This is a genomic window from Methylotuvimicrobium sp. KM1 (assembly GCF_044788715.1).
GTDB lineage: Bacteria > Pseudomonadota > Gammaproteobacteria > Methylococcales > Methylomonadaceae > Methylotuvimicrobium.
Genome location: NZ_CP173170.1, coordinates 402,978 through 633,663 on the forward strand (window position 1 = coordinate 402,978; position 230,686 = coordinate 633,663).

Annotated in this window: 194 protein-coding genes, 2 tRNA genes, 3 rRNA genes and 3 pseudogenes (2 of these 202 only partly in view); 107 read left to right on the forward strand and 95 right to left on the reverse strand. The window is 47.9% G+C overall.

Features of this window, described 5'->3' with window-relative positions; all coding sequences use genetic code 11:
- Positions 1-516, forward strand: partial view of an NAD(P)/FAD-dependent oxidoreductase gene (locus ACINK7_RS01860; protein ID WP_404359504.1) — the 3' portion only. Its footprint begins 747 nt before the window's first position; the window shows 516 of its 1,263 coding nt (coding positions 748-1,263); its start codon lies beyond the left edge, outside the window; it ends in the stop codon at positions 514-516.
- Between the two features lie 148 nt (positions 517-664).
- On the opposite strand, the gene ACINK7_RS01865 is transcribed toward ACINK7_RS01860, so the two are convergent.
- The gene (locus tag ACINK7_RS01865; RefSeq protein WP_404359506.1) at positions 665-1,033 is read right to left on the reverse strand and encodes a glyoxalase superfamily protein; all 369 of its coding nucleotides are present in this window, start codon (positions 1,031-1,033) and stop codon (positions 665-667) included.
- A 194-nt stretch (positions 1,034-1,227) separates the two neighbouring features.
- Between ACINK7_RS01865 and tnpA the strand changes: the two are divergent.
- Both tnpA and tnpB read left to right on the forward strand, forming a co-directional pair.
- A pseudogene (tnpA, locus tag ACINK7_RS01870) lies at positions 1,228-1,356 on the forward strand (IS66 family insertion sequence element accessory protein TnpA); the annotation flags it as partial.
- Between the two features lie 12 nt (positions 1,357-1,368).
- Positions 1,369-1,686 carry an IS66 family insertion sequence element accessory protein TnpB gene (gene tnpB, locus ACINK7_RS01875; RefSeq protein ID WP_404361401.1) on the forward strand — a complete coding sequence of 106 codons (318 nt, stop codon included), beginning with the start codon at positions 1,369-1,371 and terminating at the stop codon, positions 1,684-1,686.
- Here the strand turns inward: tnpB and ACINK7_RS01880 are convergent.
- The 14 genes and pseudogenes from ACINK7_RS01880 to ACINK7_RS01945 all read right to left on the reverse strand — a co-directional run bounded on the left by ACINK7_RS01880 (position 1,683) and on the right by ACINK7_RS01945 (position 18,122).
- Positions 1,683-2,359, reverse strand: a pseudogene (locus tag ACINK7_RS01880) (5'-nucleotidase). The gene tnpB and the pseudogene ACINK7_RS01880 sit on opposite strands and share 4 nt — an antisense overlap.
- A 32-nt stretch (positions 2,360-2,391) precedes the next feature.
- On the reverse strand, positions 2,392-2,742 hold the full coding sequence (locus ACINK7_RS01885; protein ID WP_404359508.1) for a hypothetical protein: 351 nt from the start codon (positions 2,740-2,742) through the stop codon (positions 2,392-2,394).
- A 512-nt stretch (positions 2,743-3,254) separates the two neighbouring features.
- Positions 3,255-3,764, reverse strand: a complete 510-nt coding sequence (locus tag ACINK7_RS01890) for a GNAT family N-acetyltransferase (protein ID WP_404359510.1) — start codon at positions 3,762-3,764, stop codon at positions 3,255-3,257.
- The gene (locus ACINK7_RS01895) at positions 3,761-4,033 is read right to left on the reverse strand and encodes a DUF1778 domain-containing protein (protein WP_404359512.1); all 273 of its coding nucleotides are present in this window, start codon (positions 4,031-4,033) and stop codon (positions 3,761-3,763) included. Before ACINK7_RS01895 ends, ACINK7_RS01890 begins: the two co-directional genes overlap by 4 nt.
- Positions 4,034-4,308: 275 nt before the next feature.
- Positions 4,309-4,830 carry a hypothetical protein gene (locus ACINK7_RS01900; protein WP_404359514.1) on the reverse strand — a complete coding sequence of 174 codons (522 nt, stop codon included), beginning with the start codon at positions 4,828-4,830 and terminating at the stop codon, positions 4,309-4,311.
- A gap of 940 nt (positions 4,831-5,770) precedes the next feature.
- Positions 5,771-6,472 (reverse strand): urate hydroxylase PuuD, encoded by a 702-nt coding sequence (locus ACINK7_RS01905; RefSeq protein ID WP_404359516.1) that lies wholly within the window; start codon positions 6,470-6,472, stop codon positions 5,771-5,773.
- A 372-nt stretch (positions 6,473-6,844) separates the two neighbouring features.
- A complete protein-coding gene (locus tag ACINK7_RS01910; protein ID WP_404359518.1) occupies positions 6,845-7,708 on the reverse strand; it encodes an RnfABCDGE type electron transport complex subunit B in 864 nt (287 codons plus the stop codon).
- 22 nt (positions 7,709-7,730) lie between these two features.
- Positions 7,731-8,588, reverse strand: coding sequence for a ferredoxin-NADP reductase (locus tag ACINK7_RS01915; protein ID WP_404359519.1), 858 nt, complete (start codon positions 8,586-8,588; stop codon positions 7,731-7,733).
- Positions 8,589-8,815: 227 nt separating this feature from the next.
- On the reverse strand, positions 8,816-9,397 hold the full coding sequence (locus ACINK7_RS01920; RefSeq protein WP_404359521.1) for an electron transport complex protein RnfA: 582 nt from the start codon (positions 9,395-9,397) through the stop codon (positions 8,816-8,818).
- Positions 9,394-10,035 (reverse strand): electron transport complex subunit RsxE, encoded by a 642-nt coding sequence (gene rsxE / locus ACINK7_RS01925; protein WP_404359523.1) that lies wholly within the window; start codon positions 10,033-10,035, stop codon positions 9,394-9,396. The genes ACINK7_RS01920 and rsxE overlap by 4 nt, the downstream gene beginning before the upstream one ends.
- A gap of 169 nt (positions 10,036-10,204) precedes the next feature.
- Positions 10,205-10,918, reverse strand: coding sequence for an FMN-binding protein (locus ACINK7_RS01930; protein WP_404359525.1), 714 nt, complete (start codon positions 10,916-10,918; stop codon positions 10,205-10,207).
- An 11-nt stretch (positions 10,919-10,929) separates the two neighbouring features.
- Complete coding sequence (locus ACINK7_RS01935) at positions 10,930-11,928, reverse strand: RnfABCDGE type electron transport complex subunit D (RefSeq protein ID WP_404359527.1); 999 nt, start codon at positions 11,926-11,928, stop codon at positions 10,930-10,932.
- Positions 11,921-13,315 (reverse strand): electron transport complex subunit RsxC, encoded by a 1,395-nt coding sequence (gene rsxC / locus ACINK7_RS01940; protein WP_404359529.1) that lies wholly within the window; start codon positions 13,313-13,315, stop codon positions 11,921-11,923. The genes ACINK7_RS01935 and rsxC (ACINK7_RS01940) overlap by 8 nt, the downstream gene beginning before the upstream one ends.
- Positions 13,266-18,122, reverse strand: a complete 4,857-nt coding sequence (locus ACINK7_RS01945; protein WP_404359531.1) for a 2-oxoacid:acceptor oxidoreductase family protein — start codon at positions 18,120-18,122, stop codon at positions 13,266-13,268. Before ACINK7_RS01945 ends, rsxC (ACINK7_RS01940) begins: the two co-directional genes overlap by 50 nt.
- 1,421 nt (positions 18,123-19,543) lie before the next feature.
- Here ACINK7_RS01945 and ACINK7_RS01950 point away from each other — a divergent pair.
- Positions 19,544-20,080, forward strand: a complete 537-nt coding sequence (locus tag ACINK7_RS01950) for a GNAT family N-acetyltransferase (RefSeq protein WP_404359532.1) — start codon at positions 19,544-19,546, stop codon at positions 20,078-20,080.
- Positions 20,081-20,226: 146 nt separating this feature from the next.
- Positions 20,227-21,429, forward strand: coding sequence for a cation:proton antiporter (locus ACINK7_RS01955; protein WP_404359534.1), 1,203 nt, complete (start codon positions 20,227-20,229; stop codon positions 21,427-21,429).
- A 254-nt stretch (positions 21,430-21,683) separates the two neighbouring features.
- On the opposite strand, the pseudogene ACINK7_RS01960 reads toward ACINK7_RS01955, so the two are convergent.
- Together ACINK7_RS01960 and ACINK7_RS01965 are read right to left on the reverse strand one after the other, a co-directional pair.
- A pseudogene (locus ACINK7_RS01960) lies at positions 21,684-21,911 on the reverse strand (recombinase family protein); the annotation flags it as partial.
- A gap of 298 nt (positions 21,912-22,209) precedes the next feature.
- The gene (locus tag ACINK7_RS01965) at positions 22,210-22,332 is read right to left on the reverse strand and encodes a type II toxin-antitoxin system VapB family antitoxin (RefSeq protein ID WP_404359536.1); all 123 of its coding nucleotides are present in this window, start codon (positions 22,330-22,332) and stop codon (positions 22,210-22,212) included.
- 3 nt (positions 22,333-22,335) lie between these two features.
- Between ACINK7_RS01965 and ACINK7_RS01970 the strand changes: the two genes are divergently transcribed.
- From ACINK7_RS01970 to ACINK7_RS01985, 4 genes are all read left to right on the forward strand, one after another.
- Positions 22,336-22,662 (forward strand): hypothetical protein, encoded by a 327-nt coding sequence (locus ACINK7_RS01970; protein ID WP_404359538.1) that lies wholly within the window; start codon positions 22,336-22,338, stop codon positions 22,660-22,662.
- 109 nt (positions 22,663-22,771) lie between these two features.
- Positions 22,772-25,471, forward strand: coding sequence for an aconitate hydratase AcnA (gene acnA / locus ACINK7_RS01975; RefSeq protein WP_404359540.1), 2,700 nt, complete (start codon positions 22,772-22,774; stop codon positions 25,469-25,471).
- 195 nt (positions 25,472-25,666) lie between these two features.
- Complete coding sequence (locus ACINK7_RS01980) at positions 25,667-27,745, forward strand: heavy metal translocating P-type ATPase (RefSeq protein ID WP_404359542.1); 2,079 nt, start codon at positions 25,667-25,669, stop codon at positions 27,743-27,745.
- Positions 27,746-28,968: 1,223 nt separating this feature from the next.
- A complete protein-coding gene (locus ACINK7_RS01985; RefSeq protein ID WP_404359544.1) occupies positions 28,969-29,259 on the forward strand; it encodes a hypothetical protein in 291 nt (96 codons plus the stop codon).
- 260 nt (positions 29,260-29,519) lie between these two features.
- Here the strand turns inward: ACINK7_RS01985 and ACINK7_RS01990 are convergent, their stop codons facing one another.
- The 7 genes from ACINK7_RS01990 to ACINK7_RS02020 all read right to left on the reverse strand — a co-directional run bounded on the left by ACINK7_RS01990 (position 29,520) and on the right by ACINK7_RS02020 (position 36,008).
- A complete protein-coding gene (locus ACINK7_RS01990) occupies positions 29,520-29,981 on the reverse strand; it encodes a CreA family protein (RefSeq protein ID WP_404359546.1) in 462 nt (153 codons plus the stop codon).
- A 183-nt stretch (positions 29,982-30,164) separates the two neighbouring features.
- Positions 30,165-31,124: a GNAT family N-acetyltransferase gene (locus tag ACINK7_RS01995; RefSeq protein ID WP_404359548.1), complete on the reverse strand. Its 960-nt coding sequence runs from the start codon at positions 31,122-31,124 to the stop codon at positions 30,165-30,167.
- A gap of 68 nt (positions 31,125-31,192) precedes the next feature.
- Positions 31,193-31,516: a hypothetical protein gene (locus ACINK7_RS02000; protein WP_404359550.1), complete on the reverse strand. Its 324-nt coding sequence runs from the start codon at positions 31,514-31,516 to the stop codon at positions 31,193-31,195.
- Between the two features lie 141 nt (positions 31,517-31,657).
- Complete coding sequence (locus ACINK7_RS02005) at positions 31,658-32,041, reverse strand: hypothetical protein (protein ID WP_404359552.1); 384 nt, start codon at positions 32,039-32,041, stop codon at positions 31,658-31,660.
- 155 nt (positions 32,042-32,196) lie between these two features.
- On the reverse strand, positions 32,197-34,158 hold the full coding sequence (locus tag ACINK7_RS02010; RefSeq protein ID WP_404359555.1) for a DUF3488 and DUF4129 domain-containing transglutaminase family protein: 1,962 nt from the start codon (positions 34,156-34,158) through the stop codon (positions 32,197-32,199).
- A gap of 3 nt (positions 34,159-34,161) precedes the next feature.
- Positions 34,162-35,106 (reverse strand): DUF58 domain-containing protein, encoded by a 945-nt coding sequence (locus tag ACINK7_RS02015; RefSeq protein WP_404359557.1) that lies wholly within the window; start codon positions 35,104-35,106, stop codon positions 34,162-34,164.
- On the reverse strand, positions 35,103-36,008 hold the full coding sequence (locus ACINK7_RS02020; protein ID WP_404359559.1) for an AAA family ATPase: 906 nt from the start codon (positions 36,006-36,008) through the stop codon (positions 35,103-35,105). Before ACINK7_RS02020 ends, ACINK7_RS02015 begins: the two co-directional genes overlap by 4 nt.
- A 637-nt stretch (positions 36,009-36,645) precedes the next feature.
- On the opposite strand from ACINK7_RS02020, the gene ACINK7_RS02025 reads away from it, so the two are divergent.
- Entirely contained in the window at positions 36,646-36,987 is a 342-nt protein-coding gene (locus tag ACINK7_RS02025; protein WP_404359561.1) for a TraR/DksA family transcriptional regulator, read from the forward strand.
- Here the strand turns inward: ACINK7_RS02025 and ACINK7_RS02030 are convergent.
- On the reverse strand, positions 36,957-37,178 hold the full coding sequence (locus ACINK7_RS02030; protein WP_404359563.1) for a hypothetical protein: 222 nt from the start codon (positions 37,176-37,178) through the stop codon (positions 36,957-36,959). The genes ACINK7_RS02025 and ACINK7_RS02030 overlap by 31 nt on opposite strands.
- Before the next feature lie 76 nt (positions 37,179-37,254).
- Between ACINK7_RS02030 and mnmG the strand changes: the two genes are divergently transcribed.
- From mnmG to glmS, 15 genes are all read left to right on the forward strand, one after another.
- A complete protein-coding gene (gene mnmG / locus ACINK7_RS02035) occupies positions 37,255-39,123 on the forward strand; it encodes a tRNA uridine-5-carboxymethylaminomethyl(34) synthesis enzyme MnmG (RefSeq protein ID WP_404359565.1) in 1,869 nt (622 codons plus the stop codon).
- Complete coding sequence (gene rsmG / locus ACINK7_RS02040; protein ID WP_404359567.1) at positions 39,123-39,752, forward strand: 16S rRNA (guanine(527)-N(7))-methyltransferase RsmG; 630 nt, start codon at positions 39,123-39,125, stop codon at positions 39,750-39,752. Before mnmG ends, rsmG begins: the two co-directional genes overlap by 1 nt.
- Before the next feature lie 4 nt (positions 39,753-39,756).
- Complete coding sequence (locus ACINK7_RS02045) at positions 39,757-40,524, forward strand: ParA family protein (RefSeq protein WP_404359569.1); 768 nt, start codon at positions 39,757-39,759, stop codon at positions 40,522-40,524.
- A gap of 7 nt (positions 40,525-40,531) precedes the next feature.
- Positions 40,532-41,404 (forward strand): ParB/RepB/Spo0J family partition protein, encoded by an 873-nt coding sequence (locus ACINK7_RS02050; protein WP_404359571.1) that lies wholly within the window; start codon positions 40,532-40,534, stop codon positions 41,402-41,404.
- A gap of 163 nt (positions 41,405-41,567) precedes the next feature.
- The gene (locus ACINK7_RS02055; protein ID WP_404359573.1) at positions 41,568-41,927 is read left to right on the forward strand and encodes an ATP synthase subunit I; all 360 of its coding nucleotides are present in this window, start codon (positions 41,568-41,570) and stop codon (positions 41,925-41,927) included.
- Between the two features lie 24 nt (positions 41,928-41,951).
- The gene (gene atpB / locus ACINK7_RS02060; protein WP_014146838.1) at positions 41,952-42,728 is read left to right on the forward strand and encodes a F0F1 ATP synthase subunit A; all 777 of its coding nucleotides are present in this window, start codon (positions 41,952-41,954) and stop codon (positions 42,726-42,728) included.
- A 42-nt stretch (positions 42,729-42,770) separates the two neighbouring features.
- Entirely contained in the window at positions 42,771-43,061 is a 291-nt protein-coding gene (atpE, locus tag ACINK7_RS02065) for a F0F1 ATP synthase subunit C (RefSeq protein WP_014146839.1), read from the forward strand.
- Positions 43,062-43,103: 42 nt separating this feature from the next.
- Positions 43,104-43,577 carry a F0F1 ATP synthase subunit B gene (locus tag ACINK7_RS02070; protein ID WP_341327289.1) on the forward strand — a complete coding sequence of 158 codons (474 nt, stop codon included), beginning with the start codon at positions 43,104-43,106 and terminating at the stop codon, positions 43,575-43,577.
- Positions 43,578-43,582: 5 nt separating this feature from the next.
- A complete protein-coding gene (locus tag ACINK7_RS02075; RefSeq protein WP_404359575.1) occupies positions 43,583-44,116 on the forward strand; it encodes a F0F1 ATP synthase subunit delta in 534 nt (177 codons plus the stop codon).
- Positions 44,117-44,132: 16 nt separating this feature from the next.
- Positions 44,133-45,674: a F0F1 ATP synthase subunit alpha gene (gene atpA, locus ACINK7_RS02080; protein WP_404359577.1), complete on the forward strand. Its 1,542-nt coding sequence runs from the start codon at positions 44,133-44,135 to the stop codon at positions 45,672-45,674.
- 12 nt (positions 45,675-45,686) lie between these two features.
- A complete protein-coding gene (gene atpG, locus ACINK7_RS02085) occupies positions 45,687-46,553 on the forward strand; it encodes a F0F1 ATP synthase subunit gamma (protein WP_404359579.1) in 867 nt (288 codons plus the stop codon).
- 45 nt (positions 46,554-46,598) lie between these two features.
- Complete coding sequence (gene atpD / locus ACINK7_RS02090; RefSeq protein WP_404359581.1) at positions 46,599-47,981, forward strand: F0F1 ATP synthase subunit beta; 1,383 nt, start codon at positions 46,599-46,601, stop codon at positions 47,979-47,981.
- Between the two features lie 21 nt (positions 47,982-48,002).
- Positions 48,003-48,425, forward strand: coding sequence for a F0F1 ATP synthase subunit epsilon (locus ACINK7_RS02095; protein WP_341327294.1), 423 nt, complete (start codon positions 48,003-48,005; stop codon positions 48,423-48,425).
- 425 nt (positions 48,426-48,850) lie between these two features.
- The gene (gene glmU, locus ACINK7_RS02100) at positions 48,851-50,221 is read left to right on the forward strand and encodes a bifunctional UDP-N-acetylglucosamine diphosphorylase/glucosamine-1-phosphate N-acetyltransferase GlmU (protein ID WP_404359583.1); all 1,371 of its coding nucleotides are present in this window, start codon (positions 48,851-48,853) and stop codon (positions 50,219-50,221) included.
- Position 50,222: 1 nt separating this feature from the next.
- Complete coding sequence (gene glmS, locus ACINK7_RS02105; RefSeq protein ID WP_404359584.1) at positions 50,223-52,052, forward strand: glutamine--fructose-6-phosphate transaminase (isomerizing); 1,830 nt, start codon at positions 50,223-50,225, stop codon at positions 52,050-52,052.
- 696 nt (positions 52,053-52,748) lie between these two features.
- Here glmS and ACINK7_RS02110 read toward each other — a convergent pair.
- The 13 genes from ACINK7_RS02110 to ACINK7_RS02170 all read right to left on the reverse strand — a co-directional run bounded on the left by ACINK7_RS02110 (position 52,749) and on the right by ACINK7_RS02170 (position 63,318).
- On the reverse strand, positions 52,749-53,921 hold the full coding sequence (locus ACINK7_RS02110) for a YncE family protein (RefSeq protein ID WP_404361402.1): 1,173 nt from the start codon (positions 53,919-53,921) through the stop codon (positions 52,749-52,751).
- A 167-nt stretch (positions 53,922-54,088) separates the two neighbouring features.
- The gene (locus ACINK7_RS02115) at positions 54,089-54,493 is read right to left on the reverse strand and encodes a DUF1641 domain-containing protein (RefSeq protein WP_404359585.1); all 405 of its coding nucleotides are present in this window, start codon (positions 54,491-54,493) and stop codon (positions 54,089-54,091) included.
- 17 nt (positions 54,494-54,510) lie between these two features.
- On the reverse strand, positions 54,511-55,710 hold the full coding sequence (locus ACINK7_RS02120; protein ID WP_404359586.1) for an FAD/NAD(P)-binding oxidoreductase: 1,200 nt from the start codon (positions 55,708-55,710) through the stop codon (positions 54,511-54,513).
- A gap of 97 nt (positions 55,711-55,807) precedes the next feature.
- Positions 55,808-55,987 carry a (4Fe-4S)-binding protein gene (locus ACINK7_RS02125; protein ID WP_404359587.1) on the reverse strand — a complete coding sequence of 60 codons (180 nt, stop codon included), beginning with the start codon at positions 55,985-55,987 and terminating at the stop codon, positions 55,808-55,810.
- A gap of 5 nt (positions 55,988-55,992) precedes the next feature.
- A complete protein-coding gene (locus tag ACINK7_RS02130) occupies positions 55,993-56,277 on the reverse strand; it encodes a DUF4242 domain-containing protein (protein WP_341328749.1) in 285 nt (94 codons plus the stop codon).
- A 125-nt stretch (positions 56,278-56,402) separates the two neighbouring features.
- On the reverse strand, positions 56,403-56,798 hold the full coding sequence (locus ACINK7_RS02135) for a rhodanese-like domain-containing protein (RefSeq protein WP_404359588.1): 396 nt from the start codon (positions 56,796-56,798) through the stop codon (positions 56,403-56,405).
- A 99-nt stretch (positions 56,799-56,897) separates the two neighbouring features.
- Positions 56,898-57,494 carry a TetR family transcriptional regulator C-terminal domain-containing protein gene (locus ACINK7_RS02140; RefSeq protein ID WP_404359589.1) on the reverse strand — a complete coding sequence of 199 codons (597 nt, stop codon included), beginning with the start codon at positions 57,492-57,494 and terminating at the stop codon, positions 56,898-56,900.
- A gap of 186 nt (positions 57,495-57,680) precedes the next feature.
- A complete protein-coding gene (locus tag ACINK7_RS02145; RefSeq protein ID WP_404359590.1) occupies positions 57,681-59,177 on the reverse strand; it encodes an efflux transporter outer membrane subunit in 1,497 nt (498 codons plus the stop codon).
- Positions 59,164-59,658 carry a cytochrome c gene (locus ACINK7_RS02150; RefSeq protein ID WP_404359591.1) on the reverse strand — a complete coding sequence of 165 codons (495 nt, stop codon included), beginning with the start codon at positions 59,656-59,658 and terminating at the stop codon, positions 59,164-59,166. Before ACINK7_RS02150 ends, ACINK7_RS02145 begins: the two co-directional genes overlap by 14 nt.
- On the reverse strand, positions 59,651-60,361 hold the full coding sequence (locus ACINK7_RS02155; RefSeq protein WP_404359592.1) for an ABC transporter ATP-binding protein: 711 nt from the start codon (positions 60,359-60,361) through the stop codon (positions 59,651-59,653). Before ACINK7_RS02155 ends, ACINK7_RS02150 begins: the two co-directional genes overlap by 8 nt.
- Before the next feature lies 1 nt (position 60,362).
- The gene (locus ACINK7_RS02160) at positions 60,363-61,565 is read right to left on the reverse strand and encodes an ABC transporter permease (RefSeq protein WP_404359593.1); all 1,203 of its coding nucleotides are present in this window, start codon (positions 61,563-61,565) and stop codon (positions 60,363-60,365) included.
- Positions 61,562-62,713: an efflux RND transporter periplasmic adaptor subunit gene (locus ACINK7_RS02165; RefSeq protein WP_404359594.1), complete on the reverse strand. Its 1,152-nt coding sequence runs from the start codon at positions 62,711-62,713 to the stop codon at positions 61,562-61,564. The genes ACINK7_RS02160 and ACINK7_RS02165 overlap by 4 nt, the downstream gene beginning before the upstream one ends.
- Positions 62,710-63,318, reverse strand: coding sequence for a TetR/AcrR family transcriptional regulator (locus tag ACINK7_RS02170; RefSeq protein ID WP_404359595.1), 609 nt, complete (start codon positions 63,316-63,318; stop codon positions 62,710-62,712). The genes ACINK7_RS02165 and ACINK7_RS02170 overlap by 4 nt, the downstream gene beginning before the upstream one ends.
- A gap of 797 nt (positions 63,319-64,115) precedes the next feature.
- On the opposite strand from ACINK7_RS02170, the gene ACINK7_RS02175 reads away from it, so the two are divergent.
- The 5 genes from ACINK7_RS02175 (at position 64,116) to ACINK7_RS02195 (ending at position 68,035) form a co-directional block, all read left to right on the forward strand.
- Positions 64,116-64,649 carry a copper resistance protein NlpE gene (locus ACINK7_RS02175; RefSeq protein WP_404359596.1) on the forward strand — a complete coding sequence of 178 codons (534 nt, stop codon included), beginning with the start codon at positions 64,116-64,118 and terminating at the stop codon, positions 64,647-64,649.
- Between the two features lie 177 nt (positions 64,650-64,826).
- On the forward strand, positions 64,827-65,513 hold the full coding sequence (locus tag ACINK7_RS02180; protein WP_404359597.1) for a protein-L-isoaspartate(D-aspartate) O-methyltransferase: 687 nt from the start codon (positions 64,827-64,829) through the stop codon (positions 65,511-65,513).
- 3 nt (positions 65,514-65,516) lie between these two features.
- On the forward strand, positions 65,517-66,116 hold the full coding sequence (locus ACINK7_RS02185; protein ID WP_404359598.1) for an isochorismatase family protein: 600 nt from the start codon (positions 65,517-65,519) through the stop codon (positions 66,114-66,116).
- On the forward strand, positions 66,113-67,450 hold the full coding sequence (locus ACINK7_RS02190; RefSeq protein ID WP_404359599.1) for a nicotinate phosphoribosyltransferase: 1,338 nt from the start codon (positions 66,113-66,115) through the stop codon (positions 67,448-67,450). Before ACINK7_RS02185 ends, ACINK7_RS02190 begins: the two co-directional genes overlap by 4 nt.
- Before the next feature lie 15 nt (positions 67,451-67,465).
- Positions 67,466-68,035 carry a DUF2452 domain-containing protein gene (locus ACINK7_RS02195; RefSeq protein ID WP_404359600.1) on the forward strand — a complete coding sequence of 190 codons (570 nt, stop codon included), beginning with the start codon at positions 67,466-67,468 and terminating at the stop codon, positions 68,033-68,035.
- A 191-nt stretch (positions 68,036-68,226) separates the two neighbouring features.
- Here ACINK7_RS02195 and ACINK7_RS02200 read toward each other — a convergent pair whose 3' ends face one another.
- Complete coding sequence (locus tag ACINK7_RS02200; protein WP_404359602.1) at positions 68,227-68,940, reverse strand: hypothetical protein; 714 nt, start codon at positions 68,938-68,940, stop codon at positions 68,227-68,229.
- 698 nt (positions 68,941-69,638) lie between these two features.
- On the opposite strand from ACINK7_RS02200, the gene ACINK7_RS02205 reads away from it, so the two are divergent.
- Complete coding sequence (locus tag ACINK7_RS02205; RefSeq protein WP_404359603.1) at positions 69,639-73,883, forward strand: DEAD/DEAH box helicase; 4,245 nt, start codon at positions 69,639-69,641, stop codon at positions 73,881-73,883.
- A gap of 125 nt (positions 73,884-74,008) precedes the next feature.
- Positions 74,009-74,587, forward strand: a complete 579-nt coding sequence (gene smrA, locus ACINK7_RS02210) for a DNA endonuclease SmrA (protein ID WP_404359604.1) — start codon at positions 74,009-74,011, stop codon at positions 74,585-74,587.
- 165 nt (positions 74,588-74,752) lie between these two features.
- On the opposite strand, the gene ACINK7_RS02215 is transcribed toward smrA, so the two are convergent.
- Entirely contained in the window at positions 74,753-75,229 is a 477-nt protein-coding gene (locus tag ACINK7_RS02215; protein WP_404359605.1) for a hypothetical protein, read from the reverse strand.
- A gap of 415 nt (positions 75,230-75,644) precedes the next feature.
- Positions 75,645-77,009: a DEAD/DEAH box helicase gene (locus ACINK7_RS02220; protein WP_404359606.1), complete on the reverse strand. Its 1,365-nt coding sequence runs from the start codon at positions 77,007-77,009 to the stop codon at positions 75,645-75,647.
- A 321-nt stretch (positions 77,010-77,330) separates the two neighbouring features.
- On the opposite strand from ACINK7_RS02220, the gene gmk reads away from it, so the two are divergent.
- The gene (gmk, locus tag ACINK7_RS02225) at positions 77,331-77,957 is read left to right on the forward strand and encodes a guanylate kinase (protein WP_404359607.1); all 627 of its coding nucleotides are present in this window, start codon (positions 77,331-77,333) and stop codon (positions 77,955-77,957) included.
- A 40-nt stretch (positions 77,958-77,997) separates the two neighbouring features.
- Here the strand turns inward: gmk and ACINK7_RS02230 are convergent, their stop codons facing one another.
- Complete coding sequence (locus tag ACINK7_RS02230; protein ID WP_404359608.1) at positions 77,998-78,390, reverse strand: hypothetical protein; 393 nt, start codon at positions 78,388-78,390, stop codon at positions 77,998-78,000.
- A 331-nt stretch (positions 78,391-78,721) separates the two neighbouring features.
- On the opposite strand from ACINK7_RS02230, the gene ACINK7_RS02235 reads away from it, so the two are divergent.
- Entirely contained in the window at positions 78,722-79,792 is a 1,071-nt protein-coding gene (locus tag ACINK7_RS02235) for a phosphotransferase enzyme family protein (RefSeq protein ID WP_404359609.1), read from the forward strand.
- Positions 79,793-79,838: 46 nt separating this feature from the next.
- Complete coding sequence (locus tag ACINK7_RS02240) at positions 79,839-81,440, forward strand: NAD(P)/FAD-dependent oxidoreductase (protein ID WP_404359610.1); 1,602 nt, start codon at positions 79,839-79,841, stop codon at positions 81,438-81,440.
- Here ACINK7_RS02240 and ACINK7_RS02245 read toward each other — a convergent pair.
- Both ACINK7_RS02245 and ACINK7_RS02250 read right to left on the reverse strand, forming a co-directional pair.
- Positions 81,430-82,050 (reverse strand): sulfite oxidase heme-binding subunit YedZ, encoded by a 621-nt coding sequence (locus ACINK7_RS02245; RefSeq protein WP_404359611.1) that lies wholly within the window; start codon positions 82,048-82,050, stop codon positions 81,430-81,432. The genes ACINK7_RS02240 and ACINK7_RS02245 overlap by 11 nt on opposite strands.
- Before the next feature lie 142 nt (positions 82,051-82,192).
- Positions 82,193-83,368 (reverse strand): NAD(P)/FAD-dependent oxidoreductase, encoded by a 1,176-nt coding sequence (locus ACINK7_RS02250; protein WP_404359612.1) that lies wholly within the window; start codon positions 83,366-83,368, stop codon positions 82,193-82,195.
- 117 nt (positions 83,369-83,485) lie between these two features.
- On the opposite strand from ACINK7_RS02250, the gene ACINK7_RS02255 reads away from it, so the two are divergent.
- The 7 genes from ACINK7_RS02255 to ACINK7_RS02285 all read left to right on the forward strand — a co-directional run bounded on the left by ACINK7_RS02255 (position 83,486) and on the right by ACINK7_RS02285 (position 89,341).
- Positions 83,486-84,844, forward strand: coding sequence for a cryptochrome/photolyase family protein (locus ACINK7_RS02255; RefSeq protein ID WP_404359613.1), 1,359 nt, complete (start codon positions 83,486-83,488; stop codon positions 84,842-84,844).
- Positions 84,845-85,338: 494 nt separating this feature from the next.
- Positions 85,339-85,860, forward strand: a complete 522-nt coding sequence (locus ACINK7_RS02260) for a lipocalin family protein (protein WP_404359614.1) — start codon at positions 85,339-85,341, stop codon at positions 85,858-85,860.
- Between the two features lie 110 nt (positions 85,861-85,970).
- Complete coding sequence (locus ACINK7_RS02265; protein ID WP_404359615.1) at positions 85,971-86,321, forward strand: hypothetical protein; 351 nt, start codon at positions 85,971-85,973, stop codon at positions 86,319-86,321.
- 16 nt (positions 86,322-86,337) lie between these two features.
- Positions 86,338-86,754: a DUF1499 domain-containing protein gene (locus ACINK7_RS02270; protein WP_404359616.1), complete on the forward strand. Its 417-nt coding sequence runs from the start codon at positions 86,338-86,340 to the stop codon at positions 86,752-86,754.
- A 31-nt stretch (positions 86,755-86,785) separates the two neighbouring features.
- Positions 86,786-87,742, forward strand: a complete 957-nt coding sequence (locus tag ACINK7_RS02275) for a YbgA family protein (protein WP_404359617.1) — start codon at positions 86,786-86,788, stop codon at positions 87,740-87,742.
- Between the two features lie 245 nt (positions 87,743-87,987).
- A complete protein-coding gene (locus tag ACINK7_RS02280) occupies positions 87,988-88,923 on the forward strand; it encodes a DMT family transporter (protein ID WP_404359618.1) in 936 nt (311 codons plus the stop codon).
- Complete coding sequence (locus ACINK7_RS02285; RefSeq protein ID WP_404359620.1) at positions 88,892-89,341, forward strand: hypothetical protein; 450 nt, start codon at positions 88,892-88,894, stop codon at positions 89,339-89,341. Before ACINK7_RS02280 ends, ACINK7_RS02285 begins: the two co-directional genes overlap by 32 nt.
- A 71-nt stretch (positions 89,342-89,412) precedes the next feature.
- Here the strand turns inward: ACINK7_RS02285 and rfaH are convergent, their stop codons facing one another.
- From rfaH to ACINK7_RS02300, 3 genes are all read right to left on the reverse strand, one after another.
- The gene (gene rfaH, locus ACINK7_RS02290) at positions 89,413-89,910 is read right to left on the reverse strand and encodes a transcription/translation regulatory transformer protein RfaH (RefSeq protein WP_404359621.1); all 498 of its coding nucleotides are present in this window, start codon (positions 89,908-89,910) and stop codon (positions 89,413-89,415) included.
- 210 nt (positions 89,911-90,120) lie between these two features.
- The gene (locus ACINK7_RS02295; RefSeq protein WP_125217244.1) at positions 90,121-90,384 is read right to left on the reverse strand and encodes a helix-hairpin-helix domain-containing protein; all 264 of its coding nucleotides are present in this window, start codon (positions 90,382-90,384) and stop codon (positions 90,121-90,123) included.
- A 335-nt stretch (positions 90,385-90,719) separates the two neighbouring features.
- A complete protein-coding gene (locus ACINK7_RS02300; protein ID WP_404359622.1) occupies positions 90,720-92,042 on the reverse strand; it encodes a UDP-glucose dehydrogenase family protein in 1,323 nt (440 codons plus the stop codon).
- A 124-nt stretch (positions 92,043-92,166) separates the two neighbouring features.
- On the opposite strand from ACINK7_RS02300, the gene ACINK7_RS02305 reads away from it, so the two are divergent.
- The 4 genes from ACINK7_RS02305 to ACINK7_RS02320 all read left to right on the forward strand — a co-directional run bounded on the left by ACINK7_RS02305 (position 92,167) and on the right by ACINK7_RS02320 (position 99,517).
- The gene (locus tag ACINK7_RS02305; RefSeq protein WP_404359624.1) at positions 92,167-94,287 is read left to right on the forward strand and encodes a RelA/SpoT family protein; all 2,121 of its coding nucleotides are present in this window, start codon (positions 92,167-92,169) and stop codon (positions 94,285-94,287) included.
- A gap of 22 nt (positions 94,288-94,309) precedes the next feature.
- Positions 94,310-97,033 carry a DNA polymerase I gene (gene polA / locus ACINK7_RS02310; RefSeq protein WP_404359625.1) on the forward strand — a complete coding sequence of 908 codons (2,724 nt, stop codon included), beginning with the start codon at positions 94,310-94,312 and terminating at the stop codon, positions 97,031-97,033.
- A gap of 466 nt (positions 97,034-97,499) precedes the next feature.
- Positions 97,500-98,348: an HDOD domain-containing protein gene (locus ACINK7_RS02315; protein WP_404359626.1), complete on the forward strand. Its 849-nt coding sequence runs from the start codon at positions 97,500-97,502 to the stop codon at positions 98,346-98,348.
- 287 nt (positions 98,349-98,635) lie between these two features.
- The gene (locus tag ACINK7_RS02320) at positions 98,636-99,517 is read left to right on the forward strand and encodes an MBL fold metallo-hydrolase (protein WP_404359627.1); all 882 of its coding nucleotides are present in this window, start codon (positions 98,636-98,638) and stop codon (positions 99,515-99,517) included.
- A gap of 304 nt (positions 99,518-99,821) precedes the next feature.
- Here the strand turns inward: ACINK7_RS02320 and yihA are convergent, their stop codons facing one another.
- Positions 99,822-100,427: a ribosome biogenesis GTP-binding protein YihA/YsxC gene (gene yihA, locus ACINK7_RS02325; protein ID WP_404359629.1), complete on the reverse strand. Its 606-nt coding sequence runs from the start codon at positions 100,425-100,427 to the stop codon at positions 99,822-99,824.
- 416 nt (positions 100,428-100,843) lie between these two features.
- Here yihA and ACINK7_RS02330 point away from each other — a divergent pair, with 416 nt between their 5' ends.
- From ACINK7_RS02330 to thpR, 5 genes are all read left to right on the forward strand, one after another.
- On the forward strand, positions 100,844-101,518 hold the full coding sequence (locus ACINK7_RS02330) for a c-type cytochrome (protein WP_404359631.1): 675 nt from the start codon (positions 100,844-100,846) through the stop codon (positions 101,516-101,518).
- Between the two features lie 665 nt (positions 101,519-102,183).
- Positions 102,184-102,804 (forward strand): thiol:disulfide interchange protein DsbA/DsbL, encoded by a 621-nt coding sequence (locus tag ACINK7_RS02335; RefSeq protein WP_404359632.1) that lies wholly within the window; start codon positions 102,184-102,186, stop codon positions 102,802-102,804.
- 44 nt (positions 102,805-102,848) lie between these two features.
- A complete protein-coding gene (locus ACINK7_RS02340) occupies positions 102,849-104,384 on the forward strand; it encodes a GGDEF domain-containing protein (RefSeq protein ID WP_404359633.1) in 1,536 nt (511 codons plus the stop codon).
- A gap of 909 nt (positions 104,385-105,293) precedes the next feature.
- On the forward strand, positions 105,294-105,812 hold the full coding sequence (locus ACINK7_RS02345) for a hypothetical protein (RefSeq protein ID WP_404359634.1): 519 nt from the start codon (positions 105,294-105,296) through the stop codon (positions 105,810-105,812).
- A gap of 11 nt (positions 105,813-105,823) precedes the next feature.
- On the forward strand, positions 105,824-106,339 hold the full coding sequence (gene thpR / locus ACINK7_RS02350; RefSeq protein WP_404359636.1) for an RNA 2',3'-cyclic phosphodiesterase: 516 nt from the start codon (positions 105,824-105,826) through the stop codon (positions 106,337-106,339).
- A gap of 47 nt (positions 106,340-106,386) precedes the next feature.
- Here the strand turns inward: thpR and xseA are convergent, their stop codons facing one another.
- Both xseA and ACINK7_RS02360 read right to left on the reverse strand, forming a co-directional pair.
- Positions 106,387-107,736 (reverse strand): exodeoxyribonuclease VII large subunit, encoded by a 1,350-nt coding sequence (xseA, locus tag ACINK7_RS02355; protein WP_404359637.1) that lies wholly within the window; start codon positions 107,734-107,736, stop codon positions 106,387-106,389.
- 6 nt (positions 107,737-107,742) lie between these two features.
- The gene (locus ACINK7_RS02360; protein ID WP_404359639.1) at positions 107,743-108,456 is read right to left on the reverse strand and encodes a flagellar brake protein; all 714 of its coding nucleotides are present in this window, start codon (positions 108,454-108,456) and stop codon (positions 107,743-107,745) included.
- Between the two features lie 244 nt (positions 108,457-108,700).
- On the opposite strand from ACINK7_RS02360, the gene ACINK7_RS02365 reads away from it, so the two are divergent.
- The 3 genes from ACINK7_RS02365 to ACINK7_RS02375 are packed head-to-tail and all read left to right on the forward strand — an operon-like array spanning position 108,701 to position 109,640.
- Positions 108,701-109,021: a DMT family transporter gene (locus tag ACINK7_RS02365; RefSeq protein ID WP_404359641.1), complete on the forward strand. Its 321-nt coding sequence runs from the start codon at positions 108,701-108,703 to the stop codon at positions 109,019-109,021.
- Positions 109,022-109,026: 5 nt separating this feature from the next.
- Positions 109,027-109,317 carry a DsrH/TusB family sulfur relay protein gene (locus tag ACINK7_RS02370; RefSeq protein ID WP_404359643.1) on the forward strand — a complete coding sequence of 97 codons (291 nt, stop codon included), beginning with the start codon at positions 109,027-109,029 and terminating at the stop codon, positions 109,315-109,317.
- Complete coding sequence (locus ACINK7_RS02375) at positions 109,308-109,640, forward strand: TusE/DsrC/DsvC family sulfur relay protein (protein WP_404361403.1); 333 nt, start codon at positions 109,308-109,310, stop codon at positions 109,638-109,640. Before ACINK7_RS02370 ends, ACINK7_RS02375 begins: the two co-directional genes overlap by 10 nt.
- Positions 109,641-109,662: 22 nt before the next feature.
- Here ACINK7_RS02375 and ACINK7_RS02380 read toward each other — a convergent pair whose 3' ends face one another.
- Both ACINK7_RS02380 and ACINK7_RS02385 read right to left on the reverse strand, forming a co-directional pair.
- Positions 109,663-110,055, reverse strand: a complete 393-nt coding sequence (locus ACINK7_RS02380) for an RNA-binding S4 domain-containing protein (protein ID WP_404359645.1) — start codon at positions 110,053-110,055, stop codon at positions 109,663-109,665.
- A complete protein-coding gene (locus tag ACINK7_RS02385; protein WP_404359647.1) occupies positions 110,056-110,415 on the reverse strand; it encodes a rhodanese-like domain-containing protein in 360 nt (119 codons plus the stop codon).
- 153 nt (positions 110,416-110,568) lie between these two features.
- On the opposite strand from ACINK7_RS02385, the gene ACINK7_RS02390 reads away from it, so the two are divergent.
- Positions 110,569-110,952, forward strand: a complete 384-nt coding sequence (locus ACINK7_RS02390) for a DUF6394 family protein (RefSeq protein ID WP_341327355.1) — start codon at positions 110,569-110,571, stop codon at positions 110,950-110,952.
- Between the two features lie 26 nt (positions 110,953-110,978).
- Entirely contained in the window at positions 110,979-112,715 is a 1,737-nt protein-coding gene (locus ACINK7_RS02395; protein WP_404359649.1) for a potassium channel family protein, read from the forward strand.
- Positions 112,716-112,893: 178 nt separating this feature from the next.
- Here ACINK7_RS02395 and ispH read toward each other — a convergent pair whose 3' ends face one another.
- Both ispH and rraA read right to left on the reverse strand, forming a co-directional pair.
- On the reverse strand, positions 112,894-113,838 hold the full coding sequence (gene ispH / locus ACINK7_RS02400; protein WP_404359651.1) for a 4-hydroxy-3-methylbut-2-enyl diphosphate reductase: 945 nt from the start codon (positions 113,836-113,838) through the stop codon (positions 112,894-112,896).
- A 213-nt stretch (positions 113,839-114,051) separates the two neighbouring features.
- Complete coding sequence (rraA, locus tag ACINK7_RS02405) at positions 114,052-114,537, reverse strand: ribonuclease E activity regulator RraA (protein ID WP_404359653.1); 486 nt, start codon at positions 114,535-114,537, stop codon at positions 114,052-114,054.
- A 232-nt stretch (positions 114,538-114,769) separates the two neighbouring features.
- Here rraA and ACINK7_RS02410 point away from each other — a divergent pair, with 232 nt between their 5' ends.
- Entirely contained in the window at positions 114,770-116,794 is a 2,025-nt protein-coding gene (locus ACINK7_RS02410; RefSeq protein ID WP_404359654.1) for a hypothetical protein, read from the forward strand.
- A 33-nt stretch (positions 116,795-116,827) separates the two neighbouring features.
- Here the strand turns inward: ACINK7_RS02410 and yegQ are convergent, their stop codons facing one another.
- Complete coding sequence (gene yegQ, locus ACINK7_RS02415; RefSeq protein ID WP_404359656.1) at positions 116,828-118,168, reverse strand: tRNA 5-hydroxyuridine modification protein YegQ; 1,341 nt, start codon at positions 118,166-118,168, stop codon at positions 116,828-116,830.
- A gap of 385 nt (positions 118,169-118,553) precedes the next feature.
- Between yegQ and ACINK7_RS02420 the strand changes: the two genes are divergently transcribed.
- Positions 118,554-118,694 (forward strand): hypothetical protein, encoded by a 141-nt coding sequence (locus ACINK7_RS02420; RefSeq protein WP_404359658.1) that lies wholly within the window; start codon positions 118,554-118,556, stop codon positions 118,692-118,694.
- Between the two features lie 26 nt (positions 118,695-118,720).
- On the opposite strand, the gene dtd is transcribed toward ACINK7_RS02420, so the two are convergent.
- The gene (gene dtd / locus ACINK7_RS02425; protein WP_404359660.1) at positions 118,721-119,167 is read right to left on the reverse strand and encodes a D-aminoacyl-tRNA deacylase; all 447 of its coding nucleotides are present in this window, start codon (positions 119,165-119,167) and stop codon (positions 118,721-118,723) included.
- Between the two features lie 507 nt (positions 119,168-119,674).
- Between dtd and ACINK7_RS02430 the strand changes: the two genes are divergently transcribed.
- The gene (locus ACINK7_RS02430; RefSeq protein WP_404359663.1) at positions 119,675-120,484 is read left to right on the forward strand and encodes a thermonuclease family protein; all 810 of its coding nucleotides are present in this window, start codon (positions 119,675-119,677) and stop codon (positions 120,482-120,484) included.
- A gap of 176 nt (positions 120,485-120,660) precedes the next feature.
- Here ACINK7_RS02430 and ACINK7_RS02435 read toward each other — a convergent pair whose 3' ends face one another.
- The 11 genes from ACINK7_RS02435 to ACINK7_RS02485 all read right to left on the reverse strand — a co-directional run bounded on the left by ACINK7_RS02435 (position 120,661) and on the right by ACINK7_RS02485 (position 131,676).
- Complete coding sequence (locus ACINK7_RS02435; RefSeq protein ID WP_404359665.1) at positions 120,661-121,428, reverse strand: DUF2063 domain-containing protein; 768 nt, start codon at positions 121,426-121,428, stop codon at positions 120,661-120,663.
- Positions 121,409-122,260, reverse strand: coding sequence for a DUF692 domain-containing protein (locus ACINK7_RS02440; protein WP_404359667.1), 852 nt, complete (start codon positions 122,258-122,260; stop codon positions 121,409-121,411). The genes ACINK7_RS02435 and ACINK7_RS02440 overlap by 20 nt, the downstream gene beginning before the upstream one ends.
- Positions 122,261-122,375: 115 nt before the next feature.
- Positions 122,376-122,705 carry a hypothetical protein gene (locus ACINK7_RS02445; protein WP_404359669.1) on the reverse strand — a complete coding sequence of 110 codons (330 nt, stop codon included), beginning with the start codon at positions 122,703-122,705 and terminating at the stop codon, positions 122,376-122,378.
- A 727-nt stretch (positions 122,706-123,432) separates the two neighbouring features.
- Complete coding sequence (gene nth / locus ACINK7_RS02450; protein ID WP_404359670.1) at positions 123,433-124,065, reverse strand: endonuclease III; 633 nt, start codon at positions 124,063-124,065, stop codon at positions 123,433-123,435.
- Positions 124,062-124,751: an electron transport complex subunit E gene (locus tag ACINK7_RS02455; RefSeq protein WP_404359672.1), complete on the reverse strand. Its 690-nt coding sequence runs from the start codon at positions 124,749-124,751 to the stop codon at positions 124,062-124,064. The genes nth and ACINK7_RS02455 overlap by 4 nt, the downstream gene beginning before the upstream one ends.
- Positions 124,751-125,395, reverse strand: a complete 645-nt coding sequence (gene rsxG / locus ACINK7_RS02460; protein WP_404359674.1) for an electron transport complex subunit RsxG — start codon at positions 125,393-125,395, stop codon at positions 124,751-124,753. The genes ACINK7_RS02455 and rsxG overlap by 1 nt, the downstream gene beginning before the upstream one ends.
- Positions 125,392-126,423: an electron transport complex subunit RsxD gene (gene rsxD, locus ACINK7_RS02465; RefSeq protein WP_404359676.1), complete on the reverse strand. Its 1,032-nt coding sequence runs from the start codon at positions 126,421-126,423 to the stop codon at positions 125,392-125,394. Before rsxD ends, rsxG begins: the two co-directional genes overlap by 4 nt.
- The gene (gene rsxC / locus ACINK7_RS02470) at positions 126,424-127,908 is read right to left on the reverse strand and encodes an electron transport complex subunit RsxC (RefSeq protein ID WP_404359678.1); all 1,485 of its coding nucleotides are present in this window, start codon (positions 127,906-127,908) and stop codon (positions 126,424-126,426) included. It abuts the gene before it with no gap.
- Positions 127,901-128,434, reverse strand: coding sequence for an electron transport complex subunit RsxB (rsxB, locus tag ACINK7_RS02475; RefSeq protein WP_341327370.1), 534 nt, complete (start codon positions 128,432-128,434; stop codon positions 127,901-127,903). Before rsxB ends, rsxC (ACINK7_RS02470) begins: the two co-directional genes overlap by 8 nt.
- Positions 128,435-128,615: 181 nt before the next feature.
- Positions 128,616-129,197 (reverse strand): electron transport complex subunit RsxA, encoded by a 582-nt coding sequence (gene rsxA / locus ACINK7_RS02480; protein ID WP_404359680.1) that lies wholly within the window; start codon positions 129,195-129,197, stop codon positions 128,616-128,618.
- 265 nt (positions 129,198-129,462) lie between these two features.
- Entirely contained in the window at positions 129,463-131,676 is a 2,214-nt protein-coding gene (locus ACINK7_RS02485) for a bifunctional SulP family inorganic anion transporter/carbonic anhydrase (protein ID WP_404359682.1), read from the reverse strand.
- Between the two features lie 480 nt (positions 131,677-132,156).
- On the opposite strand from ACINK7_RS02485, the gene gmd reads away from it, so the two are divergent.
- From gmd to trmL, 5 genes are all read left to right on the forward strand, one after another.
- Positions 132,157-133,278 (forward strand): GDP-mannose 4,6-dehydratase, encoded by a 1,122-nt coding sequence (gmd, locus tag ACINK7_RS02490; protein WP_404359684.1) that lies wholly within the window; start codon positions 132,157-132,159, stop codon positions 133,276-133,278.
- A 2-nt stretch (positions 133,279-133,280) separates the two neighbouring features.
- Positions 133,281-134,255: a GDP-L-fucose synthase family protein gene (locus ACINK7_RS02495; RefSeq protein WP_404359686.1), complete on the forward strand. Its 975-nt coding sequence runs from the start codon at positions 133,281-133,283 to the stop codon at positions 134,253-134,255.
- A gap of 174 nt (positions 134,256-134,429) precedes the next feature.
- Positions 134,430-137,150, forward strand: a complete 2,721-nt coding sequence (gene secA / locus ACINK7_RS02500) for a preprotein translocase subunit SecA (RefSeq protein ID WP_404359688.1) — start codon at positions 134,430-134,432, stop codon at positions 137,148-137,150.
- A gap of 420 nt (positions 137,151-137,570) precedes the next feature.
- On the forward strand, positions 137,571-140,075 hold the full coding sequence (locus ACINK7_RS02505) for a glycogen/starch/alpha-glucan phosphorylase (RefSeq protein ID WP_404361404.1): 2,505 nt from the start codon (positions 137,571-137,573) through the stop codon (positions 140,073-140,075).
- A gap of 503 nt (positions 140,076-140,578) precedes the next feature.
- On the forward strand, positions 140,579-141,049 hold the full coding sequence (gene trmL / locus ACINK7_RS02510; RefSeq protein ID WP_404359690.1) for a tRNA (uridine(34)/cytosine(34)/5-carboxymethylaminomethyluridine(34)-2'-O)-methyltransferase TrmL: 471 nt from the start codon (positions 140,579-140,581) through the stop codon (positions 141,047-141,049).
- A 271-nt stretch (positions 141,050-141,320) separates the two neighbouring features.
- Here the strand turns inward: trmL and ACINK7_RS02515 are convergent, their stop codons facing one another.
- The 4 genes from ACINK7_RS02515 to ACINK7_RS02530 form a co-directional block, all read right to left on the reverse strand.
- Positions 141,321-142,319, reverse strand: coding sequence for an NAD(P)H-dependent glycerol-3-phosphate dehydrogenase (locus ACINK7_RS02515; RefSeq protein WP_404359692.1), 999 nt, complete (start codon positions 142,317-142,319; stop codon positions 141,321-141,323).
- Positions 142,320-142,325: 6 nt separating this feature from the next.
- A complete protein-coding gene (secB, locus tag ACINK7_RS02520) occupies positions 142,326-142,796 on the reverse strand; it encodes a protein-export chaperone SecB (RefSeq protein WP_404359694.1) in 471 nt (156 codons plus the stop codon).
- A 63-nt stretch (positions 142,797-142,859) separates the two neighbouring features.
- On the reverse strand, positions 142,860-143,300 hold the full coding sequence (locus tag ACINK7_RS02525; RefSeq protein WP_404359696.1) for a rhodanese-like domain-containing protein: 441 nt from the start codon (positions 143,298-143,300) through the stop codon (positions 142,860-142,862).
- Between the two features lie 51 nt (positions 143,301-143,351).
- A complete protein-coding gene (locus tag ACINK7_RS02530) occupies positions 143,352-143,666 on the reverse strand; it encodes a helix-turn-helix transcriptional regulator (protein WP_014146945.1) in 315 nt (104 codons plus the stop codon).
- Between the two features lie 772 nt (positions 143,667-144,438).
- Here ACINK7_RS02530 and ACINK7_RS02535 point away from each other — a divergent pair.
- The 7 genes from ACINK7_RS02535 to erpA all read left to right on the forward strand — a co-directional run bounded on the left by ACINK7_RS02535 (position 144,439) and on the right by erpA (position 155,009).
- Positions 144,439-145,617 (forward strand): murein hydrolase activator EnvC family protein, encoded by a 1,179-nt coding sequence (locus tag ACINK7_RS02535; RefSeq protein WP_404359698.1) that lies wholly within the window; start codon positions 144,439-144,441, stop codon positions 145,615-145,617.
- 61 nt (positions 145,618-145,678) lie between these two features.
- Positions 145,679-146,995 carry a S41 family peptidase gene (locus tag ACINK7_RS02540; RefSeq protein ID WP_404359700.1) on the forward strand — a complete coding sequence of 439 codons (1,317 nt, stop codon included), beginning with the start codon at positions 145,679-145,681 and terminating at the stop codon, positions 146,993-146,995.
- A 15-nt stretch (positions 146,996-147,010) separates the two neighbouring features.
- Positions 147,011-147,949 (forward strand): divergent polysaccharide deacetylase family protein, encoded by a 939-nt coding sequence (locus ACINK7_RS02545; RefSeq protein WP_404359702.1) that lies wholly within the window; start codon positions 147,011-147,013, stop codon positions 147,947-147,949.
- 844 nt (positions 147,950-148,793) lie between these two features.
- On the forward strand, positions 148,794-150,026 hold the full coding sequence (locus ACINK7_RS02550; RefSeq protein ID WP_404359704.1) for an LLM class flavin-dependent oxidoreductase: 1,233 nt from the start codon (positions 148,794-148,796) through the stop codon (positions 150,024-150,026).
- A 396-nt stretch (positions 150,027-150,422) separates the two neighbouring features.
- Positions 150,423-153,041: a TonB-dependent receptor domain-containing protein gene (locus ACINK7_RS02555; protein WP_404359706.1), complete on the forward strand. Its 2,619-nt coding sequence runs from the start codon at positions 150,423-150,425 to the stop codon at positions 153,039-153,041.
- A 534-nt stretch (positions 153,042-153,575) separates the two neighbouring features.
- A complete protein-coding gene (gene argC, locus ACINK7_RS02560; RefSeq protein ID WP_404359707.1) occupies positions 153,576-154,610 on the forward strand; it encodes an N-acetyl-gamma-glutamyl-phosphate reductase in 1,035 nt (344 codons plus the stop codon).
- A 66-nt stretch (positions 154,611-154,676) separates the two neighbouring features.
- Positions 154,677-155,009: an iron-sulfur cluster insertion protein ErpA gene (gene erpA / locus ACINK7_RS02565; protein WP_014147057.1), complete on the forward strand. Its 333-nt coding sequence runs from the start codon at positions 154,677-154,679 to the stop codon at positions 155,007-155,009.
- Here erpA and ACINK7_RS02570 read toward each other — a convergent pair.
- Complete coding sequence (locus tag ACINK7_RS02570) at positions 154,992-156,125, reverse strand: anhydro-N-acetylmuramic acid kinase (protein WP_404359709.1); 1,134 nt, start codon at positions 156,123-156,125, stop codon at positions 154,992-154,994. The genes erpA and ACINK7_RS02570 overlap by 18 nt on opposite strands.
- Before the next feature lie 17 nt (positions 156,126-156,142).
- A complete protein-coding gene (locus tag ACINK7_RS02575) occupies positions 156,143-157,450 on the reverse strand; it encodes an OapA family protein (protein ID WP_404359710.1) in 1,308 nt (435 codons plus the stop codon).
- Between the two features lie 147 nt (positions 157,451-157,597).
- On the opposite strand from ACINK7_RS02575, the gene tyrS reads away from it, so the two are divergent.
- The 12 genes from tyrS to wecC all read left to right on the forward strand — a co-directional run bounded on the left by tyrS (position 157,598) and on the right by wecC (position 173,640).
- Positions 157,598-158,791 (forward strand): tyrosine--tRNA ligase, encoded by a 1,194-nt coding sequence (gene tyrS, locus ACINK7_RS02580; RefSeq protein WP_404359712.1) that lies wholly within the window; start codon positions 157,598-157,600, stop codon positions 158,789-158,791.
- Positions 158,792-159,170: 379 nt separating this feature from the next.
- Positions 159,171-160,705: ribosomal RNA gene (locus ACINK7_RS02585) — 16S ribosomal RNA — on the forward strand.
- 67 nt (positions 160,706-160,772) lie between these two features.
- Positions 160,773-160,849: transfer RNA gene (locus ACINK7_RS02590), tRNA-Ile, on the forward strand.
- A gap of 71 nt (positions 160,850-160,920) precedes the next feature.
- A tRNA-Ala gene (locus ACINK7_RS02595) sits at positions 160,921-160,996 on the forward strand.
- Positions 160,997-161,359: 363 nt separating this feature from the next.
- Positions 161,360-164,761 (forward strand): 23S ribosomal RNA (locus tag ACINK7_RS02600).
- Between the two features lie 283 nt (positions 164,762-165,044).
- Positions 165,045-165,160: ribosomal RNA gene (gene rrf, locus ACINK7_RS02605) — 5S ribosomal RNA — on the forward strand.
- Together the 16S, 23S and 5S rRNA genes with 2 tRNA genes alongside form the textbook arrangement of a ribosomal RNA operon.
- A gap of 1,393 nt (positions 165,161-166,553) precedes the next feature.
- Entirely contained in the window at positions 166,554-167,126 is a 573-nt protein-coding gene (locus tag ACINK7_RS02610) for a polysaccharide biosynthesis/export family protein (RefSeq protein WP_404359714.1), read from the forward strand.
- Positions 167,127-167,140: 14 nt separating this feature from the next.
- Positions 167,141-168,538 (forward strand): hypothetical protein, encoded by a 1,398-nt coding sequence (locus ACINK7_RS02615; protein ID WP_404359716.1) that lies wholly within the window; start codon positions 167,141-167,143, stop codon positions 168,536-168,538.
- 105 nt (positions 168,539-168,643) lie between these two features.
- Positions 168,644-170,386 (forward strand): GumC family protein, encoded by a 1,743-nt coding sequence (locus tag ACINK7_RS02620; RefSeq protein WP_404359718.1) that lies wholly within the window; start codon positions 168,644-168,646, stop codon positions 170,384-170,386.
- Positions 170,387-170,582: 196 nt separating this feature from the next.
- Entirely contained in the window at positions 170,583-171,401 is an 819-nt protein-coding gene (locus ACINK7_RS02625) for an AAA family ATPase (RefSeq protein WP_404359720.1), read from the forward strand.
- A 5-nt stretch (positions 171,402-171,406) separates the two neighbouring features.
- Positions 171,407-172,342, forward strand: a complete 936-nt coding sequence (locus ACINK7_RS02630) for an ExeA family protein (protein ID WP_404359722.1) — start codon at positions 171,407-171,409, stop codon at positions 172,340-172,342.
- 89 nt (positions 172,343-172,431) lie between these two features.
- The gene (wecC, locus tag ACINK7_RS02635; protein WP_404359724.1) at positions 172,432-173,640 is read left to right on the forward strand and encodes a UDP-N-acetyl-D-mannosamine dehydrogenase; all 1,209 of its coding nucleotides are present in this window, start codon (positions 172,432-172,434) and stop codon (positions 173,638-173,640) included.
- 9 nt (positions 173,641-173,649) lie between these two features.
- Here wecC and greB read toward each other — a convergent pair whose 3' ends face one another.
- Positions 173,650-174,147, reverse strand: a complete 498-nt coding sequence (gene greB / locus ACINK7_RS02640) for a transcription elongation factor GreB (protein ID WP_404359725.1) — start codon at positions 174,145-174,147, stop codon at positions 173,650-173,652.
- Positions 174,148-174,247: 100 nt separating this feature from the next.
- Between greB and ACINK7_RS02645 the strand changes: the two genes are divergently transcribed.
- Both ACINK7_RS02645 and ACINK7_RS02650 read left to right on the forward strand, forming a co-directional pair.
- Positions 174,248-174,730, forward strand: a complete 483-nt coding sequence (locus tag ACINK7_RS02645) for a peptidylprolyl isomerase (RefSeq protein ID WP_404359727.1) — start codon at positions 174,248-174,250, stop codon at positions 174,728-174,730.
- An 81-nt stretch (positions 174,731-174,811) separates the two neighbouring features.
- The gene (locus tag ACINK7_RS02650; protein WP_404359728.1) at positions 174,812-175,915 is read left to right on the forward strand and encodes a TraB/GumN family protein; all 1,104 of its coding nucleotides are present in this window, start codon (positions 174,812-174,814) and stop codon (positions 175,913-175,915) included.
- Positions 175,916-176,053: 138 nt separating this feature from the next.
- Here ACINK7_RS02650 and hemF read toward each other — a convergent pair whose 3' ends face one another.
- The 4 genes from hemF to ACINK7_RS02670 form a co-directional block, all read right to left on the reverse strand.
- Positions 176,054-176,974: an oxygen-dependent coproporphyrinogen oxidase gene (gene hemF, locus ACINK7_RS02655; RefSeq protein ID WP_404359729.1), complete on the reverse strand. Its 921-nt coding sequence runs from the start codon at positions 176,972-176,974 to the stop codon at positions 176,054-176,056.
- 85 nt (positions 176,975-177,059) lie between these two features.
- Positions 177,060-178,217, reverse strand: a complete 1,158-nt coding sequence (locus tag ACINK7_RS02660; RefSeq protein WP_404359730.1) for a hypothetical protein — start codon at positions 178,215-178,217, stop codon at positions 177,060-177,062.
- A 2-nt stretch (positions 178,218-178,219) separates the two neighbouring features.
- Positions 178,220-178,834 (reverse strand): DUF1415 domain-containing protein, encoded by a 615-nt coding sequence (locus ACINK7_RS02665; RefSeq protein ID WP_404359731.1) that lies wholly within the window; start codon positions 178,832-178,834, stop codon positions 178,220-178,222.
- Positions 178,818-179,288, reverse strand: coding sequence for a CBS domain-containing protein (locus tag ACINK7_RS02670; RefSeq protein WP_404359732.1), 471 nt, complete (start codon positions 179,286-179,288; stop codon positions 178,818-178,820). The genes ACINK7_RS02665 and ACINK7_RS02670 overlap by 17 nt, the downstream gene beginning before the upstream one ends.
- Before the next feature lie 192 nt (positions 179,289-179,480).
- Between ACINK7_RS02670 and adk the strand changes: the two genes are divergently transcribed.
- The 3 genes from adk (at position 179,481) to leuD (ending at position 182,246) form a co-directional block, all read left to right on the forward strand.
- Entirely contained in the window at positions 179,481-180,119 is a 639-nt protein-coding gene (gene adk / locus ACINK7_RS02675) for an adenylate kinase (RefSeq protein ID WP_017842084.1), read from the forward strand.
- A gap of 73 nt (positions 180,120-180,192) precedes the next feature.
- Positions 180,193-181,617: a 3-isopropylmalate dehydratase large subunit gene (gene leuC, locus ACINK7_RS02680; protein ID WP_404359733.1), complete on the forward strand. Its 1,425-nt coding sequence runs from the start codon at positions 180,193-180,195 to the stop codon at positions 181,615-181,617.
- Positions 181,614-182,246 (forward strand): 3-isopropylmalate dehydratase small subunit, encoded by a 633-nt coding sequence (leuD, locus tag ACINK7_RS02685; protein ID WP_404359734.1) that lies wholly within the window; start codon positions 181,614-181,616, stop codon positions 182,244-182,246. Before leuC ends, leuD begins: the two co-directional genes overlap by 4 nt.
- A 253-nt stretch (positions 182,247-182,499) precedes the next feature.
- Here leuD and ACINK7_RS02690 read toward each other — a convergent pair whose 3' ends face one another.
- Complete coding sequence (locus tag ACINK7_RS02690; protein WP_404359735.1) at positions 182,500-182,733, reverse strand: hypothetical protein; 234 nt, start codon at positions 182,731-182,733, stop codon at positions 182,500-182,502.
- Between ACINK7_RS02690 and ACINK7_RS02695 the strand changes: the two genes are divergently transcribed.
- From ACINK7_RS02695 to ACINK7_RS02705, 3 genes are all read left to right on the forward strand, one after another.
- Positions 182,732-183,217 (forward strand): low affinity iron permease family protein, encoded by a 486-nt coding sequence (locus ACINK7_RS02695; RefSeq protein WP_404359736.1) that lies wholly within the window; start codon positions 182,732-182,734, stop codon positions 183,215-183,217. The genes ACINK7_RS02690 and ACINK7_RS02695 overlap by 2 nt on opposite strands.
- A gap of 663 nt (positions 183,218-183,880) precedes the next feature.
- The gene (locus ACINK7_RS02700; RefSeq protein WP_404359737.1) at positions 183,881-184,903 is read left to right on the forward strand and encodes an aspartate-semialdehyde dehydrogenase; all 1,023 of its coding nucleotides are present in this window, start codon (positions 183,881-183,883) and stop codon (positions 184,901-184,903) included.
- Positions 184,904-184,973: 70 nt separating this feature from the next.
- The gene (locus ACINK7_RS02705; RefSeq protein ID WP_404359738.1) at positions 184,974-187,526 is read left to right on the forward strand and encodes a FimV/HubP family polar landmark protein; all 2,553 of its coding nucleotides are present in this window, start codon (positions 184,974-184,976) and stop codon (positions 187,524-187,526) included.
- A gap of 42 nt (positions 187,527-187,568) precedes the next feature.
- Here ACINK7_RS02705 and ACINK7_RS02710 read toward each other — a convergent pair whose 3' ends face one another.
- The 3 genes from ACINK7_RS02710 to ACINK7_RS02720 form a co-directional block, all read right to left on the reverse strand.
- Positions 187,569-187,781 carry a hypothetical protein gene (locus ACINK7_RS02710; protein WP_404359739.1) on the reverse strand — a complete coding sequence of 71 codons (213 nt, stop codon included), beginning with the start codon at positions 187,779-187,781 and terminating at the stop codon, positions 187,569-187,571.
- A gap of 199 nt (positions 187,782-187,980) precedes the next feature.
- Positions 187,981-188,364 carry a VOC family protein gene (locus ACINK7_RS02715; RefSeq protein WP_404359740.1) on the reverse strand — a complete coding sequence of 128 codons (384 nt, stop codon included), beginning with the start codon at positions 188,362-188,364 and terminating at the stop codon, positions 187,981-187,983.
- Between the two features lie 387 nt (positions 188,365-188,751).
- Positions 188,752-189,819 carry a response regulator gene (locus ACINK7_RS02720; RefSeq protein ID WP_404359741.1) on the reverse strand — a complete coding sequence of 356 codons (1,068 nt, stop codon included), beginning with the start codon at positions 189,817-189,819 and terminating at the stop codon, positions 188,752-188,754.
- A gap of 684 nt (positions 189,820-190,503) precedes the next feature.
- Between ACINK7_RS02720 and ACINK7_RS02725 the strand changes: the two genes are divergently transcribed.
- Both ACINK7_RS02725 and ACINK7_RS02730 read left to right on the forward strand, forming a co-directional pair.
- Complete coding sequence (locus ACINK7_RS02725; protein ID WP_404359742.1) at positions 190,504-191,778, forward strand: NAD(P)/FAD-dependent oxidoreductase; 1,275 nt, start codon at positions 190,504-190,506, stop codon at positions 191,776-191,778.
- A gap of 33 nt (positions 191,779-191,811) precedes the next feature.
- Positions 191,812-192,012 (forward strand): DUF2892 domain-containing protein, encoded by a 201-nt coding sequence (locus ACINK7_RS02730; RefSeq protein ID WP_125218177.1) that lies wholly within the window; start codon positions 191,812-191,814, stop codon positions 192,010-192,012.
- A gap of 630 nt (positions 192,013-192,642) precedes the next feature.
- Here the strand turns inward: ACINK7_RS02730 and ACINK7_RS02735 are convergent.
- Genes ACINK7_RS02735 through nagZ form a run of 3 tightly spaced genes read right to left on the reverse strand, consistent with a single transcriptional unit; the run spans position 192,643 to position 194,957 of the window.
- Positions 192,643-193,383 carry an S-methyl-5'-thioinosine phosphorylase gene (locus ACINK7_RS02735; RefSeq protein ID WP_404359743.1) on the reverse strand — a complete coding sequence of 247 codons (741 nt, stop codon included), beginning with the start codon at positions 193,381-193,383 and terminating at the stop codon, positions 192,643-192,645.
- Between the two features lie 10 nt (positions 193,384-193,393).
- Positions 193,394-193,945 carry a hypoxanthine-guanine phosphoribosyltransferase gene (locus tag ACINK7_RS02740; RefSeq protein ID WP_404361405.1) on the reverse strand — a complete coding sequence of 184 codons (552 nt, stop codon included), beginning with the start codon at positions 193,943-193,945 and terminating at the stop codon, positions 193,394-193,396.
- Positions 193,938-194,957, reverse strand: a complete 1,020-nt coding sequence (gene nagZ / locus ACINK7_RS02745; protein WP_404359744.1) for a beta-N-acetylhexosaminidase — start codon at positions 194,955-194,957, stop codon at positions 193,938-193,940. Before nagZ ends, ACINK7_RS02740 begins: the two co-directional genes overlap by 8 nt.
- Positions 194,958-195,036: 79 nt before the next feature.
- Here nagZ and fliL point away from each other — a divergent pair, with 79 nt between their 5' ends.
- Positions 195,037-195,429, forward strand: coding sequence for a flagellar basal body-associated protein FliL (fliL, locus tag ACINK7_RS02750; protein WP_404359745.1), 393 nt, complete (start codon positions 195,037-195,039; stop codon positions 195,427-195,429).
- 1 nt (position 195,430) lies between these two features.
- On the opposite strand, the gene ACINK7_RS02755 is transcribed toward fliL, so the two are convergent.
- Positions 195,431-195,856 carry an HIT domain-containing protein gene (locus ACINK7_RS02755; RefSeq protein WP_404359746.1) on the reverse strand — a complete coding sequence of 142 codons (426 nt, stop codon included), beginning with the start codon at positions 195,854-195,856 and terminating at the stop codon, positions 195,431-195,433.
- An 82-nt stretch (positions 195,857-195,938) separates the two neighbouring features.
- On the opposite strand from ACINK7_RS02755, the gene ACINK7_RS02760 reads away from it, so the two are divergent.
- Positions 195,939-196,985, forward strand: coding sequence for a hypothetical protein (locus ACINK7_RS02760; protein WP_404359748.1), 1,047 nt, complete (start codon positions 195,939-195,941; stop codon positions 196,983-196,985).
- Positions 196,986-197,651: 666 nt separating this feature from the next.
- Here ACINK7_RS02760 and ACINK7_RS02765 read toward each other — a convergent pair.
- Genes ACINK7_RS02765 through ACINK7_RS02775 form a run of 3 tightly spaced genes read right to left on the reverse strand, consistent with a single transcriptional unit; the run spans position 197,652 to position 199,526 of the window.
- The gene (locus ACINK7_RS02765; protein WP_341326473.1) at positions 197,652-197,861 is read right to left on the reverse strand and encodes a dodecin; all 210 of its coding nucleotides are present in this window, start codon (positions 197,859-197,861) and stop codon (positions 197,652-197,654) included.
- A complete protein-coding gene (gene murU / locus ACINK7_RS02770; RefSeq protein WP_404359750.1) occupies positions 197,854-198,534 on the reverse strand; it encodes an N-acetylmuramate alpha-1-phosphate uridylyltransferase MurU in 681 nt (226 codons plus the stop codon). The genes ACINK7_RS02765 and murU overlap by 8 nt, the downstream gene beginning before the upstream one ends.
- Positions 198,531-199,526 carry an aminoglycoside phosphotransferase family protein gene (locus tag ACINK7_RS02775; RefSeq protein ID WP_404359752.1) on the reverse strand — a complete coding sequence of 332 codons (996 nt, stop codon included), beginning with the start codon at positions 199,524-199,526 and terminating at the stop codon, positions 198,531-198,533. The genes murU and ACINK7_RS02775 overlap by 4 nt, the downstream gene beginning before the upstream one ends.
- Before the next feature lie 113 nt (positions 199,527-199,639).
- Here ACINK7_RS02775 and ACINK7_RS02780 point away from each other — a divergent pair, with 113 nt between their 5' ends.
- The 3 genes from ACINK7_RS02780 to ACINK7_RS02790 all read left to right on the forward strand — a co-directional run bounded on the left by ACINK7_RS02780 (position 199,640) and on the right by ACINK7_RS02790 (position 204,637).
- Positions 199,640-202,354: an LPS-assembly protein LptD gene (locus tag ACINK7_RS02780; RefSeq protein ID WP_404359754.1), complete on the forward strand. Its 2,715-nt coding sequence runs from the start codon at positions 199,640-199,642 to the stop codon at positions 202,352-202,354.
- 358 nt (positions 202,355-202,712) lie between these two features.
- The gene (locus tag ACINK7_RS02785) at positions 202,713-204,002 is read left to right on the forward strand and encodes a peptidylprolyl isomerase (protein ID WP_404359756.1); all 1,290 of its coding nucleotides are present in this window, start codon (positions 202,713-202,715) and stop codon (positions 204,000-204,002) included.
- 143 nt (positions 204,003-204,145) lie between these two features.
- Positions 204,146-204,637: a DbpA RNA binding domain-containing protein gene (locus ACINK7_RS02790; protein WP_404359758.1), complete on the forward strand. Its 492-nt coding sequence runs from the start codon at positions 204,146-204,148 to the stop codon at positions 204,635-204,637.
- A gap of 522 nt (positions 204,638-205,159) precedes the next feature.
- Here the strand turns inward: ACINK7_RS02790 and glgA (ACINK7_RS02795) are convergent.
- Both glgA (ACINK7_RS02795) and glgB (ACINK7_RS02800) read right to left on the reverse strand, forming a co-directional pair.
- Entirely contained in the window at positions 205,160-206,590 is a 1,431-nt protein-coding gene (gene glgA / locus ACINK7_RS02795; RefSeq protein WP_404359760.1) for a glycogen synthase GlgA, read from the reverse strand.
- 463 nt (positions 206,591-207,053) lie between these two features.
- On the reverse strand, positions 207,054-209,258 hold the full coding sequence (glgB, locus tag ACINK7_RS02800; RefSeq protein WP_404359762.1) for a 1,4-alpha-glucan branching protein GlgB: 2,205 nt from the start codon (positions 209,256-209,258) through the stop codon (positions 207,054-207,056).
- Between the two features lie 91 nt (positions 209,259-209,349).
- Here glgB (ACINK7_RS02800) and glgC point away from each other — a divergent pair, with 91 nt between their 5' ends.
- The 8 genes from glgC (at position 209,350) to glgB (ACINK7_RS02840) (ending at position 223,060) form a co-directional block, all read left to right on the forward strand.
- A complete protein-coding gene (gene glgC, locus ACINK7_RS02805) occupies positions 209,350-210,624 on the forward strand; it encodes a glucose-1-phosphate adenylyltransferase (RefSeq protein ID WP_404359764.1) in 1,275 nt (424 codons plus the stop codon).
- The gene (locus ACINK7_RS02810; RefSeq protein ID WP_404359766.1) at positions 210,614-212,305 is read left to right on the forward strand and encodes a glycoside hydrolase; all 1,692 of its coding nucleotides are present in this window, start codon (positions 210,614-210,616) and stop codon (positions 212,303-212,305) included. Before glgC ends, ACINK7_RS02810 begins: the two co-directional genes overlap by 11 nt.
- Positions 212,306-212,320: 15 nt before the next feature.
- Complete coding sequence (gene malQ / locus ACINK7_RS02815; protein ID WP_404359768.1) at positions 212,321-213,796, forward strand: 4-alpha-glucanotransferase; 1,476 nt, start codon at positions 212,321-212,323, stop codon at positions 213,794-213,796.
- A 190-nt stretch (positions 213,797-213,986) separates the two neighbouring features.
- The gene (locus tag ACINK7_RS02820; protein WP_404359770.1) at positions 213,987-214,667 is read left to right on the forward strand and encodes a DUF4912 domain-containing protein; all 681 of its coding nucleotides are present in this window, start codon (positions 213,987-213,989) and stop codon (positions 214,665-214,667) included.
- A 213-nt stretch (positions 214,668-214,880) separates the two neighbouring features.
- Positions 214,881-216,494 (forward strand): glycoside hydrolase family 57 protein, encoded by a 1,614-nt coding sequence (locus ACINK7_RS02825; RefSeq protein WP_404359772.1) that lies wholly within the window; start codon positions 214,881-214,883, stop codon positions 216,492-216,494.
- Between the two features lie 203 nt (positions 216,495-216,697).
- Positions 216,698-219,232: a glycogen synthase GlgA gene (gene glgA / locus ACINK7_RS02830; protein WP_404359774.1), complete on the forward strand. Its 2,535-nt coding sequence runs from the start codon at positions 216,698-216,700 to the stop codon at positions 219,230-219,232.
- 18 nt (positions 219,233-219,250) lie between these two features.
- Entirely contained in the window at positions 219,251-220,513 is a 1,263-nt protein-coding gene (locus ACINK7_RS02835; protein WP_404361406.1) for an alpha-amylase, read from the forward strand.
- Positions 220,514-220,834: 321 nt separating this feature from the next.
- On the forward strand, positions 220,835-223,060 hold the full coding sequence (gene glgB / locus ACINK7_RS02840) for a 1,4-alpha-glucan branching protein GlgB (RefSeq protein ID WP_404359776.1): 2,226 nt from the start codon (positions 220,835-220,837) through the stop codon (positions 223,058-223,060).
- A 153-nt stretch (positions 223,061-223,213) separates the two neighbouring features.
- Here the strand turns inward: glgB (ACINK7_RS02840) and ACINK7_RS02845 are convergent, their stop codons facing one another.
- Positions 223,214-224,065, reverse strand: a complete 852-nt coding sequence (locus ACINK7_RS02845; protein WP_404359778.1) for a quinoprotein dehydrogenase-associated putative ABC transporter substrate-binding protein — start codon at positions 224,063-224,065, stop codon at positions 223,214-223,216.
- Positions 224,066-224,484: 419 nt separating this feature from the next.
- A complete protein-coding gene (locus ACINK7_RS02850) occupies positions 224,485-226,338 on the reverse strand; it encodes a methanol/ethanol family PQQ-dependent dehydrogenase (protein WP_404359780.1) in 1,854 nt (617 codons plus the stop codon).
- Positions 226,339-226,601: 263 nt separating this feature from the next.
- Between ACINK7_RS02850 and ACINK7_RS02855 the strand changes: the two genes are divergently transcribed.
- Complete coding sequence (locus ACINK7_RS02855) at positions 226,602-229,040, forward strand: cation:proton antiporter (protein WP_404359782.1); 2,439 nt, start codon at positions 226,602-226,604, stop codon at positions 229,038-229,040.
- A gap of 200 nt (positions 229,041-229,240) precedes the next feature.
- Here the strand turns inward: ACINK7_RS02855 and lpxH are convergent, their stop codons facing one another.
- Both lpxH and ACINK7_RS02865 read right to left on the reverse strand, forming a co-directional pair.
- Entirely contained in the window at positions 229,241-229,966 is a 726-nt protein-coding gene (gene lpxH / locus ACINK7_RS02860; protein ID WP_404359784.1) for a UDP-2,3-diacylglucosamine diphosphatase, read from the reverse strand.
- Positions 229,967-230,287: 321 nt separating this feature from the next.
- Positions 230,288-230,686 carry the 3' portion of a peptidylprolyl isomerase gene (locus ACINK7_RS02865; protein WP_404359786.1) on the reverse strand. It continues 114 nt past the right edge of the window, so only the last 399 of its 513 coding nucleotides appear in the window; its start codon lies off the right edge, out of view; its stop codon occupies positions 230,288-230,290.

Genomic DNA, 230,686 nt, shown 5'->3' on the forward strand with positions numbered 1-230,686 from the left:
ATTATCGCCGACTATGTCAATCAAGCCTATTTTAGACGCTGGCGCGGCAGTATTTTGCATATGCACCAACCGAGACGGCGCAATGTGAAAGACGTTGCCCGTTCATTCAGCCGAGCAGCAATGAATCCCGATGGTGCTAATGTCATTTACGACGCGCTGAGTTTTAATGTTAATCATCAGCAACTCGACAGCTATCTTGGCAAAATCATCAGCCGTTTTCCAAGAATCGGAAAACCCGTTTATGCCGGAGGCTATCATTCATTTTTCGATATTACGCCCGATCTAAAATTCATTCTGGGGGCTGACACTCGAGTAAGTAATCTCTATCACTGCTTGGGCGCCGGCCAAGCTTTGAAATATGCGCCGATTTTCGGCGAGATCATCGCTGAATTAGTCGTTGAAAAACGCATGCCGGCCGATTCGATAGACATTGAGGAATTTTCCATAGCACGATTCGTTGATAAAGACTTGTCTGAATATTGGCGTAGCGATTCTTTACAGCCGAGTGCTTTGTAGGCCGATAATGTAACGTCATTCGAACAGAAGTGTGGTGCTTCTGCGATAAAAAGTAACCTGACTACTCTTATATGCATAGCGATTCACATTGACTGCATAACGTTCGCTTCAGGTGCGCGGCAGAACCGCGTTACTCTGTTAGCGCTTGTTAAGTGCTGACTGAACTTGTAAATGTAAGCCGATTACCAAATGGGTCAACAATCGACATATCTTTGCTGCTCCACGGCATTTCTTGTACGCCAGGCCTAGCGTATTTATAGTTTTTACCAAGTAAAAGCTCATGATACTGCTCTAGGTTACTTACCTGAATTCGAAGAGCCGCACCAGGGCTGCAGTCTCCATGATGTTCAGATATATGAATAACGCACTTACCTTTTGAAATCTGCATATAAAGTGGTAGACCTTCCTCAAATCTATGCTCCCAATCTAAATTGAATTCTAAAAAATCCAGATAGAATTCTTTAGCTTTTATTTCATCAAAGCTTCTTAATATTGGCGTTGTATTTCCAAATTTCATTTGAACTCCAATTTGCCTAAAGGCACTTAACGCTTAGCATCACCGGATGCCAAAAGTGGTGTGGCTGTCGTTAGCAAAAGCCACGCCGCTTTTGGCAGTCCGCGTGTATGCTTTTGTTGTAAGCGTCCAGCGCCACCATCTAAAAATCACTCGCAGCCACTGTTATCCTCAGGATTTTTCCACAAGGAGAGCACATGGCATTATCGGAGAGACAGAAACATCACATCGAAGCCTGGCAAGCCAGCGAACTGACGAAATCAGCGTATTGTCGTCAGGTCGGTTTAAATTACAAAACCTTTACCCGCTGGTGCCGATTGGCTCGGGGAGTTGCTGCAATGTCTGGCTTGATTGAGAGTCCGGCGCAAATCTGGCTGGCGGTCGAGCCGGTCGACATGAGGCGGGGCATTGATGGCTTGTCGGCGATTGTCCAACAGCGCTTGGGTCATGCGCCATGCGCCGGGGCAGCGTTTATTTTTCGCAATCGCGCCGGCAATCGTTTGAAATTGTTGCTGTGGGACGGCAATGGCGTCTGGCTGTGTCAGCGGCGTCTGCATCGAGGCTCGTTTACCTGGCCCAAGGCCTCCGAAACCGTATTTGCCGTTAATCAGGCACAGTGGCAATGGCTGATTGCCGGTGTTGATTGGCAAGTCTAAAAGATCTGAAGAAAATACGTAAAAAATCGCAGAAACCCATTTAAATCAAGTGCTTTAGAGGGATTTGGGCTGGTTTTTACATTTTGGGGAATATGTTGATTATCGGTTTCGTGTTGATAAAAATCCTCAAGTTTGCCGTCCTGATAGACCGTCTCTGACTCGTCATCCGCGATGACCCCATCAAAATCCAAGGCAATGCGAAGCTCTCCGTCGCCTAGATCATCGACAACTTTCGTAGGCAAAACCGTGCCCGCTGGATAGCCATAATCGATTACCGTGACGACGTCTTCTTCGTTTGCTGACAAAAATAGCGATACGTTGAATGCAGGGATATAGGCATAAGGCGATTTCCCTTCCATGAATGCCGCTCGGGTAATATTCAAACCATAATGTCGGATTGATCTAAAAACCCGACGCCCGGTACAGCTGAATTGCGAGATAAAAGCACAATTTCAACAGGTTGTTGCTGTTGTAATTTATCATTGATACTCAGAAATCTTCGGATGAAAGGAAACGCCACTCCTTTTTCCAAAATGACATCAAGATGTTCTTCTTGATATGTTTTATAGGCCTTTGGCCCTTTTTCGCGAAAAACATTATCAGAGTCGCTAAGATCGAACAATGCACTGGAAGCTCCGGCGATGACGAACTTCCGTTCTATTGAGTATGTCATTTAATTTCCCGGTTGAACAGACCACCCATCATCTAACTTTCATCGTCTCCAATGGGGTCCCCTACCGTATCCTCGATGACTGAATGCCATTCGACCTTAAACCACTCACGGAACATTTTTAAAGTGCGCTTTTGGGGCCACAATCTATCATCCATATACCAACTTTCAAGCTCATTCTCGAATAGGATTTTATAGTTCAGTTTGATCCATTGATTTAATGCATCGGGTGTATCGGCCTCTTCCGGCCGAATCAAATAGACGGTATTGTCTTCATTGATCGACTCGATTGTCATCCCCGGATTTTTTCCTGATGGATCAGACTCATTGACCCAGTCTAAGGCTGGTTTCTTGTAGACAAGAATCACTGCTGCTCGATTAATCATTATTTTTCTTCCGCTATTAATTTATTTACTTTCGATACAACAGCGCATGGGAATCGATCAGCATTTATTTCCACGCGCTCAGCTCTTTATCCGGTAATGGCTCAAAAAAAGCGTCGCCTAATTTCCCACTCAACAATCCAGGCTTGCGCTCTCCAGCTCGTTCCTTGTCGAGTCCCAATCTGAAGTAATGAATCTAATCATAAATTTCGGCGAGTTTATATTCAGGAATGCCTTGCAGCTCCTGCATGATTTGTTGTTCTATCATAAAATCTACCTGACATTTCATCGTCGCTGACTCATTCTAGTTTAACTGTACCAGCAGAAATCAAAATGTTTCTCCAATGCTTTTGATAGAGTCAAGCCTCCCCCCTGACCCAACTTATGTTAAGTGTTATTAACATAAGCAACAGAACACAGAATCTTTGAATCATTGCAATTCAAAGGCAACACTATGCATTGATGCAAAACGACGTAAAATAATCATGCTCAAAGAAGCAGAAAAGCACGATATATTATCGACTCAAACTTTTTATGATGGTCGATATCGGCATAAACAAATTATCGAGTTGTTCCGGTAAAGCCAAAAAACCAAATTGCTGGTAATAGGCCTGTGCTTGTTTATGTTTTGCGTCGACAAAAAGCCCTGCTATCCCCATAACCTGCGAGGCATCGAGCGTTTTCTGTAACGCATCGATCAGCAGTAACTGGCCATATCCTTTTCTTTGCTGATCTTTGGCAACGGCTAATCTTGCAAGTTTGGCGGCCGGTATCTTATCCGGGTATTTTTTTGCCCATTGATGTGGTATCTGGTCGGCCAGTACCTCACAAACCACGAGGGTCATAAAAGCGATAATTTCTTCGGGCTGTTGTCGATCAACCAAAACAAACGTTTTCGACAACCCCTTATCGTTATGTTGCCGAGCAATTTTTTGTAAAAAGTAGTTGGGCAATTCGTCGCCGCAATCAAACGCATTGCGATGATGTGTCTTACTCAGTGTCTCGATCGTTAAAATCGAACTCACTTAATGCGGGCCTTATAATTTTTGACCGCATTGATTAGTTTGTCATTCGGTTCAGGCGGATTGTCTAACACATCAAAGAAAAATTCAGCATCTTGTTGACTAAGATGAATCAATTTATCTTTTTCAATGACCCGTTCCGCTTTCTCAAGCGCCGCCTGTACCAAGAACTGATTGAGGGTCGCACCAGTTAAGTCGGCAGCAGCAATCAGCGTTTCTTTGATTTGCTCGCTGACTCTGGCAGTAATGCGTTCATTGTTTGCGATGGCCATGAGAACATTTCTCTATTGGTGACAAAATGTCACCGTATATAAGTTGCAGCAGTTTGTCAATCATCATTCGAATCGTCATATAGTTCTTAGCTTTCAATAAGATTTATAGGGAAAGCTTCCCTTTCCCAATTCGGCCAACACCGATGATTGTTAAAAGTGTCTGTCGAAGGAAATTACTTCTAATGAAGAACATCCCAAATCATCCCTGATTCAATTACGCTAGCGAATTGGTCAGCTGAGAAGCCGTTTGGATACAGATTATTCGCTGGACTTTGTTAAGAAATTTCAAACATGACTTCCTCACAAATTTGCTTGAAATCGCCAGCATCAATATCACCTCCTTTGCGCCTTTGTGTTTCATCGGAAATCGCTTGATTCATATCGCGTAACAAATGACGCTCATTACGAAGTGCAATGATTATTTTTTGGAGAGAAACCTTCAGAAAGCCTTCGAAATATTCATGGTCATGTTCAATCGAGGTTTCAATAATCCAGCAATGTGTCTGAATTTTATTGCTGTCCCGGTCACCGATTAATGCCGACAACGTTGGATCGGTTGAACCCTGATGCGTTACTTTTTGTTTCTGTCGTTCTCGAAACCGTTGTTGACGGCTGGCATTATGGAAGCGTCCTGAGCGGGTGGACTGATATTTTTTCCCGGCGCGCCTGCGGGAGTCTAAACGGGCGGACGCGGCGCATCCGCGGGTGCAATAAGGCTGACCACGATCACAACTCGAGCAGATGATGACCTGTGTATGACAACGGTGACAATGATAAAGGCGGGCGGATCGGCACATCGACAAAAAGGCCGATGAGGGCTGGATTTATTCCCCAGATATGTCACACTGAGGATCGTGATTCGGCACGGTTCTGGGGTATGGCGTCTGCGTTGACCGTCAAATCTTGGTGGCGTCATACCTTCTCTCAACGACACCGCTCTTTATACCGCTGACCGTGATGCTTTGCTTGATTAGTGATGAATCGAGTTCGTAAAAAAACCCTCCATCACGATTTTTCAGCAGGCTATTTGAGGCAGGGGGAGATCGTGCGGGGATTTTACTATTCGGCAAATAACTGCGGGTTTGGGCTGGTTTTTACAACAGGAGTAATTATTCACATCCCCCTATCGTCCCACGCTACAGCGCTCGCGGTTATACACAAGTACCGGTAAAGGTGCTGAACAGAGGTTATCGAATACCTGGGAACGGTACTGTTTGAAAAATCAGTGGGTATTGAAAGTCAATGGCTTTCCCTCATGTAGCGTTAGGTGAGGGACGACGAAGGCGTCGCTCCCACAAAGGGCGGATGCTCTGTGGGAGCGATCCCCAGATCGCGATTCCGAAGCCTAGTGTGTTAAGCGACAATCAAATGGTATCGAGGCCTCATTGGTTAAGATTGCAAAAGGGTAATTCAAGACTTATGTATAACGATGAGCGATCCAGCGTGGGAATGATAATTGCCGGGGGACTGAATAGTAACATTCAGAAAGCTCTAGCTTCCCGACGATCAAGGAAATTTGAATCAGCGAGTCGAGGTTGATTGATGTTGTGCCGGTCTCTGGAAGCTGGATGGAGTTTGGTAAAGTTCGGGATGCGGGTTGGACGTTTTTAGCTTGATGCATATGGGTCTTATAACCTACCGCACGGAATTTGTAACACCGTCTTAAACGTTTCGATTGTGGCTAAAGCAAATCAAAACGTTCGGAGCGGGTTGAATAACCCGCCCCGCGCGAAGTATTTAGATTAACTCTAAAATAAGTACAAAAACCAAGGCCAAACCTAAACCGGAATGGATTACACCCTTTACACTTGCCAATGGCCCCATGAAACCGGCAGGCGGCAATTTCTGCGCAAAACCGAATCGGGAAAGCGCCTTGCGTGACGCATTGTATTGGAGACCGAGAATCGCCCCGAAAATCAAAAGGATACCGAGCGTTCCGGAATCATAATGAGGATAATGAGCGGAGGCGCCCATGAAAAATAACATCGGGACTGAAAACAATACATTCGTCCTAGAAGCCAGCCCCGCTTGCGCTGCTGCATCAGCCGCTTCAGGTATGGCCGCTTCGCCTTTCGCGGTTTTTTCGGTGGATGCGATTACTATTTTTTGATTCGGCCAAATGATTAACCAAACGTTTAAGAACATCAAAGTCCCGAGCATAGCGCCGATATAGATATCGACCGACCACCCGCTGCCGCGGATTCCCATAATGCCGAGTCCTGTTAGAAAAGTCAGCATGGCTCCCCAGCGAAACCACCATAATGCGCGCGGGACCAGCTTTTGAACGGCATCCGACTTAGCCGAAGCTTCCGCCTCTTTAAAATATTCCCCTTGCACGAAATTAAAATAGTAAAGCAACCCAATCCAGGTTATTCCGGCCAAAAAATGTCCCCATCGAAACAGCATTTCCAGACCGGGTTGTGTTGTAAAAATGTCCATTCAAATCTCCCCTCATTAATTGATTATTGTTATTTTACGCAATGACTTTTCGTCTAACCCAAGAGTTGATTCTTTATTGACAACAATGACGAAATCGTATCCTAGGGTCAGCGTTTGGATAATCGCTAAGTTTTTCCTGGCTGTCAAGGCAGAAAAAGCATTACTAATTAATAATTTACTACCTCTGTTATAAGAACCGGCTCAGAAGTAAGCTAAGACATTACGTATTAATTAAAGAAAACATCGCAGGGAGGCTGCAGGTAACATAACCTCGAAATATTTGGAGTGATAATGAGGGAGAAAAGCTTTTTTGCACACTAGAACGCCTTGGCAGGAGGGGGGCGCCTCGAAACTATTTCAAACTCAAAAAAATCAGCTTTCCCCCATTTTCAATTTCCCTTTGCGGATGATTTTTTTGGCTTCAGCGCCTTTAATAACATCTCCATTTTCCTCCAGCCAAACGATAGCGCCCGTAGGACATCGTTGGATGGGGGCTTGGGTTTGGTGCTTTTTGGAATAATCGACAACGGGTAAATTGTTGATCATCGTGATCAGGCTGGGGGCATCCATCGCGCATTTGCCGCAGGCCGTGCAGCCGACTTCGCATTCTTCCAAAACCCCATCGCCTGCTTCCAGGCTTTTACAGGCTACCCATAGTCTATGGCTGACGGGGTGTATCGAAAAAAGATCCTTCGGACAAACTTCGACACAGTCTCCGCAGGCGGTACATTTCGCTTCATCGACGACCGGCAAACCGAAGGCATTCATTGTGATGGCATCGAAATCGCAGACTTTTTCACAATCTCCGTGGCTTAAACAGCCCCAAGAACACCCTTTGCCTCCCCCTGAAACCAAGGCCTCCGCTCTGCAACTTGATATTCCTTCATATCTGGCACGATTGATCGCGACATTGTTACCTCCGGCACAAGCTAAGCGCGCGACCCTTTTCTCTTCCGAGCCGGCATCCACGCCCAAAAATTGTGCTATTTCTTTTTGTCCTTCTTCGCTGCTTACACTGCATTTGGCCGGCGGCATTTCGCCTTTGACCAAGGCTTCCGCAAATGGCCTGCAGCCGGGGTATCCGCAAGCACCGCAGTTGGCATGGGGCAGCATGCCTTCCACTACATCGATTCTTGGATCTTCGTAGACATACAGTTTTTTGTTGGCAATGATGAGCATCAGCGCCAATACCAGCGTTAATCCTCCAAGCGCAAGCAAAGCGATGAGAATGGTCATGTCTATCTATCCGATCCAGACATCAATAGATCACCTCGGCCCATTTTTTACCGGCAATCAGTTCGGCTTTTCGGTTTTCCCATTTTTCCTTGGACCCCATAATATTTATAAAGGCTTTATCGAGGTTTTCTTTCACCTTTTCATAGCCGGCGATAAAGATATAGGTGTTGGCTGAACCGAGCATTTCGAGAATCTCTTCGGCCCTTTGCTCTATCGCGTGATCCAGCAATATCGGGTCTTCCCAATGCGGCCTTGGACTGAGTGCATGAAAGGCTTCGAATGTCGCTTTGTCGTAATACTGGGTCAGGTCTCCGTCCTTGTCGTTGAGATAGAGGAGTTCGAGTCCGCTTTTCGCGCCATAAAATAAGCGGATTTTTCCGTGCCACTCTTTTTCCTGGCTGTAAATGTGCTTGATAAATGCCTTGAATGGCGCAATTCCGGTACCCATTCCAATCATGATAATGTTGGCCTGTTTATCATCGGGCACTTTAAAGGGTAATTCGAAAGGACCGGTAATCGTGATTTCATCGCCCTCACGACGGTCGCACAGGAAGTTGGAGCTCACTCCCTGATATTGCTCGCCGCTGAACTCGTCCACATAAGAACATCTTTTGACCAGCATCGTTATCAGCGACTTGCCGTTGCTTCTTTCCGGAATATCGGCAACGCTGTAAAGCCGATGATGATAAGAATTGCCGAAGTCGCTCTTGTGTTCGAGTAGAACGCCGAAGCTTTGATCTACCTGACAATCGAATTCGGGATTGTCGACCTCCAGTAATATTTCTCGAATTTCTTCCACATTGGTGGGGGTCAGCCTTTCGGTTTTTTTGACCTTGGCTTTGTATTGCTTACTTGTATCGAGTTCTGATAAATAGGACATGGCTTTATTGCCTCATTTTGAAGATTCGTGATCGATTCGTTTGCTTTTTGAGCAAACCCGGGTGCATCCGCAATTGCCGCAGCTTAGCCTTTCGGCTAAAACGTCCGAGTCTGAAATGTTCTCGGAAAATGTTTCCCGCCATCGGGACTGCACCCAAACCCAAACCAGCAGCATCGATACTACGGCACTGATTCCAATTATAAATGTCATTAACGGTCCCCCGTGTTTTATGTGCCTAAGCCCGAAAATCCCATAAACGTCAATGACAAGATCCCTGCGACCAATAAGGTCAACGCGGTTCCTTTGACCACATCGGGGACTTCCGCAAATTCCAATTGTTCTCTGATTCCTGCCATCAATATCAACGCCAAGGTAAATCCAATCCCGGCGCCCAAGGCATAAACGAGGCTCTGGCTGAAGCTGTAGGCTTTGTTTGTTTGAAAGAGCGCCAAACCTAAAATCGCGCAATTAGTCGTAATCAGCGGAAGAAAAATCCCCAAGGCTCTAAATAAAGTAGGACTCATTTTCTTGATAAACATTTCCACCAATTGCACGGTGGAGGCGATCACGACGATATAACTGATCAATTGCAGAAAGGGCGCATCGATAGCCACCAATAAGGCATGGATACCATAGGCGCAAATGGAACTGATGAGCATGACGAAGGTCACCGCTCCCCCCATTTTTGTGGCGGTTTCCATTTTTCCCGAAACGCCGAGAAAAGGGCAGATGCCGAGGAAATAGGCCAAAACAAAATTGTTGACCAGGCTGGCATTGATAAATATGCTCCAATAGGATTCGGTATTCATCCTTTCGCTTTTTTGACTTTGAAATAATTGAACACAACCAGCCATAACGCCAACGTAAAAAAGCCGCCTGCCGGCAGGATCATGATGATCCACTCTTGAAACGATTCCGGAAATATCGCGACATCGAACAAGCTTCCATTACCAAGCAATTCCCTGACCGCACCCAGACAAAAAAGCGCTAATACGAAACCGACTCCCATACCCAAGGCGTCCATGATCGATTTGCCTATGGTATTTTTCGAAGCAAAGGCCTCCGCACGGCTCAGTATGAGGCAGTTGACCACAATCAGAGAAATAAATGCTCCGAGGTTTTTATGCAAATCGACGCTGATGGCCTGAATGGCATAATCGACGATCGTGACAAACGTGGCGATAATCAGAATAAAAGAGGCAATCCTGACTTGCTTGGGAATAAAGTTTCTTAAAGAAGCGACCAGTATATTGGACATTAACAGCACGAAAGCCGTCGCCAAACCCATCGCCAGCGCATTTTGAGCGGTATTAGACACCGCTAAAACCGGACACATGCCGAGCACTTGCACGAATACAGGGTTTTCACGCCAAAGCCCTTTGATGAACTCGTCGGTGGAGCTTGGCTCGGCCTTTTTGTCGGTATTATTGCTTATCCGAGTACTCATTTTGAATCCGTATTCACTTTAGGAACGAGCATCAAATAACTTCTTCAAATATTGGAAGGGGGTTCGGTGGCTCGATTGACAGGTGTCGGCAGCAGGGAAAGCTGCCGTCAAGCCTACATGGATGTATTCACGGCGTCCTGTTAAGCGAGTCACCAAACCTCCACAAAGCTTACTGTTTCGAGAAGTTGTTTTGTGCATATTCCTTAAACCTTTCGATTTGATTGTATATCAATGGCACCATGACTGACGAACTTTCACCGATGATATTGCCGATGGCTCTCGAAGAAATAGTTGCGCCGGTGATACCTTCCACTTCCCATGGATTGGATTTACCCCCTTGCTTGACCGGTATCACCTTATTTTGAATCCGAGTCGATTCAGGATCGAGTTTGACCGAAAGCGCTTTGAAGTTAGCCAGAAAGTTTTCATCCTTTTCGATCTTATCGCCCAATCCCGGCGTTTCCTTGCTCTCAAGCACATAAAAACCGACGAGGGTTTGCGAATGGGGATCGTAGCCGTACAAAATCCGAATGACGTCGGCATAGCCTTGGCCGCTGGCCTCGATGGCTACGCCGAGGAATTTACCGGCGTCGTCGTAACCGGCATAGACTACCGGATTTTTTCCATCCGGTGCTTCGACAGGCGTAAAATTCCCGTCCGCTCCCAATAAAAACATCCGTGTATTGCTGATGCCCGGCAAGACTTTGAAAACCGCTTTTTCCAGCGCTTCGGTTCGTAAACGATCAATTCTTTCCTTGGAACCTTCATAGACCAGGACGATAAGCAAAGCACAAAAGATGCCTATACTCACCATCGCAATCAGCATCTTTTTGCTTTCTTCCGAAGAATTGGTTTGACTCGATACAGGGTGATTGGCATTCATGGGTTTACCTTTCAGGTCCCGTAAACTTTAGGACGGATAAGTCGGTCGATGTGAGGCGATAGCGCATTTCCCAATAAAATGGCATACATCACGCCCTCGGGCAGGCCGCCCCAAATCCGAATAACGACTACCAGCAGTCCAATGAAGACGCCATAAATCACAACGCCCAATGGGGTTATTGGGGAACCCACCATATCGGTGGCCATGAATACTGCCCCCAGCATCAATCCGCCTGAGAAAAGCATAAATTCCGGAGAAGGGTAGATTTCCGGATTGATCCAATACAAAATGCCGCTTAAAACATAAACAGAACCCAATATGGCGACAGGAATGCGCCAGTTCATCATCTTGCGGGCAATTAAATAGAGTCCGCCCAATACAATCAGCACGGAAGATGTTTCTCCGATCGATCCACTGACCAGTCCTAAGGCCAAGTCCGCACTTTCGGTAGTGACATGATCGAACTTAAAGGCAGAAAGCGGCGTGGCGCCTGAGACTCCATCCACAATAGGTTTTGCAAACGGAAAGGCAAGCACCGATTCGGACACGCTCGCAAACCTGTCTTCTAAAAAAGCCGGATGCCAAGTCGTGATCGCGACTGGAAAGGCGGCTTGTAGAATAGCTCTTCCGACCAAAGCCGGGTTGAAGGCATTGTAGCCCAGGCCGCCAAAAACGAATTTTCCCAAGGCAATCGCCAATACGCCGCCGATGAAGGTCATCCATAATGGAAAAATCGGCGGTAACGTCAATCCCAACAGCAAACCGGTAATCACCGCCGAGCCGTCAGCAATGGTGCTGGGGCGATTAGACAACCGGCATAATAGATGCTCGGTCAGTACGCAAGCAATCAGGGCGGTGGCAATCACCAAAAGCGCATTGAGGCCGAAGGCATAAATAGCAAAGACCGCAACCGGTAGAAGCGCATAGATTACGTTGCGCATGATCACATCGACGCCGACCCCTTTGTTGATATGGGGCGAACTGCTGATACGTAGGGTTTTGCTAAACATGGGCAACCGCCGATTTTCTTTTTCTGACGATTCCTTTGGCCACTCTGAAATATTGCACCAAAGGAATATTGGATGGGCACACATAGGAGCAAGAACCGCATTCGAAACAATCCATCAGATGGTACTCCTCGGCCATCGTGTCGTAAGCTTCGGATTTTGCCAAGATGCCCAATCGCGAAGGATTCAGGGAAATCGGGCAGGCATCGACACAGGCGCCGCACTTGATACACGGATAGATTTTGTCGTTTCTTTTGACATTTTCATCACCAAACACCACGATGCCGGATGTGCCTTTGACAATCGAGATATCCAAATCGGAGGCCGAAATGCCCATCATCGGCCCGCCCATATAAATTTCGCTGAGGTTTTCTGCGGCTCCGACGTGTTCCAATACAAAGCGTAGCGGCGTCCCGATCGGAATCAGATAATTGCCTTTTTTCTTGACTCCGGGGCCGGTAATCGTGACCACTCTTTCTTGAATCCCTCGACCATGAGGCAACAATCTTCCGATTTCGGCCGTCGTGGCGACATTGACCGCTACGGCATGAACGTCGATCGGAAAACCGCCTGAAGGAACCTCTTTGCCGAGCAATGCCGTAATCAGCATTTTCTCGGCGCCCTGAGGGTATTTGACGGGTACGACTTTGACTTTTACCGGCAAATCAGCCGGAATCCGATCGGCTAAATGATCGGCGGCATCTTTTTTGTTGGCTTCGATACCGATAATGACCTGCTTGGCGTCGGTGACTCTGAGAAGATACCGAATACCGGTGAAAATATCATCCGCCTGTTCGAGCATGACTCGATGATCGGTAGTCAGATACGGCTCGCATTCAATTCCGTTGATGATCAAGTGCTCGCAGAATTTCCCTTCCGGAATTTTCAACTTGACATGGGTCGGGAATGCGGCGCCGCCTAAGCCCACAATACCGGCATCCTGGATGCCTTGTAAAATGGCTTCCGGGCTTGCCGACAAGGGAACAGGCATGCCTTCCACGACTTCTTGTCCGGAAAAAGGGAATGTTTCAAGGTAAATGCCGCTTGCTTTTTGACCTCCGATGACCGGCACGTTGGCAATTTTCCTGACAACTCCGGAAACCGGAGCATGCATCGGAACGGACAGATAGCCGTCGGCCTTGGCCAGTAGCTGTCCTCTCGCGACCTCCTGGCCTTCGCGTACGATAACCTGAGCTGGCTTGCCTATATGCTGCTGCATCGGAAGGACAATCAACGGAGGAAACGGAAACTGCCGGACGGGCAGTTTGTTCGTGTCCTCCTTGTGTTCCGGGGGATGTACCCCATGCTTGAAAGTATTTGAAGAAAATTTCAACACGGCATCAATTGAATTTTTCGCCTCTTTTGATCCATTTCTCGATATCGGCGGCACTTCTATCGGCAGGCAGTCCCGGATGGATCACGCCGGCGGTACATTTTTCAGCCGCCTTGACCAAATCGCTGTAAGGTCCGGCATTGGCATCTTTGATAAAGGCCTTTTTATCGTTGTTGTAAGCGAAGATATTGGGGTTCAGGTTGATGCACTCGTCACAGGCTGTGCAATTCTCCGTTTCAAGCCAAGGCGCCATGCTATCCGCTTTGACTTCGGCGGCGCCTGTTGATGTTTCTGTTTCGGTTTCATCCAATGCCAAGTCCATGATGCCTGAGCCCTCATCACCGGCTAGCTTCATCAAGCCCTTAGCAATCTTGCCGACGACTTCTGCTCGGATTTTGCTTTCCAAATCTTCCACCGGCGTTGCTTTTTCGTCTTTGATGCCGGCAATGGCTTTTAACATGATCCAGAAATCCCTCCTTTCCTCGCAGGACAGTACGATCGTTTTCGAGACCAAAACCCGACTGAGTAGTTGTTTGCTATCCACGGCCCAAATGAACGGAAATTTCCCTTCTCTTTCGGATTCGTCTAGTTTCAGGAAGTCGGCCAAAACCACCATGTTTTCATTCCAGGTATCCCGGGGCGCCTTACGGAAGTGTTTTCTAAACCGTGCTTCGGTCAAGGCAAAATCGGCAAAAGTCATCGCAACTTCCATCGATTTTTGTCTACCGCCTTCGAGGTATTTTAGTTCATAGGTCGGCCATAGCTTGTCCATCGCAGGGTTCCCCTCCAAGTCGAATGCCTCTTGAGGCGTCACGCCTTTGTCGGGGTTGTATCGGAAGATTGGATAGGCTCTGGACTCGACAACCAATTTAGCTTGATGCGCCCCCATGTCGTCACCGACTCCATGTTCGGGTTGGCAGGTGGTGTACAGATTGAACAGCGCGGGTCTTTTCGTCATCAAGCCATCGATGAAGCCTTCGATCATGTGGCTGGTGTTGGCCAACGTGGCTTGCATGACATAGGTATTTCTGTGCGCCATGCCGATCAACCCCATTTCTTTTCTCGGTTCGGATTTGCCTTTCCCGACTTTGCCGAATTGCGCCATGTCGGAGACTTGACCGACAAAACCCGAAGTACAAGCTTGGCCGCCGGTATTGGAATAGACTTGGGTATCGACGACCACTACTTTAATGGGTTTGCCCGAGGCCATCATGCGCGAAAGATTTTGGAAACCGATGTCATACATCGCGCCATCGCCGCCCAACGCGACGACCGGCGGGCACAACTTCCACTCTTGGTCGGAAAACTGTTCCCAATTGAAATAGCTGAAGAATTCGTTATGATCGCGGGGATTGTATTTTCCACTCAATTCCAATTCGGCTTTACGTATCAATTTGAATCCATCAGCCATTTTGGCCATATGACCTTCAAAAATCCCCATGGCCAAGGAAGTACTGTCTTGGAACAAATGATTCGCCCAAGGGAACGGATAGGGATTGTACGGATAAGTACTGCCCCATACCGAGGTACAGCCCGTCGCATTGGTCATGCCCATCGTAGAACGGCCTTTTCCGGTGGCTCCATTGGTATATTTCCAATGCAAGTGTTTCAAACCTGCAATGGTTTGCGTCGTTTCGGTCAACCATTCTTGGTCGATCGGAGAGGAGCCTTTTTCATGCTCCAATCTACGGGCAATCCCGGACATGGTCAGATCCCCGCCCTGCATTTCGGCGACAATCTTGGACATCATATCGGTGTCCGTGACGTTCATCGTATTCATCAATTTGAGTTGAACATGTTTCTCCAGCTTTTCAATCAATTCTTGAAGATAAGCCACATGTTTTTCGACCCGCGGAATCATCAGGGACTCCACCGTGGCCATGAATAGGTGAACAACCGACTTTTCGGAGCAACCCAAACAGGCCCCGTCGCCACTGGCAAAGCTTTGATAGGCGCCTTTATCCAACAAGATAGTTTCCAGAGGACCTATTTTTTCTTCCAAGTCGTCAACGCGATGAAATTTTTTCGGAGTATTCGGAAGGTCGCTCCAAAAGCTCCATTCCTCTCTCAATTTTGCAATTGATTCATCGGTTTGTTTGACCACTCTCAAGGCGTCGTCATCGCAGACTTTGACGCATTCCATACAGCCTTTACAGGTCGTGGGGTTGACAGTGATACTAAATAAACCTCCGCTATTAGCTGCTTTCTTTTCGTGCAGGTCATAGTAGGGCCGAGTCAGCGCAAACTGGAAATCGCCGAGTTCGTCTCGGAACCATTGCAGTTCGGTAGAGAGTAATGAGTCCTTCGATTCTTGTTCGATAACCGCATCGATGGCTTCATTAACCATGTTATTCACCGTGACCCCCTCGTGCGGCTCATTGAACAGCGCACGAATTTTGGGTTCCAGTTGTTTGACGGTTTTAGGAAGAAATTCGAGTTTGTCGTGTTTTCGTTTCACCCGTGTCAAAACCGAATCGAGTACATCCGATAATTCGCTCACCAAGCCGGGAATGGCCGTGTCTGGGCAAACGGTGTAACAATTGCCGCAAGCGGTGCAATTATCGGCCACCCATTCCGGATGCTCAAAGCGAATACCGGTCATATCCCTGAACAGCGATGTCGTTGCAGGCATCACGCTCAAACCGATAAAGGGGTCGGTTAGATTATCGTTGCCTTGGCCGGTCAGATAGAAATTACCGGTCTGCTCCCAAAAACGGTGGATATCGCTGAGTTTGGATTCACTCTGCGGGGTGGTTTTTAGCAGACTTGGAATCGGCGCAATCAATTGCCCACTGGTTTTCTCGGCTTGAGCGCCTAAGACTTTGCTTTTGATTTCGTGGACTTCATCGAATCCGCGCTTCACGACGCGCATGTTGTCATCGACGACCCGCTGACCTTTGCTCCCGAACTTGTGTTGCAATTGTTCTTCTATTGCTTTCAACAGCGCGACATCGCTGAGTCCGGATTTTTCCATCAAAGGGGAGGCCGCGAAAAAACCGCCCTGAAAGGCAATGCCCTGCATCCTGAGCTGTAATTCCGGATCGGTCGCTTCTTCTCTTGCGATTTTGAATCCATCGACATAAAAGACCCGGATGTCATTGTCGATGATCATCTTTTGGTAATGTACCGGGATGTCGGCCCAAACTTCATCGGCGGTTTTCCGCTCGCTTTGAATAATGAAGGTTCCGCCTTTTTTGAGACCCGCCAAGGCATTGGTATGCTTGAAAACATTCGGGTCGGGCGATAGCACCACATCGACGAAATAGTATTCGCAATTGATATTGATCGGTTCGGGCGCGGCGGCAAGATAGTAAGTAGTCGGCTGACCCTTTTTTTCCGAACCGTATTTCGGGTTGGCTTTGATGTCGTAGCCCAAAAGATCGAACAGCGTCATCGCCAGATTTTTACCCGTCGTGATAGCGCCCCAGCCGCCGACTGAGTGAAACCTCACCGTAATGGCGCCCTGCGGCATTAGGTTTGGGTTTTCAGAACCGCGAACGGCCAATTCCTTCACATTCGGGTAAGCCTCTTGAATGGCTTCTTGATGGGTTCTTTGCTTGGGTGTGAAGGCATGCTCCCGGATAAAGTCGATCGACAAATAGAAGAGTTTTTTATGCTTGCCGTTAGGTAGCATGTTTTCTATTGCGCCAATGATGCCTTCCGGTTGAAGATCCCGGCTGCCCATGCCGAAAGAGCCCGAATATAAAGGCGGCATTTCGCTGAACGAATAGGAAGACAAGTCTGGATACGGAATATTTTTCTTGTGCGTGCCGTTTTCGATACATTTGGTAATGACCGCCCGGGTTTCACGCATGATAGGAGGATCTTCCGCCAACGGCTGATCCAGCCTTTCCAAAATGGCGACCCCTTTTCGGCCCTTTAAAACTTTTCCCAAAAGATCCGCCGGGAAGGGTCTGAACATTACCAAATCCACCACGCCGACTTTCAAGCCGCGAGTTTTTCTTAAGTAATCCGCCACCGCTTCGGCACTAGAGACTACGCTACCCTGGCCTACGATCAGATAGTCGGCGTCTTCGGCTTTATAGGTCATGACGCGGGCGTAACGACGCCCCGTTAAGTGATAATATTCCTCGAAAGCTTGGTCGGTCAGTTCTTTGATATGGTCGAAAAAGAATGGACGCTGAGACGCGACGCTTTGCATATAAGCATCCTGATTTTGCACGATACCGGCCATCATCGGATTGTCCACATCCCACACTTCAGGAATACGTCTTCTTTTCGCCCCATAAATAATTCTTTGAGCGGGGGTAGGCGTATCGATGATGTCGTCCGGCCTGCCCAGATACTCCTTGATCAACTCCCGTTCCGGCAATAAAAGGGACTCGATTAGATGGGTGGTCAAAAAGCCGTCTTGTGCGATCACGCCCGGATTCAAGGCCAATTCGGCAATCCTGTGGGAGATGATATTCAGGTCGGCCACATGCTGGGCTTTTTTGGCAAAAAGCTGAAAAAAGCCGGTATCGTCAATCGCATGGTAATCGTCATGTCCCGCATGCACATTGAGAGTGGCTTTGGTCATGGCTCTTGCGCCTATGTTCAAAACATAGGTCAGCCTTTTTCCTACGGCAGCATAGAGCGATTCATGCATATAGGCAATGCCCTGACCGGAGGAAAAATTGGTGGACCTCAAGCCTGTCATGGACAATCCGGCCGTCACGGCAGCCGCGGCATGCTCTCCTTCCGGCTCAATAAAGATGAGAGGGCGGTCGGAAATGTTCAAATGTCCTTTGGCCGCCTCTTCAGCCCAATATTCGCCCATTTGGGTGGAAGGCGTGATGGGATAGGCGCCTGCGGCATCCGAGGATTCGCGTTCGCACATGATGGCGACTGTATTGCCATCCATGGCTACCCTTGTTCCTGGATATTTGAATTGCTTGTTTCTATTTTCCATGACGATATCGCGTAGTGGGATTATGGATAGGTATTTCAGAGTGACTTTTCGACGTATCCTCAGCTAAAACAGTATTCCAATTAAATTTGATTGGCAATGTTTTTTTGGTCGATTAATCAGGCTTCATTCAGCACAACAATAGCATATTTGCCGCACTATTTTGGAATGCTGCTACTAAAATTAAGAAGCAAATAACATGCCTAACTGATGGGGTCTATGGCCTTATCGAATCGGTTTTATTCATTCGGGTTACGCGACAAATAACTTCCCGGGGCTATGGGGCTTAGCCTGGGTTCGGTTGATCGGTTGACAGGCTTGGTACCTAAGTTATTCAAAGTAGTTAACCTAGCGATCATGAAGGTCTGGACATCGCTCGGGCAAATGAAAGAGCGAGGCGTGACGGTGGGGGCGGTCACTCGCCCGGCAGGAAGCCATGAATCCAACGCCTAAATTAGCTAAGATACTTAACTATAGCCAATGAGCTATGGAAGTTAGGCGTTGGATGAATGCGTCCGTGAAGCACAACAATATCACATTTGCTGCACTATTTTGGAATGCTTTGAAATTAAAAGCAAAAATCATACCTATTGAGGGGCTATGGGCGTATCGAATCGGTTTTTTTTCATTAGAGTTTCGCGACAGATAACTTCCTGGAAATATGGAGCTTAGCCTTGGTTCGGTTGCTCGCTTGACAGGCCCAGTGCCTAAAATATCAAAGATAGTTAACCATAGCCAATGGACTATGGATTTAGGTGTTGGGTGAATACGTCCGCGTAGGATTGGCGGCGACTCAAACGCCAATGTAGCGTGAATGCAGATTTTGTATTACGCCATGGATGGCGTGTATTAGGGCTGTATGGGTATAAATCATCGTGGTTCCGACATCGCTGTGCCCAGTAATTCCTGAATAGTGTGAATGTCATAATTGGCTGGCGATGGAATGCCGCAAAGTATGGGCGGTTGCCCGTTTGGTCAATTTAGCATCATTTACTGCACGTTTAATCGCTTTCTGCACCACCGACTCAGGATATGATAGCGCTTACGTTCTCGCGTTTCCGTGACCCATGTTAACGGTTGTCGAGGGGGAAACCACTGCCAAATGAACTCTTTAGCGGCATTTTTATATTTTTTTCCTAATTGATCCGGTAAAAATACACCGGCATAATCGGTTTTAAGGTCGGCTTCATGGAGAGCCGAGACTTTCTCTAATTGTTGTTTTAAGGCAGGAATATATGTTATCCCATATAGAACTACAAGGCTTTCAGAAAGAAATTGACCTAATGAGCGAGTCTAACTGTACAAGATATGCAGATCTAGAAAATAACTTGTTATGTTCAGCAACCAACAAGCATTGAGATATAAAAAGGGAAAGCATGGATTACAAAACCCTCGACAAATCAAAGCAAGAAGAGGTGGCAGGTTTGTTTACTTTTGTATTCACCTCATCAGAGGGAGAAAAGGAAGGTATATTAATTGGCAATCTTTCTTCAGAGTTGGCATCAAGCATCGACAATGAAGAAACAATCTGTTTCGGTGTCTATGAAAATGAATCACTCATAGGCTCTATTTTCTTTACGCGCCTTCAGTTTCATGAACCTATTCAGGTTTACATGCTCGCCCCGGTTGCAGTGAGCACTGAGCATCAGGAAAAAGGTATCGGACAGGCACTAATCAATTATGGGCTTAATGAACTCAAAAAACGCTCTGTGAATGTTGCTGTCACATATGGCTCCCCATCCTTTTATTCAAAGGTGGGGTTTCTGCCACTTTCAGAAAATGTTATTCAGGCACCGCTAAAGCTTTCAATGCCATTCGGTTGGCTCGGCCAATCTTTATCGGGAGGGTCAATTCCAACTATTAATGGACGTCCTGCGTGCGTCAAGGAATTCAATGACCCCGTTTATTGGTAAACAAAATAACATAGCAATCAAATGCACTCGGGCAGCAAAAGCGCCGCTCGTTCCTCGCTCTGCTTTTTTCTGCCGGTTATGTGAACGGTTATGTGTTTCGTCAAATAATGAAGTGATTTCGCGAAGACAAAGATCGAGTAGTCCATATGATTGATTACTTTCACGGCTGGCTATCCATAAATTTTAACCAATCCACACTGAACATTGTTCTGATGGGTGTTATTCTGTCCATCAGCATTTTTGCCGATACTCTGGCTAAACGCACCAGCGTGCCACGGATATCGATTCTGGTACTGGTCGGGGTCGGGATTGCTTTTGTGCAGCAGGTATGCCTGGGCAATCAGAGTGGACCTTTGCTGGACGGGCTAAGTGAACCGCTGATCACGTTAGCCCTGGTTATGGTGGCCTTTCTGCTGGGTAGCGAATTGAAGATCTACCGGCTGCGGTTTACCGGGCCATTGATTCTGGTGATCTCACTGTTCGTGACTGCAGTTAGTGGATTTATGGTTGCCGCCGGTTTACTGATGCTGAAATTTCCCCTTGCAATTACAATCTCGCTGGCTGCCCTTTCAGTCGCGACCGATCCCGCGGCTGTCAGTGAAACCATCAGGGAAAGCGGGGACACCCGCTTACGAGCCAAGGTGTTGCTGGGCATCGTAGCCATCGATGATGCTTGGGGTATTGTTGTATTCGGGCTCTGTATGGCAGTTCTTGGATGGGTGCTGAGTAGCAACGGACAGCAGGCTTTGCTATACGCCTTTTGGGAGCTTGGCGGAGCAATAGTCCTTGGCGTGTTGATCGGCCTGCCAGCGGCTTGGCTTACCGGTCGTCTCCGACCAGGAGAACCGACCCAGGTCGAAGCAATTGCTGTAATTCTTTTACTTACAGGGTTATCCTCATTGCTGGATGTGTCTTCACTTTTGGCGTCCATGGTCGCCGGTGCTATGGTGGCAAACCTCTCATCCCACCATACTCGATCCTTCCGGGAGATTGAGCATATAGAATGGCCGTTTTTGGTATTCTTTTTTGTGCTCTCCGGCGCCAGCATTGATCTGTATAAAGTAGTTGATGTGGTCGGGTTGACAGTCCTTTATATTATCTTACGACTGGCAGGCCGTATGTTTGGCGGCTTTCTCGCAGTGTTGTTTATCAGAGCTGAGCAGAAAACACTCCCCCGCAATATTGGCTTGGCTCTGACGCCACAGGCAGGTATAGCAATTGGTATGGCGTTGCTGGCAGCCGAGCAGTTTCCGGAAGTCCGCGACACCATTCTCCCGGTTGTGGTTTTCTCTACCATTATCTTTGAATCGGTTGGCCCGGTGTTAGTAAGACGGGTCTTGAATTCGTGAACTGTTATTCGTTGTGCGTTGCCATTGAATCGGCTATCTGTTTCATTGGGCTGTTGTTCTGAAGAACATAGAGAGTTTCCTGTTCTTGCTCCTAGTCGTCTGCACTCATAACCGCAAAAGCTTCGCCGGCCCTACGAGTTTCCTTTAGGGGGCATGATTAGTAACTACATGCTCTACAAGGGATCTTAGTTGATCTCTAAGCTGGTTTACGCTAACTGTGTCCAAATTTGACTCCATATGTACGGAAATACCGCCTAGCGCCCAAAGTTACGCAGGTCTTTGGGTATGACCTTCGGCCACTTTGGCCGCTGCCTTTCCAGCATGATTTCCCGCTCGAATTGTGCGACGCCGCCCAAGACGGTCAGCATCAGCTTGCCGGTGGGCGTCTGCGTATCCATGCTCAAGGTTAAGAATGCGCAGGCCGGCCTGCTTTTTTTCAGCGTCTGAATAATGGCCATGAGATCCGCCACCGATCGAGTTAAAGGGTCTAGCTTTTAATTTTGCAGAGGCTAGCAGATGCACATCGACAAAACCGATGTCTAAACCAAACGAGGCATTCGCGTCAATAAACCGTTTGATTTACTCACCGAACGCTACCGGCAAGTTATCCAATAGCCCCAAAAGGGTATAGCGTTGCGGTAAATTACCTAACGCTAATTCACCCCGGACAAACGGATGGCCTAATACCGGCATTGTTACAACTCGGTTTACCGGCGCGGGATGGGCTGCAAATCAGGGGCAATAACGCTTAAGCTGGCTAGGTGCTTGGCGCTCTCGCGTTCAATAAGGGCTTTCAAGGCTTCTTTGATGAGGCTGGATTGTTCTTTTAGATTTGGTTAAGGTTTGGGCTTTTTCGAGTAATTCATCATCTAAAACAACCGTCGTGCGCATAATGGCCTCCATAAAATGTTATCGAATGATGTGTTTTTTTGTGTGGTTAGGCGACCACATGCCTCGAGACATCTGGATTATCACTTGCCCGGCAACGTTAGAGAATTAGAACAATGCATACGGCGTATCTGCCTGACCGGTACCTATCAAGCGCCTAAACCTCAGGCTGGAAACGAGCAAACTGGGTTTCGGAACGAAGCCGGCGATTATTATTCGGCGCAGCAATTGCTGCAAAACTATTGTCGATTTTTGTATGAGCGGCTAGAAAGTTTCGAGGCGGTTGCCCGGATCGTAGGGCTAGATAGCCGGACAATAAAAAAACATCTTCGCTCGGATAAGTGACAGGTTGATTAGGGGGCCGAAGACATCAAAAACGATAAAGCGGTGTTATATCCGGCAGAAGTGTGGTATACAAAAATTAAATTCCCGACTTCGAAAGAGGGTATCCGCCATGAATTTAATCGATCCTTTCGGCGCACGGCAGTTATTGAATCCTGATCGAGCAAGTCCGTTGTCCTATTACTGTCTTGCGAGTTTAGAGTCCGCCGGCGCCGCCGACCTTGCCCGCTTGCCGCATACGATAAAAAGTCTGCTCGAAAGCCTGTTGCGAAACTGCGACGGTTATTCGATCACCGAAGACCATGTGCTCGGACTCGCCGGTTGGCAGGCGCAAGGTTCCAGGCGAGAAATTCCCTACAAACCGGCGCGGGTCATCCTGCAGGACTTTACCGGAGTGCCAGCGTTGGTCGATTTAGCCGTGATGCGCGATGCAATGAGCGAATTGGGCGGCGATCCGAAAAAAATCAATCCGTTCATCCCTTGCGATCTGGTGATCGATCATTCGGTGCAGGTCGATTATTTCGGTAAAGCCAATGCCTTGCCGATGAATGAAGCGGTCGAGTTTCAACGCAATCGGGAACGCTATGAATTCCTGAAATGGGGGCAATCGGCCTTTCAAAATCTGCGCGTGGTGCCGCCGTCCACCGGAATCGTTCATCAAGTCAATCTCGAATATCTGGCTCAAGTCGTCTTTCACAACAAAAACGACAATCTGTGTTATCCCGACAGTTGCGTCGGCACCGATTCGCATACGCCGATGGTCAACGGACTAGGCGTGCTGGCCTGGGGTGTTGGCGGCATCGAGGCCGAGGCGGTCATTCTGGATCAGCCCATTTACATGCTCGAGCCGGACGTGGTCGGAATCAAATTGACCGGAAAACTGCCGCCTGGCGTGACAGCGACCGATCTGGTGCTGCGCATAACCGAGTTGTGCCGGCAGTTCGGTGTCGTCGGTCAATTTGTCGAGTTTTACGGTTCCGGCTTGTCCCAACTCAGTATTCCCGACCGTGCGACCATTAGCAACATGGCGCCTGAGCAAGGTTCGACCGTGAGTTTTTTCCCGGTCGATGCGGTGGCTTTGGGCTATATGCGTCTCACCGGGCGCAGTTCCGAACAAATCGAGCTCACCGAGCGCTATGCCAAGCTACAAGGGTTGTTTCGCACCGACGATGCGCCGGAGCCCGAGTTTACCCGCGCGCTGGAAGTCGATCTCGGCGAAATCGAGCCATCGCTGGCCGGACCCAAGCGTCCGCAGGACCGAATTCCGCTGAGCCAAGTCGGGCCGACTTACCGGCAGACGCTGACCGCGCCGGTCGGCATTCGCGGCATGGGCCTTGCCGAAAGCGATCTCGATCGCTGCGGCGTGGTTTCGAGCCAAGGCGCCTGCGAAACGATCACGCACGGCGCCGTCGTGATCGCCGCGATCACGTCTTGTACGAACACCAGTAATCCCTCCGTGATGCTCGGCGCCGGCCTGGTCGCCAAGAAAGCCGTCGAGAAAGGGCTGAAAGTCAAAAATTATGTCAAGACTTCACTGGCGCCCGGGTCGCTGGTGGTGACCGAGTATTTGAAACAATCCGGGCTGCTGCCTTATCTGGAAGCACTGGGCTTTTATCTGGTCGGCTACGGCTGCACGACCTGCATCGGCAATTCCGGCCCGCTCGATGAAGCGGTGGAAAAGGCTATTGTCGACAATGACTTGGTCGTTTCGGCGGTGTTGTCCGGCAATCGGAATTTCGAGGGCCGCGTGCATCCACTCACCAAAACCAATTATCTCGCCTCGCCGCCGCTGGTAGTGGCCTACGCGCTGACGGGATCGACCGCTGTCGATATATCAAGTGACGCCATCGGCGAAGATTCCGACGGCAAACCGGTGTTCCTGAAAGATATTTGGCCGACGACCGAGGAAATCGATGAAGTCGTTCGAAAATTTGTCACACCGGAAATGTTCCGGGAGCGTTACGCCGACGTTTTCACCGGTACCCAAGCCTGGCAGGCGATCGAGGTTGCAGGTTCGGAGCGCTATCAATGGAACGATCAGTCGACTTATATCAGAAAGCCGCCGTTCTTCGAAGGGTTGAGCGGTGGTCCCGAAACCATCGGCCGTCTCGCCGACATGCGGGTATTGGCGCTGTTCGGCGATTCGGTCACGACCGACCACATTTCTCCGGCCGGGCAGATAGCGCCCGATTCGCCGGCGGCATTGTATTTGCTCGAAAAGGGCGTCGAACGGAAAGACTGGAACAGTTACGGTTCGCGTCGCGGCAACGATCAGGTGATGTGCAGAGGCACATTTGCCAATGTGCGTATCCATAATCTGTTGGTTCCGGGTTCCGAAGGCAATGTCACGATTCATCACCCCAGCGGCGAACGAATGACCTTTTTCGATGCCGCGATGAAGTACAAAGATGCAGGAATACCGCTGTGCATTCTGGCGGGCAAGGAATACGGTTCCGGGTCGTCCCGAGATTGGGCCGCGAAAGGCCCGTTCATGCAGGGCGTCAAGGCGGTCATTGCGGAAAGTTACGAAAGAATCCATCGCAGCAACTTGATCGGCATGGGGATTTTGCCGTTGCAGTTTATGTCCGGCGAATCGGCACAAAATCTAGGCCTGAAGGGCGACGAAATCGTTACGGCGGAGATTGCCGACGACATGGTTCCGCAACAAATTGTCGACGTGACCGCAAGCGCTCCGGACGGGAGCGTTACGTCCTTCAAGGCCGTCAGCCGCATCGATACGCCGATCGAAATTCAATATTACCGAGACGGCGGCATCTTGCGCACGGTTTTGAAGAAGCTGAGGGCTGGTTAACGAAAAGAAAAAAAGAACTCGCCGAGGGGCGTAGGACCGCGGAGAAAAGATGCGAAATCGGTATTACGCTATTCAAGCCGTTTGAGCTGAACACTTCGCACCCGGTGCATTTGAACATAGACACTATGCGCCCTATCGCCTTCGCGCGAGAACGAAATCCATCCATTAAGTAAAAACGGAGGAGGGGTCGCAATCATGAAACATCCGCACGAGCATAGTAAACATCAGGCGCCTCATGCAGGGGCTTCGAAATCTGATAGAAACGACAGCCATTCTCATTCGGCCTACAAAAACCATGCCGGACACGACAAACACGCAGGCCATAGCGTGGAGATGTTTCGGGACAAATTTTGGCTGACGTTGGCGCTGGCCGTTCCGACGCTGATTTGGAGCGAGGGACTGCAGCGCTGGTTGTCGTATACGGCGCCGGCTTTTCCGGGGTCGGGGTATGTCTCGGCCGTTTTCGGCACACTGGTTTATTTTTACGGCGGTTGGGTGTTTTTACAAGGCGGCTGGCGCGAATTGCAAAGCCGCCTGCCGGGCATGATGACCTTGATCTCGCTGGCGATCAGTGTCGCTTTTTTGTACAGCCTGGCCGTCACGTTCGGTTTCAAGGGGCATGCGCTGTGGTGGGAATTGGCAAGTCTGGTGGCGATCATGCTGCTGGGGCATTGGATAGAAATGCGTTCGATCTTCCAGGCTCAGGGAGCTCTAAAGGAATTGGCGAAGTTGCTGCCGGATACGGCGCTAAGGCTGGTCGATGGAGATAAAACCGAAGAGGTCACGGTCGACCGCTTGCAGGACGGCGATTTGTTGTTGATCCGTCCCGGTGCTGCGGTTCCGGCCGACGGCGTCGTCAAAAGCGGTAAGAGTTCGGTCAATGAGGCATTGATTACCGGTGAATCCGAGCCGGTGACGAAAGGCGAGGGCGATGAAGTGATTGCCGGCACGGTCAACGGCGAAGGCTCCTTGCGCATCGAAGTCACCGGCACCGGAGATAAGACCGCTTTGGCCGGTATCATGCGCTTGGTCGATCAGGCTCAAACTTCGCGCTCCCGGGCTCAGGCCTTGGCGGACCGCGCGGCGTTTTATCTGACGCTGGTCGCGATCGTTTCAGGCGCTTTGACATTCATTGCGTGGACTCTGGTCGGCGCGACGACGGATTTTACCGTGACGCGGGTTGTGACGGTTTTGGTCATTGCCTGTCCTCATGCCTTGGGGCTTGCTGTGCCGCTCGTGATTGCGATTTCGACGACATTGGGTGCGCGCGGCGGATTGTTGGTGCGCGATCGCCGGGGATTGGAGGAGGCGCGTAATCTGGATATCGTGGTATTCGACAAGACCGGCACGCTTACCTTGGGCGAGCACCGCGTCGTCGAAACGATGACGGACGAAGGCGTCGAGCCCGACGAAGCCTTACGTCTTGCGGCGGCGGTTGAACGCGATTCGGAACATCCGATTGCGAGAGCCTTACTCAAGAGTGCCGAAGAAGCCGAAATTGAATGGCCCTCAGCGCAGGAATTTCAGGCAATCCCCGGCCGAGGTGTGGAGGCTGTCGTCGAAGGGCGCAAACTCCAGGTGGGCGGGCCGGCTTTGCTAAACACGCTCGACAGCGAAATACCGCAAGCCCTGGCGAACGCCGCCGACCGCTTTGGCGAATCTGGCCAGGCGGCGATTTATCTCATTGAAGGGGATAGAATTTTGGCGGTCTTTGCGATCGCCGATGCGATTCGTCCCGTTTCCGGCGAAGCGGTGCGCCTGTTGCATGAAGCCGGCATCGAAGTCGCGATGTTGACCGGCGATTCGCAAGCGGTTGCCGACGCTGTTGCTAAGGAATTGAACATCGACACGGTGTTCGCTCAAGTGTTGCCCGAAGACAAGGTAAAGCGTATCGAAGAGTTGCAGGCTCAAGGCAAGCGCGTCGCGATGGTCGGCGATGGTGTCAATGATGCGCCGGCCTTGTTGACCGCCGATGCCGGTATTGCGATCGGTGCAGGCACCGATGTCGCGGTCGAGGCCGGCGATGTGGTCTTGGTGCGTTCGGACCCGCGCGACGTGTCGAGGATCGTCAATCTGAGCAAGGCGACCTATCGTAAGATGGTGCAGAATTTGTGGTGGGCCGCGGGCTACAACATCGTCGCGATTCCGCTCGCGGCGGGCGTTCTGGCATGGGCCGGAATCCTGCTCGCGCCGGCGGTCGGCGCAGTGCTGATGTCGGCCAGCACGGTGATCGTGGCGTTGAACGCCCAATTGTTGCGCCGGGCGGAATTATAAACAAAGGCGCTAACTTAAGGAAATAATGCGTCATTTCGCCGGATATTGTCGGAATCCGGTGCCTGATAGTAATGCTTGCTTCATTTGGATATCGGCAATTCATGCCGATATGATGAATAAAGCCGAAAATGCATCGTAGAATTGGCGCCTATCGGAATTATAAGACCGGAAGTCACACGCGGTTCAACGTAAATATTCAGTTCCCTGGCAATTAGCGTTCCAGCGGTGCGAGACGCTAGAGCGTCTCGGTCTCCATTCCCACTCTGGAGCGTGGGTACGATAGAGGGGATGTGAATATACTCATCGTAGATGAAAATTCGGCCTCGGGGTGCCCGTTAAAGGACGCCGTGAATACGTCCATGTAGGCTCTATGCCAGCTCCATGCTGGCAAAGCCTTTACCGAGCACCCCGAGGCCTCCTCCGGCACTGCCGAAATTTGAAGTGCGAAAGGTATAATTACGGCTCAATTGGCAAGCAAAGGCGCGATGGTTTTAAACACTATTCTTTGGGAATAATAAATAATAACCGGGAGCTCAATAATGAATAAATCAACCTCTTTTACAAGATTGATAATCTGTATTGTTTTTTTATTGGTATTGATTGTTTTACACATAATACCGTTGCCGATATTAGAATCTCTGATGCTGTATATCATGGTTTTCCGTCCCCGTTGGTTTAAAGATTTAATCGATAGTATCTACAATGAATAGTCTCGGCAGAGGCTGTGTCTTAACAGCTAGGGTTTACGTGATAAATAACGTCCTGGAGCTATGAGCTTTGTTGTGGGTTCGGCAACTCACTTGACAGGCCCTGCACCTAATAAACTATCCAAGACAATTATCCATTGTGGATTTTAGGTGCTGGGTGAATACGTCCGCTTAACGGCTGTGACTGATTGCCAAGGATGGCATGAATGCAGATTTTGCAGGAGTTAAAATCTGTCCTGCCGCTGACACTTGTCAATTTAGCAACCGAATCTGCCTGCCCTAAATCAAATATAGGGAAGTTATTTATGACCAAATTATAAGAAAGGTTGAGCAATTCGGAAGCGGACGAGTTGCGTATTCAACCAACGATGCCCGTTCGATTCGCTAGCCGGTGAATAAATCACACAAACGGCGTGACTCGATCACCGCTTTTTTATCTGCAAATCGGGATACTGTACCCAAGTTCAACGAAACGCTTGAACGAACCATACCAACAAGTACCAAGGGGAAACCATCATGAAAACAGTATCTTTAGCAGCAGTCGTTTTAATGTCAATCGTCGCCGGCACAGCCATGGCCGAAGGCTCCAGAATCGAAAAATCCACATTGATCAACGCGTCAAAAAATACGTTGACCAATACTCAGGCGATCGGCCGCAACAGCGCCGCCAGCACCGGCTCGATCAGCGTCGTCGGCTCGAAAGTCGAGAAATCGACGCTGATCAACGCATCGAAAAACACATTGACCAACACGCAAGCGATCGGCAGGGATTCTGTGGCGACAACCGGTTCGATCGACATCCGCTAAAAAACGCATAAAAGCACAAGGACGTGCGCTACCGGGCTAGGGATAGTAGGGCTTGGGGATCGACGCGGAAAAAGGGGGCGGGTTTAATTAACCGAAAGAACTATTACACACGACCCCTTTTTTATCTTTTTGCATTTGTCTGGCGGGCAAAGCCGTCTCGTCGTTGCCGGAAGCTTTGTGGTTTTGGCTTGCTGGCCGTTTTGGACGTTCTTTGCCGGCCCGGTTGCGCGGGATCAACCCGGTTTTGCCGATTACCGGCATTACTCCCGCCAAGGCATGATCGGCACGGTGGACAGGCTGTTGGCCGGCGCACCGTCGATTAACTTTCGGCTGACGGCAATATACACAAGCGTATTGCGCTTACGATCGAACAACCGCGTAACGCGTGTTTCCTTAAACAAAACCGAGGTATTTTCACTGAATGCGGTTTCCTGGTCCGGCAACTTCCCTTTGATCACGATCGGCCCAACTTGCCGGCAGGCAATCGAAAACTGGGACGGATCTTCGGCCAAGCCAAATGCGCCCGCGACGCCTCCGGTCTTCGCTTGACTAATGTGGCAGCTGACGCCCTGGACTTTTGGATCATCGAATGCCTGCACGCAAACCTTATGGTTAGCGCCGATTAGCTTCCAAGCGGTGGTGACGCAGCCGACTTCTTCGGCGGCGACGTTGAGGGTGGATAAAGCGGCAGGCAGCGCGGCCAGTAATAACGGGTATTTCATAAGATTCTAAACAAATGAGTGAAAAAATTGAGATTCTACAGGAGAAGCTTAGCAAAGGAGTCGGGTGAGATTGAAAAAAAGGTCGGGTTTATTTTGTAATTAAACCTGACCCCTTTTTTTGGTGGGATGCACGTAGTGCGTGATACGGCTAAAAAAACCGGAACCTTAGTTGCGGATTTATCTTCAGATTCCGAGCGCCCGAAATTCGGTGCAGGGGCGGCAGCGTTGCCAGATGCGGTCGAACTCTTCGTAGAGTTGTTTTTTTCGGGCGGGATGATTGGGGCTCCATTCGCCTTGGTAACGTTCTGCATTGAGTCGAAACAAGTAACCGTCTCGGTCGTTGATTAGAAATGCCGATGAGTATTGCTGGTCTTCCCGTTCGACCGGTGTTCGCAATTGAAACGACGAAGGCAGTCTTTGCGCCAAGTCGATTAACGCATGGGGTTTGCCGCGCGCGGCAAACGTGTCTTGAACTATGATTTGAACGCAACCGTCACGGCTGTTGATTGCGAATTGTCTAAACGCTTCGACGACGTCGTTGTGTCCGTATAAACCATGTTCCAAGTCGCGGGTATAAATGCAGATTTGGCGTCGTGCTTCGGTTATAAGTCGAATGGCCGACTCGAGGTGGGCTTCCAGGTTATCGAGTTTTTCTGCCGGTACCGATGTCTCGCGCGGCTTCGCGGACTGCCGTCTTCTTTCGGCAAGCGGCGTAAGCGTCATGCTCATGCGCTGAAATTCATTGCCGGCTACGTTAAATGCTTCTCCTTCACCGATAAATCCGAATTTTTGAAAGAACCCGCTAGCGCTCGCTGGTGTTTCGAGGGTTATTTGGTTGAGTCCTTGCTTTTGTGCTTTTTCGATGAGCACTCTTAATAGCGATTGTCCAACGCCTTGATTACGCCACTGATGTAATACGGCGATTCGGCCAATTTGCCCTTCCGGCGTCAGTCTGCCTGTACCGACCGGGTTATGGTGATTGTCGCGGGCGATGACATGATGGCTGTGCGGGTCTTTACCGTCTTGTTCGAGATCGGCGGGGAGGTGTTGTTCGATGATGAAAACCGAGTCGCGCACAGCGCGAAGATCCTTGAAATCGGCTTTATAATCGGCGGGTTCGATGCGGTAGTCGGACAGTTTCATAAATCACCGGAGCGTGTTAGGTTATTTAATTTTGGAGTCATTTACAGCAGATGATCTGCTTGAACAGTCTATGCTGCCAAAATCGATGGCGTTGAGCTATCGTTTTTTATGGCTATGTTCGCGTTAATAGTTGATACCCATTTGAGCTCAAAGTCAGCAGAAACCAAAGGATATAGCTCTAAATAACTTGCTTTTTTCAATATTGAGCGAATTGTTGAAAGGAGGGTAAGGTTGCTCGATTGACAGGTGTCGGCGGCAGGGCAGATTTTTGCTCCTGCAAAATCTGCGTTCACGCCATCCATGGCGTTTGCAGATTTTTGCTTCTCGGCAATTGCTGAGTTACAAGGATGTAACGAATGCAGAAAATGCAGGAGCATTTTTCTGCCCTGCATCGCCTAAAGCGCCTACTGTTGGTGCTCTAATACACGCCAAGCATGGCGTGATGCAAAATTTGCATTCATGCCATGCTTGTCAATTAGTCGCCGCCGGAATAACGGATTTACGTTAACTTAATGGCAGTGGGGTCTATACGATCATTGTTTTTCTTCAAAGGCCTTGATGGCATCTTGCACTGAATCAAACTGAGGAATTTCGTCCTCTGGAGCAACCTGTTTTTTCGGCTTGGTTTTTTTGGGTTTGACTTCCGATGGGCTCGGCGTTTCGGGCTCTTGGCTCGTTCCTACCATCTTGAATCGTTCAAGCCTTTCTTGTTCCGCACGAATCTTGCGATTGCCTTCTCCGTACATGGTCAGAACGACCATGATCATGACGGTGGTAATGCCAACTACCAAAAACCGAGTCGGCTCTTTCATAAAAAACAGCGGCCATTTCGGTTTGATCATTCCGGCGATAAAAAAAACGAGCGTAAAAATTCCTAAATTAAAGGAATAAAATATCAACATGTCTAGCGTGTCCATCGTGTACTCTTCCCGCTTAACTAACTATTTAATAAAAATGCATTAATATCATCTTCGTGACTTATTGCAATACCGGCGATGCATTTTAATCGTTTCAAAGCTTTATGGAAATTGTCATATTGTCATGTCGACGACGTGACAATTTTATTTTCCGGTTATCTTCGGCGAATCTTAAGTTGGTCGACTCGTTCGCTTAGCCGGCTCAAGTCTGCTTGCGACGATTCTTTTTGATAGCGTAATTTGATGAACAAGCCGGTGATTTCGTCTATCGCCTCGGCTTGCTCCGGATACGCTTTCTTGCTCCGTTTTGCGAAATCGATAGGCCCTTCGCCCGCGTTCCTTTTTAGTCCGGCCTTGCCGAGCCGTGTACAGAACCTGCGATAGCAGCGCAATACCTTGTCGGCGGTTCTTTCCTTACGCGATAACAATAGCCAACTGAGTATTGCGGTGAATAGGGCACCTAGTCCGACTAGCCAAAATAGCATTTGTTTTAACGATTCGATGCCAAGTGAGGCTAAAAATTGGGTCTGATTGGCGGAATGATAATTGATGACCCAGCGCTGCCAGTTGTAATCGACGCTGCTCCATAATTGCCTGGCTTGCTTAAGCCAGTCGAGCTGTCGTGCCAACTCACTGTCGGCGGAGAAAAAACTGATGTTGCGGCTGGCAATTTGTTGTTCGATATTGACGTTTTGTTCGATCCTTTCCGGCGCGACTGCGGCCGTCGGGTCGACGCGCACCCAGCCTCTGTTTTCCAGCCAGACTTCGGTCCAGGCATGGGCGTCGGCTTGTCTTATTTCCAAAAAATTGCCGACCGGGTTCAAGACCCCGCCGTGATAGCCCGTGACGACGCGTGCAGGAATGTTCGCAACACGCATCAGGTAGGTGAAGGCGGCCGCATAATGACTACAAAATCCGCTTCGGGTTTCGAATAAAAACGTTTCGATCGGGTTGTCTTCCATTAGTGGTGGAGTCAGCGTGTAACTGAAATTTTCTCGGTTGAAATGTTGTAGAACACGGTCGACGAATTGTTCGGGTTGCTTATCGAAGCCGCCGAGTCGTTTGATTAGCGAGGTGATTTTTTGGGAAGCCGGTCCCGGTAACTGTGTATTGGTGCGTAATTTGTGACCGCTGAGCTCTCCGGTGCGGTAACTGGGATAAGACGTAAAAGGGTATTCGGCGCGCTTGTCGGGGTTGCCGCTTCGAGTCAGCAAATATTCCGAATTCATGTGTAGTTGCGACGGGTAGTCGCCGGCCATTTCCAGCGCGAAGACCCAGTTGTTATTTTGAGGTTCGAGTAATAGCGTATAGCGATAAGCCGGTTCGCTGAAGTCCGGTTCGGCGGCGGCCGTATAGGTGTAGCGTTTTGCTGCGGTCCAGCGTTTGCCGTCGGTGACGGAAAACACCGGGCCGCGCCAATAGCGCTGCGCATTCGGCGGTATCGGGCCTTGAAAGCGGACGCGGAATACCAGTTCGTCCGAAAAGCCGAGGTCGCTAATCGAGCCGGGTTCCATGCTGTCGCTGAGCCCTGTTTTAGCTCGGCTTTTGTCTTCGAACAGCATCCAGCGCGGCGCTTCGACTCTCGGAAAAAAAACGAACAGCACGATCGCTAGAGGCAGCGCTTGCGCCAGGATGACGGCCGATGTTTTCAGCGCATTTAAGGTATTTTGCCGGCGGCTATTGATTGCGACCAGCGTGCCTAGTAGCACGCAGCAAACGAACAAGATATAGCCCGCCATGGCGATGCTCTGCTCATACAAAAATTGCGAAGCGGCGACGATGAAAGCCAGAAAGACAATCAAATACAAATCGCGTTCTTGCCTGATTTCGAGTAGCTTCAATGCCAGTGCGGTCATGAACAGTCGGGTTCCGGCATCGCGGCCGAAGAGTCCTTGGTGCTGCGAATAAAGCAGGACGAGGCCGCCTACGGTCAACAAAAACAGCAATAATTTGCCGGGCAAGCAACTCGGTTTCCAAATGCCGATGAAGCGCCAAGTTAGCAGCAATACAAAGAATCCGAAAATCGAAGCCGGGATATGATAAATGTGCGGTAGCGCAATCAATCCGACCGAAATCAGCAGAAAGAGTAAAATGTTTTTTTCGATACTGGCCAGCATAATCTAAAACAAGGCGAGCGCTTCAAGACAACGCGCCCGGTGCGCGGGACCGATGCCGAGGCCTATTTTTTGGCCGGGTAGTTTAAGGCCGTAACGAAGCCCGGCTTTTTCCGCATCGAGAACCCAGCGGCACAGCCGGCTCAGGCGTTCCTCGTTGCCGTAACCGGCGCTGGCTTCGTAATGGAGCCACAATTCATCGCCTTGCTCGCCGCTGTATTGCTTGCTGAAAAGACCTTGACCTTTCGCATAGGCTTTCCAATGAATGCGTTTAATCGAATCCCCGCGTTGATATTCTTGGAGGCCGTAAAAGTCGTCGGTTCCTTTTTCGGTTTTACCTTGATCCGATGCTCCGCCGCCGGTTTCGGGAAACGGGATCTCTTGGGGCCAGGGTTTCGGGTAAACCAACACCGACAGGTTAAAACGCAACGGCGACCAGGCGCGGAACAAGCCGAGCGGATAGCCGCTCGATAGGGTGATCGTGCCACAGGGTTGATGGCCTCGGCGTTCGGTCGGAGCATACAATCTAACAGCTTTCTTCTCGTAGGGAGCAAGAGTCATTTGTGTTTTGTCATACAAATCGATTTCGAGACTGAGCCGTGGAACAGGGATCGGATTGTCGATATGAATTTCGAATACTGCGCGTTCGCCGGCGAATACCGGCTTGCATTGCCCTTTTTGAATGATCAGGCCGGCTAAGGCTTTGTAGCTGTGTAGGATGCCGATAAAAAATACGCTGGCCAGCAAGAAAGTTAGAAAATAGGCGAGGTTATTGTTATAGACGAACGCGATCAGCAGCAACAGTAGGATTAATACGACAAAGCTCAGGCCTCGCTTGGACGGTAAAATAAATATTCGGCGCTGATTCAGTGAAATGGCTTCGTCGGACGGGTTTTCGCCGGCAAAAAAACGGCTTAACCGAAAACGGTCCTTGATCGACAAGGTATTCAAAGCACGTTCACTCGCTCGAGTATCGGTGCGACGACCGCGCCGGAATCCTGGCTGGCGGAACGCAGGCGATGGCCTGCGACAGCAGGGAGCACTGCTTGTACATCCTCAGGTAATACTGCATCGCGACTGTCCATGAACGCCCAGGCCTTGGCTGCGTTGAGCAGGGATAAGCCGGCACGCGGCGACAGACCGCAAGGGTAATCAGGGAATTCACGGGTAAAGGTGATGATGTTTTGCAAGTAATCCAGCAATGCGCTTGAAACATGCACGGTGTTGACGAGTTGTTGGATGTTTTTGAGCTGTTCTGGCGGTAATTCGGTTTGAAGGTTTTCAATCAAATGATAACGCGACTGTCCGCTCAATAATTCCCGCTCCGCGTTGCGGTTCGGATAACCCAGTTCGATGCGCATCAAAAATCGGTCCAGTTGCGATTCGGGCAAGGGGAATGTGCCGATTTGATGAGCGGGGTTTTGCGTTGCGATCACGAAAAACGGCGAGGGCAAGTGATAGGTTTTGCCTTCGACCGTGACTTGTTGTTCCTCCATGGCTTCCAATAAGGCGCTTTGTGCTTTGGGCGTCGAGCGGTTGATTTCATCGGCCAGAATCATTTGATTGAAGATCGGCCCCGGATGAAATTTGAAACTGCGTTCTTCCGGGTCGAATATCGATGCGCCGATAATATCGGCCGGCAGGATATCGCTGGTAAATTGAATGCGTTGATAATTTAAGCCCAGCAATTTAGCTAGAGTATGCGCGAGCGTGGTTTTGCCGACGCCGGGTATGTCTTCGATCAATAGATGGCCTCGAGCCAAAAGGCAACATAGGGCTAAACGGATTTGATGTTGTTTTCCGAGAATGATTCGATTGGCGGATTCCAGCAAAGGAGTGATTGGGTTTTGCATGAGGAGATGATTGATGTGCGAAGTGGATTATTAATTTTTTTGTAATGGTGTCATCATATACAGCATCGTAGATAAAAATTCGACACCGGATTGCCCGTCCTATACAGGACAGGGTTACAAACCCTGTCCTGAACGTTTCGATTATGCCCAAAGCAAACCATAACGTTCGGAGCGGGTTGAATAACCCGCCCCGCGCCCTAGTAAGGGCAAACGAGACGATAATCTGTTCTTCGTGACCGATTAACATAAAGTCCAGCAACTCTCAGTTTGAGAAATTTCTCCGTGTTCAGGGTGCGGGGTATGCCAGTCGAGGAACGCCGTAAACCCATCCATGGGGGCTTGGCGGCGGCTAAACGCCAAGGATGGCGTGTATTAGGGCACCAACAGTAGGCGCTTTAGGCGATGCAGGGCAGAAAAATGCTCCTGCATTTTCTGCATTCGTTACATCCTTGTAACTCAGCAATTGCCGAGGAGCAAAAATCTGCCCCTGCCGCCGACATCCTCGCCAAGCACACTCCGCACCCTTTTTATTCTCAAATTGGGAATTGCTGCATAAAGTCTCATGAGAATGAATGCCGAAGTTAATGGTACTATGCTATCTAAAACTATAGTTTAAAATTAATGTCAGGGTAGAACTGTGAGTGAATACGAGGAAGTCCGCGAAAATTTGATCGAAATGCTCGAGGAGCTTGACGAGCGCTTGAGCAAAATTACCGAGGACGTCAAACATACCGATGAGCCGTTATCGCAAGATTTCGGCGAACAGGCCGTGCAAACCGAGAATGACGAAGTATTGGATTATATAGGCAATACGACCCGGGCGGAGATGGTTAAAGTCAGGCACGCCATTGATCGGATAGACGATGGCGAATACGGTTTTTGCGAAATCTGCGGGGCGAAGATTAACAAAGAGCGGCTGAAGGTTTTACCTTTTGCCAATTTGTGCATTCAGTGCGCGGAAAAAGCGGAAAAGGGATAGGTTATTTCGATCGAGAAGCCTTTACCGATAACGTCCATGGACATCATCGGTAAAGGCTCCCTGCCGGGGTGTTTAGCTTTGCGGCGATATTGGGTTTTGTCGCGGAATATTTGGGTTTTGTTAAACTGATGTGCGTGCTTGGCAACCAAGTTGTTTTGCGCGTTGGGTGCCGGTTTTTTAGGCTTTTTCATAAATAAACTCCTGAATAATTTTGGACAACGCCTCTTTACTATTTAAAATAGCGCTTTATTTGAGCATTAAAAGCCTGTGAAATTCAAAAAAAATTTTGATGTCATCGTGATCGGCGGCGGTCACGCCGGAACCGAGGCAGCATTGGCGGCCGCCCGAAGCGGCGCGCAAACCTTGTTACTCACCCAAAATATCGATACCTTGGGGCAGATGAGCTGCAATCCGGCGATCGGCGGTATCGGTAAAGGGCATCTGGTCAAGGAAGTCGACGCGCTCGGCGGCGTCATGGCCGAGGCGATCGATCATGCCGGCATTCAGTTTCGTATTTTAAACGTCAGTAAAGGTCCTGCGGTCAGAGCGACTCGCGCGCAAGCCGATCGTAGTCTTTATAAGCAATACGTGCGTAGTGCATTGGAAAATCAAGCGAATTTGGCCTTGTTTCAGCAAACGGTTGCCGATTTGATCGTCGAAGGCGGTCGAGTTGCCGGTGTTAAAACCCAAATGGGGCTCGAATTTCGAGCGCGCGCCGTTGTCTTGACCGCCGGTACCTTTTTAGCCGGACGTATTCATATCGGACTAGAAAATTATACCGGCGGACGTGCCGGCGATCCGGCCTCTGTCGAGTTGGCCGAGCGTTTGCGCGAGTTGCCGTTCCGAGTGGACCGTTTGAAAACCGGCACCCCGCCGCGCATCGACGGTCGCACGATCGATTACAGTCGATTGGAAAAGCAATTCGGCGACGATCCGGTTCCTGTTTTTTCGTTTTTGGGCAAGCGCGAGCAGCATCCGCGGCAAATTCCTTGTTTTATCACGCGAACCAATAGCCGGACGCATGACATCATTCGGTCCGGTCTGGACCGTTCGCCGATGTATACCGGTGTAATCGAAGGCATCGGGCCGCGCTATTGTCCCTCTATCGAAGATAAGATTGTGCGTTTCGCCGATCGCGATTCGCATCAGATTTTCATTGAGCCGGAAGGCTTGAATACGAACGAGATTTATCCGAACGGTATTTCAACCAGTTTGCCGTTCGATGTGCAATACGAATTCGTCCGTTCGATGCTCGGATTCGAAAATGCCGAAATCATTCGCCCGGGCTATGCGATCGAATACGACTTTTTCGATCCGCGGGATCTTAAGTCGTCATTGGAAACCAAACATATGCCGGGTTTGTTTTTTGCCGGGCAAATCAACGGCACGACCGGTTATGAAGAAGCAGCCGCACAAGGCTTGATTGCAGGGCTCAATGCCGCGCGCTCGATTCGCGATCAGGAAAGTTGGTGTCCGGCTCGCGACGAGGCATACATCGGCGTTATGATCGACGATTTGATCACGCGCGGCACGCAAGAGCCTTATCGGATGTTTACGAGCCGTGCCGAATACCGGCTGTTGCTGCGCGAAGATAACGCCGATCTACGCTTGACCGAAATCGGCCGCGAGTTGAGCTTGGTCGGCGACGAGCGTTGGCGCACTTTCGAACATAAGCGTGAACAAATCGGTGCTTTGCAAACGGAACTGTCGAAAAAATGGCTTCGGGCCGAAACGGAAGAAGCTAAACAAGCCGAAGCGTTTTGGGGCAAGCCGTTGCAGCGCGAAGTCAACTTGATGGATTTGCTGCGTCGTCCCGAAGTGGATATCGAGCAGCTGTTGACCTTTATCGAGCGGGATGAAATTCCGGGGCAGGTGTCCGATCAAGTCGCGATACAGGCCAAATATTCGGGTTACATCGACAGGCAGCAGACTGAAATCGACAAGACCAAGCGTTACGATCATTTGCGTCTGCCGGAAACGATCGATTACCGTAACGTCTCGGGGCTTTCAAACGAAGTTTGTGAAAAACTCAGAAAACAACAGCCGGAAACGCTGGGACAGGCTTCGCGAATTCCCGGTATAACGCCGGCGGCGATATCCTTGTTGCTGGTCCATTTAAAGAAGAAAAGCGCCTGATGGATACCTGCCGGAAACGACTCCAGGCCGGTCTCGATGAATTAAACTTAACGCTTGGCGACGAACAGATCGACCGCTTGTTGAGTTTCATCGGGCTGATCGATAAATGGAATAAAGCCTTCAATCTAACCTCGATCCGTGACCAAGAAGCGATGGTAAGTCTGCATCTGCTCGATAGTCTTGCGGTTTTACCTTATGTTACCGGGCAAAAGGTCATCGATATCGGGACCGGCGCCGGATTGCCGGGTATTCCTTTGGCCGTTTGCCGGCCGGACAAAACTTTCACGTTATTGGATAGCAATAGCAAAAAAACTCGTTTCGTGCAGCAGGCCGTTTTAGAGTTGAAATTAACTAATGTTCAGGTTTGTCATGGCCGAGTTGAGGATTTTGCGTCTGAACATTTGTTCGATACGGTCATTACGCGAGCGTTTACTAATTTGCCCGACATGCTGAAAATGACCGGGCATTTGATCGCGCCGGGCGGCGTGTTGTTGGCGATGAAAGGTCAGTATCCCGAGCAGGAGTTGCAGCAAATCGGAGATGGCGCGACAGTGATACCGATAAGGGTTCCGGGAATAGAAGCGCAGCGATGCCTGATTAAAATTAACAAGCCTACGCAGCGGGAGTAAACGAGTGGGAAAGGTGATAGCAGTTACCAATCAAAAAGGCGGGGTCGGGAAAACGACGACCAGTGTAAATCTGTCCGCGGCTTTGGCGGGTGCAAAACGAAAAGTGTTGTTGGTGGATCTCGACCCGCAAGGTAATGCGGCGATGGGTTGCGGCGTCGATAAAGACTCGGTGCAATATTCCAGTTACGATTTGTTATTAGAAGATGTGCCGGCAGCCGAGACTGTTGTAAAGCAAGAGTCGTGCGGGTTTTCGATAATTCCGGCCAATTCCGACTTGACGGCAGCCGAAGTCAATATGCTACAGATCGATCGCAAGGAGCGGCGTCTGGCCGAAGCCTTGCAGCCGATTAAGGATCAGTACGACTATATACTGATCGATTGCCCTCCTACATTGAATATGTTGACATTAAATGCCATGGTCGCAGCCGATAGCGTATTGATACCGATGCAGTGCGAATATTATGCGCTGGAAGGTTTGTCGGCGCTGATGTCGACATTGAGAAACATTCAAGGTTCGGTGAACCCCGGCTTGCATCTCGAAGGTATTTTAAGAACGATGTTCGATAATAGAAGTCGCTTGACCAAAGACGTATCCGATCAGCTGGCTGAATATTTCGGCGATAAAGTTTTTCGCACCACGATTCCGCGTAATATTCGCTTGGCCGAGGCGCCGAGTCATGGGTTGCCGGTGATTCAATACGATAAGTCGTCGCGCGGTGCCTTGGCTTATATCGCGTTAGCGGGCGAAATGATTAGAAAAGAGAAGAAATAAGACAATTATGGCGGTACAAAAACGAGGTTTGGGTCGGGGATTGGATGCTTTATTGGGCGATGCGCCACCTGCGACAGAGAAAAAAAACGAACTGCAAAAACTGCCGATCGAATGGTTGCAGCGTGGAAAGTTTCAACCTAGAAAGGATATTGATCCGGAAAGAATCAAGGAGCTAGCTGATTCGATCAAGGCACAAGGTATCATTCAACCAATTGTGTTACGTAAAATCGGCGATGAACGATATGAAATCGTTGCCGGAGAAAGGCGTTGGCGCGCTGCGCAACTTGCCGGGTTGCAAGAAGTGCCGGTTGTTGTGCGCGATATCGACGATAAGGGTGCGATGGCGATCGCGTTGATCGAAAATATTCAACGCGAAGACTTGAATCCACTGGAAGAGGCCGACGCATTGAGAAGGCTGCTTGAAGAGTTCGAGTTGACGCATCAACAAATCGCCGATGCGATCGGTAAATCCCGCGCGACGGTGACCAACTTATTACGATTGATGGAGTTGCAGCCGGAAGTCAAGCAGTTGCTGGTCGATAAGCAAATCGAGATGGGGCATGCCCGGGCTTTGTTGCCGTTGGGTCGCGATCTGCAAATTCAGGCCGCGCAGAAAATCGCTAAGCAAAGTCTTTCGGTCAGGGCGGTGGAAAAACTAATCAGAGATTTGCAGACCGAGCCGCTGAAAAACGAACCGGCGGAAGTCGACCGCGATACCCTTCGATTGCAGGAGGATTTGACGTCGAAACTCGGCGCGAAAGTCTCGATCAATCATAAACAAAACGGTTCCGGCAAGCTGGTGGTGGCTTATTCGAGTTTGGAGCAATTAGACGGCATCATCGAGCAGCTCAGTTATTCGGAAAATAGAATTACCGATTGATTTTGTTTGTCCGGGATAGGGGTAAAACCGGAAAATCAGGCTGAACGATTGGCTGATTTTTAAATGAATCGTTGCAAAGTAGGAAATGCTCTGTTCCTTATTCTTCCTTGATTAAATGAAGCCTCATCGCTATAATCCACAAGTTGTTGTATCCGGAGTCGGTGTGACGGACGAAAAGATTTCTACAGTCGGAAAAATCTTGATTTTACAAGCGTTCGTTATTATCGCGATATCTTCCGGATTTGCAGTTTTTTCGGGGCTGCAGAGTGCTAAGTCGCCGTTTCTAGGCGCATTGGCAGCATTTATACCGAATCTATACTTTGCTTTGCGCATCTTTAGGGCGAGCGGGCAAGGCGCCAAAAAAATCGTGAATTCGTTTTATGCCGGCGAATCGGGAAAGCTTATATTGACAGCTGTGCTGTTTTTTTTGATTTTTCAAATTCCGAATATCAATATTTTAACGCTGCTATTGGGGTATATAGCAGTATTGTCCGTATTTTGGTTTGCGCTAATTATGCGCTGACGATTTCAATTCGAGAGAGGAAAGATGGCTACTGAAGCCCATGCAGCCGAAGGGGCAACCGGATATATCGTTCATCATTTGACACCATTGAGTGTTGGTGAGGGTTTCTGGACTTTGCATTTGGATACTCTGTTTTTTTCCGCCGTGTTGGGTGGATTGTTCATTTGGTTTTTTAAAATGGCGGCCGAAAGAGCCACTTCCGATGTGCCGGGATTGGTGCAAAATTTTGCCGAAATGATGATAGAGTTCGTCGATTCACAGGTTAAAGACAGCTTTCACGGCAAAAGCGAATTGATCGCGCCATTGGCGTTGACGATTTTCTGCTGGGTCTTCTTGTTTAATTTTATGGATTTGTTCCCGGTCGATTTGTTACCGATGATCGGTTCAATGATGGGTATCGAATATCTCAGAGTCGTGCCCAGTACCGATTTGAATGCGACCTTCGCCATGTCGATTTCGGTATTCTTCCTGATTATTTTTTACAGCATTAAGGTCAAAGGCCCTTGGGGTTTCGCCAAGGAGTTGATGTTTCAACCGTTCGGACCTTGGTTGCTGCCGTTTAATCTGTTGCTGAAACTGGTCGAGGAGCTAGCCAAACCGATCTCATTGGCGCTTCGTTTATTCGGTAATCTATATGCCGGCGAACTGATATTTATTCTGATTGCGCTGTTGCCGTGGGCAATACAGCCGGCGCTGAGTTTTCCGTGGGCGATTTTTCATATTCTGATTATTACGCTACAAGCTTTCATATTCATGGTATTGACGATCGTCTACCTGAGTATGGCTCACGAAGATCACTAATTATTTTGTTACTTTAATTTTAATCATACGTTTGGAGGTATCATGGAAAATTTAGCGTCTTTAATTGCTGATGTTCAAGGCATGACAGCGATTGCTGTCGGACTGGTTTTAGGAATGGGTGCGCTTGGAACCGCTATCGGTTTCGGTTTGTTGGGCGGTAAATTTTTGGAAGGCGCGGCGCGTCAACCGGAAATGGTGCCTATGTTGCAGGTCAAAATGTTCATTGTTGCAGGCTTGTTGGACGCGGTAACCATGATCGGCGTTGGTTTGGCATTATTCTTCACATTTGCGAATCCGTTTTTATCCGCTGTTCAAGCCGCTGCCGGTAATTAATAGATCCGGTTTTTTAACTAACAGCAACAAGAGGAACGCATCGTGAGTATCAATGCTACTCTGATTGGTCAAATGATTACATTCGCGCTTCTGGTGTGGTTTACCATGAAGTTCGTTTGGCCCCCACTTTATCAATCCCTGGAAGAGCGGAAGAAGAGAATAGCCGACGGATTGGCGGCGGCCGAAAAAGGCCAGGAAGAAATGGAATTGGCCGAGAAAAGGGCCATCAATGTCCTCAAAGAAGCCAAAGAGCAGTCTTCGGATATTGTCAATCTGGCGCAAAAACGGGCCAACGAAATTGTCGAGGAGTCGAAAGACGCCGCTAAGAAAGAAGGCGAACGCTTACTTGTCGCCGCTCAAGCGCAGATCGATCAAGAATTGCAGCAAGTCAAAGAAAGTTTGCGCAAGGAAGTATCTTCCTTGGCACTGAATGCGGCAGAACAAATTTTAAGCGCGGAAATCGATCAAGCCAAACACCAAGAAATCTTGAATAAAGTTTCCAATCAAATAGGTTAAGCACCATGAGCGAACTGGCAACATTGGCGCGGCCTTATGCGGAGGCGGCTTTCAAACGAGCGAAGGAAATCGGCGCGACAGCACAATGGTCCGATAATTTGGCGTTTTTGTCCGCGGTCTTGAGCGACTCTAATATTGCGCTGGCAGCCGATAATCCGAAAATCGCTAAAGAAAGTTTTTTAAACTTGATGTTGGACATCTGCGGCGAACATCTCGATCAGGAAGGTAAAAACTTTCTAAAACTGCTCATCCATAATAATCGGCTGAAATTGGCCGCGCAAATTGCGAAGATTTACGAGCAATTTAGAGCGGACGATGAAGGATACTCCGAAGTTCAGGTCATATCCGCTTACCCTTTGACGGAAGACGAGCAAGGCAACTTAGTGTCCAGATTGGAGCGTTGGCTGAATAAGCAAGTTCGTTTGGATATCTGGAACGACCGGTCGCTGATCGGTGGCGTACTAATCCGTGCCGGAGACAAGGTGATCGACGGAACCGTCAAAGGCCAGCTTCTTCACATGCAGAAAGCTCTACAGTGAGTGAGAGAAAAAGAACATGCAATTAAACCCATCAGAAATCAGTGATCTTATCAAGCAAAAGATCGAAAATTTCGACCTGAGCGTCGAAAGCCATACCGAAGGCACCGTAGTGAGTGTAACCGACGGTATCGTCAGAGTGCATGGACTTTCCGAAGCCATGCAGGGCGAGATGTTGGAGTTTCCTGGAAATACCTATGGCATGGCGCTTAACTTAGAGCGCGATTCGGTCGGGGCTGTGGTTCTGGGTTCTTACGAACACATTACCGAAGGCGACACCGTCAAATGTACCGGTAGAATTTTGGAAGTACCGGTCGGCGAAGCGTTGCTGGGACGCGTTGTTGACGCATTGGGCAATCCGATCGACGGCAAAGGCGCGATTAACACAAGCGAAACTTCTCCGATCGAAAAAATCGCTCCGGGCGTTATCGCACGCCAATCGGTCGATCAGCCGGTGCAAATCGGCCTGAAATCGATCGACTCGATGATTCCAGTCGGTCGCGGCCAACGCGAATTGATCATCGGCGACCGCCAAACCGGTAAAACCGCCATTGCCGTCGATGCGATCATCAATCAAAAAGGCACTGGCATCAAATGTATTTATGTCGCGATCGGCCAAAAGCGTTCTTCGATCGCTAACGTCGTACGCAAGCTCGAAGAGCACGGCGCGATGGAGCATACCATTGTCGTAGCGGCTTCCGCATCCGAATCCGCAGCTCTACAGTTCATCGCGCCGTATACCGGTTGCTCGATGGGCGAATATTTTAGAGACCGCGGCGAAGACGCATTAATTATTTACGACGATTTGACCAAACAAGCTTGGGCCTATCGCCAAGTATCGTTATTACTTCGTAGACCGCCGGGTCGTGAAGCTTATCCGGGCGATGTTTTCTATTTGCATTCACGGTTGCTCGAAAGAGCGGCAAGAATCAATGCCGATGAAGTCGAAAAGTTGACTAACGGTCAAGTCAAAGGCAAAACCGGTTCGTTGACTGCATTGCCGATCATCGAAACGCAAGCAGGCGACGTATCGGCCTTCGTTCCGACCAACGTAATTTCGATCACCGACGGACAGATTTTCTTAGAAACCGACCTGTTCAACGCCGGTATTCGTCCTGCGGTCAACGCGGGTCTGTCCGTATCGCGGGTAGGCGGCGCGGCGCAAACCAAAATCATTAAGAAATTGGGCGGCGGTATTCGTTTGGACTTGGCTCAGTATCGTGAATTAGCGGCTTTCGCTCAGTTCGCGTCCGATCTTGACGAAAGCACGCGTAAGCAAATCGAACGCGGTCAACGCGTGACCGAGTTGATGAAGCAAAATCAATATTCGCCGATGTCGGTTGCGCAAATGGCGGTGTCGTTGTTCGCTGCAAACGAAGGTTATCTGGATTCGGTCGAAGTTAACAAAGTACGCGATTTCGAAGACGCTCTGCAACTGTATATGAAATCCGAAAAGTCGGAATTGATGGATCAGATCAATGCAACCGGCGACTTCTCCGATGAAATCAAAGAAGGCATTAAATCCGCCATCGAAACGTTCATTAACACGCATAGCTGGTAAAAGGGTCGTCAAATGGCTGTCGGTAAAGAAATACGCACAAAGATCGGAAGTATCAAGAATACTCAAAAGATCACGCGCGCGATGGAAATGGTCGCCGCGAGTAAAATGCGTAAAACGCAAAACAGAATGCAGGCAACGCGGCCTTACTCGAAAAAAATGGGTCAGATCATCAAACATCTGGCTCATGCCAATGCCGAGTACAAACACCCTTATTTGATTCCGCGAGAAGTCAAAAGGGTTGGTGTGATCGTCGTCAGTTCGGATCGCGGTTTGTGTGGTGGTTTGAATTCTAATCTATTCCGTAAAACCCTAGTGCAGTTACGCCAATGGGAAAAAGACGGCATCGATGTCGATATTTGCACAATCGGAACTAAGGCGGCCGGGTTTTTCGGTAACTTACAAAAAGTCAATATGGTTGGGCAAGTCGGCAAGCTTGGCGACACGCCGCATCTAAACGATATCATCGGTATCATAAAAATCATGCTCGACGCTTATGAGGAAGGTCGAGTCGATGAGTTATATGTGATTAGTAATGAGTTTGTTAACACGATGACGCAACGGCCGAATGTCGAAAAACTACTGCCGGTAATTGCCGATGAGATCGAGGACGAATTGAAAGGGCATTGGGATTATATTTACGAACCCGATGCGAAGGAAGTTCTGGATAATCTGCTGATTCGCTATATCGAATCGATCGTGTATCAGGGACTGGTCGAGAACAATGCTTGCGAACAGGCCGCCCGGATGGTTGCGATGAAAAGCGCTTCGGATAATGCCGGCAAGCTTATCGGCGAACTGCAACTGGTTTACAACAAAGCCCGACAAGCCGCGATTACGCAGGAAATTTCCGAAATCGTTGCCGGCGCCGCTGCTGTGTAATGCACAGACGAATTAACAGATTTAAGTATTGAAGAGGACGACAAAATGAGTTTGGGTAAAATCGTTCAGATTATCGGGGCGGTCGTGGATGTCGAATTTCCACGCGAAAGCCTTCCGAAAGTCTATGATGCACTAAATGTTGAAGACAAGAATCTTGTTTTGGAAGTGCAGCAGCAATTAGGCGACGGCGTGGTCAGATCCATTGCAATGGGTTCGACCGACGGTTTGAGCAGAGGATTGCAAGTGAGCAATTCCGGTGCGCCTATTGCGGTGCCGGTGGGTCAAAAAACGCTGGGCCGTATCATGAACGTGCTTGGCGAGCCGATCGACGAGAAAGGCGCGATCGGCGAAGACGAAAGATGGGCGATTCACCGCGAAGCGCCGTCTTACGATGAGCAAGCCGCCAGCAATGAATTGCTAGAAACCGGCATCAAGGTTATCGACTTGGTTTGTCCATTCGCGAAAGGCGGTAAAGTTGGTTTGTTCGGCGGTGCCGGCGTCGGCAAGACCGTCAACATGATGGAATTGATTCGTAACATCGCGATCGAACACAGCGGTTTCTCGGTTTTCGCCGGCGTTGGCGAGCGTACCCGTGAAGGTAACGACTTCTATCACGAGATGACCGACTCGAAAGTTATCGACAAGGTATCGTTAGTTTACGGGCAGATGAACGAGCCGCCAGGCAATAGGCTGCGTGTGGCTTTGACCGGTTTGACGATGGCCGAGTTTTTCCGTGAAGAAGGCCGTGACGTATTGTTCTTCGTAGATAACATATACCGTTACACATTGGCGGGTACCGAGGTATCGGCGTTGTTGGGCCGTATGCCGTCGGCGGTAGGCTATCAGCCTAACTTGGCGGAAGAAATGGGCGTATTGCAAGAGCGCATTACCTCGACCAAAACCGGGTCCATTACGTCGATCCAGGCCGTTTACGTGCCTGCCGATGACTTGACCGACCCGTCACCGGCTACGACATTTGCGCATTTGGACGCGACAGTGGTATTGTCTCGTCAAATCGCCGAGTTAGGTATTTATCCTGCGATCGATCCGCTTGACTCTACTAGTCGCCAATTGGATCCTTTGGTTATCGGCCATGAGCATTACAATGTTGCTCGTGCAGTGCAAGGCACTTTGCAGCGGTATAAAGAGTTACGCGACATCATCGCGATTTTAGGCATGGACGAATTGTCCGAAGAAGACAAGCTGACCGTATCAAGAGCACGGAAAATTCAACGATTCTTGTCGCAACCGTTCTTCGTGGCAGAGGTTTTCACCGGTTCTCCGGGAAAATATGTTTCATTAAAAGACACCATCGCCGGCTTCAAAGGTATTATCGATGGCGAGTACGATCATGTTCCGGAGCAAGCATTCTACATGGTTGGCACGATCGACGAAGCTTTGGAAAAAGCCAAGGGCATGAAAAAATAACCGGACGATGGGAACCGAGAGATGACAATGACCGTACATGTAGACATCGTCAGCGCGGAGCAAGAAATTTATTCCGGCTTGGCCGAAATGGTTTTTGCGCCCGCCGAACTAGGCGAAGTCGGTATCTCGCCGCGTCATGCGCCGATGATAACCAAACTCAAACCCGGTGAAGTCAGGGTCAAGGTCAGCGACAGCGAAAGCTATCCATTCTTTGTTTCTGGCGGTATTTTGGAAGTCCAGCCGCATTTGGTGACGATATTGGCCGATAGCGCAATTCGAGCGAAAGACATCGATGAAGCAGCAGCACTAGAGGCCAAAACCAGAGCCGAGGAAGCATTATCCGATAAAACCAGCAAGATCGATTATGCGACCGCTCAGGCGCAGTTGATGGAAGCGGTCATGCAATTGAGAACCTTGGACAGACTCAGAAAGCGCGGCGGTTAACGCCGTGGTTTAAGCCATATAAAAGCCCGATAACGATAAAGCGTTGTCGGGCTTTTTTTGTTTATATCCGGATAAAAGTTGGCATGATATTTAATGCTTAGGATTCGGTCATAAATAACTTCCCTATTTTTAATGCACGGTAAGCTGGTTCGGTAACTCGATTGACAGGTGTCGGCGGCAGGGAAAGCCGCCGTCAAGCCTACAAGGACGTATTCACCCAGCACCTAAATTCCATAGCTCATTGGCTATGGTTAACTATCTTGGATAATTTAGGTGCTGGGTTCACGGCGCCCTGACAAGCGAGTTACCGAACCCGCTACAAAACTCATAGCTCCAGGAAGTTATTTTTCACGAAATCCTTATTATTTTTATATCTTATGCCATAGGTACTATATTTGTTAAAGCTGGGTAACGGAAATGAAAATATGACATTAACGACTATAATTTTAGCAGCAGGCAAAGGGACGCGCATGCGTTCCGAAATGCCGAAGATTTTACATCAAGTGGCCGGAAGACCTTTACTGGAGCATGTCTACGATACCAGTAAACAATTGGCCGATAATCGGGTAAATATCGTTTACGGACACGGCGCGGAACAAGTTCGAAATCGTTTAAGTCACCTCGATGCTCAGTGGATTGAGCAAGTTCAGCAATTAGGCACGGGACATGCCGTGCAGCAAGCCATCGATTATGTCGATGATGACGATACCGTGCTGATTTTATACGGGGATGTGCCTTTATTGAAGTTGTCGACGATCGAAACGTTGATTGCCGATGCGGGTAGTAATGCCTTAGCATTATTAACGGTCGTGTTATCCAATCCTACGGGGTATGGTCGCATCGTGCGGGACAGCGACAATAGCGTTTTGAAGATCGTCGAAGAAAAAGACGCATCTCCCGAAGAAAAAGCGATACAAGAAGGCAATACCGGTATCATGGCATTGAACGGTGAGCAATTGAAAAAATGGTTAAGTCGTTTGCAGAATAATAATGCACAAAACGAGTATTATCTAACCGATATCATCGAAATGGCTGTTAATGACGGAATAGACATCGTAACTTCCCAGGCCGAGACCGAGGACGAGGTGTTGGGCGTCAACAATCGTATGCAATTGGCGCATTTGGAACGAGTTTATCAAATGGAGCAGGCAAATAGCTTAATGGAACGCGGAGTTACATTGAGAGATCCCGCGCGTTTCGACATTAGGGGAAGCATCGAGCATTTGGGTACCGATATCGAAATCGACGTCAATGTCATTCTCGAAGGCAGTATTAACATAGGCAGCAATGTAACGATCGGCGCAAATACGCTGATAAAAAACTCGATCATTCACGATAATGTCGAAATATTGCCGAATTGTGTGATCGAAAATGCCGAAGTCGGTAAAGCCAGCCGCATCGGGCCTTTTGCACGGCTAAGGCCCGACGCCAAATTAGCCGATAATGTTCATGTCGGCAATTTCGTCGAAATCAAAAAGTCCACAGTTGCAATCGGTAGTAAAATCAATCATTTGAGTTATATCGGCGATAGCGTCATCGGTAGCGGCGTCAATGTCGGCGCCGGCACGATCACCTGTAACTACGACGGTGTCAATAAGTTCAAGACCGTCATCGAAGATGGTGCATTTATTGGCTCGAATTCGCAATTGGTTGCGCCGGTTACAATCGGTAAGAATGCGACGATAGGTGCTGGATCGACGATTACGAAAGACACCCCTCCTGAAAAATTGACATTGGCGCGGGCCAAACAAACCACTATCCCAACCTGGCAAAGGCCGGAAAGAAAGGAGAAATAGTATGTGCGGAATCGTCGGCGCAATTGCGCAACGTAACGTAGTGCCGATATTGATCGAAGGCCTCAAGCGCCTTGAATATCGCGGTTACGATTCGGCCGGATTGGCCATTGTCGAAGATGGTCAGTTGTATCGCAAGCGCGAGGTCGGCAAAGTTAGAGGCTTAGAAGCCTTGATCGATCAGGATGCGATACAAGGTAATATCGGTATCGCTCATACGCGTTGGGCGACGCATGGTAAACCGAGTACCGCGAATGCTCATCCACATGTATGCCGCGACAAGGTTGCTGTCGTGCATAACGGCATCATCGAAAATCATGAGCATTTAAGAAATAATCAGAAAGCAGTCGGTTATGAATTTACCTCCGAAACCGATACCGAAGTGATCGTCAACGAAATATATGGCGCACTGGAAAACACTGATAATCTGCTCGGCGCGGTTAAGGAATCGATCAAAAAGCTCGAAGGCGCTTATGCGTTAGGCGTCGTTGCAAAGGATCACCCGAATACCTTGATCGCCTGTAGAAAAGGTAGCCCGCTCGTGATTGGAGTCGGCATCGGCGAATATTTTATCGCCTCCGACGTCGCCGCTCTGCTGCCGGTCACGCAACGTTTCATGTTTCTCGAGGACGGCGATGTTGCTGAAATTACGATCGATAAAGTCGTCATTTACGACAAGGATGGCAGCCTAGTCGATCGGCCGATCAAAGAAAGCCAGCTCAAGGCTGATTCGGTCGAAAAAGGCCTCTATCGCCATTACATGCTCAAGGAAATCTACGACCAACCTTGGGCGATTTCCGAGACGCTCGAAGGACGCTTTATCGATAATCGCCTTCAAGAAAGCGCGTTCGGCCATAATGCCGGCGAGGTATTCGATCAGATTGAATCGATACAGATACTCGCTTGCGGGACTAGCTATCATGCCGGTTTGGTTGCCCGCTATTGGTTCGAGAAATTAGCCAAGGTGCCTTGTAATATCGAGGTGGCCAGCGAATATCGCTACCGTAAACCGATCGTCCCCCGCGGTACCTTGGTCGTGACCATTTCGCAATCCGGCGAAACCGCCGATACTTTGGCCGCATTGCAAGAAGCCAAAAAGCTCGGTGCAAAATATTCCCTCGCGATCTGTAATGTTCCGGAAAGTTCGCTAGTCAGAGAATCCGACTTAGTGATGATGACTCGTGCAGGCCCGGAAATCGGTGTCGCATCGACGAAAGCCTTCACGACGCAATTGGCGACCTTGTTGCTTTTAGTCATTGCGATAGGGAGGCGCTTCGGACTGACTAAAGAGTTGGAAAACAAAATTTCTTCGGAGCTTTTCAGTCTGCCCGGAAAAATAGAAGCGGTTCTGCAATTGGACGACAAGATCAAACAATTGTCCGAGCAGTTCGCTGAAAAACAGCATGCTTTATTTTTAGGTCGCGGGACGCATTATCCGATCGCGATGGAAGGTGCATTGAAGCTTAAGGAGATTTCCTATATTCACGCCGAAGCTTATCCGGCGGGCGAATTGAAACACGGACCGTTGGCCTTGATCGATGCCGAAATGCCGGTCATCACTGTCGCGCCGAACAATAGCCTGCTTGAAAAACTCAAGTCGAACATACAGGAAGTCAGCGCCCGAGGCGGTCAATTGATCGTGTTTATGGACGAAACACTGGCGGCCGAAAACGATGTTAACGTTCAAATTATTAAAATGCCGCCGGTTGAAAACGAAATATCGCCGATCATCTATACCATCCCGTTGCAATTGCTGTCCTATCATGTCGCGGTCCTAAAAGGGACCGATGTTGATCAGCCTAGAAATCTGGCTAAGTCGGTAACGGTAGAATAAATAGCGGAGAATGAGCAAGAATGGCTTGTGCTAGATAATAAAGTCGTAATTTTTTAGAAAACATGGATACACCTGTATGAGCTATGTAAAGCTTGTACAAGGTTCTGCCGTCAAGAATATGATTCCACATTACGCTTAGGCAGAGGGATGACCAATGTTTTAGATATCTTTGGAAAAACTAAGCGCTTCTAAAAAAATATGTATGGAAGCAGTCAGGAAATTAGGCGGGCATATGACATATAGTGGGGTTCTATGTCGCTATTTCTTGCTGCCTCATTTAAATACAAAGATCAAATGCTAGACCGCCTCTAGGCGCCAAAGCAGTCACGCAGCACTTATTGCAAGTTGGCTCATTTCCGCCAACGATTTTGTTTAGCTTAAAAATCTAACGGGCGTTTAGCTTCTTTGATCGTCCTACTGAGTATGGGATGAATACAGATCAGCGTGGTTTTCAAATCGCTATGACCCAAAAACTCCTGAATGTTGCGAATATCCACGTTGGCTTGTAACAATTAATCGGTGAAGTTGTGGTGAGAGGTATGTACCAACGCGCGCTTGGCAATGCGGTATTTGTGCACTGCTAACTTAACCAATAATGAGAAAATCCCCCGACTTTGCGCGGGGGGATAATTACTTTCAGTTTTGTAAAACCTTGAATCAAGTTGGTCGCGCGCCCTTGAGCTTTTTCGACCGTTTCTAATGGGCGTTGTCATGATACCATTTCGGCATCATGACAATACTGTTTGGATTTAGGCCTTGATTTTTAAATGTATCGATCGTCATTTTTACGGTTGATTTTTGCAAATCAACTACCGTAATAGAACCATCGCTCATATTTGGTAAATTTAAAAGGTTATTTTGCACAAAGGCATATCGTTCATCAGGAGAAAAGACAACATGATGCGAGCCCTCCGCAGTTGCAATCGATTTTTCAAGTATCGGTTTAGCTGGATTTTTAATATTGAAAATATTTAAATAACCTGGGCTTGCTGTCGTAATATACATTTTGTCAAGCTTATGGTTAAAGTAAATTTCTAAAGGGACTCCTTGTTTTAAAGGGTTAAAATCAAAAACTTGTGAAAAGCTAAAGTTTTGACTCATGCTATTCCAAACGCCTGTCCACAAGGTATTGCCAAACATGGTATTGATATAAAGCCGTACTGGATTTGATTTAGGTAAAAATACCGCCTCAACAGGGGCTGAACCTGAAGGTGATGCTTTTTCCGACATTTTATGTGTAGAGAGTATTTTGCCACTGCGGGCTGTAATGATCGTTACTGTTTCATCTGCATCGCTGAAATCAGTCGGGTGCACCGTGTTAGCAATGACAATTCGATTAATTTCATCGTTTATTCCAATACCGTGCGGATGGCTAATAAATTTTTTGCTTGTCGCCGTTTTGGCTGCGGCAATGACTTTAATCTGCTTATCTGTTTGAGCATCACCCATAATGACATTGCTAGAACCCATACAGGTGACATACCATCTTTTTTTATCGCCTGAAAAGACCAAGTCTTCCGCAACCTGACACTCAGGAACAGAAATGGTCTTAAGCTCATAAGGTTGTTTTGTCATATCGATTACTTGCAAGGGGTTACTGCCTAAGGAAGCGACATAGGCCTTAGTTACATCTTTATTATAAAAAATATGATGCGCCACTAAGTCAGTGGGCAATGGAATATCCGTTACAATTTTTCCAAAGTTCTCAGAGTTGAAATCAAGATCAATAATCGCCAACCCTTCCCTCTTTGGGGTTTGATCGGGTTTACTTTGATAATTAACTAACGCTAAAATTTCAGCTTGCGCCAGCATTGGATAAAGTAAAGTTAAAATAATAAGTGACTTTTTTAAAGTGTACGTTATTTTCATAATATTTTTAAAATAGAGTGGATGTTGAGTTAATAATTTATTATTAAGGGGGGATAAATATCTACCCAACAGCGTAACATCTTGGGGTGCACAGGGAAATTTAATCTGCATAACTTTGATAATAGTTGCCAGCTATTTAAGTAAGCAAGCCACCTAAAATTGAATGATTAATCATTTTTCATCTGCCTGCCAATAATACGCATGGTCCCGATAAAAAAATGTAATGAACGGCGGACATCCGGGTCGTTTAGGGCGCTGATTAGTTGAAACAAACCGGGTGGCTTTTCTAATGCTTCCGTTTGAGCATGCGCCATACGCACGGCATTACCGGCTGTCCAGCCCAAGGCTAAAATTTCTTCGCCTACTTTAGTGGTTTTTTCCAGTGCCGCTTCATCAAGAAATTCGATATTGTCCGATATGATTGACAATAAATCGATGATGTTATTGAAGCGTCCGGCTTGTACTAAGGGGGTTGCTTTATCGATTAAATTCTTAATGCCATCAATGGTTGCCGGGTCATTAAGAACCGTATCCGACATAAGTTTTTCTACGTTTTGTATTTCTTCAGACATAAGTAATTCCTCTGTAATCAAACTATTCCACGCGCAACAGCCCAATAAATGCCGCGATTAAACGTTTTACGCATTAAGCCCCCGAGCTTGGTAGGTGGGGCGACCTGTACATCATGTTTATAGTCGTACCACAGCGGCATGCCGGCTTCCAATCCCATTTGAGCGATGGCCTGTACTTTGCCGTCATAGATAGCCGAGGTGTAACCGCGACGAATTTCCGAAGCGATATTCTCCACGACAACAGGTGATTGGTTATGGCAAGTGCCGCCGGCTTTACTCACTGGCAAATCAACGGTATCCCCCATCACATAAACATTATCGGTACCGTACATTTTCAAGGTTTCAAAGTCGGTAGGTAACCAACCTTCATTATTTTGTGCTTGTGACTTGCCCGAATTAATGACGGCATCTACCGCGCGAATAGGCGGCGTAGCCATTAAAATATCGAATTCTTGAGATTTACCTTCTTCCGAATAAGCAATTTTTGCTTCGGGATCAACCTTATCTAAAGTAAAGCCGCGTTGATATTTAATATTTTTACTATCGAAAATGGTAGGCAATACATCGCAGGTGGGTTTCTGTAAAAATAAGCAATTACGCAATAATTGAGAGACGGTGGGATAGCTGTAAATAATCTCTACCCGGTCCCGTACGCCGCGTTTACGCAAATATTCATCAAGCATTAACGTGGTTTCGATAGGGGCAATGCCGCATTGATGAGGTACGTTCGGGGTCTTGGGAAAATTGACAGTGATAAATATACGGCCCTCTTCGATGGTGCGTAATTTATGAGCGAGTTGTTGTGCCGCTTTAGTCTGATAAAAATGATCGCCTGCCTCTTTCAACCCTTCAATACGTTCCGGTGCTGGAATACAGCCGGTAGAAATAACCAGATACTCATAATCGTAGCGCTTGCCGCTTTCACAGAGGACACGATTTTGCTCAAATTCGAAACTTTCAACGCCATCGACATGAAAAATAATTTCCGGGCGTAATAACGAACGTTGTTTACGCACCAGTTCATGCGGATGATAGGCATTGAAAGCCACATACATATTGGCCGGCTTGTAAATATGGTTAGGGGAATTTGAGAGCATCATGATCTCAATTTCGCCTTTTAGGATTTCCGGATAAAATTTAGCGACTAAATTATTGGCGGTCATTGTGCCGCCAATCCCACCGCCAACGACGATAATGCGTTTTGTCGAGCTAGTCATAATGACTCCTTCAATTGTTTATTCAGTGAAGGGGCAACGTGTTAGGCGCATCAATAATGAATATTTTGCGCCATGTGCAAGAAGCCCCGTTTTTTAGTCAGTCGACGCGGTTGAACGCACCGGAAGGACATTGATTGATAACTTTAACGACTTCAGCGTCAGTCGCTTTGTCTAGTTCAATCATGAATTGTCCGTCTACCACTTTAAATACCTCGGGCAGAGATTTGACACAGTTGCCGGAATGAGAGCATGTTTGTTTATCCCATTGTATTTTCATGATGCTTAGCCTCTGTTATTTTCAGCTGTTGTTGGGTTAATCATGGTTTTTACTTCGGCAATCGAATTGGCTGGAAACTCACCACGCTCCGCATGGGTTTTAATGCTTTGTTTATCGGGGGCAATGTAAATGCAATAGATTTTGTCGTCTGTCACATAACTTTCCACCCACTGAATTTGCGGCCCCATGTCGTTCAGAATACAGCAGGACTTTTGTGAAATTTGTTGCAGTTCTGCGGCGTTTAATTGGCCTGCATTAGGGATTTCTCGTTCAATAATATATTTAGGCATATTGTCTCCTATGCTGTCATATGACCAGTCGTCTGAGATTGGTTGTTTTAATAAACGATATAAGCCATCATGGCCATATCGTTTGAAAGTTTGTTCGTTAAACAGTCTTGTTAAATGCGTGACGCTTAAGTTTGTGGTGGCATTTTCACGGCTAATTCGGCCGCTTTCCAGGCTGTAATACCGCCATTAATATTCCTGATATTTTTAAAGCCCATTTGTTGCATCACAGCCGCCGCCATGGCAGAGCGCCCCGAACTGGCACAAAGTAGTAGCCATTTTTTATCGCGATCCATTAATTCTTCACGACGACCAGCGTATTGGCGGTCTGCCGCCGCTTCTAGTATGCCGCGCGGAATATTTAATGCGCCCTCAATAGTACCTGACATAAATTCGGCGGGTTCGCGCACATCCAGTACCTGATAGCCTTCATCCAATAGAGATTTAACATTTAATACCTCTATTTCGTGTATTTGTGATTTTGCTTGTTTAACAAAATCCATTAAGGTTTTTTCTTCGCTCATATCAAATCCCCATAGTCAATAGTTGACCGGTCGTCTTGCTGTTAGGTAAAAAAAGACCTAAACAACCGGCGGTTGTGTCGACTTACCTTGCTCCTAATCTCAATTGGACTTGGCAACAAAATAATCATTCAGTAAGGTATCGCAAAACTCTTGCAAAGGTTGCACGGATTGTTCAATTTTCATCCGTAACAACGCACCTTGCCAGTTATTTACCAATAAGTTAGCCATAATTTCGGCGCTCCGATCAGTACGTACCGTGCCTTCTTCTTGTGCTTGCAGTAATGCCTTATATTGCAGCACTTTGTAGCGTTGAACAGCAGACTTTAACGCCTGATTGCACCGTTCACTGGTATCGCCGATTTCACCCATCAAATTACCCAGTAAACATCCACCTTTGTATCCATTCTTTTCCACTGCAACAATTAGCTCTGCATAGTAGTTTTTTAAAGCAGTGAGCGGGTCAACCTGTGAGTGTTGTAGGTGCTTCGTTAATAGCTGTATAAAGGGTTCGATGTAATGGGTAATGGCTTGAGCCGCAAACTCTTCTTTGCTATCAAAGTAGCTATAAAATGAACCCTTGGGCACCTGTACGGCATTTACAATTTCGTTAATACCGGTTGCATGATAGCCCTGGTTCATCAGCAGATAAACACCCTGATCTAGTAATTTTGTGCGTTTGGAGAGTTTGCTGTTCATAGTGGGTACAAATATACGACCGGTCGTATATTTTGTCAATAATTTTTTTCCGACAAGGGTTAGTTGCAGAGGAAATTCAGTACTGATTAATGGTATATAAAGTATGTTTTACCAAACAGACGCTCAGAGTTACTTTACCCAGACGCCAAAGAAGCGCACAGCCTGACATCACGATAAGGTATAGCCTTAACTGGAACCTCCGCCCATGGCTTGGTACAGCGCCGCACTATCGACGAGGCGCTGCGCCTGAGCCGCGATCAAATTCATTCTGGTCTGTTGCGCCGCTTGTTGTGCGATCAGTTGCTGAACGTAGCTGGCCGCACCCAGTGCATATTGTCTCTGCACGGATTGCAAAGAGCCCTGTGCCGCAGCATCGGCGGTGGCCAGTGCCGCCAATGCCTGAGCATCGTTCTCCAGGGCGCGCAGTACATCGGCCACATTGCGTAGGGATTCGAGCACGACGCTTTGGTAATTGGCGGCCGCGGCATCGAACGCGGCCAATGCCGCTCGTTTTTCGGCGGGCAGTGCGGGATTAAAGAGCGGCTGGGTTAGTTGTCCAAGGACGTTCCATATTGCCGAACCGGGGCCGAACAATGCGCCTGCAACCAAGGTCTGCGTAGCGAGATCGGCGCTGAGATTAAGTTGCGGATACAGCTTGGCGATTGCGCTGCCGTATTCCGCGTTGGCAGCGTGTAACAGTGCTTCTGCGCCCAGGATATCGGGTCGGCGACGCACCAATTCGGAAGGTACGATTAATGGTAAATCGGACGGTAAGGTGAATTCTTCCAGCGTGAAAGTTGGTAATCGCTTATCTCCCGGGGCACGGCCGGTGAGTGCAGCCAACAGATGTTCATTCTGCTGACTCTGTTTACGCAACACAGGAAGTCCGGCGCGAGTCTGTTCCACTTGGGTTTGCAGTGCCAATACCTCATCCGGTGCGCCCTGGCCAAGACGCACGCGTTCTTGGGTGATGCGCAATTGTTCATCTTGAGCGCTTAGAATAGCCTCCGTAGATTGTATTTGTGCCGCAAGCCTGGCTTGGGTAATCGCGGCGGTAACGATATTGCCCGCCAAGGTTAGCTGCGCACCTTCCAATTCGTGACGGCGATACTCGGTTTGAGCGGCTAAGGCCTCTAAGGCGCGGCGGTTACCACCGGCAAGATCGAGTTGGTAATTGACGTTAACACCAGCGTTAAACAAACTGAATTCCCGCGCGTTGTCATCTTGTCCCAATACGATGGGATTAAAGCGTTGTCGTTGAGCACTGAAACCGGCATCGACTTGAGGATACATCATCGCCCCCTCCTGCGCCGCATGGATTTCCTGCGCCTGACGTAACGTGGCTCGTGCGGAAGCCAGCGTTGGACTGGCCAGAAAAGCCTGTTCTATCAGCGCGTCGAGTTTGGACGATCCCAGATCACGCCACCACTGTGCGTTCACGTTGGCGCCGATCCTAAAGTGTTGCGCCCCCCCAAAAGCCGTGGCCGCGGATGCCGTTTGAGTCGATAAAGGGGTTGCGGTGTAGGCTGGCGTATCGGGGGCGGCCGGTGCTTTGAAATCGGGCCCTACGGTACAACTAGACAGCAAGCCGGCAAAAATGATGACTGTATAGGTCCGAACCGTCATGTGATCGGTCTTCGAGCGATCAGTGCCGTGATGGTGTATGTCTTCAACGTTGTCCATAAAAATGTTCCACGAACGATTGACGGAAACTCTGATGGCAAGCCAGACAACTGCTTTGCAGATTCGCAAAGGCTGTGATCACGCCTTGTCCATCGTTCTTAGCGGCAACTTGTTCCAGCGCCCGCGCAGCTTGATGCGTTATTTCATCATGACTTTCGAACGTCCCCATATCGGTGCCAATGAACGTCAGGATACGCATCTTCTCGATAATAGGCGGCTCCGGATGCTCGGCGATCTGTGGCGCAATTTTGGCGACCAAAGCCCAATCTTCACGAGAAATAGCGTCAGTGATGGTCTGCATGTTCCTACCGATTTCTTGCATGATTCGGCGCAGTTCTAACGGCTTAGCTTCGGTATCCCCATCAGCCCAAGCATGCGAGAAGATGCCGGCTATAAATACGCTGGCTGCAATGGCAGTAAAAAGATTTTTAGGGCAGTTTTGGTATGTCATAAAGCGCCTTGAATTTAATTGTTTACTCAAATCCTCGTCCTTCGCCGACTTCCTCATGAGCCACGCCATCGCGAATATGGTAGATGCGTTTGAAGGTAGGAATAATTTTTTCATCGTGGGTGACAACGATGATGGCGGTCTCGAACTGGCGTGCCATGTCGTTGAGGATACGGATAACGGCCATGGCCCGTTCACTGTCGAGCGGTGCGGTTGGCTCGTCGGCAAGAATCACAGGCGGGCGATTGACTAGCCCGCGGGCGATGGCCACGCGCTGCTGTTCGCCGCCGGAAAGCTGCGACGGCATGGCACGAGCGCGGTGTTGTATATCCAGCGCAGTGAGAAGCTCCAGTGCTTTCGCACGCGCTTTACTATTGGGTATACCTGCCAACATCGGCAGCAGTGCAACGTTGTCGGTCACATCGAGAAAAGGAATCAGGTAGGGCGCCTGGAATACAAAGCCGATCTTGTCGCGCCGCAAGGCTTGTAAGTCATGTACTTTCCAGTCGTTGTCAAAGATCTCCTCATCACCGAGAACCATGCGGCCGGCAGTCGGATCGATCACCGCCCCCAGACACTTGAGCAGGGTGCTCTTGCCGGAACCGGACGGCCCGATAAGCCCTACCACCTCACCCGGGGCAACCTGCATGTCCACGCCCCTCAAAGCATGGACAGCGGTATCGCCCTCGCCGTAGCGTTTCTTTAAGCCTTCAATGTGAATGCCTTTGCCGCTCACCCTAGCCTCCTATGGCTTCGGCCGGATCGACCTTGAGCGCCATACGAATAGCGACGACGCTGGACAATGCGCAGATTACCAGGACAGCGAAAAAACCTGCGACGGAGTCTAGCGGCATTAATAATACGTACTTAGGAAAGATCGGCACCCAGAAGGTAGCGGTGATTTTCCCCACCACAAAACCGATAACGCCAAGCGCTAGAGACTGCTGCATGATCATGCCGGCGATGGTGCGGTTCCTGGTGCCGATCAGTTTAAGTACTGCAATTTCCCGAATTTTTCCCAAGGTCAAGGTATAGATGATGAAAGCAACAATGGCCGCGCTGACGATGCTCAGAATCACCAGAAATAAAGCGATCTGTCTGGCCGATTTAGCAATTACCTTGTCTACCAGAATCGATTCCATTTGGATACGGGTATAAACCTGCAGGCGCGTCCAGCGGCGAATCGTTTCGGCTGCATTCTGAGGGAGAGCGCCGGGTTTGAGCTTAACAAGCACCGCATTCACATAGGTGTTGGTACTTTGCGATGCGTTCACCACAGCGAGTAGATCGGGAATGCCTGGACGATTGAAGTCCGGGTTCTCGGCATTGCGGCGGCGCTGCTGAACCAGAGCATCGTTGTCTTTCAGAAATTGCGCTTCTTGTGCGTCTTTGAGTGGAATGAAGACCATCGGGTCACCGTTATAAGATACCGTGCGTTTAGACAATCCGACGACCGTGTAAAAATTGCGGCGGATTCGGATACGCTCACCGAGCTGAAATCCGCTGGAAATATCGGCAATGGCTTCATAGTGACTACGGGTGATATGTCGCCCAGCGACGAGATACCGGGGCTGTCCTGGCGTACCCGGCTTGCCGGCCGTGACGCCAACGACCATGGCGCTAACATCCTGCTCGCCGTGGCCTACCTGCATAATCAGATAGGTGACATTGGCCGCGTATTCTACGCCCGGCATATTCAGCAGACTGCGATACAGATCGTCGTACAGACTGGACGATTCGGCATAAGGCCCCTGAGTGTCCTGCTGCACTACCCACAGATCCGCGCCTGTGTTGTCCAGCATCACCTGTGCGTCGTCGACCATGCCCCGATAGATGCCGGCCATGCTCAGCGTCACGCCGATCAACAGTCCCAGACCGACGCCGGTGAACACGAACTTACCCCAAGAATGGAGAATATCGCGGCCCGCCAAACTGATCATCGCGCTGCGCCGGGAATGTGTTCAACTACATGAATTCGGCTGCGTGTGGTCAGCGCCTTTTCGCTGTAAACCACTACCCGGTCGCCGTCCTTGAGTCCTTCGCGAATTTGCACTTGGCCATCAAGATCAGCAGCGCCTAGTTTCACGGGAGTAAAGTGCAGGTCGCCGTCCATCGCTTGCCAGACGCCTAATTGACCATTCTCACGATGAATGGCGGCATTGGGAATCACCGGGGCGGCTGGTAGCGCCGGTAAGTTGACCGTGACTTCGGCCAGTTCACCCAGCGGCGGCAATGGATCGGGGGGCAGATCGAAACTCACCTTGGCAAGCATTTCTTCGGTCACGGCGTCAGCCTTGGGTTCCACCCGCAGTAAGCGGCCGGCCAGCACATGGCCATTGCGCGAACGCAACACAATGCGGGCAGGCAGTCCAGCGGCAAGCCCTGCTGCACTGATCTGGTCGAAGCGTACGTTCAGCCATAAACTTTCGGGATCGATCACTTCCACCACAACTTGTCCAGCAACGACAGTTGTGCCGGGATCGACATCGCGGGAACTGACCAAGCCGTCAGCCGGCGCGATCAAACGCAGGTTGTCCCCCTGCGTAACCAACGCCTCCCGGTCTGACCGGGCACGAGCGACATCTTCACGGGCAACCGTAAGTACAGCATCCGCAATCTGCAGTTCTTGTCGCTTGGTGGCGACTATTTCTTCGCTGGTCGAGCGTACCGCAAACAATTGTTCATATCGATGCAATTGGGCCTTCGCATACGCTTGCCGTGCCTCCGCTTCGCGCAATGCCGCTTCGGCACGCTTGTATGCCGATTCCTGTGAGCGGACGCGATCATCGAGATCGACCGGATCCATCTCGCCTAACACTTGACCGCCCTTCACTCGATCGCCCACATGCACCTCCAGACGTTGCAAGCGACCGGCAACCGTGGGACCAATTTTGTAGGTGTAGCGCGCCTCGACCGTGCCGATACCGAATAGCGCTGGGGCAATTGACTTTGACTTTACCTCCGCGACCGTCACGGTTACCGGTGCCAGCGGACCGGACCGTAAGGCGACGTAGACGAAAAGCACAAGCAACGGCACAATAACGGCCAGAAGCGCCAAGGTTCGTTTTTGTAGAGGCATGCGATTCATTGCGCACTCCGAATGCCACGCTGATAAATGGCAAAGACGCGTGGCGCATCGTCGCGGATACGCTCCACATTGCCGGCCAGCAGCGATTGCATGACCAGGCCTTGGATCGTGCCGATGAATAAGGTGGCCGCGGCTTCGGTATCGAGTTCGATGGACAGCTCGCCGCAAGCCTTGCCCGCCTCGATCAGTCGGTGCAGGCGTTCTCCATAACGCAGAATCAGGGTTTGTACTATGCGCTTGGGCGCCGTCTGCTTGGCACGTTGCAATTCACCAAACATCATTCGGGGAACCCCAGGATGTTCGGCCACGAACTCGACGTGGCTCATGAATATCGCCTGCATCGCGGCTAGAGGCGATTCAATACCTTGCGCGGCACAATCAATCCGAGCCAGGAGGCGTTCCGCCACCCACTCCATGACTGCCTGCCAAATAGCATCCTTAGTCGGAAAATGGCGAAACAACGCGCCCTGGGTCAAGTTCATATGTTTAGCGATAGCCGCAGTTGTGATTTCGCTGGGGTTGTGCGAACCCGCCAATTCAACCACCGCCTCGACTGTTACGGCTCGTCGTTCATCGGCAGGAAGGTGTTTTACAGGAGTAGTCACGGTTGCCCTCATATAAGATAGTAATTAATTACTATCTTATAGTGATAAACAAATTATGCAAGCGGAAAATTATTCTGTGAGAAATCACGATGACTCAATTATTAATCTAACCGTATGCATTTTTCTAAAGAATACGTACACTCGAGCGATGCCGATTCCCCCTTTTCGGCATAACATATCAATATATGTTTGGACGGACTAGGCGCTAACACATGGTCTTATCCACTTCGCGCATTGAGTGCCATTACAACTCTTACCATAAAAGCTTAGCGTACTATTTTTTCCGAATTCTGTGGCCGCCCTTATGAGTCGTTCGACAGGTCTCGAAGTTTAGCGGTTGCTCAGATGGCGGCTTTATGGAAGTGCCGTACGACAACAATTCGACGTTGAGTATGGTCACCAATGACTGCTTTCTGGTCATCAAGTTCGCAGAATCTGGATTTGGCTGACTGGCAGCTACGGAGAAACGCGACCGGCAAGAATGGGTCGGTCCGAGCCCTCTATTCATTAGCGTCAGTAATATTACAAAACCTTTTCGATTAATGTTTACAAGAATGAAACGTTGCGGGGATTAGTGGTTTCAATATAACCCCGGAGGCTTGATTCCGGCGATTCGCTTGCTAAACTCTACAAGGAAACCTTCCTCTACGTCGACCTTTAAACCAGTCGCTTTGTAATCTGGACGGAAATTCCGATATGCTTCCGGTGCAGTATCATAAATACCCGGTTTAAAATTGAAAACGGTTGTCCCCATTGATCTTTTTTCCTAGACACAACTCTTTTTTCGGAAATTTGCCATGCGAATAGTAAAAAAACAATTAAAACCCCGTAGCTTCGTTTTACTAATCGGATGCCTGGTTACCGCGATGCCGGTAATTGCGGCGACAGATTTTGAAGCTCGAGAAAACCTTGCGAAAGCCCGGGTAAAACATTTGCAAAAGGATAACGATCGTGCGTTCCACGAAAACCAAGTCGATGAAAGTCAAGTCTTTCGCGGAGTATTTTACGGCTACCTACCGTGCAATGATTGCAATGGCATCAAGGTCACGTTGTCTTTAAAACAAAAAAATAATTATTTGATGGTAACTCAGCCGGCAAGGGAGTCCACAAGAGAATATTACGAAAAAGGGAAATATAGCTGGAATGAGGATAGTCAAACCGTTGTATTAACGCCACGTAAAGGTACTGGAAATATACGGCGGTATTTTATAGAAAATGATGAAGCGTTGGTTCAATTAGATGACGATGGAACGAGGTTGGATAAAAAATCAGATCGTTATGTTTTGCGAAGAAGTGATAACGTAAAGTCTCGAGAAGTACACATCCATTAAGGAGCACACAAAAAAGGGCCGTGTCGGATAGTGTTTAGGCCAGGCTGCTAGAACTGTTGAAATTAGCCACTCGAAAAGTTGGTTGTTTGCTCAAATCTTGGTAGCTTCATAAACCGATACCGAAATTTTATGGTATGGAAAATCCTAGCCGGGTCGAAACGATTGGGGGAGCACGTTTTGAAAGAAAACATTCAGCAGATGCTCGATGATATTGAAGCCGAAGTCCGCTTGACGCGGCATTATATTGGTAAGAATGCCTTGGACGAGCGGGTTATCGATGCGATGCGCGAAGTCCCGAGGCATTTGTTCGTGCCCGAGGAGTCTCGGCATTACGCCTATGCCAACGGTCCGGTACCGATCGGTTTGGGGCAGACGATATCGCAGCCTTACATTGTCGCGCTGATGACCGATTTATTGGCTCCCAAACCGGGCGACACGGTGTTGGAAATCGGTACGGGCTCCGGCTATCAAGCGGCGATTTTATCCCGGCTGGTCAAACAGGTCTATACGGTTGAAATCGTCGAAACCCTGGCCGATAAAGCGAGGGAAAGGCTTGTAGCCTACGATTATCATAATATCGAAGTCCGTAACGGCGATGGATACCTCGGGTGGCCGGAACACGCCCCCTATGACGGCATCGTCGTTACCGCAGCCGCGCCCCATGTCCCTCAACCTTTGATCGATCAATTACGCAATAATGCGCGCTTAGTGATTCCTGTGGGTCTTCCCTTTAGCTATCAGGAATTGTTGGTTATAGAGAAAGACTCGCAAGGCAAACTCGATTCGCGTACGGTATTGGGGGTCAGTTTTGTACCCTTTACCGGTAAACATATGGAATCGGTTCATCATCATTCGAGTCCGTAAGCGATGAGTCAAGTCGATTTTTTTCCAATACGACTCAAGCAAGGCGATGCGTTGCTCGTGGTCGACATTCAGAACGATTTTTTGCCGGGCGGAGCGTTGGAGGTTGCCGACGGCGATAAAATCGTTCCGGTCGTAAATGCTTATATCGAACGGTTCATGCGTAGTCACTTGCCGGTTTTTGCGACACGCGACTGGCATCCTAGCCACCATGGTTCATTCGCCGATCAAGACGGTCCTTGGCCAGTTCATTGCGTTGCCGATTCGAAAGGCGCAGAGTTTGCTCCCGGCTTAGTTCTCCCGGAGACTGTCCCCATTGTGTCCAAAGGCGATACGGCCGAGGCGGAAGGCTATTCGGCCTTTGAAAATCCGGAATTCGAGCGCCGACTGAATAACGCTTCGATACAGCGTTTGTTTGTGTGCGGCATTGCGACCGATTATTGCGTTTTGCAGACGGTACGCGATGCACTTAAACTCGGCTATAGGGTGTTTTTGTTACAAGATGCGCTAGCGGCCGCGAACGTATATCCACAAGACGGTTTAGAGGCCGAACGAATGATGGCGGACAAAGGCGCTCGTCTTATTACATTGGACGAATTAGCATGATTGCTCGCGATGCTTTATTAACCGACCTTTATCAATTGACGATGCTTCAGGGCTATTATCGGCATGCGATGACAGAGACTGCAGTATTCGAGTTTTTTGTGCGTAAGTTACCGGAAAGTCGAAATTTTCTGGTTGCGGCGGGGTTGGAGCAAGTCCTCGATTTTCTCGAAAATCTGCGGTTTAGCCAAGCCGAAATCGATTGGCTTAGCACTACCGGATATTTTAAGACGGATTTTCTGGATTATCTGGCCGAGGCAACATTTACCGGGGATGTCGACGCGATGCCGGAAGGCACCGTGTTTTTTCCGAATGAACCGATTTTGAGAGTTATAGCGCCATTTCCTGAAGCACAATTGGTAGAGAGCCGTGTAATCAACTTGTTGCATTTTCAAACGCTGATTGCATCGAAGGCCGCGCGTTCGGTTTTGATGGCTGGAGATAAGCTATTAGTCGATTTCGGTTTTCGGCGCGCGCATGGCGCCGAGGCCGGCGTTTTGGCGGCAAGAGCGAGTTATTTGGCCGGTTTTAGCGGGACGGCAACGGTTTGCGCCGGTCGGCAGTTCGGCATACCTATTTACGGTACGATGGCGCATTCGTTCGTGCAGGCACACGACGATGAAAGCGATGCTTTTCTACGCTTTGCCGAAGCTAATCCCGATAATGTCGTATTATTGATCGATACCTACGATACCGAGGCCGGCGCGAAAAAAGTCGTGGCTCTCGCGCCCAAATTACAAGCGGCCGGGATAAGGATCAAAGGCGTGCGCTTAGATAGCGGTGATCTTGCCGAGCATGCGCATAACGTCAGAAAAATACTCGATGAAGGCGGTTTGCGAAAAGTCACGATTTTTGCGAGCGGCGGCATCGACGAATATCAACTCGAAGCTTTTCGTTCGCGGCAAGCGCCGATCGACGGATACGGCATTGGCACGTATTTAGATACCTCGGCGGATGCCCCTTACCTGGATTGTGCGTATAAATTGCAGGAATACGCCGACGTGCCTAGACGCAAACGCTCTGAAGGCAAGGCGACTTGGCCGGGGCGAAAACAAGTGTATCGCCACTTCGATCTTGACGGAGTCATGATCGGCGATACAATCGCTGTAGACGATGAAGTTTGCGACGGTAAACCGTTATTGCAGCCAGTCATGCAAAACGGTCGCCAGATTACCGGAATGCAGCGGTCGCTTGAGCGTATTCGCCTCGAAACGCAAGGCCAATTGCATACGCTGCCCGGCAAATTGAAGTTATTGACGCGCGAAGAAAATTATCCGGTCGTTATTTCAGATGCCCTGAAGCATCTTGCGCAACGTGTCGACGAAGGTTATTCATAAAGGTTATTTTTAACAATGAGTTCGCATGGTCAATCGCCTAATCCGCAAGGCAAAGGATTGCTTCCTGTGCTTGATGCTTTATATACCGTTACCAGAGGCCTCAATGTCCCGGCCAAGCCTTTAAACCGGATTGCCGATGAGCTATTTACCTCGTTATTCGTATTGAGTAGCGCCATTAAATTCAAACCGGTGCTTGGTCAATGTTATTGGCTTTATCGTAAGCCGGACGGCTATCGCTTATCTTTGATCGCGCCGGAGCAATGGCCGGAGGCACAATCAGGCCTCTATGTCGGGCAATGCGAATTACAAAACGATCTGACTTGGTCGCTGGAGTTATCGGAGGAGTGTCTCGGTAATTCGGTGTTGATGGTCGAAATAGCAAGGCAACGTGAAGATTTCGACCGGCAATTGCAAGTATTTGACCGCATCGAGGAGGCCTTACCCACCTATAGCGAAACCTTGCCGTTTTATGCTCGGGTATTGGCTTCGGGGTTGGCATGTTCGCTCGGGCAATCGATGTATAAACGTGGGATCAAAGGCTTAAGTTACAGTCAAATACAATGGAGCGAGATAGCAAATCTTTAGGTACTAAAAGGCGTTTCGGGCAGAGGGTGGTAATGAATCCACTTCAACACTTCATTGACTGTTTTCGTTGTTTGAAGGGTATTGATGCGCGGAGAGATTAAAGCCAAGGCCGCGTAGGCTTTGTTTTTTTTCGCGGCCTCGGCAAGCAATGGGGTCGAGTTTCATAAGCGGTAATGGTTAGGCCGGTTCAATTAACAACGGAAATTAGCACTTAACCGGCCATAGGTTAAGGACGGTAATAGGGCGCTGTCAATTACATCGATTATCTCTTCGCAGCCGATGACTTCATTGTCGTTTTCGAGAATATGATGAGCCAAGCGGTTGATGGCGTACCAATGGCTGGGGTCTTCGATAAAGCGGAACGCGGCCAGGAACAACTCGTTTAATTTTTTACAACGTTTATCTTGAGTTGCTATTAAAGCTTCCAGATATTCGTCAACTTTTTCGAGATCGGAGGTGCCGCCATAATATCTCAGGGCTTCGACATTGACTAAGCGAGGATTGAATGTTTCATTATCCCGTTCCGCGACATATTTCGCTTCAGCCAGTGGGCCGGCCAAGAGGTTGATGATGTCGGCTTCATAAGCTAGCTGATAGGCGTGGCTTTCGTGATCGGAAAAATAGCCGCTGCTTTCGATTACCGAGAGGGGCAGGCTGTGAATCAGATTTCCACCCTCGACGGTAGCAACCCAATTTGAATGCGGTAGCTTTTTTAGACGATCGGTTTCGGGTGTCGAGGCGCACAAGCCGCCGAATGTTATTTGGAAGTAAACAGGCGGTAGATTCTTTTGTCGGTTGCACAAGTAAATTGCCGCGGCATGACCGGCTTCATGAAATGCGGTTTGTTGGACAAGTTGTCGGTGTTTTAATGGTATCGGTTCGTCTATTTGGTAGTTTCGTTTCATGGTAATCCCCGAGTGGAAAAAATGCGATAACACTATCGCATAATTGAGGAGTATCTTGAATAAGCTGAGGCGTTAAGAAGCGTATTTCAAGAGCCGGAGTCATTGTATTAGTACTAAGGTACTATTTGAATGTGTCATATTGCCGCGCGACAATATGTCGCAGTCTTTGGCAAGGCTTTTGCTAAGTAACATTGGTTTGTCTAGCGTTTAGTCTAACTATCGATTTCCGATGTGCAATATTTTATGGTGTTAATTTATCTACAGGCATTGTAAATAAAGGAAGTTCACTTAGCGAAGGATTACAACAGCGTTGTTCTAGATCATTTATTGACTAGAAACGATTGGGTGAAGGGGTTGTGGCACTTCACGCAAAATGCGGCAAATGCCCTAGTTTTTCAACTCCGCTGACTGCTTTTTGCTTGGGTCTCGGCACTAATAATGCCCTGAAACAACGATCCTTGAAGCAGGTTATGTTACTCGCATGATTGGGCGACGGCGCCGAAATCCGACTAGCAAAGGTTATATGTGGCAATTAATCGGATATACAATTTGAATTGCCGTGCTCTAGCATGTCTAAGATTAAAGTAAAAACTTTCCAAATTCCTATAAACCAAGTGTCTATATCTATCGATGCGGTCAATTCAAATGAGCAAGTGTACATTTGCGGGTTTATTTTTGCTAAACCCTAGCCGATATCAGTGACCGACTCTTTGTCTGCCTTTCATCCGGTCGTGGCCGACTGGTTTATCGAGCGTTTCGGACAGCCGTCGGAAGCCCAGGTTCGTGCTTGGCCGGCGATTCAAAGCGGGGCGTCGACATTAATCGCCGCGCCGACTGGTTCCGGTAAAACCTTGGCCGCTTTTTTGGCCGTAATCGATCAATTGGTTAAACAGGGTATCGAAGCGCCGTTGCCCGATGAAACGCGAATTTTATATATATCGCCGCTCAAGGCCTTATCGAACGACATTCATAACAATCTGGAAGAACCGTTGACCGGTATCGGTATGGCGCTTCTCGAAGCGGCTTTGCCGGATATCGTGATCCGCGCCCAGGTCCGCACCGGCGATACCTCGCAAGCCGAACGCGCGGCAATGAGACGTTTCCCGCCTCATATCCTGGTCACGACTCCGGAATCATTATATTTGTTGCTGACTTCGGAATCTGGTCGCGAGATGCTGAAATCGGTGCGTAGCGTCATCGTCGACGAGATACATGCCTTGGCCGGCAACAAACGCGGCGCACATCTCATGCTGTCACTGGAAAGGTTGACGCAGTTGACCGAAACAGAACCGGTCCGCATCGGTTTATCGGCAACGCAAAAACCCCTCGACGGTATCGCCCATTATTTAATAGGCAACCGGGCCGAGCCTTGCACGATTATCGATACCGGCCATGTCCGCCGCCGCGATCTCCAAATCGAAGTAACCGGCTCGCCGCTCGAAGCGGTCATGGCCGGCGAAGTGTGGACCGAAATCTACGACCGTCTCGAACAATTGATCGCCGAACACAGCACCACGCTGATTTTCGTCAACACGCGGCGCCAAGCGGAACGAGTAGCAGCCGCGCTAGCCGAGCGGCTCGGTGAAGAAGCGGTCACCTCGCATCACGGCAGTCTCGCGAAAGAGCATCGCCTGAATGCCGAGCAACGTCTCAAACAAGGCCGGTTGAAAGCGCTGGTCGCGACCGCCTCGCTCGAACTCGGTATCGATATCGGCGATGTCGATCTGGTTTGCCAGTTGGGCTCGCCGCATTCGATTTCGGCATTTCTGCAGCGGGTCGGCCGTTCCGGTCACCGTTTGGGGGCTACACCGAAAGGCCGATTGTTTCCGTTGTCGCGTGACGATTTGCTCGAATGCAGTGCGTTGCTCTACGCGGTCGGACAGGATTTACTCGATACGATACGGATCCCTAAGCATCCCTTGGACGTGCTGGCCCAACAAATCATCGCCGAAGTCGCTTGCCGCGAATGGCGCGAAACCGAACTGTATCAGGCTTTTCGCAGGGCCTGGCCGTACCGGGAATTGACCGAGACGGAATTCAAAGCCGTCGTCAAAATGCTCGCCGACGGATTTCATACCCGGCGCGGCCGGCGTAGCGCCTATCTGCACCGAGATGCCGTTCACGGTATGCTGCGTCCCCGAAAAGGCGCGCGCTTGACCGCATTGCTGAATGGCGGCGCGATTCCCGATTTATTCGATTACGATGTTATATTGCAACCGGAAGGCCTATTCGTCGGTACGCTCAACGAGGATTTCGCGTTCGAAAGCCTGCCCGGCGATATTTTTCAGCTCGGCAACAATTCCTACCGATTGCTCAAAGTCGAGCAGGGCAAGGTTCATGTCGAAGACGCGCATGGGCAACCTCCGAATATTCCGTTCTGGTTCGGCGAGGCGCCGGGGCGAAGCAACGAGCTGTCCGAGGCCGTCTCGGGCTTGTCCGAAAATATCGATCGCTTACTCGAACAGGGCGAGGGTGCCGCCTACCGTTATCTGATCGACCTGGCGCTGCCGCATGCCGCCGCCGAACAGCTATCGCAATATTTAGCCGCATCGAAGGCCGCGTTGACGGTATTGCCGACGCTAAACACGATCGTGTTCGAACGTTTCTTCGACGAAACGCAAGACATGCATTTCGTGATTCATTCGCCTTTCGGCTCAAGAATCAATCGGGCTTGGGGATTGGCGCTACGCAAACGCTTCTGCCGCAAATTCAATTTCGAATTACAGGCCGCCGCGGGCGAAGACAATATCGTTTTATCGCTTGGGCCGACGCACAGTTTTCCGTTGAACGAGCCGGCCGGCTATTTGAAAACTTCGACCGTAAAAAACGTATTGATACAGGCCTTGCTGGCCGCACCGATGTTTCCGACGCGATGGCGCTGGGTAACCAATACCGCACTCGCGGTACCGCGCAACCGAGCAGGCAAAAGAGTGCCTGCACAATTTCAGCGCAACAATGCCGAGGACTTGATTGCGGTGATTTTTCCGGATCAATTGGCCTGTTTCGAAAACATCGCCGGAGACCGCGAAATACCGGATCAACCTTTGGTCAATCAGGCCTTGTGGGATTGTCTGCACGAATTGATGGATATCGACGGGCTCGAAGCCCTGTTGGATGGTATAGAAAGCGGGCGGATCAAGATTGTAGCGAGGGATTTGAGCTCGCCGTCGCCTATGGCGCAGGAAATTCTTAACGCTCGGCCTTACGCCTTTTTGGACGACGCGCCGGCCGAGGAAAGAAGGACCTTGGCGATTCAACAACGCCGCTTTGCTAACCCCGAAGAAGCCGCTGAAATCGGCAGGCTCGATCCGGCCGCGATCGCGCGCGTCCAGCTTGAAGCCTGGCCAGAAGCCAATACCGCCGATGAATTGCACGATGCAATGGTCGTACTCAGTTTTATCGGCGCCGGAGAATGCTCTACGGCTCAACAACCTTTGTTTGAACAACTATGTCAAGCCCGCCGTGCGACAGAGTTGGTGCTGCCGCAAGGAAGTCGAATCCGTGTTGCGGCCGAACGTTTGTATGAATTTCAGTTGATGTTTCCAGGGATAGCAGCGCAGCCGCTAATTCAAGCCGTGGATGCCGATCCCAAGTTATCGGCGGAAATCGCTCTGCAAAACATCATGCGTAGCCGTCTGGAAGGCTTAGGGCCGGTAACTGTAGATAATTTGGCTGCTTCGCTGGAGCTGTCCGCGTCACAAATCGAACAGGCGCTTGCCGCATTGGAACAGCAAGGCTTTGCAATACAAGGCCGGTTTAGTCACGACACCGCGCAGTCCGAATGGTGCGAGCGCGGTCTGTTGGCTCGGATTCACCGCTACACACTCAAACAATTACGCAATGAGATACAGCCGGTCGCGCAAGCCGACTTCATGCGTTTTTTATTTCACTGGCACGGCCTGGACGAACCGCGAGAAGGTGAGGCAGCGTTGGAAAAAGTCTTGCTGCAATTGGAAGGCTGCAGTTTGCCGGCCGCGGTTTGGGAAACCGAAATTCTGCCGAAGCGCCTCAAGCCTTATTTTTCATCGCAGTTGGATCAGTGTTGCGGAACCGGGCGTTTTGTTTGGTTACGTTTGAAATTCAAGGCACCTGCCAAATCGCCAAGGCCGGCCGGTAAGGCTACCTCGATTGCGTTGATTGCCAGGGGGCATATTCCCTATTGGCGCGTCTATGCGCCGCTGCCGGATTACAGCGATGTTGAGCTATCGAGTGGCGCGCAAAAAGTCCACGCGGTTTTGAAAGGCTGGGGTGCGAGTTTTTTCCAAGAATTGGCCGATGAAACCGGTTTGTTGAATGCGCAAGTGCATGAAGCGATCGGTGAACTGGTCGCGGCTGGATTGATTACTTCGGATACTTTTCAAGGTTTGCGCATCTTAATTCAAACCGCTGCAGTCCGTCAACGGCGCAGCCGGCGTTATCCGGCGTACGATACCTCTGCGACCTCCGGGCGTTGGTCGTTGTTGCGTCCGATACAGAAAGCCGGTGACGATTCATTCGAACCGGTCGAGCATATCGCACGTGTATTGCTGAACCGCTACGGTGTGGTGTTTCGCAAAGTGCTCGATAACGAAGAAGGCATTCCATCCTGGCGTGAATTGTTGTATGTGTATCGTCGCCTCGAAGCGCGGGGCGAAGTTCGCGGCGGCCGTTTCGTGCAGGGGATGGCCGGCGAACACTTCGCGTTGCCGCAAGCGATCCCGATGTTGCGTGATAGCCGCAAGAAAGCGAAAGCTGGCGAATTGATCGCGATCAGCACAGCCGACCCGCTCAATCTGACCGGCATTGTCGGTAGCGGCGATCGGCTGGGAGCACAGGCCGCAAATCGGTTGCTTTACCAAGACGGCGTATTGCTGGCGTCGTCCAAAAAAAACGACGTGGTTTTTGTCGGGACGGTTGAACCCGAACAGGAATGGCAGTATAAAACAGCCTTATTGCGAAAATAAAAGAGCGACCGGCGATTTAGAGTGGCCCCTCATAGGCTGAGGCTCATGAGTATCTAAGCGCGCTTATTTGAGCTCTTCTAAATTTGTAATCAATTGATATCAACTTAACCGTTGAGGAGGTTGCAATGTCCGAGCAAGAAATCGATCTGTTTTTTCGGGAGATGGCCGATGTGGTTCCGCTGAGAACACCCGGCAAGACGACAACAAAAAGCGGAAGTACGGTTACCCCCGGCCAGCAATACCGCCGGCAACAAGCGCAGTATTCGAAAGAAGATATTGATGGCCCGCTATCGCTGGTCCTCAGAAAACCGCTGGCTGCCGATGCGTGGATAACTTACAAGCGGGACGGCATACAAACCGGTGTCTATAAAAATCTTAGACTCGGCAAATATCCGTTGGAAGCAACGCTGAATCTGTTCCGTAAAACCCCTTCCGAAGCCCGGGACGAATTACTGCAATTCGTGCACGAATGTCAAGACTGCAATATTCGTAGCGTATTGCTCGTTTTCGGACGCGGACGAAACACCGATGCCACATTGAAAAGCTATTTGGCGCAATGGTTGCCGGAAATGGAGCAAGTACAAGCCGGCCACACCGCACTGAAACAACACGGCGGCATCGCGGCCGTTTATGTATTGCTGCGCAAGAGCGAACAGCTTCGTAGCGAAAACCGCGAGCGTCACGCCGCGCGTTTGGGCGGGTAGTTTCGCAAGTTTAACCATGAAGCACATGAAGTTAATGAAGTATTTTATGAGATTACCTAAATAGTCCTGCTAATCTTTCGGGTGAGCTAAAGCTCTACACAAACGAATGGCAATCTATTGAATTAAAATATTATTCTTCATGATTATTTTCGTGGTGAATGCTTTTTATGGAGTGAAACCTTTTTCCTTGACTCTAACCCAGGCGCCGGATTCTAGATGCAACAGAAAGAGCTTGCCGATGTAATAGACGAGCAAGCCCGAAACGGCCGGGCGTAATAACAGCGATCCGGTTGATGCGGAAAGGGGGGTATAGCCTCTAACATATTTGATTAGATAATGGCTGATCCAATCATAATGGGCACCCCCGAGTATCGCTGTGACGGTGATTTTGATTTGATGATCGGAAAATGACAGGCCGTAGATTTTGCAGAGGTCGTCCATTAGTTTTGCCAGTAAGCTGCCGACTGCAATTTGGCCGGCTAGGGGGCCGGGAATAAAGCCGATGCCGCTTGCGATCAAGGTATATTTATTGAGTACCCGTTGCGCCTTTGCTTTTTTTGCCGAGCGTTTTTTTCGGCGGGGGAGTTGGTTAGGTTTGTAGAGTGGAATTTTTTCGTTATCGGGAGTATCTGTTACAGCCATTGTTTGTTCCTTTTGGGCCCGTTTTTTCAGCGACTCCTAAGTAGTAAAGAGTCTTTTGAGGTCCTTTTTAACAGTTAACGTCAATGTTCTGCAACTTTGTTGTTCAACGGAATCGGGTTTGCCTGTCAAAAATATGACGGAGTGTTGGAATCTGAATTGTCAGCACCGATTTTCGGTGAATTGTGGGAGCTCCTCTATGATACGCGGAGTATACATGTCCGCAGTCAGAGTCGGCACTCCCATTTTTGGTCTCCCATTTTAAACGGGACAGATTGACTTTTCGTTAAGCGGATTAATCGAACTGCTGGCTGAGCGGAGTCGAAGCCAATTGCCTTGTTCGCTTCGACGCCGCTCAGCGAACAAGGCTCAAACCGTCCCGGCTTAAGTGGGTAGCCCCATTTTTTAACGAATGGTGTTAAGCACTGAGGCGCCTTTGGCCTGAGCGTCCTTGTTGCGGCCGGCCTGAGCCGGAATTCGCGCCGTTACCGCGGCGCGGTTTACTACGAGCAGGCTTCGCTGCTTGGCGCTCGCTCGGCTTGCCGTTGTTGCGTTGACCGTTATTTCTGGCATCATTTCCGGTGCGCGGCGAACGTTGCTGGCGTTGCTTGAAGACCGGTTCGGGTTTGATAGTCGGGTCTGGTTGGAAGCCGTCGATTTCGATTTTGTTAATGTCGCGTTTGATCAATCGTTCGATGTCGCGCAGAAAATTATGTTCGTCGATACAGACAAGCGATATGGCTTCTCCGGCATTGCCCGCTCGACCTGTACGTCCGATACGATGGACATAATCTTCCGGTATGTTGGGGAGTTCGTAATTTACGACATGCGGTAATTGATCGATATCCAACCCGCGCGCCGCGATGTCGGTTGCTACCAAGGCACGTACCGCGCCGCTTTTGAAGTCGGCTAATGCTTTTGTGCGCGCGGCTTGACTTTTATTGCCGTGAATTGCGGCCGAACCGATTCCGTCGCGTTCGAGTTTTTCGGCGAGTTTGTTGGCGCCGTGTTTGGTACGCGTGAAGACCAATACCTGACGCCAGTCCTGGCTGCCGATTAAATGCGACAAGAGTTCTTGTTTGCGATTGCGGTCGACCGGATGGACCGTTTGAGCTACGGTTTCGACGGTTGTGTTACGCCTCGCGACTTCGATTTGCTCGGGTTTATGCAGCAACCCGTTAGCAAGTTGACGGATTTCATCGGAGAACGTTGCTGAAAAGAGTAGGTTTTGTCGGCCGTCGTGACCGTTCGGCGGGAGTAATGCTAGGATTTTTCGGATGTCGCGAATAAAGCCCATGTCGAGCATGCGGTCGGCTTCGTCGAGCACCAGTATTTCCAATTGCGATAAATCAACGGTTTTCTGTGCGATATGATCGAGCAGACGTCCCGGCGTCGCGATTAGAATATCCACGCCACGCCGTAATTGCGCGATTTGCGGGTTGATGCTGAGGCCGCCGAAGATTACCGCCGATTTTAACGGTAAATATTTTCCGTAAGTATCGACACTTTCGGCGACTTGAGCGGCGAGTTCGCGAGTAGGCGTTAGGATCAGTGCTCTTACCGCACGTCGATTACTTTTGGGTTTTTGGGTGTGCAGCAGGTGCAGCAAGGGTAATGTGAAACCTGCGGTTTTGCCGGTACCGGTTTGTGCGCCGGCCAGAACATCACGACCGTTGAGAATTGCGGGTATCGCTTGACGTTGAACAGGTGTTGGCGTGCTGTAGCCTTGTTCTGAGACAGCACGGACTAATTCGGCGGCTAGGCCGAGTTCGGAAAATAACATATTGGAAAATGCTCCTGGAATGGCCTACCCGGGAATGCCCTGGGTCAGTCTAGGCGGGATTCGCATAAAGTGAAGAAAATCGAAGTGTACCGGGGAGGTGACCGCGAGGTGCGGCGCAGACTGAAGTGCGCCGGAATTAGCGGCATTGTAACAGACCTACTGTTATTAAGTCGTTTTTTTTAATGTTATCTTTTGCTTGGGTGCTTTTTATATAGTGTTGGTTGAAATTATCGTGAGTTTTTTCCTAAGTTTCCATAGAAAGAGTGAACAACATATAATGCTCAGTTGAATGCACTCCCTTCATTTAACATACTTTGAGTCATGACAACCGGCAATCTCTATATCATTTCCGCACCTTCTGGAGCTGGTAAAACCAGTTTGGTTAAACAGTTAACGGAGGAGCTCGACAAACTGACCGTTTCGATTTCCCATACGACGAGGCAACAACGTCCCGGAGAAGTCGACGGGCAGGATTATTTTTTTGTTTCGGTCGATGAATTTAAGACAATGCTTTCCGAGCAGGCATTTCTTGAACATGCTCAGGTATTCGATAACTATTATGGAACCGCTCGGCAGACTGTTGAGGACAGCCTTGATCAAGGGGTTGATGTGATACTCGAAATCGATTGGCAAGGGGCGCAACAAATTAAAAAAATACTGCCGGATTGTATTGCTATTTTTATTTTACCTCCTTCGGTTAGCGTATTGGAGCAGCGCTTGCGTAATCGAGGACAGGATAGCGAGGAAACAATTGCTCGGCGCATGCGCGATGCGGTGACGGAAATGAGCCATTACGGCGAATACGATTATATGATTGTCAATGATGTATTCGAACGCGCACTGAATTCGTTAATAAGTATCGTCGTTTCGCATCGTTTCCACATCGATAAACAAAGGGAAGCATTGCAGAGTCTGTTAGAGGAGTTATTGAGCCGCGAGCAAAAATGATAGCTCCTGGCTCAATTGCCGAAAATCTTTCGTAAGTTGGTTACGGTTCAAATGGCATTTCTGCGACTTCCAGCGTTTTGCGGCGCCTATCGCCTTTTCTTCGGTCTGCAAATTCAATATCAGAATGGTTTTTTCTGATCCGAGGATCGTTTTGCCAGCAGCGGTGAAAATATTCGCGCACGATAATCATTTTTCCGTTAATTGGTTGTTTGTTGAGCTTTTTTATCACTCTTGCTCCGGCCGAATCGGGCTCAACTCTGACTAGCCCGTGATATTCATGGGTGTTACGAGTGCTGTCTGTTATTTGTAATATTTTTATCGTGTTAATGTAGCCTTTTTTTGTAAAGAATCCTCCGTTCAGTGCCGGCTCGATGAATGATTTGATTTCAAATTTGTTGGTGTCAGACGGAATTCTTCTCATAAAAATGATCATGTCGGTACCACGTGTTGCTTGTTATTTTGGAAACGATCCAGTGATTTATCGTGTAGCGCAAGGCTTTGAAGTAGCGGAGTAATTTGTGTTCCTGGCTACTAAGTTTAGCGATTTAGAGGGCTCGCTGAGAGCTCTTTGTTTCCGGCTTAGGGCGTTAGCTTTAAACCGCAAATTAACACCATTACTATTCACCTGCAACTGTGTTATGTGACTACGAAAGCAGAAAAAATATCTATCAACCAAGATTGGATATAACCCTTTTTGGTTCGATTTCTTTTATTTTGTTCTACTCAGAGCGTCTAATATTTATCCTTTTTCAGTGTAAAGACTCATGCATGAGATAGCGTCTCGGTTTACGCAATCGGTTATCATCCAAATCAGCGAGTTGGGTAACGGCCTAATCAACGATACTTTTTTAATCGATACGGTATCCGGGCGTTTTGTTTTGCAACGGATCAATCGTCGGGTTTTTGCCGAACCTAAGTTGATTGTGACCAACTTGATCGAACTTAATAACTATATAACGCAACAAGCTGAATCCGACCTTAAGCTGCGTATTCCTGCCATCGTCAAAACAATTTCCGGAGAAGCTTATTATCAAGATGCGCGGGGCGAGATCTGGCGAGCGCTGCAATATCTCGAAAATACGATTAGTTTCGAAACAGTCGAAGACATTAAGCAAGCGGAGCAAGCAGGGTTTGCGTTAGGCTATTTTCATCGTTTAGCCAGTGGTTTGAGTGTCGATCGTTTGCACGATACCTTGCCCGGTTTTCATATCGCGCCGGCTTATTTACGGCAATATCAACAAGTTCGTCAAAAGACGGCAATTCAAGATTCAGCAGACGTTCGGTATTGCGCTGATTTTATCGATCGACTGCAAGCGTTGCCGGAAGTGTTGGAAGAGGCAAAACTAAGAGGAGTATTGGCCGAGCGCGTGATTCATGGCGATCCTAAGTTGAATAACTTTTTGTTCGACCGCGATACGCATCGGGTTGTCAGTCTGATCGATTTAGATACCGTCAAGCCCGGTCTGGTCCATTACGACATAGGCGATTGCATCCGTTCGTTATGCCATATCGAAAGTTCCGACGATTTCGATACGGCGATTTGCGAAGCGGTGTTAACGCATTACTTGGCCGAAACGCGAGCGTTTTTTACCGAACACGACTATTTCTATCTTTATCCGGCGATACGGCTGATTCCATTCGAGTTGGGTTTGCGGTTTTTTACCGACTATTTGTCAGGTAATGTTTATTTTAAAGTTTCCGAGCCGAAACAAAATCTATGGCGGGCTGTAGCGCAATTCAGATTTTGCGAGAGTATTGAGCGGCATAAGAAATCTATCGAAAAAATCATAACAAAACTGGCTCCGACCGCTTCGAAATTTCAAGTGCGAAAATGATATTTATGAAATAATCCGCGGCTTTAAATCATCTTGCCGAAGTAGCATGCTGCGACTGACCGAACTAAAATTGCCACTCGATCATCAACCGGACCAGCTAAAAACCGCGATTATCGAAAAATTAGTCATTAAACCTTCCGAGCTACTGAAATATACGATATTTAAACGCAGTTATGACGCCCGCAAGCGTGGCGCAATCATGCTGATCTATTCGGTGGATGTCGAAACCACGAAAGAAGCGGAAATTATGCAACGTTTAGCCAAGGATCCGCAGGTTCGTCCGACGCCGGATATGGCTTATCGCTTTGTTGCGAAGGCGCCCGATGGTCTGACCAAACAGCCGGTTGTCATCGGTACCGGGCCTTGTGGTTTGTTTGCCGGTTTGGTTTTGGCGCAAATGGGATTTCGTCCGATTATTCTGGAGCGAGGCAAAGCGGTGCGTGAGCGGACTGTCGACACTTTCGGGTTGTGGCGTAAGCGAGACTTTAACCCGGAGTCGAATGTGCAGTTCGGCGAAGGCGGTGCCGGTACCTTTTCGGACGGTAAGCTCTATAGCCAAATCAAGGACCCGGGCTATCGCGGTCGTAAAGTTTTGACCGAATTTGTCAAGGCCGGTGCGCCGCCTGAAATACTCTATGTTAATAAACCTCATATCGGTACGTTTAGGCTGGTTTCAATGGTTGAATCGATGCGCGCCGAGATTGAAGCCTTGGGCGGTCAAATTCGTTTTCAAAGCCGGGTCGAGGATGTCGAAATTGACAATGGTCAGGTCAAGGGCGTAGTGCTTGCCGGAGGTGAGCGTATCGATACCGAGCATGTCGTGTTGGCGGTTGGTCACAGTGCGCGGGATACTTTTGGCATGCTGTATCGACGGGGTGTCTATATCGAGGCCAAGCCGTTTTCTATCGGTTTTCGGATCGAACATCCTCAATCGATGATCGATCAATGCCGTTTCGGGTCGCAGGCCGGACATCCGTTATTGGGTGCGGCCGATTACAAATTAGTGCATCATTGCCGTAACGGTCGCGCAGTGTATAGTTTTTGCATGTGCCCGGGCGGTACGGTGGTCGCGGCAACCTCGGAGCCCGGTCATGTCGTGACCAACGGTATGAGCCAATATTCGCGCAACGAACGAAACGCCAATAGCGCGATCGTCGTCGATGTCGCTCCGGCCGATTTTCCCGGCACCCCTTTGGCAGGTATTGAGTTTCAACGTCGATGGGAACGAAAAGCTTTTGAATTAGGCGGCGGTAATTACGATGCGCCTGGGCAATTGGTCGGCGATTTTTTGGCGGGCCGGCCTTCAACCCGTTTAGGTTCGGTATTGCCGTCCTATACGCCGGGGTTGCATTTATGCGATTTGGCTTCGGCACTGCCGGATTTTGTGATCGAGGCGATCAAAGAAGCGTTGCCGGCATTCGACAAACAAATCAAAGGTTTTGCTATGCATGATGCGGTATTGACGGGTGTCGAAACAAGAACGTCTTCGCCTATCCGTATCAAACGGGATGAGTGCTTGCAAAGCCTGAATACTCAGGGTTTATTTCCTGCCGGAGAAGGCGCCGGTTATGCCGGCGGCATTCTGTCCGCGGCTGTCGACGGTATCAAGGTGGCGGAAGCGGTCGCTTTGGCAATCGTTAATCCTTAACGGCTTCTGTTTTACTGGCGGTAGTTTTTTTGTTGTTCCTGACGATGCCTCGGATGACAAACAATGCTAATAGAATGAAACCGTAAAACAAAGGTCGGGTCAGATCGGCTTTTACGGTCAAGGCGAAATGTAAAATAGCGAGTAAGCCGATTACATAGACTGCGCTGTGCAGTTTTTTCCAGTTTTTCCCGAGCTTTCTCATCATGCTATTGGTTGATGTAACAGCCAACGGGACGAGCAGTAGATAAGCCAATAAACCCACCATTACAATGGGACTGTTGTAGAGGTCTTCAATAATAAGGGCAAAGCTGAACGAATGTTCGAAACCGATAAAGATGAGAAAATGCACCGAGCAATAAAAAAAAGTGAACAAAGCGACGACGCGCCTGTATTTTTGCAGGCCGGGTTGTTTGAAAATCATCTTAGCCGGCGTAAACGCCAACGTAATCAGCAGAAACCTTAACGACCAGATGCCGCTTTCTTTCGCCAGCGCTTCGACCGGGTTAGGCCCGAGCGAGTCGGTCAAGGCATTCCATAGCATCAGCAGAAAAGGAATCAGAGCGATTATAAAAATGACGCATTTGATTTCGAAGGTCGATAACTTGTTCATCCGACCGCCGATTTTGGATATCCGTGATTATTCATGGGGCAATCACCGGTTGATTTTTGTTTTATTTTGAAGCCAATCTTAACCGTGGCTTAAAAATTAACTTACCACTTTATCGAGATAAGACAACAGTTATCCCACTCATTTAACCAATATAGCTATCCACGCCGGAAAGCAATAGGTCGTATTGCATTTCGGTCGTCTCCTTGATTAAGTAAGCCGGCACGCCTTTGACGATGTTGCCGGGGGTGCCGACCCAGCCGACAGCATCCGAGGGGCCAAGACTTAAGACATAGCCGATATCGCGGTGCATGTAAGGCAAACAAAAACGGGTCAATCCGGCTTCCAACAGAATGTTTTTGGCTGCTGCCCGTCCTTTACGCAGAGCCGATTGAGCCGTCATCGAGTTCGACCCCATCATGTCGTAATGCGAACAATCGCCGGCGGTAAATATCCGCGTCAAAGTTTCCTTGTCTAAGCGAATTTGTCCTGAACTATTGGCATGCCATAGCGTTTGCGGTTTTTTCCCTGTGAGCAGCAAGGTGAGTTGCGAATCCGAAATTTCACGGCGTTCTCCCTGTTTCTGTACAAGACACGCCGTTTGTTCGGCGCTACTTTCAAAATGCCACTCCGGCATGAATGCGATACGCTTTTCGATCATACGTTGTTCGACATAATCACCGAATGCATGCGGAAATCGGCCCAGCAATTTTGCATGTGCATCGTACACATTTAGCCGAAACTCGACATGCATCGCTTTTAAGACATGGTCTATTTCAAAAGCGAATTGGATGCCGGTCGGGCCGCCTCCAATTAGGTTGATCGTTTTTTCCGGTCCCCCATTGCTAACAAAGCGTTCAAGAATTTCGGCCCCTGAATTCAGTGTCAATGCAGTCAAGTCATAAAAATTAGGCCGGCGAAGCGGCGTACCGGAAGAAGCTCCGGTAGTTATCAGCATAAAATCGAAGGGCAGTATTTCCGTGTCGGTCTTAATAGCCCGTTGATCTTGCCAGTCTTTTAGCCGGTTTTCATTGATATCGACGGCGTATTGCCGATGGTCAAATTGAAAACGTTCGGCCAATGTCTTATAGGGAATGCGAATGCTTTCCAGAGGTCTATGTATGGTTTCGTGTAGTCTCGTGATGATCAAGTGCCAAGGTTTCGGGTCGATCAACGTAATGCGTGCATCGGGAGACGCTTTTCTCAGCGTTATCAAGGCCGACAAACCTGCATAGCCACCGCCGACGATGACGACATGTAACGGTTGGCTGCCCTGGGTTTCGGAGCTATCAATAGTGTTGTGTGTGGATGTCGTATTCATGGTTTCGCTGGCTTAAGAGGTTCGGGTTACTGAGTTCGAAGTATATATTATCGTCCGAGACTGGCATTCGAAAAATTTAAGGATAAACTGGCAAGTAGAAAATGATATTGCCAACTGATGACTTGCTATAACAAATCACTTTATATTGTTCGCCGCGACATGCGTATCGATGACAACACGGCTCTTAATGAAGCATTGCGCTTGTCGGAACAAGTGCAAGCTTGCTTTATCTTCGATCCGTCTCAGATTAATGAGCATCCTTACCAAAGTAAGCCGGCGCTGCAATTCATGCTACAAAGTCTGGACGATTTACGGGAGCAATTTCGAGAGCGCGGCGCCTATTTGACTATTGTGCGCGGCGAGCCCGAGAAAATAGTAAAAGATTGGGTGCTTGCTTGCGGTATCGAGGCCGTATTTGTCAACCGTGACTACACGCCGTTCAGTCGGCATCGCGACTATCGCTTACAGCAAGTTTGTATCGAGCTCGATATTGCATGGTATTCATGCGCGGATTTGCTATTGAACGAGCCGGAACAGGTCCTCAAACGCGATGGCTCGGCTTATAAAGTATTTACCGCTTTCTACAATAATGCGCGAAGGATTCCTGTCGGCTTGCCGCAAACTTTGGCTGAAGGCTGTTTTTGCGCGCCGCCGGAATGCCCGTTGTACGACTACGAGCCGCTCAAAACGAATGACGGTCCGAACGTGCGGGGCGGGCGTCGACAGGCGTTGGCAATATTCGATGCCCTGGAAAACCTTAAAGAGTATCAAAACCTGCGGGATTACCCGGCTTTGGCTTCGACCAGCCTATTGTCGGCGCATTTGAAATTCGGCACCGTTTCGATACGCGAAGCTTTCTATGCCGTACAATGCGTTCTGGGCGACGGCCATCCCTTGCTGCGTCAATTTTACTGGCGCGATTTTTTTACGCACATCGCTTACTATTTTCCCGAAGTATTCGGGCATGCGTTCGCGCGCAAATACGACGCATTGCCGTGGCGAAATGATCAGGTACAGTTTTATGCCTGGGCCGAGGGAAGAACCGGTTTTCCGATCGTCGATGCCGGGATGCGCGAATTGAATCGAACCGGTTATATGCATAACCGTGTGCGGATGATTACCGCGTCTTTTTTAGTCAAGGATTTGCATATTAGCTGGCGCTGGGGCGAGCGTTATTTCGCGCAGCACTTGGTCGATTACGATCCCTGCGTAAATAACGGTAACTGGCAGTGGGCCGCGTCGACCGGTTGCGATGCCCAGCCGTATTTCAGAATTTTCAATCCTTGGCTGCAACAACAGAAGTTCGATGCGGATTGTGAGTATATTTACCGATGGATACCCGGATTACGCCCGTTCGCACCGAGTATTATTCACCGTTGGGATAAAAAATTTGAGGTCTGCGACTATCCGAAACCGATCGTCGATCACCGGCTCGAGAGCGAAAAGGCCAAGGCGATGTTTCGCGGGATTGAATGAAACGGCAAATTGGCGTTACTGTGAAAGTTCGTAGATTCGGACTCTTTATCTAATTTTTTGATAAACGTAGCTCGGCAGAGCAAATGCGGGCTCCGACGAGGGGGCGGTTGCTCGACCGACAGGCGTCGGCGTCAGGGAGCCGCCGTCGAGCCTACATGGATGTATTCACCCAGCCCCTAAATTCCATAGCCCATCGGTCATGGTTAATAGTCTTACTAATTTAGGGGCTGGGTCCTGTCGGGCGAGTGACCGCACCCAGCCGCCCCTCGCACTTTCATTTGCCGGAGCGATTGCTGGGCCTTCATGAACGTTACTGTAAAGATAAGCCTATAAAAAGCATTTTTTCACGAAAATAAAAATTAAGGAAATAGTCAATAAGTCGTAAGGTACGCATCATGTACCTTTTTTAGGCTCTATAACTCGGTAAGGCTTGTGAAACGGTACGCGATGTCCTACACACTATTCAAATTTCAATGTTTGAACACAGGAAAACCATGAAACGTATCATATTAATCGGATTGTTATTTTTAACGGGATGCGTCGATTTGCCGGAAGGTATTACGCCGGTCGGCAATTTCGAAGTCGAGCGCTATCTAGGAAAATGGTATGAGATAGCTCGACTCGATCACCGGTTTGAAAGAGGTTTGACCCATATTTCCGCCGAATACAGTTTGAGAGAAGATGGCGGTCTTAAGGTAATCAACAAGGGTTACAATACCGAATACCAGGAATGGGATAGCGCCGAAGGCAAGGCTTATTTCGTTGGCCGGCCGGATATCGGCCGTCTGAAAGTTTCTTTTTTCGGGCCGTTTTACGGCGGTTACAACATCATTGCATTGGATAAGGAAAACTATAGTTATGCGATGATCGCGGGTCCCGATCGCGATTATTTATGGATTTTATCGCGGACTCCGACACTAGCCCCTGAGATTGTCGAGCGATTGGTTACTCAAGCGAAGGAGTTAGATTTTGCGGTTGATCAGTTGATTTATACCGAACAAACACAAACACCGTGAAGCTATATCGCCTTTATCGACGTCAGTCATTGAGGCTTTCTTTTTCGGAAGCGTGGGACTTTTTTTCGTCGCCCCATCATCTGAATGACATTACGCCGGAATTTTTCAACGTGAGCATTACGTCCGACGTTCCGGATCGAATTTATGCCGGTCTATTGATCGCTTATCGAATGAAGGCGGTATTCGGCTTTCCGATGACATGGCTTTCAGAAATTAGCCATTGCGATGAACCGAATTATTTTATTTATCAACAGCGAATCGGGCCTTTCAAATTCTGGAGCCATGAAGTGCGTCTGACAGAACAAGGTCAAGGCGTTGTTTTAGAAGATATCATGTTTTACGCGATGCCGTTGGGTTGGCTAGGCGCTATACTTAACCAATTATTGATTGCCGACAGGCTCGACCGGATTTTTGCGGTCCGGCGTGACTATATCAAGGCAAAATGGGGGAGTGATGATTAAACGGGAGATATTGATAATGCTATGTTTTGCGTGGTTCATTAAAAATGCTCAGGCGGAAAGCGCGCCTGGCTTGGTCGACGGTCACTTGAAAAATTGCCCGGGTTCGCCTAACTGTGTGAACAGTGAGCAGGACGATATCGAACCGATAGCCTTCGGCGATCTTTCGGTGGATGAAGCATGGCAAAAGCTGCAGCAGGCAATTAGCGGCGAAGGCGGCGAATTGAAAAGTGTTTCCGGCGACTATCTCTGGGCGATTTTCAAAACGCCGATGCTGCGTTTTACCGATGACGTCGAAGCCAGACTCGATTCCGGTAATCGGCAAATTCATTTGCGTTCCGCATCGCGTGTCGGTTATTCCGACTTTGGAACCAATCGTAGGCGTCTGGAATCTATTAAAAACCGTTATCAGCGGTTGTCGAAAGCAGCAGATTGATAGCGCTTGGATATGGCACCATGGAGTGACTATGATGAACGAACACGCACATAAAATCAGGGTTGGCATCAGCAGTTGCCTGCTTGGTGAGGAGGTCCGTTTTGATGGCGGTCATAAAAGCAATGCCTATATTCGTAAAACCTTGAGCCATTATTTCGAGTTTGTGCCTTTTTGTCCGGAAGTCGAAAGCGGCATGGGCATTCCTCGCCCGACAATTCAGCTCAGATATACCGACCGAGGCGTCCGTTGCGTCGGCGTCAAGGACCATAATATCGATGTGACCGACCAGTTACTTGGCTGTGCCGAACAGCAGCGGCACTGGCTTGCCGGATTATGTGGGTATATCCTGAAGAAGGATTCGCCGAGTTGCGGAATGACGCGAGTCAAAATATATCGAGAGGCTCATGCCGATCGGGTCGGCACGGGTATTTTCGCGCAATTCGTCAAAGACAATTTTCCGCTGTTGCCGATGGAAGAAGAGGGGCGTTTAGGTGACCCGAGGTTGCGCGAGAATTTTGTTCAACGGGTCTATGTGATGTATCGCTGGAAAATGTTGTGTGCTGAGCCGATAACACCGAGTCGGCTAACTATCTTTCACAGCCAACATAAACTGATTGCGATGAGCCACGATCAGAACGAGGCGAGGGACCTCGGGCGCTTAGCCGCCAGTGCCGTTAAAGGCAACGCCCAGGAAATTGCAGGGCAATATGGTACTGCCTTAATGCGCTGTCTTAAAAAAACGGCAAGCCGGGGTAATCATGTCAATGTGTTGCAGCATATTCAAGGTTATTTGAAAAAATCGCTCGATGCGGACGACAAAGCCGAATTGACCGAAACGATAGAGCGCTATCGCTTGGGGCTGTTACCGTTGATTGTGCCTATCACGCTGCTTCGTCATCATTTTCGCCGGCAGCCGGACCCTTTTATCGATCAATCGTATTATATGTCGCCTTACCCTGAAGAATTGACGATAATGAATGAGATTTAGGACCGGGCTCTAAATTTTCTCGTTCCCACCGCTCCAGCGTGGGAGTGCATCTCGGTCTTGCTATTGCAACCAGGGTGTGGGTTCCCACAGTGGACCTTGGGAACGAGGAAAAAAGTGAAAGGTGAAAGAGAAAGATGAAAGATGTGTTCTGCGGGAGTGATCCTCAGATCCCTGTCTCGGTAAACCTCATAGCTCCAAAACGTTATTTGTCACGAAATCCTAAGCTTATACCCGTGTTCTTTTAGATGCGCATTTTTCTGGCTTTTTGCACAATCATCATACTGTGGTCGACAACGCCGTTGGCGATTAAATGGAGTGGCGAAGGTCCAGGGTTTTTATTCGGCGTTGCCGCGCGTATGGTTATTGGGCTGGCTTGTTTGTTGCCTTTTGTCTTATTTGCCCGGCGTAAATTTCCTGTCGATCGAAAGGCATGGTTGACTTATTTTGCGGTCACGTTGCAAATTTACGGAGCGATGCTGTCGGTTTACTGGGCAGCACAATTTATACCGTCCGGTTGGATCTCGGTTATTTTCGGGTTGACGCCGATGCTGACTGCGTTCATGTCGGCATTATGGCTCAATGAACGCAGTCTTGGCTTATTGCAATTAATTGCTTATAGCTTGGGGCTTGCCGGCTTATTCGTGATGTTCGGCACGGCTATGGATATTAGCCGGGATGCCGCAATGGGTATTGGCGGCGTGACGCTTGCGGCATTTTTGCAATCGGCCAGCTCGGTTTTAGTCAAACGCATTGGTGCGGCCTTGCCGTCGGTAACGCAAGTGACCGGCGGTTTGTTAATAGCAGTGCCGTTGTATTTGATTACCTGGTATCGAGGCGACGGCGTTTGGCCCGATGTCATTCCGGTGCAGAGTCTGTTATCGATTGTGTATTTGGGAGCCGTTGCCACGACGATTGGATTTGCTCTGTATTATTATGTGCTGATACATGTTCCGGCGACAAAGGTTGCCTTGATCACCTTAGTGACGCCGGTTATGTCGCTATTAATCGGCAATGCGGTCAACCGCGAACCACTTAATGAAAAGGTTCTAATTGGCGCCGGCTTAATCATGGGCGCCTTGCTGCTGCATCAATACAGCAGTTTATTCAGGCGTAAAGAAAAAACAAAACAGCGATCGTTCCGGAGGGCTAATGCTGGACTTTTTAAAACCGAAAAACGTTAAAATTGCCGAGTCAGTCGCACGACTGTTTCATCCGATTCTTCACGACATAAAGTCTAGTAATGACGGGGCTTTGCCGGTATCGGTATTGCAGGATGATTATTTGATCGGCTATTTGGCGGGGTCGGTAGCAGTGGCCGCGAGTTTTGCGGGCATAACGAATCCCAAGATTAACGGGCTTACCAATCTACACTTTTTTGAACGCTTGTTTCCGAAGCATGGCATGACTATTTGTCGGCAGCACCCGGAAAAAATGTCTTCTTCTGAAGAATATTTGTCAGCCTACCAAGAAGGAGTGGAGGGCTTTAATAAAATAATTGGCGGTTTAGGCGGCAAGGGTTTAAAAGATATAACAGCTAATGACGTGGATTTAGGATCATTAAGCGAGCATATAGCGCATGTTTATCCTCTAACAAGCTAGAAAACCAAAAATATAGCCGGTGGACGTCTAATTGCTGCTATGAATTAATGCCTGGTATCTCAATCCGTATATTATCGTCCCCCGATTTTTCTTAATTGTGTGATTTCAAAATGGCCTTTCGCAGGTTTTCTGAGTAATTCGATTAACACCATGGCTCGGGTTTCTCCATCGGTCATTTGATAGATCCCTTCAAGACCTGCAAATGGTCCCGAAATGATTTGGACTTTGTCTCCTTTCGAGAACAGGCGTTCAGGGTTGCTGCTTTGTACACGGTCTTCGATTGTGCGGAGAGTTTCAATTAAATCGTCGGGCACTTTAGCCGCTTCAGTGCCGAATTTGACCAAGTTTTGGACGCCGAGTGTGGAGCGAATCGGCGTCCAATTAGTTCCCTGTTTGAGATTAATGAATAGGTAGCGTGGAAAAAGCGGTTCTGAAGATACGGTAATGCGTCCACGCCGGATTTTTTCGATGGAACAGGAAGGCAAAAAGCATTCGAAATCCTGTTTTTGTAGATTTTCGAGCGCGCGTTTTTCTTGTTTGGGTTTAGTGTGGATAACATGCCAAGTCATTTTGTCACTATTTCTGAAATTTTCGCAGTCTGATTTGTAGTGTTAGTGGATGTATAACGAAATATTTTATTCAATCTTTGTTCCGTTGATGTCAATTGTTTTTCGCCGAATTTTATTAGGAATCTTGGCGGCGAATTGTGATTTGCGATGAATAAAAAACAGCCGGTTGGCTTGATTGCCAGCCGGCTGTTTTTTGTTTAACGAGTCGGGTTATTTTTTAGCGGGATCGCTAAGTAAAATATCGCCCTTATTGTTTTCAACCGTTTTTTCTCCGATTCCGGAAACATTGGCTAATTCCTCGACGGATTTAAAGTCACCGTTATCGGTTCTATATTGCACGATCGCTTCGGCTTTTTTCAGACCAATGCCCTTCAGTGCTTCAGAAATCGTTTGAGCATCGGCATTATTGATGTTGACCGGAGTTGCAAGTGCGTTAAACGACAGTAAAGCTAATAAAACTAGGATTTTGTTCATATTTTTCTCTCTCATTAAGTTTAACTTAAAAATAGGATAAAACATTTGAACAGTCTAAGTTTATAGCCAACCACAATCGCCTTAGTCTATTCGTTAGTAATGGTAGTCGTTCATTTGGATAATTCAAGCATCTCTAGCGAAATTATGAAAAAAGTTATGTTAGCGTTGGTAGTTGAAAAGACACCGAAAGCATCATTCCGGCAGGGATTGCCGGGATCTCGACCACAAGGACTTGAAAGCCTCTCGCCATCCATGGTCTATGGGCCACATTAGTTCATGCCTGGGCGACGCTAAACTATTAACGCAAACATAACTAAAAAAACCGATTGTGTCTCTTAACGCCCGATCGCGTAATAAGCCAAACCGTTTTGTTTGACAAATGCTGGCTCGAACATATTGCGGCCATCGAAAATGACTTTGTCTCGCAAGTTTTGACTCAAGTGATCGAAATCCGGACTACGGAACTGCTTCCATTCGGTAACGATCGCTAACGCATCGGCATCTTCCAGCGCTTCGTTTTGGTCGTCGGTATAAATCAAGCCTTTTTTATTGCCGTAAATACGCTTAGCTTCTTCCAGCGCTTCAGGATCGTAAGCTCGAACGGTGGCGCCGGCATCGATCAGGGCTTCAAGTAGCACTCGGCTAGGCGCTTCGCGCATGTCGTCGGTATTTGGTTTGAACGATAATCCCCATATAGCGAAAACCTTGCCTTTCAAGTTGCCGTTGTAATGATGCTGGATTTTTTCGAATAAACGCTTTTTCTGTCGGTCGTTGACATTCTCAACGGCATTTAATAACTCGGCTTGATATCCGACTTGCTTTGCGGTCCGTTCCAATGCTTTGACATCCTTTGGAAAGCATGAGCCTCCGTAGCCGCAGCCCGGATAGATAAAGCTATAACCGATGCGACTGTCTGAGCCGATGCCTTGACGAACATGTTCGATATCGGCGCCCAGTTTTTCGGCCAAGTTGGCCAGCTCGTTCATGAAGCTGATTTTGGTTGCCAGCATAGCGTTCGCGGCATATTTGGTTAATTCGGCAGACCGAATATCCATCGTGATAACCCTTTCCCGGCTACGGTTAAACGGAGCGTAAAGGGCTTTGAGTAATTCGGCGGTTCTTGGGTTATCGGTTCCGACAACGATTCGGTCCGGCTTCATGAAATCGTCGAGCGCGGCGCCTTCTTTCAAAAATTCGGGATTCGACACGACGTCGAATTCCAAATCATTCTTGCCTCGTTCTTTAAGTACATGGATTATGGCTTCTTTGACTTTGTCGGCAGTGCCGACCGGTACCGTGGATTTATCGATTACGACTCGATAACCTTCCATGTGTTGGGCAATGCTTTTAGCGACCGCAAGAACATATTGCAAATCGGCTGAACCGTCCTCGTCAGGCGGTGTTCCGACTGCGATGAATTGAAATAAACCATGACTGACCGCTTCTTTGACATCGGCGGTAAACCGTAAACGGCCGGCTTCCTGGTTTTCTTTAACCATGGCTTCCAGTCCAGGTTCATAAATCGGGATGATGCCTTGCTTGAGTTTTTCGATCTTGGTTTCGTCGATATCCATGCAGATCACATCATTGCCCACTTCCGCCAAGCAAGTTCCTGTCACCAGTCCGACATAACCGCTTCCAAATACAGTGATTTTCATAATCTTTGAGTTACCCTTACAATATAAATACAGAATTTCCGATTTTCGAGCGAATGAGCCTCAACACTAACGCGCGATAGCCTATCATGATTGCCAACTTTTTCGAATCCTTTACAATCGCCCAATGAAAAAACAACTTCCGTCAATTGAGCAATTATTTTCAGGTTTTGCTGCCGAAGACGCCGCTCAAATTGAAAAGGCCTTGGCTATTGTCGACGAGGCTGATAGTAATCCGCTTAATATTAGACCAAAAGGGATTGCGGTTGCGATGATTTTGGGCAATGTTTATAGCGATTTGGCCAGCATACTGGCGGCGATATTAAGCGATTCACGATTAGCCGGTCGGTTAACCGAGGCCGAAATTAAGCAACAATTCGGCGAAACGGTTGCGGGGTTAGTCAAGGATGTCAAATGGCTCAATAACTTACGGGTTTACAGCCCGGAGTTAACGCGCGAGCCCAATCAAAATGAAACACTAAGGCGAATGCTATTGGCGATGACGCACGATGTGCGCTCGGTGCTGATCAAGCTGGCCTATCGTATCGAACGTTTGCGGGGTATGTCCGCGGAAGAGCCCGGTGTTCGGCGATTTATCGCGCAAGAGACGCTGGATGTCTATGCTCCGTTGGCGAACCGGCTTGGGGTGAGTCAATTTAAATGGGAGCTTGAGGATCTAGCGTTTCGCTATCTCGAGCCGGATAATTATAAGCGCATTGCCGAGTCGCTTGCCGATAAGCGAATTCATCGTGAAGATTGTATTCAGACATTCATAGAGGATCTTCGTCGAATTCTTAAGGAAGAAGGCATTTCAGCAAAGGTTTATGGAAGGCCTAAGCATATTTACAGCATTTGGAACAAAATGCGCCGCAAACAGTTAGCTATCGATGATCTTTACGATTTACTCGCAGTGCGCGTAATCGTCGATAGCTTGACGGCTTGTTATAGCGTATTAGGTTTGGCGCATAGTCACTGGAAATACATTCCTAAAGAATTCGACGATTACATCGCCAACCCCAAGGAAAATGGTTATCAATCCTTGCATACCGTGATCGTCGACCGAAAAGGTAATCGTATCGAAATTCAGATTCGCACCCGTTCGATGCATGAATTTGCCGAATTAGGGGTTGCCGCGCATTGGCGTTACAAGGAAGGCAGTAAGCACAATGCTGCGACCGAAAAGAATATCGCTTCGTTACGCCAATTGCTCGAATATAAGGATAGCGGTGACAACTTAGTCGATAACTTCCGAACCGAACTTTTTTCTGACCGGGTCTTTGTGTTAACGCCGGCCGGAAAATTAATCGATCTGATCAAAGGCTCGACGCCTCTCGATTTTGCTTATGCGATACATACCGAGATCGGTCACGGTTGTCGCGGCGCGAAAGTCAACGGACGTATCAAACCCTTAACGTATAAGCTCAAGTCGGGCGATCAGGTTGAGATTATTACGATTAAAAACGGCGAGCCGAATCATAACTGGCTCGATCCGAACTTAGGTTATTTAAAAACGCCGCGCGCGGTCGGGAAGGTCAGGAGTTGGTTTAGACAACAGCAGCAAGCCGAAAATGTTGTTTTCGGCAAACAAATTCTGGATAAGGAAAGTAAACGATTAGGCTTGAAGTCGGTTGAGCTGGATGAATTGCTCAGCTATTTCAAATTTAACAATGCCGAGCTTTTTTATGAAGCGATAGGTCGCGGCGATATCACCAATCGGCAGTTGGTCGCCGCGCTGAAAATTCCCGAATTCGCCGAGCCAGCCTATCCTTACGCCAGAGGGAGCGAGAGCAAGCCGACGGCAAAATCGATCATCACCGTTGCCGGTATCGATAATGTGGTAACTAGTTTGGCGCAATGCTGTTGTCCGGTCAAAGGCGACGATATCATCGGTTTCATTTCGCATAAGCGAGGGATCACAATTCATCGTCGCGACTGCGAAAATATTTTGACGCTCAGTCCCGAACAGCAGCCGCAATTGATCGACGCCGAATGGAGTTCGGAGCAGCCATCGCGCCATAATGTACCGATTATTATCCATGCTTTCAATGCGCAAAACCTGCTCAGCGACGTGACTCGGATCATGATGTATGCTAAGGCACATATTATCGATGCCTCATTAAAAACGCATCCGGATTTATCGGCAATACTGACGATGACGATCAATATCGAAAGCACCGCCCAGCTAAGCTCGGTGCTCGGCAGAATCAGTCAATTACCGAATATATTGGAAGTCAAGCGTAAAACTTAATTTAAATCACAAACACATCGGCATGACCCAAAACAAACAAAAATATTTGGTATTAATCGACGGCTCGTCTTTTTTATTTCGCGCCTACCATGCAGTACCGCCATTGACCAGTCCGGATGGCGCGCCGACCAATGCGATTTACGGGGTGGCCAATATGCTGCGTAAATTGATGGCTGACCATCCGACCGATTATATCGGCGTCATTTTCGATGCGCCCGGAAAGACCTTTAGACATGATTTATACGATCAATATAAGGCACACCGACCGCCGATGCCGGACGATTTGCGCGTACAAATCGCACCCTTGCACCGCTTGATTCGTGCGATGGGCCTGCCCTTGATCATGCAGCCCGATGTCGAGGCGGACGATGTTATCGGCGCATTTGCTAAGCAAGCCGAGCGAGACGGATTTCAGGTCGTCATTTCAACCGGCGACAAGGATATGGCGCAATTGGTTACCGAGCATATCACGCTCGAAAACACGATGTCCGGCAGCCGCACCGACCGCCAAGGCGTGATCGAAAAGTTCGGCGTGACACCTGAACAAATCATCGATTATTTAGCCTTGATGGGGGATACGGTCGACAATATTCCCGGCGTGCCTAAGGTCGGGCCGAAAACGGCGGCTAAATGGCTAAGCGAATATCAAACGCTGGAAAGATTGATCGAATGCGCCGATCAAATCAAGGGTAAGATCGGCGAAAACCTACGAAATGCGCTCGATCAACTGCCGTTGTCGAAGCAATTGACCACGATTGATTGCGATGTTCCGTTGCCATGCTCGGCGGAGGAATTAAAAATGAATTCGGTCGACCAAAGCGAACTCAAGTCGATGCTTGTCGAGTTGGGTTTTACGACTTGGTTGAAAATACTGGAACAGTCCGGCGATGTTGGCTCCGGCCGGGATGCGAAAGCTGTTGAAAGTCCACAAGCGATTGAGGCGCGCTATGAAACAATCTTGACCGAACACGATTTTGAACGTTGGTTCGAGCGGCTCGACAAGGCCGAGTTGTTTGCGTTCGATACCGAAACGACCAGTCTTGATTACAGTCGCGCCGAAGTCGTCGGAATATCGTTTGCGGTCGAAGCGGGACATGCCGCTTATTTGCCGGTCGCGCACGATTATTCGGATGCACCGGAGCAATTGGATCGATCCGCCGTATTGGAAAAAATGCGGCCGCTGCTGGAAAATCCGAATAAAGCCAAACTGGGACAGAATCTTAAATACGATGCCAACGTGCTGGCTAATCACGGCATAGAACTGCGAGGTATTGCTCACGATACGATGCTCGAATCCTATGTGTTGAACAGTAACGCGACTAAGCACAACATGGATGATTTGGCGAAGAAGTATCTTAACTATACGACGATACATTACGAAGATGTTGCGGGGAAGGGCGCGAAACAGATTCCGTTTCAGGAAGTCGCTATCGAACAGGCGACGCCTTATGCCGCCGAAGATGCCGACATCACCTTGCGTTTACATGAAGTTCTGAGTGAAAAACTCGACCAAAATCCGCCGTTGGTGCAATTGTATCGAGAAATCGAAATTCCTCTGGTCGAGGTGTTGTCGCGTATCGAGAGAAACGGGGTATTGCTCGATACCGAAATGCTGGCGCGGCAGAGCCAGGAGTTGGCCGCCCAGATTGCCTCGATCGAGCAGCATGCGCACGACCTGGCAGGGCAGGCATTCAATTTGGGCTCGCCAAAGCAAATTCAAAGCATTATTTACGATAAGTTGAATTTGCCGGTACTGAAAAAAACTCCGACCGGGCAGCCGTCGACCGACGAATCGGTGCTGCAGGAATTGGCCGCCGATTATCCGTTGCCTCGTTTGATTCTCGAGCATCGCACAACCAGCAAGCTGAAATCGACTTATACCGATAAATTGCCGCAACAGGTTAATCCGAAAACTGGGCGCGTGCATACCTCCTATCATCAAGCAGTCGCGGCGACCGGCCGTTTGTCTTCGTCCGATCCCAATCTCCAGAATATTCCGATTCGCACTCCCGAAGGCAGGCGAATACGGCAGGCTTTCATTGCGTCGCCGGGCTATGTGTTGGTTGCGGCCGATTATTCACAAATCGAGCTGCGCATCATGGCGCATTTGTCCGGCGATGCCGGTCTGTTGGCAGCTTTCAAACAAGGGCAGGATATTCATAGCGCGACCGCGGCCGAGGTCTTCGGAGTCGAGCCCGAGCAAGTTACCGCCGATTTGCGGCGTTCGGCTAAAGCGATCAATTTCGGATTGATTTACGGCATGTCTTCGTTCGGCTTGGCACATCAATTGGGCTTGACTAGAGGGCAGGCGCAATCTTATATCGATTTGTATTTCGCGCGGTATCCCGGTGTCAAGGCGTTCATGGATAACATCCGGAAGTTGGCGAAAAAACAGGGGTATGTCGAAACTTTATTCGGCCGTAGGCTTTATTTGCCGGAAATCAATTCGCGCAACCCCGCGCGCCGTCAATACGCTGAACGAACCGCAATCAATGCACCGATGCAAGGTACAGCCGCCGATATCATAAAACGAGCGATGATTGCTTGCGATCGCTGGCTACAAACAGACTCGCCCGATGCCCGAATGATCATGCAGGTGCATGACGAACTGGTTTTTGAAATCGCCGAATCGGCCGTGACCAATTGTATCGAAAGATTGAGGGATTTGATGAGTTCTGCGGCAACGCTCGATGTGCCGTTGATCGTCGATATCGGTACCGGTTTGAATTGGGATGAGGCGCATTAGTCTTTTTTAGGCGCATTACGTTTTTATAAGGATTGAACTTTTCCAATATTATTAAATCATAATGTTATACGTCAGTTATGACGTTGGGTCAGTCCATTCCCCTCCCCCTCTTAAATGGACTGATTCTTTTCCTCAAGCCCCATTGAATGAATTCTTATCTTTGGGGCTCTCTTTCCGGTATTTCTTTTCGATAGCGTTTCTCTGCTATGCTTAACTTATTGTAACTATACTCTTTGCCGGTCAAATTTCGGCGTTCTGTCAAGGAAACAACTGAACCTGCTACAAAGCGGATAGTTACAGGATGTTATTTGCCGCGAAATCCTAAGTTCTGACCCCATATATAGCACGCTTTTCGGTATTTCGTGTCCTTGTGACAAGACTTCGTTAGTCTATGCCGGAATGACAAGGCCTTAAAAAGTTGTGTTGGTACTCACATCATGACATTTATCTAAAGAGAGTATTCCCAATGGTTGCCGCTGTCGACAACAAGTTATTCATGTTTGTGGAGAGTATGCCTGCTTTTCCGAAAAGCGTGCAAAGTATCTTAAAGTTAGCCGATGACAATCAATCTTCCGCCAAGGATTTTGTGCAAATTATCGAATGCGATCCGGTGATGACGGTCAAGATTTTGAAAATCATTAATTCCCCTTATTACGGGTTGCCTCATAAAATCAATTCGATAATGCGCGCTGTTGTCCATCTTGGAATCAATACGGTCAAGAACATGGCGTTAGCCATTGCGGCAATAGGTGTTCTTAAGCCCGATAAAAAATCGGGCTTAAATGCCAATGGTTTTTTAATGCACTCTTTGACTACCGCATTGATCACAAAATTACTCGCCGAGCGACAAGGCTTATCGCCAAATAAATGCAGCGATTATTTCGTTACCGGTTTATTGCATGACTTTGGAAAGTTGGTTTTTGCGCAGTGTTTGCCCGAATCCTTTCGTAATGCGTTGATGGAAAGCCGTAAGCGGAGTGTTTCTTTACATTTGATGGAGCGGGAGTATTTAGGTATCGATCATGCTCGTTTGGGTAAGCTGCTAATTGATAAGTGGTGCTTTTCTGAAGACATCGGTGCTGCGATCGAGCATCATCACGATGAGGACGGCTCCGACGTCTTGCGCGATAGTGTTGCTGTAGCTAATCAAATCAGTAAAATCTTGCGTTTTGGTGACGGCGGTAATCCGGTAATCGATAAGTATTCGGAAGCGCAGTTCTCGTTGTTCGGTTTGTCTTTGGAGGAACTGATCGTTTCGTTAGGTGATTTGAACACGATTAGAACAGAGGCTTTAATGATGATTAGTTGCAAGTGATCGCTCAATTGTAATTTAGGTTCGGGAGTGTACATAATTTTTGCATTACGCTCTGTATGGCAGCGTGTATTAGGGTGCCTTCAGTAGGCGCTTTATGCGACAGACACCGTCAGTCGAGCAATCGAATCCTCCTTAAAATAGGGGGTTATAGCTTTTGCACTTCAAATTCCGGCAGTGCCGAATTTTGATCTACGATGATGATATGGGTATTTTTATAATCAAACCCTAAGCACTCCCGACATTTGAAGTGCGAAACATATATTTTCAACGCTGAATCGAGGGATTGCATGCAATTGAAGTTCAGAGGCGTCCGTGGTTCCATTCCGACACCGGGGCCTAATACTGTCAAATATGGCGGGAATACTACCTGCATAGAAATTCGTACCGATAGCGGGGAGTTAATTATTCTCGATGCGGGTACCGGTATTTATTCGTTATCGCAACAACTGGATAAGGACAAGCCGGTCGATGCGCATATTTTCATTACCCACACGCACTGGGATCATATTCAAGGGCTGCCTTTTTTTACGCCGGCGTTTATGTCGGGTAATCAGATTACAATTTACGGCGGCTTGGATCCAGTGACTCAACAAGGCATACAAAGGGCGTTGGCTGTTCAATTACAATACAGTTTTTTTCCGATTCGGGAGGCCGAGTTAAAAGCAACTGTTCGTTATGTGACTTTGATGCCAGGTAAAAGCATTATGGTGGGTGATGCCCAAATTACACCGTTATTGTTGAATCATCCTGTTCTAAATTTCGGGTATCGCATCGAGTGTGACGGCCGGTCAGTTTTTTTTACCGGCGATTACGAGCCGTTGTTTAATATTTACCAGCCCGAAGATCAGGAATACGAGCCTTTTCAATCCATGATCGATGAAAGGTTCATCGAAGTGTGCGCCTTTATGCATGGTGTCGATGCATTGATTGTCGATGCGTCCTATACCGAGGAAGAGTATGTGTTTAAAAGGGGGTGGGGGCATGGAACCTATCAATCAGGGCTAAACTTGGCGGTTCGGGCTAATGTCAAGCGCTTGTTTTTTACCCATCACGAACCTAATCGCACCGATATGGATTTGGATAACATCTACCGTCAATTGCTCGAACAGCACCAAAATTTAGATATAGAGTTAAACATGGCGCGCGAAGGTGTTGAATATAATATCTGAAGTCGATGTCGTCCGGATTTTAGGATTTGGTCAGAAATATCATCATCGTAGATCAAAATTCGGCACCGGGGACCCGTCAAAGGGCGCCGTGAACCCAGCACCTAAATTAGCCATAATTTTAAACATAGCCAATGGGCTATGGAATTTAGGTGCTGGGTGAATACGTCCATACAAGGCTCTATGCCAGCATCCATGCTGGCAAAGCCTTTGCCAGGTCCCGGTGTCTCCTTAGGCACTGCCGAAACTTGAAGTGCAAAAAGGTATATGTTGAAAAAGCGTAAGAAGCATCGAAATTATTTCGAGTTTATGACGATTCAAAGTTCAGCCATTGATCGAGTAATTGATGGATTTCGTCGACGCCCTGTCTTTTTAATGCCGAAAATAATTGAACAGTAACTGGGACTTGATTTCCGGAAATTTCTTTTTGCACGGCTAATAAGGTGTTTTTTGCAGCCCCGAATTTCAATTTGTCGGCTTTAGTTAGCAGGATATGTAAAGGCAAACGGGTTTGTTTGCACCAGTCTACCATTTGGCGGTCGAATTCGGTCAGTGGATGGCGTATATCCATCACCAACACAATGCCGCATAACGTTTTGCGATTATTTAGATAGGTTTCGATCATGCGGTGCCATTGTTTTTTGATTTCCAAGGGAACTTTAGCATAACCATAGCCCGGTAAATCGACAAAGCGGGTGGTTTCCGTTATCGAGAAAAAATTCAATAATTGAGTTCTTCCAGGGGTTTTACTGATACGCGCCAAAGATTTTTGACCGGTCAGTGTATTGATTGCGCTGGATTTACCCGCGTTGGAGCGGCCCGCAAATGCGACTTCGAGTCCAATATCCTCGGGGGCGTCTTTAACGTGAGGGGCGCTGTTTATGAATTTTGCTTGATGATACACTGGATTCATCGTTATCTCGCTTAGCTAGGGTATTTAGAGTAAAATTTCCGGATAGACACGATAGGCGTGTACCGCTTGAGGGGTTTAGTTGTCGGCCTTTTGGATTCGCAAGTCGGCGCGGTCCATGAAAAACCGTTAGTATCGGCTTTTTTGATTTATACTTCGAGCGGACATGTTTTTGGCTTTTGTGACGAAGCTATTTTGTTTGACAATAATGCCATTGGCTCTCTTTTTCGTCCCTCAATTTGCTATGATTTTAAATGATAGGCAATTGAGGCTGTGAGTCATTTGCAAGTGTCCTGGTGCCGAATTTTGATTTAACCATGGGTATAACTGTTTTTTGCAATGCTGCTATCGGACAAAAGAGCCGGTTAGATAATTAAAATGTAATCGCTAGAATTATACTATTCCGGAAGGGGAATCTAATGAAAAATAAACTATTGGCACTTTCAATTGCTCTGTTGTTCATGAGTCAGCCGGTCATTCTACATGCAGAAGGCAATAGTAAGGCAGGAAAAGAAAAAGCGACCGCCTGCGCGGGTTGTCACGGCGAAAACGGCAATAGTGCCGTAACCAATTTTCCGAAGTTAGCTCAACAGCATGCCTCTTATCTGATCAAGACGCTAAATGCCTTCAAAAGCGGCGAGCGAAATAATCCGATGATGAGTCCGATCGCGATGGGCTTGAGCGATAAAGATATGGCCGATATTGCCGCCTATTATGCCGAGCAAAAGATTTCTACGAATAGTCTGCCGGTCTTGCAAAAAGACGAAGATGACGATGAAGATGACAGCGAGGCTTCTGCAAGTGAAGACATCAAAAAGCTATTGGCCTTAGGTAGCGATCTCTACCGGAATGGGGTGTTGGCGAGCGAGGTATCTGCTTGCATCGCTTGTCACGGTCCGTTTGGAGAAGGGAACAGGCCGGCGGCATTTCCGACGCTTAAGTCGCAGCATGCCGATTATTTGATCAAGACGCTCATCGATTTCAAAAGCGGCGAGAGGAGTAATAACTCGGAAAATATGATGCATATGATTGCCAAAAAAATGACTGAACGCGAAATCAAAGCGGTTTCTTATCATATTTCGGTCATGAAGTAAGCAATGCCCCATTGCTTTTATAAGGCGACTTAGACCGCTGATGTAATCCTCCGGTTAAGCGCATTTTTGCGATCCGTGTGCTTGTGTAACGACCGAACGGCAAGTCCGTTCGGTCGTTTATTTAGGATTTGGTCATAAATAACCTCCCTATTTTTTATGCAAGGTAAGCAGGTTCGGTAACTCGATTGGCAGGTGTCGGCGACAGGGCAGATTTTTGCTCCTCGGCAATTGCTGAGTTACAAGGATGTAATGAATGCAGAAAATGCAGGAGCATTTTTCTGCCCGCATTGCCCTAATACACGCCATCCATGGCGTAATGCAAAATCTGCATTCATGCCATCCATGGCAATCAGTCGCCGCCGTCAAGCCTCACGGACGTATTTACGGCGTCCTGTCAAGCGAGTCAACGAACCTGCTACAAAACTCATAGCTCCAGGAGGTTATTTTTCACGAAATCCTTAGCGGATCGGTAAAATTAAATTTCCCGATATGTCATTTTTGCCCAGCTTTAATATTTTATAACCGGAAGATGTTAAAGCTGGGTAAAGGTTTGAATGGTAATTCGATAGTTTAGTGGGCGATTGTCGGTTTCTTTGTCACGTTATTTGCCTTTTTTGGCGTCAATATGTTTTTATCGAGCCTGTATTTTAAGGAGAACTTGAATCATGTTAAATAATAAAATTGTTGTTAGTGTTTTTTTTGTGCTATTTGGTTTAGCCGGTCTGGTAAATGCAGAATCTCCGGGTTACGAAGTCTTGTCTACGCCACAACCGACTCAAAACCCCGATAAGGTCGAAGTGATCGAGTTCTTTTGGTACGGCTGCCCGCATTGCTATCATTTGGAACCTCATTTGAACAAATGGCTAAAAACTAAGCCCGATAATGTTGATTTTATCCGGCAGCCGGCTATCTTTAGTAGTTTATGGGAAAAACATGCCAAGGCGTATTTCACTGCGGAAGCGCTAGGTGTCGTCGATAAGGTGCATGCCGATTTTTTCGATGCGATTCAGAACAAAAAACAAAAATTGGAAAGCGAGGATCAGCTGGTTAAGTTCTTTAGCGAACATGGCGTTACTGAGGTCGATTTCCGCAATGCTTATAACTCCTTTCCTGTCGATTACAAAGTGCGCCAAGCTAAAACCATGGCGGCTCGTTATGGCGTCAATGGAGTTCCAGCCTTGATTATTAACGGTAAGTACCGTACAAGCGGGTCGCTGGCCAAGACTCAGCAAAACATGATTGAAGTTATGAATCGTCTAATAGAAAAGGAAAGTTCCAGTCAATAATATTAACCGCCCGATGGCTATGGGTTAAATCAGAGGTTTGTTCGATGGTTGTTTGGTCTAGGAAAGATTTCGATAGCGAATGGAAAGGTAAGTATTTTAAGTTGCTGCACGAGCAAGAAACTGCCGACAAGCAAACGCAAGAAAACGAAGTACTGCTTTGTAAAACAATAGCCCGGCTGACTTTAGCGGCGAAAGGGTTGAATCATCAACTCGACCCTTTTTTGATGCGGATTCATAAAACGGTTAAATCCGGGGTGAAGAGTGCGCAATTAAAAATAGAACTCGAAGGCTTGACCAAGTTTTCATTCAATATCGGTGATTCCGGGATGAGTGCTTTCGATGCAGCGCTTTTGTTTGATTATTTGCTCAAATTATATTCCGATGACAAGACCGTAAAGGCTTTAACGCTATTGCAGCAAAAATTCGAAAGCGGTGAATTTAAAACCAACGATGAGTTATTTTTGGCCTTGGTCAATGCAACTGAGCCTCAATCTATAGCGTCTTCCTTAGCTCCATCGGGTCACGCCGACAAAATCAAAACCGAGATACTCAGTCAGCAGCTTTTATTATTGTTAGAAGATATTGAGATTCCGTTCGAGTTCGAGGAATCGACCGAGCGGTTAAAAGTGCGGCTGCAAAATCAGTCTTCGGCTTCTTCGTTCAAGCAATTATTGAACGATTATGTTTCGCTGCTAGTTAAAATTAAAAACCATATTCAATCCGAACAAAAAGATATTAAGGATTTTTTGTCCGAATTAACCGAGCAATTAACCGAGTTAGGCTTGCAAGCGATCGGTGCGAATGACGCGAATCGACAAACCCAGATTAACCGTAACGAACTCGATCGCTTTGTTTCGACGCAAATGCAGGAATTACAAGACAGCTCTGCTAAAGCAACCACATTGGAACCGCTTAAGCAGTTGATCGGTACCCGTATTGCTCTAATCAATAAGGAGATTTTGCACCATCGGGAAAATGAGGAAAAAGCAAGGCAAAAAACCGAGCGACAGCTGAACGAATTGACCGATAAAATTAAACGCATGGAAAGCGAATCGAGCGATCTGAAATTAAAATTATCGATAGCCCTTGATAGGGCATTACGCGATCCTTTGACAGGGCTCGGTAATCGGATGGCTTACGATAATCGTCTCGAGCTCGAAATAACTCGTTGGAATAGACATAAAAGCCCATTGACGCTGATCATCTGGGATATCGATCATTTTAAAAAAATTAACGATACATTGGGCCATAAAGCCGGCGACAAGACGTTGAAAATCATTGCTAAATTATTGAGTGAAAATTGCCGGCACTTGGATTTTTTGTCGCGCTTCGGGGGGGAGGAGTTTACAATGTTGCTTCCTGAAACCGATCAGGAATCAGCATTGACACTGGCCAATAAGTTGCGAAAAATTATCGAAAAAACACGTTTCAACTCAGGTAACGGGTTTCTTACTATCACCTTGTCCTGCGGCATTAGTCAATTCCGAGAAGGGGACACGGCCGAATCGATTTTCGATCGGGCTGACAAGGCGCTTTATAAAGCCAAGCAAATGGGCAGAAATCGTTGCATGGCCGGATGAGTCTGGGGCATAAGCGCGAATCGTAGAATGCGCTTCGTGCATCTTTTACTACCTTTATACTCATGCGGGGCGGGTTATTTAACCCATCCCCAACGTTCCGGTTTAGCCTAAGGATTTCGTGAAAAATAACTTCCTGGAGCTATGAATTTTGTAGCGGGTTCGGTCAGCAATTCCCAGTTTGAGAAATTTCTCCGTGTTCGGGGATGCCTGTCGAGGAACGCCGTAAACCCATCCATGGGGGGCTTGACGGCGTCTAAACGCCAAGGATGGCGTGTATTAGGGCACCAACAGTAGGCGCTTTAGGCGATGCAGCAGGGCAGAAAATGCTCCTGCATTTTCTGCATTCATTACATCCTTGTAACTCAGCAATTGCCGACGACTGCAAGGATGCAGAGCAACGCAGGAGCAGTTGCCGAGGAGAAAAAATCTGCCCCTGCCGCCGACATCCTCGCCAAGTACGCTCCGCACACTTTTTTATTCTCAAATTGGGAATTGCTGAGATTCGGTAACTCGCTTGACAGGACGCCGTGAACCCAGCACCTAAATTAGCCATAATATTAAACATAGCCAATGGGCTATGGAATTTAGGTGCTGGGTGAATACGTCCGTGTAGGTCCCTCTCCTAGCGTTAGGTGAGGACCGAACATCCCGGTGCCTCCTTAGGCAATGCCGAAATTTCAAGTGCGAAAGGTATAAAGCATGTAGCCCGGATTGCGCTTCGCTGCATTCGGGCTACGCTGTTTAGACTTGCCGGAAGAGGTTGGTAGCGATTTGGCAGCGGTGTGCTCCGCTTAGCTTGATGCGCATGGGTAGCAAACCCCGTCCCGCTAAACAATTCGGTCTGCAGCAATATTTATTAAGTCATTTAATTATCGTCTAGCCGTCAATTTATTTCGAGGTTGCTTGCTCATGTTCATCAATACTTTAGCCTTGATTATCGCACAAGGCAGCCTGATCGGGCTTGTCGAGCTGTGTATCGTAGCTGTTTGTCTTTATGCGGTATTGTATATTAGCGCACCGTTTCCGGAGCTGGACGCTACGGAAGCCGCGCTTTCGACCGACGAGCCTTACCAGTATTTATTGGCAGGGTGGTTAGGCGAATTTCAATTGTGGCGGATTTTTTGGCCTTTTTTTGTGGTCCTGAATGGTGCTTTATATGGAGCGGATTATTGGGTTTGGACCGGGGGCATTAGTGTCTCGAGTTGGTGGAATATTCATTTTATTCTGGCGGCGCCTGTGCTTTGGTGGGCTGTCGGAATATGGCGAAGTTCACCAAAAAGCAGTTCACGCTTGTGGATCGCAATGTCAAGATTAGCTGTATTCGGTGTTTTAGCTGAATTCGTTATGAGACTCTATATCTATTTTAAATTGCCCAGACAGTTTTTCAATTGCGAAGAATTGATGTTGGATTATTTTAGTTGTTTTTAGGCTGAATAATCGTGAAAAGATTGTTTTTTGCGTTGTGGCCGGATGCGGCGGTCCGAAGCCAATGCGAAGAGTTGGCGCGTCGTTTGTTAAAGGCTGGAGATAGGTCAGTTAATCCGGGTAACCTTCATGTCACATTGGTATTTTTAGGGGCTGTTGACGACGCGCTCGAGTCGGCGATGGTTCGGGCCGCCGACGAAATGAAAAAGCTTGAGCCGGTCACGATCCATTTCGATGAGCTTAGTTTTTGGCGAAAGCCGGGCATAATATGCTTAACTAGCAGTCATCCAGACGATAAGTCGATGATTTTGGCCGAGCATTTGTCGACAATGGTTTCATCGTTCGATTATCCGATTGATGAGCGTTCGTATCGGCCCCATGTGACACTGATAAGAAAAGCCAAGCAATCGGTTCAAACGAAATTCGACCCGATTATTTGGCATTCCAATTCTTTTTGTTTAGTCGAATCATGCTCCGCGCCTGGGGGCGTTGATTATCGGGTTATTCAGCAGTGGCCGTTGCTTGGCTAATTAAAGTGTCGATGATTCGTTTGCGGATTGATTTTGGTGTGGATTTTTTAATCCTCGGTAATCGTTTCTACGCGACTGGTAAATCGTCCATTGGCCAAACGAGTCAATACAACAGCGTCTTTTTCGATTTGCCGGGTCGAGCGAATTACTGTGTCGGTTTCCGTGTCGGTGACGAGAGCATAGCCTCGATTCAGCGTTGCCAAAGGGCTGACCGCATGAAGCGTTTGGCCGGCTTGGTTGAGTCGCTGATGTAAGTGTTCGAATTTTCGTTGCCAGGCGCTATTGAGGCGCTGCTGAAGATAATGTTGTCGTAGGGCAAGGCTGTTGATTATATGCGCCGGAGATTGATTATGTAATTTTGCCGATTGAGTGTCTAGATTCGAGTGACATTGCAGCAGTTTACGCCGAGTCGCGCGGGCGAGTCTTAATTCCAGTTCGTCAAGGCGTTGGGCGTTAGCGGCTAGTTTTTGACCGGGGTGTTGTTGTTTTAGTCGCTTATCGAGCCAGGCTAAAGTTTGTGCTTTTTGCGTAAGTTGTCTGCCGAGATGTTGCGAAAGTTTGGTTTCCAGCGAGATAAAACGACTTTGCCATTCTCGCTGATCGGGAACTGCATGCTCGGCGGCGGCAGAAGGTGTAGCTGCGCGAAGATCGGCAACAAAATCGGCTATCGTCACGTCAATTTCATGGCCGACGCCGGCGATAACTGGAATGGCGCTTGCCGCGATTGCTCGCGCGACGGCTTCTTCGTTGAAGGCTTGCAGGTCTTCCAGAGAGCCGCCGCCGCGGCCGAGAATCAGTATGTCGCATTGGTCGAGCGTGTTGGCCAGATTCAATGCCCGTACAATATCGTGTTTGGCGTTATCGCCTTGCACCGAAACAGGATACAAAATGACCGGAATAGCTGGAAAGCGCCGTTTTAGTACGGTCAGAATGTCTCTGATTGCGGCGCCGCTAGGAGAGGTAATGATGCCGATGCAATGAGGCAGTGCCGGTAGAGGCTTTTTGCGAGAGACGTCGAACAGTCCTTCCTTCGATAATTGATGTTTAAGCGCTTCAAAGGCCATGCGCAGTGCGCCGTCCCCGGTTTCCTCGAGGTTTTCGACGACTAGCTGATAATCGCCGCGAGGCTCGTATAAGGTGACTTGTGCGGTTGCAATCACTTGCAGTCCGTTCGCCGGCTTAAACTTGAGACGGCGCAGTTGGGTCTTGAACATCGCGCAACGGATTTGCGCGGCATTATCTTTCAAGGAAAAATAAATGTGGCCGGAAGAGGGTGTGCTTAAATTAGAGATTTCCCCTTCTACCCGCACCGAGAAAAAATGCTCGATAAGCACTCGTTTGCTTTCCCGGTTGAGTTGTGAAACCGTATAGAGTTTACTGTCGAGTGTTAAGGGCATGTTCGTTTAGGTTTTTTGTTTAAGTTCTCGTTCGATTTGTTGCATATAGCGTTGTATGCAAGATTCGAAGGCGGGTGATATCGAGGTGAGTCGGCAGCCTATTTTCATGGTTTTGTCCGGCTTATTCGGGTTTAACGGTATGCGGTATAGCACTATAAAATCGACCGCGTCTTCTCCTAGATCGGCCAAGTTCAATCGGCAATTTTTAAAGATTTTACCGGGCGTTAATATTTGGTTAAGCGGCTCCGAATCGTTTAACAAGGAAAAACCGGGGATACTAATATCGTAGAGACGAAGTGGAATTACTTGGTCTTTAACGCTTAGTTTTAGATGGCTGGCTTTCGAAATTGGCGATTTAATTCGGTAAAATTGACGGCGTTGCAGCCACAGCATGCTTTCAGGTATTGGCATTGCAAACACGGTGTCGCCTTGATAGCGGGTTTTGACGATGTCTTTGCCCTCGAATTTTATTTTAATGCCCGACAATACGGTGCGGAAGACCGCATTTGATGTATCCGGTAATTGTCTGTTTTGGTATTCCTTGGGGCTGAGATCGAACAGAAGGCTATGTGTGTCCTTATCGATGGCAATTAATGTGGTGATGAACGATTCGTTATTGCCGATGTTTAGATTGATTAGGGCCTTCTCGTTAATCAGCAGTGCCAGATAATTGATGATCTGTCGTTGGTCGCGTACGATGTGATCCGATTGCTTGTTCATAATGGGGTGTAAATAAGTTATAAAAGTACAGCCTTTATGGCGAAGCATGGTTCTGCGCCGATGTGCTGTTTGAGTCGCTGCAAGCATCGAGGGTCTGAGATGGCGGGTTTTTTGTCGGAGCAGAAACCCGTCAAAACATTCTGAGTATTAATGTGGTAGGCTGAAAATCGATGTGCAGTCGGTCTATCAAACGATTTGATATTGTAGAATATTTAATTAATAAGTCTATGAAGGATTGAAGCGCGTGGCTTGGTTTTTGTTGTTATGTGCCGGTTTGGCGGAAATTGTTTTTGCATTGAGCTTAAAGTATAACCAAGGTTTTACTCGTCTTTGGCCAAGTTTAATGACAATCGTTTTTGGTGCGGCCAGTTTTTATTTGCTTATGTTGTCTATTAGAACGTTACCGCTGGGTACTGCATACGCGGTATGGACCGGCATGGGAGCGGTCGGCGTTGCCGTTATCGGCATCGTGCTTTTTAAGGAGTCCGCCGAAATTTTGCGGTTGTTTTCCATTGTCCTGGTCGTTGTCGGATTGGTGGGTCTGAAGTTAACACATATCGAATAATCAGTATGTTGCATTTGATTTTTCAGTCATCCGAAGTGGATGCCGTTTTGGAGCGTATTGAGGCCGGCGATGCTGTAATTTTTATAGGCTCATCAATACTTCGTCTGATCGAGAGAGGGAGTATGGCGAAGGTTTTAAAGCAATCGGCTAAAAGTTGTTATTTATGTTCATTGTCCGATGACTTGGCCTTGTTCGGCATCGACCGAGGTGATTTGATTGACGGAATCAGGGCTATCGAATATGCCGAGTGGGTCGAATTAGCCGTTATGCATCGGCAGTCTTTGTCATGGTGCTGAATGCCGAAGGGGAATTTCCCTCTCTGACGGATCAAGGATTTTTGATCGATATGAATGACTGGAACGAGGCAGTGGCGAGCGATCTTGCTAAGGCCAATTCGATTACATTAACCGATGCTCATTGGGAAATCATCTATTTTATTAGGGGCTATTATCTTCAATTTAAACACTTGCCAAACGCCAGGGTTTTTACTAAGGCAGTAGCTAAGCGTTTAGGGGCGGAAAAGGGTAATAGTCGTTATTTGCAACGATTGTTTCCGGATGGGCCGTTGAAGTCTGCGTGTAAGCTGGCCGGGTTGCCGAAGCCTCCGACTTGTTTGTGATTGAGGCGCCCATATATAGGGGTTAGCCTCGTTTGAAGCGGTGAATCAAGCGACGGTCTTTTTTGTTTGGTTTGGAAGGTCTTTCGAAGCGTTCGAAATTGGCCTGTTCTTCGCGTTGACGAATAATTAATTGTTGCCGTTTTTCTCGGCTTTCCGCGGTTTCTTCGTAAAGTAGCGCCGCTTCGGATGCAGGGCGGCGTTGACTGTTTAGGCCGATGACGGTAATGTCCCAGCTATATTGATCCTTATGGATGGAAAGCTTGGCGCCGGTGGCAATTTCTTTGCCTGGTTTGGTTCTTTGATTATTCAGGTGAACCTTGCCGCCGGACACTGCATCGGCGGCGAGCTTGCGCGTTTTGAAGAAGCGCGCAGCCCATAGCCATTTATCCAATCTTAACGATTCAACAGCGGGCATTTACTCGTCGGTTGCGTCGCTTTTTTGCCAAGCTTGATATCCGCCCTCTAGGCTGACGGCTTTACTATAACCCATTTTATTAAGCACTTCGGTAGCTAATGCCGAGCGTCCGCCGGTCTGGCAATAAACTAAAATATCGGTATCTTGTTTATTTTCGAAATCCGGGTGGCTAGCAATTTTAAATTCCAAAACACCTCTCGAAATGTTGATGGCTCCGGGCAGAGAACCGGCAACAAATTCACCGGGCGCTCGGACATCTAGAACTAAATATTTGGAAAAATCTGATTTTGCCGACGCAACATCCACTTCTTTGATGTTTTTCTTAGCGGCAGCAACAAGGTCCATTGCGGTTAATGCCATTGTAATTCTCCGGTTTGTAATTCAAAGCTTACAATTTTAACAATAAATATCAGTCAGCGTTGTGATTTTTTATCGATTGTTAATATCTTTCTAATTCTAATACAGATTAGGATAACATTCACAGTTTGATTTATATTCCGGAGCATTATTTAGATGAATTTTGAGAAAGTCGTTTTCGGTTTTTTTATCGTATTGTCATTAACCTTGAATTTCGGATTCTTTCTAGGGGAGATGGATAATCCCGAGCATCATAATGTTTTTGAGCTGTTTGCGATTATCGTCGTTAATTTTATTGCGACCGGCTTAAAGTTGGGCGATCGCTCGCAAATTGGCGCTGTGTTACTGGCGACTAGTCTGGTTGCCGACCTGCACTTGGTGGCGGCTGCTACATATTGGACCGTTGTTATTCATGTAACCGAAACCGGATTGACGTCCGATGTAATGGTAAGCATTATTTCGCTAAGCGGCGGGGCTTTGCTGGCTAATTTTATATCCGTCATTATTTTGGTATCCGATACGCTGATGTCTCGGTTGTAATGAACGATTTAACAGAGGGGTAGCGCATGGCGGAAAGTACCGATTTAAGCCGAGTCAGTTTTATTGTCATGCGCGAAATGCGCAGACCGGTGATGGCTTTGATTACGGTTTATGCAGTGTCAATTTTGGGAATGGTCTTTATTCCCGGTCATGAAGTCGACGGTAAACCCCAATACTTAAGTGTATTTCACGCGTTTTATTTTATGACCTATACCGCGACGACGACCGGTTTTGGAGAAATTCCTTTTGAATTTAACGATGCTCAAAGGCTTTGGGCGATGGTTTGTCTGTATGTGAGCGTGATTACCTGGTTTTATGCGATAGGAAGTATCGTAAGACTTTTCCAGAACCCTTTCTTTGTGCGAGCGGTCGAGGAGCGAAAGTTTTCTCGGCAGGTGCTTAGGATTTCCGAGCCTTATTTTATTATCTGCGGTTTCGGCGACACCGGTAGCGTATTGGCTCGCGGTTTAAGCGATTATGGTGTTCCGGCAGTTTTCATCGATGGCGATGAGGATCGGATTAGGGCATTGACGTTGAGGGATTACCGGGTGCCGATGCCGGGTTTATGCGCAGATGCAAGCGTGCCTAAGCATTTACTTGAAGCAGGCATCAGAAGACGCAATTGCCAAGCGATTGTTGCAATTACCAATAACGAAGAGATTAATCTAAAAATTTCTGCATTGGCGCGTTTGTTGAATCCGAGTATCAGAATTATTACGTTGTCAAAGGTCGATGTTTTCGAAGAAACGCTCGCGAATTTGGGGGGCGAGGTTCATATCGTCGATCCGTTCAAAATGTTCGCGAAGGTGTTGGTAACGACGATGACGCATCCTAGTTTTTATCCGTTGAATAACTGGCTAGTTAGGGCGCCCCGGGTTCGTCTCAGCGATGCTATTAAGCCGCCGTTCGGAAAATGGATTGTCTGCGGCTACGGACGGATGGGGCATGAAATCAATCATGCCTTGGTCAAGCAAGGCATGAAAACGGTGGTTATTGATCCGCATGACTGTAGCGAAGAAGAGGGGATCGATAGTTACATCGTGGGGCGGACCACGGCTAAAACCTTGGCGCAGGCCGGAATAGAAAATGCCGTAGGGATTTTGGCGGGAACCGACGATGACGGGCATAACCTAGGAATATTGCTGAATGCGCGTAAACTGAATGGTAACTTGTTTACCTTGGTTCGGCAAAATCGCCATGAAAATCGAATTGCTTTCGAGGCGTCGCAAATCGATATGATTATGCAGCCGACGTTGGTGACCGCGCGGCGTGTTTTATTTTTGCTGGTCGCCCCGCTATTAAAGCCTTTTTTTCAGCATTTGTTGAAAGACGAACCGGGTAGAAAGGAGGATATGGCGAAGGTGATTCAGCAGCTCGAGCAAAAAATCGGGCGTAGGCAGCCGCATTTAATCACAGTGGATATTGAGAGAGACCGCTGTAGCGCAGTTGCTGCATGCCTGGAGGAAGGGGAGCAGGTGCTGTTGGGAGATATTTTAAAGCATCCCGATAATTTTAATCGAAAACTTGATTTGATTGCCTTTGTCGTTAAGTCGGGAGAAGTGATAAGTGTACTTCCCCCAGACGACTATCGAATTAAAATTGGCGATCAAATTTTGTTTTGCGGAACAGGGGCGTCGCGGCGCTTGCTGAATGCAACGCTTAATAATGAATATAATCTATTCTATGTGCGCAACGGTGTACATTTGCCTAAAGGTTATTTCATGCGTTGGTATGCTCAGCGGCAGAACCGGCCGGTTGCATGAATAGATAAGATGAAAGATGAAAGATGAATGGTGAATGGTGAATGGTGAATGGTGAATGGTGAATGGTGAATGGTGAATGGTGAATGGTGAATGGTGAATGGGCGCGTTATAGGAGGGGTTAGTGCTTGATTCGTGTTTTTGGGCGTCCTTGCCCGGGTTTTTCTAAAGACCTAAGTCACTATGCGGTTTTTTTTAGACCTCTGGGCAGAGAAAAGACGACTTTCTCTTCAATGCCTTTGTTTTCAGTAATTGATTGACCGCCCCAGGCTTTCAATTGGTTGATAACTTCTTGTACCAGAACTTCCGGTGCCGATGCTCCTGCAGTAACGCCTACGGCAGAGATGTCGTCGAACCACTCTTGGTTCATGTCGTTAGCAGTGTCGATTAAATAAGCAGGCTTGCCCAGTTGTTCGGCGATTTCCCGTAAGCGGTTAGAGTTGGAACTATTCGGAGAGCCGACCACGAGAATCAAATCGGTTTTATTGGCAAGATCATAAACGGCATCCTGCCGGTTTTGCGTGGCATAACATATATCGTCCTTTTTCTGTTCCTGAATTGAGGCAAAACGTGCTCGGAGTGCGTCGACCATCACTTTTGTGTCGGTCATGGACAGCGTCGTTTGCGTCACGTAGGCCAGATTATTAGGATTATTGACCTTCAACTTAGCGACATCTTCCGGTGTTTCGACTAAATAAATGCCGCCGTTTTCGGTGCATTTTTCATATTGACCCATTGTGCCTTCGACTTCCGGGTGGCCGGCGTGACCGATCAGTATGACCTCTCTGTCTTGTTTGGCGTGCTTGGCAACCTGCAAATGGACTTTGGTGACTAGGGGGCAGGTTGCATCGAAAACGGTTAAATTACGCTCCTCGGCTTCTTCTTGGACTTTTTTCGAAACGCCGTGTGCGCTGAAAATCAAATAAGAGCCGACAGGGACATCGCTCAAGTCTTCGATGAAAATCGCGCCTTTATCTTTAAGGCCGTCGACGACGGTTCTGTTATGGACGACTTCATGGCGGACGTATATCGGGGCGCCGAACGCTTCGAGAGCTTGATCAACGATTTCAATGGCCCTATCCACTCCGGCACAAAATCCACGGGGGTTGGCGAGTATTATTTGCATATCTTGACTAAATTAGTAGGTTAAGGTGGGATTATTTTAACCCAGCTTTAACATTTGCCAATCATAAAATATTGAATATTGAATAAAAGCGAATGGTATGGTGCTACATTGTAGCCTGAGTCTTTTAAAAAGCTGCGTAAAAGCGGGCATGATTTTTTAACTTGTATAGTTCAATAGATTAGGCAGAATGCGCTATATTTAGTAAGGGCTGTGTTAACTCAATTCTGCCTCTGAGACGATAATTCCATCACTATCGGCATATAAAAAATAATCTTTTCTAAATTGTACGCCTGCGAAAGTCACAATGCTGTCCTGTTCTCCTTGGCCCTTTGTTGTGCTTTTAAGCGGATGCGCGTGGAGCGCGCGAATCCCGATCGGAATCGTATCGATTGCGGCCGCATTGCGAATACAGCCATAGACCACGATTCCTTGCCAGCCGTTATCGTAGGCCAATTGAGCAAGCTCCCGGTCGATCAGGGCGCAGCGGTGCGAACCTCCGCCGTCGACGACTAAGACGCGTCTCGATACTTTTGTCGATAAGGTTGATTTGACTAATGCATTGTCTTCAAAAGTTTTAATCGTCGTAATTTGCCCGCAAAAAGCCGGCGTTGCTCCGAATATTCTGAAAGTGGGGTCGGCGATTTGAAAGCCGTTAATTCCGGAGTATTCGTCACATAGATCGGCAGTGGTAAACGTCATTGGCATTACCGTGATTAAGGCTGTTGGAAACATATCATAACAGAATTGCGGTAAAAATAGTTTGTGATGGATGTATTTGAGGAGTCGAATTGGTGCTTCATTGTGTCATAGTGGTGCATTACTCAAGAATAGACCAAGGCGGGTATTTTATTTCTACTTGAGATGTCATTTTGGCATGATTAGTGTTTAAGTTTGGGGGTGGGGTACTGATGACGGATAAATTAAGCTATTTATGAACACGATAATTGAAACGAATAAAACTAAGTTATTGTCTGCCATGCCGGCCGTAAAGAGTTACGAGGCTCGTCTTGCCTCGCTAAACGATTGGTGGGGGAAAATTGCGTTGATCGGTAAGATCAATAGCCATAATGTGGCGTCGACCATTCTTGACGACATGAATTTGACGAAAAGTAAATTCGGCGAGTTGCAACAGAAGCTGACTTATAATTTGCTGGTCGAGAATTTGAAAAAATTAGTGCTTGATAATTCATCGAAGGCGCAAGTCGCGATCGATTTACTGATTCGTAATTTGTTTGAACGCACGGCGGATGTGGGTTTTTTAGCCACAGACGACGATATTCGCTCTTTCCTTATTTCCGGAAACTCAGATCGGGAAGGGATTGATTTTATCGAAAATCGACTGCGCGAATATGTAAAAAAGTATAGCGTATATGACGAGATCATTATTTTCGATACCGAGGGGCGGGTTAAAGCGCATTTGGACAACGAGAACCCGATCAGTCATTCAACGGATCCTCTTATTGCCGAAACTCTAAAATCGAGTGCGGAATATACCGAAACGTTTCGATATTCGGAATTACAGTCGAATAAACAGCATTCGCTGATTTATTCCTGCAAAATAACCGAAAGTAACCAGCAAGGAGCGAAAGCAATAGGCGTTTTATGTTTATGTTTTCGGTTCGACGATGAAATGGCTGGCATTTTCGGCGATCTACTAGCAGCGGGTGACGATGGCACGCTAATGATATTGGGTACCGACGGAAAAGTAATCGCTAGTAGCGATGAGCAATTAATGCCGCTACAAGCGGCTTTTGCTAATGCTAATCCGGTAAATATCGCGTCGTATAAGCTGCGCGAATATATTGTTAACACTCGACAAACCAAAGGGTATCAGGGTTTTTTCGGATTAGGTTGGACCGGGCGCATGATGACGCCGTTGGAAACGGCTTTTAAACGTAATGAAGCAGTCGATAGAGGAAGCGCTTACACCGATATTATCGATCAAGCCAGTACCTTTCCTCAAGAGTTGAAAGATATTCGTAAAGCCTCCTCCGATATCAATGCCGACCTCGGCTTGTTGGTGCTTAACGGCCAAATTGCATCGGCCCGGAAAAATGCGGCCGAATTTATGCCGGTTTTGGAGGCCATCAAACAAATCGGTTTCGATATTGCGAATATATTCGCCGATTCGGTCAATAGCCTTCAGGAAGTCACGGTCATGTCTTCGCATTTGAATAATGCAGGGTTTTTGGCGTCGTTGGCGGTCGATATCATGGATCGTAATTTATACGAACGAGCTAACGATTGTCGGTGGTGGGCGTTGACATCGACTTTTAGACACTGTTTGGCTCAACCGGAAATTTCGGTAAAGGATGAGCAGCGGATGACGGACATATTGCAATACATCAACGCTTTGTACACGGTTTATACTAATCTCTATCTTTACGATAAAAACGGTCGTATCTTGGCGGTGTCGAATTCTTACGAGCGCTCGTTATTGGGTATGCAAGTCGATGAGCGAAGCGGAGCGCCGGCAGCGTTGAGAAACAGTAATTCGCAAAGCTACAGCGTTTCGCCATTCATCCGGACACCATTTTACGGCAACCGCTATACCTATATTTATAATGCCTCGATCACGCATTTGGCAAGTCCGGATCAAGTGCTCGGCGGGATCGGCATCGTTTTTGATAGTGAGCCGCAGTTTTCGAGCATGCTCGATGAAGTTTTACCGCGCGACGAAGCGGGAAAATTGCTCGAAGGATGTTTTGCGTTTTTTACCGACCGCAGCAAAACGATCATTGCTTCGGCTAATCACTCGTCGCTCGGTGCCGGAGATTCGCTGGCGATCGACGCCCGTTTTTTTTCGATGCGGGCAGGACAAAGAGGTTCCGCAGTCATTCAATACAATGGCGTCCAATATGTTTTAGGAATGGCTGTGTCGAAAGGTTACCGCGAATACAAAACCGTCGACGGTTATAGCAACGACGTGTTTGCATTCGTGTTTATTCCTTTTTAAACAAAGTAGCGCAAGTCTTGGCAAGGATTGCCATTAAAAATAACGCGCCAACAGTCCGTGTTGCGGGCTTATTTCCGGCAGCGGTATTTTTACCTCGTAGCCGCCGCCTAGAGCTTCTTGCATCGGTTGGCCGTGCAGGTCTTCCATATGTTCGACGATAATGTCGCGGTTGCCTTCGGGTAAAATCAATTCAATTTTATCGCCGACCGAGAATTTGTTTTTGACGTCAATTTCGGCCATGCCGGTCGCCGAATCGAAGTGTCTAATTTCACCGCAAAATTGTTGCTGATGGCTTTTCGAATAACCGGTAATATAGTTTTGATGCTCATGCGTGTGGTGGCGTTGATAAAAGCCGTCCGTATAACCCCGGTTGGCAAGGTTTTCCAAGACGCCGAGCAATTGTGGATTAAACGGACGTTCGGCCAGTGCGTCGTCGATTGCTTGGCGATAGGTTTGCGCGGTTCGTGCCACATAATAATGCGATTTGGTTCGGCCCTCTATCTTAAGGCTGTCGACGCCGATTTCGACCAAGCGTTGAATATGTTCGATCGCGCGCAGGTCTTTCGAATTCATGATGTAGGTGCCGTTTTCATCTTCCATGACCGGCAGCAGTTCGCCTTTACGTCCTTCTTCCTCTAAAAAATAAACCTTATCGGCCAAGGGGTGGCGCTCGGCGCCGCCGCAGCTGGCATTACTGATTTCGGACATCGACAAGGCGCCGCCATCCAACACATAATCGCCTTCGGCATTTTCATGCGCGGGTAGCGTGTCGTATTTCCAGCGGCAGGAATTGGTGCAAGTACCCTGATTCGGGTCGCGGTGGTTAAAATAACCGGACAGCAAGCAGCGGCCCGAATAGGCAATGCACAGCGCGCCATGCACGAAGACCTCCAATTCCATGTCCGGACATTGCTGGCGGATTTCGGCAATTTCATCGAGCGACAATTCCCGCGACAAAATAATGCGTTGCACCCCGATTGTTTGCCAAAATTTGACCGTGGCATAGTTGACGGTATTGGCTTGTACGGACAAATGCACCGGCATTTCCGGCCAATTTTCCCGAACCATCATTATCAAACCGGGGTCCGCCATGATCAATGCGTCCGGTTTCATCGCGATGATCGGAGCGATGTCGGCTAGGAAAGTCTTGATTTTGCTATTATGCGGAATGACATTGGTCGCCAGAAAAAACTTTTTTCCGAGCCGGTGCGCTTCGTCGATGCCTTTGGCTAAGTTGTCGGCCAGAAAGTCGTTATTGCGCACGCGCAGACTATATCGCGGTTGGCCGGCATAAACTGCGTCCGCGCCGTAAGCGAAAGCGTAACGCATGTTTTTAAGGGTTCCGGCAGGAGAAAGTAATTCAACGGATTTCATTATTAGGTTAGAGTCGTATAATCAGCGATTGGAAAAGATTCGGTGCGGAGCGAATTTGAAGAACGGCGCCGTCGAATCATGATTCATAATTGACGATATTTTATCACTTAAGTTCTATCCGTCCGCAAATCGTTGTAATTTACTCGTTATACCTTTCGCGCTTCAAATTTCGGCAGTGTCTTAGGAGGCGCCGGGGTGGCTAGGTCGATTTTTGCTCCTGCAAAATCGACATTCACTCCATCCATGGCGCTCGCTAAGGCTTTGCCAGCATAGATGTATTCACGGCGTCCTTTGACGGGTACCCCGGTGCCGAATTTTGATCTACGATGGGTATAAATCCCGGGCGTGGAGCTTTTTCGATTCTATTGACGCGGCGAGAAATTGAATGGCGGCTTGGTGCTTTGTATTTTTGGCGGCAAGTCTTATTATCGGCAATGCTTTGATTTTGTTGCGAACCGCCAATATTCCAAGGTTGCCCAAACACGCGAAAGATCGTGCTGAGCGGCAAGATGAAGACGGCGGTTAGATATTTGCTCCTGGGTGCGCAAATATTCAGCGCGGGGAGACTCTTAAACTAAAGGTTACCGGCCCGTCATTAACCAGCGAGACTTGCATGTCGGCGCCGAATTGACCGAATTGAACCTGTGTATGCAAGTCGACGGCTTTTTTTTGCAAATAATTGAAGAGTGTCAAACCATGTTCGGGGGAAGCGCCTCGGCTGAAACTAGGCCGATTGCCGCTGTCGGTGTCTGCCGCCAGCGTGAATTGCGGCACCAATAACAAGCCGCCATTAATGCTGCGCAGACTGAGATTCATCTTGCCCTCGGCGTCGGCGAAAATGCGGTAGTTTAGGATTCGTTCCAGCAAGCGGTCCGCTTCCTTTTCGGTGTCGTTTTTTTCGACCGCGACCAGAGCGAGTATGCCGCGTTCGATCAGAGCGATTTCTTGTTGCTCGACAATCACTTTTGCGCAGGCCACGCGTTGAATAACGGATATCATGGGATGTTTCTGTACAATAGCGTTTATTGGCACGGAATTATAGCGTTCCGGCTCGATATCGGCTAATCGTTAAACCTAAAATCGGCAGTTTAACTATGAAGCACATGAAGTTCATTAAGTAGCTCAAGAGCTTAAAGTTTTATATGAACGCGCAACAAGTTATTGCATTAACTTATTATTCTTCATGATCATCATGGTGAAATGCTTTTTCTAGGTCAAACCTTATTAAGGATTTGGTCATAAATAACCTCCCTATTTTTAATGCAAGGCAAGCAGGTTCGGTAATTCGATTGGCAGGTGTCGGCGGCAGGGAAAGCCGCCGTCAAGCCTACACGGACGTATTCACCCAGCACCTAAATTCCATAGCCCGTTGGTCATAGTTAATTATTTTGGATAATTTAGGTGCTGGGTTCACGGCGTCCTGTCAAGCGAGTTACCGAACCCGCTACAAAACTCATAGTTCCAGGAAGTTATTTTTCACGAAATCCTAAATCCATGCTCCAGGTCTTGCTTAAATCAATTGTTCTTTTGCTGGGTATCTCTGCCGCCTGCGCCGATGAAATTTATCGCTGGCAAGATGAAAACGGCAAATTATATTTTTCGGACAAGCGACGAGAAGGCGCCGAGCGTCTTACGATAAACCCCGGCTATTCTTATCACCGCATTCAATATGTTTATGACGGAGACACGGTGAAGCTGGCAGACGGTAGAAAAATTCGCTTACTCGGCATCAACGCGCCGGAGGTCGAAGGGCGCGATAAAAACGCGGAGGCTGGAGGCGAAGAAGCTAAACGTTGGTTAACTCACGCATTGAAAGGCAAGCGCGTGCGTTTGGTTCTCGATACCGAACAAAAGGACAAATACGGGCGGGTACTTGCGCATTTATTAACCGAGGACGGTCTGCATCTCAATTTAGAGTTGGTTAGATTAGGCTGGGCTTCGCTCAATATTTTTCCTCCGAATTTGCTTTATAGCGACGAAATGCTCCTCGCCCAGACTGAAGCCGAAAAAAACTCGCGCGGCATCTGGAAACTGCCTGAATACAGAATCAAGCCGGCTTCAAGTCTTCGAGCGGGTAATCATAGAGGCTGGCAGCGAATTTCCGGGCGCGTGAAAAAAATCAGAACGACGCGTAAATATGTTTATTTGGCGCTTAGCGATCATGTCGATTTTCGCATCGAACGCGCTAATTTAGCTTTGTTTCCAAACCCGAATAGCTATGTCGGCAAAGAAGTGGAAATTCGCGGCTGGCTTAATCGGTCCAAGGAACGTTATTCGATGCTGATCCGCCATCCTAGTTCGGTCAAGGTGCTCTGAGTAGCTGCGAAACCTTAGACTGTGATCTCGCGTTAATCGTTGATAACATGAAATACCCCATCAATGCTCAAATTTAAAGATCGTAGGGTACGCTCCGCGTACCTTTTCGTAAGTTTTTCAGGCTTACTAAGCCAAAAAAGGTATGCGACGCGTATCCTGTGACCCACTTTGAATTTTTAAGCGCTATAAATAATCGACTTGTCCGCTAATTCGCGCAAGGTTTTCAAGCCTTGGTCGATAACCAGCTGCGTATCGCTTGCCCGGAGTTCACCCGCAAGCTGCGTTAAGCAAGATTCGGCAGTGATTCCCGGGGTATTTTGCAGGATCTCCATAAGACGATAGGTCGATGGCGTTATTTGCATGAACTTCACGTTATCGTCCGGAGTCCGGTAAACGATCAAAAAACTGGGTTGTTCGGGCGCGTCATAAGGAATGAAGTCTGTCGAAATTTGATGAACCGGAAAACGATAGGCTAAAAGCCAAGCCAGCGGCGACAGAAATAACGGCAAAGGCCTTAAATTCATCTCAGACGAAATGGTTGCGGGCGCTTCTTCCTTTGCGATTGCCAGCGCCATTTCCACCCATTCGTAATGCGCGAGTTCGAGCATGAATGGCAAATCGTCCGGACACTTGCGTTCGTTTTGCAAATAATCCAAAAATTCTTCTGGGATTTCAGAAAAATAGGGCGTGCTGCTGCGGTGTTCCGAATAAAAGTCCCGCGCGAGCGCAAGCCAGCTTTCCTCTGAGAGCAGCGATTTCAATACCGGAAAGTTGCTCGATAAAAAGCTTTCGACATTATTAAAAAACAACTCGCGGTACATCGACATGCGTTCCGGGGCCGCATCGTCCGGAGCCGGGTTTCGGTCGGGGTTTCGAATGAAAGCGGCAAATTCTTGCTGTTTGGCTTTGAAGTCGATTTTGGCTTTATGCTGTTCTACGCTCATGTTGCTTTTTCCAAGCCTGTTGAATGGCGGCGATCGTTTCGGTTTCCTTGATTAACTCCGGCAGTGGCGGAATGTTGAAGTCCCGCTCCAGCAAGGTCGGGAATATGCCGTAGAGTTCGTAAGCCTTGCCAAGCAGTTTCCAGACCGGGTCGATGACAGGGGCGCCGTGCGTGTCGACCAAAAAGTCTTCGGCTGCGACATAATGACCGGCAATATGCGCATAGGCGATTCTCTGCACGGGTATTGCCCTTAAAAACGTTTCGGCATCGTAGCCATGATTGACGCTATTGACATAGATATTGTTGAGATCGAGCAAGATCTCGCAATCGGCTTCGTTGACCACGGCGTTGAAAAAATCGATTTCATCCATTTCCTGGCCCGGTGCTGCATAATAGGAAACATTTTCGATTGCGATTTTTTGTTCGAGAATGTCCTGTACGCGGCGGATACGCGCTGCGGTGTGGGTAATCGCTTCTTCGGTAAAAGGAATCGGCATTAGGTCGTACAGGTGGCCGTTTTTACTGCAATAGCTAAGGTGTTCGCTATACAGTTTGATACCGTGTTCGGCCATGAAGGATTTGACGGCTTTGACAAAGGTTTCGTCAAGCGGGTCGGTGCTGCCGATCGATAATGAAAGTCCGTGACAAACAAAGTCGAAACGCTCAGTCATATTGCGTAGTTGTCGGCCGAATTTGCCGCCGATCGTTATCCAATTTTCGGGAGCGATTTCGTAAAAATCGACTGATGCGGGAGGCGTGTCGACGATGCTATTTAGAAAAGTTCGGCGTAAACCGAGACCTACGCCACGGACTAGATGTTGAGTCGTGTTCATCGGAACACCTGTTGTTTTTTGCTGGATAGAGGGTGATTGGATCACCCTCTATATAGGACGCAATTGCTTTGTTTGAAGTAAAGCAAGATTTTAATGAAAGCGGTTTTGTTTCATTTTATTTTGTTTTATCGGCATCGCCTTCCGGTTTCGTCATGCCGCCGCATTTGCCTTCTCCGCAAGTCATTTCCTTGCTTGACTTGTCGGCAGCCGGTTTTTCGTCTTTTTTGCCGGCGCATTTGCCTTCTTCCATTTTCGGCGTGTTTTTCATTCCGCCGCATTTGCCTTCTCCGCAGGTCATTTCGGCCTCGGCGACTTGCATGTAACCGGAAGAGAGTTCGGTCATGCCGAATGGATTAGCCTCGGCGTGTGCAGTAGATAAAGCGAGAGTAGAAACCATAGCGGTGCCCATTGCGGCAGCGAATGGCGATTTGTTCATTTTTTTCATAATAAATCCTAGTGTGTTTTGGTTGTGAAAAAAAATCAGATTGATTAACACCTTGTAAGGCTAGCAAAAAAATCTGAATCGTTTATGAATTGCGTTAAGGATTTCGTGATAAATAACGTCCTGCAACTATGAGCTTTGTTGAGTGTTCGGTAACTCGCTTGGCAGGGCGCCGTGAACCCAGCACCTAAATTATCCAAGATAGTTAACCATAGCCAATGGGCTATGGAATTTAGGTGCTGGATTTAGGTGCTGGGTGAATACGTCCATGTAGGCTTGACGGCGGCTTTCCCTGCCGCCGACACCTGCCAATCGAGTTACCGAACCCTCCAAAAATAGGGAAGTTATTTGCGATCAAATCCTAAGTACAGTATTGCAACATTGCTGCGACAGCGAAGCAACTAGATCAGTTCCTCTTTTTACAATGTTTTGGCGAGGCATGCAAACAGCGGAAATGTTTATTAATAAGGATACAACGGCTTTTTGCAGGGTCAATAGTTAGCAGTTAGCAGTTAGCAGTTAGCAGTTTGTCTTATTTGTAACGTATTTGCCCCTTAATCTTTAACCTAAATTCAGCAGTTTAACCATGAAATACATGAAGTGCATTCAGTTTTTAATGGCTTGTCCTGAAAATTTGAACAACCTTATTAGGTGCAAAAAGGATTTTTATAGGCCGAATAACTTATTGAATTAACTTCTTATTCTTCATGATCTTCATGGTGAAATAGATTTAAACAGTCTTCTCCTTGAATTCGCAGAGGTCGGCGATGATGCAATCCGGGCATTTCGGTTTTCTCGCCGTACATGTATATCGACCGTGTAGGATCAGTAGATGATGCGCATCTTTTTTGTGGGCTTTCGGGACGTGTTTGTCCAGTTTTCGTTCGACTTCGAGCACGTTTTTTCCTGGGGCGATACGTGTTCTGTTCGCGACTCGGAAGATATGGGTGTCTACTGCAATCGTCGGGTGGCCGAACGCGGTATTCAAAATGACGTTTGCCGTTTTACGACCGACGCCGGGTAATGCTTCAAGCTCGTCGCGGGTTTGCGGAACCTGGCCGTTGTGCTTTTCCAGCACTTGCCGGCACAGTTGAATGATGTTTGCAGCCTTGTTGTTGAACAGCCCGATAGTCTTGATATGTTCCTTTAATCCGGCTTCGCCTAGGTTCAAAATCGATTCGGGCGTATTGGCGATGGGGAATAATTGTGCCGTGGCTTTGTTGACGCCCTTGTCGGTGGCTTGGGCCGACAACACGACAGCGATAAGCAGTTCGAAAGGCGACGAGTAGTTTAGTTCGGTAGTCGGTTCCGGTGTCGCTGCCGCCAGTCTGTCGAAAATTGCCTGACGTTTGGTTTGGTTCACTGTTCCTGGGCGGCTTGAATCGGGATCTGAATATGGGCCGGTTTACGCTGTTCGACCTTGGCATCAATAATATTTTTTAATGCGATCAACAAGCCGAGGCCGATAAACGCGCCGGGCGGTAAAATTGCCAGCAACATACCGGAATAATCGGTGATCAGATCGATTTGCCAGGTTTTAGCCGCTTCGCCGAACATCAATTCGGCCTTCGCGAATAAAGTTCCCGATCCGATGATTTCACGCAAACTGCCAAGCGTTACTAGGGCAAAGGTAAAGCCAAGGCCCATCGATAGGCCGTCTAAAAAAGCCTTGTCGGCACGTTGCTTTGAAGCATACGCTTCGGCCCGGCCGATGATAGAGCAGTTGGTGACGATTAACGGAATGAAAATGCCGAGGATTTTATAAAGTCCGAAGAACCACGCGTTCATCGCGAGTTCGATCATCGTGACCACGCTGGCAATGACCAGTACGAAAACCGGTAAACGGATTTCGTCGGGAACGAAGTTACGTATCAGTGAGACGATCGTGTTCGACATGACCAATGTCATCGTCGTCGCAAGGCCTAGTCCGAGACCGTTAATGACCGTGTTGCTTACGGCAAGCAGCGGGCACAGTCCGAGTAATGCGACGAAGGCTTGATTATTGAGCCATAAGCCATCTTTGACGATTTTACTGTATTCGGAGAACATTAATTTCCTCCTTCGGGAGTTGATTCTGTCGTTGAAAAAATCCGGGCCTGGTTGTGCTTGAAATAAAGCAATGCGTTTTTAACGGCCCCTACAACCGCGCGCGGTGTGATCGTTGCGCCGGTCAATTGGTCGAAGTGGCCGCCGTCACGTTTTACGGCCCATTCTTGTGCTTTGGGCATAGCGAGTGACTTTCCGTCGAACGCTAAGATCCAGTCGCTACGTTCGATTTCAATTTTATCGCCTAGCCCTGGCGTCTCGCGGTGAGAAATCGCGCGAACGCCGGTGAGGGCGCCGTTGGTTTTTACGGCTACCAACAGGCTGATATTACCGCTATAACCGTTGGGTGTTACTACTGTCATGACCGCGGCGACCGGCTTGCCTTTTTTTCGGGCGCGATAAATGATTGTCGGTTTTTTGGCGTCCGGGGTGAGGTCAGTCACTTCGAGCGTATCATTGACTATGTCGTTGTCGTAAAGCGACTCGGGGATCACGGCTTTTAAATTGGTCAGTAAGGCTTGTCGTTCATTTTCCTGTATTTTGGCTTCGGTTTTATGAAAAGTGAGTGAGGTTAAGCCAAGGCCCAGTAACGAAAATCCGCCCAATATCGCGGCTGCCGATAAAGTTTTTTTAATAATAGCGTTCATGCTTTTTGACCGAAGACGCGAGGCCGAGTGAAATAATCGATTGCCGGTGCCGTTAAGTTACCCAATAAAACCGCGAAAGCCATTGCATCCGGGTAGCCGCCCCAAACACGAATAATATAAACCAACGAACCGATCAGTAGTCCGTAAATAATTCGGCCATTAACCGATGTGGCTGCGGTCACCGGATCGGTTGCGATAAAAAAAGCGCCCAGCATCGTTGCACCTGCCACTAAGTGAAAGCTTGGCAATGCAAACTGATTGCTGTCAATCGCATAACAAATACTCGCGAAGAGTCCGAGACCGAGGAGCAAGCCGACCGGAATTTGCCAGCCGATGATTTTACGCCACATGAGCCAGAGCCCGCCAAGCAAATAGCCTCCGGCCACCCATTCCCAGCCTTTTCCTGCAATAAAACCGAAAACGGAATCGGTTTTTATTTCCGGTACCGATCGGCCTAGCCCCAATTGAGTTCTGACGCTATCCAGCGGTGTGGCCATCGTGATCGCATCGAATTCGATGTTTACCGGTAGTTGCTCCAGAAAAATCAATTTGAGCCAGTCGACTTCATTCAATTCGACCGAGCCGAGTTCGATCGGCGCGAGCCAAGCGGTCATCTGCATTGGAAACGAGACCAATAGTAAGACATAGCCTGCCATCGCCGGATTGAAAGGGTTGTAACCCAAGCCGCCGTATAAATGTTTGGCGATTACGATCGCGAACAAGCTACCTACGACGGTAATCCACCATGGCGCAATAACCGGCAGCGAAATTGCCAGTAGCACGGCGGTTACGACAGCGCTCAAGTCTTTGAGTGTCGAGCCGACCGGTCGGCCTCGTAAGCCCAGAATCGATGCTTCGGCAAGCAGTGCAACGACAACTGCTAGGGCAATGTTGATTAAAACGCCGATGCCGAAAAACCAAGTCATCGCGGCAATGCCGGGAATCAAGGCCAACAAGACTTGCAGCATTACCCGGTCAACACTGTTGACAGGTTGAAGGTGCGGCGACATGACGGTTGAGAATTTCATTTATTCCGCTCCTTCGGTGGCGGTTTCAGCGGCTTTTAATTTGGCCAGGGCTTCTTTTTTGCGGCGAGAGCGTTCGGCTCTCTCGGCCTGCTCACGAGCCTTGCGTTCAAGAAGGAAGTCGTGCCGGCGTTTCGCGATTGCCGCTTTTTCAGCCTCTTTAGCCTTGGCGATGGTCTTACTTTTCGCGGCTCGGTAATATTGCACCAATGGGATCTGGCTCGGACAAACAACCTCGCAACAGCCGCATTCGATACAATCGAATAGGCTAAATTCTTTGCATTTCTCCAAATTGCCGGCACGGCTATGCCAGTAAAGCTGTTGCGGCAGCAAGTCTACCGGGCAGGCTTTCGCGCAATCCCCGCAGCGAATACAAGGTCGGGTCTCTTTACTTGTGGCGACTTCGGATCCGGCAGCGGCCAGAATGCAGTTGGTGGCCTTGACGATTGGTATGTCGTCCTCGGGTAACGCGAAACCCATCATGGGGCCGCCCATGATCAAACGCTCTACAGAGTCTTGATAGCCGCCGCATTGGTTGATCAAATCGCTAATCGGCGTGCCGATGCGCGCACGCATGTTTTGTTGTTGTTTTACGCCTTGGCCGGTGACGGTCACGACTCGCGCGGTTAATGGTAGGCCGCGGCAAATGGCGTTATACACGGCCGCGGCCGTGCCGACGTTTTGACAAATCACGCCCACATCGGCCGGAATGCCGCCTGACGGCGTTTCTTTGCCGGTAACGACGCGGATTAATTGTTTTTCCCCTCCGGTTGGATACAGGGCAGGGATTTTTACTACGGTCAGTCGACGATCCCTCGATTGTTCGATGGCGGCCGATAATGCCTGAAACGCTTCGGTCATATGATCTTCGACGGCGATAATACCATCGCCGACTTGTAGCGCATGCATCAAAATCAGCGCGCCTTGAACGATAACATCAGGTTCGGCCTGCATCAGGACATTGTCGCAGGTGATATAGGGTTCGCATTCGGCGCCGTTCAATATCAGTGTGTCGATATGGCGTTGCGGACCCGGGTTCAGTTTGATCGAGGTAGGGAACGCCGCGCCGCCGAGACCGACAATGCCCGCTTGGCGGATTTTGGCGCGCAACGTAGCAGCGGGCTCTAAGCGGTAATCTTCAACGGGTTCCGGCGGCAATGTTTCATCGCGTCCGTCGGTGTCGATGATGATGCACGGGTCCGATAACCCGGAGGGGTGAGGTATGGTGCGATCTTCAATTGATTTAACGGTACCCGAGCTTGCTGCATGAAGCGGGGTCGCCAGGAAATGATCGGAATCGGCGATGATTTGGCCGCGCAGCACAGTATCGCCAGGAGCGACGGTCGCTTTGAGTTGTACGCCGGGCCGTTGTTGCAAGGGATAGATCAGTTGTTTCGGCAACTCAGCATTAACGATCGGTCGGTGTGCCGACAGGTTTTTATGAGCGGGTAGACGCAAGCCGCCGTGAAAGCGCCAAGTTTTAAGCATATTTCTTTACCGGTTCCGGCCATTGCCAGTTGTTAAGGTCTTCGGGTATCGGTTCCATAACGATGCAATCGACCGGGCAAGGGTCGACGCAAAGCTCGCAGCCGGTGCATTCGTCGGCTATCACGGTATGCATCATCTTCGCGGAGCCAAGTATCGCATCTACCGGGCAAGCTTGAATGCATTTGGTGCAGCCGATGCACAGGTCTTCGATGATGACCGCGACACTCTTGGGTTTTTCTTCGCCGAATTCGGCGTTGAGCGGTTTCGCTTCGACGCCTAGTAAGTCGGCCAGCGCTTCGACGCCGTCTTGTCCTCCCGGCGGGCATTGGTTAATATCGGCATCGCCGGCAGCGATCGCTTCGGCATAAGGACGGCAGCCGGGAAAGCTGCATTGCCCGCATTGCGTTTGCGGAAGAATCGCTTCGATTTTATCGACAATCGGATCGCCTTCGACCCTAAAATAGATGGCCGAAAATCCGAGTATTACGCCAAATACGGCAAATGTGATGCAAATGATTAGAATCATCGGATTTATCTGGTCGAATTAGAATAATTAACATTTGAGTAACAATCCTCACTCATCGTTCCATCGCTTTGCATTGATGGCATGAGGTTTATTACATTTTTCATTCGCCCTGAGTGTGTCGAGGGTAAATGTAAAATTAGAACGGGTTTGCGTGAGCGATTACTTGAAATTGATTGGCTGTTTAGCCTTTAACTAAGCCGCTGAATCCCATGAAGGCCATGGACATTAATCCGGCCGTTACTAGCGCTATCGAGTTGCCTTTGAACGGCAGGGGGACGTCGGCAACGTCGATTCTTTCGCGCAACGTCGAGAAAAGGGTCAATACCAGCGAAAAACCGACCGCGGCACCGAAACCGTATAAAGCCGATTCCAAGAAGCCGTGTTGGGTTTGTACGTTCAGCAGGGCAACGCCTAGAACCGCGCAATTAGTGGTAATCAGGGGCAAAAATATGCCCAGTACCTGGTAAAGGAGCGGGCTGGTTTTGTGAACGACCATTTCGGTAAATTGCACAACAAAGGCAATCACGACGATGAAGGTGATCGTGCGTAAATATTCCAGTTCTAATGGGATTAATAGATAACGATTCGCCAAATAACTGCAAACGGCGGATAAGGTCAGTACAAAAGTCGTCGCGAACCCCATTCCCAAGGCCGTTTCTAGTTTTCGGGAGACGCCCATAAAAGGGCATAATCCTAAAAATCTTACCAATACAAAATTATTGACCAGTATCGTACTTACCAGAATGATTAGATATTCTTTCATCGACTGAACTAAGTCCGGATATGCCGGAAAAGGGTTATTAGAGATGTTGCTTTTTCAAGACAACGCATGTCAAGCGATAATAACCAACTATAACACTAAAGAATTATTCTGCAAATCAACTCCTGTCGATATATAACGAACAAGACCATGCATTATAGCGATATTCGCCAAAAAACAAAAACTCGGCGGATTTGTTGCGGTTGATTTAATAAGCTAGGGTTGTTGCTATTGCTTTGTTGTTCTGCTGCGACAATGTAGACGTATACTATTCAAAAAAACTGACTTTACCGTTTTCAATATTATACATGGCGCCGATTATTCCGATTTCGCCGCTATTTGCCATCGCATTCAGAAGAGGGCTCTGCTGTCTGATTTGTTTGACCATGATTTCGACGTTGCGTTCGGCAACTTGCTCAACGAGAGAGTCGTCAGGGTTGCTGATTCGAGCTAGCCGGCCGTTTTTAACAGAGTCGACCGCAGGTCGAATCTTATCGAGCAAGCCGGTTAGGTGATCGAGTTTGGAGTCGGCGCAGGCCCCTTTGATTGCGCCGCAGTGGCTATGTCCGAGTACGACAATCAGCTTGGATCCTGCCAATTTACAGGCAAATTCCATGCTGCCTAATATATCGTTATTAATAACATTGCCGGCAATGCGAACGCTGAATATGTCGCCTAAGCCTTGGTCGAAAATTAATTCGGCCGAGGTGCGCGAATCGATGCAGCTAAGAATAATCGCAAACGGAAACTGGCCTTCGACGGTTTCATTGATTTGTTCCAACTGGTTACGGTTGGCTTTAAGATTGTAGACGAAGCGTTGGTTGCCTGCTTTTAAGATTTCTAAAACGTCTGCCGGCGTCAGCGACTGTTGCGATTCTTTGTCGAGCGGATGAACTCTTTGTACCGGCTCGAGAACGCCGTAACCCCTCAGATTTTCGATAACTAAATGAATATTCTTACGTTCGGCTTCGATTTTAAAGTTTTGTATGATTTCATAGACGTCGAAGTCGATGTATTTGGAGCCGGTTGCATCGATAACGACTTCAGAATTTTCGGGAAGTTGGTCAAGTAGCTGCAGGATATTGGCTTTATTAAGAAAAGAGACATTTTCAGATAATGTAATAAAGTGTTTATTGGCTTTTTGTTCCTGATGTAGATAAAAACCGACTTTCAAATTTTCCAGCAAAATAAAAAACAGTGCGATGCTCATGCCGATCGCAATTCCGGTTAGCATGTCGGTAAAAATAAGCCCAAGCACAGTCGCGGCAAAGGGGATGAATTGATATATCCCCGTTCGGTACATCGTTATGAAGCGACGCAAGTCTGCCATCTGGTAACCAATGACTAACAAAACCGCCGCAAGACTCGCCAGCGGAATGGTATTCAAAAGGCCGGGAATCGATATTACCGCTGTTAGTAATAATGCACCATGAATGAAAGCCGAGGCCTTGGTTCTGCCGCCCGATAAGATATTGGCAGAGCTGCGCACGATGACTTGGGCGATCGGGATGCCGCCTAACAAACCGGAGCAAATGTTGCCTATGCCTTGTGCTTTCAGTTCCCTATTATTTGGTGTCACTCTTTTATACGGGTCTAGCTTATCGACGGCTTTGACGCACAATAGAGTTTCAAGACTGGCAACCATGGCTAGGGTGAACCCGGTCGTGTAAACCGATGGGTTGGTGATTTGCGAAAAATCCGGCAGCGTTAGGTAAGCAATCAGTTCGACGGCTCGATCGACCTCGGGTAATGAAACCAAATGATTGCCGCTCAAAGCCAACTCGGGAAACCATCCGAGGAGTAATTGATTAAATGCTACGCCGGTTAATATGGCCGCCAATGCACCGTGAATCCATTGCGTAAAACGGTATCGTTTAATGAATGGCGACTCCCAAAGCAGTAGAATAGCCAGCGAGGCTAACGAAATAATGACCGCGCCGGGAGAAATAAAATCGACCATATGGATCAATTCGGATGCCGTTGTGAATTGGTCGCTTTGAGTGAAGGAGATATCGCCTTCATAATCAGCGTCGTAGCCGAATGCATGCGGTATCTGTTTCAGAAAAATGATAATGCCGATTCCGGTCAGCATGCCGGATATGACCGCGGATGGAAAATAATAGCCGACGATGCCTGCGCCGAGTCGTCCCATGGTCACCTGAATAAAACCTGCTATAACGACGCTTAGCAGGAAGGCTTCAAAGCCAAGACTTTGTATCGCGGCATGGGCGATAATCGCAATGCCGGCAGCGGGCCCGCTTATGCCAAGAGATGATCCGCTTAAACCGGAAACGACCAGTCCGCCGATGATTCCGGCAATCAGTCCTGAAAATAGCGGTGCGCCGGATGCCAGTGCGATACCTAGCGATAACGGCACGGCGACCAAAAAAACCACGACGCCGGCGGGAAAATCGTACCTAAGACTGGCATTAAAGCCGAAAAGGTGCTTGCGTTCGCTCATCAAAGGCTGATCTTCTAACATGATTTTATCCGGTTAACGCTGTGTTTCTTAAATTAAGGCGCTGAATTATTATACTCCGCCTAGAAGAATATAACGCACACAAGCGGTTCACTGCAGCAATTCCCGTTTTCAGGGTAAAAAAGTGTGGAGCATGTTTGACGAGGATGCCGGTAGCATACATATATTTGCTCTTGAACAATCTTTAGAATATGCCTTTCGCACTTCGAATTTCGGTAGTGCCTGATGAGACGCCGGTATGTCCGATCCCTCATCTAACGCTAGGCGAGGGGGCTAGCATGGAGTCTACATGGACGTATTCACCCAGTACCTAAATGCCATAAACCATTGGCTATAGATAATTGTCTTGGATAATTTAGGTGCTGGGTCTTTGACGGGTACACCTGTGCCTAAATTTGACCGGCAAAGGGTGTATTTTGGTATTACAAATATATTTGACAACATAAATATGATTTGCAAGTGAGCAACTAAAATGAGCATTTTATGACAAAAAAAGCATTAATTACCGGTATCACCGGGCAGGACGGATCTTATTTGGCCGAGTTTTTACTCGAGAAGGGGTATGAAGTTCACGGTATCAAACGCCGCGCCTCACTATTCAATACACAACGGGTCGATCATATTTACCAAGACCCGCATGTCGAAAATCAAAAGTTCGTATTGCATTACGGCGATTTGACCGATTCTTCCAATCTGACCCGCATTTTGCAAGAAGTACAGCCGGATGAGGTTTATAACCTAGGGGCGCAGTCTCATGTCGCAGTAAGTTTCGAATCGCCGGAGTACACGGCCGATGTCGATGCGATGGGAACGCTGCGGTTGTTGGAGGCGATTCGTTTGTTGGGCTTGGAGCAAAAAACGCGCTTTTATCAGGCCTCCACTTCGGAATTATACGGCTTGGTACAAGAAACTCCGCAGAAGGAGACTACGCCGTTTTATCCCCGCTCGCCTTATGCGGCAGCCAAGCTTTATGCCTATTGGATTACCGTGAATTACCGCGAAGCCTACGGCATGTATGCCTGCAACGGCATTTTGTTCAATCACGAATCGCCGCGCCGAGGCGAAACCTTCGTGACTCGAAAAATTACCCGAGGCTTAGCTAATATTGCGCAAGGCGTCGAACAGTGCCTTTTCATGGGTAACATGAATGCACTTCGCGATTGGGGGCATGCCAAGGATTATGTTCGCATGCAGTGGATGATGCTGCAGCAGGATGAGCCCGACGACTTCGTTATCGCCACCGGTGTGCAATTCAGCGTTCGCGAATTTATCCAATGGTCGGCAGCCGAGCTGGGAATAACGCTCCGTTTCGAAGGCAACGGCGTAGACGAGATCGGCGTGGTCGAAGTGATTGAAGGCGATTCGGCGCCGGCATTGTCGGCGGGCGATATCATCGTTCGCGTCGATCCGCGTTATTTCCGTCCGGCAGAGGTCGAAACGCTATTGGGCGACCCCTCCAAGGCCAAGGAAAAGCTCGGTTGGGTGCCGGAAATTACGGTGCGCGAGATGTGCGCCGAAATGGTGCGCGAAGACCTTAAAGCCGCCAAACGCCATGCCTTGTTGAAGTCGCATGGCTTGGATTTACCGGTTTCGGTGGAGAGTTAATAATGACCCGCGATCTCAATCAGACTGTTTTCGTGGCCGGCCATCGAGGCATGGTCGGTTCCGCAATCGTTCGCCGCTTACAAAGTTTAGGTTATCGGTCTATTTTGACGGCAGGCCGCGACGAGCTTGATCTATTGGATCAGGCGGCCGTAATAGCTTACTTTTCGGCGCACCGGATCGATCAGGTTTATTTGGCGGCGGCCAAGGTCGGCGGGATTCATGCCAATAACACCTTGCCGGCCGAATTTATATACCAAAACCTGATGATCGAGGCGAATATTATCCATGCGGCCCATCTTAATGGCGTTCAGCGATTGTTGTTTTTGGGCTCTTCTTGCATCTACCCTAAGCTTGCCAAGCAACCGATGCACGAGCAGGCGTTGTTGACGGGCCTGCTCGAGCCGACCAATGAACCGTATGCGATCGCCAAAATTGCCGGCATTAAGTTATGCGAGAGTTATAACCGCCAATATGGGCGCGATTATCGTAGCGTGATGCCGACCAATCTCTACGGTCCGAACGATAACTTTCATCCCGAAAACAGTCATGTAATACCGGCCTTGATCCGGCGCTTTCATGAAGCGGTTCAAGCCGGCGATGACGAAGTCGTGATTTGGGGCAGCGGGACGCCGATGCGTGAATTTTTGCATGTCGACGACATGGCCGCAGCCAGCGTGCATGTGATGGAGCTGGGTGCCGGTATTTACCAAGCGAATACGCAGCCGATGCTGTCCCACATCAATGTCGGAACCGGGGTGGATTGTACAATTCGGGAGCTGGCCGAAACGCTCGCGAAGGTGACCGGGTTCAAAGGCAAGTTATGCTTCGATGCGACCAAGCCGGACGGCACGCCGCGCAAGCTGATGGATGTGTCGCGGCTTAAAGCGCTGGGTTGGGAATATCGTATCGGTTTAGAGGAAGGTTTAACAGATACTTACCGATGGTTTGTCGACCATATCGGGAGGGCGAGGATATAGCGATGAATGCTTATTCATGATCGTTAAGGTTTAACAATCCGGCGTATGATATACGACAATATCTGAAGTCGATGCGTAGAAGCTATTAGAGCTTTTAACTGTAACTAATGGGGTAGAAGGTATATAATCCGAAACTTTTAAATAGTTATTACTCAATTCTCACCGGAAAAAAGCATGGTTGGTAAGCTGGTTAAATTTATTGTAGGTAGTCGCAATGACCGACTGGTCAAAAAGAAAAGGAAGCTGGTCAAAAAAATTAACGCGCTCGCTTCCGATTATGAAAAGTTATCCGATAGCGAGTTAAAGGGCAAAACACAAGAGTTTCGTGATCGTCTCGAGCAGGGCGAAAAGTTGGATAATTTAATCCCGGAAGCCTTTGCAACGGTAAGGGAAGCCTCTGCTCGGGTGTTCGGCATGCGTCATTACGACGTGCAATTAATCGGCGGTATGGTTCTTAATGACGGCAAAATTGCCGAAATGAAGACCGGCGAGGGGAAAACCTTGATGGCGACCTTGGCGGCTTATCTTAATGCCTTGCCGGGACGCGGAGTGCATGTCGTCACGGTCAACGATTATCTGGCGGCTCGCGACGCGCAATGGATGGGACGCGTATACGAGTTTTTAGGTTTGACGACCGGCGTTATCGTTAGTCGCATGGATAGCGCGGAGAGGCGAACCGCTTATACTGCCGATATCACCTACGGTACCAACAACGAGTTCGGCTTCGACTATTTGCGCGACAACATGGCTTTCAGCTTGGCGCAAAAAGTACAGAGAGATTTAGCATTTGCAATCGTCGACGAGGTGGATTCGATTTTAATCGACGAGGCGCGCACGCCATTAATTATTTCCGGACCGACCGAGGAAAGCACTGATATTTATATCAAAGCCAACGAGATCGTGCCTTTTTTGACCAAACAAGAAAAAGAAGATAGTCCGGGCGATTTTTTTGTTGACGAGAAAACCCGGCAGATTTATTTGACCGAGGAAGGCCATGAGCACGTCGAACAATTGATGACCGAACATGGCTTGATGGTCGATGGCGGTAGTCTTTACGATGCGTCGAACATTCGGCTAATGCATTATCTGAATGCATCGTTGCGCGCCCATCATTTATTTCAAAAAGACGTCGATTATATTGTTGCGAACAATGAAGTCATGATCGTCGATGAATTTACCGGGCGCATTATGCAGGGACGGCGTTGGTCTGAAGGCCTGCATCAGGCCATTGAAGCCAAAGAACGCGTGACGATACAAAATGAAAATCAAACGCTGGCCTCGATTACATTCCAAAATTATTTCCGCCTCTATGAAAAGCTGTCCGGGATGACCGGTACGGCCGATACCGAAGCGTTCGAATTGAACAAGATTTACGGTCTTGAAGTGGTCGTCATTCCGACCCATCGGCCGATGATTCGTAAAGACATGGGCGATTTGGTTTATTTGACGGCTCGGGAAAAATACCAGGCCATTGCTCAAGACATCAAAAGTTGCGTTGAGCGTGGTCAGCCGGTTTTAGTCGGAACGACATCGATCGAAAACTCCGAGATCATTTCCGCATTACTTACCAAGGAAAATATTAAGCACGAAGTATTGAATGCCAAACAGCATGAACGCGAAGCGCATATTATCGAACAGGCCGGTATGCCGGGCGCGGTAACGATTGCAACCAATATGGCCGGGCGAGGTACCGATATCGTGTTGGGCGGTAATCTTGATGCTGAACTGGCGGCGCTAGGCGAGGAAGCCTCAGAAGAAGATCGGGAAAAAGTTCGCGGAGCATGGCTCGATCGTCATCAACAAGTCATTGCCAGCGGCGGCTTGCATGTAATCGGTTCCGAGCGTCACGAATCGCGGCGTATCGACAATCAGCTACGGGGGCGCTCGGGGCGACAAGGCGACCCGGGTTCTACAAGATTCTACTTATCGCTCGAAGATCCGTTAATGCGTATTTTTGCCTCCGACCGCGTTGCAGGCTTGATGCAAAAATTGGGTATGGGTGACGGCGAGGCGATCGAGCACCCTTGGGTCACTCGTTCGATTGAAAACGCTCAACGAAAAGTCGAAAGCCGGAATTTCGACATACGTAAACAAATCTTGGCTTACGATGATGTCGCTAACGATCAGCGCAAAGTGATCTATGCGCAACGCAACGAGCTTATGGCCGCGGAAGATATTTCCGATATCATGAGCGAAATCCGCAAGGATGTGGTTAATAATGTCATTACGCAATACATTCCGCCAAAAACAATGGAAGAGCAGTGGGATACAAAAGGTCTGGAAGATCATCTTTTGCAAGAATTTAATGCCGATATACCGGTCAGGCAAATGCTAGAGGATGACAAAAGACTTAATGAAGCCTCGTTGCGTGAGCGGATTGTCGAGTTGGTCGAGCAAAACTATAAGGAAAAAGAACTCAAGATTGAACCTAAAGTATTGCGGCATTTCGAGAAATCGGTGATGTTGCAAGTCTTGGACAATAGTTGGAAGGAACATTTGGCGGCGATGGATCATTTGCGTCAGGGCATTCATTTTAGAGGTTATGCGCAAAAAGATCCGAAGCAAGAATATAAGCGTGAAGCCTTCGAAATGTTCACCAGTTTGCTGGATCATATCAAGTACGAGGTGATTGGTATCCTTGCTAAGGTTCAAGTGACTCAGGAAGAGGATGTTCAGGCGATAGATGAAATGAGACAAGCGCCCAAGGAAATGCATTACGAGCATGCCGAGGCGGAGCCGATAGCGGCACCAGTCGAGGATGCGCCGCTGCTGATGGAGCCGGAAAAACCTGTCGATCAGCCGTTTGTTAGAAATGAGCGTAAAGTCGGTCGTAACGACCCTTGCCCATGTGGGTCAGGAAAAAAATATAAGCAATGCCATGGGCGTATTAGTTAGATGCTCACTCCGAGTGTTTCTAGTTGGTGAACGGCGAGTCAATGCATAATCGTGCATTGGGAACTGGTGCTACCTAGATGTCTTCGGCTTGTCGTCAATGGCATGGCACACTACCATTAAGTTAATCCGTTCATGGTGAGCTTGTTGAACCATGGACGGCTTAACTTAATTTTTCCGTTCATCCTTCGACAAGGCTGCCCTGAGGGCCGCTCAAGGGCTCAGGGCGAACGAAAAAAGTCCTTAACTTAATGGCAGTGATCCATGGCATGAATATTCGCTTGTCTGAATATTAAATAAAGTATTACTGAGCGCCCGCTTTTCAAGCGGATTAAGGTTTAATTTAATCGCCTTAAAGCACTTGTTTAATGAAAATAAACCGATATGATTGATATGTACGAACAATCCGAAGAGCCATCAAAAATGCCTAGCACTATTTTCAAAAAAAGTAAGCCGGACCCAACGATAACCAAACTTCCAAGTTTGTCGTTGGATAAGGATCATTTGATTACTGATTTCAAGCGTTATTACGCTTATCGCTTAGGGCGCGACGAAAACTGTCGGTCTCCGTATTATGCATACGAAGCCTTGTCTTTAGTCATCAGCGACAGGCTCATCGAACGTTGGAAAAATACTTACAACGCCTATAGGGATACCGATTGCAGAAAAGCTTATTACCTGTCGATGGAATTTTTGATGGGGCGAACCTTGAGCAATGCGATGCTCAATCTAGGCGTGACTGACGAAGCCACTCGCGCGATGTATGATCTCGGATTGGAAATTGAGGAATTGGTCGATAGCGAACCGGATGCAGGGCTCGGCAATGGCGGTTTGGGGCGATTGGCGGCATGTTTTATCGATAGTTGCGCCACCTTGCAACTTCCGGTCATCGGTTATGGGTTGCGCTACGAATACGGCATGTTTAGTCAAGTCGTGCAGAACGGCGAGCAAGTTGAAAGGCCCGATCATTGGTTGAGAAACGGGAATGTTTGGGAAATTGAAAGGCCGGAGTATGCGCATCGGATCAAATTCGGAGGGCGTACCGAATCGCATAGCGATGAAAACGGCAACAAAAGGGTTTGTTGGGTCGATACGCAAGATATTCTAGCGGTTCCCTACGATACACCGATTCCCGGGTACAACAACGGTACCGTCAATACGTTGAGGTTATGGAAATCGACCGCGACTGAGGAATTCAATCTGCAAGAATTCAATGCCGGTGATTATGCCGAGTCGGTAGCCGCTAAGAATACTGCGGAAAATATCACGATGGTGCTCTATCCGAACGATGCCAATGAGAACGGTAAAGCATTGCGCTTGAAGCAGCAATATTTGTTGGCTTCAGCCAGTTTGCAGGATGTTATCGCTAACTGGGTTGGGCGTCACGGCAACAACTTTACCGAATTTTCCGAGAAAAACTGTTTTCAATTGAACGATACGCATCCTAGTATAGCCGTGGCTGAATTGATGCGCTTATTGGTCGATATTCATGGGTTGTCTTGGAATGAGGCATGGAGCATTACGAATAAAACCATGGCATATACCAACCATACCTTGTTGCCGGAAGCGTTGGAGCGCTGGTCAGTGAGTTTGTTTGAGCAGCTTTTGCCGAGATTGTTGGAAATTATTTACGACATCAATGCGAAGTTCATGGCCGAAGTCTCGACACATTGGCCGGGCGATCTCGATAGAATGCGGCGCATGTCGATCATCGAGGAAGGCGCGGAGAAGCAAGTGCGCATGGCTTATTTGGCCATTGTCGGCAGTTATTCGGTTAATGGTGTCGCCGAATTGCATTCGAAGTTATTACAAGAAGGGTTATTCAAGGATTTTTACGAATTATGGCCGTCTAAGTTTAATAACAAGACGAATGGTGTGACTCCGCGCCGTTGGTTGGCCGGGTGTAATCCTGCTTTGGCGGAATTGATCACGGAAACTATAGGCGACGCTTGGATAACCGATTTGTCGGAGTTACAAAAACTAACGCCTTATGCCGAGGATGCCGCGTTTCGTGACAAGTGGTTGGCTATTCAACGCCAAAATAAGCAACGCTTAATCGACTATAAGAAGAGCGAGCTCGGCCTCGAGTTGTCTGCGGATGCCTTATTCGATGTGCAGGTCAAGCGGATTCATGAATATAAACGGCAGTTACTTAATGTTTTGCATGTCATACATTTGTACGACAAAATCAAGCGCGGCGATACGCAAGATTGGGTTAATCGTTGCGTTTTAATCGGAGGTAAAGCGGCGCCCGGTTATGTGATGGCTAAAAATATCATTAAATTCATCAATAATGTTTCCGACGTCATCAATTTCGATCCGGAGGTCGGCGATAAATTGAAATTGGTTTTTTTGCCGAATTATCGAGTTTCCGCGATGGAAATCATTTGTACCGGAGCCGATTTATCCGAACAAATTTCGACGGCCGGCAAGGAGGCTTCCGGTACAGGCAATATGAAATTCATGATGAACGGAGCGATTACGATCGGCACGTTGGATGGTGCTAATATTGAAATTCTCGAAGAAGTCGGTGAGGATAATTTCTTTTTATTCGGCTTAACAGAGGATCAAGTCGAGGCAATGAAAGGGCATTACGACCCTAACGCAATTATTGAGCAGGATAATGACCTAAAAAGGGTCGTGAATCTGATCGAGTGTGGGCATTTCAATTTGATGGAGCCCGGTATATTCGATGATCTCGTTAATTCTATTAAAACCCCTTACGATCCATGGATGACCGTTGCCGATTTTCGCAGTTATGTCGATGCGCAAAATCGTGCCGAGAAAGCCTTTCTCGATACTGAGCGATGGACCAAAATGAGTATTCTCAATTGTGCTTCGAGCGGAAAGTTTTCGACCGATCGGACCATAAGCGATTATAACCGGGATATTTGGAAGCTGACACCTGTTCGGATAGATGAGTTATGATTCTGTTTTTGGCCTGATAACCATTGAAACTTGTTTAGGCGTGGGATTTGCTTGTCGAGGAGTAATTATTCACACCCACCCACCTATCGTTCCCACGCAGAGCACTCGCCGTTATACACAAGTATAAATATACCTAATTGCACAAAACGTAGCGACCGAGCGCTAGGTCATCCGAAAAAGCTATTGGTGTTTGAGCGTTAGCGGCTTCGATAGTCGCGACGTAGGCGTCGCTCCCACAGCGCTTGTAACCCTTTGTGGGAGCGATCCCCTGATCGCGATTTCGAGGCCGAGAGTGTTAAGCGACAATAAATGGTATCGAGGCCTCATTGGCTAAGATTGCAAAAGGGTAATTCATGACTTATGTATAACGATGAGCGCAGAGCATGGGAACGAGAATTAAATTAACCATGATGTTGAACCATTGCCAATGACCTATCCAATTTAGGTGCCGGCTAAAGAGAAGTTGGGTTAATTGCCATTTTTGTTGCAAGGAAGTGTCGTTAATGTTTGATATCGTACTCTATGAACCTGAGATACCGGCGAATTCCGGTAATATTATTAGGTTGTGCGCCAATACCGGTGCGAGCTTGCATTTAATCGAGCCGTTGGGCTTTGATATGGATGACAAAAAACTGCGCAGGGCCGGTTTGGATTATCATGAATGGGCAAACGTTTGCGTTTACGGTTCGTTGGCCGATTTTGTCGAGCAACGAAAACCGCCAAGGCTGTTTGCATTATCAACCAAAGGGCAAAAAGTCTATAGTGAGGTGGGCTTTGAGCCGAGTGATGCGTTTTTGTTCGGACCGGAATCGCGTGGTCTGCCCGCTAAGGTTTTGACATCAATGGAGCGGGACAAATTACTGTATTTACCAATGCAGCCAGATAGCCGCAGCTTAAATTTATCCAATACCGTTTCGATTGTATTGTATGAAGCCTGGCGGCAACAGTCGTTTGTCGGTGCGTTAATCAAATAAGGATTTAGTCATAAAATAACTTCCCTATTTTTAAACTAAGGTAGGCAGGTTCGGTTACTCGATTGACAGATGTCGGTGGACGGAAAAATCACAGGCATCCTCGCCAAGCACACTCCGCACCTTTTTTCCTCAAATTCGGAATTGCTGGGTTAGCGGAAAGCGGGCAATTTACTCTTGTAAATGTGGATCAGAGAATCGACAATCTTTTCACCATTCACCATTCACCATTACAAAATCATAGACCGTAGACAGTGTACTTGTAAAAGTTTAGCTAGCTTTCGGCTTTTAATTCGCGGTCCAATAGGTTTTGCACGGCTGCCAACGGCGATAAGCTCTCATAGAGTACCTTGTAAGTTTGTTCGGTAATCGGCATGTCGATGCCGTGCATTTGTGCGAGTAAATAAGTTTCTTTTGCAGCCGATACGCCTTCGATCTCTTGGTCGATTTCTTCACGGGCTGCGGCGCGATCTTTGTTCTGTCCGAGCGCAAGTCCGAAGCGCCGGTTTCTTGATTGGTTGTCGGTACAAGTTAAAATCAGGTCGCCGAGTCCGGCAAGGCCCATGAACGTTTCTTGTCTGCCTCCGAGTTCTAAGCCAAGCCTGATGATTTCATGGAGCCCCCGTGTAATGAGTGCGGCGCGTGTGTTGGCGCCGAAATTCAGGCCGTCGGCAATGCCCGAGGCAATAGCTAAAACGTTTTTAACCGCGCCGCCGGTTTGTACGCCGATCATGTCGGTGCTGGTGTAAGTGCGGAATCGTGTGCTGTGGAAAATTCGGGTTAATTGTTCGGCGAAGCCGGCATGATTTGATGCAATTGTTATTGCCGTTGGTAAATCGGCCGCGACTTCGCGGGCAAAAGTCGGACCGGATAAAACCGCGGCCGGAGTCTCTTTGGCAAATATGCGTTCGACCGAGTAATGTAACAAATATCCGTCGTTTGGTGCGAACCCTTTAGTAGCCCAAGCGATTTGCACCTGTTGGCTGGCTAATCGTCGTAGTTTGATTAGCGTGTCCTTGAATGCATGACTAGGAACGGCAATCAGGATTAAGTCGCTGAATGCTGCGGCTTCGGCAAGTTCCGAGCTGGTTTCAAGGCTGTTGGGAAAAACAAAACCGGGCAAGTAACGCTGATTGGTTCTGTTCTGTTGTAGTGTTCGAATATGGGTTGGATCGTGTCCCCACAGCAGCGTACGATAGCCGTTTCGGGCTGCTTGTATCGCTAAAGCAGTGCCCCATGACCCGGCACCGAGTACGCTGATAGTTGAGGTCATGATTCTTTAGTTGACCTTATTTGAGCCGGGAGCTTGCTGTTTGGCTTGTTGTAAGTGCTGAGCGTAGAGCGCATCGAAGTTGACCGGGGCCAGCAGCAGTTGTGGAAAACCGCCTTTGGCAACTAGGTCCGAAACAGCTTCGCGTGCATAAGGGAATAATATATTAGGGCAGAAGCTGCCGACCATCGGGCCCATTTCTTCTTCGCTAAATCCCTTCAAGGCATAAATGCCGGCTTGGCAGACTTCAACCAAATAGGCGGTTGATTCGCCGCATTTGACTGTGACGGTTACGGTCAAGGAAACTTCATACATGTCGTTTTCCAAGGTTTGCACATTAGTGCCAAGATTGAAATCGACTTTCGGTTCCCATTTTTCGGTAAAAATCTTCGGAGAATTGGGTGTCTCGAAGGAAATGTCCTTGGTATAAATTTTTTGAATCGAGAAATGTTTTTCTGCGGGCTTGTTTTCTTCGGCCATGGGTTTTAAGTCCTGTTTATGAATAGAAATAGTTTAACTTTATGTCGTAAAAAGCGGGGAAAATCAGTTTTTGTTTTTACTGGCGATTTTAATAGGGAGTTTGTTTTCTTCCCAAGATTGCATGCCGCCGATGATGTTGTAAACATCTGAGAAGCCCGCCTTGGTTAAGGTTTTGCAAGCCGGTACGGAGCGTGTTCCCGTTTGACAGACCACAATAACGGGGTGGTCTTTGTGTTGAGCGAGTTCGCCAAGTTGGCTTTCCAGTTTGGCGAGCGGAACGTTGACGGCGTTTTCGATAGCGCCTTTAATGAATTCATGCGGTTCTCGAACATCAATGATGATCGCGTCGCTGGCATTCATTTTTACGACTGCCAATAAAGGGGAGAGTGCTTTAAATTTATTGAACAGGCTCTCAAATAAGTCTTGAATCAGCAGGAAGGTGACGACTGCTAGTGCCAGCGACAATAAATAATGATTTAAGATGAACTCTATTAAACGATCCATTGGGTGATTGGTAGGGTAATTAGAAATTAAGGTGAAGGGAAAACAGTTGGTTTAGCAAGTGGTGCAAAAAACGTCACGCATCATTTTGATGAGTTTAAGCATGCGTTCGTCATCGATGTAATAAAAAACCCGGTTGGCTTCTTTTTTAGAGCCTAAAATGCCTTTTTCTCTTAGAATAGACAAATGCTGAGAGATGTTGCTTTGGCTGGTTCCGACTTGCTCGACGATATCCTGAACGTTAATCGATTCACTGCCTAGTACGCAGAGTATTTTTAATCGAAGGGGGTGGGACATGGCTTTCAAGCAGCGAGCAGCCCGGTCAATTTCCGCGTCGTTATTGATTAGATGATCTTCGTCATGATCCATGGAGTATCGATTCTTAAAAACCAAGCAGTGTGGGCTCAGGGGTGTTGAGAATTAGACTTCGATCGGTTGCCGTAAAAACTGCAAATATGACCGCGAAGTATATTTATACACAACATTTGCTAACGTGTATTACTATAATTATAGTGACAAACCGGACCTGACTATTAACAGTGAATTTCAAATAGCCAGTAAATCTAACAAAATGAGCGGCGCTTTTCAATCATTTTGACTGATTACGACAAATACGCCATTAGAAACGGGCGTGAAGTGATGCCTTTCGCAATTCAAATTTCGGCAGTGCCTTAGGAGTGTCCGAGCACCTCGATGCCGAATTTTGATCTACGATGATGGGTATAGTTACGAAACCGACGCTATAATGCGTTTCGTATTGAGAGCGTGCAAACAGGCTTTAAGCTAATCTATTCCCTCTATTCAAAAATTAGCTAAGGAATATGCACAAAATAACTTTATACAATTAATAGGCTTTGCGGCGGTTCGGTCGCTCGCTTGACAGGACACCGTGAACCCAGCACCTAAATTATTCAAGCAATTATCCATAGCCAATGGGTTGTGGAGTTTAGGTGCTGGGAGAATACGTCCATGTAGGCTTGACGGTGGCTATCCTTGCCGCCGACATCTGTCAATTGAGTCACCAAAACCCTTTTCAACAGTTGTCGAAGGTATTTTATGCTCGTTCCTTAACGAGTATTGGCATACAGCAGCCGTTTGAAATGACGAGCAGATCCTCATTTGCAGAGGCTTGAAGGGCTTTATGAATAAAATTTTCGTCGGCTTCGCTTGGTTGGCGCTGAGTGGTTTATCTGTTCAGGTTGCAGCGGAAGAAAAAAATCGGGACTTGGTTAAAATTCAAGCCGAAATCGATGCAGTCAATCGGAATATAAAGCGGATTGAAAAAGAGCAAGGCGCATTATTAACGCAGTTGGCTGAAATTGAAAAATATTATGGCAAGACCGTCGCAACCTTAAAACAATTGCAAGGGCAAATCGATAGCAAGCAACGAAAGATTCAGGATTTGCGCAACAAAACGCGATTATTGCAACTTGAAATAGCTGAACAGAATGAAGGGCTAAGTCATCAAGTTAAAGCCGCTTACGCGATGGGCCGTAAGGAAAAGTTGAAGCTGATGCTTAATCAAGAAGATCCGGCTCTATCCAGCCGTATTATGGTTTATTATGCCTATCTAAATAAAGCGAGGCTGGAGAAACTGGCCGAAATTAGCCAAACGGTCATAGAACTCACCGAGCTGGAACGGGAAAACTTCAAGGAAAGTGAATTACTCGAGCAGACTTTGCAGTTAAAAAAAACCGAGCAACAGGCATTGGACCGAAGCCGGTTGCAAAGGAAAGAATTACTGGTCCGTCTGGAAAAAGATTATTCCTCCAGCAAGCTTCGATTGAGTCAATTGCGGGAAGGCGAGGCTCGATTACAAAAATTGGTTAATGGCTTACAACAAGCGGCGATTAAACAGCCGTTTGAACCGGAACCGGGAAAACAGGTCATAAAGCAGCAAGAGACAGTCGATTGGCCTGTTAAGCCTTTCGCATCCGCGCAAGGAGACTTGCCTTGGCCTGTTAAAGGTCAATTAGTAAAAAAATTCGGTAGCCCTAGGTTGGGAAGTCGTTGGGACGGCGTTTTGATCGGTGCGGGCGAAGGTACGGAAATAAGAGCGGTTTCTGCGGGCAAGGTAGTATTCGCCGATTGGCTAAGAGGTTATGGTTTGTTGACGATCATCGATCACGGCAATGGTTATATGACGCTCTATGCGTTCAATCAAAGCCTTTATAAATCGGTCGGTGACCGAGTCGCTCCAGGCGATGTGATTGCCTCGGTCGGTAAAAGCGGCGGTAGAAGCAAGGCGGGTCTGTATTTTGGAATACGCAAGAATGGCAAGCCCGTCGATCCGGTTCGGTGGTGCCGCAAAACAGATTAGGATCGCACAGGATAAATGTATTATTTAAATCGGAAATCAGAAGTGTGGAGTTTTTAGGGCTATGCAGAAAAAAAGTTTATGGGGTTTGGTTCTGGGAATGTTCCTGGGCATTTTTATCAGCGTTGGCGGTAATGTCCTGGCTGAGCGAAGCAGTCGACCATCGGAAACCGAAGTGCTGCCTTTCGAGGATCTTCGGACCTTTACCGAAATCTTCGGTCGTATCAAGCGCGATTATGTCGAGCCGGTAACCGACAAACAGTTGCTCGAACATGCAATACGCGGCATGTTGATCGGACTCGATCCGCATTCGGATTACCTGACCGGGGATCAGTACAAGGAGCTTCAGGAAGGGACAACGGGACAATTTGGCGGCTTAGGTATTGAAGTCACGATGGAAAACGGCTTTGTCAAAGTTGTGTCGCCGATCGACGATACCCCCGCGCAACGGGCTGGCGTGAAAGCAGGCGATTTAGTCGTCCGCTTGGACGATCAGCCAGTTAAAGGCATGACGCTAGGCGATGCGGTCAAGCTGATGCGTGGCGACCCCGGTAGCGCCATCGTTTTGACCATTATGCGGGAAGGCGAAGAAGCGCCTTTGAAAATTGAAATTACCCGGGATATCATCAAGGTCAAAAGTGTTAGAAGCCGGCTTCTCGAAAAAGATTATGGTTATTTGAGAATCAGCAGCTTCCAATCTAAAACCGGTGAGGGTTTGCGCAAGGCCATGGCGGAATTGGAAAAAGAAAACGATGGTCAGCTAAGGGGGTTAGTGCTGGATTTACGCAACAACCCCGGAGGGGTCTTGAATGCTGCTGTTGACGTCAGCGATGCTTTTCTCGATAAGGGCTTGATTGTTTATACCGAGGGACGTATTGAGAATTCCGAAATGCGTTTTAATGCCTCTCCGGACGATGTCCTCAATGGCGCGCCTATAGTCGTGTTGATCAATGCCGGATCCGCTTCGGCATCTGAAATCGTAGCCGGTGCATTGCAGGATCATCGCCGGGCAGTGATCATGGGCGAGAAATCGTTTGGCAAAGGTTCGGTACAAACTGTTCTGCCGACCAGTGGCGGCGCGGCGGTTAAGTTGACTACGGCGCGTTATTTCACGCCTTCGGGTCGTTCTATTCAAGCTGAAGGCATCGAGCCGGATATTCAATTGGATCGTTATAAGTTGGAATCGGTCGACGGACCTGACTTTAAGCCGGTCAAGGAAGCCGATTTGTCGCGCCATTTAACTAACGGCAACAAATCTAAAAAGAAGCAGGAAGCGAAGGATGCTGAGCAAGATCAAGAGAAAAGCAAATTGGAAATTAACGATTATCCGCTTCATGAAGCCTTTATGCTGTTGAAAGGAATCGCAATTTTACGAAATTAACGTTTCGATCGGCGCATGAGACCCCGGCATTTCATCGGTTTATTAATCTTTGGGATGTCGGGGTTTTTTATTGTCTTGCGTCCGGCCTTAGCGGAGTTAAACGAACATTCGCGCATTGCTATTATTATCGACGACATGGGCAATAGCCTCGAAATCGGTGCAGCCGCAATCGGGTTGCCCGGCAATATCACTTATTCGTTTTTGCCGTTTGCATTGCATTCCAGGCGTTTGGCATTACTGGCATCGCGTTACGGAAAGGAAATTATGTTACATGCGCCGATGCAGGCACTAAGCGACAAGCCCATGGGGGCAGGCGGGCTAACCGTATCGTTGGATCGCAATGAGGTTGTGCGTCGGTTTTCGGCACAATTGGCGGCTGTTCCGGGTATTTCGGGTGTCAATAATCACATGGGCAGCGCCTTGACGCGTGATCCGGTAACAATGAGCTGGTTAATGGCGGCCTTAGCGAGGAGGCCCGATGCTTTGTATTTTGTCGACAGTGTGACGACCGATCATTCGGTAGCCAAAAAAGTGGCGGATGCTCATCGAGTCCCTGCTTTGAGTCGGGATGTTTTTTTGGATCATGCGAATTCGGAAGCTAAGATCCGCGAACAATTCGAGTTGCTTATTTCGATCGCTAAACGGCGCGGTTATGCCGTGGCGATTGGGCATCCGAGAGTGAATACATTAAAGATTTTACGAGAAAAATTGTCGGACTTGGATCGAATCGGAGTCGAATTAGTGCCGGTTTCGGCATTATTGCCGCAATACCCCATTCCTCGGACATTTCCGGTTAAACAGCGCCAATTGCCTGTTCAAATAGCCGAGCAAAAAGCGATGGAACCCTTGAAAACAAGAAAATATGGAGCGATACGGATTAGGCCAATATCTTCAAAGCCGAATTTTCAAACGGCAAGTGACAAATTGCTGATCCGAGAGTTTGATTTATTCTGATGATTAAGGGTTGTGCAATAAATAATTTTCTGACGCTATGATCTTTGTCGAGGCTTTTCGTCAAGTTTGGCATTGCTCGGTGTAGCATAACGAGGCTCCTGGATTGTGCTTTAAGCTTAATCAAACTGACTGAATTTACTAAATAATCGGATACCATATTGATATAATTCTTATTTTAATTCATTTGTTCTAGGCACAGATCATCTCTACTTAATAAGTTCAATACCGAAATGCGATATGTGAAAATTATCTTTGGTAATCAAAATAAGGCATTTGGCACAAAATTGGGGCATATAACATGGAGCTAAAGCGGCGATATTAGATAGCATAAAGCCAAAAGGCTCTGTTGTTGCTAAGGAATATGCACAAAATATCTTCACCAAGAATTACGCTTTGAGGCACTCGCTTGATAAAACGCCGTGAACCCGGCACTTAAATTATCCACGATAGTTAACCGTAGCCAATGGGCTATGGAATTTAGGTGCTGGGGGTTGAATCCGACCATGCTTAACGGCAGAATCTAATTGCCATGGGTGGCGTGTTTTACGGTGCTAGGGTGTCTCAGCAATTGCCGAGGAGCAAAAATCTGCCCTGTTGCCGACACCTGTCAATCGAGTCATCGCCCCCCCCCTTCCAACATTTGTCGGCGTTATTTCATGCTGACTCCTAACTTCCTTGAAGATGTCATCAACTGGTAAAAAAATACTGGCATTATCTTTGCTTTCTCTACTGAATAATAACCGGTGTCGTCGATTGCTATCTGTGATTTGTGGAGAATCGGTTTAAAGTCTAATGAAGAGGTTAGGGGAGTGATAAAGATGAGACTTGGGCATTCATGAGGCAAATGAAACTGGGCGTTTTTTTACCGACGAGCAATAGTCGTTTGTCGAATAGGCGACGACAACAAGGGCGGGGCGTCTCCGGTTGGGATCTTTCAGATTGTCAGCGTGTTGCGGTAAAGGCCGAGCAGGCTAAATTTGATGCGGTCTTTATGAGTTCCGATGCGTCATTGTTCTGTCATTCTCAGGATGATGAATCGGTAAAGTTATTGATTTCGTTGGCGCGTGTTACCGATCGGATCGGTTTGGTGGCGCCGGCATGTTGCGACTACTCTGATCCATATGGTCTGGCAGGTTCGTTTTCCGCCCTTGCTCATATCAGTCGAGGGCGGGCCGGTTGGAATCCCGGAACGGAAAATAATAATGAACGAAATATTCTTACTGAGCGAACTCGCGATTATATTGATTTAGTGACTTCTTTATGGGCAATGTGGGAAGTTGAAGATGGAGGCAATGACTTATCCGGGTCTGTCGATAAAAACGACAAGTTGGATGTGCCAGCTATGAATCGAACCGCTTATGATCACCCGGTAATGGTTCAAAATATCTTATCCGATAAGGATATTGAATTGGCGGCACGGAGTGCTGAAGTGGTTTTGGTTCGACAGAAGAATGAACAACAGGCAAGGTTGTTTTATTCCGAGCTAAAAGAAAAAGCGATCTGTTTCGGTAAGTGTCCTTCGCAGCTAAAAATTGTGTCGATTGTGGTGCCTGTCGTTGCCGAGACAGCCGAGGCGGCTCATGAAAAATATCATTTACTCAAGGAGTCGCTAAACTCTGCGAAAAGATTAGGGTCGTTTGATTCCGATCTCGACAATGAAAGTACTACAGAGTCTAGTCTGCAACAAGCATTACCGGAATGGTTCGATCATAACAGTTTCCGGAATGCCTCGGTAGAATCGATAAGCGGGCTGATGGACGTCGAGTCTGTGTCATTGCGAAGGCTTAATGACAGCGGACATCGAGTCGTTATAGGTACACCAAAACAAGTTGCCGATCAGCTGGAGGAGTGGTTTATAGGCGAAGCCGCTGACGGATTTGCTATCATACCGCCATATTTCCCCGGGGGATTTGACGCTTTTGTGGAGCTAGTCGTTCCGGAATTGAAATTTAGAAACTTATTCCGTGCTGAATACGAGGGAGTGACGCTACGCGATCATTTAGGTCTGATGCGACCGGTCAATGATTTAGCGAAACGGATGATTCAATTTTCGTTATCTTACTCCTTTTTATACTGAAAAATTGTTCGGCTTTGTTGATGGCAGCAATTCCCAATTTGAGAATAAAAAAGGGTGCGGAGTGTGCTTGGCGAGGATGTCGGCGGCAGGGGCTGATTTTTGCTCCTAGGCAATTGCTCCTGCATTGCCCTAATACACGCCCATCCCAGGCGTAATGCAAAATCTGCATTCACGTCATCCTTGGCGTTTAGCCGCCGCCAAGTCCCCATGGATGGGTTTACGGCGTTCCTCGACAGGCATACCTCGCACCCTGAACACGGAGAAATTTCTCAAACTGAGAATTGCTGTTGTTGATGGTGCCGTGCATGTCACTCGAGGTCGCCGATCGCCTTGTGCTGAAATTTGACTAGCAAAGGATATAACTTTCGAAAAGGGGTTTAATAACCGAGGTATAGAATGAATTTTTTTTCTAAAAAGTCCGTTTGGACCGTGTGGTCGTTATGTTTGTCGTTGATATTATTTCCGCTGTGTGCCCAAGCGCATACCGAGGACATCGACAGCAGCGGCTGGATTAGCGGTTTCAGTCATCCGCTCGAAGGTTGGGATCATCTATTCACGATGCTGGCTGTCGGTATTTGGGCCGCGCAGCTCAAAAGTAACTCTGTATGGCAATTACCGTTGGCCTTTGTCGGCGTAATGAGTCTTGGCGGATTATTCGGCGTGACTGGTTTTAACGTACCGGGCGTCGAGCCGATGATTCTTTTGTCGGTCGCGGTGTTCGGGGTGTTGGTCTTGCGCAGAATTCGCGTGCCGGCGTTTGCGAGTCTTTCGGTCGTGATGTTTTTTGCTTTTTTTCACGGCTACGCTCACGGACAGGAAATGCCAGCTTCGGCCGGTTTGTTGTCGTTTGCTTTTGGGTTCGTAACCGCGACACTGTTATTGCACGGTACCGGCATCATAATAGTGCGCTTGGCAGTTTTGGCGTTCGCATCTTTGTTTGGAACTTCGGTTCATGCTCAGATGATTTCGGATGATGATGGGAGCGTTTCGGATATCGAATCCGAAACGATACATTTGGAGTTGCTTCCCAAGATGGTTGTGACCGAGCGCGGCGATTCTTTGGTCGGCATCGCCGATAGTGCTTCTCAAGGTAATATTGGCCAGGAACAATTGCAGTACCGGCCTATCATTCGGCCCGGAGAGATACTTGAAACGGTGCCCGGCTTGATCGCATCGCAGCACAGCGGCGAGGGTAAATCGAATCAATTTTTTTTAAGAGGCTTCAATCTCGATCACGGTACCGATTTTTTAACCAAGATCGACGGCGTGCCGGTGAATTTGGTCTCGCATGCACATGGTCAAGGTTGGACCGATACTAATTTTTTGATTCCCGAATTGATTAGCACGATCCGTTATCAAAAAGGCAATTACTATGCCGAAAACGGCGATTTTTCCAGTGCCGGCGCCGCCGATATTCGCTACGCCAATGCCTTGCCCGGACATATCGCTCGATTTACCGGCGGTATTTTCGATTATTACCGGGGACTGTCGGCAGGTTCGCACAAGCTAGGTAACGGCAATTTGCTTTACGGGGGTGAAATCGTTCATAACGGAGGGCCCTGGACGGTCAGCAACGATTATCTGAAATTCAACGGCGTGCTTCGCTACAGCGAGGAGTACGAAAGCTCGGGCTGGAGCGTCACCGCGATGGCCTATAAAGCCGACTGGGATGCGACCGATCAAATTCCCCGGCGTGCCGTCGACTCCGGAACGATCGGGCGCTTCGGCACACTCGATTCAACCGACGGCGGGAGCAGCCGGCGTTACAGTTTAACCGGCGAGTGGCATCGTCAAGACAGCGCGTCGGCATCCGAGCTTACGGTCTACGGGATTTACCACGAACTCGATCTGTATTCGAATTTTACCTATTTTCTTGAAAATCCGGGCCGGGGCGACCAATTCGCTCAGCCCGATCGGCGCTGGACATCCGGTCTGAACGCAAGCCACACCTTTTTTCATAAAATCGGGTCGTTCGACTCAGACAGCACCATCGGTTTGCAGGTGAGGAACGATTCAATTCGTAACGGTTTGCTATTGACCGAGGCGCGGCAGCGTTGGGATACCGTTCGTAGCGACGACGTGCGCGTGACCAACGTTAGCCCGTATTTCGAAAATAAGATCCGTTGGACGTCCTGGCTTAGAACGCAATTGGGCGTTCGTTTCGACGGCTTTCAATTCGACGTTTCCGACAGCAACCGGGCCGAAAACAAAGGCACGCGTACCGATGGAATCATCAGCCCGAAAGCCGGTATCGTGTTCGGGCCATGGGCCGATACCGAGTTTTATTTGAACGGCGGGCTCGGTTTTCACAGTAACGATGCGCGCGGCGTCAATCAGCGCGTCGATCCTGCGAGTGGGGATACGATAGATGGAGACGGTAATCCGGTTAACCGCGCCGTGCCGTTGGTTCGTACTTACGGGGCCGAAGCTGGTTTGCGCACGACCTGGCTTGAAGGGCTGCAGAGCACGTTATCGGTTTGGTGGCTGGATATCGATTCCGAATTGTTATTCGTCGGCGATGCGGGAACGACTGAAGCCAGCCGTCCTAGCCGTCGTTTCGGCGTCGAATGGGCAAATTATTATTCGCCGACCGATTGGCTGACCTTCGATGCCGATTTCAGCTTTTCGAAAGCGCGTTTTCGCGGTAACGATTCGGCCGGTAATCGTATTCCTGGTGCGATTGAAAGCGTGATTGCAACCGGTGCCACGGTTCACGATATTTTCGGAGGTTTCTTCGGCGGCCCAAGGTTGCGTTATTTCGGACCGAGACCGTTGATCGAAGACAACAGCGTCCGTTCAGGTTCGACGGTTTTGCTATCGGCGATGCTCGGTTACCGTTTCGACAAGACCTGGACCGTGCAGGCCGAAGTGTTCAATATTCTAGACCGCAAAGACAGCGCAATCGACTACTACTATGAATCACAACTGCGAGGCGAGGCAGACCCTGTAGAAGACATCCATTTTCATCCCGTCGAACCGGTCAGTTTCAGAATGAGCGTAACCGCGAATTTTTAATTTGGATTCGAAAGCGCTAAAAAAGAGAAAATCGGCTACTTAAAAACGGATTGATTTCGATCCTTATCGTGGCGTGTCCTCAACTGTGCGTATTAAACGAGCACAGTGGCTAAGAATTTGATCGTAAATAACGCCCCATTCTATGGAGGGTTCGGTTGCTCGATTGGCAATTGCTGAGAAGCAGAATCCGCCCCACTACCGACATCTTCACGAAGTACGCTCCACACCCAGTTGATTTCCAAATTGGGAATTGCTGCAATTGTAAATCACGGCGAAATGGCCTGTGCATTTATACCCATCTTCATGAAAAATAATTTCGGCTGAACCGAAACAGATATCCTGTAAAATGTCAGTGATTAACAAGACGGTTTCGTTGTGGGATATATACTGTCTGGTCAATTTTTAGCGCCGAGTGAATCTGCCTAACGTCCAGGCACTTCCATACGGCAATGCCTAAATTTGAAACGCGAAAGGTATATATGATGAAATCGGCACAATGATTTAATTTTCATATCAATTGGGTGAGGTAAGTTGATGGTACGGGTAGGTATTGTAGGAGGCACCGGTTATACGGGTGTGGAGTTGCTGCGGCTCTTGGCTTTGCATAAGAAAGTCGAGGTCTCGGTCGTGACATCGAGAAATGATGCGGGCAAAAGAGTCGATGAGGTATATCCGAGCTTGCGCGGCTTTATCGATACGGTTTTTACTGCCCCGGAAGTTGATAGTTTATCTGATTGCGATGCGGTATTTTTTGCGACGCCGAACGGCACAGCCATGTTGATGGCTGAACAATTGGTGACGCGAGGTGTCAAAGTCATCGATCTGTCGGCCGATTTTCGTCTGAAAGATCCGAAACAATGGGAAGAATGGTACGGTATGGAGCATGCCTGTCCTGATTTGATCGAACAAGCCGTTTACGGTTTGCCGGAGTTTAACCGCGAAGCGATCAAAAATGCTAATTTGATTGCATGCCCCGGTTGTTATCCGACTGCAGTGCAATTAGGTTTTTTGCCGTTGATTGAGAAAGGCTTGATAGAGGTTGATCGTTTGGTTGCCGATGTGAAGTCCGGGGTTAGCGGTGCAGGGCGAAAAGCGCAATTAACGACCTTGATGGGAGAGACGGGCGAGAGTTTTAAAGCATATGCAGCAAGTGGCCATCGTCATTTACCCGAGGTAATTCAAGGTTTGGAGATGATCGCTAAAAGGTCTGTAGGTTTGACCTTTGTTCCTCATCTAATACCGATGATACGAGGTATTCATGCCACCTTGTATGCGCCCTTGCTAAAAGAAGGAGGAGAAGCCGTTCAAGCAGTTTATGAGCAAAGCTATATCAACGAGCCGTTTGTCGATGTGTTGCCTTATGGATCGCACCCGGATACTCGCAATGTTCGGGGCGGCAATCTTTGTCAAATCTCGGTTCATCAGCCCCAAGGAGGGCGAATGTTGGTGGTATTGTCGGTGATTGATAATCTAGTTAAAGGAGCCTCCGGTCAGGCGTTGCAAAACATGAATTTAATGTTCGGTTTTGATGAGTCTGAAGGGCTAAAGATTCCAGCGCTTTATCCTTAAATCTTGACTAAAACACTAGGGATTGTCATACTTTGATAACATTTTAATTTCGATAGTAGAAACTTTATGGCTGAACCAATTATTTTTACTGATAGCGCCGCTGCGAAAGTTGGCGATTTAATTGCCGATGAAGGCAACGATAACCTCAAGTTGAGAGTTTATGTGTCGGGAGGAGGCTGTTCGGGCTTTCAGTACGGCTTTACGTTCGACGAGGAAGTGAATGAAGATGATACGCAAGTCGAAAACGGCGGCGTGACGGTTTTGATCGATTCGATGAGTATTCAATACTTAACGGGTGCCGAAATCGATTACAAGGAAGACCTTTCCGGTGCTCAGTTTGTGATACGCAATCCTAACGCAACGACGACTTGCGGTTGCGGATCATCGTTTTCCGCTTAATGCGGCGTGCCCTGGATAGATTCCACCCAGAATTACCGGCTGTTTTGCGCCGGTAACCGACATAAGGTTGCCGGGCAGGCTATTCATGGTCTGTCTGGCTAACCAAGCAAAAGCGATTGCCTCTACATGATCGGGATGTAAATGATGATCTTCGGTCGATAATACGGGGCAATTCAAAGCGTCTTGCAGTTTTTCCAACAAATAGCTATTACGCGCGCCGCCGCCACAAACTAATACCTTGTCGGTACTAGGAGCATAATCGCGGATAGCGTCGCAAATGGTTTCTGCTGTTAATAGGCATAAGCATGCCTGGACATCTTCCGGTTTTTGTTCCGATAACTCGTGTAGGTGTCTAGTTAGCCAGCCCAGTGAAAAATATTCTTTTCCGGTGCTTTTAGGTGCAGTGCTCTTAAAATAAGTGTCGGCTTTTAGTATCGATAGCAGATGCTTATTGACTTGACCTGTTCTGGCCCAGTCTCCGTTATAGTCGAAATGACTTCCTTGATGTTTTTTTATCCAGGTATCCATTAATGTATTACCGGGTCCGGTATCGAAACCTATGACCGGTTTCGATGAGTCTTTGGGTAAAATCGTTATATTGGCAATGCCGCCGATATTGGCGATTACTCGGTTTTCCTTTGGGCAGCCGAATAAAGTTTGGTGGAAAGCCGGAACGAGTGGCGCGCCTTGTCCTCCGGCAGCTATATCGCGACGGCGAAAATCGGCTACGGTAGTAATCCCTGTGAGTTGTGCGATGATGTTGGGATCGCCGATTTGTAAACAAAAAGGGGTGGGTAGCTCTGGTGCATGGAAAAGGGTGTGACCGTGACTGCCGATTGCAGTAATATCCGAAGCAGAGAAGCCGGCCTTAGCGATTAGGCTCTGTGCACTTTGTGCGAATAAACTGCCCAGTTGTGTATCAAGCTTGCCGATATTTTTTAGCAGAACAGGATGATCGGAAGAAGTAATTTTAGTCAGCTCGCTTCTGATCCGGTCAGGAAAAGGGTGATATTCGAAGTCGATGAACTCAGGATGGCCGCTACTAAAATCGACAAGACCAGCATCGATACCGTCGATGCTGGTCCCGGACATTAAACCAATATAGAGTTCGGTCATTGAAGTTGTGATGCCCGTTACTTTTGGGCAAGTAAGCTGTCTCTTGCTTGGTTCAGTTGTGCTATAAGGGGATTCGTATCGACTTTGAATTTTCCCTGCAAAGAAGGGTTGATCGGCATCGAATTAGGTAAAGCAACCGATAAAGGATCTCGATGCACACCGTTTACTCTGAATTCGTAGTGCAAATGAGGGCCACTAGCCAAGCCGGATTGACCGACATAGCCGATAATATCGCCTTGCTTAACAGTGCCGCCTTGCTTAAAGCGATTATTGAACGCCGAGAGATGGGCATAGAGGGTGCTATAACGTTTGTCGTCATGTTGAACAATGATGACGCGTCCATAGCCGTTTTGCCTGCCTAAAAATTGAATTTTTCCATCACCGGTCACTTTTACCGGAGTTCCGGTCTTAGCTGCATAATCAACACCTTTATGGGCGCGGATTCTATTTAAGATGGGGTGTTTGCGCTTTAAATTAAAAGGCGAGCTGATACGGATGAAGTCGACCGGTGTCCTTATAAAGGCTTTACGTAAGCCTTCGCCATTAGGTCGGTAATAATGCGCGGATCCGGAATTGTCTTGAAAACGGACGGCCCGATAAACTTTGCCATGATTATTGAATTCGGCGGCAAGAATATTGCCGGAACCGACTTCTTCGCCTTCCGCAATATGTTTTTCATATACGACCGAAAAGGTATCGTTTTTTTTGATGTCTAATGCAAAGTCGATATCGAAAGCAAAGATATTGGCGAGTTGTAGTATCAATTTGTCGCTCAGCCCTGCTCGCTTTCCATCGTAGAACAAAGAGTTGTGAATAGTGCCGACGGTGCTGACAGTTGTTGTTTCGATGGCTTTACTCGAAATCTCGACATTGAATGTGTCGTTTTCGCGTACAGCTTTGACGGTTTCAATTGGGCTTTTCTGGTACGAAATTTCGGTCAGTTCACCGCTCTGTGTCGTTTTGACTTGAAGTGTTTTGCCGGACGAAATCATTGCAAACTCACGGCCTGCTTCGTTGGCATGAATGATCTGATGTAGATCGGATTTATTTAGGTGAAGTTTGGAAAAGATCGTCGAAAGATTTTCGCCTCTCTCGATGATATGTTCGATTGACCTGAAATCCGATGATTTGCCGAGATCGTCGAATTTAAACGCGAACTGATCGTTAAACGGATTATTCGATCCGATTAAAAAAGCATTATTGGTAAAGACGTTGATGTCGGCCGATCTGACTTTACTTTCAGGAGTGATAAGTGCATAACTAGCACTTGCAACGACAGCGGAGCTGATTCCTAAAAACAGGGATTTATAAATTCTATTTTTCACGGGTCTTTATGCGATAGTGGAAGTGTTCAGTAAAGTTGGGATGAGAAGTAGTTTATCTGTAATTATAGCTGATATACTGTGAATATTTTGCCACGTCAATGCAACAGTATTACAGTTAGATTAATGTTTTCTTAAAAGGAGGCTAAATTGCAAGATCAATTGAAGTATCTTTCCAGAGGAGCCGAGGAGATTCTGGTTGAGTCTGAGTTGAAGAAAAAACTGGCGGAAGGGCGTCCGCTCAGAATCAAAGCGGGTTTTGATCCAACTGCTCCCGATTTGCATCTTGGACATACCGTGCTGATCAATAAATTAAGACAGTTTCAAGACTGCGGACATGAAGTCTTGTTCTTGATTGGCGATTTTACAGGCATGATTGGAGATCCGACTGGAAAGAACGTGACTCGCAAGCCTCTGACGCGTGATGAAGTCATTGAAAATGCCAAGACATACGAGGAGCAGGTTTTTAAGATACTTGATCCTTCCAAGACTTTGGTCTTATTCAATTCAAGCTGGATGAATGCAATGACCCCGGCTGAATTGATTCAATTGGCCGCAAAACATACCGTGGCAAGAATGCTCGAAAGAGATGATTTCAGTAAGCGCTATAAAGGCGGGCAACCGATTGCGATACATGAGTTTTTATATCCATTAATACAGGGATATGATTCGGTTGCGATGAAGGCCGATGTCGAATTGGGCGGCACCGATCAAAAATTCAATCTGTTGGTTGGAAGGCAGTTGCAGGAAATATATGAGCAAAAACCTCAGGTCGTCATGACTATGCCTATCTTGGAAGGCTTGGATGGTGTTCAAAAAATGTCCAAATCACTCAATAATTATATAGGTGTCGCGGATGCGCCGGATGAGATGTTTGGAAAAATTATGTCCATTTCCGATGAACTGATGTGGCGCTATTTCGAGTTATTGAGCTTCAGGCCAATCGAAGAAATCAATCGTTGGCGGTGGCAATGTCAGGAAGGCGCGAATCCGAAAGACTGTAAAGTTAGCTTGGCCCAAGAAATCATTGAAAGATTCCATAGTTCATCAGCGGCGCAAAAGGCCCTGGAAAATTTCGAAGCTAGATTTCAAAAAGGACAGATGCCGGAAGAAATGGATGAGTTAACTCTTGCTTCGATTGAGCAAGGATATCCGATTGCCAATCTATTAAAGGACGCGGGCTTGACTGGGAGTACATCGGAATCTTTGCGTATGATTAAGCAGGGTGCAGTTAAGATAGACGGTGAAAAGGTGTCGGATAATAAATTGCATGTAGCAAAAGGGTCTGAGCATGTTTATCAGGTGGGTAAAAGAAAGTTTGCGAGAGTCAAAATAGCTAGTTAAATAGAGAGTTAGAGTTTAGTGAAGGCAGGAGGGTATCTTTAATTTGTAAAAGAAGGAAAATAAATTCTTGACGAGTTGAGAAGGTGCTGTATAATGCTCGTCTTTCCCGCCGCGAAGCAGCGGAATGACGGGGAAAGAGATTGAAAATAAAGTTTGACATTGAGTTTAGCCTCTGTATAATAGGCGGGCTCAACGGGAGAGAAAGTTCTTCCAGCTCTTTAACAAGCAGATCAAAATAATTTGTGTGGGTGCTTGTGGCGAATAGCTTAGCGGTTAAAGCTATTCGACGCAAGAACAACACGTTAATTCAAGCAGTTTACGTTTAATTCTTAGTCGAGCCAAGATTGGTGACTGATCTTATTTAGTCACAAACCATATTAAACTGAAGAGTTTGATCATGGCTCAGATTGAACGCTGGCGGTATGCTTAACACATGCAAGTCGAACGGTAACGGTCCTTCGGGAGCCGACGAGTGGCGGACGGGTGAGTAACGCGTAGGAATCTGCCTGGTAGTGGGGGACAACTCGGAGAAATCCGAGCTAATACCGCATACGCCCTACGGGGGAAAGCGGGGGATCTTCGGACCTCGCGCTATCAGATGAGCCTGCGTTGGATTAGCTAGTTGGTAGGGTAAAGGCCTACCAAGGCGACGATCCATAGCTGGTCTGAGAGGACGATCAGCCACACTGGGACTGAGACACGGCCCAGACTCCTACGGGAGGCAGCAGTGGGGAATATTGGACAATGGGCGCAAGCCTGATCCAGCAATACCGCGTGTGTGAAGAAGGCCTGAGGGTTGTAAAGCACTTTCAATAGGGAGGAAAAAGCGTTGGTTAATAGCTGATGCCTTGACATTACCTATAGAAGAAGCACCGGCTAACTCCGTGCCAGCAGCCGCGGTAATACGGAGGGTGCGAGCGTTAATCGGAATTACTGGGCGTAAAGCGTGCGTAGGCGGCTGTTTAAGTCAGATGTGAAAGCCCCGGGCTTAACCTGGGAACGGCATTTGATACTGGGCAGCTAGAGTTTAGGAGAGGAGAGTGGAATTTCCGGTGTAGCGGTGAAATGCGTAGAGATCGGAAGGAACACCAGTGGCGAAGGCGGCTCTCTGGCCTAAAACTGACGCTGAGGTACGAAAGCGTGGGTAGCAAACAGGATTAGATACCCTGGTAGTCCACGCCGTAAACGATGTCAACTAGCCGTTGGGTCTTTATTAAGACTTAGTGGTGCAGCTAACGCATTAAGTTGACCGCCTGGGGAGTACGGCCGCAAGGTTAAAACTCAAATGAATTGACGGGGGCCCGCACAAGCGGTGGAGCATGTGGTTTAATTCGATGCAACGCGAAGAACCTTACCTACCCTTGACATCCAGAGAATCTGTGAGAGATCGTAGAGTGCCTTCGGGAACTCTGAGACAGGTGCTGCATGGCTGTCGTCAGCTCGTGTCGTGAGATGTTGGGTTAAGTCCCGTAACGAGCGCAACCCTTATCCTTAGTTGCCAGCACATCATGGTGGGAACTCTAGGGAGACTGCCGGTGATAAACCGGAGGAAGGTGGGGACGACGTCAAGTCATCATGGCCCTTATGGGTAGGGCTACACACGTGCTACAATGGCCGGTACAGAGGGCAGCGAACTTGCGAAAGTCAGCAAATCCCAGAAAGCCGGTCCTAGTCCGGATTGCAGTCTGCAACTCGACTGCATGAAGTCGGAATCGCTAGTAATCGCGAATCAGAATGTCGCGGTGAATACGTTCCCGGGCCTTGTACACACCGCCCGTCACACCATGGGAGTGGGTTGCAAAAGAAGTAGGTAGTTTAACCTTCGGGAGGGCGCTTACCACTTTGTGATTCATGACTGGGGTGAAGTCGTAACAAGGTAGCCCTAGGGGAACCTGGGGCTGGATCACCTCCTTACAAAGACAGCAAGCGTTCGTCATAAGTACCCACAACAAATTATTTTGATCGAAGACGTCACGAGCCTGGGCCTGTAGCTCAGTTGGTTAGAGCGCACCCCTGATAAGGGTGAGGTCGGAGGTTCAAATCCTCCCAGGCCCACCAACGCGGCGCAAGCCTAGAAGCGGAAGGACCACCCGTCAAGCTAGCAGTGTTTAGTTTGCACGAACCCCAAAGGGGCCATAGCTCAGCTGGGAGAGCGCCTGCCTTGCACGCAGGAGGTCGGGAGTTCGATCCTCCCTGGCTCCACCAATGCTATACAGTTTTAACGGCGAAGGCCTAGCAAGACTGTATAGCATTGGTGACGGAAACAACGTCAGTAATAGCTCTTTAACAACTTGGAAATCTGTACACTGTAACTTCAGCGTTTAAAGCAATTTAAACCGAGAAGGTACACGAAAAACAAATTCACCGACACAGCCGGTAAAGTCAAGCTTAACAACGTTAGCGCCGCAAGGCGAAGGCGGAAGGAAAGCGAAAACGAACCGGACGTGAAGTGAATGAGTTCTCAAGCAGAAAGCGAAAATGTCAGCTGACAGATAACGCCAGCGTTCTGAGCCGAATTTAGCATGCCGAAAGGTAGTGCGAGAGCGGTCAGACTGATTGGGGTTATATGGTCAAGTGAATAAGCGCATACGGTGGATGCCTAGGCGATAAGAGGCGAAGAAGGACGTAGTAGCATGCGATAAGCCGCGGGGAGTTTGCAAACTAACTTTGATCCGCGGATTTCCGAATGGGGCAACCCAATCAGGACAACCTGATTATCCTTAAGTGAATACATAGCTTAAGGAGGCGAACCCGGGGAACTGAAACATCTAAGTACCCGGAGGAAAAGAAATCAACCGAGATTCCCTTAGTAGCGGCGAGCGAACGGGGACCAGCCCTTAAGTCCAGCCCCAGTTAGTGGAATGCCCTGGAAAGAGCAGCCATAGACGGTGATAGCCCAGTACACGAAAACTGGAGCTGGATGAAAACGAGTAGGACGGGGCACGTGAAACCTTGTCTGAACATGGGGGGACCATCCTCCAAGGCTAAATACTCCTTATCGACCGATAGTGAACCAGTACCGTGAGGGAAAGGCGAAAAGAACCGAGGAGATCGGAGTGAAATAGAACCTGAAACCGTATGCGTACAAGCAGTAGGAGCCCCGCACCTAAATTGTTTTGGGCGGAGACTCTTCAGCGTTAAATTAAGCATCGATGAAAACTAAACAACAGTGCCTGAATAAAGAATTTAGGTGCGGGGCAAGCCCCGCTAAGATGAACAAAAAATAACGTACGAAGAGACTTGAGATCGACATGTATTACGTTTATGTAATTCAGGCGCAGACAGATAACGATAAGTTTTACCTGGGCAGTACGACCGAATTAAGGCGGCGTATGGAACAACACAACCAAGGTAAAAATGAGTCGACGAAGACACATCAGTGGAAACTGGTGTACTACGAGGCCTATGTAACGGAATCTGCAGCGCGCGAAAGAGAGCATAAACTCAAGCAAGACGGTCGAGCCAAACGGTTCTTAATGCAGCGCATTAAGACGAGTTTAAAAACAAATTAGGGGCTTGCCCCGCACCTAAATTCCCAATTAGATGCGAGGTAAGTAAACAAATCACAGTGCTCAATGAAGCATTGTAGATATCCGTGCCAGAATAATTTAGGTGCGGGGTGACTGCGTACCTTTTGTATAATGGGTCAGCGACTTAATCTCAGTGGCAAGCTTAACCGACTAGGGGAGGCGTAGCGAAAGCGAGTCTGAATAGGGCGTCATAGTCGCTGGGATTAGACCCGAAACCGGGCGATCTATCCATGACCAGGTTGAAGGTTGGGTAATACCAACTGGAGGACCGAACCGGGATCCGTTGAAAAGGATTCGGATGAGTTGTGGATCGGAGTGAAAGGCTAATCAAGCCCGGAGATAGCTGGTTCTCCTCGAAAGCTATTTAGGTAGCGCCTCGTGTATCACTGTTGGGGGTAGAGCACTGTTTCGGCTAGGGGGTCATCTCGACTTACCAACCCGATGCAAACTCCGAATACCAACAAGTGCGAGCACGGGAGACACACGGCGGGTGATAAGGTCCGTCGTGAAAAGGGAAACAGCCCAGACCGTCAGCTAAGGTCCCCAAATCTATGCTCAGTGGGAAACGATGTGAGAAGGCCCAGACAGCCAGGAGGTTGGCTTAGAAGCAGCCATCCTTTAAAGAAAGCGTAATAGCTCACTGGTCGAGTCGGCTTGCGCGGAAGATTCACCGGGGCTAAGCATAGTACCGAAGCTACGGATCTTACGTAAGTAAGGTGGTAGAGGAGCGTTCTGTACGCCTGCGAAGGTCGATTGAGAAGTCGGCTGGAGGTATCAGAAGTGCGAATGCTGACATGAGTAACGATAATGGGGGTGAAAAACCCCCACGCCGAAAACCCAAGGTTTCCTGCGCAACGCTAATCGACGCAGGGTTAGTCGGCACCTAAGGCGAGGCCGAAAGGCGTAGTCGATGGAAAACAGGTTAATATTCCTGTACCGGAGGTAACTGCGATGGGGTGACGGAGAAGGCTAGGTCAGCTGTCTGTTGGAATAGGCAGTTTAAGCGAGTAGGGAGTGGAATTAGGCAAATCCGGTTCCATAATTCTGAGACGTGACGACGAGTATCCCTTAGGGGAGACGAAGTGATTGATGCCCTGCTTCCAAGAAAAACCTCTAAGCTTCAGGTTACCTGCGGCCGTACCCTAAACCGACACAGGTGGGTGGGATGAGAATTCTAAGGCGCTTGAGAGAACTCGGGTGAAGGAACTAGGCAAAATGGTACCGTAACTTCGGGAGAAGGTACGCCCTTGTTAGGTGAAGTCCCTTGCGGATGGAGCTGAAGAGGGTAGCATTAAACTGGTGGCTGCGACTGTTTAGCAAAAACATAGCACTCTGCAAACTCGAAAGAGGACGTATAGGGTGTGACGCCTGCCCGGTGCCGGAAGGTTAATTGATGGGGTTATCTCACGAGAAGCTCTTGATCGAAGCCCCGGTAAACGGCGGCCGTAACTATAACGGTCCTAAGGTAGCGAAATTCCTTGTCGGGTAAGTTCCGACCTGCACGAATGGCGTAACGATGGCCACACTGTCTCCACCCGAGACTCAGTGAAATTGAAATCGCTGTGAAGATGCAGTGTACCCGCGGCTAGACGGAAAGACCCCGTGAACCTTTACTATAGCTTGACACTGGACTTTGAACCTATTTGTGTAGGATAGGTGGGAGGCTGTGAAGCACCAACGCCAGTTGGTGTGGAGCCGACCTTGAAATACCACCCTGGTATGTTTGAAGTTCTAACCTAGGTCCCTTATCGGGATTGGGGACAGTGTCTGGTGGGTAGTTTGACTGGGGCGGTCTCCTCCCAAAGAGTAACGGAGGAGCACGAAGGTGTGCTCAGCATGGTCGGAAATCATGCGATGAGTGTAAAGGCAAAAGCACGCTTGACTGCGAGACGGACAAGTCGAGCAGGTACGAAAGTAGGTCTTAGTGATCCGGTGGTTCTGAATGGAAGGGCCATCGCTCAACGGATAAAAGGTACTCCGGGGATAACAGGCTGATACCGCCCAAGAGTTCATATCGACGGCGGTGTTTGGCACCTCGATGTCGGCTCATCACATCCTAGGGCTGAAGCAGGTCCTAAGGGTATGGCTGTTCGCCATTTAAAGTGGTACGCGAGCTGGGTTCAGAACGTCGTGAGACAGTTCGGTCCCTATCTGCCGTGGGCGTTTGAGATTTGAGGGAAGCTGCTCCTAGTACGAGAGGACCGGAGTGGACGAACCTCTGGTGTTCCGGTTGTCATGCCAATGGCATTGCCGGGTAGCTATGTTCGGACGGGATAACCGCTGAAAGCATCTAAGCGGGAAGCCTCTCCCAAGATGAGATCTCACTGGGACCGTGAGTCCCCTGAAGGGCCCTGAGAGACGATCAGGTTGATAGGTCAGGTGTGGAAGTGCAGTAATGTATGAAGCTAACTGATACTAATTGCCCGTGAGGCTTGACCATATAACACCCAATCGGTTTGCACCGACGGTGTTAAGGCCGACAATCGCTAAAGCGAGAGAACGAAAAACGTGTACAGATTTCCAAAAAAACAGGTGAAAAAAGAAAGGTTCAAGGTGAAAGGCGCAAGGCCAAAAGCTAAGCGACAGAAACCAACAACCCGATAAAACTGAAAACACCTGAATTAAAGAGTTTTGAGTAGGCTCAACAGCAAAGCCGAATTAGGGTTAAAGAAAAAATCCTCTAACCTGGCCGCTGAAACCTTGAACCTGCTGTAACCAGTTTGCCTGGTGACCATAGCGAGCGTGTCCCACCCGATCCCATCCCGAACTCGGAAGTGAAACCGCTTAGCGCCGATGATAGTGTGGCACTTTGCCATGTGAAAGTAGGGAATTGCCAGGCGCTTATCCCAAAAGCCCGTGTTGATCACTCAACACGGGCTTTTTTTTGCTCTAAGGTTTTGCAAAAGGATGGCATCCATTAGGTACGCGTAGCGTACCCTACAATCTATTTTGAATAGTTAAGTGCTTCCGGGGCCGGAAGTAGTGAGTGGTCGTTGTTTCGTTCAGAAATAAATGAATGTATACCTGTACCTGAAGACCTCATAGACATCGCATGAAATTCAGCATCAAGGACCCCTTGGCGGAGCTTAATGCTTTGAATGTTAATTAAGTAACATTCAATTATATTTGCTTATAAAAAGTCATAAATTTGCTAAAGTTAGATCATTGTTATAAAGTTAAATCACAGAAGGAATGCTATGCAGCTCTTTAATTAAATTGCGCTAAGGTATGTCTGTTCTTTCGCGGATTCAACAATCAAAATCTAAAGTTAAAGGGGTGTGGTGTCATTAAGATGTAATATAAGTTTCTTTTAATTATGTCGGGTTAAAGTTGTAATTAACAAAGAAAATGTTCTTGAGTGTTTTTATTTTTGTGTTGATGACACAGACCTCTTTTAACCCGGTCGTAACAAATGTAGTGCCTGTGGCTTAAGATACTGAATTATAATTTTTACCTAGCTAATGGAAATATGACTGGGTCGATAGGGGAATGCCGGAATATTTTTTCTACTTTTCAATATCTTATTCCCGTCGAATGTTAAAGCAGGGTAAAGTTATCGTTTGTATAAACCTAAAAAGAGAAGCTGGCATGTGTTGTAAACTGTTCGTGCTAAGCCGAGTCGAAGCATGAAGGATCTACAACACGTTCACCAGCTCGGAAAAGCCTCAAACTACCCATCACCCTTCGAGAAGTCTCTCCTGAGAGCAGTCAAAGGGTTCAGAGCGAACGGTAGTTTGAGGCACTCAAATGCTCTTTTTAAGATAAAGCATCATGACGGCCGTTCTGTTTTTGTTGTAATGAAGTTGAGTGCGAAAAATTTTCTGATTTCCAATCATTTATCCGCTGTTCAAGCAACTACTTGTGATGGACGGTCATATTTATAGCGTTAAAGTCTATACTTCATGCATCTTAATCGTCCTTTTCAGCTATCAATAATTAGTCTAGTGCCAGAAGTTCGTCTGTTGGCCGCTTGAAAAGTAAAGAGAATAGGCGGGGACCCTTGTTAGTGAATATCCGTTATCCCTTGCCGAATCGGAATGAGATTGGCGTTTGGTTCAGTTTATTTAATCAGAAAAATTGGGCTTTCTGACTGCGCGATTGAGGTTTATTTCGTAAGTTACCAATACTTTGGGCGGTTACTTGGTTGGAAGTTAAGAGATTTATTCACTATTATTCAACGATATTTCCCGTATTATAAAATTTTAAATGGACTAAAGAGTTAGAGGTGTTTTATGCAAATACTAAAAATAACGGCCCGATGGTTTTACGGTTGTTGTCTGTTAATGGCCGTATCCTTCGGTGCGATTGCTCAAGAGCGGGAGGCTTATTTAATACAGCCGGGTGATGTGTTGGAGATCATGGTTTGGAAAGAAGAAGGTTTAATGCGGGAGGTATTAGTTCGTCCCGACGGCGGAATTTCTTTTCCGTTAGCGGGAGACATTGTTGCGCAAGGTAAAAGCATCGAACAGATCGAGCAAGAATTGGAAGCCCGTTTAGATGCTTATATTTCCGAACCGGTCGTAATTGTGGCCGCCAAACAATTACTCGGTTATAAGATATACGTCGTTGGAAAAGTGAATCAACCCGGTGAATTCATCATCAACAGTCCGGTCGATGTCATGCAAGCGCTCAGTAAAGCGGGGGGCATGACGCCATTTGCTTCGGTAAATAGTATACAAATTTTAAGACGCGACCCGGACGGTAATCAACGCGCCATCAGATTCCACTACGGCGATGTCGAAGACGGCGACGATTTGGAACAAAACATCATTTTGCAAGCCGGCGACGTAGTAGTTGTACCTTAACGGAAACCATGCTTATGGAATACCCAGGAACTAAAGCAATCACGGATGATGTATTGAACATTCCTACGCACATTGATAGAGCCCTATTGTCTGCGGTTTTGTTGATTGCTTCGATGTACTCTACGATGTGCGATGCCCGGGAATGGTACGCTAAGCCGTCGGCCAGCTTGCGCGGTTTTTACGACGACAATTTATTGATGCGCAGGAGTGAGCAAGGCAAATTTGAGGTTTACGGCGGAACCTTTTCCGCCGGTTCGAAATTCGGTATGCGAAGCGAAACAGCCGATGTCGGTGTCACAGCTCAAGCCATCATCAATCGCTACGATGCGCCGACCAATATCGATAATGAAAACTATCATTTTAAACTTGAGAGTAGTTTTAACGTAACCGAACGTAATCAATTTACATTGAACGGCCGTTATTTTATCGACAACAATATTGGCACCCAGTTTGAAGAGACCGGATTGACTCAATTTTTGGTGGAGAGAACCACTTGGGCGGTTCAGCCGAATTGGACGTATCGCTTGTCGGAAACGGAGAGTTTAATTCTCGATTACAGTCACGAAGAAATCGACTACGAACAAAATAATACCAATTTTCTTAATAGCTATAATACCGATTCGGTTTCCTTGAATTACACCAATCAATGGACCGAGCGCTTACAGTGGTTTGCATTGGCGAGTTATTTGAGGTTTGAAACGCCTAGAAACAAGAGTGTAACTAGAAGTCAAATAGATGATCCTTTTTTTGAAGTTATAGATGATACTCTCCGACTTTTTTTAAATGAAGCTGGGGCGTTTGAAGTAGAAACAGAATCATTGAGCGATATGTATAGTATTCAAACCGGATTTAACTATGCACATTCCGAAACTTGGACGAGTAACTTCATGATCGGCGGACGCTGGACGGAATCCGAAAGCTTTCAATCCAGTCTCTTTAATTTCGATAATCCAGATTTGTCTCCAAGAGTTTTTTTTCCTCCGACATTGCAAAAGGATAGCGGCCTCGGCTATTTAATATCGGTCGGCACCAACAAACAATTCGAAAGAAGCTCGATCGGCGCCAGTTTTTTCCAGGACGTCAGACCGACTTCGCAAGGCCAGTTGATGCAATTTACTGGGATTACACTGACCGGAGATCATAAAATTACCGAACATTTGAAATTTGCGCTCAATGCGTCGGCGACGCAACAAACCACGGCCGGCGGTGATGAACAAAATACCCGATTCGATCGCGATTTTATTAGCGTGGAACCAAAATTGAGTTGGCGAATCGATAGACAAATGACCTTAGCCGGCGGTTACCGCTATCGCTGGCAAGAATTCTCGAGAGACATTCAAGCCCGCGAATCGAATTCCGTGTATTTACAATTGAATTACAACTGGGATCCGTTCACGACTTCACGTTATTAGGCGCTGATTTAGCGTTGAATGGCCGACGCATTTGGCAAAGTTAAGCAATAGTGCAATGCCTAAATTTCTAATTTAAACCCAACAAACGACTAGAGACGAAAACGTATGGAAGAAGAGAATACGAAAAGCTTACAAGATTATCTGGCGATGTTGAAGCGGCATAAAGGGAAAATGCTGCTTATTGCCGGCGGATTGTTTGCATTAACGATATTGGTGACCATCAATCTTCCATCCGTGTATAGAGCGACGGCGACCATTTTGATCGAGCAACAAGAAATTCCGGCAGATTTGGTCCGTACGACAGTCACCAGTTATGCCGATCAACGCATTCAGGTGATCAGTCAACGCGTTATGACCACGGCAAATCTGAAACGGATTATCGATAAATTCGGCTTGTACACCGAAGAGCAAAAAACTGAAACGCTCAGTACCATTCTTGAAGAAATGCGTGAAGACATCCAACTGGAAATGGTCAGCGCCGATGTGGTTGATCCGGTTAGCGGTAGACCGACTCAGGCAACGATTGCTTTTACCTTGTCTTTTGATAGCGAATCTCCGAAAACCGCGCAAGCGGTCGCCAATGAATTAGTTAGTCTTTACCTGAATGAAAACTTAAAAAGACGAAGCGAAGCTGCGGCCGAAACCACCAATTTTTTAGCCTTGGAAGGCGACAAATTACGGGAACAAATCGCCGATTTGGAAAAACGGTTGGCGGTATTCAAGGAAAGTCATGCGTCTAGCCTACCTGAATTACAGCAGTTGAACATGACGCTAATGGATAGAACTGAACAGCAATTGGTTGATGTCGATAGGCAAATCAATGCCGCGAAGGAACGAAAATTATATCTGCAAGCGCAGTTGGCGCAGATCAATCCAAATACCAGCCTGTACTCGGCAACCGGCGAAAGAATCTACGGTGCGGAAGATCGCCTAAAAACCAAGGAAGCGGAGTACGTGACTCTGAGCGCAAGCTACGGCAGCAATCATCCCGATGTCGTCAAAATACAGAAGGAGATTGAAGCCTTACGTCAGGAAGTCGGCGGTGCAACCGATAACAGCGAGCTCATTTTGCAGTTGAATAATAAAAGAGCCGAGCTGGCTACGATGACCGATCGTTATTCCGATTCTCATCCCGATGTCAAAAAATTAAAACAGGAAATCGCCAGTTTAGAAAAAATGGCAACCCAAACGGCTAAAATTAAACCTGTTTCGACAGCGAAGCCGGACAATCCAGCCTATATTCAGTTGCAAGCACAATTGGAGGCGGCGGAAGCAGAGTTGCGTGCAATGGGCAAATCTAAATCAAGATTGAACGCTAAGTTAAATGATTTGGAGCTGCGTTTGACACAAGCGCCTCAAGTCGAGCGGGAATATCATACCTTGATGCGGGACTATGAAAACGCCACGGCGAAATACCGCGAAGTCAAAGCTAAGCAAATGGAGGCGGACATGGCGCAGGCTATGGAAAAAGACAGGAAAGGCGAGCGTTTCTCGTTGATCGAGCCGCCGATGTTCCCCGAGGAGCCTTTCAAACCTAATAGGAAAGCGATCGTTTTTCTCGGCTTTATTTTGTCCATGGGCGGTGCGACGGGGTTCGTGATTGTCAAAGAAAGCTTTAACAAAGCGATTTTTGGATCGCATCAACTCACTACAGTCACTGGAGCACCTCCTCTAGTTGTTTTGCCCTATATAAATAACTCCGAAGATATAATTAATTCACAGCGACTAAAGCAAAAGGTCTTGGTTTCCTCGTTTGCCGTTTTAATCGGACTCGTGCTGTTTTTGCACTTTGTCGTGAAACCTTTGGATGTATTGTGGTATGTTGCGATGAGAAAATTAGGCATGTAACTAACCTTTCACGCTTCAAATTTCGGTATCGACACATGATGTTTTGATTTCGCCCCTAAATGCCATCATGAATAGTCTAGCGTAGACAAAACTTAGCTAATTTAGCTGCGCGGCATCTGCAAAATATTCCAATAACGAAATTTGGCCAACATAAAGGGCAAAAACAGACAGTAAAAGCATTAACATAGGAATCAATATGGAACGCATACATAAAGCGCTCGAAAAAGCCCGGCACCAACGAAAGGATAATGTGAATGTCGGCGGTAGGACGCGTATCAATAAACCGGGCTACGCTAAAAAAGCGCCGGTTCAGGAAATTAAATATACGCAAACTCAAACGATCAATGTGTCGGATGAAGCGCTAAAAGAAAAACGTATTGTGGCTCATCTAAAAGACAGCCCGGCCGCCGATCTTTTCAAGATTCTAAGGGCCAAAGTCTTGCAACGAATGAATGCCAATCGTTGGAATGTGCTTGCCGTTTCCAGTCCTACGGCGGGGGCCGGCAAGTCATTAACTGCGGTAAATTTAGCCATTAGCTTGGCGATGGAGGCGAATCATTCGGTGCTGTTGGTGGATCTGGATTTTAGAAGGCCTTGTATCCATGAGTATTTCGGAATTTCGCCGGATAAGGGACTTGTCGATTATTTTTCAGATGATGTTCCGCTGAACGAATTGTTTATTCATCCGGGAATCGAAAGATTGGTTTTATTACCGGCCGGTCATTCGATTCATCGTTCATCCGAATTGCTGTCTACTCCGAAAATGCTGAATTTAGCGGATGAGTTGAAAAACCGCTATCCCGATCGCATGATTATCGTCGACTTACCTCCGTTACTGCAGTCGGACGATGCAATGGTGTTTTTTCCGAATGCCGATGCTTGTTTATTGGTTGTGGCCGAAGGGATTAACACGACGGAGGAGATTGAACGCAGCTTACAGTTAATCGATGAAACTAAATATCTCGGCTCGGTGCTTAACAAGTCAGATGAAATTTGGTCCCCCTCTTATTATTAAGCGGCATGTATACACAACATTACGGTTTTAACGAAAAGCCCTTTACACTGACGCCCGATCCCGAGTTTTTATATCTGAGCAAACAACATCAAACGGCGTTGAATATGCTCGAGTACGGATTGCATAGTCAGGCAGGCATTACCGTTATTAACGGCGAAGTAGGTTCCGGAAAAACGACGTTAGTAAGGCGGATACTTCAGGAAGTGGATCAAGCTCTAACAGTCGGCCTTATTTCCAATGCTCATAGTGCATTCGGCGACTTATTGCAGTGGGTGCTCAATGCATTCGAAATCGAAGCTGCGGGAAACGATAAAGCGTCCCGGTATCAGGCTTTCGTCGATTTTTTAATTAAGGAATACAGTGAAAATCGGCGCACGGTACTAATTATAGACGAAGCGCAAAATCTTGATGCCCAAACCTTGGAAGAGTTGAGATTACTCTCTAATATCAATGCAGACAAATATTTATTGTTACAGCTTATTTTGATAGGTCAGCCCGAGTTATTGGAGGTTTTGCGTAAGCCGGAACTGAGGCAACTTGCGCAACGCGTTTCTGTGGATTATCGGCTTAACCCTCTCAAGTATAAAGAATCCGTCGATTATATTCGGCATCGTCTGCGGGTAGCGGGCGGTAGTGCGAATCTGTTCGATAAGTATGCGATTGCTGTTGTCTTTTATTACAGTCAAGGTGTGCCTAGGCTAATCAATACGCTGTGTGATTTTGCACTCGTCTACGGTTTTGCCGAAGAAGCGGAGTCGATCGACTTGGCATTGATGCTCGATGTCATTAAGGACAAAATCAAGGGCGGAATTTATCCGGTTCCGGAACATGAAAATAAAGAAACCCAAAAAATTAGAGAATTGATCTATAAAGAAAAGGGAGTGGACATTGGTGTCTTTGTAAATGAAGATGACGATGAAGACGAATTAAGCGCGCTTTGAGGGCGTTAAATATCCAAAAAATGACTTCTCACTCTTTAAAGGTGGGGGAAAATCAGCATCTATTGTTAAAGGATCTATAAGGAAGAACTATGCAACCATCGGCAACAAAAGTTTGCGTCATTGGGCTGGGTTACATCGGATTGCCTACCGCATCGTTATTAGGAACCAAGGGCTTTGAGGTCTTTGGGGTCGATACTTCCGAGCGTGTCGTCAATACCATTAACCAAGGCAAGATTCATATCGTCGAACCCGATCTCGATATTTTGGTCAAATCGGCCGTGCAATCGGGAAACCTGAAAGCCGGCTTGCAGCCGCAAGAAGCCGATGTTTTTATTCTGGCGGTACCGACGCCTTTCAAAGACGACCATATACCAGACCTATCCTATGTTGAAGCCGCTACGCGAGTTATCGCTCCTTTCGTAAAACCGGGGAACATTGTTATTTTGGAATCGACCAGCCCGGTTGGCACTACCGACGATATCGTCGCAAAAATCTTAAGCGAAGAAGGTCATGACGTCGGAAGGGACGTTTATGTCGCGCATTGTCCGGAGCGCGTGTTGCCGGGAAGGATATTGACGGAGTTAGTGGAAAATGACCGCATCGTTGGCGGTATTAACGAAATTTCGACCGAAAAAGTTGTCGAATTTTATCGAGCCTTTGTGCGCGGAGAGATTTTGGCAACAGATGCCAAAACCGCTGAGCTCAGCAAGCTGAGCGAAAATTCATTCAGGGATGTCAATATCGCTTTCGCTAACGAACTGTCGCTGATTTGCGATCAAGAAAATATCAACGTTTGGGAATTGATCAAATTGGCGAATCGTCATCCGCGAGTGAATATATTGCAACCGGGCCCTGGTGTCGGCGGGCATTGTATTGCCGTGGATCCTTGGTTTATTGTGGCGAGGTCGCCGGATCAAGCCAGACTCATTAGAGCCGCTCGTGAAGTAAACGATGCCAAACCGCATTGGGTCATCGATAAAGTCAAAGTCAGTGCCGATAAATTCAAAAATCCCGTTATCGGTTGTTTGGGGTTGGCCTTTAAAGCCGATGTCGACGATTTGCGGGAGTCGCCGGCTTTGGATATCGTTAAGAAAATACGAAAGCAAGACATTGGCGAGGTACTGGTCGCAGAACCCAACTTAACAGAACACAAGGACTTTACACTGTTACCTTATCAAGAAGTCATCAAGCGGTCCGATATCGTGCTGCTGTTGGTCGATCATAAGCCGTTTAAATCGTTGAAGGCAGCCGACCTCAAAGAGAAAATTTTGATCGATACGCGCGGCGTGATTCAATAATTCTCCGAATCAAGCTTCATAGGAAATATCCAGCACCGTATACTGCAAGATTTGATCGGCAATGTGAATGACGACCACCTCGTCAAAAGTCTTTTTCAATAAAGCCTTGGCGAGTGGCGAATCCAAGCTGATATGCTGTTTAGCCGGATCGAGCTCGTCTGCACCTACGATTCGGTATTTGACTTCCTTTCCTTCGGCGTTTTCCAGTGTTACCCAAGCACCGAAATAGATGCGATCTTCATCGTTCGGTGTTTGATCGACCACTTTCAGAATTGGTAAGCGTTTTTGCAAGTAATGAATACGTCTATCGAGACCGCGCAGTTCTTTTTTTCGATAGATATATTCGGCATTTTCCGATCGATCACCCTCTGCGGCTGCGGCGGCAAGCGCTTCAGTTACATCTTTTCGTTTTTCCCATATCTGTTTGAGCTCTTGTTCCAAGGCTTGATAGCCATGACGGGTGATGTAGGGAGATGATTTAGGTTGAGGGGGTCTCCAACGGCTCATGATTAGTATAGTAATGAAATTAATTTTGAAGATTTTCACACAAACGTGCGTCAATTTTATATCATAAACAGCCCTTCATTAATCAATTAAAGGTTTATTTATGCAAGTTGCTGACAATATGGCGGTTTCGATCCATTACACATTAACTAACTCGGCTGGCGAGCAACTCGATAGCTCGATAGGCAGTGATGCGTTGGTTTATCTTCACGGCAGCGGCAATATCATTCCCGGCTTAGAAAAAGCTTTACAGGGTAAATCGGTCGGAGACAAATTCCAAGTTGCTATCGCTCCCGAAGACGGATATGGCGAATATTTTCAAGAGATGGTACAGGTTATTCCGCGCAAGATGTTCGAAGGCGTTGATAACGTGGAGGTCGGTATGCAGTTTCATGCCGATGTCAGTTCCGGACCCGGTATTGTTACCGTTATTAAAGTCGAAGGCGATGAAGTGACGATTGACGGTAATCATCCTCTCGCCGGAGAGTCGCTAAATTTCGATGTTGAAGTCACCGATATCAGAGCTGCTACCGAGGATGAATTGGCTCACGGCCATATCCATGGGGTTGGCGGCGAAGATCACTAAGCCGCAATTACTCAATATTTCTACGAGAACCGAATGGGGCACTTGAGTCCGAGCAACACAAACGTTCCATCTTTCATCATTATGAAGACGCTCAAATCCGCCGCGCATGACAAAGCCATTTGCTCTTTTTTTGCGCTCGCGCTTTTAATTGCGGGGCCGGTTTGCTCTGAAACCTCGCTATGGCGAGTTAGTAAAGATGATGCCGAATTGTTTATCGGCGGTACTATTCATTTGCTAAGTACTTCGGATTATCCGTTACCCGAAGCGTTTGATCGGGTTTATCGAAAAGCCGACAAATTAGTGTTGGAAGTCGATTTAGCCGACTTTTCCGGGCAGGAAGCGCAAATAGCTATGATGCGGCGTTTACAGTATGTCGACGGTACGACATTGCGTGATGAGCTTAACGCCGAGACCTATGCCGAATTGCAGCGTTTTTGTCAGCATGCGGGCATACCGATTGAGTCTTTACAGAACTTGAAGCCGCCTTTGGTCGCGATTAGCTTGATGATGTTTGAATTACATCGTTTAGGTTTAGCCGAAGCCGGCGTGGATCATTTTTTTAGCGCGAAAGCTCAGGCTGATAATAAGCCCGTCGGAGCGTTAGAATCGTTAGAAACGCAAATATCCGCACTGGAACAGATGGGGCGGGGGCAGGAGAACGAACTCATTTTGTCCACGTTAAGAGAAATTGAAGAGCTCCCCGCGTTGCTGGGGGAGCTCAAGTCTGCATGGCGTTCAGGCGATCTTGATACTTTGGATGAGTTAGGCATCGTGGCGATGCGTAGCGATTACCCTCGCCTATATCAAGATCTGCTGGTGAGTCGCAATAATGCTTGGGTGCCTAAGATTGAGGCGATGCTAAGAACACCAGAGCGCGAGCTGATTTTAGTCGGCGTGTTGCATTTAGCCGGGCAAGAAGGTGTTTTGCGGCAATTATGCGAACGGGGTTATGTAGTCGAACCTTATCTGTCTTTTCCGATTAATAATGATCACGAAGTTGCTGTTACCGCCCCGCAGAATGAAAGTGCTTGGCGTACGATGGGATGCGGTCACTCGGCAGACCGGGGTGCCGTGAATTCAGCACCTAACGTTCATGAAGGCCTGGTAATCGCCCCGGCAAATGAAAGTGCGAGTACTGTGGAGGGTACGCTCGCCCGACAGGACGCCGTGAATACGTCCCTGTAGGCTTGACGGAGACTATCCCTGCCGCCGACATCCTCGCTAGCCACACCCGATATCTTCATAAAGTTAGCTAATTTTTGAGTATAAAGGGAGTAGCTCCTTGTTCTTTGTGATCTTCATTGTGAAATGCTGTTTCTAGGTTTATTGATTTTGGCCCAGCCAATCTTGCGGTGTTAAATAACGGTCGTACAATTCGGCTTCGGGCGAGCCTGGTTCCGGGTGCCAATTATAGCGCCAGTTCGCAACCGGCGGCATCGACATTAAAATAGATTCGGTGCGTCCGCCCGATTGTAAGCCGAAGAGTGTGCCGCGATCGTAAACCAGATTGAATTCGACGTAACGTCCGCGCCGATAGAGTTGAAACTCGCGTTCGCGCTCGCCGTAAGGCGTGTTTTTGCGTTTTTCGATAATCGGTAAATAGGCGTCGATATAGTGATTACCGATGCTTTGCATGAATGCAAAGCATTGCTCGAAGCCCCATTCATTCAGGTCGTCGAAAAACAGCCCGCCCGCACCGCGTGTTTCGCCGCGGTGCTTCAAATAAAAATACTCGTCACACCATTTTTTATAGCGAGGATAAACTTCTTTGCCGAAAGGCTCGCAGGCTAGGCGTGCGGTTCGATGCCAATGCTGCACGTCTTCATAGAACGGATAAAAGGGCGTTAAATCGAATCCGCCGCCGAACCACCAAATCGGCTCTTCGCCGGGTTTTTCAGCGACAAAAAAACGCACATTGGCATGTGAAGTCGGAACATAGGGATTACGCGGATGAATAACTAATGAGACGCCCATCGCTTGAAACTGGCGGTTGGTCAACTCCGGTCTCGCGGCTGTCGCGGACGCCGGTAGTTGATTGCCGAAGACACGAGAAAAATTGACGCCGCCTTGTTCGATGACTTGGCCGTTGCTCAATACTCGGGTTTTGCCGCCTCCGCCTTCAGGTCTTTGCCAGTCGTCTTCGATAAATCTTGCGTTCGGTTCCTGGCTTTCCAGCGCGGCGCAGATCTGATTTTGTAAATCCAGTAGAAAGTTTTTGACGTTGTCGATGTCTTTGTTATTCATTGTTTATTAGAGTATCAAGAGGAAGCGGGCGTTAAAATCTATCAGTTTTTGTAAGGTTACGCCAAGTTTTTTGCGTGCTCACTTTTTAGCGGGAATCAAGAAAATGCCGGAACAAATCCGGATTAAGTTTTTTTAGGTCCGCTCTTAAAGCGACCGATGTCGACTCAAGCGGTTCGGCGCTTAATTGCTTGGCTAGGTTGAATGCGAGAAAACCTTCCGCTTCTCCGTTTAAAATAAGGTCTTGTTTGGCCAGAGCCGGCTTGATCAATAGTATCCAGGCCGGGAAAAACTGTGTCGGCAGCTCGGGGTCAAGCTTCTGAAATCGTTGCCAGTCGTCGGAAAGCAAATGATGTCCGGTCTGTTTTATCAGTTGTTCGGCTGATTCGGAATGCAATAGGAATAATAAAAACCAATGCTCGAGACCGGACAGTTCTCGGTCCTGCTTGAAGCTGGCCTCGGCATAGCGAAATAGCAAAACAGGCTCCCTGACGTAATCAGGCTCTTGTTCGATCGCTTTGGTAACGTCATGCCATAGAAACGCTTTCATGCCTGAATAGCTGACATGCAGCTTAGGTAGTTCGGGATCGAAGGGGTAGTCGGTTAATTCGGCGGACAAGCTTTGCCAAAGCGGCGTCAGAAAACGTATGGCCTCGGATCGTAATAACTTTACCGCTAACGGCATCAGTGTATTATCTAAGGTATCAAGTTTATTGGGTAACGATAAGCCGGGTGCCCGGAATTTTTTTTCCTGCACGATCAGGAGCGCATAGTCTTCGTGCTTTTCGGGGTCAAAGGCGTATAAGGTGTCTAGCAGTTCCGGGATTTTGCGTTTGTTGTGAGTAATGATCGCGTCGATTAACTCGTTTTCGGCATAAATCGGCGCGCTGTCGAAAAACAAATCCATCTGCATGCGGTCTTGCGGCGGCGCGAAATCCGTTTTGAAATTGATGTCGTCTTGTGAGTTGCGGCTGATGATGAGTTCGTTTTGCTCGGTTGAAAGATAGGTGTCGCGCGTTTCACTCAAGCCTAGCGTTCGAGCATAATTCGTAGCAATGGCGAGTTGTTCGATGATACGTTCGCGCGGCGCCGTAAAACAACTGTCCAGGTTTTCGATAAGGCCGTCTCTCCAATCGATGTAGTTTGAATAACTAAGATAGCCGGTGGCGAGCAGCCATGCGACCGGCGAAAATCGGCCTTGTTCGATCAGCAATTGGTCGACATGGTGCCGGGTACTGCTGCGCATGTTTATTCTCTCGGAGCACCTGCCTGGCGGCACGAGGCAATGAGTGTGTGCAGGTGTGATTTGCCGAGATTACGGGCAAGTGCGATATTGCGTCTAGGAATATTTTCCGGGTCCGGGTGGCGCTCGATGGCTTCGGCGATGCTGTCTTCGCGAAGCAGATGCAGGATGGGGTAGGGCGAGCGGTTCGTATAATTGGCCGGATCTTCGCTGTCGCTGTCGGCAAAGCAGTAGTCGGGATGAAAGCTGGCCAGTTGATAAATACCGTCGTAGCCTTGCTCCGACAATAGTGTTTCGGCCAGGGAGAGAAAATCGAGATAATCGTTGAATTCGTGCAGCGAATGGGGGTAAATCAGCAGTGTTGTGTTTATGCTCAAGTCGGTATCTAAATGCCGGCATTCTTCGATCAAACGCTCAAGGCCGCTTGCGGTGTCGGCGCTTCGGCAAATACTGAAACGAATACCGTCTTGGCGAAACGGTTTAGCGGCGAAAGGGCATAAGTCGAGACCGATGACAATGGTTTCTAGCCATGCCCTTATTGCGTATTCTTCCGGGGCGACAGTCACTTCAACATCGGGGATTGTTTCGAAGTGATCCGTTCGGTTAGGTATGGCTGACACCGGCCGCAATTCTTTTTTCCCGTTCTTCGCTAGCTTTTTCGATTTTCGCAAAAACGCGCAAAATATCGGTGGCCGATACGATGCCGACGAGTTTATTGTTTTTGTCGACGACAGGGAGGGCGCCGACTTTATTTTCGGCCATGATGCTGGCGGCTTCTGACGCATAGCTATCGGGATTAACGGTCAATACGCCTCGGCGCATGATGTGTTGAACTTTTTGCGGAACGACCTGCAAAACGGTTTTTCCTTCGACGGTTTCAACCGAGTTGGAGTTGCTTTTGGGTCCTAAGGCTTTGTATAAGTCTCGATCCGATACGATGCCGATGACTTTGCCTTTTTCAATGACGGGTAAATGACGAACTTTTTCATAATGCAGCAAGAAAAAGACACGATCGATCATGTCATGTTGTTCGACTGTGAATACTTGCGAAGTCATTAGATCTTCAACACGCATGCAGTTGCACTCCTAAAGATAATTGATAAACCGAGTAAGAATAGGGAAAATATCTGTTTTTTACAAGAGTTAATGTTTATTTTGATATAAAATGTCTTGTTTTGCGAGAGCGAATTAACAGCTAAAGTGTGTTTTTACTTAGGCGCGAATCCGACATATATTCAAATAACCAGATAAACTTGGAGTTTCATTATGCGCATTATTCTTTTGGGTAGCCCCGGTTCCGGCAAAGGAACGCAAGCCCAATTTATTACCGAAAAATATGATATCCCGCAAATCTCGACCGGAGATATGTTGCGGGCCGCTGTGCGCGAAGGTACGCCGTTGGGCGTCGAGGCTAAAAAAGTCATGGATGCGGGAGGCTTGGTTTCGGACGATATTATTTTAGGATTGATTAAAGAGAGAATTGCGCAGCCGGATTGTCAAAACGGTTTCTTGCTGGACGGTTTTCCTCGCACGATCGCGCAAGCCGAGGGTTTAGCTGCTATGGATATCGTGATTGACCATGTTATCGAGATTGTGGTCGAGGACGAGGAAATCGTTAAGCGAATGAGCGGTAGACGTGTGCATCCTGGCTCAGGTAGGACTTATCATGTCGCATTCAACCCGCCTAAAACGGCCGGTGTCGACGATGTAACCGGCGAACCATTAATTCAGCGAGATGACGACCAGGAAGACACCGTTCGTAAAAGGCTGAGCGTATATCATGAACAAACCAAGCCGTTGGTCGGTTACTATTCGGCATTGGGCGGCAAGACTCACTTTGCATCGATTGCCGGTGTCGGGTCGGTCGATGAGATTACGCAAAAGATTTTTGCCGTTTTAGGATAACGCGCTAGCGTCTATATCGACGCTTAACGCAAACTTTTACTTTCCGCTGACGCGGTAAATACAATGAGTAGCTATGTCAGGTAAAACTTTATACGACAAATTATGGGAAGATCACGTTGTCCATACCGAGGATGACGGTTCTTCATTGATCTATATCGACCGCCATTTAGTCCATGAGGTCACTTCTCCTCAAGCGTTCGAAGGGCTCCGTCTTGCCGACCGCAAGCCGTGGCGACAAGCGAGAAATTTGGCCGTTGCCGACCATAACGTGCCGACCACCGATCGCGACAAAGGCATTGCCGATCCGGTTTCAAGACTGCAGGTCGAAACCCTCGAAAAAAATTGTGCCGAATTCGGTATCACCGAGTTCGATATGTCCGATATTCGCCAAGGCATTGTGCATGTCGTAGGGCCCGAGCAAGGCGCGACGTTGCCCGGCATGACCGTGGTCTGCGGCGATTCGCATACTTCGACACACGGCGCGTCCGGCGCGTTGGCATTCGGTATCGGCACGTCGGAAGTCGAGCATGTCTTGGCGACACAATGTTTGGTACAGAAAAAAGCCAAAAACATGCTGATTAAAGTAGATGGTGAAGTGCGGCCCGGCATCACTGCGAAAGATATCGTGTTGGCGATCATCGGTAAAATCGGTACCGCCGGCGGCAACGGTTATACGATCGAGTTTGCCGGATCCGCGATCCGCGCATTGTCGATGGAAGGCCGCATGACGGTATGCAACATGGCAATCGAAGCGGGAGCGCGTGCTGGTTTGATCGGGGTCGATGATGTCACGATCGATTATTACCGCGAACGACCGCTTTCACCGAAAGGCAGCGACTGGTTCATGGCCGAGCGTATGTGGCAGCAGCTGCATTCCGACCCGGACGCAGTCTTCGATAAAGTTGTCGAGTTGAATGCCGCCGACATCAAGCCGCAAGTGACCTGGGGGACTTCGCCCGAATTGGTGGTGCCGGTCGATGCCAGCGTGCCCGATCCAGATCAAGAGATCGATGCAACCAAGCGAGAAAGCATGAAGCGCGCACTGCAATACATGGATCTAAAACCCGGTGTGGCGATTACCGATATTAAACTCGATAAAGTATTCATCGGTTCCTGCACGAACTCGAGAATCGAAGACTTGAGGGCGGCTGCCGCAGTCGCGAAAGGTAAAAAGCTGGCTGCTAACATCCAATTGGCCATGGTCGTCCCGGGGTCGGGTCTGATCAAGCAGCAAGCCGAGTCCGAAGGCTTGGATAAAATTTTCATCGAAGCCGGATTCGAGTGGCGAGATCCGGGGTGCTCGATGTGCTTAGCGATGAACGCCGACCGTTTGGAGCCGGGAGAGCGCTGTGCGTCGACTTCTAACCGTAATTTCGAAGGGCGGCAAGGATATGGCGGACGCACGCATCTGGTCAGTCCGGCAATGGCGGCTGCTGCCGCGATTGCCGGACATTTCGTCGATGTCAGCACCGAAGCAAATCAAGGAGCGCAAGCATGAGAGCATTTACCAAAATAGACGCGTTGGTCGCACCGTTGGATCGAGCCAATGTCGATACCGATGCGATTATTCCGAAACAATTTCTAAAATCGATACGTCGGGCAGGGTTCGGGCCGTTTCTGTTCGACGAATGGCGGTACAAGGATCATGGCGAACCGGACATGGATTGCACAAATCGGCCGATTAACCCAGATTTCGTGCTGAATAAACCGGAGTACAAGGGCGCCGAACTATTGTTGACCCGCGAGAATTTCGGTTGCGGCTCGTCTCGCGAACATGCGCCTTGGGCGCTCGAAGATTTCGGCTTCAGAGCGATCATCGCGCCGAGTTTCGCCGATATCTTTTATAACAATTGTTTCAAGAACGGTATCTTGCCTATCGTGCTCGATGCCGGCATCGTCGATGAATTGTTCAATGAATTGACCGAAGGTTATCGGCTGACGGTTGACTTGGATTCGCAAAAGATCGTTACGCCTTCCGGCAGGGAAATTGTCTTTGAAGTCGATGCCAATCGGAAGTTCAGGTTGTTGAACGGGCTTGACGATATCGCATTGACCTTGCAGCATGCCGATCAAATTCACGCATACGAGACGGAACGTGCGAAGCGAGCGCCTTGGTTGTTTGCATAGTATTAAATTAAATGGCTCCAGGCGGAGCGAAAAACGTCTAATTTTCAGGTTGGCGTGGGTGTCGGCAGTAGGCAGAGTATTCCTGCAAAATCGGCTTCACTCCCGCATCTAACGAGTATGAGGAAGTTTTCAGCACTCCCAAAAATGGAAGTGCGGGGGTAAATAGGGGGCGGTTACTTTACAGGCAGGACGTCGTGAACCCGGCACCTAAAATTATTCAATATAGCTAGCCATATCCAATGGGTTATGGGATTTAGGTGCCCGGTTCACGCCATTTATGGCGCTTTGTATCTACCGTCAAGTCCCAAGGATGGGTTTCCCGCTCCTGAATTCCATCATCCTTTCTTGTAAGATCGGATTTCGCTAAGTTAGGAGTTGGATTTCTCGCCTGACTCAACCCGCACTCTTTAATAAAGGAGAGCGGTTTCTCGGTAAGAACGGGGTAAATACTCTGTTCCCTCAGCGCAAACAAAGAGGCTAAAGTCATGAATGAAATAGTAAGTATTCGAGATACTTTTTTGAAACTCACCGGTCGTCTTACCGATCAACTTCACAATAACGCCGCTTGGAATGCTCGGTTCGACCGGTTCGCACGCACCTGGTCTCAAGTGGCCGGTAAACCGATCGCATTCAATGCGGCATTATTGGTAATTTTGACCTGGGTGATTACCGGACCTTTATTCGGTTTTAGCGATACATGGCAACTAATCATTAATACTGCGACGACTATCGTAACGTTTTTAATGGTGTTCTTGATTCAGAACAGCCAAAATCGCGACACCGATGCGTTGCAAGTAAAATTGGACGAATTGATCCGCGCCGTTGAAGGAGCAAACAATGAGCTATTGGATTTGGAAGAAATCGGCGACGAAGAGTTGAGGTTACTCCGAAACCAATATTTAGCATTGGCTCGTATTTCAAGAAAGAAAACGGGAAAACAAAATCGCGAAGGAAATTCAGTCAAGAGTTAATTTGAGCGAGGGGCGCCGCATTTTGATTCAGCAATTTCCAGCTTGAGTGTTAGTGGCTGGATGAACTCATTCATGGGGGCTTGGCGGTAGCTCTTATGCCATATAACCATATAAGGCTGCCGGCATCCTCTCGCCAAGCATGCTCCGCACCCTTTGGTTTTGATTTGCAAAGAGTAGTAAAGGATGTGTGTAGAGTAGAATGATGGGTTGTTTCGGCCGTATATATCCAAATTTATTCGGTTGTCGATAGTCACGAAACGATTCAAAATCCATAAACCGGGAGGAACTAGTGTTAATGCCGGTGTTTTCAGCGATATTCGCTAAGTTGTAAAACGGTAGTGTCCGTTTTGCGAATAGGTATGAAATCGATGGTCATCAGTTTATTCTCTCACTGCGTTGAGTTGAATAGTCCCCGTTTATCATGAAAATAGCGACATTCAGCGCTGTTTACCTGCAATTGTAAGCCCGAAAAAGTTCTTAAGTCTATCGCATGATTTATGTCTGCATTCTGAATAGCGAAAGCTGTGACGTTGATATCCCCTTTTTCGTATTTCGTATAAAGGGCCAGGACGGGCGTTGCCGAATTTTTTAATGCGATGAAGATTAGCATCCCTAAGGTAGGTGATGCTGTGGTTTCTGTTTTAATGAAAAAGGTAATTAAATATGACTAAATTATATAATGTTGCCGTGGTCGGTGCCACCGGTGCTGTTGGTGAAGCGATGATCTCGATCTTAGAAGAGCGAAATTTTCCGGTTGGTGAGGTTTATGCGTTGGCCAGTAGCCGTTCGGTTGGAAAACGCATTCCGTTCAAGGGCGGTTCGCTGAAGGTAGAGGATCTAGCTGAGTTCGACTTTTCCAAAGTACAAATCGGCTTGTTTTCGCCTGGCGCTTCGGTTTCTGCCGAATATGCGCCGAAAGCCGCGGCAGCCGGGTGCATCGTGATCGATAATACCTCCCAATTTCGTTACGACGAAAATATCCCGTTGGTCGTGCCCGAAGTTAATCCCGAGAGGATCGCCGACTATAAAAATCGAGGCATCATTGCCAATCCGAATTGTTCGACGATTCAGCTGTTAGTTGCGTTGAAACCGATTTATGACGCGGTCGGTATCAGTCGAATCAATGTTTGTACTTATCAAGCGGTTTCCGGGACGGGTAAAGAAGCGATCGAGGAACTCAGTCTGCAAACCGCGCATTTATTGAACGGTAAACCGATTAAACCGAGCGTTTATCCAAAGCAAATCGCTTTCAATGTGTTGCCGCAAATCGATGTATTTATGGAAAATGGATATACCAAGGAAGAAATGAAAATGGTTTGGGAGACGCGGAAAATTATCGGTGACGAATCGATTCAAGTTAATCCTACCGCTGTGCGTGTGCCTGTTTTTTTCGGTCACTCCGAAGCTGTGCATATTGAAACGCGTCACAAAATAGATAGTAAGTCGGTGCGCGCGCTTCTTGAAAAGGCGCCCGGGGTGACAGTACTCGACGAACATCGGGACGGAGGTTATCCGACGGCGGTAACAGAATCCTCCGGACATGATAGTGTTTTTGTCGGGCGTATTCGCGAAGATATCTCGCACCCGCTGGGAATCGACTTATGGGTTGTTGGTGATAATGTCAGAAAAGGCGCCGCTTTAAACAGTGTGCAAATTGCAGAAGAATTGGTAAAAAATTACATCTAGTCTAAGCTTAATCTCATATTTGACTGTTCCGGGTAATAGATTGTGGTATATGTGTATGAAGGAGAGCAATGTGCGCAAACTGACTAAATCCATAGCGCTTTTATCGTTGATGACCCCGACTAGTGTTCTTCCGTTGGGAGTTGGCGATATCACATTGCACTCGGCCCTTAATCAAAGCCTTGATGCAGAGATTGCATTGATGCTTTCGCCTGACGAAAATTCGGCCGACATTACCGTCAAGCTCGCGCCTCCCGATAAATTCGATGAGGCGGGACTACCGTGGAGCTATTTTCTTTCCAAAATTAAATTCAACCTGGTTACCGTGTCTGATAAGCGCGCGGTTATTAAACTCAGTTCGACTGAGGTACTCAAGGAGCCTTTTTTAGATTTTTTGATTGAGGTGAGCTGGCCGAAAGGGACACTGTATCGCGAGTTCACCGTTTTGGTCGACCCGCCCGCAACTTATCAACAGCCTGTATTGCCGGTTCCTAGCGATTACGGTGTGACACCTGCCGAGCAAGAATATGCACGAGTCGTTGAGCGTCCGGTAGCACCTGCTCCGCGTCGTGAAGAGGAACGCGTGCCTGCATCGGGCGTGTATGGACCGGTTGGCAGAAATGAAACGCTTTCGTCAATTGCCTCAAAAGTTAGGCCTTCTAACGATGTCTCGGTTGAACAGACCATGATAGCGCTCTTCGAGAATAATCCGAGCGCATTTTACAAAGATAATATCAATGCATTAATGGCGGGAGTACGGCTTAAGGTTCCGGAAAGAGAGGTCATACTGAAGCTTTCTCACCGGCAAGCAGTTGCGGAGTATGGTCGGCAAAATCAAGTGTGGAGAGGTCAGCTTGCGGTAGCAACGGAGGCGCCGGTTGACGAGGAAGTTATCGACTCCCAATTGAGACTCGTTGCCCCTGCTCAAGAAGATGTTGAAGAGTCCGAACGCGTTGTCAGCGGTGAAAGGGATGATAGCTTGTTGCAACCAGTCGATCCTGGCAAAGTCGACGGGGATGAGCCAAGCAGAGATGATGCGGAATTGCGTGCGCGATTGGAGAAGTTGGAGGAACAATTAACGGTGATGCAGCAAATGCTAGCTATAAAAGACGAACAGCTAGCCGCTTTGCAGCATAAAGAACCATCCGAAAAAGTTGTTGAGATGCCACCCTCTCCTGTTGTTACGCCTCCGGTAAAGGAAACCGCTCCGCCTCCCCGTCCGGTAGCAAAATCGCCGCAAGCTGTGGCGCAAGAGCCTGTAAGCGAACTTCTGGATTCCTTTTATTATGCGATAATAGCACTGCTCGGCGCCGGTTTGTTAGGTGGTTTAGGTTGGTTGTGGTTGAGGAAGCGCCAAACCGAAAAAGAAACCGATACGGATAGTATGTTCGCAGCATCATCACAGATTAGTCTTCCCAGCTCTGATGATGAGTTGAATTTATTGGCCACGGAAGATGAATCTGCCTATGATGTAGGCACCGTTGGTGAAAGTTCGTTCTTAAGCGAATTTACTCCGAGCGATTTTGACGCTTTCGACAGCGACCAGCATGAAGTCGACCCGATTTCCGAGGCTGATGTTTATTTGGCATATGGTCGTTATCAACAAGCCGAAGGGCTAATTCGACAAGCGATTGCCGAACATCCTGAGAATGACGATTACAAATTGAAACTGTTAGAGATTTTTTACGCGAACGAAAACAAGGATGGTTTCGAAAGTTATGCTAATGAACTGAAGCAAGCCGGAAAAAACGAAAATATCGATTTTTGGGCAAAAGTTACTGAGATGGCTAGTGAAATTAGTCCGGGATCGGTTTTATTCACGGACGATATTGACACGGGGGACGAGGACGAGGATGAGTCGACGATTAACAAAGATTCTAAGGAAGTCGATCCCGCTCATTCGACTGATATAACTGAGGACAATCGTTTCGATTTCGATCTGCCTGAGTTCGATGAACTTGAGTCTGAAACAGAACAATCGCCTTTAAAAGATGAAGAAGTGGAAGCTGAAAAGTCGGATAACAGCCTCGATTTCGATTTGGAGAGTTTTGATTTTTCGGTGCCCGAGCCGGAGGATCGCTCATCTGAGGCTTCAAAACAGCAAACATCGGAGCAGAATCGGCAGTACGATAATCAGATCGAGTTTGATTTGAGTCCGGAAGCAGAAGCACCTGCAGAGAAAGAAACGGATGCCTTGGGTTCTGAAGAATTTGAATCGTTCGATTTTGAAACCTTCGATGCCGATACGGAGAAAAAGACTGATGCTGCTGATTCTTCTGCGATGGATGAATTCGACATCACTTTCGACGAAAATGAAACTATGGCCGAAGACGTATCCGGTGTGACCGAAGAGGAAAAGGGGGATATCGGTTTTGATTTTAATTTCGACTTCGATTTGGATTCGACACCTAAGAAAGGGAATGATGATAGTTTTCCGGACGATCTTGATTTAGGGGTTTCCGATCTGACCGATATGGATGAATTCGAAACCAAAATCGATCTTGCCAGAGCTTATATCGATATGGGAGATAGTGATGCCGCTAAGGATATCGCACAGGAAGTATTGGATAAGGGAAGTTCGGAGCAAAAAAAGATCGCTCAATCGATTCTCGATGAATTGAAATAAAAAAGGCCCGTTATCGGGCCTTTTTTATAGGCTATGTTCGCGTTAATAGTTGAAATCGCTTAAAAATTCAGAGCCAGCTTGAAATGGGTCTCTGAATAACTTTCCTTGGTCAATATCGAGCCGATGATTGAAGCAGGGTTCGGCTGCTCGATTAACAGGTGTCGGCGGCAGGGCAGATTTTTGCTCCTCGGCAATTGCTGAGTTACAAGGATGTAATGAATGCAGAAAATGCAGGAGCATTTTTTTGCCCTGCATCGCCTAAAGCGCCTACTGTTGGTGCCCTAATACACGCCATCCTTGGTGTAATGCAAAATCTACATTCATGCCATCCTTGGCAATCAGTCGCCGCCGTCAAGCCTACATGCAGGTATTTACCCAGCACCTAAATTATCTATGTAATCAATCATGGCCAATGAGCTATGGAATTTAGTGGCTGAGCGATTGCCTCGTCTTTTTATTCGGGTTTCGGCCGTTCGATTATTTCAATGGCATTACCGTCAAAATCTCGGCAAAACAATGCTTGGCGTCCGGAAATGCTCAATGTATACCGAAAGCCGCTGTTATCGAGGGCTTCCTTGACTGGAGATAGGTCCGAACATGTTAATGCGACATGGCGATCTCTTCCTCCGTGGACTGGCCGACCAGAAGTTGGGTCGGGATTCTCCAGTTCCAATAAATGAATTTGTTGTTCGCCAAGTTGAAGCCAAGCGCCCGGGAATGGAAGGTTCGGCCGTTCTGTTTGTTGAAGTCCTAATATATCCCGGTAAAAATACAAGGACTTTTCGGTATCGGAGACGATAAGACTAATATGGTGTATGGCAAGGTTAAATTTGGACATAGTATTCTTGTATTGGTTGTTATTGATTCGATTATACTTCGCTCGGCTGTATTGTTGGAGTTTATATGCCTATCGTAGATCAATAGTTGCCATCGAAGAGGGAATCAAAGGGCGCCGCGTTGTGAACCCAGCATCTAAATTATCCGAGATAGCTAACCACAGTCAATGAATAATGGGATTTAGATGCTGGCATTACGGCGTTCTGTCAAGCGAGTTACCAAAACCGCTACAAATCTCATAGCTCCAGGAAGTTATTTTTCACGAAATCTTAATGCTAGGTGAGGACCGAGTACCTCGGAGCTTTTTAGTCACAGCTGAAATTTGAAGCGCGAAAGGTATAAACTGCCGAAATCAGGTTTATAAACGTTAGAGGCGCGGCTCTGTTTTTCAGGCGCTATTTTTATCCGACAATTCCTCGATAAGTTCGGTTTTTTTTGTAATGAATTGTTGAATCAAAGCTTGTAATTTATCGAAATGCCGGTCTGTTTCGAGGAAGTCTTTCGAAATCAAATTTTGCTCTAATGTTAGGGCCTGTTGACGGATATCCGTTAAACCGCAGAAACTGACCGAACCATGCAGCTTATGGGTGATCGATAAGGCTTGTTGCCATTGTCGATGGCGTAGTGCTTTTTGAATTGAGTCAAGTTGTTGAGGAAGCTCCTCGTATAGTTTGTTTAAGATGGTTAATGCCAAGTCTCGGTCGTAAGCGGTTTTAGCCAGGAGTTGCTGCGCATAACCGGCCTGCTTTGGAGAGTCGCTTAAAGCCTCACGAGGTTCGGTGGGGCGCCAGAGAGCGACGATTTCCTCTAGTTGCTCGGATAAAATCGGTTTAATAAGACATTCGTCGAAGCCAAGGGCGATGATGTCTTTGCGTTGGTTTGGTAACGCATGCGCCGTTACGGCGATAACGGGAGTATCCCTATTCGGATTTTCGGTATGTCGTAGGATTTCAATTAATTCAAAGCCGTTATGGCCCGGCATTTGTAGGTCTAAAAAAACCAAGTTAAATTGTTTGCTCTTTAGATAATTCAAAGCTTCTATTCCATCTTCTGTCGCGGTAATTTGATCGCAATGATCTTGCAATTGATTGACGAACAGTAAGCGGTTAATGGAATTGTCGTCGGCGATTAATATTGAAAATTTACGGGGCGATAGGGACGGTTTCTTTTGATCGCCAGGATTCGTCATATCCAATGGATGGTTACGAGTGGTGGTTGGGCCGGAGGCTTCGTTATCGTTGGGGCTGTTCTGTTTAAGGCGCCGGTAAGCCGCTAGGGCGACTAATCCTGCAGCTAAAACCGAGACAAAACCGATGAGAGCGCTGATCTTGATCCGTTTAAGCAATGGTGTCATCGAGATTTCTTGGGCCGGTTCAATGAATGCTTGTTGCGCCTGACTGTCCCGTATCGCTTGATATTCTGCTAACAGCACACCGGTTTGAGCGAGGTTGCTCATCAGCGTCGGTAAAAGCGCTATGATGAGGAGGTGTTTTAGTAAGAAGGATTTTTTCACTGCGGGAAGGCCAAGAGTAAAAATAAATTTGCGTATTTTAGTAAATGCTAATATTCTTTGGGTAACGCCGGTTCCAAACATTTATGTTTTCATTGTTGAATGTTTGCGTTTGAATGATGACGGTCCTAACCCGGTTTTAATCAATGTAGTGTCGTAATATTTGTTGTTTTTTGTTTTTCAATATTTTATGAACGACAAATGTTAAAGTAGGGTTAAGTTTCGTTCCAAGCCGGTGTATCTTTGAATCGACACAATGAGGTGCCGACATTTTCAGTGACATGCGGTTATTGAAAATGTTATTGATTGGGAATTTGTTTTCCAAGTCCAAAAACGGAAACGTCAACGTTTTCTGAATTAAACCAAATCGATCGAAATGTATAACTTTGCAAGGTCATGTTTTCGGCTTTTATGACAATGTTATTTTGTTCGCGAGCAAGGCGCCAAAACAGGCGATAAGCTATGCAACTGTTTTCGCAAAGCTTCCGCTCCTGCTAAGCCCCTTGCCTACATTCATGTAGGTAACGCAGCTACCGGGCAAAAGATCGCGTCAGCTTACCAGCAAATGTGGTCGTGCGAAGTCTTCAACAAGAATAATAGTGCATTTTGATTCATCACGAGGAGAAATTTATGGCTAAAATTGTAATATTAGGTGCCGGTATCGGTGGTGTTCCGATGGCCTATGAAATGAAAGAGTTGGTTAAAAATAATCACACAGTCACAGTGATATCCGATTCTCCGACGTTCCATTTCGTACCTTCGAATCCTTGGGTGCCGCCGAAATGGCGTAAACCGGAAGATCTGAAAATCGAATTAGCTCCGATTATGCAGAAAAAAGGGATCGAATTCATTCAAAAAGCGGCCGTGAAGGTCGATCCTCCCAACAATCAAATTCATTTAAACGACGGTACTGCGGTCGATTACGATTATTTAGTGATTGCAACCGGCCCCCGCCTTGCCTTCGATGAGGTGCCGGGACTAGGTCCGGAAGGTTATACGACTTCGGTTTGTCATGTCGATCATGCAGCCGTGGCTGCTCAGGATTGGGATAAATTTATGGAAGACCCAGGCCCGATCATCGTCGGCGCTGTGCAGGGCGCATCTTGTTTCGGTCCCGCTTATGAATATTTGATGATCCTAGAGACCGAGCTGCGTAAACGCAAAATACGCGACAAGGTGCCGATGACTTTCGTTACATCGGAACCCTACATCGGACATTTAGGCTTAGGTGGTGTCGGTGACACCAAAAGCATGTTAGAAAGCGTTTTGAGAGATAGAACGGTCAAGTGGGTGACTAACGCGAAAGTTGATCGTATCGAACAAGGCATGATGTATGTGACAGAAGTCGATGACGACGGCAACGAGAAGAAAAAGCATGAATTGCCATTCAAGCATTCCATGATGTTACCGGCGTTTACCGGGGTTGATGCGGTGCGTAATTGTGGCGTCGAAGGCTTGATGAATCCGCGGGGCTTTGTCGTCGTCGATGAATATCAGCGCAATCCGACTTTTAAAAATATTTACTCGGTCGGTGTTTGTGTGGCGATTCCACCGGTTGAAAAAACACCGGTCGCCACAGGTACTCCTAAAACCGGTTACATGATCGAGTCTATGGTAACCGCGACCGCGCATAATATCCGTGATGAATTGGCCGGAAAAGAGCCCTCCGACAAGCCGAGTCTGAGTGCATTGTGTCTGGCCGATTTGGGCGATACCGGAGTTGCATTTCTGGCGGTGCCGCAAATACCGCCGAGAAATACGACCTGGTCGAAAAAAGGGAAATGGGTGCACTTGTCCAAAATCATATTCGAGAAATATTTCATGCGCAAAGTCAGAAAGGGCATCAGCGAGCCGTTTTATGAAAAAATGATGCTGAAGTTTATGGGTGTTGTACGTCTTAAATAAAGCTATGCGTCTTAAATCACGAGGAGACAAATCATGAGTATCGATCGTTTAGTGATGGCATTTGCCGGCAGTTTTATATTGCTAAGTCTGCTTTTGGCGCATTTTCATTCACCGAACTGGTTATGGTTTACCGCATTTGTCGGTGCGAATTTATTTCAAGCGTCGTTTACCGGTTTTTGCCCGTTGGCGATGGTATTGAAAAAATTCGGCGTGAAATCGGGGTGTGCGTTTTAAGAACGAGGATTCAACATGCCAGGGAGGGCGGTATACCCTTTTATACACACGCTCGTTTTTGGCGTGTTGTCAATGAAGGGCAAGTCAGACGATGCTCTTTCAATGTTAGATTTTCAATGTAAGTGATTGATATATTAATTCGAAAGTCTTTTGTGTAAAAAGTAGTCAATTTACAAAAGTTGTAACAAATATGCGGCTTTAAGAAACAAGTCATCAAGTTGCTCACAGACTTATCCACAGCTTCTGTGAGTAACTTTTCAAGAGGTTATTTCTAGTTGAGAAAAAATTCGACCAAAGCCTCTGCGCTTCCTTAAGGCTATGTGTACGGTAATAGTTGAAAACACCCACCAGCACTTATAAATCCAAAGTGAATTGTAGTGTTCGTTGCGCGAACCGAAGTTTGAAGAGCGAAAAGTACAGTACCGATCTCGAAATTCTATTTATACCCATCGGATATCAAAATTCGGCACCGGGGTGCCCGTCAAAGGACGCCGTGAATACGTCCATGTAGGCTCTATGCCAGCTCCATGCTGATCCCTCACCTAGCGTTAGGTGAGGGATCGGATACCCCGGCGCTTCCTCAAGCACTACCGAAATTTGAAGTGTGAAAGATATAAGAAATCGTTGGCGTTATAACCGGGCTATAAACGCTTTTAATAGTTTGGCGGTATCGGCCATTCCTTTGTGTAGATTTTGTTCGATTTCAGTCATAGTGATTTCGCCTTCTGTTTTTCCTGCCGCCCAATTTGCGACGACCGCAAGCGCTGCGTAGTCAATGTGTTGCTCTCTGGCTAGAGCGGCTTCCGGCATGCCGGTCATGCCGACTAAGTCGCAGCCGTCACGTTCCATGCGTTGGATTTCAGCGGCGGTTTCAAGTCGTGGGCCTTGTGTGCAGGCGTATGTGCCAGTTGGCGTAACAGAAATCTTTGCACTTTCTGCAGCAGAGATCAGTTTTTCCCGTAGTTCTGTCGAATAAGGGCTAGTGAAGTCGATATGCGTGACTTCTTCGAGATCTTCTTCGAAAAAAGTGTGCTTACGTCCATAGCTATAGTCAATGATTTGATCGGGAACTGCGATATGAGCGGGAGCCATTTTTGACGTAATACCTCCAACCGCGGCCACGGCGACTATTTTTTGGACGCCAATCTCTTTGAGTCCCCAAATATTTGCGCGGTAATTGATTTTATGAGGCGGGATTGTATGCGGGTTGCCATGCCTGGCTAGAAAGACGACGGTTTTTTCATCAATCTCGCCGATGACGTAATCGGCCGAAGGTATGCCGAAAGGCGTTTCGATATGTTTTCGTTCGATGATTTTCAAGCCTTCAAGACGAGTCAATCCGGTTCCGCCGATGATTGCTAACTGTGTCATAGTCATTGTCCTAGTCGATTAAGTTATCCTGACAAGCGTAAATACCCGGCATGTTGCGTAGATAGCCTTTGTAATCCATCCCATAGCCAAACAAGTAGCGATCTTCGACCGAGAGTCCGACAAAATCGGCTTGGACCGGTTTTTCGCGGTCTAAAACCTTATCGACCAATACCGCACTGTAGACCGAAGTCGCGCCTTCCGATAAACAATATCGGTAGATCGCCTCCAACGTGATGCCTTCGTCTAAAATGTCGTCGACGATTAGAACCGTTCTGCCTTGCAGCGGCGTTCTCGGTTTTAAGACCCATTCGATAGTACTGCCGGATGTTTGGTTTTGATAGCGACTGGCATTTATCGCGTCGACGGTCAAGGGAATATTCAAACGAGTCAGGAGTTCGCCGCCGATGACCAAGCCGCCGTTCATGACGCATAGAAAAATAGGATTTCTATCCGCCAGAAGCAGGTTGATTTTATGAGCCATGGTGTCAATAGCCGCGTCGACTTCCTGCTTGTTGTGTAGTAGGTCGGCGGTTGATTGGACGTGGTCGATTTCTTCAAGCATATTCATTGGAAAGTTGTGCGATTTGTTGTGATATTAGTTGCCATTGGCTAGATGCTTGGAGAATTGCTCTGGTCATTTTGGGTTTGCCGCGCATCGCATCAAGTCGTTGTGCTCTGAGTGGATCGCTCTTGATCGGTACGCTGTCGAGCACTTGTTCAGCCGCTTTGGGATTGTTGCAAACTAATAGCATGTCGCAACCGGCATGTTGAGCTAATTTCGCGCGTTCGGAAAAATCGCCGGCCATCGCGGCTCCTTCCATGTTTAGGTCGTCGCTAAATATGGCACCGTTGAAATTAAGTTCGCGCCGTAAGATGTTTTGCAGCCATTTTTCGGAGAATCCGGCAGGCATGTTGTCTACGGCAGGGTAGACGACATGCGCGGGCATGACGGCTTCCAAACCTTGTTCGATTAATAATTTAAACGGAACTAAGTCCTTGGCTCGGATTTCGTTTAGTTCCCGTTCGTCGATCGGTAATGCCATATGCGAATCGGCGGCTACCGCGCCGTGTCCAGGGAAATGCTTGCCCGTTGCGGCCATGCCGGCCGATCGCATGCCTTTGCGAAAGCTGGCCGCTAATTGGGCTGTGAGTTGTGGATCGGGCGAGAACGATCGGTCGCCGATGACTTCGCTGATGCCGCAATCGACATCAAGTACGGGAGCGAAGCTAAAATCAATGCCGACGGACAGCATTTCTGATGCCATCAGCCAACCAGCCGCTTCGGCGAGTTCGGGCTGTTCACGATAACAGTTGGCCGGCGGTAAGCGCGTAAAGTCTTGCTTGAATCGTTGTACGCGCCCCCCTTCCTGGTCGACAGCGATGAGTATAGGGCCTTTGCGGGCCATGCGAATGCTGTCGATCAAAGCGATAAGTTGTTCGGGTGATTCGTAATTGCGGGAAAAAAGAATCACCGCGCCGGTGTTGGGGTGATGGATCTTTTCTTGCTCATGAGCAGTTAAAGTCAAGCCTTCAACATCGATCATGATGGGGCCGATTGCGGAATTAGTGGTCATATTTCCGAGTTAACATTGTTAATTAAATAAGTAAAACTGGCTTATACTTAAGCGATTATTGTTTAATCAGGAGTTAAGCGTGCGTTTTTTGTTGCTATTTTTAGGGTTGATTTTTTCCGGTTGGGTTTTGGCCCAGGATGCCGCCGACGATGCACAGCCGGCCATAGAATATTTGGAAATGTCGCCTAAGTTTACCGTGAATTTGGACGTACCTCGAAAATATTTATTGATCAATGTGCAATTGATGGTAGAGGGTAAGGATAATATGGAAAAAATAAAAAAACATTTGCCGGCGCTAAGGCACGAATTGATTATGTTATATAGCGGTCGGAATGCCAACGAATTGGGAACCAAGGAGCAAAGGGAAGCCTTACGCCTGGAAAGTGTCGAAGCCGTTAGGAATGCGCTCAATAAATATGATAATAGCGACGGCCTTAGAGATGTGTTTTTTTCCGAGTTTTTGGTTAATTAGTTTAGAGCTCCCTTGTTAAAAGGTCGTCAAATGTGGATTTAATCTTTGGAAGCAGCTCTTCCAGTTGGTGTTCCGTGTAAGGAACGGCGTCGAATTTCCCCCAGACCGGGGCCGGCCATGCTTTATCCAAGCGATAGCGCACAATGTGATGGATATGCAGTTGTGGTACCAGATTGCCGATTGCGGCCACATTCATTTTGTCGGCTTTGAAAAGCCCGGCTAGTCGTTCTGCTAGTTGGCACGACTCCTCTTGTAATAACGAGCGATCAGTAGGCGCCAATTGATAAATTTCACGGATATCGCCAATTTCAGGTACTAAAATGAACCAAGGGAATTGGCTGTCGTTCATTAGCAGTAGTTGGCATAATTCCAAGCGTCCGAGCCGGATGCAATCTTTTTGTAGTTGTGGATGTAACTGAAAGGTCATAAGATTAGACTTGAAATAAAAGTATAAAACGATGTATGTTGACTTGCTATTCTAACTATAACTATAAGAAAAGGATAAGATTATGTCGGCGCAGTTATTTTCAAGCCAAGAGCGGGTAAGCGATGATCGGCTTAAAGTTTCTTTTCGGTTTATATTAGGCTTCTATGCAATTATCCCTATTTGTTTATTAGTGGAATGGTTCGATATTCTACTTTGGCAAGGTAGTTTGCGAGAGATGTTGCCGAGCCGTCCGGAGCATTTCCTGTTATTCCAGTTGTTGTTCGGAACGCCGCATATCATTGCTAGCGCGTTGATTTTGACCGCTAATCGCGAATACTTCGGGTATTACCGGCACCGAATCATGATGATGACGTTGGTGCTTGCGGTATTTTTCGGTATCGGCGGTCTATTTATTCCTTATCGCGTATTTTATATTATGGTTGCGGCTTGGACGGTCTACCATGTACTTAAGCAGCAGCACGGTATTGCGCGAGGCGTTTGTAAGCTTCCGACATGGCCTTATCGTTTGATGTTGGGATTGAGTGTTGCCGCCGGTTTATTGATTTATCTCGGTATTTTTCTCAAGAATAGCTTGGAGCCTGAGCAAGCTGATTGGCTTAGTCATATCGCCGGTACCTTAACTTTAGCTCTTTTATTGGCTACTATTTGGTGTCAGCGCTATGTAACGACAGGGCTCGGCAAGCTGTTTCTTTGGGCGAATACCATGCTTGTAGTGAGCACTTACTATTTGTTCGTTCAGCAATACTATTTTCTGGCGATTTTGGCGCCTCGATTGGTTCATGATGCGACGGCTTATTCTTTTTATGTGACCCACGATTATAATCGTCATGGTAGGCAAGCCCGAAACTTTATCTATCGTTGGGCGCAAGTATGCAATATACCAGTGCTTTTGGTCTTACCGCTGTTGTCTTTTGGGGCAGCTCTCCTTCTGCATCAATACGGAGACGCCGCTGTTGAGTTTCTGACCGAGTTCTTATTCGGCGTGGAAATTCGTAAAGCGGTCAGTTTAGGTGTGATAGGCTATTTAGCGTTGCTGCATTACTATACCGAGGCGTTTACCTGGAAGAACGACTCGCCTTACCGAAAGTTTATTGCTTTTTCAAAATGATGGACTCGGCTAATTCGATTTGTACCCTTATATGCCAATCGTAGATCAAAATTCGGCGCCCGGGTGGCTGTCAAAGGCGCAGCACCTAAATTATCCAAGACAATTAACCATGACCAATGAGCTATGGAATTTAGGTGCTTGTTTTACGGCGGTCCTCGATAGACACGCTCTATAACGATCATGAAGGCCCGGCCTCGCCCCAGTAAATGAAAGTTCTCTGGGTGGGCGGAGGGTGCGGTCACTCGCCCGACAGGACGCCGTGAACCCAGCACCTAAATTATCCAAGATAGTTAACCATAGCCAATGAGCTATGGAATTTAGGTGCTGGGTGAATACGTCCATTTAGGCTCGACTGCGGCTCGAGCGCCAAGGATGGCGCGAATGCAGATTTTGCATTACGCCATGGATGGCGTGTATTAGGGCAATGCAGGAGCAATTGCCGAGGAGCAAAAATCTGCCCTGCCGCCGACGCCTGTCGGTCGAGCAACCGCACCCTCTCCGGAACCGGCATTTTCTCTGTCGAGCGCCGTATATCGAAAAATTAGATAAAGAGCTAAAATCTACGAACTTTCACAGTACTAAAATGATGTCGCTCGATTTTTCACTACGAAAGGAGTAGGTTCATCTTATGGTTTGTTCCGCCGGTTGACTGATCAAGATATGGGGCTAATCTTTCAGCGTAAACCCGACTTTAATAGTGACTTGCCAGTGCGCCACTTTGCCTTGGTCGATATGGCCGCGGGTTTCGACGACTTCCAGCCAGCGCAAATCGTGCAACGTATTAGCCGCTTTTGCGACGGCCTTTTCGATGGCGTCTTGAATGCTGACGGATGATGAGCCGGTCAATTCGATTTTTTTGTAAATATGGTCAGACATGGTGTGTTCCTCGCTGTTGATAAAGGTGGTCTAATTCTTTTAGCCTTTGCGGCGTTCCGATATCCATCCAGAAACCGTTAAATATTTCCCCCGACACCCTATTTAGACGCATGGCTTCGCGTAAAATCGGTGCAAGTTTGAGGGTGCCTTGTCGGCTCTCGGCAAATAAATCCGGATGATAAAGCCCAATACCGCTGAAAGTATATTTTTCGGCAACACTATCGCTTAATAGATCGCCGTTAAATCCGAAATCGCCTGATGGGTGATGTTCGGGGTTGTTGACTAAAACCAAATGCGCAAGATCGATTTCGCGTTGTTTGAGCGTTTTAAATGGAAAATTCGTTGCGATATCGCCGTTTACGACCAGAAAGGGTTTGTTATCCAGCAAAGGCAAAGCGCGGATAATGCCTCCGGCTGTTTCCAGTGGTGTTTCGCCCTCGTCCGAATAAGCGATGCTCACGCCGAATCGGCGGCCATCGCCCAGGTAGTCGATGATTTGGCTTCCCAGATGCGCCACATTGATTACAATATCGCTAAAACCCGCATCGCGCAAATCCTCCAGCAAATGCACGATAAGCGGTTTAGCGCCTACCATCAATAAAGGCTTAGGCTGGCGGTCGGTTAAAGGACGCATTCTTTCGCCGCGGCCCGCGGCTAGAATCATCGCTTTCATGTTTTTCTCCGGAAAGCCGGCAGAATTTGCCGATTTAGAAAGTCTGCAAATTCGGATAGTTCAGGATAGTGGGTGCTGGTTTCGGTAACATAATTTATTGTTCGAGGAATATCATTAAGATAAGCGGACTTTCCGTCTCGTAAGTGTAATCTCGCGAAAATGCCGATAGCTTTTAAGTGACGCTGTAAACCCATCAGGTCGAACCAACGTTTGAATTGCGCTTGACTGCAGTCGATCGTTCCATGTTGAAGAAGGCGCTGAAAATAACCGTTTCTCCAATGATCGATTTGCGCTTTCGGCCAACTGATATAGCAATCTTTCAGCAGCGATACCAAATCGTAGGTGACCGGGCCTATTACCGCATCTTGGAAATCGATTATTCCAGGTTTGTCGTCGCCAAGGTCCATTAGGTTGCGTGAATGATAGTCACGATGTACGAAGGTTAAGGGTTGTTCCAAGGCTGAAGTAATCAGAAATTCATTGACTTCGGTTCTGAGCGGTTCGGGGATGGGAATATTCAGGAGGTGCGAAGTAAACCATTCCTCGAAAATACTTAGTTCCCGAATTAGCAGCGGTCGATCGTAATGAGGAATTTCGAGGTTATTGATCGCAATCAGTGTTTGTTGTTGAAACAAACTGTCGAGGGCGTATTGATACAGGCGTTCTGCGTTCGATGGCTTAAGACAGTCCAAATAGCAAACTTTACCGAAGTCTTCGAGTAATAAAAAGCCGTATGCGAGGTTCGATTGAAAAATTGTCGGCACATGAATACCGGGAACGGATAAAAGCTTGGCGACCTTGATAAACGCCTCGATATTTTCTTTGTCGGGTGGCGCGTCCATGACAATGTAAGTCGTTCCTTGCGAGTATATTCTGAAATAGCGGCGAAAACTGGCATCACTCGATGCCGGTTCAAAACGGTCAATGGCTAGCGACAGATCGTTCGATAGCCAATCGAGCATTAAAGCGGCTCGAGGGTCTTCGTTGGTCATAGTGGAATGGGATTCTTTAAGTTATATTGCTGGAGTAAATTGAGGTAGAATGTCCGTTCGGCATTTTATTCTATTTAAGCCTAATCAAGCCATACTTACTCCCATACTTACCTATGCACTGCCGCATCATTTTATTGTTTTTCTTATTGCTTAGCTCGACTTGTTCTCAGGCGAATGAGCCGGCGTGGGATTGTGAACAAAACAGCAGCGGAGAATGGGTTTGCGGGGCCGATGTGCCGATTGTTGAAAGCTCAAAGTCTGTTACGGTTTCGGAGAGCACTGAGGCAGCGGGCAGTTCTGTCGTTACGCAAAAAAACGTTCCTAGTCTCGACAAGGTTGCGAAAAATCCTCTGGAAGCGAATAAGCAAAATCAGCCGCAGCAGGAGATTGTTCAGTTAGAGCCGCCGCGCAAAATCGCAAGAGCCGCAGGATGGGATTGCGCTGCCGGAGAAGGAGATGAAACCTGGAATTGCAGTTTGACCGGTACCGATCCGAAAGGCAAGCCGCGTGTGATGCCGGATGAGCGGCGTAGTTTCAGCTTATTGTCGCCTGCTTTCGATCATGAGCAGGAACTGAATTTCGATATTATGCATTCGCAATTGCCTTACGATCCCTGGGAAAACTGCACAACATCATTAGGCGCTCCGCCTGGATTTTTATCGACCAAAGATCTACGGGACGAGACACCTATAGATGTTCGGGCCGATTATTCGGAAATTTTCGATAATGAAATTACCGGTTTTTTCGGTAATGTCGATATTGTTCGGGCTGATCAACGTATGGCCGCAGACACCATGCATTACGATACCGTGTCGCAAACTCTCGATGCGCAAGGACACGTTTATTACAGTGAAGACGCGCTGTCTTTATACAGCGATACGATGATGTTGAAACTGGCAAGCGATGAAGCCCGGTTGCGTAATACTCTGTTCATTTCGCCGACGACGCCGTTGAGAGGCAGCGCGCGAACCGTCTACCGTGATAGCAAGGTTTTGTCACGTTACAATGAAGTCGCCTTCACAAGCTGTAAGCCCGGCAATACCGATTGGGTTTTGCATGCATCGGACTTAAAGCTGAACAAGGAAAGCGGCGAAGGTTCGGCTAAACATGCTTGGCTCGAGTTTAAAGGCGTGCCGGTGATCTATACGCCTTATATCAGTTTTCCGCTCGATGATCGCCGCAAATCCGGGTTTTTAGCGCCGAATTTATCCGTTAACGATAGAAACGGCTACGATGTCGCCCTGCCTTATTATTGGAATATCGCACCTAATTACGACTTGACCTTTCGTCCTCGGTATATGACAAATAGAGGAATGCAGTGGGGCGGCGACTTTAGACATTTGTCCGAAATGACCAACAGTCGCTTGCAATTTGAAGTGTTGCCGGATGATCAAATACGTAATAAAACGCGATATCTCGCCGGTGTTCAAAATACCACGACATTTTTGCCGAATTTAATTTCAACGATCGATGCAAGTTATGTCTCCGACGACGATTATTTCGACGATATGGGCAATAGTATTACGATTAACGATACTCGTTTTTTAAGAAGCCATGCCGACATTCGTTATAGCATGCCGGGCGTATCATTCTTTTCGCAGCTTGAAAACTATCAGACGACGGATAGAACCATTCCAAAAGAGTTTCAGCCCTATCGCAGGCTGCCCCAAGCGAGGTTGGATTTAAATCATTCGTTCGACTTTATGCCAGTCGATGTCTCTATGGGGTCGGAATATGTCTATTTTCAACAAGACCAGCGCGTTAGCGGTCAACGCTTCAACATAGAGCCGGCTGTCGCCGTTCCGCTAGAAGTGGCAGGTGTTTATTTAACACCAAAATTGTCGCTCAAACACACTCAATATATGCTGGAAAATCAGGCGGCAGGCAAGCCCGGTAGCATTACTCGGACCTTGCCGATATTTTCGGCCGATACCGGGTTTACGCTGGAGCGAGAGTTCGGATCAGGCGAATCGTCTTATGTTCACACGATTGAGCCGCGTTTGTTTTATCTCTATATTCCCTATAAAGATCAGAGCGATATTCCGTTGTTCGATACCGGAGAATACGACTATAACTTCTACAGTCTATTCCGGGAAAACCGTTTCAGCGGCTCCGACAGGGTCCAGGATGCCAATCAAGTGACGACGGCTTTGACTAATCGAATCATCGATCCGCGAACGGGCCGCGAAAACATGAGGCTTAGCATCGGCGAAATTTTTTATTTTCGCGATAGGCTTGTTCAACTGGATGATATCGATCCAAGAACTGGTCTTCCACGAGTTGAAAATGATGCTGGTAATCCGATTTTTGTCAATCAACAATCCTCGACCAATAGTTTCGCTAATTTGATTGCCGAATTCAGTGCGCAATTGACCGAGCATTTGTCCCTGAGGACAGCCGGGCAGTGGGATCATGTACAAAACGAACTAACCCGAGGTGAAGTGGCGCTGCGGTATACGAACAAGCCCGAACAGTTGGTTAATTTAGGGTATCGTTTTCGCCAGGATTTAACGGAAGTGGCGGATTTCTCTTTTCGCTGGCCGATCTATGATAATTGGTATGCGGTTGGGCGATGGCAGTATTCAATGTTGTTTGATAGAACGGTGGAAAGTTTCGCAGGCTTTGAAAAAGAAAGTTGCTGCTGGCGTTTTAGAGTCATCGGACGGCGTTATATTAATAGTATTAATGTGTTTGCCGGCCAAGAGCCTACCGGTGAAGCGCAAACCGGTGTATTTGTTCAGTTGGAATTGAAAGGCTTAACGGCATTCGGCGACCGCTTGGATGAATTTTTCGAACGAAATATCTACGGCTATGTCAGACCGCAATAAACTAACTGTTTGTTACTGTGAAAGTATGCGAAGCGGGTGCGGTTGCTCGATCGACAGGCGTCGGCGGCAGGGCAGATTTTTGCTCCTCGGCAATTGCTCCTGCATTGCCCTAATACACGCCATCCATGGCGTAATGCAAAATCTGCATTCGCGCCATCCTTGGCGCTCGAGCCGCCGTCGAGCCTACATGGACGTATTCACCCAGCACCTAAATTCCATAGCTCATTGGCTATGGTTAACTATCTTGGATAATTTAGGTGCTGGGTTCACGGCGACCTGTCGGGCGAGTGACCGCACCCTCCGCTACCAGAGAACTTTTATTTGCCGGGGCGATGGCTAGACCTTCATGAACGTTACTATGAAAAAGCATTTTATCAGCGGCGTTTTGATCGCATTAATCAGTATTTCCGTACCGGTTTTTTCGCAGACACTGGATCGTATCGTTGCAATTGTCGAAGATGATGTGATTCTCGATGGCGAGTTGCAAGCGGAAGTCGATGTCATTGCGCAACGCATCAAAGCCAGTAACGCGGTAGTGCCGCCGTCGTATATTTTGCGCAAGCAAGTGCTTGAAAAATTGATTATCGAAAAGCTGCAGCGGCAGCTGGCAGAAAGGTCCGGCATCGCCTTGAATGATGAAATGTTGGCTAGTGCCGCGGCAGACATCGCGCGCAGAAATAATATGACGCCGGCAGAATTTCGTGTCGAACTGGAAAAACAGTCGATTTCTTATCGCAGTTTTTTGGAAAACCTGCGTAACGAAGTCATCATTAATCAGTTGCGGGGCAGAGAAATCGGCAGTCGCGTTAATGTTAGCGATCGGGAAGTCGAGCATTTTCTCGAAACCGAAAGTAAACTCGGCGGCGAAGCCACTCAATACCATTTAGGGCATATTCTGGTGGCGATTCCGGAAGGCGCTTCGTCGTCAGTGATACAGAAAGCCAAACAAAAAGCCGAGGAAATTATTCAGGACTTACGGGGCGGGCGGGATTTCGTGCAGGTGGCGATGAGTCGATCCGACAGCAGCGAAGCCTTGACCGGAGGCGATTTAGGTTGGCGCTCGATTAATCAGGTGCCCACTTTATTTGTCGATGAGGTCGGCGACCTGAAGCAGGGGGATGTTTCGGACCCGATTCGAAGTCCCAGCGGCTTCCATGTCATAAAAATGCTAGAGCTCAAAGGCGGCGATCAGCAGCATATTGTGACTAAGACGCATGTTCGTCACATATTGATCAAAACCAATGAGCTGATTGACGACGACGAAGCGAAAAAAAGACTGAATAACTTAAAGCGCAGAATTGCCGATGGCGATAGTTTCGATGCGCTGGCCAGAGCGCATTCCGATGATAAAGGGTCCGCACTTAATGGTGGAAGTTTGGATTGGGTGGCGCCCGGTGCGTTGGTTCCCGAGTTCGAAAAGGCGATGAATGCATTGGCGATCGACGAAATTAGTAAACCGGTTCAAACGCAATTCGGTTGGCATCTGATACAGGTGCTCGGTAGAAAGCAGCAAGACGATAGTGAGGACTACAAAAAGGAACAAGTAAGAGAAGCGATTCGTAAACGTAAGATTGAAGAAGAAACCGAATTATGGCTGCGGCGTTTGCGTGATGAAGCTTATGTTGAGGTATTTCATGATAGGCTTTGATTCGATGAGGTTTGCTTTAAATTCATGTTTAGCACGATAATCGCACGATTGGCATCGAGACCTCAATGAGACTTAAGGAAGACAGGATAATACAGTGTTTAAGGCGGGTTATCGAAACGCAAGCATTGCACGAAGAGCGACAAATGCTTCAGCAAATACTGGATGAATTAAACCTGGGGTTATTGGATTGCGCAGCTGCTTTGTTGCATCTGCAACAGCTTGAAGGCGGCATGCGAATGATGCCGGAAACGAATGTTTTGGATTCGTCTATTTCGGACATAGTTTCCGTTATACCCAAAATGGTTCGTTATCGGTTGTCGGTCGGTCATAAACATGGCGCGTCGAAAGAGATAATCAAAGATGTGTTGGTCGATGAATCCGGTGTCGAAAGGAAAATGATTCGCCTTGTCGATATACGTAACGAATTTACTATTGTGGAATTACCGGAAGGCATGCCGGAGGATATTTTTCAACATTTGAAAACGATTGAGATTCAACGGCAAAAGCTGGATATCAAAAAAATAAACGCTAATTCAAACAAGAAAAGAGCGAATAATGCGCGTCGGCGAAAAAAGCGTATGTCTCGGTTTGATAGCAAGGACCCGGAAAAGCTTAAATGTAAAGAATTGGCTTAAGGATTTTCTAATGTACCCAACCATCGTAGATCAAAATTCGGCGTCGGGGGGCCGTCAAAGGAGGCCGTGAGCCCAGCCTCTCACCTATCGTTAGGTGAGGGACCCGGTGCCTCCTTAGGCACTGCCGAAATTTGAAGTGCGAAAGGTATAATGACTAAAAAATATCAAAACAATGGCGAGACTGAAGTGGCAATAATGATGGCATAGGCTGTTAATGGTCAGTCACTTACATTTAATTGAAAATGCTGTATCTTCAAGTCCTTCATGCTCTTAATGGTAAAAGATAAATAACTCTTTTTGGAGTTATAGCCCGCCTTAGGATTTCGTGATAAATAACGTCTTGGAACTATGAGCTTTGTTGAGGGTTCGGTAACTCGCTTTGCAGGACGCCGTGAATACGTCCGTGTAGGCTTGACGGCGGCGACTGATTGCCATGGATGGCATGAATGCAGATTTTGCAGGAGCAAAAAATCTGCCCTGCCGCCGACACCTGCCAATCGAGTTACCAAATCCTTAATCGAGTTACAAATGATCATAGAGCGATAAATATTGTTTAGCGCTACTATTCCACGAAAAGTCTTTTCTCATGGCATTGGTTTGCAGTTGTGTCCAAATTTCCGGAACCCTGTATAAAATCAACGCGCGTTTGATGGCTTCCAGAAGCGAACTGGGGGTCGATTCATTGAAGGTAATTCCGGTTGCCGTTTTGTTGTCAATCGTATGGGGTAGAGCATCGACTACAGTATCTGCAAGGCCGCCGGTTTTCCTTACGATCGGCAAAGTTCCATAGCGTTGACTATACATTTGGTTTAATCCGCAGGGCTCGAAGCGCGATGGCATCAAAAAAATATCGCTTCCCGCTTCTATCCAATGAGCCAATTGTTCATCGTAGCCGATAGTAATCGACATTTTTTCAGGGTAGGCTTCGGCAAAATTATATAAACGTTGTTCGAAGCTTTTGTTGCCGCTACCGAGTAAGACAAATTGTACTGGCATACTTAATAATTCCGGCAAGCATTCTAATAGCAAGTCGATACCTTTTTGTTCAACCAAACGGCTAATTAATCCGAAAATGGGAATCGACGGCTCGAGAGGCAGTGAGAGCCGTTCTTGTAATGCGGCCTTATTGGTTTGTTTGTGATGGAGCGTTTTATGGCTGTAGCGTTGGACGATGTTGCTGTCGAATTCGGGATTCCAGTCATTGTCGGTTCCGTTGAGTATACCGCTTAGAAATTCCTTGCGATGGGTTAACAAGCCTTCTAGCCCGTAACCAAATTCGGATGATTGAATTTCTTTGGCATAGGTGGGACTTACCGTCGTTACTCGATCGGAACAAGCAATGCCGCCTTTTAAAAACGACATGTTGCCGTAATACTCAAGTGCATTTGGATTCCAAAGCTGTCTTGGAAGATTAAGCGCATGGTAGGTCGAGTGGGGAAAGATTCCTTGGTAGGCCATGTTATGGATCGTAAAAATGGTTGCCGGACGGTTGTATTCCAGCGTCAATAAGGCGGGAACTAGGCCGCTTTGCCAGTCGTTGCAGTGGACGATTTCCGGTTTCCAATCTAAGTAGGCTCTGTTCATCGCGACTTCTACGGTTATGCGGCAGAACAGCGAAAAGCGATCGGCACTGTTTGCCCAGGCATTACCGTATTCATCGTGATATGGATTGCCCGGGTAGTCAAAAAACTGGGGGCAATCGATCAGCCATACAATCACTTTTGATTCCGGCAAGCGGGTTTCGAGAATATTGACATCGCAATTATTGATTCTCAACGTACACCGATGTTGGACGTTTTCGGTTTTTTTTATAGCTTGATAGTTAGGAATGATGATACGGATATCCTGGCCTAGATCCGCCAAAGCCTTAGGTAAGCTGCTTGAAACATCTGCCAAGCCGCCGGTTTTTATTAAAGGATGTGCTTCACTTGTAACAAAAAGAATTCGTTTCATAATTAAATTTAAAGGCAGTCAAAATTCGGTTCTAGGCATATCAAGGAATTAAGTTTACCGAGGTATATTTCACCAAAATAGCCGATTGAGGGTTTATTGGCTCACTGTCAGCTGTAGTAGAATCGTCCGACTTTATTGAAGAATCAGTTTAACCCAGCTTTAACAAATGTAGTGTCTACGGCCTATGTTGTTGAATCATAAGGATTAAAAAATGCGCTAAAAATGGCTTTGTAGTGCCGTAATATTTTTTTATCATAATATTCAAAACTTATGTTCGGTAAGTGTTAAGGCTGGGTTAAGTTCGCGTTCGGGGTGGCGGCAGTTCTATTTGGCGGATATTTCTCCCGTAGGTGCGCCTATTACGCATAAATATCGAAGCGAATTTACTATAAGCTTGGCCGCCGTCAGTTAATTTGCGGTGCGCAACGGTACGCTGGGTTTTCTTTCTCAAACAGGACTCTATTTAGGGAGCAGAGTTGTTTATGACTTTCGTTTGCCGCGTCAAGATGATTCCGCCTAGCGGAGGTAAAGTCAAGTATATCGATTGTTGGCGTCCCATCCAAGGCTCCGGTTCCGATAGTATCTCGCGGTTGCCGACGTTGCTGCCTTCATAATAGGCAGAGTCTGAATTAAAGATTTCAAAATAAACCCCTTCGAAAGGCACGCCGATATGATAGTTTTCTCTCACAATCGGTGTGAAATTAAGTATGATGATCAAATCATCATTGGTGCCTTTGCGGCGGTAGCTGATAACCGATTGTTCGACATCATGGCAATCGATCCAGTCAAAGCCGCTGTGATTGAAGTCGTATTGGTGAAGTGCGGGGTGGTTTTTATACAAATGATTAAGATCTTTGACCAAAGTTTGCAAGCCTTGGTGTTGAGGATGCTGAAGTAGATACCAATCTAGGGGTTGGTTGAAATTCCATTCGGTGCCTTGCCCGAACTCAGTGCCCATAAACAATAATTTTTTACCCGGGTAGGTAAACATCAAGGTGTAAAGTAGGCGCAAATTTGCAAATTTTCGCCATTCGTCTCCCGGCATTCTGTTGAGTAACGAGCCTTTGCCGTGAACGACTTCATCGTGAGAAAACGGGAGGACGAAATTTTCGGTAAAGGCATAAAGTAAGCCGAAGGTCAGTTGATCGTGGTGATAACGCCTGTGTATCGGGTCGCGGCTTATATAATCGAGAATGTCGTGCATCCAGCCCATGTTCCATTTCATCGAAAAACCGAGGCCTCCTGTCCAGGTCGGGCGGGTTACCTGAGGCCAAGCGGTCGACTCCTCTGCCATCATGACTGTACCAGGGTGTTGTTCATGCGTTACGGTATTGAGTTCTCGCAAAAAAGCGATGGCTTCGAGATTTTCGTTGCCGCCATACATGTTGGGAATCCAGTCGTTTTCATCGCGGGAATAATCCAGATAAAGCATTGATGCGACGGCGTCGACCCTAAGGCCGTCAAGGTGAAATTCTTCAAGCCAAAATATCGCGCTCGCCAGTAAGAAATTTTTGACTTCGTTGCGGCCGAAGTTAAAAATCAGGGTGCCCCAATCTCTATGCTCGCCTTTGCGTGGGTCTTCGTGCTCATAGAGTGCGCTACCGTCAAACCGAGCCAGTGCGAAAAAATCCTTCGGAAAATGCGCGGGAACCCAGTCTAAAATAATGCCGATGTTATTTTGATGAAAGAGGTCGATAAAATACCTGAAATCGTCGGGTGATCCGTGTCGACTGGTCGGAGCGAAGTAGCCCGTCGATTGGTAACCCCAAGACGCATCGAAAGGATGCTCGGTGATCGGCAGTAACTCGATATGAGTAAAACCCATGTTCTTGACGTAGTGAAGCAATTGCTTCGCGAGCTCCCGGTAATTCAAGAAATTTCCGGCATCACCCCGTTGCCACGAACCTAAATGCACTTCGTAAATCGACATCGGTTCGTGTTGCCAGTCGCGGGTTTTGCGATCAGTCATCCATTTCGCATCTTGCCATTGATAGGCTTCTTCTTTGACGACAATCGAAGCGGTTTTAGGACGATGCTCATATTGCTGGGCATAAGGGTCTGTTTTAATTAAAATTTCTTGGCTTTGACAGTTCAGTATTTCGAATTTATATAAACAGCCCGCGTCGAGACTCGGAATAAAAAGCTCCCAGATCCCGCTGTTGCCTAGCACCCGCATTAAGTGACAGCGGCCGTCCCAGCGGTTAAAATCGCCGACCACGCTAACGCGCCCCGCGTTCGGAGCCCAGACGGTAAATAATACGCCATCGATTCCGTCGACCTTATATCGATGTGCGCCAAGTTTTTGGTAGATATGCCAATGCTTGCCTTCGCCGAACAAATGACGATCGAATTCGGGCAACTGCTCGGGAAAGTCATAAGGGTCGTAATCGGTATGTTGTTGGCCTTCTTTGTCGATCCAAGAAATTTGATAATGTTCTGGTAATTCGCCGGGCTGAGCGGTATATTCAAAAAAGTCAGTTTCTGCGAGTCGAAGTATTTCAGGGCCTTTCTCAGCAAAACGGACCGAATCGGCGTAAGGCAAATAGAGTCTTAGCTTGGTCAGGTTGTTATCGTTGAGGCGGCCTAGAACGGAAAAAGGATCGTGATGTTTGGCTTCAATGATTTTGCATAAATCATCACACAGCGGCATATTGGATTGCTTTTTCACTTCGAAACGCCTCAATGTAGTAGAATGATTTTTATCGGAATGTTACCACCTAAGCAACAGATGTAATAGTCAATTCCAGAAGGGGATTAAAATGTCAGAGTCAATCAACCAACCTCAAGACAGGTTCGTCAGTCATCTAACTAGAAATACAATTGCCTTGATTCTTGCGGGCGGCCGCGGCTCACGGTTAAAAAACATGACTGATTGGCGCGCCAAACCGGCGGTTCCTTTTGGCGGAAAATTCAGGATTGTCGACTTTCCGCTATCCAATTGCATTAATTCCGGAATCCGGAAAATCGGCATTTTAACGCAATACAAAGCCGATTCTTTGATTCGGCATATTCAACAAGGCTGGGGTTTTTTACGCGGCGAATTCGGTGAATATGTCGATTTGATGCCGGCTCAACAACGCCTCGAAACGTCTTGGTATGAGGGAACAGCCGATGCGGTTTATCAGAATATCGACATTCTTCGAACCCGCCGGCCGGAGTATGTTCTGATATTGGCCGGCGATCATATTTATAAAATGGACTATGGTGAAATGCTTGCCGATCATGTGGCCAATAATGCCGATTTGACCATTGGTTGCCTCGAGGTGACTCTAGAAGAGGCGACCGAGTTCGGAGTCATGGACGTCGATCAAAACCGACGGGTAAAAGCCTTTGTCGAAAAACCCGCCAATCCCCCATCGATGCCGGGTAAGCCCGATAAGGCTTTGGCTTCGATGGGTATCTATGTATTTAATGCGGCATTTTTATTCGAACAGTTGATCAAAGATGCCGATACCAAAGGCTCGAATCGGGATTTCGGCAAGGATATTATTCCTGCGGTTATCGAAAAATACAGGGTCAGTGCCTATCCGTTCCTGAATTTGCAAGGTGATCAAAGTTATTGGCGCGATGTGGGGACGATAGATGCCTACTGGGCGGCAAATATGGAATTAATCGGCGTCAAGCCCGATTTGAATTTATACGATAAAACCTGGCCGATTTGGACCTATCAAGAACAAACGCCACCGGCAAAATTCGTCTTCGACGACGACAAAAGAAGAGGGCAGGCGGTCGATTCGATGGTATCCGGCGGTTGCGTTATTTCCGGCGCTAAGGTTAGGCACTCATTGTTATTTTCCAATGTCCGGGTTAATTCTTACACGACATTACAAGATGCCGTGGTGCTCCCTGAAGTCAATATTGCACGGCATTGCCGAATTACCAAGGCAATCATCGAGAAAGGTTGCGAAGTCCCTCAAGGCACGGTAATCGGTGAGAACATCGAGGACGATAAAAAAAGATTTCATGTCAGCCCGGGTGGAGTCGTATTGGTCACCCCGGATATGTTAGGACAGAGCAGGCACTATGTCAGATAAAAAACTGAAGCTGGTGATATGTTGGCATATGCATCAGCCAGAGTATCGTGATTTGCAAACCGGCGAATTTCAACTGCCTTGGACTTATTTGCACGTCATGAAAGATTATGTCGACATGATCGCTCACCTTGAAGCGGCGCCAGAAGCCAAAGCGGTCGTTAATTTTGCGCCGATCCTTCTAGAGCAAATCGAGGATTATGCGAGGCAAGTGGGTCGCTATCTGCATGATCGCATCTCATTTAAGGATCCGTTGTTGGCGGCACTGGTTGCTCCATCGATTCCCTCGGATCCCGATGCACGGCTAAAACTAGTCAAGGATTGCATGCGTGCCAATCGAGAGAGGCAGATCGGGAGATATCCGACGTTCCAGAAATTGGTCAAAATGGCCGAATGGATGGAGCAGAATCATGATGCGTTGAGTTATATGAATTCTCAATTCATTAGCGATCTTCTGGCGTGGTATCACCTGGCTTGGATGGGCGAGAGTGTCAAACTGACTGATGTCAGAGTTAAGCGCTTGATCGCAAAAGGTTCAGGCTACACATTGCATGAACGGATCGAAATTGTCGAAGTCATCGGTGAGCAATTGTCCACAGCGATATGCCGATACAAGGCGTTGGCTAGAAAAGGACGTATCGAGCTTTCGGTAACGCCTTATGCGCATCCGATTATGCCTTTGTTAATCGATATTAAAAGTACATTGCAGGCAATGCCGGATGCTCCGCTTCCCGAACTGGATACTTATCCGGGGGGCGAGGAAAGAGTGAAATGGCATCTGAAACACGGTGTCGAAACCTTTAAGCGATTTTTCGGGTTCACCCCGAGAGGCTGCTGGCCATCAGAAGGGGCGGTTAGTACCGAGACATTGAAGATGCTCTCCGAGTTCGGGTTCGATTGGGCTGCGACCGGCGGTAACGTGTTGCATAACAGCTTGCGATTATCAGGTATCGATAGCGTGAGTCCGCATCATCCGTTTCGCGTTAGTGGAACCGGTATCCCTTGTTTTTTTAGGGACGATGGTTTATCGGATTTGATCGGATTTGAATATTCCAAATGGCATGCCGACGATGCGGTTGCCGATTTGGTCAATCATTTGGAGCAAATCCATAAGCATGATACTTCTACGGATAAGGTGGTATCAATTATCATGGATGGCGAAAATGCTTGGGAGTATTTTCCGCAAAACGGATATCACTTTCTCAGCGCGCTTTATAAACACTTGAGTCATCACTCCGAGATTCAGCTAACAACATTTTCCGAATGCCTCGACCAAGCCATTGAAATACAGTCGCTTCCGAATTTGATGGCTGGAAGTTGGGTATACGGAACTTTTTCTACCTGGATCGGCGATGTCGATAAAAACCGGGGTTGGGATATGTTGGGCGATGCCAAATGGGCGTTTGATAAAGTCGTGTCTACCGGGCGCTTGACCGAGGAACAGTTGGCTCTTGCCGAGCATCAGCTTGCCATTTGCGAGGGATCGGATTGGTTTTGGTGGTTCGGCGATTACAATCCGGGGGAAGCTGTAAGCAGTTTTGAAAAACAGTTTCGTTTGAATTTGAGTAATCTCTATCTGTTGTTAGGAGAAGATCCGCCGGCTTATTTGGCATTATCGTTCACTCAGGGATCCGGAGCTCCCGCCATGGGCGGTACGATGAGGCCGGGTATTGAAAACGTTTAGCCAGGGAAGCCGTTTGTGATTGATATTTTACATAGACGCCGTGCCGGAATTTTATTGCACATTACTTCACTCCCAGGCAATAGTGATAATGGTAATTTAGGGCCGGAAGCTTATCGGTTCGTCGACTTTCTAAACAGTGTCGGTGTAACGGTTTGGCAAACTTTGCCATTAAACATGCCTCACGATGATGGGTCTCCCTATCAGTGCATCTCCGCTCATGCAGGTAATACCGCTTTGATCGACTTGGATAAGTTGGTTGACAAAGGTTGGCTGAGCCGTGGCGAGCGTTGTCAAGAGTGTGGCGGCAGTCCGTCATTTGCAAGGGAGTGCTTACTCAATCACGCATACTATGGCTTTAAGCTTCACGCGACCGAACACGAAAAAATCGAATTTACCAAATTTTGTATCGACAAAAAGTTTTGGTTGGATGATTACGCCTTATTTATCGCGCTGAGAAAAGAATTCAATAACCTTAGCTGGAATCAATGGCCTGAACGGTATAAATCGCGCAATATTTCGGCGCTCAAAGAAGCTTCCAGACGCCTAAGCACTGAAATTGAAGCGATTAAATTCGAGCAATTCGTATTCTTTACACAGTGGCAAGAACTTAAAGATTATGCGGCGCGCCATGGTGTATTGTTGTTTGGCGATATTCCTATTTTCGTTTCTTACGACAGTGCCGATGTTTGGGTTCATCCGGAGGTGTTTAAACTGGATGAGCAGTTTGAAATGTCGGTAGTGGCGGGGGTACCGCCCGATTATTTTTCGGAAACGGGGCAGCGTTGGGGCAATCCGCATTACAACTGGTCATATCTTAAAAAAAATAGCTTCCATTGGTGGCTTGATCGAATCAAGACGCAAGTCGAAATGTTCGATATTATTCGTATCGATCATTTCAGGGGATTGGAGGCCGCCTGGGAAATTCCGGTGTCCGAACCCACGGCAATGAATGGTTGCTGGGTCAAGGCGCCGGGGCACGCCTTGTTAAAGACGATTTTCGATGCGTTTGGGCCTATTGCATTGGTAGCGGAAGATTTAGGCGTGATTACCGATAAAGTCGAAAAACTCAGGGACGATTTCTCTTTGCCGGGCATGAAAATTCTGCAATTCGCGTTTAGCGGCGGCCCGAGTAATCCTTATTTACCGGCCAATCTGGATAAAAATAGCGTTGTTTATACCGGCACGCACGATAACGATACTACCTTAGGATGGTACCGTCAGATCAGCGAGAAAGAGCAAGCTTATGTTTATGAATACTTAGGTCAGCCTGCCAGCTCGATGCCCTATACGCTAATACAAACCGCTTTAGCTTCGGTTGCGAATCTCGCTATCATTCCAATGCAGGATATTCTTGAGTTAGATACCGAACATCGCATGAATATTCCCGGTACGACCGAAGGGAATTGGCTGTGGCGTTTTACATGGGATCAATTATTACCATTGCACAGTCAGCGTTTGGCGCGTGCGATTAAACTTTACGGGCGAGATTAAACCGGTTGCAGTTTGCCTAAGATTTGTTCGGGTTTACCTTTCAGCAAAAATCGGCTGGCAAAAAGAGTAATTTAAATTGACACTTTAAGGCTTCAGTCAGGATAATCCTCTAATGATTCATGTCGAAATGACGTTTACTTTTCAGTACTGCGGATGTGGCTAAAAGTTTTATGAAATCAGGAAATAATGAATGAGATATTGGCATTCCAGGCATAACCCTAAGCTCGCTCTATCGTCTCAAGAAATCCAACACATCAGTCAAACCATTAGTCATACCTATCATCCTTTGCAATTCAGTCAGGCTGAACCGCTTAATTTTCCTCCGCTCATTATTTTACCGATAGATCCCTATCATCTTCATGCCTATTGGCGTATTGCCGGCGTTACTCCTCTGCTGCAGGCGAAGAATAATCCGTTAATATTACGCTTGTTCTGGCAGCTTGATTGGGCGGATAGTCAAGAGCATCAGCGTCCATGGTTTGATGCCGGCGAGGTATCCTCGTACGCCAATGCTAAAATTCAATTGCCGGTTGCCGGCGCAATTTATACGGCGGCGATTGGTCAATGCGACAGTAATGGAGACTTTATTGTATATGTTCGCTCGCTGCCTGTTAGTATGCCTTCTTCTGCGATGACGCCGGTGACCGAACTAACAAGGCCTTTAGTCTTTGATGAAGCCGATATTGACGCTAAAATTCGGCAAACATTAAGCGAGCCCGATGTCGAAGAAATCCCCTTTTCTCCGGCGTCTCCGATTCACTCGAGCCCAGCGGAACGATTTGAGCTTCATGATATGGATAGTTATTCGAGCGCCAGTATATCCTGCCTGCAGAATAGCAATAAAACTCACTTAGGAATATGCACAAAATAACTCTTACAAGTAATAGGCTTTGCGGCGGTTCGATGGCTCGCTTGACAGGATGTCGTAAGCCCATTCATGGGTGCTTGTGGGTAGCTCCATGCTGCCGAAACCCTCGCCAAGTATCTCCGACACCCTTTTTGATCCCCAAATTGGGAATTGCTAACCAAGCTCCCTTCCAACAGTTGTCGAAGTTATTTCATGCTCGTTCCTTAGGTACTTAAGATGGATAGGGGCGGTTTATGCATTGTATTACATGCCCATTTGCCTTACGTACATCATCCCGAGTATGAGCATTTTTTTGAAGAGCGCTGGTTATTCGAAGCGATAACCGAGTGTTATTTGCCGTTGCTTAACATGTGCGAGCGCTTGAATCGTGATCGTGTGCGATATCGACTGACACTGTCGTTATCGCCGACCTTGTTGACGATGTTGAATAATGAGTTATTGCAACAGCGCTATGTTCGCCATTTGCAAGGTTTAATCAGCTTAGCCGAGCAGGAAATTTCCAGAACTCGCAAGCAAGCCGAATATCAGTATTTGGCTCGTTTATATCGACGTAATTTCAAGGCGGCATTGCAATGTTATCGGCAGGATTATGATTGCGATTTAGTTGCGGCTTTCAAAAAACAGGCTGAATTAGGCGGCCTGGAATTGATTACCTGCGCGGCTACCCACGGTTTTTTGCCGTTACTGAACGTTTCCGAAAGTGCGGTGCGCAATCAGATCAACATGGGCGTTGAAACCTTCAAACAGTGCTTCGGTTTTGTGCCTAAAGGATTTTGGTTGCCCGAATGCGGTTATTACCCTGGCTTGGAAATACAGCTTGACGAAGCCGGTCTGGGTTATTTTTTTGTGGATAGCCATGCTTTAACTCAAGCAAGACCGCAAGCTGAATGTGGCGTTTATGCGCCGATAGCCTGCGCCAACGGAGTCGCGGCTTTTGCCCGTGATCCCGAATCGTCGCGTCAAGTCTGGAGTGCGCAGGAAGGGTATCCAGGCGACGGCGACTATCGTGAATATCATTGCGATATCGGTTATGATTCCACTATTCCGGAGAGTTATCTCGCACCGTATTTATTGGAAGAAACGATTCGCGTGCCCGTCGGCATCAAATATCAGCGAGTGACGGGAGGAGGTGGCCCGAAAGCGGCTTATCGGCCACGGCAAGCATTGATGAAGGCGAGGCAACATGCTCAAGACTTTTATTTGAAGCGACAACGACAGCTTGACGATCTGAGTTATCGGATGGGAAAAGCGCCGATTATTGTAGCCCCCTACGACGCAGAACTGTTCGGTCATTGGTGGTTTGAGGGGCCGCAATGGTTAGAGTTTTTATTACGCCTAGTTGGCGGCAATAAGTCGGGAATGCAGTTGGTCAGTGGCAGCGATTATTTGTCGCGTTTTCAACACTTGCAAACCGCAACGCCTTCGGCATCGAGTTGGGGCGAACAGGGCTATTCCGGATACTGGCTCAATGAAACCAATGCTTGGATTTATCCCGTTTTACACAAATCGGCGATGTTGATGGAGGAGTTAGCCGAAGAGTTTCAACAAGTCCCCCGTTTGTCCTTGGAGGAGCGGGCTTTGAATCAGGCGGCACGGTCGTTATTATTGGCGCAGGCCTCGGACTGGCCGTTCATTATGAAGTCAGGGACGACCGTCGAGTACGCTAAAAAGCGTATTCTCGATCATTTGGCTCGCTTTAATTATCTGCAAGAAAGCGTTCGCACGCATACAATAAACGAACACTATTTGACGGCGTTAGAAGTGATGGATGATATTTTTCCGATGCTTGATTTTCGGACTTATAAAACACAACCGCGGACAACAGACTAAGCTAAGGATTCGGTCATAAGACTTCCCTAGTTTTTATGTAGGGTAGACTGGTTTGGTTGCTTGATAGGTGTCGATGGTGGGGCATCCTGTCAAGTGAGTTACCGAGCTCGCTACTCAGCTCATAGAGTCAGGAGGTTATTTGTCGCGAAATCCTAAGGGCGGCGGGAAAGTATATCTTTTAATTGGCATGATAGGTCTGATTTATGGCAAAGCAAACTACAACTAAAACCAGAAGCTCCACAAAAACAGCAACAACGAATAAGGCGTCCGAAAAGCCGACGACAGAGAATCAATCGGCGTTAACGCCTGAGGTGGAGGAGGAGCAGGCGAGCGCTGCTGCGTCGACGGTTAATGATGACCCTAAAGCCGAGTCTTTCAAAATGGAAAAGTCGACTCAGACAGATGATGCGCCGAAGCCTAATCTGTCTTCGGAATCCGAAACGGCAGCAAAATCTAAAACAGTTCCGAAAGCTAAAACGGCGCCGGAAGTTAAGTCTTCACCTAAAGCGCAGACTACAAAACCGGCTCAAGCAGAGCCTGTGAAAAAGGCTTCGTCAAAAACTGCAAATGCGGCAAAATCCCCTGTTAAGCCTAAGGCGAAAGCAGCTCCTAAAAACAAGCTTTCCGAAAAAACCAAGACTGTCTCTAGCGTCAAGACGCCGACTCAAGCTAAGAAGGATGAAGAGAAGGCTAAAGCCGAAATAAAAGCTAAGGATTCTCCGAAAACTAAGTCTGCAGAGGAACTTAAGTCGGCGCCAATGCGTAATTCTGCGAACTCAAATTCTGATCAGCCGACTGAATCCGATCGGCAAAATAAAGCACCAGAAACAACAGCGCAGGAAAAGCCGAAAGCGGAGTCGTTGTCGCCTGCGCCGGTTTTGCCTGTTGTTCCGCAAAACGAGATTGCGGCGGCAGAGAATGTTGCTTCGAAGGGGGCAGCGCCTAGTCAAGTTTCCGAAAAAGGCGCTCCTAAACAGTCCGGTACCGCTGGCGAAACCCAAGTCGAGACGTCTTCTAAGGGCGACGAATCTGTATACCGGGAGCCCAATACGGCATTTATCACGCCTTTGCCCGAGGTTGCTCAGGCGACATCCATCAGTCCCGGTGTGCCGTCGGAAAAGTTTCGGCGGCAACCCGATTATAGTAAGGCAGAGCCAATAGCGCCGCCCCCCGAGTCTTCGGCGCCGGAGCCCGTTGCCGACATGATGTCGCCCCTCGAGCATGCGCCATACCACGACCAACCCGGTCCCGACTACCCGCATATGTTTGTCGTGCAGATTACTCCGGAATTGGCACCCCTGGCGAAGGTCGGAGGTTTGGCGGATGTTGTGACCGGTTTAAGCCGCGAACTGGAATTGCGCGGACACAGTGTCGAGATTATTTTGCCCAAATACGATTGTATGCATTACGATCATATTTGGGGCTTATGCAAAACCTATGACGACCTTTGGGTGCCCTGGTATAACGGCCATATTCATTGTACGGTCTGGTTCGGTTTCGTTCATGGCCGTAAATGCTTTTTCATCGAGCCGCACTCTCCGGACAATTTCTTCAATCGTGGCACGATTTACGGCTTTAATGACGACGTACTGCGCTACGCGTTCTTTTGCCGCGCCGCGTTGGAATTTCTTTGGAAATCCGGCAAACATCCCGATGTGATTCACTGCCACGACTGGCAAACGGCATTGGTGCCGGTGTTTTTATATGAGATCTATCAGAATTTAGGCTTCTGGCATCCGAGAGTATGTTTTACGATTCATAACTTCAAGCATCAAGGGTTGACGGGCGACTTCTTATTGAATGCGACGGGCCTGCATCGACCGGAGTATTATTTTCATCATGATCGCTTGTTGGATAATCGGATTCCGCATGCGTTGAATTTGATGAAAGGCGGTATAGTCTATTCCAACTTCGTTACGACGGTATCGCCGCGTTATGCCGGAGAAACCAAAGACGGCGGTCAAGGATTCGGTTTGGAACCGACCCTTCATGCGCATCATTATAAGTTCGGTGGTGTGGTCAACGGGATCGATTATGATGTCTGGAATCCCGAAATCGACCCGCATATCGCCGCTCCCTTTACCGTGGAAAAAGTAGACAATAAATATCTCAATAAACGGGCTTTACGCGATCGCTTGTTGCTAGCGGACAATGAAAAACCGATTATTGCTTTCGTCGGACGGCTCGATCCTCAGAAAGGGTTGGACTTGGTTCGTCATGCACTGTTTTATTCATTGAACCATCGGGCGCAGTTCGTGTTGCTAGGCTCAAGTCCCGAGCGGGATATCAATAGCTATTTCTGGGAGTTGAAGCGGCATTTAAACGAGAGTCCCGATTGCCATATCGAAGTCGGTTTCGACGAAGGCTTGGCGCATCTGATTTATGCCGGTGCGGATATGATTGTCGTGCCTAGCCTGTTCGAACCTTGCGGTCTAACCCAGTTGATTGCGATGAAATACGGCACGGTTCCGATTGTTCGCGAGGTCGGCGGTTTGGCCGATACGGTCTTCGACAAGGACCATGCTCATCACAAAGCCTTGCACGAGCGCAACGGCTATGTTTTTAGGGATTACAACAATGATGGGCTGGAGTCGGCATTGTCGCGCTCGATCGATTGTTATTATCAATTTCCGGATCATTTTCGGGAGTTGATGAAAAATGCAATGCGTTGCGATTACTCCTGGAAATATCCGGGACAACATTACCTGAATATCTATGATTATATTCGTAACAAATAAAGAGGCCGATTCATGAGGATGTACAACTTGTTCCCCCTGTTGGTAGGCCACTTCGGGCAGTGGGAGGCGCACTTGGAAAGGGCCGCGGCGATGCGGTTCGATTGGGTTTTTGTCAACCCGTTACAAAAAACCGGGGCGTCCGGCAGTCTATATTCTATTGCCGATTATTTTCAGTTAAACCCGCTGTTAGTCGATCCGAAATCCAAAAAGACCGCCGAGCAACAATTGCGGGCCTTGATTCAACAGGCTGAGAAAAAACACCGACTCCGCTTTATGACCGATTTGGTATTGAATCACTGTGCGATCGATTCGCCCTTGTTGAAACAGCACCCGGAATGGTTTGTTTGCGAGCATGGGCAGGTGCAGCGTCCTTTTTGTCTCGAAGACGGCGGTCATAAGGTGGTATGGGAAGATTTAGCGCAATTCGATCATGGTCGTAGTCACGATAATGGGCTTTATGCCTATTTTCGTAAAATCATCGAGTCATACATCGACCTGGGTTTTAAAGGCTTTCGCTGCGATGCCGCCTATCAATTATCGCCCGAACTTTGGCGGCAATTGATTACGGATACGAAACAAAAACATCCCGATGTGGTGTTTACCGCTGAAACGCTAGGCTGCAGCGCCGAGCGTACCAAGCAAACCGCGCAAGCCGGGTTTGATTATATTTTCAATAGTTCCAAATGGTGGGATTTCGAAAGTCCTTGGTTACCGGAACAGTATCAATTGTTGCGCCAAGCCGCTCCGTCGATCAGTTTTCCCGAAAGCCACGATACGCCTCGTTTATTTGCCGAAAGCAACGGCAATGCCGAAGCCCTAAAGCAGCGTTACTTGTTTTCCGCAGTGTTCAGCAGCGGCGTGATGATGCCGATGGGTTACGAATACGGTTTTAGTAAACCGCTACATGTGGTGCATACGCGTCCTGAGGATTGGGAAAATACCGAGGTGGATTTGACCGAGTTTATTACTCAAGTTAACACGGTGAAAGCCGATTACCCTGTATTTCAGGAAGAGGGCCCTTTTAACCTAATCGGTTATCCGCAGTCGCCGATACTTTTTTTCTGGAAAGCCAGTCTATCCGGACAGCAAGAAGCTTTGATCTTGTTAAATAAGGACCCTTGGCAACGCCATGAGTTTTCGACGCCCGATCTCTATCAGTATGTTCAGTCGCGTGCGCCGTTTACCGATCTATCGCCGGAGTATCCGCTAGCTTATGTGCCGAGTCCTTATCATTTCGACTTATTGCCGGGTATGGTTCGGGTGATGGTTACGACACAGTAAACGGTTTGAACCAAATTCAAATTTTACAACTATTAGGTGCCAGAGTAACGACGCCGAATCGATGCTAAACCAGGATAGCACATTAGAACAGGAGAGCGGGAACCGGGCTTGTCGAGGCAAGCTGAGCTATCCCCACCCGAATGATATACCTTTCGTACTTTAAATTTCGGCATTAGCCTATGGAGGTGCCGGGGTGTTCGGATAGCATGGATGCTATCATAGAGCCTACATGGACGTATTTACGGCGTCCTTTGACGGGCACCCCGGCACCGAAATTTGACAAGCAAGGGGTATAAATTCGCGGGCTTCCCGCAAAAGCAGATGAGTAAAACAAAACTATCCACAGAATTACAGAGTCTTGTCGATGCAAAATGCAGCGATCCCTTTGCCGTTTTAGGCCGCCATCCGAAGGATGATAAACAAGTTGTGGTACGAGCTTTTTTGCCTCATGCCGAAACCGTGGCCTTGGCTGAAGGAAACATGCCATTGACTCGAATTGAAGGTACGGCTCTTTTCGAATGGCATGGCTTAGCATCACAAGTTCCTCCATGCTATCGGCTGATTTGGCGCGATCAAGACCATTACGAGCACATTGGTTACGATCCTTATTGTTACGGACCGCAATTACCGGATTACGATTTACATTTATTCAGTGAAGGTAAACATTGGCATGCTTACCGTTTGCTAGGCGCACGCGTACACGAAATCGAAAATGTCGCCGGCGTGCTGTTTTCCGTGTGGGCGCCTAATGCGGAGCGGGTCAGCGTAGTCGGCGATTTTAATCGCTGGGACGGCCGATGCCATCAAATGCGAGTGCATGGTAATGGGGTGTGGGAGCTTTTTATTCCAGGATTAGAGCCCGGCTTGGTTTATAAGTATGAAATTCGCGCGAAGAACGGCGATATTTTATTAAAGACAGATCCTTACGGTCGGTTTTATGAGGTTCGCCCGAATACGGCAAGCATTGTAACGGCAAACGATAAGTTTAATTGGCATGACCAAAAATGGTTGAAACAGCGTGAGAAGTTCGATTGGCAGCACAAGCCGATTAGCATTTACGAGGTGCATTTGGGGTCTTGGCAGCGAGGCTCCGAAGGCGAGCTGCTCAATTACCGGCAATTGGCGGTGGCCTTGGTGGAATATGCCAAAACTTTGGGGTTTACCCATCTTGAGTTATTGCCGGTTACTGAGCACCCCTATGATAAATCGTGGGGCTACCAAACGACGGGGTACTATGCACCAACTAGCCGATTCGGTAGCCCCGAAGATTTTCGCTGGTTTGTCGATTATTGTCATCAGCATGAGATCGGTGTTATTCTCGATTGGGTGCCGGCGCATTTTCCAAAAGATGCGCATGCGCTTGCATGGTTCGACGGCACATCGCTTTACGAGCATGAAGATCCAAGGCTCGGTGAACATCGTGATTGGTCGACATTGATCTTTAATTTCGGTCGCTATGAAGTTAAGAACTTTTTGATCTCGAGTGCGCTATTCTGGCTTGAGGAATACCATGTAGACGGTTTGCGAGTCGATGCGGTAGCGTCAATGTTGTATCTTGATTATTCCCGTGAGGAAGGCGAGTGGATACCCAATAAATACGGCGGCCGCGAAAATTTGGAGGCCATCGACTTTTTAAGATCATTGAACGAAATTACCCATCAGCAAGTGCCCGGCGTGTTGATCATGGCCGAAGAGTCAACTGCTTGGCCGCAAGTCACCAAGCCTCCGTATGTCGGTGGGTTGGGCTTCGATTTGAAGTGGAATATGGGCTGGATGAACGATACGTTGCGCTATATGGAAAAAGAGTCGATCTATCGCCAATACCATCAGGGAGAATTAACCTTTAGTCTGATTTACGCCTTTACGGAAAATTTTCTATTGCCGTTTTCTCACGATGAAGTGGTTCACGGCAAGCAATCGATGTTATATAAAATGCCTGGCGATGAGTGGCAGCGCTTTGCTAATTTGCGTTTGGTGTATTTTTATATGTTTACCCACCCCGGCAAAAAGTTGCTCTTCATGGGTTGTGAATTCGGTCAAGGACGCGAATGGGATAGCAGTCAAGTGCTTGACTGGTATGTGTTGGCCTATCCGATCCACCAAGGCTTGCAACATCTGGTTAAGACGCTGAATCACACCTATCAAAAGGAGACGGCTTTACACGCCAATGATTTTACCGATGCGGGATTTGAGTGGATTGATTGCCATGATGCCCATAACTCGGTGCTGATCTATATCCGCAAGGATCCGGAGACAGGCGCGTTTCTCATTGTGGCGTTGAATTTTACCCCGGTGCCTCGCGAGTATTATCACATTGGTGTACCGGCAGCCGGGCGTTATGATGAAATCCTTAACTCCGATGCGCAGGAATTCGGTGGCAGCGGGGTGATAAATTCACCGGACGGTATTTGGACTCAGGAGCAAGCCTGGATGAATCGGCCTCACTCGCTCTATATCACTTTGCCGCCTTTAGGTGGGGTCGTCTTAAAACACAGTCAAACGGCACCCGGTCCGCAAGCGGTGTTAACGCCTCCCAAAAAGAATTAATCCTGAAAAAACCAGGCTAAATTCAAATGATTTAGCCTGGTGGATTTTATATCTGCATTTTGACTTTCGCGTCTAACTATAAAAGCCGAAAACTTGACCGCTCGAAGTGGAATAACATATCCGGCTGATTAGTTGGGAAGATAACGATTCGTATTAGTCGTCATCTTTGCGGATTTTTTGTTTTGGAATCGGTAATAATGGGACTTGGTAGCCGGCGATAATTTTTTGAATGTCATCGAAATTTTCGTCAATGAGCCGGTTGAGCATTTCTTTTCGCGCCTTGTCTCCATAGCGTACCCCCATAGCTATCGAAAAATCGAACTTCATGCCGGGTGACGAGCTCATGGGGATGGCAGTAAAGCTACCTTTGGGGCTTTGCGAGAGCACATGGCCCGCCATCGGTCCCCAGAGTATAGCCATATCAATTATTCCGGCTTTTAGATCCTTATCGGTCTGCATAGCGACATTGTTTTCGTCATCGCCGGTCATGGTTTGGTAAGGCACGCCTTGATCGATTAAGCCCATTTTTTGCAGCCAAGCCGTACCGGGGCCTCTGTCGAACATTGCAATGCGTAACGATTCTTGGCGCTGGAGGGGTAAATCGTTCAACTGTTCCGCCGATGTGATATCGTCCCAACCACGATTTTTGGCGATCAGTAAGACATAGGTCGAATGATAATAGGGCTTGGTTGTCAAAGTTCGATCGTAACCGGTCGGGACGCCCATGACGACATCGCATTTATATTCGTCCTCGGAATCGCTGATCGTTGCTGTTAGTGTGTTTCGGATAAAGCCTATGCGATTGGGAAACCAAGTGTACTCAAGGTCTTGTCCCAATTTCTTGGCGAATAATTCAGCAATTTTATTTTCGAAGCCATCGCCTTTTTTAGTGGAATAAGGCGGGTCTAACGGGTCTGCGCAGACTCTGAATTTGTCCTCGGCATTGGCTGGGGAGGCTATGGCGGCAAATAACAAACCGCTAAATAATAAAGTCCTGAGAGTCATTCTTTCTCCTAGTGAGTTCGAAATTGAGCTTAATAGTTTAATGTATCTGAGCCGCAAAGGCTAAGTTATAGCGCAGGAATTGTCGGGGGCAGGCTTTTGATGGTTGATCAAAAAAAGGCTCTGTATGCGGTAATAGTTGAAAACACCCATCACTTCCGGAAGCACTTAAAATTCAAAGTGAATTATAGGGTGCGCTGTGCGTACCTAATATCGGTGCATCGAATACCGGCGCAAGGCAACACATAAGTGCGCGTTAAACTGCGAGTGGGACTCACAGCGTACCCAATCTTCAAGTTTCGACATTGGCCTAGTATTCCTGTTGTCGATGTCTTTTCAACGACTAACGCGAACAAAGCTAAAAAAAAACCCCGGCCGAAAATCGACCGGGGTTTGTTTCGATCTATAAATCAGATCTTTTCTTAATTAGGCAATGCGAATACAGTCAATGTGCCGCCCAATTTAGTGTAAGAGCTCAAGCTTCTATATGCGCCGACCGCTCCTAAACCTTCAGAGTTAGAAGATTCTTCGCCGGAGTCGAGGCCTGCAGCAATACCGATACCGGCCCAGCCGCCAACACCTGATAGTACGCCGACATATTGTTTGCCGTTATATTCCCAAGTATTGACGTTACCGATGATGCCGGAAGGCGTTTTAAATCTGTAAAGCTCTTTACCGGATTTTGCGTCAACCGCTTTCAGGTAACCTTCCAGTGTGCCATAGAAAACGACGCCGCCGGCTGTGGCAAGCGAGCCTGACCAAACCGAGAATTGCTCTTTATTAGACCAGATAATTTTACCGGTGGTTGCATCCCATGCAGTAAATTGACCCAGGTTGGTAGAGCCGTCTTCCTTGCCTGTGATGGCATCTTTACCGGCCGGGAACATAGACAATGTCGCGCCAACGTAAGGTTGGCCAGCAGTATATTCAACCTCGAACGGTTCGTAGTCCATACAAACATGGTTGCCGGAAATGTAGAAATAACCGGTTTGCGGAGAGTAAGATACAGGCTGTTGATTTTTGCTTCCCAATGCAGCAGGGCAGACGCCTTCAGTGTTAACGTCTTCACCGTTGTATTCGGTGCTGTATTGAGAAACGACTTGCGGGCGTCCGGATTTCAGGTCGACATGAGTCGCCCAGTTAACCGCTTTGTCGAATTTTTCGGCAACTAACAATTCGCCGGTTACGCGGTCCAGCGTGTAGCCGAAACCGTTACGGTCGAAGTGAACGGCGGTTTTACGCATTTGGCCTTTGATCTCTTGGTCGACCAGCGCAACTTCGTTGATACCATCGAAATCCCATTCGTCATGCGGAGTCATTTGGTAAACCCATTTGACTTCCCCGGTGTCTGCGTCACGAGCCCATAACGACATCGACCACTTGTTGTCGCCGGGACGTTGTGCCGGATTCCAAGTCGAAGGATTGCCGGATCCGTAATAGACCAGGTTTAATTCAGGATCGTAGCTGTACCAGCCCCAAGTGGTGCCGCCGCCGATTTTCCATTGATCGCCTTCCCAAGTGCTGGTGCTGGAATCTTTGCCGACCAGTTGAACTTTACCGTCTTTCCAGGTGGTGGTTTTAGTTGCGTTGATCAGCGTGTCCGAATCAGGACCCATGCTGTAGCCTTTCCAGTCCAGTTCGCCGGTGCGGATGTTGTAGGCTGCCAAGAAGCCGCGAACACCGAATTCACCGCCGGAGATGCCTGTGATGACTTTGTCTTTGACAACTAAAGGCGCTTGGGTGTTGGTCATGCCCAATTTAGGATCGCCGTTTTGCACGCTCCATACGCGTTTACCGGTTTTGGCGTCCAATGCAGTCAAGACAGTATCGGATTGTTGCAGGAAGATTTTGCCGTCGCCGTAAGCCAGGCCTCGGTTAACGGTGTCGCAACACATCACAGGAATCGTGACGTCGGCGTCTTGTTGCGGAGTATATTCCCAAATGACCGCTTGAGACTTTTGGTCGATCGCATAAACGGTGTTAGGGAACGGAGTGTGAATATACATGACGTCATTGACAACCAGAGGGCCGCCTTCATGACCGCGCAGAACGCCGGTTGAAAAAGTCCATGCAGGTTGCAGGTTTTTGACGTTAGAAGTGTTGATTTGTTTGAGTTCGCTGTAACGGGTACCGTGATAGTTACCGCCCCAAGTTGCCCAGTTCGCAGGGTTCTTGGTCAATTTTTCAACTTCGCTATTCGCTTGAGATACTGCAGGTACTGCAAGCAGGGCAGCGACAGTTGAGGCAATCAGCCAGCTTTTGACAGGCTTCTTCATATATTTCCTCCTGGTATCCTGTTACGCGACAGAATACGGGTTATGATTTTTAAGACTAATATTAGTTTTAAGTAATTTATGGGGCGACGATCATTCCCTCTACCGGAGAACTAACAAGTGCCGCGCCAGGTGTGTAAATTTAAGGATTTTTTCCTAAAAGTCAACTTTTAAGGCGGACGACAAGCCTTTAAATTACACTGTCGTTCGGGAATATAAGCTCAGGGTTCGGCTTATCGAGCTCATTGTATCAACAACCTTCTATTATGCAAATTTCCTACTTGCTTTCTGTTGTTTTGGTGTTTCTGACCGTTGCAATGGTGATTGCCGGATTGACCAAGCATTTGCGGTTGCCTTATACCGTTTTGTTAGTGTTAATGGGCTTGATGATTAATTTAACTAGCACGTTGACCGATCAAGTGGCCTTTGTGGGTGGGTTTCGATTGACTCATGAATTGGTGTTGTTTGTCTTTTTACCGGCATTGATTTTCGAATCCGCGATGAGCCTCGATGCGCGGGCCTTGTTGAAAGATCTGGTTCCGGTTGTCGTTATGGCGATTCCGGGTATGTTGATTTCGGCATTTCTGGTTGGCCTTGGATTGGTGGTGTCGCTACAGCTCGATTGGCTTGTCGCGCTATTGTTCGGTGCACTGATTTCTGCAACGGATCCGGTCGCCGTGATTGCTTTGTTTAAGGAACTTGGTGTCAGTCGAAGGCTTGCTGTATTGGTAGAGGGCGAATCGTTATTCAACGATGCCACGGCGATCGTATTATTTAATATCGTACTCGGTTTTCTTTTGACCGGACAGTACGACTGGGCCGATTCGCTATCGGCAGTTCCGGCTTTTATCCGGGTGTTTGTCGGCGGCGCGGGAGTCGGTGTTTTCGGCGGCCTGCTATTTAGCGAATTGATAGTTAGGCTGGCTCAAAGCGGACGCAGTATTATTTTAGTGTTTACGCTGATTATGGCTTATTCGGCGTTCATCGTTGCCGAGCATATTTTCCATGTGTCGGGCGTCATGTCGGTGTTGGCTTCTGCGTTATGCTTTAAAATAGTCGGCTTGCCGAGGTTGTCGGGTGACATCGAGCATGTTGTCAAAGAATTTTGGGAAGTTATTGTTTTAATATTTAATTCGTTGCTGTTCATTATGATCGGCTTATCGGTGGATCTATTCTCGTTGCTCGGTAATTGGAACCCTGTTTTGTGGGCGGTAATGGCTGTGGCAATCGCGCGAGCCGTGAGTATTTATGCGTTCATGCCGTTTACGACCTATTTATTCGGGTTGCCTAAAATTTATCTTACTAGCCGGCATATCATGTGGTGGGGTGGTCTGAAGGGCGGTTTGGCAGTGGCGATTGCTTTCTCGATACCCGATACAGTGGCTGATAAACAATTATTGAAAGAGTTGACGCTAGGCGTTGTGATGGTGAGTATGCTGGTTAATGCATCTACGCTTAGGCCGCTGATGCATTGGTTGAAAATAGATCGCTTGAGCAATGAAGAGTGGCTCGAGTTACAGCAAGGCATGATTCAGCTTAAGTATTCGGTCGACGATGTTTTGCATAGCTTTGCTAATTTGCATTTACTTAACAGTGATATTCAAAATTCGGTTGTCTTCGATTTGCGCAAAAAATTGCCGTCGAGCGACAAGCCGATGTCCGAGGATCAGCAGTTAAAACAATTGCATTTGTTGGCATTGCAAGCCGAAACGGATGAGTTGGCGCGGTTGCACGATATCGGTCTGGTGAATTATTACACCTATTTTAATTTTCAGGATCTATTGAGAAAAGACCGGGCGAAAACGATAGAGGAGTTGTTGCTCATCGAATCTGTTAAAGATGAAAATAATCCGTTTTTGCGGTTTGAAATGTCGATGATCCACTTTTTAAGCAAATACGAGTGGACGCTTGGTTTGCTCATTAAATACCAAAGCGGCCGGTTTTCGAATCTCATTCGTCATGATATTGCCGGTGTATTGATGGCGCATGTCGCTTTGCAAAAACTTAAAACTGCCGATCCGAATTTATCCGGTGACAAATTAAATATCATTAAAAAAATATATCGGAACCGCTTGCATCGAAGGCAAGGACGTTTAAAGCGCTTCGGCGAATTATTTCCTGATTTTTATCGTCAATATGAAAACAGGCTATTTCAAGAAGTGGCGCTGCTTTATTCGCATAAGTTAGTTGTTGAGGAATACGAACAAGGTAAATTGTCGGTTAAGGTCTTTCGGCGATTAGAGCAGTGCTTATTCGATGCGCAAAAACAATTGCCGGCTATGACGGCAAGTTTGAGTCTGGCTAAACGAGATGATTGGTTTGATAGCGTCCCTTTGTTTTCCGGGTTGTCGAGGGAGGTAATCAAGCGCTTAGCGGAGCAGGCGCGCTATATCAGTTTCTTGCCTGGAGATACCTTGTTCAATGAAGGTGACAAAGGCGATTGTATTTATATATTAGTCAGCGGCAGCGTCAATGTATTCAAACAGGATGAGCAGGGGCAAAGCTTTCATGTCGCCGAATTACGTAAAGGCAGCTTTATCGGCGAGCATGCCTTATCGGCTAAGGCGGTCAGAACCGCGACGGTTAGAGCTAAAACGTATATTACCGTGCTGCGCTTGTCAGTCGAGCAGGTTGTTGAATTGTCGCAGCAAGCTCCCGATTTGGCCGGCCGATTAAGGGATGCGGAGTTTGGGTATTATGCTTGATAGTGAAAGGTGAAAGGTGAAAGGTGAAAGGTGAAAGGTGAAAGAGGAAAGAGGAAAGAGGAAAGAGGAAAGAGGAAAGAGGAAAGAGGAAAGAGGAAATTAGGACTTGACACGTAATTGAAATGCCTCATCATTTCACTGTTCACTATTTTATATCAAGGGAAAGATGAATGGGTGTTGATTCGCTATTTGTTGAAGTGTCAAATGGCTTCGAAGCGATGGCCTTGCTCGGACCAGCATAGGGCTTGCGCGCTGCCTTTTTTCCAGTCGGGTAATACGAAGCGCTTCGCCTTTTGTCCGTCGATTTCGAATTCATGGATCGCCGGTCGGTGTGTGTGGCCGTGGATCAGTTGCAACACGCCGTGTTCGCGCATTATCTCGATAACGGTCTGTGGGTTGACGTCCATGATGTCTTGCGTTTTGCCGCGTTTGTGGAAATGGCTGCGCAAGCGGTACCAGCGTGCGGCGATTAGTCTTAGCCATAAAGGCTTGGAAAGTACACTTTGCTGCCACTCCGGGGTATGCGATTTTTCGCGGAATGCTTGATAAGGGAGGTCGTCGGTGCAGAGCAGGTCGCCGTGAGTCAGCAAGGTCGGCGTTCCGAATAAATTGATCACGGCATAATCGCCGAGCAGATTCACGCCTGTTTCGTCGCAAAAACGTTGGCCGAGCAAAAAATCCCGATTGCCTTGTTGCAAATAGACTTGCGTGCCGGACAAGGTTAGTTGTTTGAGTTGCTTTCTGATTTTACCGTTCGGCGGCGTCGGATCGTCATCGCCTATCCAGGCATCGAATAGGTCGCCGAGAATGTACACGGCTTCGGCGCGCGGCGCTTGTCTGTCCAAATAAGATAGGAAGCGCTTGGTGATTTCGGTTTTTTCAAGCGAGATATGCAGGTCCGAAATAAATTGGATTTCGCGGGGCATAGGCAAAAGAATGGCTCAATGAATTGGAGGTGGGGTAGGGAATGGAGCAGGGATGCGGCTAAGGACTTTGTAACAAAAAACTGCCCATTAAATTATCGTTCCCATGCTCTGCGTGGGAATGCATCCTGGGACGCTCTGCGTCCCCGATGACCGATAAAACAAGCAAAAGCCAACCCACGCACTTCCTAAAGTCTATCAAGCAACCTAACTGTCGCAGTCGACGCGGAGCGTCTAAAGCAGCGTTCCCACACAAGGCATGGGAACTATAAGCTTGCGTGGGATGTCGACCGGCAGCATCCGTGTTCCATTGGCAAAAAAGTCTTATTCGACGATTTCGGCTTTTTCGATCACGATGTCGGTTTTCGGAACATCCTGATGCATGCCGCGGTTGCCGGTCGGTTGCTTAGCCATTGCATCGACCACGTCCATCCCCTCGATCACTTCGCCGAATACTGCGTAGCCCCAGCCGTTTGGAGTCGGGCTCGTGTAATTCAGAAAGGCATTGTCTTTGTAGTTGATGAAAAATTGCGCGGTCGCCGAGTTCGGATCGGGCGTGCGAGCCATCGCCAACGTGCCGCGGTTGTTTTTTAAACCATTATCGGCTTCGTTTTTGATCGGTTCGCGAACGGCTTTTTGGTTGAAATCGGCGTCGAAGCCGCCGCCTTGGGCCATGAATCCCGGAATAATGCGGTGGAAGATCGTGCCGTTATAAAAGCCATC

Bases quoted from the DNA above. Each gene is read 5' to 3' on its own strand.
- ACINK7_RS02625 (WP_404359720.1), top strand. From the start codon at position 170,583: ATGGAACGCATACATAAAGCGCTCGAAAAAGCCCGGCACCAACGAAAG.
- ACINK7_RS02440 (WP_404359667.1), bottom strand. From the start codon at position 122,260: ATGAACACGACTCAACATCTAGTCCGTGGCGTAGGTCTCGGTTTACGC.
- ACINK7_RS02645 (WP_404359727.1), top strand. From the start codon at position 174,248: ATGCAAGTTGCTGACAATATGGCGGTTTCGATCCATTACACATTAACT.
- ACINK7_RS02110 (WP_404361402.1), bottom strand. From the start codon at position 53,921: ATGAAAATAACGTACACTTTAAAAAAGTCACTTATTATTTTAACTTTA.
- ACINK7_RS02175 (WP_404359596.1), top strand. From the start codon at position 64,116: ATGCGAATAGTAAAAAAACAATTAAAACCCCGTAGCTTCGTTTTACTA.
- ACINK7_RS02525 (WP_404359696.1), bottom strand. From the start codon at position 143,300: ATGGATCGTTTAATAGAGTTCATCTTAAATCATTATTTATTGTCGCTG.
- secA (WP_404359688.1), top strand. From the start codon at position 134,430: ATGGTTGGTAAGCTGGTTAAATTTATTGTAGGTAGTCGCAATGACCGA.
- ACINK7_RS02550 (WP_404359704.1), top strand. From the start codon at position 148,794: ATGAAACTGGGCGTTTTTTTACCGACGAGCAATAGTCGTTTGTCGAAT.
- ACINK7_RS02075 (WP_404359575.1), top strand. From the start codon at position 43,583: ATGAGCGAACTGGCAACATTGGCGCGGCCTTATGCGGAGGCGGCTTTC.
- ACINK7_RS02300 (WP_404359622.1), bottom strand. From the start codon at position 92,042: ATGAAAATCACTGTATTTGGAAGCGGTTATGTCGGACTGGTGACAGGA.
- yegQ (WP_404359656.1), bottom strand. From the start codon at position 118,168: ATGAAATCCGTTGAATTACTTTCTCCTGCCGGAACCCTTAAAAACATG.
- murU (WP_404359750.1), bottom strand. From the start codon at position 198,534: ATGAAAGCGATGATTCTAGCCGCGGGCCGCGGCGAAAGAATGCGTCCT.
- ACINK7_RS02255 (WP_404359613.1), top strand. From the start codon at position 83,486: ATGACTTGCTATAACAAATCACTTTATATTGTTCGCCGCGACATGCGT.
- ACINK7_RS02145 (WP_404359590.1), bottom strand. From the start codon at position 59,177: ATGGACAACGTTGAAGACATACACCATCACGGCACTGATCGCTCGAAG.
- ACINK7_RS02380 (WP_404359645.1), bottom strand. From the start codon at position 110,055: ATGCCCGCTGTTGAATCGTTAAGATTGGATAAATGGCTATGGGCTGCG.
- ACINK7_RS02495 (WP_404359686.1), top strand. From the start codon at position 133,281: ATGACCCGCGATCTCAATCAGACTGTTTTCGTGGCCGGCCATCGAGGC.
- ACINK7_RS02570 (WP_404359709.1), bottom strand. From the start codon at position 156,125: ATGACCGAACTCTATATTGGTTTAATGTCCGGGACCAGCATCGACGGT.
- ACINK7_RS02335 (WP_404359632.1), top strand. From the start codon at position 102,184: ATGTTAAATAATAAAATTGTTGTTAGTGTTTTTTTTGTGCTATTTGGT.
- secB (WP_404359694.1), bottom strand. From the start codon at position 142,796: ATGGCCGAAGAAAACAAGCCCGCAGAAAAACATTTCTCGATTCAAAAA.
- ACINK7_RS02195 (WP_404359600.1), top strand. From the start codon at position 67,466: ATGAGTTCGCATGGTCAATCGCCTAATCCGCAAGGCAAAGGATTGCTT.
- ACINK7_RS02345 (WP_404359634.1), top strand. From the start codon at position 105,294: ATGTTCATCAATACTTTAGCCTTGATTATCGCACAAGGCAGCCTGATC.
- atpB (WP_014146838.1), top strand. From the start codon at position 41,952: ATGGCTACTGAAGCCCATGCAGCCGAAGGGGCAACCGGATATATCGTT.
- ACINK7_RS02240 (WP_404359610.1), top strand. From the start codon at position 79,839: ATGCTGCGACTGACCGAACTAAAATTGCCACTCGATCATCAACCGGAC.
- ACINK7_RS02835 (WP_404361406.1), top strand. From the start codon at position 219,251: ATGTACAACTTGTTCCCCCTGTTGGTAGGCCACTTCGGGCAGTGGGAG.
- ACINK7_RS02810 (WP_404359766.1), top strand. From the start codon at position 210,614: ATGTCAGATAAAAAACTGAAGCTGGTGATATGTTGGCATATGCATCAG.
- ACINK7_RS02690 (WP_404359735.1), bottom strand. From the start codon at position 182,733: ATGACTTTAGCCTCTTTGTTTGCGCTGAGGGAACAGAGTATTTACCCC.
- ACINK7_RS02160 (WP_404359593.1), bottom strand. From the start codon at position 61,565: ATGATCAGTTTGGCGGGCCGCGATATTCTCCATTCTTGGGGTAAGTTC.
- ACINK7_RS02140 (WP_404359589.1), bottom strand. From the start codon at position 57,494: ATGAACAGCAAACTCTCCAAACGCACAAAATTACTAGATCAGGGTGTT.
- ACINK7_RS02390 (WP_341327355.1), top strand. From the start codon at position 110,569: ATGAATTTTGAGAAAGTCGTTTTCGGTTTTTTTATCGTATTGTCATTA.
- ACINK7_RS02540 (WP_404359700.1), top strand. From the start codon at position 145,679: ATGCAGAAAAAAAGTTTATGGGGTTTGGTTCTGGGAATGTTCCTGGGC.
- ACINK7_RS02245 (WP_404359611.1), bottom strand. From the start codon at position 82,050: ATGAACAAGTTATCGACCTTCGAAATCAAATGCGTCATTTTTATAATC.
- ACINK7_RS02825 (WP_404359772.1), top strand. From the start codon at position 214,881: ATGGATAGGGGCGGTTTATGCATTGTATTACATGCCCATTTGCCTTAC.
- ACINK7_RS02670 (WP_404359732.1), bottom strand. From the start codon at position 179,288: ATGCGTGTTGAAGATCTAATGACTTCGCAAGTATTCACAGTCGAACAA.
- ACINK7_RS02700 (WP_404359737.1), top strand. From the start codon at position 183,881: ATGACTAAATTATATAATGTTGCCGTGGTCGGTGCCACCGGTGCTGTT.
- ACINK7_RS02270 (WP_404359616.1), top strand. From the start codon at position 86,338: ATGCTATGTTTTGCGTGGTTCATTAAAAATGCTCAGGCGGAAAGCGCG.
- ACINK7_RS02725 (WP_404359742.1), top strand. From the start codon at position 190,504: ATGGCTAAAATTGTAATATTAGGTGCCGGTATCGGTGGTGTTCCGATG.
- ACINK7_RS01985 (WP_404359544.1), top strand. From the start codon at position 28,969: ATGAAAACAGTATCTTTAGCAGCAGTCGTTTTAATGTCAATCGTCGCC.
- ACINK7_RS01885 (WP_404359508.1), bottom strand. From the start codon at position 2,742: ATGATTAATCGAGCAGCAGTGATTCTTGTCTACAAGAAACCAGCCTTA.
- ACINK7_RS01965 (WP_404359536.1), bottom strand. From the start codon at position 22,332: ATGGAGGCCATTATGCGCACGACGGTTGTTTTAGATGATGAATTACTC.
- ACINK7_RS02010 (WP_404359555.1), bottom strand. From the start codon at position 34,158: ATGCTGGCCAGTATCGAAAAAAACATTTTACTCTTTCTGCTGATTTCG.
- trmL (WP_404359690.1), top strand. From the start codon at position 140,579: ATGTTTGATATCGTACTCTATGAACCTGAGATACCGGCGAATTCCGGT.
- ACINK7_RS02660 (WP_404359730.1), bottom strand. From the start codon at position 178,217: ATGCGCAGCAGTACCCGGCACCATGTCGACCAATTGCTGATCGAACAA.
- ACINK7_RS02695 (WP_404359736.1), top strand. From the start codon at position 182,732: ATGAATGAAATAGTAAGTATTCGAGATACTTTTTTGAAACTCACCGGT.
- ACINK7_RS02000 (WP_404359550.1), bottom strand. From the start codon at position 31,516: ATGCAGGGCAGAAAAATGCTCCTGCATTTTCTGCATTCGTTACATCCT.
- ACINK7_RS02125 (WP_404359587.1), bottom strand. From the start codon at position 55,987: ATGAAAATACAATGGGATAAACAAACATGCTCTCATTCCGGCAACTGT.
- glgA (WP_404359774.1), top strand. From the start codon at position 216,698: ATGGCAAAGCAAACTACAACTAAAACCAGAAGCTCCACAAAAACAGCA.
- ACINK7_RS02315 (WP_404359626.1), top strand. From the start codon at position 97,500: ATGGTTGCCGCTGTCGACAACAAGTTATTCATGTTTGTGGAGAGTATG.
- ACINK7_RS02610 (WP_404359714.1), top strand. From the start codon at position 166,554: ATGCAAATACTAAAAATAACGGCCCGATGGTTTTACGGTTGTTGTCTG.
- atpA (WP_404359577.1), top strand. From the start codon at position 44,133: ATGCAATTAAACCCATCAGAAATCAGTGATCTTATCAAGCAAAAGATC.
- glmS (WP_404359584.1), top strand. From the start codon at position 50,223: ATGTGCGGAATCGTCGGCGCAATTGCGCAACGTAACGTAGTGCCGATA.
- rraA (WP_404359653.1), bottom strand. From the start codon at position 114,537: ATGACGTTTACCACTGCCGATCTATGTGACGAATACTCCGGAATTAAC.
- ACINK7_RS02785 (WP_404359756.1), top strand. From the start codon at position 202,713: ATGAAAAAGCATTTTATCAGCGGCGTTTTGATCGCATTAATCAGTATT.
- ACINK7_RS02485 (WP_404359682.1), bottom strand. From the start codon at position 131,676: ATGTTAGAAGATCAGCCTTTGATGAGCGAACGCAAGCACCTTTTCGGC.
- ACINK7_RS02735 (WP_404359743.1), bottom strand. From the start codon at position 193,383: ATGACACAGTTAGCAATCATCGGCGGAACCGGATTGACTCGTCTTGAA.
- ACINK7_RS02715 (WP_404359740.1), bottom strand. From the start codon at position 188,364: ATGTCCAAATTTAACCTTGCCATACACCATATTAGTCTTATCGTCTCC.
- ACINK7_RS02855 (WP_404359782.1), top strand. From the start codon at position 226,602: ATGCAAATTTCCTACTTGCTTTCTGTTGTTTTGGTGTTTCTGACCGTT.
- argC (WP_404359707.1), top strand. From the start codon at position 153,576: ATGGTACGGGTAGGTATTGTAGGAGGCACCGGTTATACGGGTGTGGAG.
- glgB (WP_404359776.1), top strand. From the start codon at position 220,835: ATGAGTAAAACAAAACTATCCACAGAATTACAGAGTCTTGTCGATGCA.
- ACINK7_RS02285 (WP_404359620.1), top strand. From the start codon at position 88,892: ATGCTGGACTTTTTAAAACCGAAAAACGTTAAAATTGCCGAGTCAGTC.
- dtd (WP_404359660.1), bottom strand. From the start codon at position 119,167: ATGATATCCGTTATTCAACGCGTGGCCTGCGCAAAAGTGATTGTCGAG.
- adk (WP_017842084.1), top strand. From the start codon at position 179,481: ATGCGCATTATTCTTTTGGGTAGCCCCGGTTCCGGCAAAGGAACGCAA.
- ACINK7_RS02230 (WP_404359608.1), bottom strand. From the start codon at position 78,390: ATGATCATTTTTATGAGAAGAATTCCGTCTGACACCAACAAATTTGAA.
- atpD (WP_404359581.1), top strand. From the start codon at position 46,599: ATGAGTTTGGGTAAAATCGTTCAGATTATCGGGGCGGTCGTGGATGTC.
- rsxG (WP_404359674.1), bottom strand. From the start codon at position 125,395: ATGAACGCTATTATTAAAAAAACTTTATCGGCAGCCGCGATATTGGGC.
- ACINK7_RS02790 (WP_404359758.1), top strand. From the start codon at position 204,146: ATGCTTCAGCAAATACTGGATGAATTAAACCTGGGGTTATTGGATTGC.
- ACINK7_RS02710 (WP_404359739.1), bottom strand. From the start codon at position 187,781: ATGCAGGGCAAAAAAATGCTCCTGCATTTTCTGCATTCATTACATCCT.
- ACINK7_RS02200 (WP_404359602.1), bottom strand. From the start codon at position 68,940: ATGAAACGAAACTACCAAATAGACGAACCGATACCATTAAAACACCGA.
- ACINK7_RS02050 (WP_404359571.1), top strand. From the start codon at position 40,532: ATGGCGGTACAAAAACGAGGTTTGGGTCGGGGATTGGATGCTTTATTG.
- atpG (WP_404359579.1), top strand. From the start codon at position 45,687: ATGGCTGTCGGTAAAGAAATACGCACAAAGATCGGAAGTATCAAGAAT.
- ACINK7_RS02780 (WP_404359754.1), top strand. From the start codon at position 199,640: ATGCACTGCCGCATCATTTTATTGTTTTTCTTATTGCTTAGCTCGACT.
- lpxH (WP_404359784.1), bottom strand. From the start codon at position 229,966: ATGCCCCGCGAAATCCAATTTATTTCGGACCTGCATATCTCGCTTGAA.
- ACINK7_RS02845 (WP_404359778.1), bottom strand. From the start codon at position 224,065: ATGACTCTCAGGACTTTATTATTTAGCGGTTTGTTATTTGCCGCCATA.
- tnpB (WP_404361401.1), top strand. From the start codon at position 1,369: ATGTCTGGCTTGATTGAGAGTCCGGCGCAAATCTGGCTGGCGGTCGAG.
- ACINK7_RS02375 (WP_404361403.1), top strand. From the start codon at position 109,308: ATGGTGCTGAATGCCGAAGGGGAATTTCCCTCTCTGACGGATCAAGGA.
- ACINK7_RS02250 (WP_404359612.1), bottom strand. From the start codon at position 83,368: ATGAATACGACATCCACACACAACACTATTGATAGCTCCGAAACCCAG.
- ACINK7_RS01945 (WP_404359531.1), bottom strand. From the start codon at position 18,122: ATGGATGGCAATACAGTCGCCATCATGTGCGAACGCGAATCCTCGGAT.
- ACINK7_RS02535 (WP_404359698.1), top strand. From the start codon at position 144,439: ATGAATAAAATTTTCGTCGGCTTCGCTTGGTTGGCGCTGAGTGGTTTA.
- gmd (WP_404359684.1), top strand. From the start codon at position 132,157: ATGACAAAAAAAGCATTAATTACCGGTATCACCGGGCAGGACGGATCT.
- ACINK7_RS02280 (WP_404359618.1), top strand. From the start codon at position 87,988: ATGCGCATTTTTCTGGCTTTTTGCACAATCATCATACTGTGGTCGACA.
- ACINK7_RS01905 (WP_404359516.1), bottom strand. From the start codon at position 6,472: ATGGACATTTTTACAACACAACCCGGTCTGGAAATGCTGTTTCGATGG.
- ACINK7_RS02360 (WP_404359639.1), bottom strand. From the start codon at position 108,456: ATGAACAAGCAATCGGATCACATCGTACGCGACCAACGACAGATCATC.
- ACINK7_RS02030 (WP_404359563.1), bottom strand. From the start codon at position 37,178: ATGAAAAAGCCTAAAAAACCGGCACCCAACGCGCAAAACAACTTGGTT.
- ACINK7_RS02235 (WP_404359609.1), top strand. From the start codon at position 78,722: ATGCATGAGATAGCGTCTCGGTTTACGCAATCGGTTATCATCCAAATC.
- ACINK7_RS02020 (WP_404359559.1), bottom strand. From the start codon at position 36,008: ATGCAAAACCCAATCACTCCTTTGCTGGAATCCGCCAATCGAATCATT.
- ACINK7_RS02545 (WP_404359702.1), top strand. From the start codon at position 147,011: ATGAGACCCCGGCATTTCATCGGTTTATTAATCTTTGGGATGTCGGGG.
- ACINK7_RS02115 (WP_404359585.1), bottom strand. From the start codon at position 54,493: ATGTCTGAAGAAATACAAAACGTAGAAAAACTTATGTCGGATACGGTT.
- ACINK7_RS02630 (WP_404359722.1), top strand. From the start codon at position 171,407: ATGTATACACAACATTACGGTTTTAACGAAAAGCCCTTTACACTGACG.
- ACINK7_RS01900 (WP_404359514.1), bottom strand. From the start codon at position 4,830: ATGTGCCGATCCGCCCGCCTTTATCATTGTCACCGTTGTCATACACAG.
- ACINK7_RS02505 (WP_404361404.1), top strand. From the start codon at position 137,571: ATGCCTAGCACTATTTTCAAAAAAAGTAAGCCGGACCCAACGATAACC.
- ACINK7_RS02650 (WP_404359728.1), top strand. From the start codon at position 174,812: ATGAAGACGCTCAAATCCGCCGCGCATGACAAAGCCATTTGCTCTTTT.
- ACINK7_RS02455 (WP_404359672.1), bottom strand. From the start codon at position 124,751: ATGTTCTCCGAATACAGTAAAATCGTCAAAGATGGCTTATGGCTCAAT.
- ACINK7_RS02165 (WP_404359594.1), bottom strand. From the start codon at position 62,713: ATGAATCGCATGCCTCTACAAAAACGAACCTTGGCGCTTCTGGCCGTT.
- ACINK7_RS01980 (WP_404359542.1), top strand. From the start codon at position 25,667: ATGAAACATCCGCACGAGCATAGTAAACATCAGGCGCCTCATGCAGGG.
- ACINK7_RS02755 (WP_404359746.1), bottom strand. From the start codon at position 195,856: ATGACCTTTCAGTTACATCCACAACTACAAAAAGATTGCATCCGGCTC.
- ACINK7_RS02295 (WP_125217244.1), bottom strand. From the start codon at position 90,384: ATGAACAAAATCCTAGTTTTATTAGCTTTACTGTCGTTTAACGCACTT.
- ACINK7_RS01950 (WP_404359532.1), top strand. From the start codon at position 19,544: ATGGATTACAAAACCCTCGACAAATCAAAGCAAGAAGAGGTGGCAGGT.
- ACINK7_RS01970 (WP_404359538.1), top strand. From the start codon at position 22,336: ATGTTATCGAATGATGTGTTTTTTTGTGTGGTTAGGCGACCACATGCC.
- ACINK7_RS02730 (WP_125218177.1), top strand. From the start codon at position 191,812: ATGAGTATCGATCGTTTAGTGATGGCATTTGCCGGCAGTTTTATATTG.
- glmU (WP_404359583.1), top strand. From the start codon at position 48,851: ATGACATTAACGACTATAATTTTAGCAGCAGGCAAAGGGACGCGCATG.
- rsxC (WP_404359678.1), bottom strand. From the start codon at position 127,908: ATGCTTAAAACTTGGCGCTTTCACGGCGGCTTGCGTCTACCCGCTCAT.
- gmk (WP_404359607.1), top strand. From the start codon at position 77,331: ATGACAACCGGCAATCTCTATATCATTTCCGCACCTTCTGGAGCTGGT.
- ACINK7_RS02395 (WP_404359649.1), top strand. From the start codon at position 110,979: ATGGCGGAAAGTACCGATTTAAGCCGAGTCAGTTTTATTGTCATGCGC.
- rsxB (WP_341327370.1), bottom strand. From the start codon at position 128,434: ATGATTCTAATCATTTGCATCACATTTGCCGTATTTGGCGTAATACTC.
- ispH (WP_404359651.1), bottom strand. From the start codon at position 113,838: ATGCAAATAATACTCGCCAACCCCCGTGGATTTTGTGCCGGAGTGGAT.
- ACINK7_RS02305 (WP_404359624.1), top strand. From the start codon at position 92,167: ATGAAAAAACAACTTCCGTCAATTGAGCAATTATTTTCAGGTTTTGCT.
- ACINK7_RS02615 (WP_404359716.1), top strand. From the start codon at position 167,141: ATGGAATACCCAGGAACTAAAGCAATCACGGATGATGTATTGAACATT.
- ACINK7_RS01955 (WP_404359534.1), top strand. From the start codon at position 20,227: ATGATTGATTACTTTCACGGCTGGCTATCCATAAATTTTAACCAATCC.
- ACINK7_RS02260 (WP_404359614.1), top strand. From the start codon at position 85,339: ATGAAACGTATCATATTAATCGGATTGTTATTTTTAACGGGATGCGTC.
- ACINK7_RS02095 (WP_341327294.1), top strand. From the start codon at position 48,003: ATGACAATGACCGTACATGTAGACATCGTCAGCGCGGAGCAAGAAATT.
- yihA (WP_404359629.1), bottom strand. From the start codon at position 100,427: ATGAATCCAGTGTATCATCAAGCAAAATTCATAAACAGCGCCCCTCAC.
- greB (WP_404359725.1), bottom strand. From the start codon at position 174,147: ATGAGCCGTTGGAGACCCCCTCAACCTAAATCATCTCCCTACATCACC.
- glgC (WP_404359764.1), top strand. From the start codon at position 209,350: ATGTCAGAGTCAATCAACCAACCTCAAGACAGGTTCGTCAGTCATCTA.
- ACINK7_RS02320 (WP_404359627.1), top strand. From the start codon at position 98,636: ATGCAATTGAAGTTCAGAGGCGTCCGTGGTTCCATTCCGACACCGGGG.
- ACINK7_RS02190 (WP_404359599.1), top strand. From the start codon at position 66,113: ATGATTGCTCGCGATGCTTTATTAACCGACCTTTATCAATTGACGATG.
- ACINK7_RS02555 (WP_404359706.1), top strand. From the start codon at position 150,423: ATGAATTTTTTTTCTAAAAAGTCCGTTTGGACCGTGTGGTCGTTATGT.
- ACINK7_RS02445 (WP_404359669.1), bottom strand. From the start codon at position 122,705: ATGAAAAAAATGAACAAATCGCCATTCGCTGCCGCAATGGGCACCGCT.
- atpE (WP_014146839.1), top strand. From the start codon at position 42,771: ATGGAAAATTTAGCGTCTTTAATTGCTGATGTTCAAGGCATGACAGCG.
- ACINK7_RS02410 (WP_404359654.1), top strand. From the start codon at position 114,770: ATGAACACGATAATTGAAACGAATAAAACTAAGTTATTGTCTGCCATG.
- rsxD (WP_404359676.1), bottom strand. From the start codon at position 126,423: ATGAAATTCTCAACCGTCATGTCGCCGCACCTTCAACCTGTCAACAGT.
- ACINK7_RS02740 (WP_404361405.1), bottom strand. From the start codon at position 193,945: ATGCTTGAAGAAATCGACCACGTCCAATCAACCGCCGACCTACTACAC.
- ACINK7_RS01995 (WP_404359548.1), bottom strand. From the start codon at position 31,124: ATGAAACTGTCCGACTACCGCATCGAACCCGCCGATTATAAAGCCGAT.
- ACINK7_RS02220 (WP_404359606.1), bottom strand. From the start codon at position 77,009: ATGTTATTTTCCGAACTCGGCCTAGCCGCCGAATTAGTCCGTGCTGTC.
- ACINK7_RS02420 (WP_404359658.1), top strand. From the start codon at position 118,554: ATGGCGGCTTGGTGCTTTGTATTTTTGGCGGCAAGTCTTATTATCGGC.
- ACINK7_RS02850 (WP_404359780.1), bottom strand. From the start codon at position 226,338: ATGAAGAAGCCTGTCAAAAGCTGGCTGATTGCCTCAACTGTCGCTGCC.
- ACINK7_RS02530 (WP_014146945.1), bottom strand. From the start codon at position 143,666: ATGGATCATGACGAAGATCATCTAATCAATAACGACGCGGAAATTGAC.
- ACINK7_RS02765 (WP_341326473.1), bottom strand. From the start codon at position 197,861: ATGTCTGACCATATTTACAAAAAAATCGAATTGACCGGCTCATCATCC.
- acnA (WP_404359540.1), top strand. From the start codon at position 22,772: ATGAATTTAATCGATCCTTTCGGCGCACGGCAGTTATTGAATCCTGAT.
- ACINK7_RS02005 (WP_404359552.1), bottom strand. From the start codon at position 32,041: ATGGACACGCTAGACATGTTGATATTTTATTCCTTTAATTTAGGAATT.
- ACINK7_RS02385 (WP_404359647.1), bottom strand. From the start codon at position 110,415: ATGGCATTAACCGCAATGGACCTTGTTGCTGCCGCTAAGAAAAACATC.
- ACINK7_RS01990 (WP_404359546.1), bottom strand. From the start codon at position 29,981: ATGAAATACCCGTTATTACTGGCCGCGCTGCCTGCCGCTTTATCCACC.
- leuC (WP_404359733.1), top strand. From the start codon at position 180,193: ATGTCAGGTAAAACTTTATACGACAAATTATGGGAAGATCACGTTGTC.
- ACINK7_RS02435 (WP_404359665.1), bottom strand. From the start codon at position 121,428: ATGAGCGTAGAACAGCATAAAGCCAAAATCGACTTCAAAGCCAAACAG.
- ACINK7_RS02130 (WP_341328749.1), bottom strand. From the start codon at position 56,277: ATGCCTAAATATATTATTGAACGAGAAATCCCTAATGCAGGCCAATTA.
- ACINK7_RS02370 (WP_404359643.1), top strand. From the start codon at position 109,027: ATGTTGCATTTGATTTTTCAGTCATCCGAAGTGGATGCCGTTTTGGAG.
- rsxA (WP_404359680.1), bottom strand. From the start codon at position 129,197: ATGAAAGAATATCTAATCATTCTGGTAAGTACGATACTGGTCAATAAT.
- nagZ (WP_404359744.1), bottom strand. From the start codon at position 194,957: ATGACCACTAATTCCGCAATCGGCCCCATCATGATCGATGTTGAAGGC.
- ACINK7_RS01915 (WP_404359519.1), bottom strand. From the start codon at position 8,588: ATGTCCTATTTATCAGAACTCGATACAAGTAAGCAATACAAAGCCAAG.
- ACINK7_RS01895 (WP_404359512.1), bottom strand. From the start codon at position 4,033: ATGGCCATCGCAAACAATGAACGCATTACTGCCAGAGTCAGCGAGCAA.
- glgA (WP_404359760.1), bottom strand. From the start codon at position 206,590: ATGAAACGAATTCTTTTTGTTACAAGTGAAGCACATCCTTTAATAAAA.
- ACINK7_RS01930 (WP_404359525.1), bottom strand. From the start codon at position 10,918: ATGAATGCCAATCACCCTGTATCGAGTCAAACCAATTCTTCGGAAGAA.
- leuD (WP_404359734.1), top strand. From the start codon at position 181,614: ATGAGAGCATTTACCAAAATAGACGCGTTGGTCGCACCGTTGGATCGA.
- ACINK7_RS01920 (WP_404359521.1), bottom strand. From the start codon at position 9,397: ATGAATACCGAATCCTATTGGAGCATATTTATCAATGCCAGCCTGGTC.
- ACINK7_RS02820 (WP_404359770.1), top strand. From the start codon at position 213,987: ATGAGATATTGGCATTCCAGGCATAACCCTAAGCTCGCTCTATCGTCT.
- ACINK7_RS02185 (WP_404359598.1), top strand. From the start codon at position 65,517: ATGAGTCAAGTCGATTTTTTTCCAATACGACTCAAGCAAGGCGATGCG.
- smrA (WP_404359604.1), top strand. From the start codon at position 74,009: ATGTCCGAGCAAGAAATCGATCTGTTTTTTCGGGAGATGGCCGATGTG.
- xseA (WP_404359637.1), bottom strand. From the start codon at position 107,736: ATGCCCTTAACACTCGACAGTAAACTCTATACGGTTTCACAACTCAAC.
- ACINK7_RS02760 (WP_404359748.1), top strand. From the start codon at position 195,939: ATGTCGGCGCAGTTATTTTCAAGCCAAGAGCGGGTAAGCGATGATCGG.
- ACINK7_RS02775 (WP_404359752.1), bottom strand. From the start codon at position 199,526: ATGACCAACGAAGACCCTCGAGCCGCTTTAATGCTCGATTGGCTATCG.
- ACINK7_RS02720 (WP_404359741.1), bottom strand. From the start codon at position 189,819: ATGAGCAACCTCGCTCAAACCGGTGTGCTGTTAGCAGAATATCAAGCG.
- ACINK7_RS02135 (WP_404359588.1), bottom strand. From the start codon at position 56,798: ATGAGCGAAGAAAAAACCTTAATGGATTTTGTTAAACAAGCAAAATCA.
- ACINK7_RS02215 (WP_404359605.1), bottom strand. From the start codon at position 75,229: ATGGCTGTAACAGATACTCCCGATAACGAAAAAATTCCACTCTACAAA.
- ACINK7_RS01935 (WP_404359527.1), bottom strand. From the start codon at position 11,928: ATGTTTAGCAAAACCCTACGTATCAGCAGTTCGCCCCATATCAACAAA.
- ACINK7_RS01865 (WP_404359506.1), bottom strand. From the start codon at position 1,033: ATGAAATTTGGAAATACAACGCCAATATTAAGAAGCTTTGATGAAATA.
- wecC (WP_404359724.1), top strand. From the start codon at position 172,432: ATGCAACCATCGGCAACAAAAGTTTGCGTCATTGGGCTGGGTTACATC.
- ACINK7_RS02620 (WP_404359718.1), top strand. From the start codon at position 168,644: ATGGAAGAAGAGAATACGAAAAGCTTACAAGATTATCTGGCGATGTTG.
- hemF (WP_404359729.1), bottom strand. From the start codon at position 176,974: ATGAATAACAAAGACATCGACAACGTCAAAAACTTTCTACTGGATTTA.
- rsmG (WP_404359567.1), top strand. From the start codon at position 39,123: ATGGATACCTGCCGGAAACGACTCCAGGCCGGTCTCGATGAATTAAAC.
- erpA (WP_014147057.1), top strand. From the start codon at position 154,677: ATGGCTGAACCAATTATTTTTACTGATAGCGCCGCTGCGAAAGTTGGC.
- ACINK7_RS02120 (WP_404359586.1), bottom strand. From the start codon at position 55,710: ATGACTAGCTCGACAAAACGCATTATCGTCGTTGGCGGTGGGATTGGC.
- rsxE (WP_404359523.1), bottom strand. From the start codon at position 10,035: ATGAGTACTCGGATAAGCAATAATACCGACAAAAAGGCCGAGCCAAGC.
- ACINK7_RS02275 (WP_404359617.1), top strand. From the start codon at position 86,786: ATGATGAACGAACACGCACATAAAATCAGGGTTGGCATCAGCAGTTGC.
- ACINK7_RS02340 (WP_404359633.1), top strand. From the start codon at position 102,849: ATGGTTGTTTGGTCTAGGAAAGATTTCGATAGCGAATGGAAAGGTAAG.
- ACINK7_RS02515 (WP_404359692.1), bottom strand. From the start codon at position 142,319: ATGACCTCAACTATCAGCGTACTCGGTGCCGGGTCATGGGGCACTGCT.
- ACINK7_RS02330 (WP_404359631.1), top strand. From the start codon at position 100,844: ATGAAAAATAAACTATTGGCACTTTCAATTGCTCTGTTGTTCATGAGT.
- rfaH (WP_404359621.1), bottom strand. From the start codon at position 89,910: ATGACTTGGCATGTTATCCACACTAAACCCAAACAAGAAAAACGCGCG.
- ACINK7_RS01910 (WP_404359518.1), bottom strand. From the start codon at position 7,708: ATGACCATTCTCATCGCTTTGCTTGCGCTTGGAGGATTAACGCTGGTA.
- polA (WP_404359625.1), top strand. From the start codon at position 94,310: ATGACCCAAAACAAACAAAAATATTTGGTATTAATCGACGGCTCGTCT.